The organism is Kitasatospora sp. NPDC048239 (assembly GCF_043202015.1).
In the GTDB taxonomy this organism is placed as follows: Bacteria; Actinomycetota; Actinomycetes; order Streptomycetales; family Streptomycetaceae; genus Kitasatospora.
Map to the genome: position 1 here is coordinate 534414 of NZ_JBICZP010000005.1, position 187014 is coordinate 721427.

The 187014-nt window shown below is 74.5% G+C and carries 134 protein-coding genes, 1 tRNA gene and 3 riboswitches (1 of these 138 cut by a window edge); of the genes, 73 read left to right on the forward strand and 62 right to left on the reverse strand.

Annotated features, from left to right (window positions below):
* Both ACGFZP_RS16940 and ACGFZP_RS16945 read left to right on the forward strand, forming a co-directional pair.
* On the forward strand, positions 1 to 780 hold the 3' portion of the coding sequence (locus ACGFZP_RS16940; RefSeq protein ID WP_392933143.1) for an FAD binding domain-containing protein. It extends 45 nt beyond the left edge of the window; 780 of the gene's 825 nt are visible here — the last part of the coding sequence; its start codon lies off the left edge, out of view; it ends in the stop codon at positions 778 to 780.
* Complete coding sequence (locus tag ACGFZP_RS16945; protein WP_392933145.1) at positions 777 to 3533, forward strand: molybdopterin-dependent oxidoreductase; 2757 nt, start codon at positions 777 to 779, stop codon at positions 3531 to 3533. The genes ACGFZP_RS16940 and ACGFZP_RS16945 overlap by 4 nt, the downstream gene beginning before the upstream one ends.
* A gap of 145 nt (positions 3534 to 3678) precedes the next feature.
* Here the strand turns inward: ACGFZP_RS16945 and galK are convergent, their stop codons facing one another.
* Together galK and galT are read right to left on the reverse strand one after the other, a co-directional pair.
* Entirely contained in the window at positions 3679 to 4824 is a 1146-nt protein-coding gene (gene galK / locus ACGFZP_RS16950) for a galactokinase (protein WP_392933148.1), read from the reverse strand.
* Positions 4825 to 4924: 100 nt separating this feature from the next.
* Positions 4925 to 6049 carry a galactose-1-phosphate uridylyltransferase gene (gene galT, locus ACGFZP_RS16955; protein WP_392933151.1) on the reverse strand — a complete coding sequence of 375 codons (1125 nt, stop codon included), beginning with the start codon at positions 6047 to 6049 and terminating at the stop codon, positions 4925 to 4927.
* 335 nt (positions 6050 to 6384) lie between these two features.
* On the opposite strand from galT, the gene ACGFZP_RS16960 reads away from it, so the two are divergent.
* Positions 6385 to 7179: a DeoR/GlpR family DNA-binding transcription regulator gene (locus ACGFZP_RS16960; RefSeq protein ID WP_392933503.1), complete on the forward strand. Its 795-nt coding sequence runs from the start codon at positions 6385 to 6387 to the stop codon at positions 7177 to 7179.
* Positions 7180 to 7330: 151 nt separating this feature from the next.
* Positions 7331 to 8737, forward strand: a complete 1407-nt coding sequence (locus ACGFZP_RS16965) for a serine/threonine-protein kinase (protein WP_392933154.1) — start codon at positions 7331 to 7333, stop codon at positions 8735 to 8737.
* Between the two features lie 52 nt (positions 8738 to 8789).
* Here ACGFZP_RS16965 and ACGFZP_RS16970 read toward each other — a convergent pair whose 3' ends face one another.
* The 3 genes from ACGFZP_RS16970 to ACGFZP_RS16980 form a co-directional block, all read right to left on the reverse strand.
* Complete coding sequence (locus ACGFZP_RS16970; RefSeq protein ID WP_392933156.1) at positions 8790 to 10154, reverse strand: FAD-dependent oxidoreductase; 1365 nt, start codon at positions 10152 to 10154, stop codon at positions 8790 to 8792.
* A 190-nt stretch (positions 10155 to 10344) separates the two neighbouring features.
* Complete coding sequence (locus ACGFZP_RS16975) at positions 10345 to 11739, reverse strand: MFS transporter (RefSeq protein ID WP_392933158.1); 1395 nt, start codon at positions 11737 to 11739, stop codon at positions 10345 to 10347.
* A gap of 255 nt (positions 11740 to 11994) precedes the next feature.
* Positions 11995 to 12999 carry a class I SAM-dependent methyltransferase gene (locus tag ACGFZP_RS16980; protein ID WP_392933160.1) on the reverse strand — a complete coding sequence of 335 codons (1005 nt, stop codon included), beginning with the start codon at positions 12997 to 12999 and terminating at the stop codon, positions 11995 to 11997.
* Positions 13000 to 13076: 77 nt separating this feature from the next.
* On the opposite strand from ACGFZP_RS16980, the gene ACGFZP_RS16985 reads away from it, so the two are divergent.
* The gene (locus ACGFZP_RS16985; RefSeq protein WP_392933163.1) at positions 13077 to 13661 is read left to right on the forward strand and encodes a helix-turn-helix domain-containing protein; all 585 of its coding nucleotides are present in this window, start codon (positions 13077 to 13079) and stop codon (positions 13659 to 13661) included.
* 18 nt (positions 13662 to 13679) lie between these two features.
* On the opposite strand, the gene ACGFZP_RS16990 is transcribed toward ACGFZP_RS16985, so the two are convergent.
* Together ACGFZP_RS16990 and ACGFZP_RS16995 are read right to left on the reverse strand one after the other, a co-directional pair.
* A complete protein-coding gene (locus ACGFZP_RS16990) occupies positions 13680 to 17027 on the reverse strand; it encodes an NACHT domain-containing protein (RefSeq protein WP_392933164.1) in 3348 nt (1115 codons plus the stop codon).
* Positions 17028 to 17645: 618 nt separating this feature from the next.
* Positions 17646 to 19013 (reverse strand): M64 family metallopeptidase, encoded by a 1368-nt coding sequence (locus ACGFZP_RS16995; protein WP_392933167.1) that lies wholly within the window; start codon positions 19011 to 19013, stop codon positions 17646 to 17648.
* Between the two features lie 127 nt (positions 19014 to 19140).
* Between ACGFZP_RS16995 and ACGFZP_RS17000 the strand changes: the two genes are divergently transcribed.
* The 6 genes from ACGFZP_RS17000 (at position 19141) to ACGFZP_RS17025 (ending at position 25990) form a co-directional block, all read left to right on the forward strand.
* Positions 19141 to 20502, forward strand: coding sequence for a tetratricopeptide repeat protein (locus ACGFZP_RS17000; protein WP_392933170.1), 1362 nt, complete (start codon positions 19141 to 19143; stop codon positions 20500 to 20502).
* Positions 20503 to 20755: 253 nt separating this feature from the next.
* The gene (locus tag ACGFZP_RS17005; RefSeq protein WP_392933171.1) at positions 20756 to 22393 is read left to right on the forward strand and encodes an AMP-binding protein; all 1638 of its coding nucleotides are present in this window, start codon (positions 20756 to 20758) and stop codon (positions 22391 to 22393) included.
* Positions 22394 to 22614: 221 nt separating this feature from the next.
* Positions 22615 to 23337 carry a hypothetical protein gene (locus ACGFZP_RS17010; RefSeq protein ID WP_392933172.1) on the forward strand — a complete coding sequence of 241 codons (723 nt, stop codon included), beginning with the start codon at positions 22615 to 22617 and terminating at the stop codon, positions 23335 to 23337.
* Between the two features lie 149 nt (positions 23338 to 23486).
* Positions 23487 to 24071, forward strand: a complete 585-nt coding sequence (locus ACGFZP_RS17015; protein ID WP_392933175.1) for a helix-turn-helix domain-containing protein — start codon at positions 23487 to 23489, stop codon at positions 24069 to 24071.
* Positions 24072 to 24113: 42 nt separating this feature from the next.
* Positions 24114 to 25400, forward strand: coding sequence for an MFS transporter (locus ACGFZP_RS17020; RefSeq protein ID WP_392933178.1), 1287 nt, complete (start codon positions 24114 to 24116; stop codon positions 25398 to 25400).
* Positions 25401 to 25534: 134 nt separating this feature from the next.
* Positions 25535 to 25990, forward strand: a complete 456-nt coding sequence (locus ACGFZP_RS17025; RefSeq protein ID WP_392933181.1) for a hypothetical protein — start codon at positions 25535 to 25537, stop codon at positions 25988 to 25990.
* A gap of 115 nt (positions 25991 to 26105) precedes the next feature.
* Here ACGFZP_RS17025 and ACGFZP_RS17030 read toward each other — a convergent pair whose 3' ends face one another.
* From ACGFZP_RS17030 to ACGFZP_RS17050, 5 genes are all read right to left on the reverse strand, one after another.
* The gene (locus ACGFZP_RS17030; RefSeq protein ID WP_392933183.1) at positions 26106 to 26570 is read right to left on the reverse strand and encodes a YdeI/OmpD-associated family protein; all 465 of its coding nucleotides are present in this window, start codon (positions 26568 to 26570) and stop codon (positions 26106 to 26108) included.
* A 135-nt stretch (positions 26571 to 26705) separates the two neighbouring features.
* Complete coding sequence (locus tag ACGFZP_RS17035) at positions 26706 to 27119, reverse strand: VOC family protein (protein ID WP_392933186.1); 414 nt, start codon at positions 27117 to 27119, stop codon at positions 26706 to 26708.
* Between the two features lie 135 nt (positions 27120 to 27254).
* Positions 27255 to 27899, reverse strand: a complete 645-nt coding sequence (locus ACGFZP_RS17040) for a glyoxalase (RefSeq protein WP_392933505.1) — start codon at positions 27897 to 27899, stop codon at positions 27255 to 27257.
* A complete protein-coding gene (locus tag ACGFZP_RS17045) occupies positions 27899 to 28426 on the reverse strand; it encodes a helix-turn-helix transcriptional regulator (protein WP_392933188.1) in 528 nt (175 codons plus the stop codon). The genes ACGFZP_RS17040 and ACGFZP_RS17045 overlap by 1 nt, the downstream gene beginning before the upstream one ends.
* 206 nt (positions 28427 to 28632) lie before the next feature.
* A complete protein-coding gene (locus tag ACGFZP_RS17050) occupies positions 28633 to 29043 on the reverse strand; it encodes a VOC family protein (protein WP_392933191.1) in 411 nt (136 codons plus the stop codon).
* A gap of 139 nt (positions 29044 to 29182) precedes the next feature.
* Here ACGFZP_RS17050 and ACGFZP_RS17055 point away from each other — a divergent pair, with 139 nt between their 5' ends.
* A complete protein-coding gene (locus ACGFZP_RS17055) occupies positions 29183 to 29707 on the forward strand; it encodes an NUDIX hydrolase (protein WP_392933194.1) in 525 nt (174 codons plus the stop codon).
* Positions 29704 to 30345 (forward strand): ATP-binding protein, encoded by a 642-nt coding sequence (locus ACGFZP_RS17060; protein WP_392933197.1) that lies wholly within the window; start codon positions 29704 to 29706, stop codon positions 30343 to 30345. The genes ACGFZP_RS17055 and ACGFZP_RS17060 overlap by 4 nt, the downstream gene beginning before the upstream one ends.
* A gap of 90 nt (positions 30346 to 30435) precedes the next feature.
* On the opposite strand, the gene ACGFZP_RS17065 is transcribed toward ACGFZP_RS17060, so the two are convergent.
* Positions 30436 to 31698: a pyroglutamyl peptidase gene (locus ACGFZP_RS17065; RefSeq protein ID WP_392933199.1), complete on the reverse strand. Its 1263-nt coding sequence runs from the start codon at positions 31696 to 31698 to the stop codon at positions 30436 to 30438.
* Between the two features lie 321 nt (positions 31699 to 32019).
* Between ACGFZP_RS17065 and ACGFZP_RS17070 the strand changes: the two genes are divergently transcribed.
* From ACGFZP_RS17070 to ACGFZP_RS17090, 5 genes are all read left to right on the forward strand, one after another.
* Positions 32020 to 32313 carry a hypothetical protein gene (locus ACGFZP_RS17070; protein WP_392933202.1) on the forward strand — a complete coding sequence of 98 codons (294 nt, stop codon included), beginning with the start codon at positions 32020 to 32022 and terminating at the stop codon, positions 32311 to 32313.
* Between the two features lie 238 nt (positions 32314 to 32551).
* A complete protein-coding gene (locus tag ACGFZP_RS17075) occupies positions 32552 to 36577 on the forward strand; it encodes an amino acid adenylation domain-containing protein (protein WP_392933205.1) in 4026 nt (1341 codons plus the stop codon).
* Between the two features lie 153 nt (positions 36578 to 36730).
* Positions 36731 to 37525 carry a metal-dependent hydrolase gene (locus ACGFZP_RS17080; protein ID WP_392933207.1) on the forward strand — a complete coding sequence of 265 codons (795 nt, stop codon included), beginning with the start codon at positions 36731 to 36733 and terminating at the stop codon, positions 37523 to 37525.
* Positions 37526 to 37802: 277 nt separating this feature from the next.
* Complete coding sequence (locus ACGFZP_RS17085) at positions 37803 to 39161, forward strand: hemolysin family protein (protein WP_392933209.1); 1359 nt, start codon at positions 37803 to 37805, stop codon at positions 39159 to 39161.
* Positions 39158 to 40177 (forward strand): hemolysin family protein, encoded by a 1020-nt coding sequence (locus ACGFZP_RS17090; protein ID WP_392933212.1) that lies wholly within the window; start codon positions 39158 to 39160, stop codon positions 40175 to 40177. The genes ACGFZP_RS17085 and ACGFZP_RS17090 overlap by 4 nt, the downstream gene beginning before the upstream one ends.
* Positions 40178 to 40276: 99 nt before the next feature.
* Here the strand turns inward: ACGFZP_RS17090 and ACGFZP_RS17095 are convergent, their stop codons facing one another.
* Complete coding sequence (locus ACGFZP_RS17095) at positions 40277 to 41044, reverse strand: CbtA family protein (RefSeq protein ID WP_392933214.1); 768 nt, start codon at positions 41042 to 41044, stop codon at positions 40277 to 40279.
* Between the two features lie 18 nt (positions 41045 to 41062).
* On the reverse strand, positions 41063 to 41287 hold the full coding sequence (locus tag ACGFZP_RS17100) for a CbtB-domain containing protein (protein WP_387950932.1): 225 nt from the start codon (positions 41285 to 41287) through the stop codon (positions 41063 to 41065).
* 60 nt (positions 41288 to 41347) lie between these two features.
* Positions 41348 to 41444: riboswitch (cobalamin riboswitch) on the reverse strand.
* A gap of 157 nt (positions 41445 to 41601) precedes the next feature.
* On the opposite strand from ACGFZP_RS17100, the gene ACGFZP_RS17105 reads away from it, so the two are divergent.
* Complete coding sequence (locus ACGFZP_RS17105) at positions 41602 to 42165, forward strand: histidine phosphatase family protein (protein ID WP_392933216.1); 564 nt, start codon at positions 41602 to 41604, stop codon at positions 42163 to 42165.
* Positions 42166 to 42307: 142 nt separating this feature from the next.
* Here ACGFZP_RS17105 and ACGFZP_RS17110 read toward each other — a convergent pair whose 3' ends face one another.
* Complete coding sequence (locus tag ACGFZP_RS17110; RefSeq protein WP_392933219.1) at positions 42308 to 42724, reverse strand: PPOX class F420-dependent oxidoreductase; 417 nt, start codon at positions 42722 to 42724, stop codon at positions 42308 to 42310.
* A 376-nt stretch (positions 42725 to 43100) separates the two neighbouring features.
* Between ACGFZP_RS17110 and ACGFZP_RS17115 the strand changes: the two genes are divergently transcribed.
* Both ACGFZP_RS17115 and ACGFZP_RS17120 read left to right on the forward strand, forming a co-directional pair.
* Positions 43101 to 44504 (forward strand): NAD(P)/FAD-dependent oxidoreductase, encoded by a 1404-nt coding sequence (locus ACGFZP_RS17115; RefSeq protein ID WP_392933221.1) that lies wholly within the window; start codon positions 43101 to 43103, stop codon positions 44502 to 44504.
* A 115-nt stretch (positions 44505 to 44619) separates the two neighbouring features.
* Positions 44620 to 45501, forward strand: a complete 882-nt coding sequence (locus tag ACGFZP_RS17120) for a hypothetical protein (RefSeq protein WP_392933223.1) — start codon at positions 44620 to 44622, stop codon at positions 45499 to 45501.
* An 84-nt stretch (positions 45502 to 45585) separates the two neighbouring features.
* On the opposite strand, the gene ACGFZP_RS17125 is transcribed toward ACGFZP_RS17120, so the two are convergent.
* Positions 45586 to 46437: an SAM-dependent methyltransferase gene (locus ACGFZP_RS17125; RefSeq protein WP_392933226.1), complete on the reverse strand. Its 852-nt coding sequence runs from the start codon at positions 46435 to 46437 to the stop codon at positions 45586 to 45588.
* 193 nt (positions 46438 to 46630) lie between these two features.
* Entirely contained in the window at positions 46631 to 47653 is a 1023-nt protein-coding gene (locus tag ACGFZP_RS17130; protein ID WP_392933228.1) for a hypothetical protein, read from the reverse strand.
* 429 nt (positions 47654 to 48082) lie between these two features.
* Here ACGFZP_RS17130 and ACGFZP_RS17135 point away from each other — a divergent pair, with 429 nt between their 5' ends.
* Complete coding sequence (locus ACGFZP_RS17135) at positions 48083 to 51247, forward strand: BTAD domain-containing putative transcriptional regulator (protein WP_392933231.1); 3165 nt, start codon at positions 48083 to 48085, stop codon at positions 51245 to 51247.
* Between the two features lie 32 nt (positions 51248 to 51279).
* On the opposite strand, the gene ACGFZP_RS17140 is transcribed toward ACGFZP_RS17135, so the two are convergent.
* The 16 genes from ACGFZP_RS17140 to ACGFZP_RS17215 all read right to left on the reverse strand — a co-directional run bounded on the left by ACGFZP_RS17140 (position 51280) and on the right by ACGFZP_RS17215 (position 87678).
* Complete coding sequence (locus ACGFZP_RS17140) at positions 51280 to 51537, reverse strand: hypothetical protein (RefSeq protein ID WP_392933234.1); 258 nt, start codon at positions 51535 to 51537, stop codon at positions 51280 to 51282.
* Between the two features lie 202 nt (positions 51538 to 51739).
* Positions 51740 to 52567: a dimethylargininase gene (ddaH, locus tag ACGFZP_RS17145; protein WP_392933508.1), complete on the reverse strand. Its 828-nt coding sequence runs from the start codon at positions 52565 to 52567 to the stop codon at positions 51740 to 51742.
* A 77-nt stretch (positions 52568 to 52644) separates the two neighbouring features.
* Entirely contained in the window at positions 52645 to 53940 is a 1296-nt protein-coding gene (locus tag ACGFZP_RS17150; protein ID WP_392933235.1) for an MFS transporter, read from the reverse strand.
* Positions 53937 to 67325 carry an amino acid adenylation domain-containing protein gene (locus ACGFZP_RS17155; protein WP_392933238.1) on the reverse strand — a complete coding sequence of 4463 codons (13389 nt, stop codon included), beginning with the start codon at positions 67323 to 67325 and terminating at the stop codon, positions 53937 to 53939. Before ACGFZP_RS17155 ends, ACGFZP_RS17150 begins: the two co-directional genes overlap by 4 nt.
* 45 nt (positions 67326 to 67370) lie before the next feature.
* Complete coding sequence (locus ACGFZP_RS17160) at positions 67371 to 68372, reverse strand: TauD/TfdA family dioxygenase (RefSeq protein WP_392933240.1); 1002 nt, start codon at positions 68370 to 68372, stop codon at positions 67371 to 67373.
* 8 nt (positions 68373 to 68380) lie between these two features.
* Positions 68381 to 68593 (reverse strand): MbtH family protein, encoded by a 213-nt coding sequence (locus ACGFZP_RS17165; RefSeq protein ID WP_387949944.1) that lies wholly within the window; start codon positions 68591 to 68593, stop codon positions 68381 to 68383.
* A 172-nt stretch (positions 68594 to 68765) separates the two neighbouring features.
* Complete coding sequence (locus tag ACGFZP_RS17170; protein ID WP_392933243.1) at positions 68766 to 69947, reverse strand: cytochrome P450; 1182 nt, start codon at positions 69945 to 69947, stop codon at positions 68766 to 68768.
* Positions 69947 to 70729, reverse strand: a complete 783-nt coding sequence (locus ACGFZP_RS17175; RefSeq protein ID WP_392933246.1) for a thioesterase II family protein — start codon at positions 70727 to 70729, stop codon at positions 69947 to 69949. The genes ACGFZP_RS17170 and ACGFZP_RS17175 overlap by 1 nt, the downstream gene beginning before the upstream one ends.
* Complete coding sequence (locus ACGFZP_RS17180) at positions 70726 to 72558, reverse strand: non-ribosomal peptide synthetase (RefSeq protein ID WP_392933249.1); 1833 nt, start codon at positions 72556 to 72558, stop codon at positions 70726 to 70728. The genes ACGFZP_RS17175 and ACGFZP_RS17180 overlap by 4 nt, the downstream gene beginning before the upstream one ends.
* Positions 72555 to 77012, reverse strand: a complete 4458-nt coding sequence (locus ACGFZP_RS17185) for an amino acid adenylation domain-containing protein (RefSeq protein WP_392933252.1) — start codon at positions 77010 to 77012, stop codon at positions 72555 to 72557. The genes ACGFZP_RS17180 and ACGFZP_RS17185 overlap by 4 nt, the downstream gene beginning before the upstream one ends.
* A gap of 47 nt (positions 77013 to 77059) precedes the next feature.
* On the reverse strand, positions 77060 to 81745 hold the full coding sequence (locus ACGFZP_RS17190) for an amino acid adenylation domain-containing protein (RefSeq protein WP_392933254.1): 4686 nt from the start codon (positions 81743 to 81745) through the stop codon (positions 77060 to 77062).
* Between the two features lie 263 nt (positions 81746 to 82008).
* Complete coding sequence (locus tag ACGFZP_RS17195; protein WP_392933257.1) at positions 82009 to 83286, reverse strand: glutamate synthase-related protein; 1278 nt, start codon at positions 83284 to 83286, stop codon at positions 82009 to 82011.
* The gene (locus ACGFZP_RS17200; RefSeq protein WP_392933260.1) at positions 83283 to 84299 is read right to left on the reverse strand and encodes an asparagine synthetase A; all 1017 of its coding nucleotides are present in this window, start codon (positions 84297 to 84299) and stop codon (positions 83283 to 83285) included. The genes ACGFZP_RS17195 and ACGFZP_RS17200 overlap by 4 nt, the downstream gene beginning before the upstream one ends.
* 19 nt (positions 84300 to 84318) lie before the next feature.
* Positions 84319 to 85638, reverse strand: coding sequence for a methylaspartate mutase (locus ACGFZP_RS17205; RefSeq protein WP_392933261.1), 1320 nt, complete (start codon positions 85636 to 85638; stop codon positions 84319 to 84321).
* Entirely contained in the window at positions 85635 to 86078 is a 444-nt protein-coding gene (locus ACGFZP_RS17210; protein WP_392933264.1) for a cobalamin B12-binding domain-containing protein, read from the reverse strand. The genes ACGFZP_RS17205 and ACGFZP_RS17210 overlap by 4 nt, the downstream gene beginning before the upstream one ends.
* A 289-nt stretch (positions 86079 to 86367) precedes the next feature.
* The gene (locus ACGFZP_RS17215; protein WP_392933266.1) at positions 86368 to 87678 is read right to left on the reverse strand and encodes a helix-turn-helix domain-containing protein; all 1311 of its coding nucleotides are present in this window, start codon (positions 87676 to 87678) and stop codon (positions 86368 to 86370) included.
* Between the two features lie 418 nt (positions 87679 to 88096).
* Positions 88097 to 88235, forward strand: a riboswitch (cobalamin riboswitch).
* A gap of 102 nt (positions 88236 to 88337) precedes the next feature.
* Here ACGFZP_RS17215 and ACGFZP_RS17220 point away from each other — a divergent pair.
* Both ACGFZP_RS17220 and ACGFZP_RS17225 read left to right on the forward strand, forming a co-directional pair.
* Positions 88338 to 89453, forward strand: coding sequence for a prenyltransferase/squalene oxidase repeat-containing protein (locus ACGFZP_RS17220; RefSeq protein ID WP_392933268.1), 1116 nt, complete (start codon positions 88338 to 88340; stop codon positions 89451 to 89453).
* A gap of 20 nt (positions 89454 to 89473) precedes the next feature.
* Positions 89474 to 89941, forward strand: a complete 468-nt coding sequence (locus tag ACGFZP_RS17225) for a flagellar hook-length control protein FliK (protein WP_392933269.1) — start codon at positions 89474 to 89476, stop codon at positions 89939 to 89941.
* 73 nt (positions 89942 to 90014) lie between these two features.
* Here ACGFZP_RS17225 and ACGFZP_RS17230 read toward each other — a convergent pair whose 3' ends face one another.
* Entirely contained in the window at positions 90015 to 91358 is a 1344-nt protein-coding gene (locus tag ACGFZP_RS17230; RefSeq protein ID WP_392933272.1) for an ALF repeat-containing protein, read from the reverse strand.
* A gap of 227 nt (positions 91359 to 91585) precedes the next feature.
* A riboswitch (cobalamin riboswitch) is annotated at positions 91586 to 91746 on the forward strand.
* A 103-nt stretch (positions 91747 to 91849) separates the two neighbouring features.
* Here ACGFZP_RS17230 and ACGFZP_RS17235 point away from each other — a divergent pair.
* From ACGFZP_RS17235 to lysA, 10 genes are all read left to right on the forward strand, one after another.
* Entirely contained in the window at positions 91850 to 93505 is a 1656-nt protein-coding gene (locus ACGFZP_RS17235; protein WP_392933274.1) for a prenyltransferase/squalene oxidase repeat-containing protein, read from the forward strand.
* Positions 93502 to 94740, forward strand: coding sequence for a hypothetical protein (locus ACGFZP_RS17240; protein WP_392933277.1), 1239 nt, complete (start codon positions 93502 to 93504; stop codon positions 94738 to 94740). The genes ACGFZP_RS17235 and ACGFZP_RS17240 overlap by 4 nt, the downstream gene beginning before the upstream one ends.
* Before the next feature lie 106 nt (positions 94741 to 94846).
* Positions 94847 to 95989: a CbiQ family ECF transporter T component gene (locus tag ACGFZP_RS17245; protein WP_392933511.1), complete on the forward strand. Its 1143-nt coding sequence runs from the start codon at positions 94847 to 94849 to the stop codon at positions 95987 to 95989.
* Positions 95986 to 97623 (forward strand): ABC transporter ATP-binding protein, encoded by a 1638-nt coding sequence (locus tag ACGFZP_RS17250; RefSeq protein ID WP_392933280.1) that lies wholly within the window; start codon positions 95986 to 95988, stop codon positions 97621 to 97623. Before ACGFZP_RS17245 ends, ACGFZP_RS17250 begins: the two co-directional genes overlap by 4 nt.
* On the forward strand, positions 97620 to 98489 hold the full coding sequence (locus ACGFZP_RS17255; RefSeq protein WP_392933283.1) for an ECF transporter S component: 870 nt from the start codon (positions 97620 to 97622) through the stop codon (positions 98487 to 98489). The genes ACGFZP_RS17250 and ACGFZP_RS17255 overlap by 4 nt, the downstream gene beginning before the upstream one ends.
* A gap of 57 nt (positions 98490 to 98546) precedes the next feature.
* Positions 98547 to 98750: a hypothetical protein gene (locus ACGFZP_RS17260; protein WP_392933285.1), complete on the forward strand. Its 204-nt coding sequence runs from the start codon at positions 98547 to 98549 to the stop codon at positions 98748 to 98750.
* Positions 98747 to 99214, forward strand: a complete 468-nt coding sequence (locus ACGFZP_RS17265) for an SsgA family sporulation/cell division regulator (protein WP_392933288.1) — start codon at positions 98747 to 98749, stop codon at positions 99212 to 99214. Before ACGFZP_RS17260 ends, ACGFZP_RS17265 begins: the two co-directional genes overlap by 4 nt.
* A gap of 245 nt (positions 99215 to 99459) precedes the next feature.
* The gene (gene paaK, locus ACGFZP_RS17270; protein WP_392933514.1) at positions 99460 to 100719 is read left to right on the forward strand and encodes a phenylacetate--CoA ligase PaaK; all 1260 of its coding nucleotides are present in this window, start codon (positions 99460 to 99462) and stop codon (positions 100717 to 100719) included.
* 188 nt (positions 100720 to 100907) lie between these two features.
* Positions 100908 to 101120, forward strand: a complete 213-nt coding sequence (locus ACGFZP_RS17275; RefSeq protein ID WP_392933289.1) for a hypothetical protein — start codon at positions 100908 to 100910, stop codon at positions 101118 to 101120.
* A gap of 75 nt (positions 101121 to 101195) precedes the next feature.
* Positions 101196 to 102587, forward strand: a complete 1392-nt coding sequence (gene lysA, locus ACGFZP_RS17280; protein ID WP_392933292.1) for a diaminopimelate decarboxylase — start codon at positions 101196 to 101198, stop codon at positions 102585 to 102587.
* Positions 102588 to 102694: 107 nt separating this feature from the next.
* Here lysA and ACGFZP_RS17285 read toward each other — a convergent pair.
* A tRNA-Met gene (locus tag ACGFZP_RS17285) sits at positions 102695 to 102768 on the reverse strand.
* A gap of 139 nt (positions 102769 to 102907) precedes the next feature.
* Here ACGFZP_RS17285 and ACGFZP_RS17290 point away from each other — a divergent pair.
* On the forward strand, positions 102908 to 103816 hold the full coding sequence (locus tag ACGFZP_RS17290) for an aminoglycoside phosphotransferase family protein (protein WP_392933294.1): 909 nt from the start codon (positions 102908 to 102910) through the stop codon (positions 103814 to 103816).
* Between the two features lie 385 nt (positions 103817 to 104201).
* Here the strand turns inward: ACGFZP_RS17290 and ACGFZP_RS17295 are convergent, their stop codons facing one another.
* The 6 genes from ACGFZP_RS17295 to ACGFZP_RS17320 all read right to left on the reverse strand — a co-directional run bounded on the left by ACGFZP_RS17295 (position 104202) and on the right by ACGFZP_RS17320 (position 110744).
* The gene (locus ACGFZP_RS17295) at positions 104202 to 104831 is read right to left on the reverse strand and encodes a hypothetical protein (RefSeq protein WP_392933296.1); all 630 of its coding nucleotides are present in this window, start codon (positions 104829 to 104831) and stop codon (positions 104202 to 104204) included.
* A gap of 193 nt (positions 104832 to 105024) precedes the next feature.
* A complete protein-coding gene (locus ACGFZP_RS17300) occupies positions 105025 to 106062 on the reverse strand; it encodes a sugar ABC transporter substrate-binding protein (RefSeq protein WP_392933298.1) in 1038 nt (345 codons plus the stop codon).
* Between the two features lie 71 nt (positions 106063 to 106133).
* Positions 106134 to 106865: a FadR/GntR family transcriptional regulator gene (locus ACGFZP_RS17305; RefSeq protein ID WP_392933300.1), complete on the reverse strand. Its 732-nt coding sequence runs from the start codon at positions 106863 to 106865 to the stop codon at positions 106134 to 106136.
* Between the two features lie 173 nt (positions 106866 to 107038).
* Positions 107039 to 108067 carry an ABC transporter permease gene (locus ACGFZP_RS17310; RefSeq protein WP_392933302.1) on the reverse strand — a complete coding sequence of 343 codons (1029 nt, stop codon included), beginning with the start codon at positions 108065 to 108067 and terminating at the stop codon, positions 107039 to 107041.
* Complete coding sequence (locus ACGFZP_RS17315; RefSeq protein WP_392933305.1) at positions 108051 to 109607, reverse strand: sugar ABC transporter ATP-binding protein; 1557 nt, start codon at positions 109605 to 109607, stop codon at positions 108051 to 108053. Before ACGFZP_RS17315 ends, ACGFZP_RS17310 begins: the two co-directional genes overlap by 17 nt.
* An 84-nt stretch (positions 109608 to 109691) precedes the next feature.
* Complete coding sequence (locus ACGFZP_RS17320; RefSeq protein ID WP_392933307.1) at positions 109692 to 110744, reverse strand: sugar ABC transporter substrate-binding protein; 1053 nt, start codon at positions 110742 to 110744, stop codon at positions 109692 to 109694.
* 528 nt (positions 110745 to 111272) lie between these two features.
* Here ACGFZP_RS17320 and ACGFZP_RS17325 point away from each other — a divergent pair.
* Positions 111273 to 111584: an L-rhamnose mutarotase gene (locus tag ACGFZP_RS17325; protein WP_392933310.1), complete on the forward strand. Its 312-nt coding sequence runs from the start codon at positions 111273 to 111275 to the stop codon at positions 111582 to 111584.
* A 100-nt stretch (positions 111585 to 111684) separates the two neighbouring features.
* On the forward strand, positions 111685 to 112380 hold the full coding sequence (locus ACGFZP_RS17330) for a FadR/GntR family transcriptional regulator (protein WP_392933312.1): 696 nt from the start codon (positions 111685 to 111687) through the stop codon (positions 112378 to 112380).
* 186 nt (positions 112381 to 112566) lie between these two features.
* Here ACGFZP_RS17330 and ACGFZP_RS17335 read toward each other — a convergent pair whose 3' ends face one another.
* The 8 genes from ACGFZP_RS17335 to ACGFZP_RS17370 all read right to left on the reverse strand — a co-directional run bounded on the left by ACGFZP_RS17335 (position 112567) and on the right by ACGFZP_RS17370 (position 121076).
* Positions 112567 to 113553 carry an aldo/keto reductase gene (locus ACGFZP_RS17335; RefSeq protein WP_392933516.1) on the reverse strand — a complete coding sequence of 329 codons (987 nt, stop codon included), beginning with the start codon at positions 113551 to 113553 and terminating at the stop codon, positions 112567 to 112569.
* A gap of 2 nt (positions 113554 to 113555) precedes the next feature.
* Positions 113556 to 114317: an SDR family NAD(P)-dependent oxidoreductase gene (locus ACGFZP_RS17340; protein WP_392933314.1), complete on the reverse strand. Its 762-nt coding sequence runs from the start codon at positions 114315 to 114317 to the stop codon at positions 113556 to 113558.
* On the reverse strand, positions 114314 to 115663 hold the full coding sequence (locus ACGFZP_RS17345; RefSeq protein WP_392933317.1) for an L-fuconate dehydratase: 1350 nt from the start codon (positions 115661 to 115663) through the stop codon (positions 114314 to 114316). The genes ACGFZP_RS17340 and ACGFZP_RS17345 overlap by 4 nt, the downstream gene beginning before the upstream one ends.
* Positions 115664 to 115674: 11 nt before the next feature.
* The gene (locus tag ACGFZP_RS17350) at positions 115675 to 116526 is read right to left on the reverse strand and encodes a fumarylacetoacetate hydrolase family protein (RefSeq protein ID WP_392933320.1); all 852 of its coding nucleotides are present in this window, start codon (positions 116524 to 116526) and stop codon (positions 115675 to 115677) included.
* Between the two features lie 288 nt (positions 116527 to 116814).
* Positions 116815 to 117117, reverse strand: coding sequence for an SDR family oxidoreductase (locus tag ACGFZP_RS17355; protein ID WP_392933322.1), 303 nt, complete (start codon positions 117115 to 117117; stop codon positions 116815 to 116817).
* A 111-nt stretch (positions 117118 to 117228) separates the two neighbouring features.
* Positions 117229 to 119679, reverse strand: coding sequence for a SpoIIE family protein phosphatase (locus ACGFZP_RS17360; protein WP_392933325.1), 2451 nt, complete (start codon positions 119677 to 119679; stop codon positions 117229 to 117231).
* Positions 119680 to 119715: 36 nt separating this feature from the next.
* Positions 119716 to 120009 (reverse strand): hypothetical protein, encoded by a 294-nt coding sequence (locus ACGFZP_RS17365; protein ID WP_392933327.1) that lies wholly within the window; start codon positions 120007 to 120009, stop codon positions 119716 to 119718.
* Between the two features lie 296 nt (positions 120010 to 120305).
* Entirely contained in the window at positions 120306 to 121076 is a 771-nt protein-coding gene (locus ACGFZP_RS17370) for a FadR/GntR family transcriptional regulator (RefSeq protein ID WP_392933329.1), read from the reverse strand.
* Between the two features lie 214 nt (positions 121077 to 121290).
* On the opposite strand from ACGFZP_RS17370, the gene ACGFZP_RS17375 reads away from it, so the two are divergent.
* The 4 genes from ACGFZP_RS17375 (at position 121291) to ACGFZP_RS17390 (ending at position 125420) form a co-directional block, all read left to right on the forward strand.
* Positions 121291 to 122139: a (Fe-S)-binding protein gene (locus ACGFZP_RS17375; RefSeq protein ID WP_392933332.1), complete on the forward strand. Its 849-nt coding sequence runs from the start codon at positions 121291 to 121293 to the stop codon at positions 122137 to 122139.
* Positions 122136 to 123572 carry a lactate utilization protein B gene (locus tag ACGFZP_RS17380; protein ID WP_392933335.1) on the forward strand — a complete coding sequence of 479 codons (1437 nt, stop codon included), beginning with the start codon at positions 122136 to 122138 and terminating at the stop codon, positions 123570 to 123572. The genes ACGFZP_RS17375 and ACGFZP_RS17380 overlap by 4 nt, the downstream gene beginning before the upstream one ends.
* Positions 123572 to 124249, forward strand: a complete 678-nt coding sequence (locus ACGFZP_RS17385) for a lactate utilization protein C (protein ID WP_392933337.1) — start codon at positions 123572 to 123574, stop codon at positions 124247 to 124249. Before ACGFZP_RS17380 ends, ACGFZP_RS17385 begins: the two co-directional genes overlap by 1 nt.
* 73 nt (positions 124250 to 124322) lie before the next feature.
* Complete coding sequence (locus tag ACGFZP_RS17390) at positions 124323 to 125420, forward strand: LacI family DNA-binding transcriptional regulator (protein WP_392933340.1); 1098 nt, start codon at positions 124323 to 124325, stop codon at positions 125418 to 125420.
* Here the strand turns inward: ACGFZP_RS17390 and ACGFZP_RS17395 are convergent.
* A complete protein-coding gene (locus ACGFZP_RS17395; protein WP_392933343.1) occupies positions 125414 to 127204 on the reverse strand; it encodes a beta-galactosidase family protein in 1791 nt (596 codons plus the stop codon). The two genes, ACGFZP_RS17390 and ACGFZP_RS17395, sit on opposite strands and share 7 nt — an antisense overlap.
* Before the next feature lie 286 nt (positions 127205 to 127490).
* Complete coding sequence (locus ACGFZP_RS17400) at positions 127491 to 129635, reverse strand: elongation factor G (protein ID WP_392933346.1); 2145 nt, start codon at positions 129633 to 129635, stop codon at positions 127491 to 127493.
* Between the two features lie 554 nt (positions 129636 to 130189).
* Between ACGFZP_RS17400 and ACGFZP_RS17405 the strand changes: the two genes are divergently transcribed.
* Together ACGFZP_RS17405 and ACGFZP_RS17410 are read left to right on the forward strand one after the other, a co-directional pair.
* On the forward strand, positions 130190 to 130399 hold the full coding sequence (locus ACGFZP_RS17405) for an MbtH family protein (RefSeq protein ID WP_392933349.1): 210 nt from the start codon (positions 130190 to 130192) through the stop codon (positions 130397 to 130399).
* A gap of 80 nt (positions 130400 to 130479) precedes the next feature.
* A complete protein-coding gene (locus tag ACGFZP_RS17410; RefSeq protein ID WP_392933351.1) occupies positions 130480 to 131493 on the forward strand; it encodes an ArsR/SmtB family transcription factor in 1014 nt (337 codons plus the stop codon).
* A gap of 100 nt (positions 131494 to 131593) precedes the next feature.
* Here the strand turns inward: ACGFZP_RS17410 and ACGFZP_RS17415 are convergent, their stop codons facing one another.
* The 3 genes from ACGFZP_RS17415 to ACGFZP_RS17425 form a co-directional block, all read right to left on the reverse strand.
* Positions 131594 to 132145, reverse strand: coding sequence for a flavin reductase family protein (locus ACGFZP_RS17415; RefSeq protein WP_392933354.1), 552 nt, complete (start codon positions 132143 to 132145; stop codon positions 131594 to 131596).
* Positions 132142 to 133701, reverse strand: a complete 1560-nt coding sequence (locus ACGFZP_RS17420) for a cation:proton antiporter (protein ID WP_392933357.1) — start codon at positions 133699 to 133701, stop codon at positions 132142 to 132144. Before ACGFZP_RS17420 ends, ACGFZP_RS17415 begins: the two co-directional genes overlap by 4 nt.
* A 117-nt stretch (positions 133702 to 133818) precedes the next feature.
* Positions 133819 to 135369 (reverse strand): tryptophan halogenase family protein, encoded by a 1551-nt coding sequence (locus tag ACGFZP_RS17425; protein WP_392933360.1) that lies wholly within the window; start codon positions 135367 to 135369, stop codon positions 133819 to 133821.
* 607 nt (positions 135370 to 135976) lie between these two features.
* On the opposite strand from ACGFZP_RS17425, the gene ACGFZP_RS17430 reads away from it, so the two are divergent.
* Both ACGFZP_RS17430 and ACGFZP_RS17435 read left to right on the forward strand, forming a co-directional pair.
* Positions 135977 to 136792 carry a BTAD domain-containing putative transcriptional regulator gene (locus tag ACGFZP_RS17430; protein WP_392933363.1) on the forward strand — a complete coding sequence of 272 codons (816 nt, stop codon included), beginning with the start codon at positions 135977 to 135979 and terminating at the stop codon, positions 136790 to 136792.
* 161 nt (positions 136793 to 136953) lie between these two features.
* Complete coding sequence (locus ACGFZP_RS17435; RefSeq protein WP_392933365.1) at positions 136954 to 137925, forward strand: LysR family transcriptional regulator; 972 nt, start codon at positions 136954 to 136956, stop codon at positions 137923 to 137925.
* A gap of 123 nt (positions 137926 to 138048) precedes the next feature.
* On the opposite strand, the gene ACGFZP_RS17440 is transcribed toward ACGFZP_RS17435, so the two are convergent.
* From ACGFZP_RS17440 to ACGFZP_RS17455, 4 genes are all read right to left on the reverse strand, one after another.
* Positions 138049 to 139401 carry an FtsX-like permease family protein gene (locus ACGFZP_RS17440; RefSeq protein WP_392933367.1) on the reverse strand — a complete coding sequence of 451 codons (1353 nt, stop codon included), beginning with the start codon at positions 139399 to 139401 and terminating at the stop codon, positions 138049 to 138051.
* Positions 139401 to 140207 (reverse strand): ABC transporter ATP-binding protein, encoded by an 807-nt coding sequence (locus tag ACGFZP_RS17445; protein WP_392933370.1) that lies wholly within the window; start codon positions 140205 to 140207, stop codon positions 139401 to 139403. Before ACGFZP_RS17445 ends, ACGFZP_RS17440 begins: the two co-directional genes overlap by 1 nt.
* A 214-nt stretch (positions 140208 to 140421) precedes the next feature.
* Positions 140422 to 140661, reverse strand: coding sequence for a hypothetical protein (locus tag ACGFZP_RS17450; RefSeq protein WP_392933372.1), 240 nt, complete (start codon positions 140659 to 140661; stop codon positions 140422 to 140424).
* Positions 140658 to 141002: an ArsR/SmtB family transcription factor gene (locus tag ACGFZP_RS17455; RefSeq protein WP_392933519.1), complete on the reverse strand. Its 345-nt coding sequence runs from the start codon at positions 141000 to 141002 to the stop codon at positions 140658 to 140660. Before ACGFZP_RS17455 ends, ACGFZP_RS17450 begins: the two co-directional genes overlap by 4 nt.
* A gap of 180 nt (positions 141003 to 141182) precedes the next feature.
* Here ACGFZP_RS17455 and ACGFZP_RS17460 point away from each other — a divergent pair, with 180 nt between their 5' ends.
* The 10 genes from ACGFZP_RS17460 (at position 141183) to ACGFZP_RS17505 (ending at position 149746) form a co-directional block, all read left to right on the forward strand.
* Complete coding sequence (locus tag ACGFZP_RS17460; protein ID WP_392933374.1) at positions 141183 to 141443, forward strand: acyl carrier protein; 261 nt, start codon at positions 141183 to 141185, stop codon at positions 141441 to 141443.
* A 177-nt stretch (positions 141444 to 141620) separates the two neighbouring features.
* Positions 141621 to 142859, forward strand: a complete 1239-nt coding sequence (locus tag ACGFZP_RS17465; RefSeq protein WP_392933377.1) for a beta-ketoacyl-[acyl-carrier-protein] synthase family protein — start codon at positions 141621 to 141623, stop codon at positions 142857 to 142859.
* Positions 142856 to 143644, forward strand: coding sequence for an alpha/beta fold hydrolase (locus ACGFZP_RS17470; protein WP_392933379.1), 789 nt, complete (start codon positions 142856 to 142858; stop codon positions 143642 to 143644). Before ACGFZP_RS17465 ends, ACGFZP_RS17470 begins: the two co-directional genes overlap by 4 nt.
* Entirely contained in the window at positions 143641 to 144612 is a 972-nt protein-coding gene (locus ACGFZP_RS17475) for a hypothetical protein (RefSeq protein WP_392933381.1), read from the forward strand. The genes ACGFZP_RS17470 and ACGFZP_RS17475 overlap by 4 nt, the downstream gene beginning before the upstream one ends.
* The gene (locus tag ACGFZP_RS17480; protein WP_392933383.1) at positions 144609 to 145745 is read left to right on the forward strand and encodes a beta-ketoacyl synthase N-terminal-like domain-containing protein; all 1137 of its coding nucleotides are present in this window, start codon (positions 144609 to 144611) and stop codon (positions 145743 to 145745) included. Before ACGFZP_RS17475 ends, ACGFZP_RS17480 begins: the two co-directional genes overlap by 4 nt.
* 123 nt (positions 145746 to 145868) lie before the next feature.
* A complete protein-coding gene (locus ACGFZP_RS17485) occupies positions 145869 to 146291 on the forward strand; it encodes a hypothetical protein (protein WP_392933385.1) in 423 nt (140 codons plus the stop codon).
* A complete protein-coding gene (locus tag ACGFZP_RS17490; RefSeq protein WP_392933386.1) occupies positions 146288 to 146794 on the forward strand; it encodes a 3-hydroxyacyl-ACP dehydratase FabZ family protein in 507 nt (168 codons plus the stop codon). Before ACGFZP_RS17485 ends, ACGFZP_RS17490 begins: the two co-directional genes overlap by 4 nt.
* Positions 146794 to 147540, forward strand: a complete 747-nt coding sequence (gene fabG, locus ACGFZP_RS17495) for a 3-oxoacyl-ACP reductase FabG (protein WP_392933387.1) — start codon at positions 146794 to 146796, stop codon at positions 147538 to 147540. The genes ACGFZP_RS17490 and fabG overlap by 1 nt, the downstream gene beginning before the upstream one ends.
* Positions 147537 to 148250, forward strand: coding sequence for a 2-hydroxychromene-2-carboxylate isomerase (locus tag ACGFZP_RS17500; protein WP_392933389.1), 714 nt, complete (start codon positions 147537 to 147539; stop codon positions 148248 to 148250). The genes fabG and ACGFZP_RS17500 overlap by 4 nt, the downstream gene beginning before the upstream one ends.
* 149 nt (positions 148251 to 148399) lie before the next feature.
* Entirely contained in the window at positions 148400 to 149746 is a 1347-nt protein-coding gene (locus ACGFZP_RS17505) for a 3-deoxy-7-phosphoheptulonate synthase (protein ID WP_392933391.1), read from the forward strand.
* Here ACGFZP_RS17505 and ACGFZP_RS17510 read toward each other — a convergent pair.
* On the reverse strand, positions 149691 to 150482 hold the full coding sequence (locus ACGFZP_RS17510) for an aspartate/glutamate racemase family protein (protein WP_392933393.1): 792 nt from the start codon (positions 150480 to 150482) through the stop codon (positions 149691 to 149693). The two genes, ACGFZP_RS17505 and ACGFZP_RS17510, sit on opposite strands and share 56 nt — an antisense overlap.
* Positions 150483 to 150748: 266 nt before the next feature.
* Here ACGFZP_RS17510 and ACGFZP_RS17515 point away from each other — a divergent pair, with 266 nt between their 5' ends.
* The 15 genes from ACGFZP_RS17515 (at position 150749) to ACGFZP_RS17585 (ending at position 179721) form a co-directional block, all read left to right on the forward strand.
* On the forward strand, positions 150749 to 151489 hold the full coding sequence (locus ACGFZP_RS17515) for a DUF4097 domain-containing protein (RefSeq protein ID WP_392933395.1): 741 nt from the start codon (positions 150749 to 150751) through the stop codon (positions 151487 to 151489).
* A 134-nt stretch (positions 151490 to 151623) separates the two neighbouring features.
* Entirely contained in the window at positions 151624 to 152553 is a 930-nt protein-coding gene (locus ACGFZP_RS17520; protein WP_392933398.1) for a 3-oxoacyl-[acyl-carrier-protein] synthase III C-terminal domain-containing protein, read from the forward strand.
* A 10-nt stretch (positions 152554 to 152563) separates the two neighbouring features.
* The gene (locus tag ACGFZP_RS17525) at positions 152564 to 153940 is read left to right on the forward strand and encodes an ATP-grasp domain-containing protein (protein ID WP_392933399.1); all 1377 of its coding nucleotides are present in this window, start codon (positions 152564 to 152566) and stop codon (positions 153938 to 153940) included.
* Positions 153937 to 155235 (forward strand): type III PLP-dependent enzyme, encoded by a 1299-nt coding sequence (locus tag ACGFZP_RS17530; protein ID WP_392933402.1) that lies wholly within the window; start codon positions 153937 to 153939, stop codon positions 155233 to 155235. The genes ACGFZP_RS17525 and ACGFZP_RS17530 overlap by 4 nt, the downstream gene beginning before the upstream one ends.
* Positions 155236 to 155264: 29 nt before the next feature.
* Complete coding sequence (locus tag ACGFZP_RS17535; protein ID WP_392933404.1) at positions 155265 to 155534, forward strand: acyl carrier protein; 270 nt, start codon at positions 155265 to 155267, stop codon at positions 155532 to 155534.
* 8 nt (positions 155535 to 155542) lie between these two features.
* Positions 155543 to 156391, forward strand: coding sequence for a hypothetical protein (locus ACGFZP_RS17540; RefSeq protein ID WP_392933407.1), 849 nt, complete (start codon positions 155543 to 155545; stop codon positions 156389 to 156391).
* Positions 156391 to 157110 carry a hypothetical protein gene (locus tag ACGFZP_RS17545; RefSeq protein ID WP_392933410.1) on the forward strand — a complete coding sequence of 240 codons (720 nt, stop codon included), beginning with the start codon at positions 156391 to 156393 and terminating at the stop codon, positions 157108 to 157110. The genes ACGFZP_RS17540 and ACGFZP_RS17545 overlap by 1 nt, the downstream gene beginning before the upstream one ends.
* The gene (locus tag ACGFZP_RS17550) at positions 157107 to 158279 is read left to right on the forward strand and encodes an acyl-CoA dehydrogenase family protein (protein ID WP_392933411.1); all 1173 of its coding nucleotides are present in this window, start codon (positions 157107 to 157109) and stop codon (positions 158277 to 158279) included. The genes ACGFZP_RS17545 and ACGFZP_RS17550 overlap by 4 nt, the downstream gene beginning before the upstream one ends.
* Before the next feature lie 129 nt (positions 158280 to 158408).
* Positions 158409 to 159428, forward strand: coding sequence for a 2,3-diaminopropionate biosynthesis protein SbnA (gene sbnA / locus ACGFZP_RS17555; protein ID WP_392933413.1), 1020 nt, complete (start codon positions 158409 to 158411; stop codon positions 159426 to 159428).
* Complete coding sequence (locus tag ACGFZP_RS17560) at positions 159428 to 174403, forward strand: amino acid adenylation domain-containing protein (protein WP_392933416.1); 14976 nt, start codon at positions 159428 to 159430, stop codon at positions 174401 to 174403. The genes sbnA and ACGFZP_RS17560 overlap by 1 nt, the downstream gene beginning before the upstream one ends.
* A complete protein-coding gene (locus ACGFZP_RS17565; RefSeq protein ID WP_392933418.1) occupies positions 174397 to 175215 on the forward strand; it encodes an ABC transporter permease in 819 nt (272 codons plus the stop codon). Before ACGFZP_RS17560 ends, ACGFZP_RS17565 begins: the two co-directional genes overlap by 7 nt.
* Before the next feature lie 22 nt (positions 175216 to 175237).
* Positions 175238 to 176512, forward strand: coding sequence for a cytochrome P450 (locus ACGFZP_RS17570; RefSeq protein WP_392933421.1), 1275 nt, complete (start codon positions 175238 to 175240; stop codon positions 176510 to 176512).
* A 101-nt stretch (positions 176513 to 176613) separates the two neighbouring features.
* Positions 176614 to 177588 carry an ATP-binding cassette domain-containing protein gene (locus ACGFZP_RS17575; RefSeq protein ID WP_392933424.1) on the forward strand — a complete coding sequence of 325 codons (975 nt, stop codon included), beginning with the start codon at positions 176614 to 176616 and terminating at the stop codon, positions 177586 to 177588.
* A gap of 75 nt (positions 177589 to 177663) precedes the next feature.
* The gene (locus tag ACGFZP_RS17580; protein ID WP_392933430.1) at positions 177664 to 178623 is read left to right on the forward strand and encodes a D-2-hydroxyacid dehydrogenase family protein; all 960 of its coding nucleotides are present in this window, start codon (positions 177664 to 177666) and stop codon (positions 178621 to 178623) included.
* Between the two features lie 39 nt (positions 178624 to 178662).
* The gene (locus tag ACGFZP_RS17585) at positions 178663 to 179721 is read left to right on the forward strand and encodes a hypothetical protein (RefSeq protein WP_392933433.1); all 1059 of its coding nucleotides are present in this window, start codon (positions 178663 to 178665) and stop codon (positions 179719 to 179721) included.
* 136 nt (positions 179722 to 179857) lie between these two features.
* On the opposite strand, the gene ACGFZP_RS17590 is transcribed toward ACGFZP_RS17585, so the two are convergent.
* Positions 179858 to 181450 carry a M4 family metallopeptidase gene (locus ACGFZP_RS17590; protein ID WP_392933436.1) on the reverse strand — a complete coding sequence of 531 codons (1593 nt, stop codon included), beginning with the start codon at positions 181448 to 181450 and terminating at the stop codon, positions 179858 to 179860.
* A 204-nt stretch (positions 181451 to 181654) separates the two neighbouring features.
* On the opposite strand from ACGFZP_RS17590, the gene ACGFZP_RS17595 reads away from it, so the two are divergent.
* On the forward strand, positions 181655 to 182986 hold the full coding sequence (locus ACGFZP_RS17595; protein WP_392933439.1) for a hypothetical protein: 1332 nt from the start codon (positions 181655 to 181657) through the stop codon (positions 182984 to 182986).
* Positions 182987 to 183040: 54 nt separating this feature from the next.
* On the opposite strand, the gene ACGFZP_RS17600 is transcribed toward ACGFZP_RS17595, so the two are convergent.
* Positions 183041 to 185152, reverse strand: a complete 2112-nt coding sequence (locus ACGFZP_RS17600; RefSeq protein ID WP_392933440.1) for an amino acid adenylation domain-containing protein — start codon at positions 185150 to 185152, stop codon at positions 183041 to 183043.
* Between the two features lie 234 nt (positions 185153 to 185386).
* On the opposite strand from ACGFZP_RS17600, the gene ACGFZP_RS17605 reads away from it, so the two are divergent.
* Positions 185387 to 186211 carry an ABC transporter ATP-binding protein gene (locus ACGFZP_RS17605; RefSeq protein WP_392933443.1) on the forward strand — a complete coding sequence of 275 codons (825 nt, stop codon included), beginning with the start codon at positions 185387 to 185389 and terminating at the stop codon, positions 186209 to 186211.
* Between the two features lie 264 nt (positions 186212 to 186475).
* The coding region (locus ACGFZP_RS17610; RefSeq protein ID WP_392933445.1) for a cupredoxin domain-containing protein at positions 186476 to 187014 on the forward strand (539 nt) is incomplete at its 3' end.

The window sequence follows — 187014 nt, forward strand, 5'->3', positions numbered from 1 at the left end:
GACACCTGGCGGCCCGGTGACGCCTGGCTGGGCGGCGGCACCTACCTGTTCTCCGAGCCCCAGCCGCACATCCGGCGGCTGGTCGACCTCGGCCGGATGGGCTGGGAGCCGCTGACGGTGACCCCGGACGGCGGCCTGGAGATCGCCGCGACCTGCACGATCGCCGAGCTGTCCCGCTTCCCCCGGCCGGCCGGGTGGACGGCGGCGCCGCTGTTCGAGCAGTGCTGCCGGGCGTTCCTCGCCTCCTGGAAGATCTGGAACATGGCCACCGTCGGCGGCAACCTCTGCAACGGGCTGCCCGCCGGGCCGATGATCTCACTCACCGCGGCCCTCGACGGTGTCTGCCGCCTGCTGTCCCAGAGCGGCGCCGCCCGCGAGGTCCCGGTCGCGGACTTCGTCGTCGGCGCCGGCGTCAAGGTGCTCGAACCCGGCGAACTGCTCCGCTCGATCACCCTGCCCGCCCGCGCGCTCGCCACCCGCACGGCCTTCCGACAGGCCTCGCTCTACGGCCTGGGCCGCTCCGGCGCCCTGCTGATCGGGACGCTCGACCCGGTCGACGGGATGCTCACCATCACCGTCACGGCCTCCACCGTGCGGCCGATCCGGCTGCGGTTCGCGCTGCCGCCCAACGCGGAGGCCCTGCGCGAGGCGATCGAGTACGCGATCGACCCGGCGGAGTACTACGACGACATCCACGGACTCCCGGCCTGGCGGAGGCACATGACCTTCCGCTTCGCCGAGGAGATCCGCCGCGAACTGACCGAGGAGGGCGGACGATGAGCTTCGAGATCCGCGTCAACAACCAGGACTTCGACGCCGAACCCCGCCCGGGCCAGTGCCTGCGCACCTATCTGCGCGACCGCGGCTGGTTCGGCGTCAAGAAGGGCTGCGACGCCGGCGACTGCGGCGCCTGCACCGTCCAGGTCGACGGCCGACCCGTGCACAGCTGCATCTACCCCGCGCGGCGCGCCGAGGGCCGCTCGGTGACCACCGTCGAGGGCCTGGCCAAGGACGGCGAACTGCACCCGATGCAGCAGCGGTTCCTGGACGCCCAGGGCTTCCAGTGCGGGTTCTGCACGGCGGGGTTCCTGATGACCACCTCGGCCCTCGACCAGGAGCAGCTCACCGACCTGCCCCGGGCCCTGAAGGGCAACCTGTGCCGCTGCACCGGCTACCGGGCGATCGAGGACGCAGTCCGCGGCGTCAAGCACACCGAACGGCCGTGCGCCGGGCAGGCCGTCGGCCGCAGCCTCGGCGCGCCGGCCGGACCGCAGGTGGTCACCGGCACCGCCCGCTACACCTTCGACGTCGAGGTCGAGGGGCTGCTGCACATGAAACTGCTGCGCTCCCCGCACCCGCACGCCCGGATCCGCTCCATCGACACCTCGCGCGCCGCCCGGGTACCCGGCGTGCACCTCGTACTGACCCACCACGACGCGCCGGACCGGCTGTACTCCTCCGCCCGGCACGAGCACCCCACCGAGGACCCGGACGACACCCGGGTGCTGGACGACGTGGTCCGGTTCGCCGGGCAGCGGGTGGCCGCCGTGGTCGCCGACAGCGAGGGCGCGGCCGAGGAGGCCTGCCGGCAGATCGACGTGGAGTACGAGGTGCTGCCCTTCGTCCTCGACCCCGAGGCGGCGATGGCCCCGGGCGCGCCGGTGCTCCACCCCAAGGGCCCGGAGTCGCGGATCGCCCGGCCGGAGAACAACGTCTGCGGCGAGGTGCACGGCGAGCTCGGCAGCGTCGAGCAGGGCTTCGCCGAGGCCGACCTGGTGTACGAGGAGACCTTCCGGACCCAGCGGGTGCAGCACGCCAGCCTGGAGACGCACGGCTGCGTCGCCTGGTTCGAGGAGAACGAGGAGACCGGCGAGGAGCGGATCGCGGTCCGCTCGTCCACCCAGGTGCCCTTCCTCACCCGGCGGGCGCTGTGCGCGCTGTACGACCTGCCGCCGGAGAAGGTCCGGGTGGTGGCCGGCCGGGTCGGCGGCGGGTTCGGCGGCAAGCAGGAGATGCTCACCGAGGACATCGTGGTGCTGGCCGCGCTGCGCCTGCACCGCCCGGTGAAGCTGGAGTTCACCAGGGCCGAGCAGTTCTACGGTGCCACCACCCGGCACCCGTTCACGATCACCGTGAAGGTCGGCGCCCGGCGGGACGGCGTCCTGACCGCCCTCCGGTTCCGGGTGGTCTCCAACACCGGCGCGTACGGCAACCACGGCCCGGCGGTGATGTTCCACAGCGTCGGCGAGTCGATGGGCGTCTACCGGGTGCCGAACAAGAAGGTCGACGCGTACTCCGTCTACACCAACTGCGTGCCGGCCGGGGCGTTCCGCGGCTACGGGCTGGGGCAGGTGACCTTCGCGGTGGAGTCCGCGATGGACGAGCTGGCCCGGCGGCTGGGCGTCGATCCGCTGGTGTTCCGGGAGCGGAACACCATCGGCCCCGGCGAGCACATGCTGAGCCCCGGCGGCGAGGAGGAGGACCTGCACATCGCCAGCTACGGCCTCGACCAGTGCCTCCAGGTGGTCCGCCGGGCCCTCGCCGAGGACCGCAGCGCCGAACTCGCACCCGAGGGCTGGCTGGTCGGCCAGGGCTTCGCCATGTCGATGATCGCCACCGGCCCGCCCGGCGGCCACTTCGCCGACGCCACCGTGAAGCTGCTGGAGGACGGCGGCTACGACATCGCGGTCGGCACGGCCGAGTTCGGCAACGGCACCACCACCGTGCACAAGCAGATCACCGCGGGGGCGCTCGGTACCACGGTCGACCGGATCGCCATCCGGCAGTCCGACACCGACGTGGTCGGGCACGACACCGGCGCCTTCGGCTCCGCGGGCACGGTGGTGGCCGGCAAGGCCGTCATGAAGGCGGCCAACGCCCTGGCCGAGCAGCTGCTCACGTTCGCCGCCGAGTACACCAGGACGCCGCGCAGCCTGCTGCGGCTGACCGCGGACGCGGTGGACTGCGACGGCCGGACGGTGGCGCTCAAGGAGCTCTTCGAGGCCGCGCAGAGCCGCGGCGTCGAGCTGGCGGGCATCGGCCACTGGGGCGGCTCGCCGCGCTCGGTGGCCTTCAACTCGCAGTGGTTCCGGCTGGCCGTCGACCCGGGCACCGGCGAGATCCGGATCCTGCGCAGCGTCCACGGCGCCGACGCGGGCAAGGTGATGAACCCCCTGCAGTGCCGCGGGCAGGTCGAGGGCGGCGTCGCCCAGGCCCTCGGGGCGACCCTCTTCGAACAGGTCCTGGTGGACGAGGCGGGCCAGGTCACCACCGCCGCGTTCCGCCGCTACCGGCTGCCGGCCTTCGCCGACGTGCCGCGCACCGAGGTCCACTTCATGGAGACCTCCGACGCCATCGGCCCGCTGGGCGCGAAGTCGATGAGCGAGAGCCCGTTCAACCCGGTGGCCCCGGCCTTCGCCAACGCGCTGCGCGACGCCACCGGCATCCGTTTCACCGAGGCGCCGTTCCTGCGCGACAAGGTCTGGCAGGCCATCGCCGAGCACCGCGCCGGCGTGCGGGCGGAGCGCGGATAGCAGCGCCGTGGCCCTGGTGTACCCGTCGGCGGGTCGGATCCGGGTGTCGTACCCGACCCGCCGACGTGCCGCGCGGCGGCTGCTCGGCGACCACCCGGTGCCCGTCCGGCCGGTCGCCGGCGGGTGCCCGGTGGCTGCCGGGCGGCTACCCGGCGGTCGTGGCGGCGCGGTGGGCGCCGGGGGAGGGGAGCGCGGTGAAGGTGCGCGGGAGCGGGTGGCCGGCCCCGGCGAAGGCCCGGTCGACGGCGGCGGCGACGGTCTCGGCGGCCTCGGTGCGGACCAGGGCGATGACGGAGCCGCCGAAGCCTCCGCCGGTCATCCGGGCGCCGAGCGCGCCGGCGGCGACGGCGGCCTCGACGGCGAGGTCCGTCTCGGGGCAGGAGGTACCGAAGTCGTCGCGCAGCGAGGCGTGGCCGGCGGTGAGGATCGGCCCGAGCCCGTCCAGGTCGCCGGCCTCCAGGAGGGCCACGGCCTGTTCGACCCGGGTCTGCTCGGTGACCACGTGCCGCACCAGGGGGCGCAGCCGGGCCGGCAGCCGGTCGAGGGCGGCGGGCATCCGGGCCGGGGAGAGCTCGCGCAGGGCCGGCAGGCCGAGCGAGCGGGCGGCCTCCTCGCAGCCGGCGCGCAGCCGGGCGTAGGCGCCGTCGGCGAGGTCGTGCTTGACCCGGGTGTCGGCGACCAGCAGGCTCAGGCCGGCGCGTCCGAGGTCGAGCGGGACCTGGCGCATGGTCAGGTCCCGGCTGTCGAGCAGGAGGGCGTGGCCCTCGCGACAGCACATCGAGGCCATCTGGTCCATGATCCCGCAGGGCACGCCGACGAACCGGTTCTCGGCGGCCTGGGCGGTCAGGGCGAGTTCGGCGGGGGTGAGCCCGAGGCCGTAGAGGTCGTTGTAGGCGGCCGCGACGGCGCACTCCAGGGCGGCGGAGGAGGAGAGCCCGGCGCCGGTGGGGACGGTGCTGTCGATGTGGAGGTCGGCGCCCGCGACGGCGTGGCCGGCCTCGCGCAGCGCCCAGACCACGGCGGCCGGGTAGCCGGCCCAGCCCTTGACGGAGCCGGGGGTGAGCCCGCGCAGGTCCAGGACGACCGGCCGCTCGTCGCCGCCCTGGGTGCTGTACAGGCGCAGGACCTGGTCGTCGCGGCGGCGGGCCTGGACCCGGGTGGTGTGCGGAAGGGCGATGGGCAGCACGAAGCCGTCGTTGTAGTCGGTGTGCTCCCCGATCAGGTTGACCCGGCCGGGGGCCGCCCACGTCCCGTCGGGGGAGGAGTCGTAGAGGGTGTGGAAGCTGGTCATCCGTGATTCTCCAGGGTGAACGTGAACGTCCGGGCGTGCGGGGCGGGGCGGTCGGCGGCCGGGCTGCTGGTGGCCGGGCTCTCGGTGGCCGGGCGGCCGCTCATGAGGCGACCTCGCGCAGCCGTTCGGCGGCGGCCTCGGGCGACACGTCGTTGATGAAGGCGTCCATGCCGGACTCCACCCCCGCCAGGTACTTGAGCTTGTCGGCGGTGCGGCGGATGGTGAACAGCTCCAGGTGCAGGGCCAGTTCGCCGCCGCCGGTGCGGGGGGCCTGGTGCCAGGCGGAGATGTAGGGGGTGCGGGCGGGTGCGGCGCCGGCCGCCGGGCCGGCGAAGAGCCGGTCGAAGCGGCGCAGCAGCTCCAGGTAGAGCGCGGGGAACTCGGCCCGCTCGGCCCCGGTGAGGCGGGTGAGGTCCGCCACCCGGCGGTTCGGGTAGAGGTGCACCTCGTAGGGCCAGCGGGCGGCGAAGGGGACGAACGCCGTCCAGTGCCCGCCGGCCAGCACGATCCGCTGTCCGTCGGCCTGTTCGGCGGCGAGCAGGTCCTCGAAGAGGTTGCGGCCGGTGGCGGCGCGGTGCCGGTCGGCCTGGTCGGTCATCCGGGCGGTGCGCGGGGTGGCGAACGGGAACGCGTAGATCTGGCCGTGCGGGTGGGCGAGGGTGACGCCGATCTCCGCGCCGCGGTTCTCGAAGCAGTAGACCTGTTCCACGCCGGGCAGGGCGGACAGGTGGGCGGTGCGGTCGGTCCAGGCGTCCAGGACGAGGCGGGCGCGGTCCTCGTCCAGGTCGGCGAAGGAGGCGTCGTGGTCGGAGGTGAAGCAGACCACCTCGCAGCGGCCGGTGCCGGGCAGCCGCCCGCGCAGGGCGTCCACGGCGGCGTCGTCGCCGGGGTCCGCGTCGGGGTTCGTGTCGGGCGGGGTCATCGCGAGGGAGGGGAAGCGGTTCTCGAAGACCGCCACCTGGTAGTCCTCGTCCGGGATCTCGCTGAGCCGCCCGTCGCGCGAGGGGCAGAGCGGGCACTCGTCGGCCGGCGGGTGGTACGTCCGGGCCTGGCGGTGCGCGGCGATGGTCACCCAGGCACCGGTGGCCGGATCGCGGCGCACCTGCGACAGGTTGACGGGCGGTTCCAGCGGACGCCGGTCGCTGGAGCCGCGGCCCCGGCAGACGTCGGCGTCGAAGTAGATGAGCTCCCGCCCGTCGGCGAGCTTGCTGGTCGTCCTGATCACGGCTTCCTCTCGGTGGAGGCCCGGTCGGCGAAGCCGCACTCGATCGACGACCTCCAGAGGCAACATAATCAAACATAAAAACCCACAAGGCAACAACGAGAGTGGGGGGATCGGTGAAATATCGGTGCTCGGGTACTAATGTCCGCTATCTCCCCCGCCGAACGGCGCGGGGGCCGACTCGTCGCTCGACCCCGCGCCCGGCTGCGCTACGTTGGGCCGGTGAGGTGCGGGGGAACAGCGGCCGTCCTCCGGAACGAACCGCATGAGCGGCAGGTATCGCAGGAGCGGTACGAACAGAACGATCGGGAGCGAGGAGCGTCGTGGCGGATCAGGGGATGCTGGCCCAGCAGCGCCGGGCGCTGATTCTTGAGCAGGTGCGCCGGGACGGCGCGGTGCGGGTCACCGAACTGGTCGAGCTCTTCGGCGTGTCGGACATGACGATCCGTCGGGACCTCGACTCGCTGGCCCGCGGCGGCGGCGTCGAGAAGGTCCACGGCGGCGCCGTGGCCGTCGGCGTGGCCACCGCCGACGAGCCCGGCTTCGAGGCCAAGTCCACCCGGGAGTCGGCCGCGAAGGCCGCGGTCGCGGACGCCGCCGCGGCACTGGTCGAACCCGGCAGCGTGGTGGCGGTCTCCGCCGGGACGACGGCGTTCGCGGTCGCCTCCCGGCTGCTGGCCGTCCCCCAGCTGACCGTGGTCACCAACTCGCTGCCGGTCGCCGAGCTGCTGCGGGCCGCGGCCCGCGAGCTCGGCGAGGCGGCGCCGACCCTGCTGCTCACCGGCGGCAGCCCGACCCGGTCCGCGGCACTGGTCGGGCCGCTGGCCGACCAGGCGATCCGCACCCTGCACGTGGACCTGCTGATCCTCGGCGCGCACGGCGTGTCCGAGCACGCCGGTCTGACCACCCCCAACCTCGGCGAGGCCGAGACCAACCGCGCCCTGGTGGCCGGCGCCCGGCGGGTCGTCGTGGTCGCGGACCACACCAAGTGGGGCGTGGTCGCGCTCAGCAGCTTCGCCCGGCTCGCCGACGTGGACTGCCTCGTCACCGACGACGGCCTGCCCGCCCAGGCGCGGACCGTGCTCGCCGAAGCGGTCGGCGAACTGGTGGTGGCGCCCCTCCCCGGCGGCTGACCGGCCCTCCTCGGGGCCCGCCGGCGGGGGAGTGTGCCGGGCCGTCCGCCCGGTGCGCACGCGGGTGTGTGCCGATCCGGGCCCGCGGGTGTGCGCTGATTCACGCCAACCGACCTTCCCATCAACCACACAGACGCTAGGGTGACAGGCCGTGACAGCAACCAACGGGGACCTGATCGGAGCCCGGTACCGGCTCCTTGAGCTGATCGGTCAGGGCGGCATGGGCCGCGTGTGGCGGGGCCGGGACGAGACGCTCGGGCGGGACGTCGCGGTCAAGGAGGTGCTGCTGCCCTTCGGCGTCACCGAGGAGCAGCGCAACGAGCTCGTCCAGCGGGTGCTGCGCGAGGCCCGCGCCGCCGCACGGCTCAACCACCCGGGGATCATCACCGTCCACGACGTGGTCGAGCACGAGGGCGCGCCGCTCATCGTCATGGAGTACGTGGTCGGCACCTCCCTCGCCGCCGAGATCGCCCGGGACGGCGCACTGCCGGTGCGCCGGGTGGCCGAGATCGGCGTGGCGATGCTGAAGGCCCTGCAGCGGGCCCACGCGTCCGGCATCGTCCACCGCGACCTCAAGCCGGACAACGTCCTGCTGATGGACGATCGGGTGATCATCACCGACTTCGGTATCGCGCACATGACCGATGCGACCACGGCGCTCACCCGTACCGGCGCGGTCATCGGCACCCCGGCGTACATGGCCCCCGAGCAGTTGGAGGGACGGCCGCCGGCCGCCGCCAACGACCTGTGGTCGCTCGGGGCGACGCTCTACTCCGCGGTCGAGGGCGAAGCGCCCTTCAGTGCGACGACGTTCAGTGCCCTGTGCATCGCGGTGGTGACCCAGGCACCGCGCACCCCGCTGCGGGCGGGCGCCCTGATACCGGTGCTGGCCGCGCTGCTGACCAAGGACCCGGCCCAGCGCGCCACGGCGGAGCAGGCGCTGGCGGCCCTGGAGCAGCTGCTGCACACGGGCGAGGCGGCTGCGCTGCCCACCCCCACCGAGGTCTCCCGGCCCGCCCCGCCGGCGGCGCCCGCCGCCGGCTACCAGGCCTACCCGTCCTACCCGGCGACCGCACCCGTCCAGGCCCCGGCCCCCGCCGCCTGGCCCCCGGCGCCCGCGCTCACCGCGGTGCCCGCCGCCGAGCCCGTCTCGGCCGCGGGCACCGCGGTACTGGCCGTCATGGTGCGCTTCATCGGCTGCATGGCGGCGATCTGGATCACCGGCACGACCCTGCCGTGGAACTACTGGGCCCACATCAGCGACGACTTCCTCCCGACCGCGATCGGGATCACGGCCGTCCTCGCCCTCCTGAACGCCATCCCCCGGCCCGGCTGGCACCCGGCCGTGGCCTGGGCGGCCGTCGTCGGTTTCGACTTCCTGCTCTACCTCGCCACCAAGCAGGTGCTGTTCGAGACGATGGGGTTCCGGGACATCGGCTTCGGCGAGGCACCGGGACAGATCGCCGTCAACATGCTGATCCTGGGCACCGTCGCCTGGCTGCTGTGGTGGCTCGTCCCCGGCAGCCGCCCCGCGCCCCGACCGGCCGCCCGGCGCTGACCCGGACCGTTGCCTCCGTGCCCCCGGGCGGCGCCGCCCGGGGGAGCCGGGGTCAGGCGCCGCTGCGGCGGAGCATCTCCTCGCGGTCGACGACCTTGACGCGGTCGCGTCCTTCGGCGGTGCCGAGGGCGCGCTCGTGCGCGTCGAGGCGGTGCCAGTCCTCCCAGGTGGTGAAGCGGACGGCCTGGGCGCGCAGGTGGGCCGGCACGGCGTCGGGGTCGGGTTCGGCGGCGCCGGGGAGGTGCCCGGCCGAGTGGTCGGCGAGCAGGCAGGCGACGGTCTCGTTGGCGTCGCCCTTGGTGTGGCCGATGAGGCCGACCGGGCCGCGCTTGATCCAGCCGGTCACGTAGGTGGCGGCCTGGTGGGAGCCGTCGGCGGCCAGGACGCGGCCGGCCTCGTTGGGCACGGTGCCGGAGACCGGGTCGAAGGGCAGCTTGGGCAGCTCGTCGGAGAGGTAGCCGATGGCCCGGTAGACGGCCTGCACATCCCAGTCGGTGAAGCGGTCCGTGCCCCGGACGTTGCCGGTGCCGTCGAGTTCGGTGCGCTCGGTCCGCAGGCCGACCACCCGGCCGTCCGCGCCGAGCACCTCGACGGGGGACTCGAAGAAGTGCAGGTGGATCCGGTGCGGCCGGGTGCCGACATCGCGGATGGCCCAGTTCTCCAGGGTGGCGGAGACCATGTCGGCGTGCTTGTTGCCGCGGCGCTCGGCGATGGAGCCGTCGTCGTACTCGATGTCCTCGGGGGCGACGATGACCTCGATGGTCGGCGAGTGGTCGAGCTCGCGCAGCTCCATCGGGCTGAACTTGGCCTGGGCGGGGCCGCGGCGGCCGAAGACGTGCACCTCGACGGCCCGGTTGCGCTGCAGCCCGGCGTGGACGTTCGGGGGGATCTCGGTGGGCAGCAGCTCGTCGGCGGTCTTGGCGAGGATGCGGGCCACGTCCAGGGCGACGTTGCCCACGCCGAGCACGGCGACCTTCTCGGCGTCCAGCGGCCAGGTGCGCGGGACGTCGGGGTGGCCGTCGTACCAGGAGACGAAGTCGGCGGCGCCGTAGGAGCCGTCCAGGTGTATCCCGGGGATGTCGAGCGGCCGGTCGGCTATCGCGCCGGTGGCGAAGACGGCGGCGTCGTAGAAGCGGTGCAGGTCGTCCAGGGTGACGTCGGCGGGGTAGTCGACGTTGCCGAACAGGCGCACCTGCGGCTTGTCCAGCACCTGGTGCAGCGCGGTGACGATGCCCTTGATCCGCGGGTGGTCGGGGGCCACGCCGTAGCGGATCAGCCCGAACGGGGCGGGCATCCGCTCGAACAGGTCGATGGAGACCCCCGGGTCCTTGGCGGCGTCGGACTTCAGCAGGGCGTCTGCGGCGTAGATGCCGGCGGGGCCGGCGCCGACGATCGCGATACGGATCGGGCGGGTCATGTCGGGGCGTTCCTCCAGGCGGGCGGGCGGGCGTACAGACGGGCGGCGGGCGCGGGCGGGCGGATCGGCGACGGGCGCGTGGTTGAAGCAAACCCGGGCCGTGCGGCCGGCTGTAGGGGCTATGGACCTATGGCCTCATAGAGCGAAGCTATGGCCTGCGGCCTTGGCCCGGGTCGCCCGGCTCGCCGCCTCAGCCCGCGCTGCCCCCGCCCGCGGTCCGCCGCGCGAGGGTGCGGCCGCCGACCGCGGTGGCGATCGCGACCAGGATCAGCAGCGCCGCGATGCCGAAGGTGGTCCGCATCCCGGTGGCGACCGCCTCGGGGCGGGCGGTGCTGATGTCGGCGGTCGCCGAGGCGACGGTGAACACGGCGCCCATCACCGAGGCGCCGGTGACCAGCCCCAGGTTGCGCGACAGGTTGAGCATGCCCGAGACGACGCCGCGCTGGTCGGGGCGGACGTCCGTCATGACCGTGGTGTTGTTGGCCGTCTGGAACACCGCGTAGCCGACGGTGATGACGACGATCGGGACGAGGTAGCCCGCCGTGCCGAACCTCGCCGGCAGCACCGCCAGCGCGAGCGATCCGGCGGCGATGCCGACCAGCCCGAGGACGGTCATCCGCGGGGCGCCGAAGCGGTCCGCGACCCGGCCGGCCGGTACCCCGGTCAGCGCGGCGACCAGCGGGCCGACCGAGAGGACGAGCCCGACCGGGGCCTCGCCCAGCCCGAGCGTGCGGGCGAGGTAGAACGGCCCGACCACCAGGGTCGCCATCATCACCGTCGAGACCAGTGCGCTCATCACGAGGCTCGCGCTCAGCGCCGCATCGCGGAACATCCCCGGCCGGATCAGCGGCGAGGCGGCCCTGGCCTCCGCCCGCAGGAAGAGGCCCGCGCCGAGCACGGCCGCCGCCAGCAGGGCCAGGTTGAGCGCACCGAACCGACCGCGTCCGAGCGTCATGGCGAGGGCGTAGGCCGCGAGGGTCAGGGCGAGCAGCAGGGTGCCCACCCGGTCGAAGGCCGCCCGCTCCGTGCGCGCCCTCGGCCGGTCGACCGGCAGGTGGCGGTGCGCGAGGAGCAGCGTCACGATCCCCAGCGGTGCGTTGACCAGGAAGACCGCCCGCCAGCCGAGGCCGGAGATCAGCGCGCCGCCGAGCGAGGGGCCGAGCGCGGTGCCGATGGCGGACATCGTGCCGAGCAGCCCCATGGCGCTGCCGGTCCTGGCCTTCGGCACCGTCTCGCCGACGAAGGCCATGGTGAGGGCCATCATGACGGCCGCGCCGAGGCCCTGTACGGCACGGGCCGCGATCAGCAGCTCCAGGCTGGGGGCGACACCGCACAGCACGGAGGCCGCCGTGAACAGGGCGATCCCGGCGAGCAGCAGCCGTCGGCGGCCGGTGAGGTCACCGAGGCGTCCGACGCTGACGATCAGGGTGGTGATGGCGAGGAGATAGGCCAGGACGATCCACTGGACCTGCTGGAACGAGGCGTCGAAGGTCGCGGCCAGGGTCGGCAGGGCGACGTTGGCGATGCTGGTGCCGAGCGAGGACAGCAGCATCGAGAGCGACAGGCCGGCGAGTATCCACCCCACCGCGGGTGTCCGCTCCGCACCTGGGGCCGCTGCCGTGTCCGGGTCTGCACTGACGGGTTTCACCATGCACTCCTGAGCTTCGTGGTCCCATACGTGAACTCCGTTCGCCGGCCGCCCCGGAGCGCGGCCGCCGGGTGGCGGCCGGCCCGGGCGACCGGATGGTGGTGCCGGAGGTGGTGCAGACGGGGGCTGGGAGCGGGGCGCCGACGGCGGCTGTGGCGCCGGGCGCCGCCGCACCCTGGCCGGGCCAGGCCGTCAGGCGGGGCGCACGCCCGTGAAGACGGTGGTGGCGGAGAGCAGGAAGGCGTCCGACCGGTGCAGGATGCCCTCCGGCGCCGCGGGGTCGATCAGCACGTCGAGGGTCTTGCGGTCCTCGTAGTCCAGGAACTCGCTCATCGCCTCCCGCACCCGGGTCAGATGGGTGTGCAGGTAGCCGCGGGCCGGGCCGCCCAGCGGCGCGGGCAGGTCGAGGAGGGTGGTGAAGCCCCCGACCGGGGTGAGCCCGGCGCGGCCGAGCATCGCGGGCCAGTCCTCGACCACGGTGGTGCTGTCGGGCAGCTCGGCCCGCATCACCTCGAACCAGTACTCCTGGACGGCGTCGAGCCGGGCCTGGAGGCCCGGGCGGCCGATGCCGAGCTCGCGCGGGAGGTAGCGCATCGGCAGGCCGCCCTCCGCCACGGCGAGCAGCCCGCCGGGCCGCAGCGCACCGGCCAGCGCGTTCAGCGCGCCCTGCTGGTCGCCGAGGTGGTGCACGGCCCGGCTGCTCCAGATCACGTCGGCCGCGCCGAGCCCGCCGTCCAGGCCGTCCGGCAGCTCCGCGTGCCGGACGGTCACCCGGCCGCCGAGGCCGAGCCGCTCGGCGCGGACCAGGGCGCGCTCCAGCAGGCCGGGGGCGCCGTCCACGGCGACCGTCTCGGCCTGGTCGAAGGCCTCGGCGAGCACGCTGGTCATCACGCCCGGCCCGCTGCCGATGTCGAGGACGCGCCGGACCTCGTGCTCCGGGCCGACCAGCTCCCGAAGCCGGGCCGCGACCTGGTGCAGCGCGGGGAGCTGCAGCTCGCCGTTGGTCTCCAGCTGGGTGGCCATGACCTCCCAGTCGATCTCGGTGCCGTGGCTGCCGTGGCCGTGCCCGTGGCCATGGCTGTGTCCGTGTCCGTGGCCCTGGCCCTGACCCGGTCGGTCGCGGTGCCCGTCGCCGTGGCCGTCGGGGTGTCCGTCGCGGTGTCCGTCGGGGTGGGTGGAATCGCTGTGTGCGCTCATGCCGGGAGCATGCTCCGGGCGCCGAGACGATGGCAACTCCTGTTGCCATTTCCGGGACGCCGGGGTGGAATGCCCGGATGGACACCCCACCGACCTACCAGACGGTCCTCGACGAGGTCGCCCCGAGGCTGCGGCGGCTGCGCGCCAAGAGCGGCCTCACGCTGGCCGCGCTGTCCGAGACGACCGGCATCTCGAAGAGCACCCTCTCCCGGCTGGAGTCCGGCCAGCGCCGCCCCAGCCTGGAGCTGCTGCTGCCGCTGGCCGGCGCCTACCGCGTACCGCTGGACGACCTGGTCGGGGCCCCCGAAGTGGGGGACCCGAGGGTCCGGTTGAGGCCCCGGCCGATGGCGAACGGCGGCACGTTCGTCCCGCTGACCCGGGGCCCCGGCCCCCTTCAGGCCTACAAGATGATCATCTCTGACCGGGGTACCGAGCCCGATCTCCGCACCCACGAGGGCTACGAGTGGCTCTACGTGCTGGACGGCCGGCTGCGGCTCGTCCTGGCCGAGCACGACCTGGTCCTCGGCCCGGGCGAGGTCGCCGAGTTCGACACCCGGCTGCCGCACTGGTTCAGCAGCGCCAACGGACAGCCCGTCGAGATCCTCAGCCTCTTCGGACGGCAGGGCGAGCGGATGCACGTCCGCGCCAAGCCCCACGCCTGACGCCGCCGCGGCCCGCCGTCAGCGCTCCCGCCCACCGGCCGGCTGCCGCCCCCTGCCACCGGACCGGCGCCACCGCCCGCCCGGTTGGCGGACCTCCGTGTCGGAGGCCTGTGCCGCGGAGGGCGTCCTGGTCCGCTCCGCCATCGCCGTCCAGAACCGGCCGAGCTCGCGGTCGGTCATGCCCTGCCAACCCGCCCTGGCCCGTCGGACGGTGTGCCGCTTCAGCAGCGCCTGCTGCTGGCGGCAGAAGGGCTCGCGCAGTTCGGCGCCCGGCTGCGCCCCCTTCGAGGGGTACGGGCACAGCTCGAACTGGCAGCCGCGCAGGCAGCTCGTCCCGGGCTCGGCCGTCCCCGGCATGCCCACCGTGCGCTCGGGGTGGAGCGCGGTGCGGTCCTTCGTCAGACAGGGCGGCAGCACCGTCCGGTTGGTGCGCTGCAGCCGGGCGTCGACGAACTGCCCGTCGCGCTCGGTGAGGTTGAGCAGGAGCAGCATGTCGGCGAGCAGCTGCTGGGCGCGCGGGTTCAGGGTGCTCCAGCCGACCGACGGCGGAATCCAGAGGTTGTGCTTGCGGTAGACCGTGGGGTCGGCGGGCCGCGAGCCGATGTTGGCCATGGCCCCCTTCTCGTCGATCCAGATGAACCGCTCGGGGTGCCGGGTCTCCAGGGCGAGGGCCGCCAAGTCCCCGGCCTCGGCGACGAAGGGGTGCAGCCGGTTCCCGCCCTGCGCCGCCGACTCCTCGGCGGGCCGGTCGCCGGGTGCCTGTTCGCTGCCCGCCATGCCGAGCCAGCGCTCGACGGCCTGCAGCGGGTCGGTTCCGGCCCGGCTGCCGACCGCCGTCCCCTCCAGCACGTCGTCGGTGGTGTCCGGGAGCTCCCACAGGCACAGCGCGTGGATCAGGGTGACCTGGGAGTACCAGAAACGGGCGTGCGTGAGCATGTGCTCCGCCTGTTCGATCAGGTACTCCCGGGCCTCGTTGGAGGTCGCCGGATGCCGCCTGCGGCGGTTTGCCGCGCCCTTGAAGCCCTGGGCGAGGGCGATCTCCAGGGAGATCGGCAGGTCGGCGCGCCCGGTCGCCGGGTTCGGCGCGAGGTGCTGCAGCCAGAGGTCCATCCGCTCGCGCGCCTGGTCGCGCCGCTCGCTCCCGACCGAGCCCACCACCATCGGGACCAGCCACGCCCTGGTGACGAACTCGCGCCAGATCTCGACCCTGGTCCGGGCGACCCGCTCGATCACGACGGGCTCACCGGGCGAGCCGATCCTCTTCTCGCGCTCGCGGCTCTCGTCGTACCGCTGGTCCTCCATGGCCTTCTTGTACTGCTCCCACGGGTCGTACCGCAGTGTGTCGGGATCCTTCTTCCGCTTCGGCCACGGGAAGAGCCAGCGCAGGGCGTCGAAGGCGTTGTCGCCGCCAGCGCCGATCTCCTGGGCAATGGCCAGCCGGACGGGGTAGCTGGCCTCGATCCAGCTGATCCTCATCATGTCGCCGTAGGCGGGCTTGATCCACTTCCCCGGCTCCTCCGCGTTCAGGCGGTCGAGCCGGCGGGCCACCTCGCCGAAGCAGTGCACCAGCCGCAGCTTCGCCTCGTCGAGTGTTCGCGGGTCCGCATCGGTGAGCGCCCGCCACCGCTGCCGGATCACGCCGGTGAGGACGGTGTGGGCCGAGTCGGCGGCCTCGCCGGTGTCGATCTCCAGCGCCGCGGCGAACAGGTCGAGGGCCTTGTCGTCCTGCCGGGCCTCGGCCGCCGTGCGGAGCAGCTCGACCGTGGCGCGCCGAGTGGTGTCCCGCTTGCGGCGGGACCGCAGGACCAGGGCGATGAGGAGTTCGCGGCCGGGCTCCACGAGCGCCTTCTCGAGGTCGGCGACGGATCTCCGCTGGACGGTGTCGAGGAAGGAGGACCCGAGGTAGGCCTGCAGGATGCTGTGCGGGAACCGCACCTTGTAGCTCTGCGCCTCCACCAGCCCGAGCTGCTCACCCCGCGCCGCGTAGCGCGACAGGGCGGTGCGCCAGCAGGACTCCTCCGACTCCCTCGGCAGGTCGGGCACGTGCTTGCGCAGCCCGGCGAGGATCTCCGGGTAGCGGACCACCGGCTCTCCCTGCTGCTCGTCGCCCTTGCGGGGCCAGCCGATCAGCTCGTCGAACCTGACCTCCAGCCGGTCGTTGAGCAGCCCGATGCAGGCCAGCGCCGCGACCACCCAGACCGTTCGCTTCCGCTGCTCCGGGGAGATGTCGAACTGGGCCCGGAGATGGCCGTTGACGAGGGCCTTCTGCCAGGACTGCAGCAGGCTCAGCCGGATGCCCGACCGGTCGCCGCCCCGGGTGTCGATCTGGTCCCACTCCTTGGTGTTCTCGAAGTGCTCCAGGAGCTGGTGCTGCCGTAACTGGCGGGCGATCTGCAGGTAGAGCGGCGACTCCGCGACCGCGGCCGTCTCGACGATCCAGTCCAGCCTCCGGCTGTCCGCGCCCGGCTCGTGCTGGGCCAGGTAGTCGAGCGCGGCCTCCTCGCTGAGCGGTTCGAGATCGATGACGGCCGCCTGGGTCCCTTCGAGCGCAGCGTGCGGACGCGAGGCGATCACCAGCGGCAGCCGCTGCTTCTGGGCCCGGCCGATCGCGCGGCGGATCACGCTGTCCCGGTTCGACTGCCGGTCGTCGTCGCAGAACGCCTCCTCCAGCCCGTCGGCGATGACCACGGCCTTGTCCTCCATGCAGAGCTGGCGCCACACCCGTTCGGCCTGGGCCCGGGACACCACCCCCGGGTCCACCTCGTCGCAGAAGCGCTTCTTGGCCAGCTCGCTGAAGTTGAGGTCGTCCCCTTCGAGGTCGGCGCGCCGGAGGTGGATCGGGACGGGAACGGCGCCGTTCTCCGCCAGTACCTGGGTCAGCTGGACGAGTACGGCCGTCTTCCCGCTGCCGATACCGCCCACCAGCACGTACGGCCGGCGGTGGCGGCGGTCCCGCAGGGCCTGGGCGATGACCGAGCACAGCTCCTGCCGGCCGACCACCTCGTCGATGATCGTGCCGGCCGTGGGCACCAGCTGGCGGGGGTTCCTGCGCGCGGTCCGCCCGAGCGGCCGGATCGTCTTCCAGTGCCGCACGGCCAGGAAGACGGCCGTGCTCAGCGAGAGGACGAGGAACGGCGTGCTGAAGCCGACGACCACGCTGCAGGACTGGCCGGTGTTGCGGCAGGTCCGCTCGACGAACCCGGGCTTCCCGCCGATGATCACGGTGACGGCGAGGGCCAGCCAGCCCAGGAACACCACGGTGCCGATCCGCGACAGCACCTTGACGTACGTCCCGGGTGTCCAGCGACCGCGCCACTTCTGTGGGGTGGCGACCCGCTGGTGGGCCTCGGAGTGGACGCGCCGCATCCGCCAGGCCCGGCTGACACGGGATTTCGCCCAGGACCGGAGGCGCCTTCCGCGAACAAGGCGAGGCTCGCTTGGCGGCCGGAACTTACCCTCGGGATGCCGGATGACCTGACTCATCGTGGTCTTCCCTCACTGGCATCGGATGGAATGTGCCACCACCCGCACCATTCAGCCTACGCGCGCCTGGGCGGGGCTGCGCTGCCGTTTGTGCGGGACCTGCCGGGAAGTGACAGTCGGTCACCTCGGTCCGGGTTTTCGGCGGTTTGTCCGGCATTTCGGCAACGGACGGTAGCGTCGGCCGGGTGGGTCGATCGCTGCGCCGGGCGGGGGCGGGTGGTTACGGCGGGTCGGTGGCTACGCCGGGCTCCGGTGACGTGGCGGGTCGGTGGCTACGCCCGGTCGCCGGCGGCATCGGCGAGGCGAGCCACGCGACGATGCGGACGGCCTGCGCGGCGCGGTGGCTCGCGTACCTCTCGTCCGACGATCCGACCGTCATTCCCGACCCCCGTGGTGTGCCCAGGGCCCGGGTTCACGCCTGGCCCCGGGCCACAGCGGTCGGCGGGCGGCCCGGGGCGGGGTCGGTTGTGCCACAGCGGTCGGCCGGCGGCCCGGGGCGGGTCAGCGCGTGACCTCCCAGGAGAGGGTGTCCGTCAGGTCGCGGCGCAGTGCCGGGTCGATCACGGCGGGGGTCGGGTCGGTCGCCACGGCGGTGAGCCGGTGGCGCAGGTGCTTGGGGCCGGTGAGGTGCAGCGCGCCGACGGCGAGGTCCGTGCGGTCGCGCAGGGCGGTCAGCTCGCGGCCGTCGAGGTACCAGCGCAGCCGGGTGCCGGGGGCGGGCAGCTCGACGGCGAGCCGGTCGGCCGGGGTGAGAAGGGTGGTGGTGGGGGTCGGGCTGGCGAGGGTGGCGGCGTAGCGGTAGAAGCCGGCGATCATGGCCTCGCGTCCGGGGAGGTTGAACTCGCGGCCGAGCGATCGCATGATCGAGTTGTCGGTGGGTCGGTAGAGGCCGGTGGGGTAGTAGCCGCCGCCCTCGTACGCCCCGACGGTGCCGCCGTCGGGGGAGGTGCGGCCGAGCCAGCGGTACCACTTGGTGCGGCTGCGGCGCAGCTGGTCGGCGGTCAGCGTGGTGGAGTTGGCCTCGGTGGGCTCCTCCCCCTGGTAGGCGCCCTGGCCGTCGTAGAAGTACTCGTCGGCGAGCAGGCCCAGGGAGTGGCCGGTCTCGTGCACGGCCACCTGGCCGGAGCGGTCGTTCCCGCCGGAAACGGTGGCTATCCCGGAGTAGCCGAGCGGGGAGACGACGTCGTTGTAGCCCGCACCGCCGTACTTGGCGCTGTTGGCGACGACGAGGACCAGGTCCGCCTGGGGGGCCTTGGCGGCGTAGCGGTCGACGGCGTCGGTGTCGACGCAGAGCAGGCGCTCGGTGTCCTCGCACCAGAAGTAGGAGCCGAGGGCGGTCTGCCGCACGGTGGCGCGGTCCGGATCGCCCGAGACGCCGGACTGGGCGGAGACGGCCTGCACGGCCCAGACGTTGAAGAGCGCGCGGTAGGTCGTGTAGGGCTCGACGGCGGTGATCTCCTGCCACTTCCTGGCGGCGTCGGCGAGGAAGTTCCCCTGCTCGGCGGCCGTGTAGCCGTCTCCGATCACCACCACGTCGAGCTTCGCGGCGGTGCTGCCGTTGTGGACGACCTGGGTGACGGTGCCGTCGCCCTCGGCCGGTCCGGCCAGGGACTGCGGGGCGGTGAACGGGGAGGCGGCCGGCACCCGGGTGCGGCTGATGGCGCCGTCCTCGGCGAAGGCCTCGACCTGGTGCCCGGCGCCCGGTCGGGCGGGGGCTTGAGCGGGGGCGGCCTGGGCTTGTGCCGGGCCTGCCGTGGCGGCCGTGGTGGCGGGGGCCTGGTCCGCTGCGGTGGCCGGCCCGGCGCAGAGGCAGAGCGCCGCCAGGGCGGTGATTCCGGCCAGGGTGGTGGTGAATCCGCGGTGACGCACGATGGGCCTCCGAAGCCATGTAAGTTGAGGGTTAATCAGACTTAAGTGACGAGTTAATGTAGAACACTGCCGCGTCCACGACAATGGGGCGGACGGAAACGGCAGGAACCCGACGGAAGGGGCGGCCATGACCGCGGAAAGCGAACCGGACGGTATCGGCCGACGCGTCCAACGGCTGCGCAGGGAACGGCGCCTGACCCAGCGGATGCTCGCCGAACCCGCCTACACCGCGGCCTACGTCTCCACGGTCGAGGCGGGCCGCGTGCACCCCTCCGAGGCCGCGCTGCGCCACCTCGCCGACCGCCTCGGCGTCACCTACGACGAACTCGCCACCGGCCGGCCGGCCCACCTGGTGGCCGAGCTGAAACTCGCCCTGACGGAGGCCCAGAGCGCCCTCGCGGACGGCGACACCGCCGAGGCGGCCCGGCGCTTCGCCGCCGTCCTGGACCGCGCCACCCAGCACGGCATCGACGCCGTCCACCCCGCCGCGGTCCTCGGCCTCGGCGAATGCGCGCTGGAGGCCGGCCGCCTCGACGAGGCCAGGGAACGCTTCGAGGAGGCCGAGCGCCTGCTGGCCGGCGAGCCGCTGCCGCGCCGCGCCGCCGCCATCCGGGGCCGCGCCGTGGCACACCTGCTGGCGGGCGAACTCCGGTACGCGTGCTACCTGTTGGAGACCGCCATCGACCAGCTCAACCGGAGCGGACTGCACGACCCCGACGCGCTGCTCCTGCTCTACTCCGCGGCCATCGGGCCGTACATGGACATGGGTGCGCACGCCCGGGCCGCCCAGGCCGCCGAACTGGCCCTCGCCCTGGCACCCGGCGCCACCGACCCCGCGCTGGTCGCCGGGCTGCACCGGAGCGTCGCCCGCACCCTGATCGCGGACGGCCGCACGGCCGAGGCCGACGCCTCCCTGGCCAAGGCGCAGGAGCTCTACCAGCGGCTGCGCCTCACCTCCGACCTCGCCAAGTGCCACTGGATGCGCGGCTACGTCCACGCCCAGGCCGGGGACCTCGCCGAGGCCGAACGCGAACTGCACACGGCCCGCGGCATGCTGGCCTCCCAGCAGGCGGAACTCTTCACCCACCAGGTGGACGTCGAGCTCGCGGACGTACTGCGCCGCCGCGGCCGCCGCCGCGAGGCCGAGGACCTGCTGCGCAGCCTGCTCGACCGGATCGGCCCGGACCGCGGCGCCGTCCACGCCGCCGGCGCGCACCGGCTGCTCGGACTCATCGCCGAGGACCAGGACGCACCGGCGGCCGCCGAGGAGCACTACAGTACCGCCCTCGACCTGCTCGAACGGGCGGGCGCGGCCGGCGATCTGGCCGACCTCTGCCGACTCCTGGGCGACCTGCTGCGCCGGACCGGCCGGACCGAACGCGCCCTGGACGTCTACCGGGCCGGGCTCGGACACCGCGCCGCCCCGGGCACCACGACGCTGGGCCCCGCACCCGCAGGCCCGCCCATCACGGCCGCCACCGGTCGCTGACCGTCCGGTAGGACCGGGCCCCGGACATCTCCCAGGCCGAACAGGCGTGCCCGGCAAGGGAGATGTCCGGAGCCCGGCCTGACGGCCCGGCAGACCCCCCATTCGGGGGTTGGCCGATTCCGGGCGCGGCGTGGATCATGGTCATCCGCAACGCCACCCCCGGCCGGCCCCCTGCGGGTGGAGTCGCGGCTCCACGGGTAGGAGCAGGGCCGGTCCGTGACCCACCACCCCCGCCGCATCCAGGAGGCCAACCGTGTCGACAACGCCGTCCGCCCGAAGCTACTCGTCGGGTACCTCGGACGTGCCGCTGCTCGGTGACACCATCGGCGAGAACCTCGACCGCACGGTGCGGGCCTTCCCCGACCGGGACGCCCTGGTCGACCGCGCCGCCGACCGCCGGTGGAGCTACCGGGAGTTCGCCGCGGACGTCGACGCGCTGGCGCTCGGCCTGCTCGCCCAGGGCATCGCCAAGGGCGACCGGGTGGGCATCTGGGCGCCCAACTGCGCGGAGTGGACGCTCACCCAGTACGCCACCGCGAAGCTCGGCGCCATCCTGGTCACCGTCAACCCGGCCTACCGCTCGCACGAGCTGGAGTACGTGCTGAACCAGGCCGGGGTCCGGCTACTGGTCGCCGCCGAGCGGTTCAAGACCTCCGACTACGCCGCGATGATCGCCGAAGTCCGCCCGAACTGCCCGGAGTTGGAGCAGGTCGTACTGCTCGGCGGACCGGACTGGGACGCCCTGCTGGTACAGGGCAGGGCGGGCGACCCGGCCCTCCTGACGGAGCGGCAGGCCGCGCTGAGCCCGGACGACCCGATCAACATCCAGTACACCTCGGGGACGACCGGCTTCCCGAAGGGCGCGACGCTGTCGCACCACAACATCCTCAACAACGGCTTCTTCGTCGGCGAGTTGTGCACCTACACCGAGCGCGACCGGATCTGCATCCCGGTCCCGTTCTACCACTGCTTCGGCATGGTCATGGGAAACCTGGCGGCGACCTCGCACGGCGCCTGCATGGTCATCCCCGGGCCCGCCTTCGACCCCGCGGCCACCCTGGCCGCCGTGGCGGCGGAGTCCTGCACCTCGCTGTACGGAGTACCCACCATGTTCATCGCGGAGCTGGCCGATCCCGGCTTCGCCGACTACGACCTCTCCTCGCTGCGCACCGGCATCATGGCGGGCGCGCCCTGCCCGATCGAGGTGATGAAGGACGTCATCGAGCGGATGGGCATGGCCGAGGTGTCCATCTGCTACGGGATGACGGAGACCTCGCCGGTGTCGACCCAGACCCGGGCGGACGACTCGGTGGACCGCCGGGTGTCGACGGTCGGCCGGGTGGGCCCGCACCTGGAGGTCAAGGTGGTCGACCCGGAGACCGGCCGGACGGTACCCCGGGGCGAGCCCGGAGAGCTCTGCACCCGCGGCTACTCGGTCATGCTCGGCTACTGGGGGGAGCCGGAGCGGACGGCCGAGGCCGTCGACGCCGCCCGCTGGATGCACACGGGGGACCTGGCGGTCATGGACGAGGACGGGTACCTCGGCATCACCGGCCGGATCAAGGACATGGTGATCCGCGGCGGGGAGAACCTCTACCCGCGCGAGATCGAGGAGTTCCTCTACACCCACCCGGACATCCTGGACGTCCAGGTGATCGGCGTGCCGGACCCGAAGTACGGCGAGGAGCTGATGGCCTGGGTCCGGATGAGGGAGGGCGCCGACCCGCTCACCGCCGAGGCGGTCCGGGCGTACTGCACCGGCCGGCTCGCCCACGTCAAGATCCCGCGCTACGTGCACGTGGTGGACGCGTTCCCGATGACGGTCACCGGCAAGATCCGCAAGGTGGAGATGCGGGAGCTGGCCGCGGACCTGCTGGGGTTGGATTCCTAGGCTGCGGCGGGCCCCTGGCAGGTGACGGTGGTGCCCGGCGGACCGGCCTCCGGCGAACCCGGCGCCCCTGCCGAAGGGCAGGGGGGCCGGGGCCTGGCGCGATCAAGAACCTGCCGAACGGTACATGGACCGGGCTGCGGGCCGAGCGGGAGGCTTGACCCGTCAGCAGGAAGAAGCCCCGGCCTCCGGTCGATGGGCTGTCCAGGCAAGGGGAGTTCGCCATGTCCGTCATCACCACCACCAGCGCCCGCACGAAGACCGTCGGGGCGATCGCGCTCGCCGTACTGCTGGCCGCCGCGGGCGGCTGCGCGGGATCGTCCTCCTCCAGCGCCACCGCCACCGGTGGTGCGGGTACCGCAACCACCTCGACAGCGAATTCGGCTACTGCTACCGCCACGACCACACCGAGGGCGGCGGTCAGCGGATCGGCGCGGATCGCGTACGCCTACTCTCCCGACGACGACATACGTTTCACCTTCGAGGCGGAGGCCGCGCCGTTCAGCCGGGTCTCGCCGGAGGTGCCCCAGGGCCTGCCGACGGATGCGCGCGGCACGGTGCGGATCTCGCACCACGTGGCGGCGCTGAACCGCACCGTGACGTCGGAGGCCGTCGTGGACTGCCTGGTGACGGGCGATCGGACGGCCTCGTTCACCGCCGTGATCACCCGGGCGGACGAGGAGGTCGCCGACTCCGTCGGGCAGCGCCGGGGCTTCAGCGTCCTCGACGGCGGCTCGCCCGAGCACCCCGACCGGGTCGGCTTCTCCTGGGGCGTGGCGAACCTGGACACCGACCCCGACGGCAAGGCGATCGAAGGTCGGGTCGGCACCTGCATGGCACCCGCCCCGTTCGCCCCCGTCATCACGGGCGACCTGACCGTCCGCCCGGCCGAGCTGCCCCCGATCCCGGCCCCGCCCACCACCCCGACCACTACCCCGGCGGGTTAGGGGCCCAGCCGATCTGACGGGCCGCCAGGCGCGCTGAACTGGACGTCCTCCAAAGGGAGGAGCCCGGCGGGGGCGGTGTCGTCACGGGGGGGCCATTGATGTAAAGATTCCTTTGCAAAGAAATGGTGGCGCCAACTACGATGCCGCTCATGACGGAGCCTCAACCCGCCGTACGCAGCCTCGACGCGCGCTCCCTGCGCGGCCTCGCGCACCCACTGCGGATGCGCCTGCTCGCCGCGCTGCGGGAACACGGCCCAGCCACGGCGACGAAGCTGGCGGGCCGGCTCGGCGAGTCGTCCGCTTCGGTCAGCTACCACCTGCGGCAACTCGGCGCGCACGGCTTCATCGCGGAGGATCCGGATCGCGGCACCACCCGTGAACGCTGGTGGCGCGCCGAACACCGCGGCCACCGGTTCGACACGCTGGAGGAGTTCCTGGAGAGTCCGGACCTCGAAGTGCGCGGCGCCATGGGGGCGTTCCTGAGCGAGGTGGCCGCCGTCCACGCGCGGGAGCTGGGCGGCTGGCTCGCCGAGACCGGCGAGTGGCCCGAGGAGTGGCGTCGCAGCTGGGACATGAGCGACTTCAACATCCGCCTCACGCCCGAGCTCGCGAGGGAGCTGGTCCAACGGGCGCACGACCTCGTCCAGAGCTACCGCGACCTGGCCGCCGACGACGAGGCGCAGGCCGTCCCGGTCCGCATCCACCTGCACGCCTTCCCGCTGCCGCAGAGCTGACACCGGACAGAGCTGACACCCGACACCCTCGAAGGCACGCCCATGACCGTCACCGCCCCCGGTCGGGCCAACGAGGCCCGGGCCGTCCCGGACCGCCGACCACTGGGCACCCTGCTGATCGCGAACCTGATCTCGATCACCGGCAACGCCTTCGCCGGCATCGGTGTGCCGTGGTTCGTCCTGCAGACCACCGGCAGCGCCTCCCGGGCGGGTCTGGTGGCCTGCTGCGGGATGCTGCCGCTGGCGGTGTCGGCACTCGCCGGCGGCCCGGTGATCGACAGGATCGGCCGGCTGCGGGCCTCGGTGCTGTCGGACCTGGTGTGCGGGACGGTCATCGGACTGATTCCGCTCCTCCACTGGGCGGGCGTCCTGCGGTTCTGGCAGCTGTGCCTGATCATGGCGGCCAACGGGCTGTTCCAGGCACCCGGGGAGACCGCACGCCAGGTCCTCGCCTCCGATCTCGCCGACCACGCGGGCGTCCCGCTCGCCCGGGCCATGAGCCTGTACACCGGCGCCTCCCGAGGCGCCCGGCTGCTCGGCGCGTCGGGCGCCGGGCTACTGATCGCGCTCTTCGGCGCGGGGTCCGTGCTGCTGCTGGACGCGGTGACCTTCGGAGTCTCCGGGCTGCTGATCGCCGTCGGTGTCCGGCGCGTGCCCGCCGCCGTCCGCCGACGCGACGCGCTCCCGGCGGGCCTGGCAACCTACCGCGCCGAACTGCGCGAAGGCCTGGCCTTCCTGTTCCGCCGGCGGCTGCTGCTCGCCATCACCCTGGTGCTGATGGTCACCAACGGCCTCGACCAGGCCTGGAGCGCCGTCCTGCTACCCGTGCACGCCGAGCGCGACCTCGGCGGATCGATCGACCTCGGCCTACTCGCGGGCCTCTTCGCCGCCGGAGCGCTCGCCGGCGCGCTGCTCCACGCCACAGTGGCTGGCCGGCTCCCGCGCTGGCCGCTCTACAGCTGCTGCCTGCTCGTCAGCGGATGCCCTCGCATGCTGGTCGCGGCGTTCGCGCCCGGCCTGCTGCCTCTGGGGGCTGCGCTCGCAGTGGCCGGCCTCGCCGCCGGGATCTGCAACCCGATCGTCTCGACCGTGTTGTACGAGCTTGTGCCCGACGCCCTGCGCAGCCGCGTCACCGGCGTCCTGGCCGCGGGCGTACTGATGGCGACGCCCCTAAGCAGCATCGCCTGCGGCTACCTGGTGGACCGAACCGGCCTGAGAGCAGCCCTCGTACTCCTCGGCGGGGCCTACCTCCTGATCACGCTCTGCCCGCTGCTCTTCCCGTCCTGGCGCCGGATGGACGGACCGCGTGACCTCGGGGCAGGTACGTGAGTGATCCGTGAACTCGAGTGGTTGCTGCTTCCGTTGGTACGGGTGAGGGCTCGTCGGACGGGCGTCGGGTGGGCTGCGGCCCGGGTGCCCCGGGCGTCTGCCGAGGCCCGGTCCCCGACCAGTCAGGAGCACACATGAACAAGATCAAGGCCGCCGTGGTGGCCACCGCCGCCCTCGCCGGAATCGGGCTGGGTGCGGCTCCGGCGTCGGCAGGTGACATCGACGTCCCCGCGCGCTGCAGCAACAACCAGTTCGGCGGCAGCTTCCTGTGCGGCGGCGCCTACGGTGACGGGGTCACCTACTTCGGCTTCCGGGACGGCACCAGCGAGATCTTCGTGATCGGAACCGACCACGCCGTGTGGACGCGCTGGACGACCGGCAGCTCCGGCAAGCTGAGCGCCTGGACCTCCATGGGCGGCTACTTCACGGGCAAGGTCTCGATCACCCGCCAGACCATCGGCGGCGCCTTCACCATCACCGCACGCGGCAGCGACTACAACCACATGTGGTCCCGCAACCGTGACCAGAACGGGAACTGGAACGCCTGGTACGTCGACGGGCCGCCGATAGCCGGCATCGGCAAGTCCTGACCGTGGTGGGGGAGCCCCGGAGAACCGGTCCGTGACCGCTTCGGGTCTCCCCTCATGCGTCGGCTCCGGGTGGATGCCGCAGCGGTACCCGGGGCTGCGGCGACCGCCGCGGGGATCAGCCCCGCAGGGTGGCGATGGCCTTCTCGATGCGCCGTTGGCGCGTCTCGGGCTTCTTCGCGCTCACGATGGCGCGGACGTGCTCGCGCTTGTGGCTGTACGCGAGGTCGTCGTAGGCGGCGCGGGCGACCGGGTCGTCGTCCAAGGCCTGCGCGAAGTCCGCAGGCTCGACGACGACGCGCGGCTCGGTGTCGAGCTCCAGTCCGACCTCGACCTCGTCGCCGATCGCAACATCCGCGGCCTGCCGGTTGGCATTGCTGAGGCCGAGCAGGTGGCGGCCGCGCAGCAGGGCGACCCGGCTCTTCCAGGAATGCCCGTTGACGGTGATCCTCACCGGCGGCCGCGCGCCCCCGCCGAGCGCTGCCACCACCTCGGACGGGACTTCCAGACCCCGCATGGGCTCAGGCGGCTCAACGTAGGTCCGAAACTTCATGATCTTCTCCTGCTCGTCCTGCCGGTTCACCGCGGATCCCGCCCGCCCGGCTCCGATTGCCGCTCCCGCTGCCGCTTTCCGCTTTCCGTGCCTGGGTCACGGCCGGCCGGGACGGCGGCGGCTTGAGCCCCGTCGTCCCGGCCGGCCGTGCGGCAGGGATCGCGGTTACTCCGCGTAGGGCTGGTCGGCTCCCTGGGCGCTGTAGCCGAGGCTCCAGACGTAGCCGTCCGGGTCGGCGAAGGTGCCGCCGTACCCGCCCCACGGCAGAGCGCCGGCGGGCTTGAGGACCGTGGCACCGGCCTGGGCGGCCTCCGCCATGACCTCGTCGACCCGCGCCTCACTGCGGACGACGTAGGTCAGCACCAGCCCGCTGAAGCCGCTGCCTTCCTGGTCCGTGCCCACCAGGTCGGCCAGGCCTTCGCGGCCGTAGAAGCCGACGGGCGAGGCGCCGTCCGATTCGAAGAACACCGAGATACCGAAGTCGTTCTGGATCTTCCAGCCGAGCCCCTCGGTGTAGAACTGCTTGGCCCGGTCCATGTCCCGGACGCCGAGAAGGATCGAGCTGACGTGCGCCTTCATGTCTTACTCCTTGTATGTGAATGATTACGTTTCGTGTGGGTGATTATGTGCCCGGCTGGGCGTCCGGGCAGGGCCTGGGCGCCACCCAGGCGTGTGTCCGCCGGTGAACCGTGGGGGACTCCTACCGCAGACGGGCTACGCGGCGGTCTCCCAGGCGAAGCCGTCCGGGTCCGTGAAGGCGTCGGCGGTGCCGCCGAGGACGATGCGGTGCGAGCCGGTGCCGTCCACGGGGACGCCGAGGTCCTTGGCCAGGGCGCGGCGCTTGTACAGGGCCAGCTTGACCGGGCCCGCCGCACCGGGGGCGAACTCGGTGTACTTGCCGCCGAAGCTCTTCGCCACGGTCAGGCCGCGGTCGACGTAGAACTGCCTGGTGGCCTTGACGTCCTCGACGCCGATCAGCAGGACCAGCTCGTCGATCTCGCGGGTGTCGGGACCGGTGTCCTTCTTCGCGGAGGTCGCGATCTTCCAGATCGTCCCGTCCGGGGCCTGGACGACGCCGCCGTAGCCCCACAGCGACTTCGCGGCGGGCTTCAGCACCGTGGCGCCCGCATCCACCGCTGCGGTGACGAAGCCGTCGACGGTGGCCGGGCCGGAGACCGTCAGCGCCAGGGTGAAGCCGCGGAATCCGGCGGAGTGCGCCTCGGACGCCCGCAGGCGGACGTGGGCGTCCACGCCGAAGGCGGTGTAGAAGCGGAGGGCGGCCTCGGGGTCGGCCACCTCAAGGGTGACGGAGGCGAGGGCCGTGCGGGCTGCGGTGGAAGCGGTGGTTGCCATGACCATCACGCTAGGGGCCGCACCCCGGCCGGGGCTTCTCGATTCCTGACCGGTCGCGCGACCTGCCTCGCCACGCACGCGGGCATCCCCTCCGCCTTGATCGCGAGGACCGGGTCGTGCGCCGCACTTTCCTCTGTACCCGCGGCCTCGGCGGCGGCCACGTCCGCCGCCTGGCGCCGGAAGGCCCCGGGCGGTATGCCTACCAGCTCGGTGAAGCGGGTGGTGAACGTGCCCAGCGACGCACAGCCGACCGCGAAGCAGACCTCGGTGACGCCGAGGTCGCCCCGCCGCAGCAGCGCCGCCGCCCGCTCGATACGACGCGTCATCAGGTACGCGTACGGCGACTCGCCGTAGGCGTCCCGGAACCGCCGGCTCAGGTGCCCGGCGGGCATGGGCACATCGCGGGCGAGCGCCTCCACGTTCAGCGGCTGCGCGTACTCCCTGTCGATCCGGTCCCGGACGCGGCGCAGCCGCGCCAGATCGGCCAGACGCAGTGCCTGGATGCGGGCACGCCGCCAGTCAGGTCTGCACATGAGAACCCTCCCCTTGTTCTTCTTTTCTCTTCCCATGCCGTTGACGTCTTCGAGCGTCCGGGGTGCCCGCCTCGGCGGACACCCCGGACGCTCGGTGGTGTGGACCGGCCCGTCGGACTCGACCCGTGGGGTCGGGCAACCGCCGGGCGGCAGCGGGACGGAGTCCGGGCTCACGGCCCGCACGGCCGCACCGCTACCCGCAGGGCTCAGCGCACCTGCTGGATGCGGACCAGGTTGCCCGCGGGGTCACGGAAGGCGCAGTCACGGACGCCGTACGGCTGGTCGGTCGGCTCCTGGACGACCTCGGTGTCACCGGCCTGCACCTTCTCGAACGTGGCGTCGACGTCCGGGGTGGCCAGCAGGATCCAGCCGAAGGTGCCCTTGGCCATCATCTCGGTGATGGTGCGGCGCTCGTCCTCGGTGATGCCGGGATCGGCGGCAGGCGGCGCCAGAAGGATCGACGTACCGGGCTGACCGGGCGGGCCGACCGTGATCCAGCGCATCTTGCCCTGCCCGACATCGCTGCGGACCTCGAAGCCGAGAACGTCGCGGTAGAAGGCGAGCGACGCGTCCGGATCGTCGTGCGGGAGGGCGGTCGTGTGGATGGTGATGTCCATGGCGTGCAGGGTAGACGCGACCCCGTGGACCGCGCTTCTCGATTCCTGACCGATCCGGACCGGCCCTGACCTTCACGGCCATGTCACCCGGAGCGCACTCGCGTCCCGCGACAACGGGGGTCATGGGATCGTGGGTGCCGTGGATGAACCGGTGGAACGCGTAGACGATCAGGATCAGGTGCTGACGGTGGTGGACCGCGGGGAGGCCATCCGTCGAGGCTGGCTGCACCGCGTCGCGACGACGGTCTGCCGCGATCAGCAGGGGCGGGTACTGGTCTACCGGCGGCCCGAGAACCTGTCCCGCTTCCCCGGCCATCACGAGGTCATGTTCGGCGGGGCCGTCGACGTGGGCGAGTCCTACGAGCAGGCGGCGGCCCGGGAGCTGGTCGAGGAGCTGGGCGTTCACGTGCCGGTGCGCTTCTTGTTCAAGTTCCTGTGCCAGGGGGCGATCAGCCCGTACTGGCTCGGCGTGCACGAGGCCGTGATCACGGGCGAGGTGACGCCTGACCCGCAAGAGGTCGCCTGGCACGGTTGGCTGACGGAGGCGGAGCTGCGGGACGCCGTGCGGCAGTGGCGCTTCGTCCCGGACGGGCAGGAGGCGTTCGCCCGCTATCTCACGCATCGCCACGGGCTGCCCCGGATGCCTGGGACACTTGGCCGATGAACGTTCCGCCTGTGCCCCGGCGCAATACGACGCACGACTGGGCACGTACCGTTGATGTCGATCATCTTTCCCAAATCCGTCGGCACTCGGCCGAGTTCGCTCCCGGCGGTGTCCGGCACCTGATTCTCGAGGTCCTCGCCTACGCGGCAGACGAGGCCGAGTGCAACGACGGGGGGCGGTGCTCCGTCGCCCTTCACCCCGACGGCTCGGTGTCGGTGTCGGACGACGGAAGGGGCACCGCTACCGGCATCAACGACCAGGGCACAGTCGTGAGGAAGCCGGTGATGACCACCAAGGACCTCCGGTTCTTCGACCTGGCCGACGCGGAGCTGCTCCCCGACGGCCATCCACGCCGGGGCATATCCGTTGTCGCGGCGCTCAGCGAGTGGCTGGTGCACACCAACCGTCGCCTGGAGGGTGCCTGGACCCAGCGCTATGAACTGGGCATCCCGGTGGCGGACCTGCAGCTGATCGCCGCCGACGGACACACCGGGACGACCGTGCACTTCCGTCCGGACCGAGCCCTGCGTGCGGTGGACGGGCCGGCAATCGATGAGCTGGAACGGTTCGCCGAATCGTGGCCGCACCTGTCTGTCCACGTCGTCGATGGTGAGTCCGGCAACAAGCCGACTCGGTGACGGTGAAACCACGTTCCGAACAGCGTCGGGCGGCTGAAGGGGCTCACGGACCCACCCGTCCTGCCGTGCCCGGGCGGTGGTGTCGGGGCGTCAGTGGCCGGTCTGTTGGAGGATGGCGAGGATCTCGTCGCCGATGGCGGCCTCGTTGCGTTCCAGGTCGGGGCCGGTGAGCTGGTCGGGCTGGTCGGGCAGGCCGGTGAGGACGGGGGTGTGCAGGTGGCCGCCGGGGAGCCCCGGGGCGAGTTCGAGCCGTAGGCGATTGGACCGGTAGGCGACCTCGTTGGAGAGGTATCCGCCGCCACCGCCCGCGACGGCCCGGGAGCCGGGTGTCGGGCCGTCCTCGCGGTCGACCGGGCCGGTGGACCCGGCGGGGATCTCGGTGACGTTGGTGTTCAGCCGCACGGGGTACGGCTGCTGGATGGTCGTCATGGGTGCGGTGGGCAGGCTGGTGGCGATGAACTCCGCTCCGGGGTCGAGGCCCGGGGCGGTCACCGGGTGCTCCCGGGTGCCGCCGGAGAGCGCGCCGGTGTTGTCGGGGTAGGGGTCGGCGGACCGCGCACGCCCGGCCCAGGCCTCCAGGGTGAAGAGCCCCGGGTACCCCTGGCTGATCGTGGTGATCAGATCGGCGGACCGGGGCCCGGGGGCCAGCCGCGGGGCGAAGGCGCGTTCGACGATCCCGCGGTCGAAGTCGGCGTAGCGGACCGGGAGCATGACCGCCCTGACCTCGGCCCGGGTGCCGTCGGCCAGTGTGATCCGCAGACCGTTCAGGCGCAGTGCGGCGGAGCCGGAGGGGTTGGCCCGGCGCAGCTCGCCGTCGAGGCCGAAGGGGTCGAAGCCGCTGACGAAGACCCGGCGCAGGCCCGGCTCCCCGGTGAACTCGTTGTCCTGCAGCCCGCGGGAGGCGTCCTCGAACCGCTGCCGTAGGGCTCTGGCGTCGATCGGGAAGCGGGGCTGCCACTGGGCGAGTCGGACGGTCATTGCCAGCCGGGTCCAGTAGAGCGGGCGGTCGTCCGGTGTGGGCAGGTCACCGCCGGGGCGCCGGTCGTGCGCGCGGTTGACCGCCGCCCTCCAGAGCGCCTGGCCCCAGGTGTCCACGAGCCGCCCGGCCTCGGAGGCGTCCCGGGCGGTGCACAGGGCGGCGGGGAAGCGGTGGACGAAGTCGCCGAGGCCGGCCCGCTCGGTGAAGGCCGCCGCTCGCGGATCCCCGAGGCGGGACTGCTCGGTGTCGACCGGGGGAGCGTCGACGGTGCGGCAGGCCGGCTGGGCCTGGGCCGTGGCGGTGCCCGGTAGCAGGGGGACGCCGAGTGCGCCGGTGAGGGTCGCGGCCAGGAGGGCGTGCAGGGCGGAGTTCATGGCATGGACATTACCGATGGGTCTGACGGGCCGCCAGATCGCCTCAGGCCGGATGGACGGGGTGGGTCGCGGTGTGGTGGACGGGGGGCGGCCGACCCGAAGGACGATCGACACAGGCCACCCGGTGGCCTGGCACCTTTCGGTGGCCGGATCAGAGGAGTTGGCAAGTGGATCGAAGGGGTGAAGGTCTGATCGGCCGATGAATCGACTGTGGGCTGGCTTGGCCTGGTGAACACGCTCACGGATGGCCGAGCGTCCGCCGGGGCGGCCCGGGCCTCCGGTAGGGATGGCTCGTCCATCGCCTATCCGAAGGGACCCGACATGTTCGCCACCACGAAGAACCCGAAGAACACGAACACGAAGAACCCGAAGAACACGAAGAGGAAGCCGACGAGGCTCGCCATCCGCGCGGTCTGTTCGCTGGTCCTGGCCGCGGTGCCGCTGCAGCTGGCGGCGGCGCAGCCGGCCGCCGCCGAGGGGCCGCGGACCCCGGAGGAGGCGGCGGTCTGCAAGGGGGTGCTCAACGCCCTGGTCGGCGGGTCGCTGTTCGGCGGGCAGGGTACCGAGGCGGTCTGTGCGGTCCAACCGGACGGTGGTGACACGAGCGGGAGGTGAAGCGGGAGGGGAGAGGCACCCGGGACGGCGTCGCGGTTCACCCGGGACGCCGGGCCCGTCGTAGGGCCCGTACCCGGGACACCGTGCGGACGGCCGGGGCCGTGGTCCGGGGCGTGACCGGGTCAGGAGAGCGGTCCCGTGCCCCGGGCGCCCGGGACAGCGGGCGGCGGATCTTTGAGGTCACGCCCGGCCTCGCCGGGCGACCTCGACACCGTCGCCGACCCTTGGGGGTCCTGCCATGTCCGCACAGTCCCTTCTGTTGTCCGTCCGCGACACCCGCCGCGCCCTCTGCCTGCCCGACCTGTTCCGGCGGCAGGTGGCCCGGCGGCCCGAGGCCACGGCGGTGGTCGTCGGGGGCGCACGCCTCGGCTACCGGGAGCTCGGGGAGGCCGCCGAGGAGCTGGGCGCCCACCTGCACCGGCTGGGCGTGGAGGCCGACGACTGCATCGGCCTGTACGTCGAACCGTCCCTGGAGCTGATGGTGGGAGCCTGGGGGATCCTCTACGCGGGGGCCGCCTACCTGCCGCTGTCGCCGGAGTACCCCGAGGCGCGGATCCGCTACATGATCGAGGACAGCGGCACCCGGGTGATCGTCACCCAGGAGCACCTCCGCGAGCGCCTCGCCGAACTGGCCCCGCCGGGGACCAGGATCGTCACCCCGGGCGACGCCTCCGGAGCCTCCGCCGCCCATGCGATCCCGCATCCGGCCCGGCACGAGGCCCCGCACTCGATACCGCACCAGAACCAGAACCAGAACCAGAACCAGGAGCCGGGCCCGCGCGGCCCGCGGCCGGAGTCGCTGGCCTACGTCATCTACACCTCCGGCTCCACCGGCCGGCCCAAGGGCGTGATGATCGAGCACCGCAGCATCGTGTCCCAGCTGCGCTGGCTGGTCGCCGCCGGCCACCTGGGCGACGACGCCACCGTGGTGCAGAAGACGCCGATGAGCTTCGACGCCGCGCAGTGGGAGATCCTGGCGCCGGCCGGCGGCGCGCGGGTCGTGATGGGCGCGCCCGGCGTCTACCGGGACCCGGAGGCTCTGATCGACACCGTCCGGGAATACGCCGTGACCACCCTGCAGTGCGTGCCCACCCTCCTCCAGGCGCTCCTGGACACCGAGCGGCTGGGCACCTGCGGCACCCTGCGGCGGGTGTACTCAGGCGGCGAGGCGCTGTCGCGCCGGCTCGCGGCGGCCCTCGTCGCGGAGCTGCCGCAGGCCTCGCTGGTCAACCTCTACGGCCCGACCGAGTGCACGATCAACGCGACCGCCCACCTCGTGGACCCGGCCGTGACCGGCGGGGACGCCGGGTCGGTGCCGATCGGGCTGCCGGTCGACGACACCCGGTGCTTCGTGCTCGACGCCGAGCTGGCCCCGGTGGGGCCCGGCGAGAGCGGTGAGCTCTACATCGGCGGCGCCCAGCTCGCGCGCGGCTACCTGAACCGGCCCGACCTGACGGCGGAGCGCTTCGTCGCCTCCCCGCACCTGCCGGGCGAACGCCTGTACCGCACCGGGGACCTCGTGCACTGGAACCCGGACGGCACCCTGCAGTGCTCAGGCCGGGCGGACAACCAGGTCAAGCTGCGCGGCTACCGCGTCGAGCTGGACGAGATCGCGCTGGCCATCGAGGAGCACCTGTGGGTGCGGCGGGCCGCCGCCGTCGTCACCGACGACGAGCGGACCGGCTTCCAGCAGCTGGTGGCGTGTGTCGAGTTGAACCCGAAGGAGGCGGCCCTGATGGACCAGGGCAACCACGGCGGGCACCACCAGTCGAAGGCCAGCAGGCTGCAGGTGCGGACCCAGTTGTCCGATCCGGGCGTCCGGGCCGGGGCGGAGACGGCGGGCCGGGCGGTGCTGGAGCTGCCCGGCCGGGAGGAGAGCGGGGACCAGCGGCGGGCGGTGTTCGCCCGCAAGACGTACCGCTTCTTCGAGGGCGGGCCGGTCACCCGGGCCGACCTGCTGGAGCTGCTCGCCCCGCGCACGGGCGGTGGGCCGCGGCAGCCGTCGTCGGGCCGGTCGACGCAGCCGACCCTGGCCGAACTGGGCGGGATCCTGCGCTGGTTCGGCCAGTTCCACAGCCCGGAGCGGCTGCTGCCGAAGTACTCCTACGCCTCGCCCGGCGCGCTGTACGCGACCCAGCTCTACCTGGAGATCGGAGCGCGTCGGGCAGATGAGCCGGAGACCGGCGGGTGGGAGGCCGCGGCACCGTCCGCCGCCCCGCCCGCCGGACTCCACTACTACCACCCGGTGGACCACACCCTGATCCGGATCGGCGACGGCACCGGGGCCCCCGGCCTGACCGTCCACTTCCTCGGCCGCCGACGGGCGATCGAGCCGGTCTACCGGGACAACATCCGGGAGGTGCTGGAGTTCGAGACCGGTCACATGATCGGCGTGTTCGAGGAGGTGCTGCCCGAGTACGGGCTGAACATCCGACCGCTCGGCTTCCTGCCCTCCGTCAAGGACCGCCTGGACGTCGCCGAGGAGGACCTCTACCTGGGCAGCTTCGAGATCCACCCCGACGACGGGCTCCCGCGGCAGGACGAGACCGAGATCTACCTGCAGGTCCACCCCGGGCGCGTCGAAGGCCTCGCCGCCGGCCAGTACCGGTACGCGGACGGCGGGCTGACCCGGATCTCGGACGAGCTGGTGCAGTCGAGGCACGTGATCGCCATCAACCAACAGGTCTACGAGCGGGCGGGTTTCGGCATCACCGCGATCAGCCGGACCCGGGAGCCGTGGCTGGAGTACGTAGGCCTGGGCACCAGACTGCACCACCTGCAGCGCAACGGGCTCGGCCTTGGCTTCATGTCCTCCGGCTACAGCTCGAAGACCGGGCACCCGCTGCCGGCGGCCCGGCGGATCGACGGGATCCTGGCAGCCTGCGGGATCGACAGCGGCCCGTCGTACTTCTTCCTCGGCGGGAGGGTGAGCGAGGAGCAGATCCGCAGCGAGGGCATGCGGGAGGACGCCGTCCACATGAAGGGCCCGGCCGAGATCATCAAGGAGGAACTGGCCGGCCTGCTGCCCGACTACATGATCCCCAACCGGGTGCTCGTGCTGGACGGGCTGCCGCTGACGGCCAACGGCAAGGTCGACACCAAGGCGCTGGCCGCGAGCGAGCAGGTCAGGGGTGCGCAGCCGGGCGGGCCGTTCGTCCCGCCGTCGACGCCGACCCAGCGCCGGCTCGCCGAGATCTGGGGCGGTGCGCTGAAGTACGAGAGCGTGTCCCTGGAGGACGAGTTCTTCGGCGCCGGCGGCAACTCGCTGGTGGCCGTGGCGCTGATCAACCGGGTCAACCGGGAGTTCGGCACCGGCCTGCCGCTGCAGGTCCTGTTCGGGAGCCCGAGGCTGGCCGACCTGGCCGCCCGGATCGACGCCGACGCCGGTGCCCACGCAGACGCCGCTGCCCGTGCCGGTACTGGGATCCATGCCGGTACTGGTGCCGACGGGGGTGCCGCCGCGGCCGCCTCACGGCTGGTGCCGCTGCACCGCGCCGGAGCCGGGAGGCCGGTGTTCTGCTGGCCCGGGCTCGGCGGCTACCCGATGAACCTGCGGCTGCTCGCGAGCACCACGGGCCGGCCGTTCTACGGCGTCCAGTCCCACGGCATCAACGCGGGCGAGGTGCCCTACCCGACGATCCGGGAGATGGCCGCCGCCGACGTCGCCGAGATCCGGCGGCTCCGGCCCGAGGGGCCCTACAGCCTGTGGGGCTACTCCTTCGGCGCCCGGGTGGCGTTCGAGGCGGCCTGGCAGCTGGAGCAGGCAGGTCGGCAGGTGTCGGAGGTGCTGCTGATCTGCCCCGGGAACCCCGAGGTCCGCCGGGCCGACGGCGAGCTCTACGGGCGCGAGGCCTCCTACCGGAACCCCGGCTATCTGACGATCCTGTTCTCGGTCTTCGCGGCCTCGATCAGCGGGCCCGAGCTGGCGCGGTGCCTCGCCGAGACGCACGACGAGGACGGCTTCGTCTCCTTCGTCCACGGCCTGCTTCCGGAGCTGGACGAGGGGACGATCCGCCGGATCACCCGGATCGTCGCGGAGACCTACGAGTTCGAGTACACCTTCCGCGAGCTCGCCGAGCGGCGGCTGGACGCCCCGGTGACGGTCTTCAAGGCCACCGGAGACGACTACTCCTTCATCGAGGGCGAGTCCGGCTACTCCGCCACGCCGGCGACCGTCCGACTGGAGGGCGACCACTACGGCGTGCTCAGGGAGCCCGGCGTCGCCGAACTGGCCGCCGCCATCCGCACCGCCCTCGGGGAGTGACGCCCGCACACCCTCCCGAGGACGGACCCGAGGACCGCCGACCGCCCCTGCCCGGGGCGGTCGGCGGTCCGGCAGTGGATCATGGGCGACTATGCTGCCACCCCGTCACGTCCTCGTACGGGGGCGCTTCGAAACGAGGACGGGAGTCGGATCATGATGGGACCGGCGCATGCGCTGTCGGGCGCGGCGGCATGGCTGGCGGCAGGGGCCGTCGCGGCGGGGCTGGGTGAGCCGATGCCCTGGCCGGTGGTGCTGGCGGGGGCGCTGATCTGCGCGGGCGCCGCGCTGGCACCGGATCTGGACCACAAGGCGGCGACGATATCCCGGGCCTTCGGGCCGGTGTCGCGCACGCTGTGCGAGATCATCGACAAGCTCTCCTACGCGGTCTACAAGTCGACCCGGAAGAAGGGCGATCCGCGCCGCTCGGGCGGGCACCGGACGCTGACCCACACCTGGCTCTGGGCGGTGCTGTGCGGCGCCGGCGCGGCCGCGGTGGCGGTGTACGGCGGCCGCTGGGGCGTCCTGGGGGTGCTCTTCGTACACATGGTGCTGGCCATCGAGGGGCTGCTGTGGCGTCATGCCCGGGTCTCCAGCGACGTGCTGGTCTGGCTCCTCGGGGCGACCAGTGCCTGGGTGCTCGCCGGGGTCCTGGACAAGCCGGGCAACGGCTCGCAGTGGCTGTTCGACCAGCCGGGGCAGGAGTACCTGTGGATCGGCCTGCCGATCGCGCTCGGTGCGCTGGTGCACTGCCTGGGCGACGCGCTGACCGTCTCGGGCTGCCCGGTGCTGTGGCCGATACCGATCGGGCGCAAGCGCTGGTACCCCATCGGCCCGCCGAAGGGCATGCGGTTCCGGGCGGGGAGCTGGGTCGAGCTCAAGGTGCTGATGCCGGTGTTCATGGGCGCCGGCGGGGTCTGCGCGCTGGGTGCGCTGGGGTTCTTCGGCTGACGCCGTGCGGCGCGCGCTGACGGGGCCCGGCTCACGGGTACCCGCGGCCGCGCCCGGCCGCTCGCGGCTGCTGAAGGGACCCGCTTACGGCAGCCTGATTTGCCAACCCTTTACACTCCTGTAGAGCAGGCGGCCACGCCCCCGGCGCTGCCGTCTGCCGAACCGACCACCCTCAGTGCAGCAAAGGAGTCGCGGTCCCCGCGATGGACGAACCTCCCAGTTCTCACCGTGCCGTTTCCCCCCTGACACGCTCGACCGCCGGGGCGGAGGTGGCACGGTGACCGAAGTCCTCCTGCTGCTGCTCGCCCTGGTGCTCACCGCCGCCTGCGCGGTGTTCGTCGCGGCCGAGTTCTCCCTGACCACCGTCGAGCGCGGCGCGCTGGAACGTGCCGTCGAGCACGGCGAGCGCGGCTCCGCGATCGCGCTCAAGGCGGTCAAGCGCCTCACCTTCCAGCTGTCCGGCGCCCAGTTGGGCATCACCATCACCAGCCTGGTGATCGGTATGGTCGCCCAGCCCGCGGTGGCCGCCCTGCTGCACGGCCCGCTGCGGGCGGTCGGCCTGCCGAGCGGAGCGGCGGACACCGCCGGGGTGGTGCTCGGGGTCCTGCTGTCGACCGTCGTGCTGATGGTCGCCGGCGAACTGGTGCCCAAGAACTGGGCCATCTCGCGGCCGCTCGCCGTGGCCAAGGTGGTGGCCGGCCCGCAGTACTACTTCTCGGCCGCGTTCTCGCCGTTCATCGGCCACCTCAACAACACCGCGAACCGCGTCGTGCGGCGCCTGGGCCTGGAGCCCGCCGAGCACCTCGCCTCCGCCCGCACCCCGCAGGAGCTCGTCGCACTCGCCCGGCACTCCGCCCGAGCGGGCGCCATAGCGCCCGACACCGCCGAGCTCTTCGTCCGCTCGCTCAACCTGCGCGAGCTGACGGCGGAGAACGTGATGACCCCCCGGGTCGACGTCCAGGCCCTGGAGGAGCACGCCACCGCCGCCGACGTCGCCAACCTCACCCGCGTCACCGGCCTGTCGCGCTTCCCCGTGTACCGGAACAACCTCGACCAGGTGGTCGGCGCGGTCCACATCAAGGACGCGCTGGCCGTCCCCTCCGACCGGCGCCACCTGCACCCGGTCGCGAACCTGATGACCGAGCCGCTGCTCGTCCCCGAGACGCTCACCGTCGACCGGCTGCTGGACCAGCTGCGCGGCGAGCAGACGATGGCCGTGGTGATCGACGAGTACGGCGGCACGGCCGGCATCGCCACCCTGGAGGACATCGTCGAGGAGGTCGTCGGCGAGGTCGTCGACGAGCACGACCCCACCGAACTGCCCGACCTCATCGACCTCGGCCGAGGCCTGGACGGGCGCCACCGCTGGGACGCCGACGGCATCACCCGCACCGACCAGCTCGAAACCATCGGCATGCCGCAGACCGACGGCCCGTACGAGACCCTGGCCGGACTGATCGCCGACCGCCTCGGACGCATCCCCGTGCCCGGGGACACCGTCCGCGTCGACGGGTGGACCCTCGACATCACGGCCGTAGCCCACCACGTCGCCGAACGCGTCCGCCTGACCGCCCCGGCAGCCGGCCCCGACGACGAGGCGGACGGCACCGACGGCCGCCGGGAGGAGACCCGATGACCGCGATCCAGCTCATCATCGGCCTGCTCACCCTGGTGACCAACGCCTTCTTCGTCGGCGGCGAATTCGCGCTCATCTCGGTGCGCCGCAGCCAGATCGAACCGCGCGCGGAGGCCGGCGACCGCCGCGCCCGCACGGTCATCTGGGGCCTGGAGCACGTCTCCGCGATGCTGGCCACCGCCCAGCTCGGCATCACCGTCTCCTCCCTGGTGCTCGGCGCGGTCGCGGAACCGGCCATCGCCCACCTGCTGGAGCCGCCGTTCCACAGCCTCGGCGTCCCGGACGCCCTGATCCACCCGATCGCCTTCGTGATCGCGCTGAGCGTCGCGACCTACCTCCACATGCTGCTGGGCGAGATGATCCCCAAGAACATCGCCCTCGCCGCACCCGAGAAGGCCGCCTACCTGCTGGTGCCGCCGCTGGTGGCCGCGACCAGGGCGCTGCGCCCGATCGCGTTCTCCATCAACGCCTTCGCCAACCGCATCCTGCGCCTGCTCAAGGTCGAACCCAAGGACGAGGTCGCCTCCGTGTTCAGCGAGGAGGAGCTGGCCCGGATGGTCAGGGACTCCTCCGACGCCGAGCTGCTGAGCGAGCGCGACACCGAACTGCTCCAGGACGCCCTGGAACTCGGCTCCCGGCCGGTCTCCGAGGTCGTCACGCCGCGCGAGGAGATCGTCTTCGTGGACGCCGGCACCACCCCGGTCGAACTGGAGCAGCTCGCCGCCCGGACCGGCTTCTCGCGCTTCCCCGTCCTGACCGCGGACCGCATGGTGGCCGGCTACCTGCACATCAAGGACGCCCTCGAACAGGACGGCGCCCGCGAGCGGCCCTTCCCCGCCCGGGCGCTGCGCCCGATCGCCCGGGTGCCCGAGGACACCCCGCTGGACGACGTGCTCACCGCGATGCGCCGCTCCGGCACCCACCTGGCGGCCGCGGTCACCGCCGACGGCACCGCCACCGGCCTGGTCACCATGGAGGACGTCCTCAAGGAACTGGTCGGCCCCGCCCGCCCGTAGTCCAGCCCAGCGCGTGCCCTCACGGGCGACAGCCCGCCCCGGTACCTTCCGGGGCGGGCTGTCGGCCGTGAGGGGTCAGGCCCTGGATCGGGTCAGGACCTAGTGGGCGGCCGCGGTGGCCTGGGCGGGTGCCGGGGCGGTGGTGGTCCTGGGGTGCAGCGCACGCTCGGCCAGCTCGCCGAAGACGAGGCCGAAGGAGGTCCACAGCACCAGTTGGATGGTCAGGGCCGCGAGGCGGAACTGCCACAGCAGGGTGGCGGGGAACTCCTCGGGGACCTCGTTGACGGCGGGCAGCAGGGCGTAGGCGAGGCCGACGGCGAGGACGAACCCCGCCCCGGCCGCCGCGGCGGCGTACCAGTTGCCCAGCCGCGGGGCCAGGCGCTTGCCGATGATGACGGCGGCCACCGCGAGGAGCACGGCGAGCAGCAGGAGCAGGAAGTACAGGACGGTGCGCTTCCCGATGGTGTCGGGGTCGCCGACGGACGGCGGGTTGGCCGGGTACTTGAGGAACGGCACCAGGTAGAGGGTGACCAGCCCGGCGAGCGACAGCATGACGGCGGTCGCGCGGGCGCCGAAGCGCCCGATGCGGCCGAGCGCGAAGCAGAAGGCGAGCGAGGCGATGCCGCCCATGGCGATGGCGAACACCAGGATGCCGGTGGCCAGGCCCGCGGTGGACTGCAGGGAGCGGCTGACCAGCTCCGGCTCCATGTCCATGCCGTGGTGGGCGGAGTGCGCCTCCTCGAAGGCGATGGCGGCGTCCACGCGGGACTCGCCGAGGAAGTAGGCGGTGACGAGCGCAAGCAGACCGGCCGCGAGGCCGGCCAGCATGCCGCGCACCAACAGGGTTCTGACGGTGGTGGAGTTCACGGGGGGTGCTTCCTCGTCTCAGTGGCAGGGGAAGCCGAGCAGGTGGCGCCCGTCGTGGACCCACTCGTGGACGTTCTCGCCGGAGAGCAGGGAGGTGGCCCCCTGCTCGGCGCCGACGAAGTAGAGCAGCACCAGCATCAGGATGCCGACGAACGCCGCCCAGGGCAGCACGGCCCGCACGGGGATGGGGGCCGGGGCCTCACCTGCGGCGGGGGAGAGCGGGGTGGCGATGGACGAAGCCATGGCTGAACCTCCTTGGGGAAACTCGCGTCCCAGTCGATGGAGCACAGACGACGGCCCGGGGTCTGACTCACCGTCCGGCCCCGCGCACCCCTGGTCGGGGGCACGGTGGCGGATCGGCATACAGTGGCGCGACCGTACCGGAGTCTCACCGGCTTCCTCGCACCGTCGTCACAACGCCCGAGACCGTACCGCCTGGCAGGCGTCCGGCCAAGGGCGTGCGCGCGGAGTGAAGTGCGCGGGGCAGTCCGCCCGCGCTCGGGCGGCGGCGGGGGCCCTGCCCCGCCGGTTCGGGTAGTGGACGAAGGGGTTCCGGGATGACCGTGCGGGTGATGTTGATCTCACCGGCGATGAGCACCGCGCTGCGTGCGGCACGGTTCGACGACGAATCGGGCCTGGAGGCCGGCGGCGTCGACGCCGCGCGCGCGGCGGCGGGCGCACTGCAGGGGGCCGGGCTCGTCCTGGCGTCGCCGTCGGCGCGCTGCCGACAGACCGCCGAGGCACTCGGCCTCACCGCCGCGGCCGAGGCGCCGGCCGGCTGGGCGATGGGCTCGTGGCGCGGCAGGACGCTCGACGAGGTGGCCGCCGAGCAGCCCGAGGCGGTGGCCGCGTGGCTGTCCGACCCGGCCGCGGCCCCGCACGGCGGGGAGTCGCTGGCCGCGCTGTGCGCCCGGGTCGGCGGATGGCTGGACGCCCTGGCCGACGGGGGCCCCCGGGCGCTGGCGGTGGTGGAGCCGGAGGTCGTCCGGGCCGCGGCCCTGCACGCGCTCGGCGGTCCGCCGGCGGCGTTCTGGCGGCTCGACGTCCCGCCGCTGACCGCCACCGCCCTCAGCGGCCGCGCCGGCCGCTGGAACCTCCGACTGGGCGCCGACCTTGCCTGAGCCGGGCCCACACCGGCCCCAGGCGACGTAGCAACGGATTCGGAGGACGTCGTGTCGGTGGCAACTCTTGCCGGGACGGGGCGGCCCGTTCGGGCCGGGGGAGGACCGCGGGGCCACCGCCCGAAACGGACGTGACGTCCTGTCAGGCGATGTCGCGGCCCGTGCTGCCCTTCTCGGTGAGGTTCCAGGTGATGATCCGGCCGGGGTGGATGCGGATGACCTCGTGGGAGAAGAACCTCGGGGCCAGTGGGGGTACTTCGAGGGTGAGCAGTTCCACCCGGCCGCGGATCTCCACGCCGCGGCCCCAGCCGGGGGCCGCGGCGTTCGGGTCGTCGGCCGGCGTCATGTCGTCGACCAGGAGCGACACCTGGGGGCGGCGGGCCGCGTTGCGGTACTTCTGGCTGGCGGGCAGGTTCGGGCCGCCGATGTCGATGGTGCCGTCCTCGTTCAGTCGGAACCCCACCGGCCGGACCTGCGGTGCCCCGTCCGGGCCGGTCGTGGCGAGTCGGCCGAGCTGCTGGGTGGTGAGGTAGGCGCGTTCCTCGGGGGTGAAGACCATGGCGGGCTGCTCCGTTTCGGCTGGGGATCCCCGTCGGGGGTGTGCCTCAGACCGTAGGAGGTGAAGCGGACTTGAGGTCAACTCTCCCTGGTCACCGGGTTTCCGCGCGGCGCGCCGGTGTCACTCGTGCGGGGGAAAGAACGATGGTTGCTCTTTGAACAGCTTTGGTCGCTGGCCAGAATGGTCCCTCACCGGACGGCCGTGGCCGCCCGCTACCGCACGGAGGCACCTCGATGATCCCCCGGCCGTCCGACGCGCTCCCGCCGGCAGGGCACGCGGTGCCGCTTCCGTGCCCTCTGCCCGGCCACGGCGGCCCCGGCCATACCGGCCCGGGCCGGGCGCGGACGCGCCCGGCGTTCGGCCACGGCGCCGGCCGGTGAGCACGGCCCTGGTGCTCGGGGGCGGCCTGGCGGGGCTGTTGGCCGCCGCCGCCCTCGGGCCGTACGTCCGTACCGTCACCGTCGTCGAACAGGACGTCCTCCCCGGCGGACCGCACCCGCGCCGGGGTCTGCCGCAGGGCGACTTCAGCCACATCCTGTTCGGCGGCGGCGCCGACGCCCTCGACGCCCTCCTCCCGGGGACCGTCGAGGCGCTGCTCGCCGCCGGAGCACACCGCCGACGGCTGCCCTCCGGGCTGCTGATGCGCCTGGGCCCGGGCTGGCTCCAGGGTTTCGACTCGACCGCCTACCTGATCGCCTGCAGCCGACACCTGCTGGACCACACCGTCCGGCAGCAGTTGCGCGGCCAGGCCGCCGTCACGATCCGGGAGGGCACCTCCGTGCTGGGCCTGGTCGGAGACGCGGGCCAGGTCGGCGGGGCGCTGGTCGAGAACCCGGACGGCTCGCGCGAGAGCCTGCCGGCCGATCTGGTGGTGGATGCGACCGGCCGCCGCTCCCAGGCCCCGCGATGGCTGCGGGCGCTGGGCTTCGACGGGCCGCGCGAGGAGACGGTGGACGCCGGACTCGCCTACGCCGCCCGGCTGTTCGACGCGCCGGGCGGAAACCGGGACTTCCCGGTGGTGAGCATCCTGCCCGTCCCCGGCCGACGCCGGCCCGGGCGGGGCGCCACCATCATCCCGATCGAGAACGACCGCTGGATCATCACCCTCTCCGGCACCCGCGCGGGCGAACCCTCCCGTACCGAGTCGGAGTTCCACACCTTCCTCCGGACGCTCGACCACCCGGTCGTCCACGACCTCGCGCGCACCGCCCGCCCGATCGGTCCGATCCGCACCTGCCACGGCACCCTGAACCGCCGCCGCTCCTACGAGAACGGCGCCCCGGCGGGATTCGCCGCCACCGGGGACGCGGTGGCCGCCCTCAACCCGGTGTACGGACACGGCATGGCGGTCGCCGCCCAGTGCGCCGTCGCGATCCGGACCGCCCTCGACACCGAGGGCCTCCACCCGCAGGTCGGCGCCGCCATCCAGCAGCGGATCACCCGCGTCCTCGACACCCCCTGGAGCATGGCCAAGGAGCAGGACCGGGGATTCCCCGGCGCCCGGTCGAGCCACCCCGCCACCGGCGGACCCGCCACCCGGCTCACCCGCTGGTACACCGACCGGCTGCTGCGCGCGGCCCTGACCGACCCCACCGCGGCGGCGGCCTACTTCGACGTCTTCTCGCTGGCGGCCCCCGCCGCCCGGCTGACCGCCCCCTCGGTGGCCCTCGCGGCCCTGCGCCCCCGCCGGGCGGATCCGCTGACCGTCACCGAGGCGATCGCCCGCTTCTCACGGGTGGCCGAACTGGTCGGCCCGGGCCGACCACCCGGCCAGGCGTGAGCGGGGCCCGAGCGGCCAGGTATGAGCGGGGCCATCCGGCCTCGGCTGGACAGTGCCTCAAGACGTGGTGTTCGATCAACTCGCCGTATTCGAGCAACTTTTCGGGGAGTCCGCCATGTCGTTCGACCGTGCGCTGCCGCGCCGTGCCTGGCACCACCTGGAGCCGCTGCACGCGGTGCTGTACTTCGCGCCGGAGGCGTTCGCGGAGGCCGCCAGGCTGGGCTACCGGGTCGACGACCGCTGGCCGAGCTACTTCGCCTGGCGGGCGGCCGTCCTGGGCCGGGCGAGCAGCGAGCTGACCGCCGCCACCTTCTACAGCTTCAGCCCGGCGACGGTCGCCCGGTACGTGCCGGCGGTCTGGGAGACGGCCTCGCCCGAGGAGGTGCTCCAGGCCCGGCTGCGGGCGGTGGACGCCGTCTACCGGGGGCTGTTCGACGGGCGGTTGAGCGGGCCGGAGTTCGAGGAGCTGGTCGGACTTGCGCAGCGCGCCGCCGAGTCCGCCGTCCTCGCCGGACGGCCGCTGGCGGCCGCCAACGCGGCGCTCGCGCCGGCCGGGGAGCCGCACCTCGCGCTCTGGCAGGCGGTCACCGTGCTGCGCGAGCACCGCGGCGACGGCCACCTCACGGCACTGTCGGCGGTCGGACTGGACCCGTGCGAGGCGCTGGTCTCCTTCGCCGCGATCGACGCGGCCCCGGCGGAGAACTTCGCCGGCCGCGGCTGGACCGAGGAGGAGTGGGCCGCCGCCCGCGAGCGGCTCGCCGGGCGGGGCTGGATCGACGGCGAGGGCCGGGCCACCGACCGCGGCCGGGCCGGGCGCAACGAGGTCGAGCGGCTGACCGACCAACTGGCCGCGGGGCCCTGGGAGGCGCTGGGTGCCGAACGCACCGAGCGCTTCATGGAGCTGATGGTGCCGTACTTCTTCACGGTGATCGGCAGCGGACTGCTGCCGGCGCAGAGCACCCTGGGGATCGCCACCGTCCAGGCGCCCACCTGGTAGCCGACCGGGCGCAGCCCGCCGTACCCGCCGCGCCCGGTCGGCGGGCGCGGCGGGCGGGGCTCAGAGGCTGAGCAGCCCCGCGGCTCAGCGCTTGACGGCCACGCCGCCGTACATCGCGATGTCCTGGTCGCGCACCGGATCGGCATCCGGGTCCGGCCGCCACTGGTGGACCAGCGTCACGCCCGGGTCGAGCAGCTCGTACCCGTCGAAGAAGGCGAGCGCCTGCGCCTTGTCCCGGATCTGCAGGGGGATGCCCCGTGCGTTGTACTCGCGGCCGACACCGCCGACACCCACCGGGTCGGAGTCGCCCGTGAAGACGGTCAGCGCCAGGAAGCTGCCCGGGGCCAGCTCGTCCATGAACCGCCGCACGATGCCCTGCGGATCGTCCCCGTCGAGGACGAAGTGCACGATCGCGATCAGGGACAGCGCCACCGGCTGGGAGAGGTCCAGCACCTCGCGCAGCTGCGGGGCCTTGATGATCGAGTCGACGTCGCGTAGGTCGGCGTCGACGTAGCAGGTCCGGCCCTGCGGGGTGCTCGACATCAGGGCCCGCGCGTGGGTCAGCACGATCGGGTCGTTGTCGACGTAGGCGACCCGTGCCTGCGGCGCGATGGCCTGCGCGATCTCGTGCACGTTGGGGGAGGTGGGGAGGCCGGTCCCGATGTCCAGGAACTGGCGGACCCCGTGCTCCTCGGCGAGGTGGCGGACCACCCGCTGCATGAACGTGCGGGTGGTGCGCATCGAGATCGGCAGCGCCGGCCAGGCCCGCACGGACGCGTGCGCCGCGACCCGGTCCGCCTCGAAGTTGGTCTTGCCGCCGATCAGGTAGTCGTAGACCCGCGCCGAGTGGGGGACGTCCATCTTCAGATCCACCGCCGGCCGGCCCTCCGTCTCCTGCTCCTGCGGATTGCGCGGCCCCCGGCCCGTGTCCGACATCGTCTGCCCCTCCCCTTGCCCGTCACATCCGTCACACCTGTGGCCGCCCGTGCCCGGCAAGGCCATGGTGCGCATGGTAACCGCCGGGCCCGCGGACCCCTGCGGGCGGTACCCCGGTCACTGATCTCCCATCAGCACGCCGCGTGAGACCCGGAGTTGCGCCACCGGCCTGCCGGCGGGGAGCCGGTCCGGGTCAACAGAGGGCGTCCCAGGTGTGCAGGGCGGCCAGCGCGGTGGTGTGCTGGCCGGAGGTGGGCCGGTCGGCGGCGGGGGCGAGCAGGTAGTCGGCGATCGGCGTCAGGAGCAGGGCGGCGTCGTCGAAGGGGAGCAGCCGGGCCTCGTCCCAGTCGTGCCGGATCACGGTGCGGCGCAGCAGGGTGCCGTGCCGGGGGACGAGCGGGCGGGCGGCGGCGTGCGTGCGGCGGTGCAGCTCGGGGCCCACCTCGGACTCCAGGGTGGTGCGCACGCCCGCCAGGGAGCCGAGCGGCACATGGGCGGCGGCGAGGTCGAGCAGGGCGGCGGTCTCCGGGGCGAGGTGGTAGGCGGCGACCACGGCGGCGGTCTCCACCGGTTCGAAGGGCTGGCGGGCGAGCGCGGCGACGTCGAGGACGTCGCGCGGGCGGAACGCCCGGCTGAGGCCCTTCTCGGCGAGGGCGATCAGGCACTCGACCCGGTCGTCGGCGGCCAGGAACGGCCGGACCGGGACGGCCGCGAGGTCGCCGGGCAGGGCGGCGGTGTCGAGCCGGACGCGGAACCAGGGGTCGACCAGCGGGTCCTCGGCCGGCCAGACGACCGTGACGGCGGTGTGCCGGGGCCGCTCGCCGATCACGGTGACGTCGATGTCCTCCACCGGGTAGGCGGTGACCAGCCGGATCACCGCCTGCCAGAGCGCGGCCTCGCTGGGTGCGACCAGCTCCAGGGCGCCCTGCGGCCGGAGCAGGCCGGGCGGGTAGTAGCCGGCCAGCGGCAGCCCGCGGATCGGCCGGACCCCGGTGGACCGGCTCAGGTCGCGGGCGAGTTGGGCGTAGCGGTCGGCGCGGTCGCGGGCGCGGCACAGCTCGGCGCGGGCGTGCTCGCCCATCCGGATGTCCTCGCGGGCGAGTGAGGACAGCACCAGGTACGGCAGCGAGCGGCTGGTACGGGCGCGGCGGAGCAGTTCGGCCGGCCCGGCGGCCGGGTCCACGTCGAGCAGGTGGTAGAGCAGATCGGTGTTCACGGACGTCCACCTTCGGAGGTGTGATCGTCACCCGGCAGTTCTCGCGGCCGACGGGCCGGACAGGGCGAACAGCGGGCGAACAGGGCGAGCAGGGCGGACCAGGCGGGCCGGAGGCGAGGAGGTTCCGGCCCCCCGGGCGGCCGCGGCCGGGGGGATGACAGGCCTGCTGACGGTACAGGCCTTGGGCGGCAGGGGAGTTGAGGGGCGGGGGTGGGCCCCTCCCCGGCGTACGGGACAGGGCGGGAGGCCGGACCGGACGGTCACCGGGTGGCCCTCCGGTCCCTCGATTCTGGCCGCTGCCCATCAACGTGTGATCACCGCAGGCTCAACGCAGTCTCGACAGTGGCCATCAAGACGTGATTAATAGGTAAGAAAAATGTGACAGGTGCACGAGCGGGGCGGGCACACCGGTAGGCGGGTGGGGCAGTGATGGGCGACTTCCGGTTTTCTTTACTCGGTCTGATGCGGGCGCACCGCGGCACAACCGTACTCAAGGTCGGGAGCCCGCAGCAGCAGGCCATGCTGGCGGTACTCCTGCTGCGGCCCGGCCGGGCGGCGAGCGCCACCGACCTGATCGACGCCCTCTGGGGGGAGGAGCCGCCGGGCGCGGCGATGACCACGGTACGGACGTACGCCTGGCGTTGGCGCAAGATCCTGGAGGGCGACGACCGGACCGGAGCCAGCGTGCTGGTCTCGGTCGGGGACGGCTACCGCCTGGTGCTGCCCAAGCACGCGGTGGACGCGGCGCAGGCCGAGGAGCTGGCCGCGCAGGCCGAGCGGACGGCCGCCGCCGGGCAGCCGCAGCAGGCGCGCGACCTGCTCAACCAGGCACTGGACCTGTGGCAGGGCGAGCCGCTGGCGGGCATCCCGGGACCGTTCGCGGAGCGGCAGCGCCAGCGGCTCGGCGAGCTCCGGCTGGCCCTGTTGGAGGAACGTATCGCCTTGGACCTGACGCTCGGTCGGTTCTCGCGCTGCATACCCGAGTTGACCGCGCTGACCACCGAGCACCCGCTGCACGAGCAGGCGTACGGGCTGCTGATGCGGGCGCTCTACCAGGCGGGCCGGCAGGCCGATGCGCTGGCGGTGTTCCGGGGCGCACGCCAGCTGTTCCTGGCCGAGCTCGGGGTGGGCCCCGGGGCGGACCTGGAGGCCCTGCACCGCCGGATCCTGGAGGGCGACCCGACCCTCGTCGCCCAGGCCGCCCCCGCCGTCCCGGCGAGACCGGCCGGGGCGGACCGGCCACCGGGCGAGGAGCAGAACGCCCAGCCCGGGGACGGCAACCCGGCCGACCAGGGCGAGGGCGCGCAGCCGCCCGCCCGGGCCGCCCGGACCTCCGCCGCCCCGCCCCGACCGGCCCAGCTCCCGCCGGACGCCGGAGACTTCACCGGTCGCACCGCGCTGCTCGACCTGCTCGACGACGCCCTCGGCGCGCCGACCCAGCAGGCCCTGGTGATCGCCACCGTGGTCGGGATGGGCGGCGTCGGCAAGACCGCGCTGGCACTGCACGCCGCCCACCGCGTCCGCGACGCCTACCCGGACGGCCAGCTCTACGCCGACCTGCGCGGCGGCGACCCCACCCCGGCCGACCCGGAGGCCGTCCTCAGCGGCTTCCTGGTGGCGCTCGGGGTCGCGGCCGACACCGTGCCGGACGGCCTGGACGCCCGCTCGGCCCTGTTCCGCTCGGTGGTGGACGGCCGCCGCCTGCTGCTGGTCCTCGACAACGCCAAGGACACCGCGCAGATCCGCCCGCTGCTCCCGGGCGCCGTCGGCTGCGCCGTGCTCACCACCAGCCGCACCCGGCTGGCCGGCCTGCCCGCCACCGTCCAGGCGGACCTCGGGGTGTTCCAGCCCGCCGAGGCGCTCGACCTGCTCGGCCGCACCATCGGGGCGGAGCGGCTCGCCGCCGAGCGGGACGCCGCCCTCGACCTGGTGGTCGCCTGCGGCTACCTGCCGCTGGCCGTCCGGATCGTGGCGGCCCGGCTGGCCGCCCGGCCGAGCTGGACGGTGCAGACGCTCAGCCGCCGACTCGCCGTGGAGCGCCGCCGGATCGACGAGCTGCGGATCGGAGACCTCGCCGTCGAGGCGGCCTTCGAGCTGAGCTACCGGCAGCTGACGCCCGACCAGGCCAGGGCCTTCCGGCTGGCCGCCTCGGTGGACGGGCCGGACCTCGGCCTGGCCGCCGCCGCGGCCCTGCTCGACCTGGACGAGTACGACGCCGAGGACCTCCTGGAGTCCCTGGTGGACGTGGCGATGGTGGAGTCACCCTTCCCCGGGCGCTACCGCTACCACGACCTGCTCCGGGCCTTCGCCCGCCGCCGACCGGGGCAGGACGGTGTCGCGCCCGCTGCCCCCACGGCGCCCGGCGCCCCCTGCGGGGAGGCGGTGGCGGCCCGTGACCGGATGCTCGACCACCTGCTGGCCACCGCCTGCTCGGCCTTCCAGCACGCGGTACCCGGCGACCCGGCGGCCGGCGCGCTCGGCCCGGCCCGCTCACCGGGCGTCCGACTGGCCGGGCGCGACGCCGCGCAGGCCTGGGCCGAGGCCGAGGGGGCCGGCGCGGTGGCGCTGGCCGCCCAGGTCGCCGCCCAGGTGGCCGACTGGGCCGCGGCGGAGGACGGCCCGACAGGCGGCCTGGCGGGCGGGGAGCCGGACGCGGCCGGGGAGCCGCCGCAGGGCGGTCCGGTCCGGCCGGCCCTGCGGGCCGCGATCGACCTGCTGATCGCGCTGACGCCCTTCGTGCTGACCCCGCCGAGCCGTCAGCTCGGGGCCACCGCACAGGCCCTGGCGGGCGCGGCGGCCCGCCACCGGGACCGCAGAGCCGAGGGCCGGGCGCACTTCCTGCGCGGCAACATCGCCCTGGCCGCCACCCGGCTGGACGAGGCGGAGGCGGCCGCACTGCTGGCCGCCGAGGCGGCCCGGGCGGCGGGCGACACCGTGATCCTCCAGCAGGCGCTCAACGACCTGGGGCTGATCTGCCAGTTCCTGAGCCGCTACGACGAGGCCGTCGACCACTACGACGAGGCGCTGCTGCTGGCGCGCGCACTCGGACACCGCTCCGGTGCGCTGGTGACCACCGTCAACGCGGCGCTGGCCCGGGTCCGCAGCGGGCGGGCCGCCGAGGCGGTGGAGATCTGCCACGAGGTGCTGGCCGAACTGCGCACCCGGCAGGACGATCCGGGGCGGGCGTACACGCTCTACGTCCTGGGGCTGGCCCTGCACGCGCTGGGCCGGCACGAGGAGGCGGTCACCTGGTTCGGCGAGTGCCTGTCGGTGTCCTCCGCAGCCGGTCTGCGCGACCGCGCCGCACAGGTCCGCTACCGGCTGGCGGACAGTCTGCGCTCGCTCGGCCGGACGGACGAGGCCCTGGACCACGCCGGACGGGCGCTGGTGCTCTGCGAGGAGCTCGGTGCCGAACGCGACCAGGCGCAGGCACTGGTGATCCTCGGCCGCTCACTGGCGGACCTCGGTCGCGGCGGCGAGGCACGGGCCCGGCTCCAGCGGGCCCACGAGATCTTCGTGCGGCTCGGCCTCCCGGAGGCCGGCGAGGTGGCCGGGCTGCTGGAGGCTCCGGCGTTCGCCCTCACCGACCCCTGACGGCCGGGGCCGGCGGCGGGGCACCCGACGGTTCAGGAGCCGGTGCTGTTCCACTCCAGGACGCCGCCGTCGTCGCCACCGGTGGTCCCGCCGCCGGTGGCGCCGCCGGCCTTGTCGCCACCGGTGCCACCGGTGTCACCGCCGACGGTGCCGACGACGACCGGGCCGGTGGTGCCGGTCGCGTCGTCGGCCGCGGCCGCCGTGCCCGCCGTGCCCAGCGCGACCGCCAGGCCGAGGCCGACGGTGATCAGGCGGAGGCGGGCGGTGCGGACCGTCGAACGCTGCGTCATGACTGCTGCTCCCTTGGCTGTCTTCCCTGGTGGGAAGGGCTTTCCGTGGTGTGGTGACACCAGTCTGGCAAGGGCCGGTCAACGGGGGATCGACGTGCGAGCACCGACCGTCGATCGGGGTTGTTGATCCACCGGGAGCCGCCGATCCGGCCGTCGATCCGGCCGCGGGTCAGGCGGGGGTCAGGCGCGGGTCAGGCCGGGTTCAGGCCGCGTCGCGGATCTCCAGGGTGCAGCACTTGACGCTGCCGCCGCCCTTGAGGAGCTCGGTGAGGTCCATCCCGATCGGCCGGAACCCGCGCTCGCGCAGCCGGGCCGCGAGGCCGACGGCGGCCTCCGGCAGCACCACGTGCAGGCCGTCGCTCACCGCGTTGAGGCCGAAGACCTCGGCGTCCGCCTCGCTCACCAGCAGGGCGTCCGGGAACAGCCGGCGCAGCACCTCCCGGCTGCCGGGCGAGAAGGCCTCCGGGTAGTACATGATCTCGTCGCCGTCGAGCACCGAGAGCGCGGTGTCGAGGTGGTAGAACCGCGGGTCGACGAGCTCCAGGCCGATCACCGGCCGGCCGAGGAACTCCTGCGCCTCGGCGTGGCCGGCGGTGACGCTGCGAAAGCCGCGCCCGGCCAGCACCCCGCGGTCGGTCAGCAGCAGGTCGCCCTCGCCCTCGTTGACGTGCTCCGGGTCGTGCGTCGCGAAGCCCCTGGCCCGGAACCACTCCAGGTAGGCGGGGCCCTCCGCGGTCCGCTCCGCGTTGCGGAACCGGGCGCCGAGCACCCGGCCGTCCACCACGGTGGCGCCGTTCGCCGCGTAGACCATGTCGGGCAGGCCGGGCAGCGGGTCGATCAGGTCGACGCGGTGGCCGAGCTCCTCGTAGAGGGCGTAGAGCCGCTCCCACTGGGCGATCGCGAGGTCGGTGTCGACGGGCTTGGCCGGGTCCATCCACGGGTTGATCGCGTAGGTGACCTCGAAGTGGGTCGGACGGCACATCAGATAGCGGCGGGGGCGGGCGGTGCGGGCCATGGGCTTACTCCGGATTCGAGTCGAGGCGAAGGGCGAGGAGGAGACAGCGGGGAGGAGCGGGGAGGAGCAGGGAGGAAGGGAGAGCGGGGGGATCAGGCGGCCGGGTCGGACTCGGGGCGCTCGGGGAAGTCGCGCAGCGTCCGCAGCGGGCTGGCCAGCAGAACCGCAGCGGCCGAGAGCAGCACGCCCGCCATGATCCAGATGGTGGTGCGGGCACCCAGGACCTCGCCCAGGTAGCCGCCGAGCAGGGCGCCGACCGGAATCGCGCTGTAGTTGACGGTCGACGCGCTGGCCCGGATCCGGCCGATCATCGCGGGCGGGCAGTACGACTGGTAGAAGCTGCCGGCGAGGACGTTGCCGGCCACCACACCGCACACCGCGACCGACCAGGCGACCGCGCTGAGGGCCAGCGGCAGCTGCTCCCCGGCCAGCGGCAGCAGGAAGATGAACGGGGCGACCACCAGCTCGCAGAGCAGCAGCCCGCGCGCGGTGCCCAGTCGGCGGGCGATCCGCCCGGCCAGCGCCGCCCCGGCCAGCCCGCCGATGCTCACCACCGCGAACACCAGCCCCACCCCGTCCGGTTCGACCCCCACGTTGCGGACCAGGAAGACCGTCTGCACGGCCTGGATGCCGTTCAACCCGAGGTTGCCGACCGCGCCGAAACAGGCCAGGGTCCGCAGGTACGGGTCGTGCACCAGGAAGCGGACGCCCTCGCCGATCTCGCGCAGGATGCCGCGCCGCTCGGACGGCGGCGGGGGCTTCTCCTCGGCCCGGATCGTCCCCACGCAGATCGCCGAGACCAGATAGGTGACGGAGTCGGCGAGCAGCCCGCTGGCCGCCCCGAACGCCTGGGAGAGCAGCCCTGCCACACCGGGCCCGGCGATCTCCACCGCGGACTCGCCGGAGCGCAGCTTGACGTTGGCCTCCAGCAGGTCGGACTTGGCGACCACGGACGGCAGCACGGCGCCGTAGGCGGTGCTGAAGAACACCTTCACCGCGCCGGTCAGCAGGGCCACCACCACCAGCTGCGCCATGGTGAGCGCCCCGAACCAGCCGGCCACCGGGACGCTGCCGAACAGGACCAGCAGCAGCAGGTCGCAGACCAGCATCACCCGAAGCCGGGGCCAGCGGTCCACCCAGGCGCCGGCCGGCAGGCCGATGAACAGCCAGGGCACCCAGGCGGAGGCGGTCAGCAGGCCGACCATGAACGGGCCGGCGTTCAACGTCACGACGGCCACCAGGGCCAGCGCCACGTTGCCGACCGCGGTGCCGAGGCCGCTGGTCGTCTCGCCGATCCAGAGTTTGCGGAAGTCGCCCTGTGCCCACAGGCCCCAGCGGCTGCGGGGCGGGTCCACCTGCGGGGGCGGCTGGACGTCGACACTGGTCATCGCGACTGCTCTCCAAGCTTCTGGGCCAGCACGGAGGCGATCCGTGCGAGGGGCTCCGGCTGAGTCATCGCGCCGTGGTCACAGGCGATGCGGTGGTGCTCGATCCGGCCGTCGAGGTACGGCCGCCAGGCCTCCTCGTAGGGCCAGTCCGCGGGCTTGTCGAGGGTCGCGCCGAAGAACACGGCGTCGCCCCGGTAGCGGTCCGGGCGGTGTTCGGCCATCAGCTTGCCGTTGCGCTCGAAGACCTCGGGCAGGACGTCGGCCGCCTCGCCGAGGAGGGCCGCCAGCTCGGCCGGGCCCCGGGCGTCGGCCGGGTCGTGGCCCAGGGAGGCCAGCAGCTCGGCGAGGGTGTCCACGGGGTCGCCGGCGGGGGCCTGGTCGGCCGGGTCGGGCTCGATCGGCGCGCCGTCCAGCAGGGCGAGCAGGGCCACCGCCTCGTCCTCGGCCTGGAGCCGGACGGCCATCGCCTGGGCGACCACCGCTCCGAAGGACCAGCCGAGCAGGTGGTACGGGCCGCTCGGCTGCACCGACCGGATCTGCCGCACGTAGTCCTCGGCGATCTCGGCCACACTGGCCGGTGCCCCGCCGCGCAGGCCGCGGGCCTGCAGGGCGTAGACCGGACGGCCGGGGTCCAGGTGGCGCAGCAGTCCCGAGTACACCCAGCCGATGCCGGCCGCGGGGTGCACGCAGAACAGCGGTGCGCGGTCGCCGCCCGTGCGCAGCGGCAGCAGGACCTCCAGCGCGTCCCGGGCCGCCCCGGAGTGCAGCCGGCCGGCGATCCCGGCCACCGTGGGAGCCTCGAAGACGTCCCGGATGCCGAGTTCGGCGCCGAGGGCGGTGCGGATCCGGCCGAGCAGCCTCATCGCGAGCAGCGAGTGGCCGCCGAGGTCGAAGAAGTCGTCGTCGATGCCGACCGTGTCGAGGCCCAGGACGTCGGCGAACAGTGCGCAGAGCGTCTCCTCCTGCGGGGTGCGGGCCGCCCGGCCGCCGGTGAAGGCGCCGAAGTCCGGTGCGGGCAGGGCCCGGTGGTCGACCTTGCCGCTGCCGGTCAGCGGCAGCGCCGCCAGCGGGACGACGGCGGCCGGCACCATGTGCGCGGGCAGGGCCGCTCCGGCGAAGGCGCGCAGCTCGACCGGGTCGAGCGGGCCGTCGGTGACCACGTAGGCCACCAGCCGGGTGCCGGCCGCCTGGTCCTGGTGGGCCAGGACGGTGGCGGCGGTGACCTGCTGATGCTGCGTCAGTACCTGCTCGATCTCGCCTAGTTCGATGCGGAAGCCGCGGATCTTGACCTGTTGGTCGGTGCGGCCGAGGTAGTCGAGGTGGCCGTCGCGGGTGCGGCGGACGAGGTCGCCGGTGCGGTACATCCGGTTGCCGGGCTCGAAGGGGCAGGCGGGGAAGCGCTCGGCGGTGAGCGCGGGGCGGCCCAGGTAGCCGCGGGCGAGTCCTGCCCCGGCGAGGTAGAGCTCGCCGGGGACTCCGGCGGGCACCGGGTTGAGGTGTTCGTCGAGGACGTAGGCGCGGGTGCCGGCCACGGTGGCGCCCAGGGTCGGGCGGGTCGTGTCGGCGAGGGCCTGGGTGAGCGCGTCGACGGTGGACTCGGTGGGGCCGTAGAGGTTGTGACCGGTGGTGCCGGGGGTCTCGCGGAGCCTGGTCCACAGGGCCTGGCCGACCGCCTCGCCGCCGAGCAGTAGCAGCCGCGGTGCGGGATCGGCCAACAGGCCCTCCTCGACCAGCTGTTCGGCGTAGGAGGGGGTGACCTCCAGGACGCCGATCCCGGCCTGCCGGGTGTGCCGGACGAGGGCGGCGGCGTCGCGGCGGACTTCGTCGCCGATCAGGTGCAGCTCGTGTCCGGCGACCATCCAGAGCAGGCTGTCCCAGGACGCGTCGAAGCAGAGCGAGGCGGTCAGGGCGACCTTCAGCCGGCCGTGGGCGCGCTCCGCGCCGCCGATCAGTGCGGCGCGGTGGGCGGCCAGCAGGGCGGCGATGCTCCCGTGGTCGACGACCACGCCCTTGGGCCGACCGGTCGACCCGGAGGTGTGGATGATGTAGGCGGCGTTCCCGGCGCCGGCCCGGGGGGCCGGGTCGTCCGCCCGGTCCCCGGCGCCCGGCGCCTCGTCGAGCCGCAGGGCGGGCAGGTCGGCCAGCAGCTCCGGCAGCGGCCAGCCGTCGTCGGTGAGGACGAACGCGGGGGCCGCGTCGGCCAGGATGCCGGCGGTGCGGTCGGCCGGGTACTCGGCGTCCAGCGGCAGGTAGGCGGCGCCGGCCTTCAGCACGCCCAGCAGGGCCGCCACCGCCTCCGCGGACCTCGGCAGGGCCAGCGCGACCACCGACTCCGGGCCGGCGCCCGCGCCGATCAGGCGGTGCGCGATGCGGTTGGCCCGGGTGTTGAGCTCCGCGTAGGTGAGCTGCCGGTCGCCGTGGACGAGGGCGACGGCGTCGGGGGTGCGGGCTGTCTGGGCCTCGAAGGCGGCGGGGACGAGCGGGACGGACGCGGGCAGTTCGGTGCCGCCGCCGAGCAGTTCGGCGCGTTCGCCCTCGGCGAGCAGGTCCAGTCGGCCGATCGGCCGGGATGGGTCCGCGACGACCGCCCTGAGCAGGCGGCCGAAGCGGGCCGCGATCGCCTCGACCGTCTCCCGGTCGAAGAGGTCCGTGGCGAAGTCGATCGCGCACTCCAGACCGGCGGGCGCGCCCGCGGCGTCGAAGGACTCCCCCATGCCGATGCTGAGGTCGAACTTGGCCGCGTACCCGCCGGCCGGCTCGGGTACGGCCTGCAGGCCGGCCAGGTCGAGCGGCTCCGCGGAACCGCCCCCCTCCAGCAGCAGCATGACCTGGAAGAGCGGGTGGCGGGCGAGCGAGCGGGCCGGGTTGAGCTCCTCGACCAGCCGCTCGAAGGGCACGTCCTGGTGGGCGTGGGCGTCCAGCTGGGTCTCCCGGACCCGGGCGAGCAGCTCGGTGAAACCCGGGTCGCCGGAGGTGTCGGTGCGCAGCACCAGGGTGTTGACGAAGAACCCGACCAGCTCGTTCAGGCTCTCGTCGGAGCGTCCGGCGACCACCGAGCCGACGGGGATGTCGGTGCCCGCGCCGAGGCGGGTGAGCAGCGCGGCCAGTGCGGCCTGCAGGGTCATGAACAGCGTGACCCGGTGCTCGCGGGACAACTCCACCAGGCCGCGGTGCAGTTCGGTGCCCAGCGGCAGGACCACCCGGTCGCCGCCGTGGCCGCCGTCCGCCCTCCGGGGGCGGTCCGCGGGCAGCGCCAGCTCCTCCGGGAGGTCGGCCAGGGCCTTGCGCCAGTAGGTGAGTTGGCGCGAGAGCAGGCTGCCGGGGTCGTCCTCGTCGCCGAGCAGTTCGCGCTGCCACAGCGCGTAGTCGGCGTACTGGACGGGCAGGGGCTCCCAGACCGGCTGCTCGCCGCCGCAGCGCACCGTGTACGCCTCGGCGAGGTCGCGCAGCAGCGGGCCCATCGACCAGCCGTCACCGGCGATGTGGTGCAGGACCAGGACGAGCAGGTGCTCGTCCTCGCCGACCGGCAGCAGGTGCGCGCGGACGGGCAGCTCGGTGGCCAGGTCGAACGGGCGCTCGGTGCAGGCCTCCAGGGCCGCGGCCAGGCCGTCCGGCGGGCAGTGCACGGTCTCCACGGTGACCGGGGCCCCGGCCGCCGGGAGGATTCGCTGGTGGGGTTCGCCGTCGCGTTCGGCGATGACGGTGCGCAGGCTCTCGTGGCGGGCGATGACGTCGCCCAGCGCCGCGGTGAGGGCGTGGGTGTCCAGCTCGCCGAAGAGGCGCAGGGCGAGCGGGACGTTGTAGAGGGCGCTGGGGCCCTCCATCCGGTCGATCAGCCAGAGCCGCTGCTGGGCGAAGGAGAGCGGCAGGTGCTCGGGGCGCTCGCGGCCGCCCACCGGTATGGGACGGTCGGTGTCGGCCGAGGCCAGTCGGCCGGCCAGCCCGGCGACCGTCGGGGCCTCGAAGACGTCCCGGATGCCCAACTCGGCGCCGAGGGCGGTCCGCACCCGGCTGAGCAGCTTGATCGCGAGCAGTGAGTGGCCGCCGAGGGCGAAGAAGTCGTCGTCGATGCCGACCGACTCCAGCCCCAGCACCTCCCCGAACAGTGCGCAGAGGATCTCCTCCTGCGGGGTGCGGGCCGCCCGGCCGCCGGTGAAGGCGCCGAAGTCCGGTGCGGGCAGGGCCCGGTGGTCGACCTTGCCGCTGCCGGTCAGCGGCAGTGCCGCCAGCAGCACCACGGCGGCCGGCACCATGTACCCGGGCAGTGCCTCGGCGGCGAACCGCCGCAGGTCGAGGGCGAGTTCGGGGCCCTGCTCGGACACCGTGCAGTAGGCCACCAGCCGGCGGTCGCCGGTGTCGCCGGTGTGGACCGCGACCACGGCCTGGCGGACGGCGGTGTGCCGGGCCAACACCTGCTCGATCTCGCCGGGTTCGATGCGGAAGCCGCGGATCTTGACCTGTTGGTCGGTGCGGCCGAGGTAGTCGAGGTGGCCGTCGCGGGTGCGGCGGACGAGGTCGCCGGTGCGGTACATCCGGGTGCCCGGCTCGAACGGGCAGGCGGGGAAGCGCTCGGCGGTGAGCGCGGGGCGGCCCAGGTAGCCGCGGGCGAGTCCTGCCCCGGCGAGGTAGAGCTCGCCGGGGACTCCGGCGGGCACCGGGTTGAGGTGCTCGTCGAGGACGTAGGCGCGGGTGCCGGCCACGGTGGCGCCCAGGGTCGGGCGGTCGCTGTCGGACAGCTGCTGGATCAGGGCGTCGACGGTGGACTCGGTGGGGCCGTAGAGGTTGTGGCCGGTGAGCCCGGGCGTCTCGCGCAGCCTGGTCCACAGGGCCTGGCCGACCGCCTCGCCGCCGAGCAGCAGCAGTTGCGGTGCGGGATCGGCCAACAGGCCCTCCTCGACCAGCTGTTCGGCGAACGAGGGGGTGGTGTTCACGGCGCCGATCCCGGCCTGCCGGGTGTAGCGGACGAGGGCGGCGGCGTCGCGGCGGACTTCGTCGCCGATCAGGTGGAGCTCGTGTCCGGCGACCAGCCACAGCAGGCTGTCCCAGGAGGCGTCGAAGCAGAGCGAGGCGGTCAGGGCGACCTTCAGCCGGCCGTGGGCGCGCTCCGCCCCGCCGAAGAGCCCGGCGCGGTGCGAGGCCAGCAGGGCGGCGATGCTCCCGTGGCCGACCAGAACGCCCTTGGGGCGGCCGGTCGAACCGGAGGTGTAGATGACGTACGCCGCGTGGTGGCCGCTCACCCGCACGGGCGGGTTCCCGGCGGGCTGTCCGGCCCACAGCTCCTCGTCGGTGCGCAGCACCGGGACGTCGGTGAGCGCCTCGGGCAGCGGCCAGTTGTCGTTGGTCAGTGCCACGGCCGGTCGGGCGTCGGCCAGCATGTGGGCCGTGCGCTCCAGCGGGTACTCCGCGTCCAGCGGCAGGAACGCCGCCCCGGCCTTCAGCACGGCCAGTGCGCCGACCACCGACTCCACCGAGCGCGGCAGGGCCAGCGCCACCAGCGACTCCGGGCCGACACCGGCCGCCGTCAGGGCGTGCGCGATGCGGTTGGCCCGGGTGTTGAGCTCCGCGTAGGTGAGCTGCCGGTCGCCGTGGACGAGGGCGACGGCGTCGGGGGTGCGGGCGGTCTGGGCCTCGAAGGCGGCGGGGACGAGCGGGACGGACGCGGGCAGTTCGGTGCCGCCCGCGAGCAGTTCGGCGCGTTCGCCCTCGGCGAGCAGGTCCAGTCGGCCGATCGGCCGGGTCGGATCCGCGACGACGGCCCTGAGCAGGCGGCCGAAGCGGGCCGCGATCGTCTCGACCGTCTCCCGGTCGAACAGGTGGGTGGCGAAGTCGAGGGCGCAGTCGATCCCGGCGGGCGCGCCACCCGGACCGAAGGACTCCTCCAGGGTCACGTTGAGGTCGAACTTGGCGACCCCGGTGCCCGCCGCCAGCGCCTCGGCGCGCAGGCCGGCCAGCTCCAGCTCCGCCTGCTCGTTGCTCTGCAGGACCATCATCACCTGGAAGAGCGGGTGGCGGGCGAGCGAGCGGGCCGGGTTGAGCTCCTCGACCAGGCGCTCGAAGGGCACGTCCTGGTGGGCGTACGCACCGAGGTCGGTCTCCCGGACGCGGCCCAGCAGCTCGGCGAAGCCCGGGTCGCCGGAGGTGTCGGTGCGCAGCACCAGGGTGTTGACGAAGAAGCCGACCAGGTCGTCGAGTGCCTCGTCGGAGCGTCCGGCGACCACCGAGCCGACGGGGATGTCGGTGCCCGCGCCGAGGCGGGTGAGCAGCGCGGCCAGTGCGGCCTGCAGGGTCATGAACAGCGTGACCCGGTGCTCGCGGGACAACTCCAGCAGGCGGCGGTGCAGTTCGGCGTCCAGCGGCAGTGCCACCCGGTCGCCGGGGTGGTCGGCCCCGGCGCCGCGCGGGCGGTCCGCGGGCAGCGCCAGCTCCTCCGGGAGGTCGGCCAGGGTCTCGCGCCAGTAGGTGAGTTGGCGCGAGAGCAGGCTGCCGGGGTCGTCCTCGTTGCCGAGCAGCTCGCGCTGCCACAGCGCGTAGTCGGCGTACTGGACGGGCAGCGGCTCCCAGCCGGGCGCCTCGCCGCCGCGGCGCACCGCGTAGGCCTCGGCGAGGTCGCGCAGCAGCGGGCCCATCGACCAGCCGTCGCTGACGATGTGGTGCAGGGCCACCACCAGGACGTGCTCCTCGGGCGCCACCCGCAGCAGGGTGGTCCGCACGGGCGGCTCGGCGGCCAGGTCGAAGGGGCGGCGGGAGGCCAGGTCGACCTCGCCGTCGACGTCCTCCGGCCGGCAGTTCCGTACCTCGACCGTGACCGGGGCCGCAGCCGCCGGGAGGATTCGCTGGTGGGGTTCGCCGTCGCGTTCGGCGATGACGGTGCGCAGGCTCTCGTGGCGGGCGATGACGTCGCCCAGCGCCGCGGTGAGGGCGTGGGTGTCCAGCTCGCCGGACAGGCGCAGGGCGAGCGGGACGTTGTAGAGGGCGCTGGGGCCCTCCATCCGGTCGATCAGCCAGAGCCGCTGCTGGGCGAAGGAGAGCGGCAGGTGCTCGGGGCGCTCGCGGCCGCCCACCGGTGCGGGGCGGTCGGTGTCGGCCGAGGCCAGCCGGCCGGCCAGCCCGGCCACCGTCGGGGCCTCGAAGACGTCCCGGATGCCCAGCTCGGCGCCCAGCACGGTGCGGATCCGGCTGAGCAGCTTCGTGGCGAGCAGCGAGTGGCCGCCGAGGTCGAAGAAGTCGTCGTCGATGCCGACGGCGTCGAGGCCCAGCACCTCCCCGAACAGTCCGCAGAGGATCTCCTCCTGCGGGGTGCGGGCCGCCCGGCCGCCGACGAACGCCCCGAAGTCGGGATCCGGCAGGGCGGTGCGGTCCAGCTTCCCGTTGACGTTCAGCGGCAGCGCGTCCAGCAGCACCACGGCGGAGGGCACCATGTACGCGGGCAGCGAGGCGCCGGCGAAGGTGCGCAGCTCGGCCGGGTCCAGCGCCGGGCCGCCCACCGCGTAGGCGACCAGGCGGGTGCCGCCCGGTCCGCCCTGGTGGGGGAGGACGGCCGCCTGGAGGACGTCCGGGTGCGCCGTCAGGGTGGCCTCGATCTCGCCGAGTTCGATCCGGAAGCCGCGGATCTTCACCTGGTGGTCGGTGCGGCCCAGGTACTCCAGGTCGCCGTTCGGGCGCCGCCGGGCGAGGTCGCCGGTGCGGTACATCCGGGCGCCCGGCTCGAACGGGCAGGCGGGGAAGCGCTCGGCGGTGAGCGCGGGGCGGCCCAGGTAGCCGCGGGCGAGGCCGACCCCGGTGAGGTACAGCTCGCCGGGCACCCCGGCGGGTACCGGGTTCAGGTGCTCGTCCAGCACGTACGCCCGGAGGTTGGCGAGCGGGCGGCCGATCATCGGCCGCTCGCTTTCGGCCAGGCGGTAGTACAGGGCGTCGACGGTGCACTCGGTCGGACCGTAGATGTTGAACGCGAGGGTGCCGGGGGTGTTGCGCAGCGTCGTCCAGAGCGACTGGCCGGCGGCCTCGCCGCCGAGCAGCAGCACCGCGGGCGCGCAGCGGGTCAGCAGCCCCTCCTCGATCAGCTGGTCGGCGTAGGTGGGCGTGAGGTCCAGGGCGTCGATCCGGGCCTGCTCGGCGTACCGGACGACGGCCCCGGCGTCGCGCCGCAGGTCGTCGCCGATCAGGTGCAGCTCGTGGCCGGCGGCGAGCCAGAGGAAGCCCTCCAGCGAGGTGTCGAAGGACAGCGAGGCGGTGAGCGCCATCCGCAGCGGCCGCCCGGGACGGGCCCGGCGGGCGGTGTCGATGGTCTCGGCGCGGTGGAAGGCCAGCAGGTTGGCCAGGCCTCCGTGGCCGACCACGACGCCCTTGGGGCGGCCGGTCGAACCGGAGGTGTAGATGACGTACGCCGCGTGGTCGGCGCCCGCGCGGACCGGCAGGTCCTCGGCGGGCTGCTCGGCCCACAGCTCCTCGTCGGTGCGCAGCAGCGGGACTCCGGCGAGCGCCTCGGGCAGTGGCCAGCCGTCGTTGGTGAGGGCCACCGCGGGCCGGGAGTCCGCCAGCATGTGGGCGAGGCGGTCCACCGGGTACTCGGCGTCCAGCGGCAGGAACGCGGCCCCGGCCTTCAGCACCGCGAGGATGCCGACCACCGACTCCACCGAGCGGGGCAGCGCCAGCGCGACCAGCGACTCCGGGCCGACGCCCGCCGCCAGCAGGCCGCGGGCCAGCCGGTTCGCCCGGCTGTTGAGCTGTCGGAAGGTCAGCGTCTCGGCGCCGTGGACCAGGGCCGTGGCCTCCGGCGACCGGGCCGCGTTCGCCTCGAACACGGCCGGGACGGAGGGCGCGGCGGCGGTGGCGTCCGGGGTGCCGTTCCAGCGGGCGAGCGTCTCCTGCTCGGCCGCGCCCAGCACCTCCAGGGTGCCGACCGGGCGGCCGGGGTCGGCGGCGGCCTGCTCCAGGATCCGTGCCAGGGCCGCGGCGAGCCGCTCGGCGGTGGCGCGGTCGAAGAGGTCGGTCGCGTACTCCAGGCCGCCGCCGAGGCCGGCGGGGGTGCCGTCGGGGTGGTGCTGCTCGACCAGGTTGAGGGTGAGGTCGAAGGTGGCGGTGCCGAACCCGACCGGCTCGTGCGCGGCCTGGACCCCGGGGAACGCGGGCCCGGCGTCGGCGGTGTTGTCGAAGGCCAGCATCACCTGGAACAGCGGGTGGCGGGCGAGCGAGCGGGCCGGGTTGAGCTCCTCCACGAGGCGCTCGAAGGGCACGTCCTGGTGCGCGTACGCGGCGAGGTCGGCCTCCCGGACGCGGCCCAGCAGCTCGGTGAAGTCCGGTCGGCCGGAGAGGTCGGTGCGCAGCACCAGGGTGTTGGCGAAGAAGCCGACCAGGTCCTCGACGGCCTCGTCGAGGCGGCCGGCCAGCGGGGTGCCGATCGCGATGTCGGGGCCGGCGCCGAAGCGGTGCAGCAGGGTGGCGTACGCGGCCTGGAGCACCATGAACAGGGTGGCGCCGTGCTCGGCGGCCAGGCCGGTGAGCCGGGCGTGCAGGTCGGCGCCCAGCTCGATCGGGACGACCTCGCCGCGGTGGGAGGCGACCGGCGGGCGGGGGCGGTCCAGCGGCAGCGCGAGCTCGTCCGGGAGGTCGGCCAGGGCCTCGCGCCAGTAGGCGAGCTGGCGCCCGCCCAGGCTCTGCGGGTCGCTGTCGGGGCCGAGCAGTTCGTGCTGCCAGAGGGTGTAGTCGGCGTACTGGACGGGCAGCGGCGCCCAGTCGGGGGCCGCGCCGGCGAGCCGGGCCCGGTAGGCCTCGGCGAGGTCGCCGAACAGCGGGCGCAGCGACCAGCCGTCGCCGGCGATGTGGTGCACGACCAGCACCAGGACGTGCTCGTCCGGCCCCTCCGGGCGCAGGTAGGCGTGGATCGGCACCTCGGTGGCGAGGTCGAAGGTGTGGCCGACGAGGTCGGCGGCGGGGCGGTCGGTACGGGTGAGCAGGGCGGTGGGCGGCTCGGCCAGCACCTGCTGGTAGGGCACGCCCTCGTGCTCGCCGAAGACGGTGCGCAGCGCCTCGTGCCGGGAGACGACGTCGCCGAGGGCCTGCTCCAGGGCGGTGGCGTCCAGCGGGCCGCGCAGGCGCAGCGCCAGGGTGACGTTGTAGGTGGTGGCCGGGCCCTCGGCCTGGCCGAGGAACCAGAGGCGGCGCTGGGCGAAGGAGAGCGGCAGCCGGTCGGGGCGCGGGCCGGGGCGCAGCGCGGGCCTGGCCGGGGTGGCGGCGGAGCCGGCGGTGTCGGCGAGGCGGGCGGCGAGGCCGGCCACCGTCGGGGCCTGGAAGAGGTCGCCGATGGAGAGTTCGACGCCGAGTTCCGTCCGGGCGCGGCCGACCAGGCGGGTGGCGAGCAGGGAGTGGCCGCCGAGTTCGAAGAAGTCGTCGTCGATGGTGATGTCGTCGATGCCGAGGATCTCGCCGAACAGGGCGCACAGGGTCTGCTCGCGCTCGTCCCGCGGGGCGCGGCCGTCGCCGGTCGCGCCGAGGTCGGGGGCGGGCAGGACCCGCCGGTCGACCTTGCCGTTGGCGTTGAGCGGCAGGGTGTCCAGGACGACGACGGCGGAGGGGACCATGTAGCCCGGCAGGCTCTCGGCGGCGAACCGGCGCAGCTCGGCGGCGAGGTCGGCGGGGTCGGCGCCGTCAAGGGAGGTGGTGTCGGCCGCGCAGTAGCCGACCAGCCGGGTGTCGCCGGGGCGGTCCTCCCGGGCGATCACGATGACCTGGCGGACGGCGGGGTGGCGGGAGAGCACCGCCTCGATCTCGCCGAGCTCGATCCGGAACCCGCGCAGCTTGACCTGGCCGTCGATCCGGCCGAGGAACTCGATCGCCCCGTCGGCCCGCCACCGGACGAGGTCGCCGGTGCGGTACATCCGCGCGCCGCCACCCGTCGGGCAGGCGACGAAGCGCTCGGCGGTGAGGCCGGGCCGCCGCCAGTAGCCGCGGGCCAGCCCGGCGCCGGCCACGTACAGCTCGCCGGGCACGCCGGGCGGGACGGGCTGCAGCCGGGCGTCCAGGACGTAGGCCCGCATGTTGTCGAGCGGGCCGCCGATCGGTACCCGGGGGCCGTCCAGGTCGGCGGCCCGCAGGTGGTGGAAGGTCGCGAAGGTGGTGGCCTCGGTCGGGCCGTAGACGTGGGCGAGCAGCAGCTCGGGGCAGGTGTCGAGGACCCGCCGCAGCAGGGTGCCGGAGGCGGCCTCGCCGCCCGTGCAGACCGCCCGCAGCGCCGCGAAGGTCTCCGGGGCCTCCTCGGCGACCAGGTCGAACAGGGCCTTGGTGAGGAACACGGCGGTGACCTGGTGGCGGGCCGTCACCGCGCGCAGGGCGTCGGCGTCCAGGGCGCCCGGCGGGGCGACCACGACCGTGCCGCCGGCCAGCAGGGGCGTCCAGAGCTCGTAGGTGGCGGCGTCGAAGGCGTGCGGGGAGTGCAGCAGGACGCGCTCGTGGCGGCCGTCGCGCCAGCGCCGGTCGGCGGCCAGGTCGACCACGTCGCGGTGCCGGACGGCGACGCCCTTGGGCACACCGGTCGAGCCGGAGGTGTACATCACGTAGGCGAGCTGGTCGGGGTGGACGGCGACGCCCGGGTCGGCGTCGGCGGCGGGGTACTCGCTGCTGGCGCGGTGCTCGTCGCCGGGCCGCACCACCGCGGCGCCGTGCGCGAAGCCCGGGTCGGCGCGGTCGGTGAGCAGGACGGGGGCACCGGTGTCGGCGAGCACGGCGGCCATCCGGTCCGGCGGCAGGCTGGCGTGCATCGGCACGTAGCAGCCGCCGGCCTTGAGGACCGCGAGGGTGGCGACGACCACGTCGACCGAGCGCTCCATCAGCATCGCGACCGGCGTCTCGGCTCCGACCCCGAGGGCGATCAGGTGCCGGGCGAGCCGGTTGGCCCGGGCGTCGAGCGCGGCGTAGGAGAGTGTGCCGCCGTCGTGGGCGAGCGCGACCGCGTCCGGGGTGCGGGCGGCCTGCTCGGCGAACAGCTGCGGCAGCGCCCCGGTGCGAAGGGGGGCCGCGGTGTCGTTCCAGTCGGCCAGGATGCGCCCGCGCTCCTCGGGGGCGAGCACGTCGAGGGAGCCGATCGGCGCCTCGGGGTCGGCCGCGGCGCCGGCCAGCAGCCGGCCCAGCCGCTCGAACAGGGTGCTGACGGTGGCGCGGTCGTACAGGTCGGCCGCGTACTCGACGGAGCCGCTGAGGCCGGCGGGCGCACCGTCCGGGCCGAACCGCTCGGTGACGCCGATGTTGAGGTCGAACTTGGCGACCCGCAGGCCGATCGGCTCGGACACCGACTCCAGGCCCGGCAGGCCGAGTTCGGCCTCGTCGTTGTTCTGCAGGACGAGCAGCGCCTGGAACAGCGGGTGGCGGCCCGACACCCGGGCCGGGTTGAGCTCCTCGACGAGGCGCTCGAAGGGCACGTCCTGGTGGGCGTACGCGTCGAGTTGGGCCTCCCGGACGCGGCGGAGCAGCTCGGCGAAGCCCGGGTCGCCGGAGGTGTCGGTGCGCAGCACCAGGGTGTTGACGAAGAAGCCGACCAGGTCGTTCAGGGCCTCGTCGGAGCGCCCGGCGACGCCGGTGCCGAGGGGGATGTCGGTGCCCGCGCCGAGCCGGGTGAACAGGGCGGCCAGGCCGGCCTGCAGGACGGTGAACAGGGTGGACCGGTGCCGCCGGGCCAGGTCGACCAGGGCGGCGTGCAGTTCGGCGCCGTACCCGAAGGCCACGGCGTCGGCGGCGGCGCTGGGCACCGGCGGCCGGGGGCGGTCGACGGGGAGCTCCAGCTCCTCCGGCAGACCGGCCAGCGTCGTCCGCCAGTAGTCGAGTTGGCGGGCGAGCAGGCTCTGCGGGTCCTGCTCGTCGCCGAGCAGCTCGCGCTGCCAGAGGGCGTAGTCGGCGTACTGGACGGGCAGCGGCTCCCAGTCGGGGGCCGCCCCGGCCAGCCGCGCCCGGTAGGCGGTGGCGAGGTCGCGCAGCAGCGGCCCGAGCGACCAGCCGTCGCCGGCGATGTGGTGGAGCACCACCAGCAGCACGTGCTCGGTGGGTGAGAGAGAGAAGACCGTGACCCGGATGGGCAGTTCGTGTGCCAGGTCGAAGGTGTGGGCCGCCGCCGCGTCCCGCAGAGCGGGGTAGTCGGCCGGGGCGCAGTCGACCGTCTCGAAGCGGGGCCGCGCCTCGTCGCACGGCACGATCTGCTGCACCGGCACCCCCGCGACCACCGGGAACACCGTCCGCAGCGCCTCGTGCCGGGCGGCCACGTCCGCCGTGGCGGCGCGCAGTGCGGCGGTGTCGAGCCCGCCGCGCAGGCGTACCGCGAACGGCAGGTTGTAGAGCGCGGTCGGCCCTTCGATCTGGTCGATCAGCCAGAGACGCTGTTGTGCGTACGAAACCGGGATCACGGTGCTTCCTCTACTCACGTCACGGCGGGTGTTCAGGTGCGCCGGTCAGGCCTGGGCGGGGACGACTGCGGGGAGCACGCTCGGGCGGCAGTCCAGGACGTCCACCGGGCGGCCCATGGCGACGGCGATCCGCCGGTCGCCGCGGAACGGGTCCCGGCCGTGGGCGCAGAGCACGTTGTCGACCAGCATCACGTCGCCGGCCTGCCAGGTCTCGCGGACGGTCGCGGCCCGGTAGGCCTCGTTGAGCGCCTCGACGTCCTCGCGGCCGAGCGGCTTCCCGTCGCCGAAGCCGGTGTTGAACGGGAACCCGTCCGGGCCGAACTCGTCGATCATCGCCTCCCGGATGTCCGGGTCGAGCGACCACTCGTTCCAGAAGGCGAGGTGGTTGAACCAGACCTCCTCGCCCGTCCCCGGGTGGCTGATCGTGCCGGGGCGCAGCTGGCTGGTGCGCAGGTTGCCGTCCGGCTGCCACTCCCAGGAGATGCCGTTCTCACGGCAGTAGGCCTCCACCTCGGAGCGCTCCTCGGTGTTGAAGGCGGTGCGCCAGCCGAGCGAGATGTAGTCCGAGTAGGTGCGGGTGAGGGTCCAGCCGGAGGACCGCATCCGGTCGACCAGGTGGTCGGGGAGCCCGGCGAGCACCCGGCGGCAGTCGGCGGTCGGGGTGGCGCCGCCCTCCTCCGGGGCGATCAGGCAGGCGAACAGCAGCCGGCCGGGGAAGGTCAGCGTGTAGCTGTTCTCGTTGTGCATCCGGATCGACTGGGCGGGCGGCAGGTCGGTGGACGAGAAGACGCCGTTGCCGAAGTCGCTGCGGGGGGTGGCCTTCTCGCGGTACGGGGTGGGCTCCGGGATGAGCACGTCGCGCACGGCGGCGACGTCCTCGGTGCCGGCGACCGGCAGGCCGCGCAGGAAGATCGTGCCGTGCCGGTGCAGGGCGTCGGTGAGCTCGGTCTCGTTCTCGCGCAGCCACTCGCAGGCCTCGCCGATGCCGGCGGTCCGCGGTGCGCGGGTGAGGGCCGGGCGGCCGGGGGTGAGTTCCCAGGTCAGCATGGCGGCGCTCACGCCCGGTCGAGGCCGGCGACCAGGCTCGCGGGCCTGATGTCGGTCCAGTTGGCCTCGATGTGGTCGAGGCAGCCCTGGCGGGTGTCCTCGCCGTGGACGGTGGTCCAGCCGGCCGGCACGTCGATCCAGACCGGCCACAGCGAGTGCTGGTTCTCGTCGTTGGCCAGCACGAGGTAGCCGGCGTTGTCGTCCTCGAACGGGTTCGTCATGGTGGTGTCCTCCTTGGGTTGATACGAAGCTATCGGCGGCCGATCGGGCCGAGCGGCACAAGGTCCGGCAGGAGAGCGGCAGTTCGGCGGTGCCGGTGCCGCCCAGCGGACGGGCGCCGGACGGCGGGTCGGCGCGGGGTCGGCGCGGGGTCGGCGCGGGGTCAGCGCGGGGTCAGCGCGGGGTCAGCCGGACGGGGAAGTGGTCCAGGCCGAAGTTGATGATCGAGCGGTTGTACTGCGGCGCAGCGGTCGGCTCGATCACCGAGACCCGCTCCAGGGCGGCGGAGAACAGCGCGCCGAGCTCGGCCTTGGCCAGCGGTGCGCCGATGCAGTAGTGGGCGCCGAGGCCCAGCGCGAGGTGCTTGTTGGGGGAGCGGTCGAGCCGGATCAGGTCGGGCCGGTCGAAGGCCTCCGGATCGCGGTTGGCGGACCACACCCAGACCGCGACCCGGTCGCCGCTGCGGATCTGCCGGCCGGCGAGCTCGGTGTCCCGGGAGGCGGTGCGCAGCGTGTGCAGGCCGACCGAGGTCCAGCGCAGCAGCTCGTCCACGGCGGAGTCCATCCCCACCTCGCCGCGCTGCAACTGCTGCCACAGCCCGGGGTTCTGGACGAGGGTGAGCAGGCCCATCGCGGCGGTGTGCCGGACGGTCTGGACACCGCCGACCACGATGTTGTCCAGGTTGAGCACCACGTCCTCCACCGGCAGCAGCCTGCCGCGGACCCGGTAGGTGGCCATCATGCTGATCAGGTCGTCGCGCGGGTCGGTGCGCCGCAGCATCACCTGGTGCATCAGATAGGGGATGAGCTGCTGGTGGCCGGCCCGGCGCTCCTCCGGGGTCCGCCCGAGGAAGGCGATGTCGCAGACCCGGACGACCATCTCGCGGTCCTTCTCCGGCACGTCGAGCAGGTCGCACATCACGGCGAGCGGCAGTGCGGAGACCACGTCGACCAGGTCGACCTCGCCCTGTTCCACGGCCCGGTCGAAGAGTTCGCCGGCCAGTTCGGCGATGCTGCGGGCGGCGCCGCGCACACCGCCCGGGGAGAAGAACGGGTTGGCGGGCGCCCGGAGTTCGCGGTGCCGGGGCGGGTCGGTGAGGGCCATCATCCGGCCCGATCCGACGGGTGTCTGGCCGGCCCCGGCGCCGAGCAGCGAGCCGCTCTCGGAGCTGTACACGGCGGCGTTGCGCAGCACCTCCGCGGAGTGCTGGTAGGAGAGCACCGACCAGACCGGCCCGTCGTCGACGGTGTCGGTGAGGTGGACGGGCGCCTCGCGGCGCAGCTCCTCGACCAGGGCGGGGGTGTCGGGCAGGGCCCACAGGCCCGGGTCGGTCAGGTCGACCGTGGTGCTGACCACTACTGCTCCCTGGGGTTTCGCTCGGGCAGGCGCCCGATGATCGAGGTCAGAAGGTCGACCGGGCCGGGACGGTCGACGGTGGCCAGCAGGTGTCCGCCGGGGACGACGTGGTGGCCGAAGGTGCGGCGGGTGTGCCGGGCCCAGCCGGCCGGCTCCGCGGTGTCGAGCATGGGGTCGTCCGCGCCGGCGACCGCGTACAGGTCGGCGGCGATCGGCGGGTGCGGGCGCGGCCGGTAGGTGTGGCTGACGGCGAGGTCGGTGCGGATGGCGGCGAGTGCCATCTCCTGCAACTCCGGTTCGGCTTGGACGAGTTCGCCCATCCCGGCGATCCGCAGCAGTTCGTCCGGGTCCTCCCGGGGGCGGACGTCCTCGGCCCAGTGGGCGGGCGGCGAGGCGGAGGCGGCGACCACCAGCTCGGGCTGCCGGTCGGCGGGCAGGGCGCGGGCCACCTCGTAGCCGAGCAGCGCGCCGAAGCTCTGCCCGTAGAAGCCGAACCGGCCGGTCAGATGCGGGGTCAGGGCCTCGACGACCGCCCGGACCAGCAGGTCGAAGGTGGCGGGCATGGGGTGGCGGCCGCGGCCGCCCCGGGCCGGCGGGCGCAGCGCCCAGACCTCGGCGGTCGGGGCCAGGGCGTGCGCCAGCGGGGTGTAGGCGGTGGCGTCACCGCCGGCGTGCGGGAAGCAGAACAGCCGGAACGGGCGGTGCGGTTGCGGCGCAGGGACGAGCAGCCAGTCGCCCTCGACCCGGGGCCGGCCGGGCCGGACCGGCGGGGCGCCGATCACCGGGTGGCCGCGCGACGGGCGGTGAGCGCGGGCCGGGGGGCGGCGCCGGCCTCGGCGGCGCGCCGCACGGAGGCGGTGAACTCGGCGAGGTCGGCGGCGTCCAGCAGGTGGCGGAGCTGGAGTTCGACGTTCAGCCGGCGGCGCAGCAGGTGGACGACGCGCAGGGCGGCGAGCGAGTGGCCGCCGAGGGCGAGGAAGTCGTCCTCGGGCGCGACGTCGGCCACCCCGAGCACGGTGCGCCAGACCTCGGCGACCTGCTCGTCCAGCCCGCCGCCGCCGGCGGCGGCCGGCGCGGCCTCCGCGGCCGGGAGCGGGAGGGCCCGGTAGTCGACCTTGCCGTTGGGGGTGAGCGGAAGCGCCTCCAGCACGGTGATCCCGGCCGGGACGAGGTGCGCGGGCAGGGCGGCCCGCAGCCGCTCCAGCAGGACGGGCGCGGTGGCGGTGCCGGTGACGTACCCGGTGAGCCGGTCGTCGCCCTCGGCGCTCCGGTGCACGGTGACGGCGGCGGCCCGGACGCCCTCCAGGGCGGCCAGCGCGTGCTCGATCTCGCCGAGCTCGATCCGGTAGCCGCGCAGCTTGACCTGGCGGTCGACCCGGCCGACGTACTCCAGCCGGCCCCCGGCGCCGCGCCTGGCCTGGTCCCCGGTGCGGTACATCCTCCCGCCGCCTGCGGCCGGGGCCGCGACGAACGGGTCGGCGACGAAGCGCCCGGCGGTGAGCCCGGGGTGGCCCGGGTAGCCGTGGGCGACGCCGGGGCCGGCCAGGTAGAGCTCGCCCACGGTGCCGTCGGCGACCGGCGCCAGCTTCTCGTCCAGCAGGTAGGCGCGCACGCCCGGCAGCGGCTCGCCGAGGTGCGGCCCGGGGCCGCTGATCGGGGCGGTGACGGCGTCCACGGTGCACTCGGTGGGCCCGTACAGGTTGAGGGCGTCGGCACCGGCCTCGGCGAGCTCCCGCCAGACGCGCTCGGGGACGGGCTCGCCGCCCATGAACAGCCGCGGCGGGCGGGTGCCGGCCAGCGGCTCGCGCAGCAGCTCCCAGTGCGAGGGGGTGAGGTCCAGGTCGGTGACGCCGTGCTCGGCGAGCAGGGCGGCGAGCCGGACCGGGTCGGCGCGCCGGGCCTCGTCGATCACCACGACGGTGTCGCCGCGGCAGATCCGGGCCCACTGCTGGACGGAGGCGTCGAAGGAGACGCTGGCGTTCCAGCCGACCACGCCCGGCTCGGGCCGGTAGGCGCCGCTCTGCTCCAGTGCGGTGACCAGTGCGGCGACGGCGCCGCGGGGCACCTCCACACCCTTGGGCCGGCCGGTCGAGCCGGAGGTGTAGATCACGTACGCGGAGTCGAGGGGGTGGGCGCCGTCGGGGAGCTCCGGGCCGTCGGCGGCGGCGTCCGGGCGCAGCACCGGGACGCCGTCCGGCACCGGGACGGCGCCGTCGGCGCTGATCAGCGCGGTGAGCCCGGCGTCGGAGGCCATGAAGGCCAGCCGCTCGGCCGGGTAGGCCGGGTCGAGCGGCACGTAGGCGGCGCCGGCCCGCCAGACGGCGAGCAGGGCGACCGGCAGGTCGGTGGTGCGGGCCAGGTGGACGCCGACCCGGTCGCCCCGCCGGACGCCGTGGGCGCGCAGGGCGCGGGCCAGGGCGGCGGTGCGGCGGTCGAGTCCGGCGAAGTCGAGGCTGCCGTCGGCGCCCTGGACGGCCGTCCGGCCGGGGTGGGCGGCGACCACGGCGCGCAGCCGGGTCAGCAGGTCCGTGGCGGGGCCGGCGGTGGCGGGTCCGGCGGCGGCAGGGACGGTGGCGGCAGGGACGGTGGCGGTGGCGGGGGCGGCGGTCATGCGCGGTACTCCTCGGTCCGGAGGGCGCGTCGGGCGGACGCGGCCAGGTCGTGAAGGGTCGCCGTGTAGGCGTCGATGAAGGTCTCGGCGGTGGAGTCGTCGACCACGGACTGCTGGTGGTCCACGGCGAGCAGCACCCGCTGCGAGACCGGGTCCTGGATCAGCGAGGCGCCGAAGGCGAAGCTGTTGGGCTCGTGCCGCAGGGTCGGCTCGCAGCCGATCCGGCCGTCCACGATGCTGGCCGAGCTGAGCCGGCCCAGCGCGTGGAAGCGCAGGTAGCCGAACTGGCTGTCGAGCCCGGTGTCGGCCATCAGGCGGGCGAGCCGGGCGAACGGCACCCGGCGGTGCGGCATCATGTCCAGCTCCTCCCGGTGCACCTCGCGCACCAGGCCGAGGAGGTCCTCGGTCGGCTCGCAGACCAGCGGGACGGTGTTGAGGAAGAGCCCGTACACCTCGGTGCCGCCGAGCCGCTCCAGCCGGCCGTTCATGGCCAGGCCGGTGGTGACCCGCCGCCGTCCGGTGATGTGCGCGAGGGCGCGCAGATGCGCGGCCAGCGCGACGGACTTGACCGGGACGGCCAGCGCGTCCGCGACCAGCCGCAGCTGGCCGGGCGCCTCGGGCAGTACCCGCTCGACGGTGCGCGGCAGTTCGTGGACGCCGGCGCTGCCGGACCAGAGCTGGCCGCCGGCCCCGCTGAGCCGGCCGCGCCAGTACTCCAGCGAGCGCTGGTCGGCGGCGGCCTCCCGTTCGACCTCCACGAAGTCCCGGAAGGACGAGCGCGGCGCCGGCGTCGGTGCGCTCCCCGGGTCGGCGGCCAGCGCGGCGTGCCGTTCCAGGAGCTCGGTGAGCAGCGAGGTGAAGCTCCAGCCGTCCAGGATGGCGTGGTGCTCGGAGACGGTCAGCTGGAAGGCGCGCTCCGCGAGCCGCTGCACGGTGATCCGGAACAGCGGCGGGGCGCTCAGGTCGAACGGCCGCTCCCGGTGCTCGTCGAAGACGGCCCGGACGGCCGCGTCCTGGTCCTCGACCGCGCGCAGGTCGGCGAACCCGACGGGCGCGGGGAGCGCGCCGTACACCAGCTGCAGGGGTTCGCCGTAGCCGGACAGGTCCAGCCCGGTGCGCAGGACGGGGTGGCGCTCCATCGCCTCGGCGACGGAGCGGCGGAACGCCTCCTCGTCGAGGTCGCCGGAGATCCGGTAGGAGTTGACGTTGTGGTAGCTGTCCGTGCCCCCGGCGATCTCCATGTGGAAGACCATGCTGAGCTGCATGGACACCATCGGATAGGCGTCCACCACCTCGGGCGGCAGGTCGGCGCGGTCCTCCCCGCAGACCAGCGCGAAGGGCTCGGCGGCGCCCCGGTCGGCGGCGACCGGCTCGGCGAGCGGCAGCAGGGCGGCCACGGTCGGGGCGTTGAAGACGTCCCGCAGGGTGACCTCCCAGCCGCGCTCGTGCAGCGCCCCGGCGAGCTGGACGGCCCGGATGGAGTCCCCGCCGAGGTGGAAGAAGTCGTCGTGGACACCGATCCCCTCGACCCCGAGCACCTGCGACCAGACGGCGGCGAAGGCCTCCTCGTCGGGGGTGCGCGGCTCGACGTGCCCGTCGCCGGCGGCGGCGACCCGCAGGCCAGGGGCGGGCAGCGCCGCCCGGTCCACCTTGCCGTTGACGGTGAGCGGCAGCGCGTCCAGGACGGTCACCGAGGCCGGGACCATGTACTCGGGCAGCGAGCGGCCCAGGAAGGCCCGGACGTCGGCCGGTTCGCGCCCGGTGACGTACGCGGCGAGCCGGTCGTCGTGCACGGTGACCACGCAGGCGTCCACGTCCGGGTGGGCGCTCAGGGCGTTCTCGATCTCGCCGAGCTCGATCCGGAAGCCGCGCAGCTTGACCTGGAAGTCGGCGCGTCCGACGTACTCCAGCCCGCCGTCGGCCAGCCGCCTGGCGACGTCGCCGGTGCGGTACAGCCGGGCGCCGGGCGGCCCGTACGGGTCGGCGACGAACCGCCCGGCGGTGAGGCCGGGCCGGCCCCAGTAGCCGTGGGCGAGGCTGCCGCCGCCGATGTACAGCTCGCCGGGCCGGCCGGCCGGGCAGGGCCGCAGCCAGTCGTCCAGGACGAGCGCGGTGAGGTGCGGCATGGGTGCGCCGATCAGGCTGCGCTCGAAGCCCGCCGCGCTGCCGGCCACGTCGTGGGTGGTGACGTGGACGGTGGTCTCGGTGATCCCGTACAGGTTGCAGAGCCGGGCCGGCGGCAGCGGGTCGAGGTCGAACCAGCGCTGCACCACGGCAGGGTCGAGCGCCTCGCCGCCCAGCATGATCCACTTCAGCGCGGGCAGGGCGCGCGGGCTGCGCCGCAGCTCGGGCTCCAGCTGGCGCAGCGCCGACGGGGTGAGGCAGAGGTAGGAGACCCGCTCGTCGTCCAGCAGCCGGGCGAACTCCTCGGGGGAGCGGCTGGTCAGATAGGGCACGACCACCAGGCGGGCGCCGTGCAGCAGGGCGCCCCACAGCTCCCAGACCGTCCAGTCGAAGGCGTAGCTGTGGAAGAGCGTCCACACCTCGTCCGGTCCGAAGGAGAAGTGCTCGCGCCCGGAGTCCATCAGCCGGCTGACGTGCTCGTGGGCGACGGCGACGCCCTTGGGCCGACCGGTGGAGCCGGAGGTGAAGATCACGTAGGCGACGTCCCCGGGCCGGCCGGCGGCCGGCGGGCGGGTGTCGGGCCGGGCGGCGAGCTCCTCGGCGCGCGCGGCCAGGTCGAGGAGCTGCCACGGGCCGTCCGGCACCCGGTCCGGGCGGTCGGTGACGACCAGGGCGACGCCGGTGTCGCCGAGGACGAGCGAGGCGCGGTCGGCGGGCGCCGCGGGGTCGACCGGCACGTAGGCGGCGCCGGTCTTCAGCACCGCGAGGACGGCGACCGGGATGTCGGCGGTCCGGTCCAGCAGCAGGCCGACCCGGTCGCCGGCGCCGACGCCCCGGGCGAGCAGGGCGTGCGCGAGGCGGTTGGCGCGCCGGTCGAGTTCGCGGTAGTCGAGCGTCCCGGCCTGGTCGCTGACGGCGGGCCGGTCCCCGTAGGCGTCCGCCGCCGCCTCGAAGAGGTGGTGCAGGCAGCGCCCCTCGGCGAGCGCGGCCGGCTCCTCGGGCCGTCCGCCGCCGGTCAGTTGCAGCACCGTGGTGTCGGGGCCGTCCAGCGCGGCGGTGAGCAGCTCCTGCCAGTCGGCGGCCAGCCGCCGGACGGTCGGCGGGTCGAAGAGGTCGCTGCTGTACTCGGCCTCGCCGCGCAGCTCGCCGTCGTCGAAGACCGACCAGGTGAGGTCGAACTTGCTGGTGCCGTTGGAGCGGACCCGGCGCTCGGCGGCGGCCGGCCCGAGGGCGAGCGGTGTCCGGTCCTCGGTGTGCGCGCCGAACACCACCTGGACCAGCGGCGGGTGCTGGGCGGTGCGGGCGGTGCCCAGGTGGTCGACCAGCTGGTCGAAGGGCACGTCGAGGTAGCCGAAGGCGTCGAAGGCGGCGTCCTGGACGTGCTCCAGCAGCTCACGGAAGGTCATCCCCGGGGCGAGTCCGATCCGCAGCGGCAGCAGGTTGACGAAGTAGCCGACCAGGTCCTCCAGTTCCGGCCGGTTGCGGGTGGTCACCGGGGTGCCGACGACCAGGTCGTCGGCGCCGGTCCAGCGGTTCAGCAGCAGCGCGAAGGCGGCCAGCTGGACGGTGAACGGGGTCACGCCCTCCTGTTCGGCCAGGGCGCGCACCCGGGCGGCGGTGCCGGCGGCGGGCCCGAAGGCCTCGGTGCGGCCGGCCTGGCCGCGCTCGGCGGGCCGGGGCCGGTCGGTGGGCAGCTCCAGCAGCGCCGGGGCGCCGTCCAGCCGGTCCTTCCAGTACGCCAGGTGCTCCTCGAAGGAGGCGCCGAGCTCCTCGATCGCGTAGTCCGCGTACTGGGCGGTGAGCTCGGGCAGCCGGGCCTCGCGCCCTTCGATCAGGGCGCCGTACAGCTCGGCCAGTTCGCGCTCGAAGACCTCGGCGGACCAGCCGTCCCAGACGATGTGGTGGACGACCAGCAGGACGGTGGTGCGCTCGTCGGCCAGCCGGAGCGCCTCGGCCCGCAGCAGCGGACCGGTGGCGAGGTCGAAGGGCTCGGCGGAGCGCTCGGTGAGCAGCAGCTCGGCCCGCTCGTCGCGCTCGGCCGCGGGCAGCCCGCGCAGGTCGGTGACGGCGAGCGGGACGGCGAGCGAGCGGTGCACCTGCTGGCGGGGGCCGTCGGGGTGCAGCGCGAAGGTGGTGCGCAGCGCCTCGTGCCGGGCCACCACGCCGTCCAGCGCCTGCTGCAGCAGCGGCGGCTCCAGCGGGCCGGTGACGTCGAACACCCACGGGGTGCTGTAGGTGGCGGCCTGCGGCTGCCACTGGTCGAGGAACCAGAGCCCGCGCTGCAGCCCCGAGGCGGGGGCGGTGCGGACCAGGTCGTCGGACGGGCTCACGGCCTCGCTCCTCATCTGCGGGATCCCCCCGGTCGGGGTGCGGCCCGTCATCGGGCGGCCAGCCGTTCGGCGATGGCGCTCACGGTCTTGGCCCGGAACACCACGTGCGGCGGGACGCGGGTCCCGGTCTCCCGGGAGAGCCGCATCGCGACCCGGACGGCGGCCAGCGAGTTGCCGCCGATCCGGAAGAAGTTGTCCTCGCGCCCGACCTCCGCGAGGTCCAGGACCTCGCGCACGGCGTCGGCGACGAGGCGTTCGGTCGGGCTCAGCGCGTCGGCCGGCGCGGGGGCCGCGCGGCGTTCGGCGGGGGCGGGCAGCGCCCGGCGGTCGATCTTGCCGTTGGGGTTGAGCGGCAGCGCGGCCAGCACGTCGAGGGTCGCGGGGACCATGTGCGCGGGCAGCAGCCGGGCCAGGTGGTCGAGCAGCGCGTCCTGGTCCGGCACGGTGGTCCCGGCGGTGACGTAGGCGGCGAGCCGCTGGTCGCCGGGGACCGGCTCGTGGACGGTCACCGCGGCCTCCCGGACGTCCGGGTGCCGGGTGAGCAGGTCCTCGATCTCGCCCGGTTCGACCCGGAAGCCGCGGATCTTGATCTGGTCGTCGATCCGGCCGGTGATCTCCAGGACGCCCTCGGCGGTGCGGTGGCCCAGGTCGCCGGTCCGGTAGAGCCGCTGCCCGTCGCCGCCGAACGGCGAGGCGACGAAGCGCTCGGCGGTGAGCGCCGGGCGGCCGACGTACCCGTAGGCCAGGCCGCTGCCGGACGCGTACAGCTCGCCCGTCACCCCCGGCTCGACCGGCTGCAGCCGCTCGTCCAGGACGTGGATCCCCTTGCCGTGCAGCGGCCGCCCGATCGGGACGGAGGCCGCGCCGGTGTCGGCGGGGGTGACCTCGTGGCAGGTGGTCAGGCCGAGGCTCTCCACCGGGCCGTAGCCGTTGGCGACCCGCAGGCCGGGGTGGTTCTCCAGGGCCTTGGCGACATGGGTGACGGAGGCCCGCTCACCGGCGGTGAAGGCCGTCTTCAGGCCGGTGTAGGTGTCCGGGAACTCCTCCAGCAGGAAGTTGAACAGGCTGGCGGAGAGCTGGAGCTGGGTCACCCCGTGGCGCCGGGTGAGGGCGGCGATGGTCTCCGGGTCGGGGCGCTGGCCGGGCTGCAGGACGCAGGTGCCGCCGAACACCAGGGCGCCGTACAGCTCCAGGGCGAAGGCGTCCCAGGAGACCGGCGAGCACTGCAGCCAGACCTCCTCGGGGCCGAAGCGGGCGTAGTCCTGGCCGAGGTAGGTTCCGGTCAGCGCCCGGTGCGGGACGGCCACGCCCTTGGGGCGGCCGGTGGAGCCGGAGGTGAACATCACGCAGGCCAGGTCGTCGCCGCCGACCGCCGTCCCGGGGTCGTGCCCGGGGCGGGTGGCCAGGGCGGCGGCGTCCTCGTCCAGGTCCAGGTGGTGCGCCACCGGGAACGGCGGGGTGGCGTGCCGGTGGGTGACCAGCAGCCGGGCCCCGCTGTCGGCGACCGCCCCGGCCAGCCGCTCGGCCGGGAAGTCCGGGTCGAGCAGGGTGTACGCGGCGCCGGTCTTGAGCGCCGCCAGCAGCGCGGTCACCAGGTCGGGTCCGCGCTCCACCAGCACCGCCACGGTGTCGCCGCGGCCCACGCCGAGCCCGGCCAGGTGGTGGGCGAGCCGGTTGGCGCCGGCGTTCAACCCGCCGTACGTCACCCGCTCCTCGCCGGCCACCAGGGCGAGGGCCTGCGGGGTGCGGGCGGCCCGCTCCTCGAAGAGGGCGTGCACGGGCACCTCGACGGCGGCGGCCAGGGTGGCGAGCCAGCCGTCGCAGAGCCCGGCCATGGTGGCGGCCTCGAACAGGTCGCTGTCGTACTCGAAGCGGCCGGTGAAGCCGGTGCCGCGGTCGTCGACGGAGATCGACAGGTCGAACCGGGAGACCGGGTTGGAGTGCAGCTCGCGGGTGACCTCGGCGCCGCCGACGGTCAGCGGGCGGGTGTCCAGCGGGTGCAGCTCCAGCAGCACCTGGCAGAGCGGGTTGCGGTCCTCCGGGCGGTCCTCCAGCACCGCGCCCGCGATGTCGTCGAACGGCGCGTCCTGGTGCCGGTAGCCGCCGATCGACACCTCGCGCACGTGCCGCACCAGCTCGCGGAACGACACGTCCTCCCCGACCCGCACGCGCAGCGGCAGCAGGTTGACGAAGTAGCCGATCAGGCCGTCGAGTTCGGTCCGGCCGCGGACGCTCACCGGGGAGCCCAGCACCAGGTCGCGCTGACCGGTGCGGCGGTGCAGGGTGAGCGCGAGCGAGGCCAGCAGCACCATGAACGGGGTGGCGTCCTCGCTGCGGGCGAGCTCCCGGACGGCCTCGGCCACCGGGGCCGGCATCGCGAAGCGGTGGAAGGCGCCGCGGAAGGCCTGCACCTCCGGCCTGGGGTGGTCGGCGGGCAGCACCGGATCGGTCGGGGCGTCGGCCAACTGCTCTCGCCAGTATTCCAGTTGGCGCTCGGCCTCGGCCTCGTCCCGGTACTGCCAGGCGCTGTAGTCGGCGTACTGCACGGGCGGCTCGGGCAGGTCGGCCGGGCGGCCCTCGACGAGCGCCGCGTACAGCTCCTGGAGCTCGCCCTCCAGGACGGGCAGCGAGCCCTCGTCCCAGACGATGTGGTGGCAGAGCAGCAGCATCGTGGTCGCGTCGCCGGCCCGGAACACCCGGGCCCGCAGCAGCGGACCGGTCTCCAGGTCGAACGGTTCGAGCGCGGCCTCGGCGAGCAGGCCGTCGACCAGCCCGGCCGTGGTGTCGACCAGGGTGAACGGCAGCTCCACCGACGGGTGGACGACCTGCCGGGGCCCGTCCTCGCCGAGGACGAAGGTGGTGCGCAGGCTCTCGTGGCGCGCCACCACGCCCGCCAGGGCGGCCCGCAGCAGCTCCGGGTCCACCGGGCCGGCGAAGCGGAACACCCACGGCACCAGGTACGTCGGCGCGCCCGGGTTCCACTGCTCCAGGAACCACAGGCCGCGCTGGAACTTCGACAGCGGCGCCTCGGTGGCACCGGCCCTGGTCAGGGCCGGCCGCTCGCCGCCGCCGCCTGTGCCGGCCGTCACCGCCGCGGCGAACCCGGCCAGCGTCGGCGCGTCGAAGATGGTGTACGGCGACACCATGCCGAACACGTCGAAGACCCGGCCGACCACCCGCACCGCCGTCAGCGAATCGCCGCCGAGGTGGAAGAAGTTGTCGTCGGCACCGACCTCGGGCACCCCGAGAACGTCCGACCAGACCGCCGCGATCAGCTGCTCGGCCGGGGTGCGCGGGGGGCGCCGGCCGGGCCGGGCGGCGGGCACCGGCTGCGGCGCGGGCAGCGCGGCCCGGTCCACCTTGCCGCCGGCGGTCAACGGGAAGGCGTCCAGGGCGGTCAGGGTCGCCGGGATCATGTGCTCGGGGAGCCGCTCGGCGAGGTGCGCGCGGACGGCGGCGTACTCGGGCGCGGTACCGGTGACGTAGGCGGCCAGGCGGCCCTCGTGGGCCACCACCACGCACCCGGCGACGCCCGGGTGGGCGGCCAGGACCTGCTCGATCTCGCCGGGTTCGACCCGGAAGCCGCGGATCTTGACCTGGTGGTCGGCGCGGCCGACGAACTCCAGCGCGGCGTCCTCGGCCGGCCGCCGGACGAGGTCCCCGGTGCGGTACATCCGGGCGCCCGGGTCGGCGGCGAACGGGTCCGCCACGAACCGTCCGGCGGTCTGCCCCGGCCGGCCCAGGTAGCCGGAGGCCAGCAGCGGGCCGCCGACGAAGAGTTCGCCCGTCGTGCCGGGCGGGCACGGCCGCAGCCGCTCGTCCAGCACGTAAAGCCGGCGCTCGCCCAGTGCGGTGCCGATCGGCACGACGCCCGCCTCCGGGGCCGCCGCGGTGCCGGCCGCCTCGTGCACGGTGGCGGTGACGGTGGTCTCGGTCGGCCCGTACGCGTTGAGCAGCGGCACGCCCGTGGCCGCCCACCAGCCGGCCGCGGTGTCGGGGTGCAGCCGGTCGCTGCCGGAGATCATCAGCCGCAGCGAGCGGGGGGCCCGGCCGCGCTCGCGCACCGCCGCGACCACGTCCTGGAAGTACCCGGCGGCCAGGTTGGCCACGGTGACGCCCTCGGCGTCCAGCAGGTCGAGCAGGGCGGCCGGGGCCAGCAGCTGCTGCTCCGGGATCACCACACAGGCGCCGGCGCAGAGCGCGGTGAGCACCTGCTCGACGGCCACGTCGACGGTCGGCCGGGCGAAGTGCAGCACCACGTCGTCCGGGGTGAGGCCGAACCGCTCGGCGGCGGCCGCCAGATGGCCGGTCAGCGCGGCGAGCGGCACGTGCACGCCCTTGGGGCGGCCGGTGGTGCCCGAGGTGTAGATGACGTACCCGGCCCCGGCGTCGGCCGCGGCCGGGCCGTCCAGCGCGGTGAGCTCCTCGCCGGCCAGGGCGAGGGAGGCGCCCGCGTCCTCGGCGATCCAGCGGTTGCGCTCCTCGGGGGCCTCCCGGTCCAGCGGCAGATAGGTGGCGCCGGCCCGGAAGGCCGCCAGCATCGCGACGATGTGGTCGAGCCGGTCGCGGCCGGTGACGGCGAGCGTCCGGCCGGGGGCGATCCGGTCGGCCAGCGCTCCGCTCAGCTCGTCGAGCTCCCGGTAGCGGACCGTCCGGCCGCCGAGCCGCACGGCCGGTCGCTCCGGGTACCGGCGCGCCGTGGATTCGAATGGGAAACCGCGTGAGGACATCATCCAACCCCGATGAATTGATGAAACAATGGCGACGATCTCGACGATAGGGCGAATTCACCGGCCCGATCGGCAGAAAGCGGGGAAGGAAATGGGCAGTTTCCGACTGCCGCTTTCCGCCGACCGCTCTCCGGGTGGTTCGCATTTCCGGCGGCGCCGTTCGGACGGTTTTCCGGGCGCCGTTCTCCGGGGATTCTTTGATTTCCGTCGGCTGCTCCCGGGCCGTGCGTTCCGGGTCCCGGGCCGTGCGTTCCGAATCCCGGGCCCTAGCGGCCGGGCTCCGCGGGGGACCAGACGTCGTCGCGGTCCAGGGCCTGCGGCGTGTACTTTCCGAGCGCGCTGATCAGCAGGCGGAGCTCCAGGGCCAGGCACCGGGTGAAACGGGTCAGACCGGCGTCCCGGTCCTCGGCCGCGGCGAGCAGTGCGGCCCGTCCGAGGCCCACCGCGCGGGCCCCCAGGGCCAGGCTCTTGACGGCCCGGCTGCCCTCCCAGATCCGGCCGGAGACCAGCAGACAGGGCGGCGGGTCGTCGGCCAGCCGGCGCAGGCACTCCGCCAGCGGAAGCCCGACGTGCCGCGGGAAGGCCCCGGGCGCCCAGCCGGTGCCGCCCTCGGCGCCGTCCACCGTGACGGCGTCCGCCCCGGCCTCGGCGGCCACCCGGGCGGCCTGCGCGACGTCCCGGCCGGGGTGCAGCTTCACCCAGACCCGCGCCCGCGGGAAGTTGTTGCGCATCAACCGGACCTGCTGGCGCAGGATCTCCGCGGTGAAGGTGCCCGGGGTGCCGGAGCGCAGCACCCGGCCCTCGCCGAACACCGGGTCCAGGCCGTACCGGTCGCCGATCCGTGCGGCCGCCTCGGCGTCCAGCACCGTCATGCCGCCGAGGCCGGGCTTGGCGCCCTGGCCCACCTTCAGTTCGAAGGCCAGCCGCCCGGACTCCAGCAGCGGCAGCGCCGCCGGGTCGCTGTAGACCAGGTTCCACACCTCCGCGTCGGCGTCCTCGGTGCTCTGCTGGACGGCCACCCCGCCCAGGCCGTCCGCGCCGCCGTCCGCGAGCCCGTCCGCGAGGCCGTCGGTGTAGGCCCGCAGCCGGCCCAGCAGCGCGCGGTCGGCGTCCTCGCCGAGCCGGCCGTAGCCGTTCACCGGCACCACGTTCTCGCCGATCACCATCGGCACGCCGAGCGCGCCGGCCTGGCGGGAGAGGGCGAGGCCGAGGTCGCCGCCGGCCGCCCGGGTGGAGCCCAGCGCGGAGACGTAGACCGGCAGCGCCGAGCGGAACCCGCCGATGTCGGTGGCGAGTTCGACGTCCCGGTAGTCCGGCTCCCGGCCGAGGTCGATCAGCCGCGCCAGCCGCTGCGGCATGAAAACCGGCGGCACCAGGCGCAGCGCGTCCAGCGCGTCCGGCCGGTCGGCCGTACCGTCCGGACGCCCGGCGCCGAACAGCACCCGGCCGTACTCCCCGGCGGGCGGGAAGGCGGCCGCCGGGCCGGTGCGGGCCCGCAGTCGGACCTCCTCCTCGGGGAAGTCCGGTGCCACCAGGTCGCTCACGGCGACACCACCCCGGCCAGCTTGGGGAAGGCACTGGCCTGCCAGACGGCGTCCAGCCCGGCGACGTAGCGGGTCAGCCGCTCGACGCCGATGCCGAAGCCGGCGCTGGCGGGCACGCCCTCCCGCACCAGGTCCAGGTACCAGCGGTACTTCTGCGGGTTCTCGCCGGTCTCCCGCATCCGGGTCACGATGTCGGCGTAGTCGTTGGTGCGCTGGCTGCCGCTGCACAGCTCGCCGTAGCCCTCCGGTGCGAGCAGGTCGAAGTTGCGCAGCAGGCCCGGCTGTTCGGGGCACTCGCGGTCGTAGAAGCCGCGCGAGCCCTTCGGGTAGTCGGTGACGAACAGCGGGCGGTCCCGCCGGGAGGACAGCAACGCCTCGCCGGCCCAGTCGAGTTCGGCGTCCGGGCTCTGCGGGTGGCCCGCGCCGCGCAGCTCGGCGACGGCCTCGGAGTGCCGCATCCGTCCGAACGAGCCCTTCAGCAGCTCGGTGAACGCGCCGACGTCCCGGCCGAGTTCGGCGAAGTCCTTGGGCAGCTCACGGACGGTGGCGGCGACCGTGTGCACCACCAGGTCCTCGACCAGTTGGACGGCCTCGTCGCGGTCGGCGCCCGCGACCTCCACGTCGAGCTGGTGGAACTCGGCCAGGTGGCGGCTGGTGCCGGCCGTCTCCAGCGGCTCGAGACGGACGTTCGGCGCGATGCAGAAGATCTTGTCGAAGGCCAGCAGCGAGGCCTGCTTGTACAGGATGGCGCTGGTCATCAGCTTGTAGCGGTGCCCGTAGAAGTCGATGTCGACCTGCTTGGAGCCGCGCGCGCCCGGGTCGGTCACCGGGCCGATGATCGGCGGCAGCAGCTCGGTGAACCCGTGGCCGCGCAGGTACTCCCGGGCCGAGCTGAGCAGTTGGTGCTGGATCCGCAGCGCGCTGCGGGTGGTCGGTGATGTCAGGTGCCGCCCGGGGTCGGTGGGCGGTGTGCGCCCGGGGCCGGTCGTCGCGGTGAGCCCGTCTTCGGTCATGGCGTAGGAGTCCCATCCCTCAAAGTGAAGCGGATATGCCTGGTGCGGAGATCCCCGGTGGCGGGGGAGCGTGTGCGGCCCTGCCCGGGGCCTGCCGGGCGCGCTGGTCGTAGCTGCGCTGCACGTACGAGAGCGCGCCGAGGAGTTCGGCCGAGCCGAGGATCGGCGGGCGGCCGGTGTCCGCCGACCGGGCGATCGGCATCGAGCCGACCGCGGACCAGTGCAGCCGGCCGTCCGGCCCGAGCGCGCTGCGGGACCGGCCGGCGTTGTCCGGGTGCAGGCAGTACGGCACGTCGAGGTAGCCGGCCGCGAAGGCCCGTACCAGCGCCCGTCCGAGGTCGGCGTCCAGGCCGAGGACGGCCTCGATCAGCGCCCGGGCCTCGGCCTCGACGCCGGTGTCCGGCGGCTCCGGGGCGGGCGGGCGGCCGCGTTCGTCCGCGGCGGCGGCCGCGGCGGCCTCCAGCGCCTGGACGTTCTCACCGATGGTGGGGATCCGGTGCGCCTCGGCGGTGGTCTTGACGATCAGCCGCGCCGCGCCGGCGCGCACCGACAGCCGGGCGGCCTCCTCCAGCAGCAGCCTGGCCCCGCCGGGCGAGCGCGGGTACACCCCCATGTAGGTGTAGACGACGATGTGCCAGTCCACGTCCGGCAGCAGTTCGGCGGCGATCCGGCCGAGCGCCGTGAGGGCCTCCTCGTCCTGGCGCAGGTTCGCCTGCTGGGCGTAGCTGAGGGAGACGCTGCGCAGGCCGTGCTGCCGGAAGAACAGCGCCTCCAGCACGCTGATCGCGATCAGCAGGCCGGGCGGGCAGAGCTGGCCCATCATGCAGCCGCCGAACGTCTCCAGATGTGGTTCGGCGCCGAACTCCCGGATCGAGGCGAGGAGTTCGCAGCAGCGCTGCCAGCAGGCCACCGCCTCGTGCAGCGGCGTGCGGCTGTACGGCAGGCAGTACGAGACCGGACCGCCCTCGGTGGCGTCCAGGCCGGCCGCCAGCAGCGCGGCGAAGATCTTCTCCGGCAGCGCGGATCCGTGCCGGACCTGCACCGGGAACCCGGCGTCCGCGACCCCGCGCAACACTCCGCGGGTGACGTCCACCGGGTGGGTGGCGATCGGGTAGCCGTTGAGTCCGGCGCCCTCGGTCAGGGCCCGCCGGGCGGCGGCGTGGTCGCCGGTCCGAGTGTAGCTGTCCAGGGTGATCGTGCCGACCGTGACGGCGGCCGCCGCCCGGGTGGCGAGCAGGCCGTCGCGCATCAGCAGCGGGTCGCCCATGCCCATCCGGGGCTGGACCACCAGCGCGCCGGCCGCCCTGGCCTGCCCGACGAAGGTGCCGAACGCCGTCACAGCAGTACCCCGGAGTGCAGAGCCCGGACGAAGGTGCGGAACTCCTCCACCGACCCGCCCTCCTCGAAGACGCCGTCGAAGCCGGCCGTCAGCAGGGCCTGCGGACGGCCGGGGTCGTTGGAGCCGGCGATGCCGAGCTTGCCGCCGATCACGGTCGGGGTGCGCCGCAGCTCCGGGCGGGCCCGCAGGGCCGCGATCACCCGCAGGCCCTCCTGGTAGCCGTGCCCGTTGACGCTGCTGAGGACGATCAGGTCCGGCTCGATCCGGCGGCACTCGGCGACGATCAGTTCGTCCGGGACGCACGCGCCCAGATTGGTCACCCGGTGGCCGAGCTCCTCCAACAGCAGCTGAAGGAAGACCAGATTCCAGGTGTGGGAATCCGAGGCCATGGTCGTCACGACGACCTCCAGAGCGGACTTCTCGACCTTTCCTTGCTCCACGGCACAACCCTCGTCGGTAGAAATGGGAATCCTGGCCACCCCGGGAGTCCCCGGGTACTCGGACCGGCTGCCCGGCGGATCCGAATACCCGGGCCGCACCGACTTCCGCGGCCCCGGTGAGTGCTTGCCCGGAGAACGCTAGGCACGCCCCGCCCCCGCGACCGGCAGGTCGTCCGGCAAGATGCGGGCAGGATCGTCCGGCAGCCCGTCCGGCAGCCCGTCCGGCAGCCCGTCCGGCAGGATGCGGGCGGGATCGATCGGCAGCCCGTCCGGCAGGATGCGGGCGGGATCAGCCCGCCACCGCCTCCAGCAGCGGGTACACGTCGTGCCCGCCGCCGCGGGCGGCTCCGACCGGCGACAGCCAGCGCTCGCGCTCCTCCCGGCAGATCAGCCGGCAGAGGTTCAGCACCGTGAAGCGGACCCCGTCCTGGGCCGGCACACTGCGGATCAGCCCGCGGGACAGCAGCTCGTGCACCGCCCCGAGGCACTCCTGCGGGCTCCACCCGCTCAGCGCCACCGCGTCCTCGCCCGACCAGTCGCCGGGCTCGGCCGCGAGCAGGTCCAGCAGGGCTCGCTGACCGAGCGTCAGCCGCAGCAGCGCCGTGCCCAGGGACTCCCGGACGTCGCCGCGCCCGCTGTACGCCACCGGCGGCGAGGCGAACTGGAACGGACCGTCGGCCAGCCGGGCCACCAGTTGCCGGGGCGACTGCACCAGGGTCCAGGCGGCCGCGGGCTCCAGGGCGCCGGGCAGGCCGTCCAGGTGCCGGCAGAGCGCGGCGACCGCGGGCGCCTCCTCGGGCTCCAGCCGGAAGCCGGGCCGCAGCCGGCGGATGTGCGCGAGCAGCAGCCGCACCGCGCCGACCTCGGCCAGCGCGGCCGGATCGTGGTCCAGCTCGGGGCCGGGGGTGGGCAGCGGGGCCAGCGGGATCACCTGGCCGCCCGGCAGCGGCTGCGGCACCTGGGCGGTGATCAGCACCCGCAGGCCCGGGCAGCGGTGGAACAACCAGTCCAGCAGGGCCGGGTCGACCCCGTCGTCCGCGCCGTCCAGCACCAGCAGGGTGGGCCGGTCGCGGATCGTGCGGGCGAGCTCCTCGTGCCGGGCCCGGTCGGTGTCCGGACCTCTGCGGCAGTCCACCCAGTGCACCGACCAGCGGGCCGCGAGGTGCAGCCGCCGGGCCACCTCCAGGACCAGCCGGGTCTTGCCGACCCCGCCGAGCCCCACCACCGAGACCAGCCGGTCCCCGTGCACGGCGAGGGCGTCGGCCAGCACCTCGACCTCCACCTCCCGCCCGACGATCGCCCCGCGGGCCACGGGCGGCGCGGTCGGCTCGCCGTCCGGCTCCTCGCCCAGCACGCGCCGGCGCGCCGCCGCCTCGAACACCGAACGGTTGCGCCCCTCCAGCCGCAGCGCGTCCGCCAGCAGCCGAACCGTCTCCTGCCGCGGGCGCTGTACCCGCCCGCTCTCCATGTCGCGGATCGCCCGGACACTGAGGGTCGCGTGATCGGCCAGGCACTGCTGGGTCAGTCCGACCCGTTCGCGCCGTACCCTGAGCAACTCCCCGAATCCCGCCGTCGACTGCTCCGACTGACCGCCGTCCATGCCTCGTCTGCCTTCCGTGCGTTGGACAACAACGGAGGTCCGGTCGCTCTCGTCGAGCACCGCCCAGGTGCGCCGGTGGCGCGGGAGTCTCGCCCGGCCGTGGTGTGCCGAACGGATCCCGGTGGCTGGGCGGTGGCCGACTTGCCGGTTTCTCCGGGACCTGATGCTCCACGCAGCGGTTCTACGTCCGATCAACGGCCGATCACCGAGCCGATCACCGAGGCGGTCACCGAGGCGGTCACCGAATCGGCTGCCGGGCCGTTGAGCCATCGGCTTGCAGGTGCTGGACCAAAGGTGCGGTTCCACTCGCAGCTGCGGGGTGGATGGCGCGGGCCCGACCGCAGCTGCCGGGAGCAGGGCGGGCCGGGCACCGTCCCGGGCTGTGACGCAGCCGGGCCTTGACCCTGTCCCGGCGGCGCCGACATGATGAGCCGTCAATGTTCTGAACTCCGCCGACGGGGGAAGTCCGGTTCGAATCCGGCGCTGACCCGCAACGGTAGGCCGCCGACGACTGTCGGCGGCGAGCCCGAGTACCCGCCGGCGGAGCTGTGTGTCCCCTCCTCCCGTCGTGGTCTGCGGGCCGGAGCTCCGACGGCTGCCCGGCCCCGCCCGGCCGGTACCCGGTGGACCCCGTGCGCCCAGGCCCGGAAAGGCCTCCCATGCCCGTCCGCCACCGGACCCTCGGCCTCCTGGCGATACCCGCGCTGGTCCTCGGCGCCGTCCTGCCCGCCTCCACCGCCCATGCCGCCCCGGCCGCCGGCGCCTCCACCACCGGGTCGGCCGCCGCCACCGGGTCGGCCACCACCACCGGCTCGGCCGCCGCCACCCTGCGCCCGGACGCCGCCGCGGCCGGCTGGCTTGCCCGCCGACTGGTCGACGGCGACCACTTCGAGAGCGTCTTCGACGGCACCGCCTACCCGGACCAGGGCCTGACCATCGACGCCGTGCTGGCCTTCGCCGCCTCGGGCGGCTCCGACCAGGCCGCGGCCCGGGCCACCGCCTGGCTGGCCAGGCCCGAGATCCTGAGCGGATACCTCGGCGACGGCACCACCGAGGCCTACGCGGGCGCCACCGCCAAGCTGCTGCTGGCCGCCGAGGTCCGCGGCGAGAACCCGAAGGCCTTCGGCGGCGTCGACCTCCCGGCCCGGCTGCGCTCCCTGCTGAGCGCGAGCGGCCGCTTCTCCGACCGCTCGCAGTGGGGCGACTACAGCAACTCCTTCGGCCAGTCGCTCGCGCTGATCTCCCTGCAGCGCACGCCCGAGGGCGCCCCGGCCGCCGCCGTCGACTTCCTCGCCGGCACCCAGTGCGCCGACGGCGGCTTCCCCACCGCCTTCGGCCAGGCCGCCTGCACCGCCGACCCGGACGCCACCGCGCTGGCCGCGCAGGCCCTGGCGGCCACCGGCCGTACGGCGAAGGCGCAGGCCGGCCTCGGCTGGCTGACGGCCCACCAGAACGCCGACGGCGGCTTCGCGGCAGCCGGCGCCACCGCCTCGAACGCCAACAGCACCGGCCTGGCCACCGAGGCGCTGCTCTCCGCCGGGCGCCTCGCTCCGGGCCTCAAGGGCTGGGGCCGACTGGTCAAGTTCCAGCAGGGCTGCCCGGCGGCCCCCGAACTGCGCGGCGCCGTCGCCTACGACGCCACCGGCTTCAACGCCGCGACCGGCGTCCGCGCCACCGCCCAGGCCGTCCTCGGCCTCTCCGGCAAGGGCCTGGCCGAGCTCACCGCGCACGGCGCCCGCCCCGCCGACCCCGTCCTGGCCTGCCCGGCCCGCTGACCCGACAGGAGCCACACCAGATGAGCAGCACCATGCGCACGCGCCGCACCCTCGGTTCGCTCGCCGCCACCGCCGTCCTCACCGCAGGCCTGCTCGGCGCCTCCGGCGTCCAGGCCCCGCAGGCGAGCGCCGCCGCCTGCAGCGGCACGACCGGGGTCACCGTGGTGGTCGACTTCACCGCCCTGGGCGGCGGCATCGAGACGGGCTGCGCCGTCGGCGACCCGGCGAGCGGCCTGGCCGCGCTGACCGGCGCGGGGTTCCCGTACGCGTTCCACCCGCGCTTCCCGGGCTTCGTCTGCAAGATCAACGCCCTGCCGACCACCTGCACCAACCCGACCGGCACCGCCTACTGGTCGTACTGGCACGCGCAGCACGGCGGCGCCTGGTCGTACAGCAACCTGGGGGCGGGCGGCTACAACCCGGCGCCCGGCGAGGTCGAGGGCTGGTCCTTCGGCGCCGGCGCCCAGCCGGGCATCACCGCCCCCTGACGCCCGGCCTCGGCCCCTTCCCGCGGGAGGGGGCCGAGGGTTCGGGGCACCGGGGCGCGGAGGAGCCCCGTCGTCAGCGCTTGGCGGAGCGGCGGCGGGCGACGACCACCAGGGCGGCCCCGGCGGCGATGGCCGCGGCGCCGCCACCGATCTGCCAGTCGACCCCCTGGTCCGCCCCGGTGGTGGCGAGCCCGTCGGGGGCCGTGGCCGGCATGGCCGCAGGTGCCTGCGCGGTGGCGGCCGACGGGGCGGGCTTCGCCGTGCCGGGCACGACGCCGGCGGCCTGAACGGCCTGGGCGGTCTGCACCGTCTGGGCTGACTGTCCGGTCTGGGAGGCCGAGTGCTCCCCTCCCTTGACCGGCCCGGTGGGGCTCGCGGCCGCGGCCGCACCGGCCTCGTCCTCGGCCCGGGCCGTGTACTGGCCCTCCCTCAGGAAGGCGAGCAGGCCCGGGTAGCCGCCGTCGAGTGCGGCCTGCGCGGCCTTTCGGACGGCCGGGCCGCCCGCCTCCAGGATCTGGGAGACCTTCACCCGGTTGTCGCTCTCGCGCAGGAGTGCCAGCTCGGCCTCAAGGAAGCGGCGCAGGTCGGCGGGAGCGCCGTCGAGCGCCTTCCGGGCCGCCGCGCGGACGCGCGGGCCGGTCTCCTTGTCGGCGAGGACGGCGAGCACCTCGACCCGGTCGTCCTCGGCGCGGGCCGTGTACTGCTCCTCGTCCAGGAACGTGAGGAGGGCCTCGCGGGTGTTGGTCCGCAGGGCCCGGTCGGCGGCCTCCCGGACGGCGCGCCCGCCGACACCCGCGAGCTGGGCCACCTTGAGCCGGTAGTCGCTGACGCGGGCGTCCTCAAGGCCGGCCGCCAGGAAGTGCCGCAGCTCGGCGGCCGTGCCGTTGACGACCTTCCGGGCGGCGTCGCGGACGGCGTACCCGGTCTCCTGGGCATCGATGATCCGCTGGACCTCCGCGCGGTCGTCGTCCTCGGCGCGGGCCCTGGACCGGCCCGTCCTCAGGAACTCGACGACGTCCTGGTACGTGCCGTCGAGTGCGGCCTGCGCGGCCTTCCGGACGGCGGGACCGCCGGAGGCGAGCAGCCTGGAGACCTCGACCCGGTCGTCGTCCTGGCGCTGCCGGTCGAGTTCGGCCTCCAGGAAGTGCCGCAGCTCGGCGGCGGTGCCGTTGACCACCTTCTCGGCGGCGGCCCGAACGCCGGGCCCGGTCGCCGCGTCGGCCAGGATCCGCCGGATCTCGGCGCGGTCCCGCTCCTCCTGGGTCGCGTCGTGGTCCGTCGCGGTGCCGGTGGTCGTGTCCGGACCGGACACCCCGGCGGGCTTCGGCTGCTCGGAGGCCGAGGCGATCGTCGGGAACAGTACGGCGGGGGCGAGTGCAGCGGCGGCCAGGACGGCGGACACCTTGGGCAACTTCATCGAGCAAGACCTGCTTCTTGAGCGGTGGTCACGGGGAGAGTCCGTGCAACCCGTCAGCATAGATCTTTTCGTATGATCGTGATATCGACATTCTTTTGAGCCGCTGCGTCAACCTGGGCCTGTTTCGGGCGATTTGACCGGAAAAGTCCGACCCGGCCGAGGATGGCGGGCGTGCGCGGGCGCACGCCAGTGACCGCCCGTCGCACCGGGGAGGGACCACCGGGCGAAACGTTGACCGGCGATTGTGCGCCGTGGTCTGATGAAGCGTTTTTCCTCCTCGGCAGCAGGGGAAGCCGGTCCGAATCCGGCGCTGACCCGCAACCGTAGGCCTGGCCCCCGAGAGGGGCGCGGGCGAGCCGGAATGCCTGCGCCGAGGGTTGTCCAGCAACACGAGCGCCGTCGCGGACTGCGGTGCGACGGTGACGGCTGCCCCGGTACGGGCACGCCGTTCGCTGCGCACGGCCCCGCGTCGACCGACTGGGGAGTGTCCGGTGAAGGTCCGCAGCACCCGTACGAGCGGCAGAGACCGCCGCACCCTGTCCCTCGCAGCGGCCACCGCGTTCGCCGTGGCGGCGGGCAGCGCCGTCCTGCTCGGCCACCCCGGCTCCGCCGCCGCGCTCCCCTCGCCCCCGCCCCCGCCCTCGGCGGCCGGCACCCGGGCGCCGCACGCCGGCGCGCTCGTCCACTCCGCGCAGGCGGACGGCCGGACACCCGACCTCGCCAAGGGCTCCGGCTACCTCACCGACCCGGCCCGGCTGCTCGGCGGCCACTACTACGAGGCCTTCCCCGACTCCGGGTTCGCCGACTTCGGCCTCACCGTCGACGCGGCCTTCGCCCTCGCCGCCACCGGCACCGACGACCCGGCGCTGCGCCGGATCGCCGACTTCCTCGACGGGCGCGGCACGGACGGCAGCGGCCGCACCGCGGACGACTGGACGGGGATCGGCACCGAGTACGCGGGCGGCGGCTCGATCGGCAAGGAGGCGCTGCTGGCCGAGGTGGTCGGCCGGGACCCGCACCACTTCGGCGGACAGGACCTGATCGCCGCACTGGCGGGGACGGTCTGCGCCGCGCCCAGCACCGCACCCGACACCGCCTGCGCGGCGGCCGGCAACTACACCTACGCCACCTCGGTGTTCTCCCAGGCGCTCGGCGTCATGGCGCAGCTGCGGGCGGGGGAAACCGCGGCCGCCGCCGGCCCGGCCGGCTACCTGAAGAGCCTTCAGCACGCCGACGGTTCGTGGCCCAGCCTGATCCCCGCCACCGGGGACTCGGACGTGGACAGCACCGCGATGGCCGCGATGGCCCTCGCCCTGCTCGCCGACGACCCCGCGGCGCGGCAGGCGGTGGACCGGGCGGCGGCGTGGATCGCCGGCCGGCAGCTGGCCGACGGCGGCTTCCCCGGAGCGGCCGGGGACTCCACCAACTCCGCGGCCCTCGCCGTCCAGGGCCTGGGCCTGCGGGCCGCCTCGTACAGTGCGGAGATCGCCCGGGCCCGGGACTTCCTGACCGGGCAGCAGAACCCGGACGGCGGCTTCAACGTCGCGGCCGGGGGCCAGCAGGGCTCGGACGTCCGGGCCTCCACCCAGGCGCTGGGCGGTGCGGTCGGGACCTCCTTCGGGGCGCTGAGCCGCCCACTCGACGGGACCCAGCCGACCGGTTCGCCCTCGCCGACGGCCACGGGCTCTCCGACGGCCACGGGCTCGCCGACGGCCACGGGCTCTCCGACGGCCACGGGCTCTCCGACGGTGACTCCTTCGCCCACGGTGACCACGTCGCCCACCGCGACGGCGTCGCCCACGGAGACCACGCCGCCGACCGCGTCCCCGAGTGCGACCGCGTCGCCGACCACGACCGGGACCGCCCCGACCGCCACGCCCTCCGGGTCCGCCCCGCCCGCTGTCGGCGCCCCTGTTGACACCCCAGCCCCCGGCCGGACAGCCGACCGCCCGGGCCCCGGCGGGCACACCGCGTACCCCGCCACGCCGGTCCGCCTCGACGTGCCCGCGCCCGCCGGCTCCGGCCTCGCGAGCACCGGCACCGAGGTGGAGCCGCTCGCCCTGACGGCCCTGGCCCTGCTGCTGGCCGGCGGCGGCGCCGTCGCCTACGCCCGCCGTTCCCGTTCGTCCGCCGGGAGGCACCGGTGAACCGCTCGACGCCCAACCGGCCGGCCGGAGTCCTGGCCGTGCTGACCCTGCTCGCCGCCGTACTCGGCCTGGCGGGCTCGGCGGCGGCCGACCCGCTGCCCATCGGCCGCTGCACCACGAGCTCCGGGGTGGTGCTCGCGGTGGACCTCGGCAGGTGGGGCGGCCCGCTGCTGCGCTCCTGCGGCACCACCCCGACCACCGGGTACGCCCTGCTCAACCAGGGCGGCTGGCGGACCGCCGGCACCGGGCACGACGGCCCGGCGTTCATCTGCCGGATCGGCTACAGCGGGTACCAGGGCGGCAAGCAGTTCCCGCCGCCCGAGCAGGAGAAGTGCGTGCTGACGCCGCCCGCGACGGCGTACTGGTCCTACTGGCATGCCGACCCGGGTGAGAACACCTGGTCGTACAGCCAGCTCGGGGCGATGAGCTACCACCCGAAGCCGGGCGGCGTCGACCTGTGGATCTTCGGTGCAACCGACCTCGAGGGCACCCAGGGGCGCCCGGCGTACGCGCCCGACACCGTCCGGGCGCTCAACGCCGACCCGGTGGGCGAGGGCACCGGAGGTGCCGGGTCGGGCAGTGCCGCGGGCGGTTCGACCGGCACGGCCGGTACGACCGGGTCCTCCGGCTCGACCGGCTCGACCGGCTCCGCAGGATCCTCCGGCTCGACCGGATCCACCGGCTCCACGGGAGGGGCCGGATCCACCGGCTCGGCCGGCGGCTCCGGAGCCGGTCAGGGAACGGCCACCGGCGGTACGTCCGCCGGTGGTGCGACCGGCGGCGGCACGGCGGGCAGCGGTGCCGCCGCCGGCGGCGGGGGAGGCGCGGCCACCGGTGGATCCGCTGCCGGCGGCACCGGGCGCAAGCCCGTCCCCGTCCCGTCCACCGCCGCCCGGACCACGCCGCCGCCCGCCACCGGCACGGCCCCGGACGCCACGGCCACCGAGCCGCCGCCCGCCGACCCCTCGCCCGAGCAGCCCGCTGCGGACCCGGCCGCCGCCGTGACGCCCACCGACACCCCGGCCGCCACTGCGACCGACACCCCGGAGACCGCGTCTCCCACGGCCGCCCCGTCGCCGTCCGGCACCTCCCGGGTGGTGGACGCCGATCCGGTCGCCGACGCACCGCACGACGCGGGCTCGATCGCCCCCGGCCTGGTCGCCGTGGCGATCGTCCTCGGGCTCGGCCTCGCCACGCTGTTCGCCGCCCGGCGGCGCCGCCGACAGGCGGACTGATCCCGTGTCGACCCAGCGCCCCGCCGAGCACACCCCGCGCCCCGCCGAGCGCACCCCCCATGCCGCAGAGCGGTCCCCGCGCCGAAAGGAGTCCGGGGGCCGCCGGGTGCCGCGCTCCCTGCACCCGCTGGCCTGGTGGATCTGGGCCCTGGCCCTCGCCACCGCCGCGGGCCGCACCACCAACCCGCTGATCCTGCTGACCGTCCTCGCCGTGCTCGGCTACGTGGTCACCGCCCGCCGCACCGAGGCCCCCTGGGCCCGCGGCTTCCGCTACTACCTGTGGCTGGCACTGGCCGTGGTGGCGATCCGGGTGGTGTTCCGCTGCGTCTTCGCCACCGGCATCACCCCGCAGGACCACCTGTTGTTCTCCCTCCCGCACATCCCGACGCCCGCCTGGTACGCCGGGATCGAGATCGGCGGCCCGGTCTCGCTGGAGGCCACCCTCTCCGCGGCCTTCGACGGACTGCGCCTGGCCTGCCTGCTCTGCTGCATCGGCGCGGCCAACACCCTGGCCAACCCGAAGCGGGCGCTGCGGGTGCTGCCGGGCGCCCTCTACGAGCTGGGCGTGGCCGTGACGGTCGCGGTCAGCGTCGCCCCCCAGCTCGTCCAGAGCGTCCAACGGGTCGCCCGGGCCCGGCGGTTGCGCGCCGGAGGCCGGTCCGGGGTGCGGGCGATGCGCGGCATCGTGGTCCCCGTCCTGGAGGACGCGCTGGACCGCTCGCTGCGGCTCGCCGCCGCCATGGACTCGCGCGGCTACGGCCGTTCGGGCACCGCGACCCGGCGCTCCCGCCGGGCCACCGGAGCGCTGATGCTGGCCGGCATGGCCGGGCTCTGCGCGGGTGTGTACGGCCTGCTCGACGGCACCGCACCCGCCCTGCTCGGCCTGCCCGCCCTGGCCGGCGGCGCGGCACTCTGCTGCGCCGGCCTGGTGCTCGGCGGCCGCCGGGTCAGCCGCACCGGCTACCGGCCCGATCCGTGGCGGGCCGCCGAGTGGGGCGTCGCGGCCTGCGGTGTGCTCGCCGCCGTGGTCCTGTTCGCCACCGTCGGGTACTCCGCGACCGAGCTCAACCCCTCGCTCCACCCGCTCGTCTGGCCGCCGCTGCCGGCCGTCCCGACGGCCGCCGTGCTCCTCGCGGGCGCCGCCGGACTGATCGCCCCGCAGCCCGAGCGCGGCCCCGCGCGCGCCGCGGTGCCCGCCCCGAGGTCCGCCCGACCGTCCGACCGCACGCCCGCCGAGGTGGCCAAGTGATCCGTTTCGACCACGTCGCAGTCCAGTACGAGGGCGCCGCCGAACCGGTGCTGCGCGATGTGGACCTGTACGTCCCGGAGGGCGAGCTCTGCCTGGTGGTCGGGAGGACCGGCGCGGGCAAGTCCACCCTGCTCGGCGCCGTGAACGGCCTCGTCCCGCACTTCACCGGCGGCACCCTGCGCGGCAGCGTCACCGTCGATGGCCGGGATACCGCCGAGCACCCGCCACGGGAGCTCGCCGACGTGGTGGGCGTGGTCGGCCAGGATCCGTCGGCCGGCTTCACCACCGACACGGTGGAGGAGGAACTCGCCTACACCATGGAACAGTTGGCAATCCCGCCGGAGGTCATGCGCAAGCGCGTGGAGGAGACCCTGGATCTGCTCGGCCTGGCCGAGCTGCGGCACCGCGCCCTGCACGAGCTCTCCGGTGGACAGCAGCAGCGGGTGGCCATCGGCTCGGTGCTCACGGCGCACCCGCGGATCCTGGTGATGGACGAGCCGACCTCCGCCCTCGACCCGACCGCCGCCGAGGAGGTGCTCGCCGCCGTCACCCGGCTGGTGCACGACCTCGGCGTCACCGTGCTGCTCGCCGAGCACCGCCTGGAGCGCGTCGTCCAGTACGCGGACCGGGTCGCCTACCTGCCCGGCGACGGCACCGTCGTGCACGGCCCGCCCGCCGAGGTCTTCGCCCGTACGGCCGTCGCGCCCCCGGTGGTGCACCTCGGCCGGCTGGCCGGCTGGCAGCCGCTGCCGCTCTCCGTGCGCGACGCCCGCCGGGCCGCCGCCCCGCTGCGGGAGCGGCTCGCCGCCGAACCCCTACCGCCGCCGCGCCGCCCGCCGGGCGAGGGCGAGGAGGTGCTCACCGCGCGCAAGGTGGTCGTCCGGTACGGGCCGGTCGCCGCCGTCCGGGAGGTCGACCTGGAGCTGAGGTCCGGGCAGGTCACCGCGCTGATGGGCCGCAACGGCTCCGGCAAGTCCTCGCTGCTCTGGGCCCTGCAGGGCTCCGGCCCCCGGCAGGCGGGCACCGTGCGGGTCACCGCGGCGGGCCGCGGCGGCGACCCGGGGCGGCTGTCCGCCGCCGAGGCGCGGCGCCTGGTCGGCCTCGTCCCGCAGACCCCGACCGATCTGCTCTACCTGGAGTCCGTCACCGAGGAACTCGCCCAGGCGGACCGGGAGTCGGCCACCGCCGGCGGTCCGTCCGCGCGGGAGGTCCTGGACCGGCTGGCACCCGGCATCGCGGGCGGGACGCACCCGCGCGACCTCTCCGAAGGGCAGAAGCTCGCCCTGGTGCTGGCCGTCCAACTCGCCGCCGCGCCCCGGGTGGTGCTGCTCGACGAGCCGACCAGGGGCCTGGACTACCAGGCGAAGGAGGCGCTGATCCGGATCGTCGACGGGCTCGCGGCCGAGGGGCGCAGCGTCGTGGTCTCCACCCACGACGTGGAGTTCGTGGCCGCCGCGGCGGACCGGGTGGTGGTGATGGCCGAGGGCGAGGTGGTCGCCGACGGTTCGACCGCCGAGGTGATCGTCGCCTCGCCGACCTTCGCCCCCCAGACGGCCAAGGTGCTGGCGCCGCTGCCCTGTCTCACCGTGCGCCAGGTGGAAGAGGCGCTCCGGACGACGGCGGGTGCGCGGTGACGGCGGCCCGGGCGGCCGCCGTCCGCATCCCCGGCCGGGCGCGGATCGTGGTGGCGTGCGCCGCCTTCATCGGCGTGGTCGCGTTCTGCTGGCCGTTCGTGGTCGCGCCGGGGGCGTTCGGGTCCTCCTACGCCCCGCCGCTGATCTTCGGGGCCCTGCTGGTGCTGGTGCTCGCCGTCGTGATCGCGGAGATCTCGGTCGGCGGGATCGACGCCAAGGCGCTCGCCATGCTGGGCGTGCTCTCCGCCGTCAACGCCGGGCTGCGGCCGCTCGGCGCGGGCACCGCCGGGGTCGAGACGGTCTTCTTCGTCCTGGTCCTGGCCGGGCGGGTCTTCGGCCCCGGCTTCGGGTTCACCCTGGGGTGCACCTCGCTGTTCGCCTCCGCGCTGCTGACCGGCGGCGTCGGCCCCTGGATGCCGTACCAGATGTTCGGCTGCGCCTTCGTCGGGATGCTCGCCGGGCTGCTGCCGAGGGTGCGCGGGCGGTGGGAGACCGGGCTGCTCGCGGTCTACGGTTCGCTCTCCGGCTATCTCTTCGGCTTCCTGCTGAACCTGTCCTTCTGGCCGTTCTCGCTCGACCCGGGCAGCTCCATCGCCTATCTGCCCGGCCTGCCCTTCACCGAGCAGTGGCACCGCTACCTGCTCTTCGACCTGGCCACCTCGCTGGGCTGGGACACCGGCCGGGCCGTCACCAACCTGATCGCGATCCTGGTGGTCGGACCGGCCGTACTCACGGTGTTCCGCCGGGCCGCCCGTCGCGCCAACTTCGAGCCCCGGGTGCGGTTCGAGCCCGGTGCGCCGGTCGCCTCACCGGTCGCCTCACCGGTCGCCCCACCTGGCCCCGGGGCGGCGGAGGGCGCGCACTGAGGACGGGCGGTCGGCCCGGGGAGGGTTACCGCGGGTGGGGTGCGTCGTTCTCCAGGCATGAGAAACGACCTCCCCGTCCGCGGCTTCGCCAGTGAAGAAACGATTCTCCACGAGCAGGCTCCGATCTTCGCGCACCTCGCCTCGCTCTGGATCCGATACGGGCGGACGGTGCCGGGCCAGGCCGACCCGGAGTGGCACCGACTCGCCGCCCCACCCCGGTTCTCCCCGCCGGCGCCCGGGACCACGGGGGAGTACGCATGACGGGCCGGGAGTTCCCGAAGGTCCCGCCGCAGCGCTCCGGCACGGCGGGGACGGCCCTGTACCTCGAACTGCGGGTGGTGGTCTGCCCCGGCCTCACCGTCCCGGTGCAGGCCTGCCTGCGGTACGACCGGGCCGAGCCCTACGCGGTGTACCTGGACAGCCACATCGACCTGGCGGAGCCGATCACCTGGATGTTCGCCCGCGACCTGCTGGTGACGGGGATGGCGGAGTGGGCGGGGATGGGCGACGTCTGGATCTGCCCGGGCGCGGGCACCGACACGGGCACCGTGTTCATCTCCCTGGGCGGCGACGACGCCGCCGTCGTGCTGCGCGCCCGGGCCTCCGCCGTCCGGACCTTCCTCGGATACACCGAGTGCCTCGTCCCGCTCGGCCGCGAGCACGAGCACTTCGACGTGGACGGCCTGGTCCGCCGACTGTTGGACCACGGCCAGGGTGGGCACTGACCGGGCCGGCCGCCGCGCGCACGGGCCCCGGCGGCCGGGCATCCCGCCCCGGGGCGGCGGCTTGACAGGCGGTTCTCCCGGCTGGATACCCTGACCCCGTCGAACGCTGACCGAATGATCGGTAGGTGCACCGGATGGTGGAGCCGTTGGCACGGAACGACGGAGAGGCGGCGGGCCGGCGGACCCCCGGCGCGCCGCAGCTCGGCGAGCCGCTCCCGGACGAACTGCTGGACGCCGGCGAGCGGATGACCGTGGCGGAGCTGCGCGATCACCAACTCGCCCGTCTGAAGGCCACCCTGCGCCACGCGTACGACCACGTCGAGCTCTACCGGCGGAAGTTCGACGCGGCCGGGGTCGCACCCGAGGACTGCCGGACGCTGGCGGACCTGGCGCGCTTCCCCTTCACCATCAAGGCCGACCTGCGGGACACCTACCCCTACGGCATGTTCGCCGTCCCGATGTCGGAGGTCCGCCGGATCCACGCGTCCAGCGGCACCACCGGCCGCCCCACCGTGGTCGGCTACACCGAGCACGACCTCTCGGTCTGGGCCGACCTGGTGGCGCGCTCGATCCGGGCGGCGGGCGGGCGGCGCGGCCACCGGGTGCACATCGCCTACGGGTACGGGCTGTTCACCGGCGGCCTCGGGGCGCACGACGGGGCCGAACGGGCCGGGTGCACGGTCATCCCGGCCTCCGGCGGCATGACGGCCCGCCAGGTGCAGCTCATCCAGGACCTCCGGCCCGAGATCATCATGGTCACCCCCTCCTATCTGCTCACGCTGCTCGACGAGTTCGACCGGCAGGGCGTCGACCCGCGCAGCACCTCCCTGCGGATCGGCATCCTCGGCGCCGAACCGTGGACGGAGGAGATGCGCCGGGAGATCGAGGGGCGGACGGGCATCCACGCCGTCGACATATACGGCCTCTCCGAGGTGATGGGCCCGGGCGTCGCCCAGGAGTGCGTGGAGACCAAGGACGGCCTGCACATCTGGGAGGACCACTTCTACCCGGAGGTGGTGGACCCGCTCACGGACCAGGTGCAGGCCGAGGGCGAGAGCGGCGAGCTCGTCTTCACCTCCCTCGGCAAGGAGGCGCTGCCGGTCATCCGCTACCGCACCCGCGACCTCACCCGGCTGCTGCCCGGCACCGCGCGGCCGGCCTTCCGCCGGATGGAGAAGGTCACCGGCCGCAGCGACGACATGATCATCCTGCGCGGGGTGAACCTGTTCCCCACCCAGATCGAGGAGATCCTGCTGCGGACGCCCGGCGTCGCCCCGCACTTCCAGCTGCGGCTGACCCGCCGGGACCGGCTGGACCGGATGGCCGTCCGGGTCGAGGCGCGCCCCGGCGCCACGGCCGAGCAGCGGGCCGCCGCGGCCGCCGGGATCGCCCGCGGCGTGAAGGACGGCGTCGGTGTCACCGTGGAGGTCGAGGTGGTCGAGCCCTACGAGCTGGAGCGGTCGGTCGGCAAGATCCGCCGCATCGTCGACCTGCGGGAGCAGTGAGCGCGAGCCCGGAGCAGCCCGGCGCCCCTACCGGTACCGACCGCGTCAGGGAGCCGTCAAGGACGGCGGTCCAGGCGTAGGCCGTGCGTCAAGGCCGAGGGCGTCCGGGGCTCGGAGGGCATCCACTGGAACGGCGGGCCGCGCACCTGAGCGGCGGCCCGAACCGGTCCCGGAAGGATCCCACCGCCATGAGCAGCACCCAGGTCGTCCCCGCCGTCGAGCAGCCATCGCGTCGGACCGCGCCGGAGACGGCGCCGGTGCGCCCGCGGGTCCGGACGGCACTCGTCGCCGTCCGCCCGGCGGGGCCGGAGGGCTCCGCCGCCGACGGTCCCGCTGCCGCGGCCACCGCCGTGCGCAGCAGGGCCGCGCACTGCCGGTTCGCGGTGCAGTACCTGGACTGACCCCGCGCCGCCGTGCCCCCGGCCCCGCGCCGCCGCCGTCTCCCTTACCCCCGTTGCCCGCAGGAGCAGCACACCATGACCAAGCCGTCCGCCCCCGCGCTCGCCGTCCTCCCCGCCCCCGGCCGTTCCGGCGGCCGACCGCCCGGCACCCCGACCTGCACCGAGCCGCCGCTCGGCAGCCCCTGGCCCGGATCGGCCCGCCGGGGCCCCGGCGGCGAGGTACTGGTCGGCGGGGTCGGGCTGGCGGAGGCCGCCGAACGCTTCGGCACCCCGCTGTACGTGCTGGACGAGGCCGAGGTGCGCGCCCGCGCCCGCGCCTACCGCCGGGCCCTCCCGCAGGCCGAGGTGCTCTACGCCGCCAAGGCCTTCCTGTGCAGCGCGATGGCCGAATGGGTCGCCGAGGAGGGCCTCGGCCTGGACGTCTGCTCCGCGGGCGAGCTGTGGCTGGCCGCCGCGGCGGGCTTCCCCGCGCAGCGGATCCTGCTGCACGGCAACGCCAAGACCCCGGACGAGCTGCGGCTCGCCCGCCGGCTGCGGGTCGGCCGGATCGTCATCGACGGCCCGGCCGAGATCGCCCGGCTGGCCGCCCTGGTGGCCGCCGACACACCCCAGCGGGTGCTGGTCCGGGTGGTGCCGGGGATCGCGGCCGGCCACCACGAGGCGGTCCGCACCGGCGTCGGCGGGCAGAAGTTCGGCTTCCCGATCGAGGGCGGGGACGCGGCCGACGCGATCGCCCGGATCCTCGCCCAGCCCGGCCTCGAACTCGCCGGCCTGCACTGCCACCTGGGCTCGCAGATCACCGAGGTCGAGCCCTACCTGGCCGGCGTGGACGCCCTGGTGCGGCTGCTGGCCGAGGTCCGCGACCGGCACGGCGCCGAGCTGCCCGAGCTGGACCTCGGCGGCGGCCACGGCATCCGCTACCTGCCCGGGGACGGCGAACTCGACCTCGCGGACTTCGCCGCCCGGGTGAGCGGCCGGCTGTCCGAGCGCTGCGCCGAGGCCGGCCTCGCCGTACCGCGCCTGCTGGTAGAGCCGGGCCGGGCCGTTGCCGGACCGGCGGCGGTCGCCGTCTACCGCGTGCTGTCCGTGAAGCACACCGCCGACGGCCGCTGCTACGCCGCCGTCGACGGCGGCATGAGCGACAACCCGCGCCCCGCCCTCTACGGGTCGCCCTACACCGCCCGCCTGGTCGGCCGCCGCTCCGACGCCCCGACCGCCCCGATGGACGTGGTCGGCCGGCACTGCGAGGCCGGGGACGTCCTGGTCCGCGGCGCCAGCCTCCCCGCCGACCTGCGGGCTGGCGACCTGCTCGCCGTCCCCGCCGCCGGCGCCTACCAGCTCTCGATGGCCTCCGGCTACAACCTGGTCGGCCGCCCCGCCGTCGCCGCCGTCCGCGACGGCCGCGCCCGACTGCTCATCCGCCGCGAGACCGTCGACGACTTCCGCACCCGCGAGGTCGGCCGCTGACCGCGCACCCACGACCGCGATGCCGGGCCATCCGAACGTCCCGGCCAAGCAACGAAAAAGAGCCGGGGCCCGGTGCGCACATGCACACCGGGCCCCGGCCCTCGTCGTAGCGGGGACAGGATTTGAACCTGCGACCTCTGGGTTATGAGCCCAGCGAGCTACCGAGCTGCTCCACCCCGCGTCGGTGAACCAGACTCTACGCCACTCGCGCCCCAGAACGAAAACGCCTATCGCCCCCACGGCGCCCGACCGCTCTCCGAGCGCCCACCGCCCCGGGAAAATCGCTGGCAGTGGCCGGGCCCGGGCGGTTGGCTCTCACCGTGACGTTTCATGAGAACGAGATCCGGGTGGACGAGGCGGTCGTCCGGTCGCTGCTGAGGGAGCAGCGACCGGAGTGGGCCGACCTCCCCGTTGCGCCGGCCGGCGCGGGGACGGACAACACGATGTACCGGCTCGGCGGGCAGCTGCTCGTGCGGCTGCCGCGGACCGCGGACAACGCGGAGGCCGTACGGAAGGAGCAGAGCTGGCTGCCGCGGCTGGCGCCGCACCTCGCCTGCCGCATCCCGGAGCCGGTGCACGCCGGCACCCCGGGTGCCGCCTTTCCGCTCGCCTGGTCGGTGTACCGCTGGATCGACGGCGACGAGGTCGGCCCGGGATCGGTCACCGACTGGCCCGCCTTCGGGGCCGACCTGGCTGCGGCCGTGCAGAGCCTGCACTCCGCCCCCCTCATGGGGGCCGCTCGGCAGGGCGAGCTCAGCTGGTACCGCGGTGGCGGTCTGCAGGAGTGCGACGGGTGGGTCGGCGAGCGCTTCGACGACTGCCGGGCGATCCAGGGCCTCGACCTCGACCTGGACCGTCTGCGCAGGCTGTGGCGGAGCGCGCTCGCGCTGCCCGAGCCCTCCGGCCGCCAGGTGTGGCTGCACGGGGACCTCAAACCCACCAACCTGCTGGTCCGGCAGGGGAGGCTGCACGCCGTCATCGACTTCGGAGCCCTCTCGGTAGGCTTTCCCGACGCCGAGCACGCGCCGCTGTGGGATCTCCCGCCCGGGGCCCGGCAGGCGTACTGGGAGGCGATGAGCCTCGACGACGTGACGTGGCAGCGCGCCCGCGCGTGGGCCATCGCCGTCGGACTCAGCGGGGTGTCGTACTACTGGCACACCTATCCGGCCTTCGTCGGCGAATGCCTGGCACGGCTGCGCGCGATCCTGGCGGCCGCCGACGAGCGGTGAGCCGGGTCGTGACGAAGCATCACCACTGGTTCCAGGTGCGCTGGTTGCCGACTCCCCCCGCACCGGACGGTCGGCTGAGGGGGTGCCACCGAGGCCGCCCGCAGCGAGATGGTCGCCACCGTCTCCATCGACGGCGGCGCCCCCGTCAAGGTCGACTCCTACCCCCCGCCGACACGTTCAACGGCCAGATCCTCTGCACCAGCCCCCAGTTGGCCGCCGGAAGCCACATCGTCACCGTCACCAGCACGGTGCCGCCGACCCCCGCTCCAGTGGAACGGCCGTCACCCTCGACAGCTACACCGCCAGCACCTGACCCGACTCCGGTAAGCGCCGCTGGTCCGTCCCGGTCCCCACGGCCGGGGCGGACCAGCCCTCGGCAGGGGCGTCAGCCGTCCCGACTGGCCGAGGTGCTCCCGGCGGTCAGGGCCAGCCAGCCGAGGACGGGAATGCCCAGGGTGACGGCGAGCGGCCACTGTGTCGCCATGAAGACGAGGCTGCCGAGGAGCGAGAGGAAGACGACGAGGGCGCCCACGGAGGCGGGGATCGACCGCGCGCCGGGGCGCCACCCGGCCAGCCCGTGGGCGGTGAGGGCCGACCCCAGGCCGGCCAGGAGGGCCACCTTCAACGCGGTCAGCCAGGGCGTGATGGGGTTCTGGGCGCGGTGCCCGTGGTACGAGACCTCGGCCACCCGCCCCCGGAAGAGCGTCAGCTCCACGTCCGTGCCGACCTCCACATCGTCGTAGAAGGCCTCACCGACCGTGTAGGTGCGCTTGGGGGCCGTCTCACGTGCGACGGTCAACCGGTAGGTGGCACCGTTGTCGCCGTGGTCGACCTTTCCCGCCGTCACCTTGCCGGTCTCGTGCAGTGCGCAGTCTTTGCCCGGCGTGGCCTCAGCGGTGCCGCACACCGGGGCGTGGCGGTAGGCGCCCACCGCGTGGTGGCCCTCGACGAACCAGCTGAAGCCGAGCACGGTGGTGGCCAGCCCGGCCAGCACGAGCAGGGTTCGTGCCAGCACGCGGACGACCAGTCCGGCGATCCGTCGGAATCTGCCGGGCGGCCTCGCGTCCCTGATGCGCGCGTTCATCGCAACCCCCTCGATCGCGTCGCCGGACACCTCCCCGATGCCCGCAGACGATGCTTCCAGGGAGGCCGCCGCCGGGCGAGGGGCCCGGCGCGCTTGTGACCAACCTGTGGAAGTCCGCTGGGCTTCACTTGTCGAGGTTGTTCGCCCAGAGGCTCTTGTCGTCGACGTTGTCCCTGGTGATCAGGGCGGAGGGGACCTGGTCCTCCAGGCCGTTGGGCAGCTGGACGATGGTGGAGTTGTGGTCGGTCGGCCCGGGTTGGAAGGTCCGGCCCTCGGCGGCGGCCTGGGCGTAGAAGAGGGCGTACTTGGCGTAGAGGTCGGCGGGCTGGTTGACGGTGGCGTCGATCTCGCCCCGGCGGATGGCGTCGAGTTCGGCGGGGATACCGTCGTTGGAGACGATGGTGAGGTGGCCGGGCTGGCCGGCGGGCTTGAGCAGGCCCTTCTGGCGCAGGACGTCGAGGGTGGGCTGGAGGAAGACGCCGCCGGCCTGCATGTAGATGCCGTTGAGGTCCGGGTTGGCGGCCAGCGTGGCTTGGAGCTTGCCGGCGGCGACGTCGCCCTTCCACTCGGTGGGCAGCGCGATCACCTCGATCCCGGGGAAGCCGCGCCGCATGCAGGTGCCGAACGCCTCGGAGCGCTCGTAGCCGTTGATGGAGTCGAGGGACCCCTGGAGTTCGGCGACCTTGCCCTTGCCGCGCAGCTGCCTGCCGAGGAACTCACAGGCCTTGGTGCCGTACGAGCGGTTGTCGGTGCGGACCACCATGTACACCTCGCCGTGTTCCGGTTCGGTGTCGACGCTGACGGCGTGGACGTTGTCGGCCCACAGCCGGCCGAGCAGCGCGTCGGAGTTCCTGGTGTTCTGCGGGGCTATGACGACCGACTTGGGGTGGCGGCTCGCCAGCGACTGGACGTTTTTGGCGAACGTGTCCTCGTCGCCGTTGGAGTGGGTCAGGGGCAGGACGTTCAGGTGCTGCTCGGTGATCTCCTGCTGGATGTACTTCGCGTAGGCCTTCCAGAAGTCGGAGTCGGCGCGGGGGACGTCGATGCCGATCTGCGGGGGAGCGCTGCCGGGGGCGGAGAGGCCTCCGCATGCGGAGAGGCACCCGATGAGGAGCACGCCGGCGCCGCCGGCCCGGGTGGTGCGGGTGGTGCGGGTGTTCATGGTCGGACCGTTCTGGGTGGTGGGGACCGTCTTGTACGGGGGATCGAAGGCGGGGCGTCGGCCGGTCGAGGTCAGCCGGTGGAGCCGAGTCCCGCGGAGTTGTTCACGACCTCCGTCGCCAGCCACTCCTCGACGGCCGCGACGTGGACCGCGCTCGCGCTGGCGGCGCGCTGGGCGTCGCGGTCGACGAGGGCCCGCCAGATGGCCTCGTGCTCCCGGTGGGCCTGCTCACGGGCGGTGGCGACGGGGGTGCCCTCGGCCGGGGACCGGGGCACGGTGCCGCGGACGATGCGCAGCCGCTGGGTGTGCGTGGAGAGGATGCCGAGCAGGGTGGACAGGACCGGGTTGTCCACCGAGTCGGCGATGGTGCGGTGGAACGCGATGTCGAGCTCGACGAACTCCTCGATGCTCACGGCGGCGGCGCTCTGGTCGAGGATGTCCCGGAGCGTTCGCAGCCGGCCGGCGGTGAGCCGGCCGGCTGCCAGGGCGGTGGCCTGCGGTTCGAGCAACCGCCTTACCTGGAGGAGCTGTTGGGCGGTGTGCCCGTGGGAGACGTCGGCGGCGAACGCCATCGCCTCCAGGAGGATGTGGGGCTCCAGCCCGGAGACGTAGGTGCCGTCGCCCTGCCTGGGGATGAGGATGCGCATCGCGGTGAGTGCGCGGACGGCCTCCCGGAGCGAGTTGCGCGACAGCCCGAGCTGGTCGGCGAGGTCGGCCTCGTTCGGGAGGCGGGTGCCGGGTTGCAGGGTGCCGGAGACGATCATGTCCTTGATCTTCTCGATTGCTTCTTCGGTGACCGCCACGGGTGTTCGCCTCCGGCGTTTCGGTGTACGGGGGTGGGAGTGGTGGGAGTGGAGGACGGAACGGCCGGAGCGGCGCGACCAGACCCCGCCAGGCTGGTCGCGCCGCTCCGGCGGCTTCGGTGGGCCCGGGGCCTCTCCTGCGGATCACGCCGGGTGATCGAGAAGGAGCGGCCCTACTCCTGCTTCTCGCCGGAGGCGAAGCGGGAGATGATCAGCGCGACGATGATGATCGCGCCGTTGAGGAACTGGTTCCACAGCGGTGGGACGCCCGCGAGGGTCATCACGTTGACCACGAGCTGGAGGGTCAGCACGCCGGTGAGCGCGCCGAAGAGGGTGCCCCGGCCGCCGTTGAGGCTGACGCCGCCGATCACGGTGGCGGCGAAGACCTGGAAGATCCAGCCGTTGCCCTGGTCGGCGGAGATGGAGCCGTAGTGGCCGGTGTAGAGGACCCCGGCGAACGCGGCGAGCAGGCCGCCGAGGATCAGCACGGTCCAGGTGATCCGGTCGACCCGGATGCCGGCGGCCCGGGCCGCCTCCGGGTTGCCGCCGATCGCGTACAGGGCGCGGCCGTGGCGCAGCCAGGCGAGCGCGGATCCGCCGGCGAGGAAGAGCAGGGCGCAGATCCAGATCGCGGCGGGCGCGCCGAGCCAGCTGGTGCGGCCGAGGTAGGTGAAGGAGCCGGGCAGGTTGACGATCGACTGGCCCTCGGAGATGGCGACCTGAAGGCCGCGCAGCAGGGTGAGGGCGCCCAGGGTGACGATGAACCCGTTGAGGCGCAGCTTGAGGATCAGGAAGCCGTTGATCGCGCCGATCAGGGCGCCGACCGCCAGGCACAGCGGGATGGCGCTCCAGGAGGGGAACAGTCCGAGGCCGTTGAAGCGGGCGCCGTGGTCGGGGAGGACCAGCCAGACGGCGATGACGGGGGCGACGCCGATGGTGGACTCCAGCGAGAGGTCCATCCGGCCGGCGATCAGGATCAGCGCCTCGGCGAGGACCAGGAGACTGAGCTCGGTGGCCTGTTGGCCGACGCCCAGGAGGTTGTCGGAGGTGAGGAAGGCCGGGGAGACGGCGAAGCCGATGATGCCGAGGACGAGCAGGACCGGTACCAGCGAGAGGTCGCGGTAGCGGGCGAGGTCGATGCGGCGGCCGGGGGCCGCGACGGCGGTGGCCGGGCGCGGGCGGACCTCAGTGGTGGGAGACATTGGGTTCCTTCGGATCGGTCGGGCCGGGCATGCCCTCCATGGCTGCGACCAGCTGTTCGTCGCTCCAGCCGTGCTCGAACTCCGCGACGACGCGGCCGTGGAACATGGCCACGACCCGGTCGCAGACCCGCAGGTCGTCGAGTTCGTCGGACACGATCAGGGCGGTCTTCCCGGCGTCGGCGACCTTGCGGACGGCGCCGAGCAGGGACTCCTTGGACTTGATGTCGACGCCGTTGGTGGGTCGGATGGCCACCAGCACGTGCGGTTCGGTGGCCAGCGCCCGGGCGATCACGACCTTCTGCTGGTTGCCGCCGGACAGCGCGGACACCGGGGCCGAGGCGCCGGGCGTCTTGATGTCGAGGTCGGCGATCATCCGCCCGGCGAAGGCCCGGGTCCGCGAGGGCAGCACGGTGCCGAACGGGCCGAGCTGGTCGGTGACGGTCAGGGTGGCGTTCTCGGCGACGCTGCGCTGCGGGATCAGGCCCTGGATGTGGCGGTCCTCGGGGACGAAGCCGATGCCGGCGGCGAGCGCGGCGGGGACGCGTCCGGTACGGACCGGGCGGCCCGCCACGGCGACGGTGCCGGCCTGCGGGCGGTGCAGGCCGGCGATGGTCTCGCCGAGCTGCACGTTGCCGCTGGCGGCCGCGCCGGCCACGCCGACGACCTCGCCGGCCCGTGCGGTCAGCGTGAAGTCCTGGTAGGCGCCGGCCAGGCTGAGCCCGGACACGTCGAGCAGGGCGGCGCCCTCGGAGCGGGTGCGGCCGGCCACCGACCAGGCGGGTTTGCTGCTGCGGGCGCTCTCGCCGGTCATCGCCTCCACCAGGGCCTGCTGGTGGAGGTCGGCGACCGGGGCGGTGACGATGTGTCGGGCGTCGCGGTAGACGGTGACGGTGGAGCAGAGGTCGTAGACCTCCTGGAGGTGGTGGGAGATGAAGAGGAAGGCGACGCCCTGCTGTTGGAGTGAGCGCAGCTTGTCGAAGAGCCGCTCGATGCCGCGGGCGTCGAGCTTGGCGGTGGGCTCGTCGAGGATGATGAACCGGGCGCCGAAGGACAGCGCGCGGGCGATCTCGACGAACTGCCGCTGTTCGACGCTCAGGGCCTCGGCGCGCGCGGTCGGGTCGACGTCCACCCCGTACTCGGTGAGCAGTTCGCCGGCCCGGTGGCGCAGTTGCCGCCAGCTGATCGGCCGCAGCGCTCGGGAGCTCTGCCGGTCCAGGAACAGGTTCTCGGCGACGGTCAGCGCGGGGATGATGGTGGAGCGCTGGTAGACGCAGGCGACCCGGGCGCGCCAGGCGGCGGTGTCCCCGGGGGCCGGGGCGCTCTCGCCGTCGAAGCGCAGGGTGCCGGTGTCGGGGTTCTGCAGGCCGGTGAGGATCGACACGAGCGTGGACTTGCCCGCGCCGTTGCGTCCGACCAGGGCGTGCGATTCGCCCGGCGCCACAGAGATGCGCGCGTCGGCGAGGGCGACGGTGGCGCCGAAGCGCTTGCTGATCCCGTCGGCCTCGACGACGGGGCCCCGGGCGGGGCTGGGGTCCGCCATGGCGGGTGTCCTTTCCGAGGGGCCCGTGAACGGTGGCCTGAGCGGGACGGCTTGGCGTCGCCACCGTTCACGGGAGTGCGGGGGTTACTTGCCGACGTTGTTGCCCCACAGGGCCTTGTCGTCGACGTTGTCCTTGGTGACCAGCGGAGCGGGCAGCTGGTCCTCCAGGCCGTTGGGCAGCTGGATGATGGTGGACTGGTGGTCGGTGGGGCCGGGCTGGAAGGTCTTGCCCTCGGCTCCGGCCTGCGCGTAGTACAGGGCGTACTTGGCGTAGAGGTCGGCCGGCTGCGAGATGGTCGCGTCGATGTCGCCCTTGCGGATCGCGTCGAACTCCTGCGGGATGCCGTCGTTGGAGACGATGGCGATGTGGCCGGGCTGGCCGGCGGGCTTGAGCAGGCCCTTCTGCTGCAGCAGGGCGAGGGTCGGCTGGAGGAAGACACCGCCGGCCTGCATGTAGACGCCGCCCAGGTCGGGGTTGGCGGCCAGGGTGGACTGCAGCTTGGCCGAGGCGACGTCGCCCTTCCACTCGGTGGCCAGCTCGATCACCTGGATGCCGGGGAACTTCTCCTTCATACAGGCGGCGAACGCCTCGGAGCGGTCGCGGCCGTTGACGGAGCTCAGTGCGCCCTGGAGCTCGGCCACCTTGCCCTTGCCGCCGAGCTGCCGCCCGAGGAACTCGCAGGCCTGGGTGCCGTAGGCCTTGTTGTCGGCGCGCACCACCATGTAGACGTTGCCCTTGTCCGGGCGGGTGTCGACGCTGACCACCGGGATCTTCTTGGCGGAGAGCTGTTCGAGGGTGGAGGCGATGGCGCCGGTGTCCTGCGGGGCCATGACGATGGCCTTGGCGCCGGTGTTCTGGAAGACCTGGGCGTTGGCGACCAGCTTGGTGACGTCGTTCTGCGAGTTGCTGACCGGCAGGGTGTTCAGGCCCTGGGTCGAGGCGTCCTGCTTGACGTACTGCGCGTAGGAGTTCCAGAAGTCGGAGTCGGCGCGCGGCAGGTCGATGCCGAGAGCCGGCTTGCCGCCGCCGGAGGCGGACGAGCCCGCGTCGCTGCCGCGGTTGCAGGCGGTGGCGAACCCCGCCAGGACGAGCACGGCGGCGGCCGTGGCCGCGATTCTGGTGGAGCGAGGCTTCATGGTGCTGATCTCCTTGGCTGGGATGACCGGTTCCGGTCGGGGAGCGAACCGGTGCGAGGGGACGGCCGGGCAGCCGGTCCCGGAGAGACGAAGCAGGGTGGGTCGGAAGGAGCCGGCCTCCCGTCCCGCCCTCAATGAGGAGGGGGCCGGCTCCAGCCCGCGGCTACCGGTGGCAGAGCACCGGACCGCGGTTCCCGCAGTCATCGGACGGCTTGCGGTACCGAGGACCCTATGAGCAGCGCCTGCGGCTGACAAGAGCAAACCTCGGATGAATCTTAACCGTGACGTCGGACGCCCCGCGGGGCGTGGCTGCAGGCGCAATTCGCCCGGTGGGCCGGGGGTTTCCGTCCCCAGGTGGTCGCATGGGTGGCCTGGCCAGGGTTCGTCCAGTAGGGGACGGGGGATTTCTTGCGGCAGAATGGGGGTCACTCATATGGTCAAGCGCCGCATATTCATCCGATGTGTGGCCGTGTGAGGCCCGTGCGCGCTGCATGCCGCCATCGCCGACCCCAGCCACCCGGAGCAGCCGTGAGAATCGCCCTGCACACCCGCGTCCGCCCGGACCGGATCGCCGAGTACGAGGCCGCCCACCGCGCCGTCCCCGCGGAACTCGCGGTCGCCATCCGCGCCGCGGGCGTCACCTCCTGGACCATCTGGCGCAGCGACTGCGAGCTGTTCCACCTCCTGGAGTGCGCGTCGTACCGGCGCCTGCTCGCCGAACTGGAAGGCCTCCCGGTCAACATCGCCTGGCAGGCGCGGATGGCCGAGCTGCTCGACGTCGTCCACGACTACTCCGAGGGCGGAGGTGCGGCCGGACTCCCGGTGGTGTGGGAGCTGTGACCTGACGCGGGAGCACCGCCCTACCAGGGCGCCGCCCACCCCGGACCGGCGGTCGGCCGGACTATGCTGCGGGGACCATCAGGACCAGGGAGGCAGCACCGTGCCAGTCACCGACGAGGCGATCGACAAGATCAAGGCCATGATCGTCAGCGGTGAGCTGCGCCCCGGTTCCCGGCTGCCCAAGGAGGCCGACCTGGCCGAGCGGCTCGGTCTCTCGCGCAACTCCCTGCGCGAGGCGGTGAAGGCGCTCTCGCTGATCCGGGTCCTCGACGTGCGCCAGGGCGACGGCACCTACGTCACCAGCCTGGAACCCGACCTGCTGCTCGACGCGCTCGGCTTCGTCCTGGACTTCCACCAGGACGACACCGTCCTGGAGTTCCTGGAGGTCCGCCGGATCCTGGAGCCCGCCGCCGCGGCCATGGCCGCCCGGGCGATGTCCGACGAGGACATCGCCGCGCTCGGCGCGGTCCTGGAAAGCCTGCGGGAGGATGCGACCTTGCAGGAACTGATCGACAACGACCTGGAGTTCCACCGCGCGATCGCCGCCGGCTCGGGCAACACGGTGCTCTGCTCGCTCATCGACGGGATCTCCGGCCCGACCGCGCGGGCGCGGATCTGGCGCGGACTCACCGAGGAGGGCGCGGTCGACCGGACCCGCCAGCAGCACCGCGCGATCTACGAGGCCATCGCCCACCGCCGCCCCGACGTCGCCCAGGCCTGGGCCACCGTCCACGTGGCCGGGGTCGAGCAGTGGCTGCGGGACACCCTGGGCGCCGCCGGGTCCGCCCTCGGCTGACTCCCGGGTCCACGCGCTCGCCCCGGTGGTGAAGGCCCAGGCGCCTCGGTCGTGATGGCTCAGGCGGAGAGCTCGCCGTCGAAGCGGAGCACCAGCGAGGGCGTGCCGTGGTAGTTGGGCGTGACGCCGACGGCGAGGTCCCAGACGTGGTGGTGGGAGTCGACGATCCGGCGGGAGGCCGTCCGGTCACACCTCCCCGGGGACGGGCACGTCGGGCGGCAGCAGCCCGGCGTCCGACAGGTCGGCCCAGAGCGCGGCCGGCACCGGGTGCCGGATCATGGCCGCGGCGTCGCGCACCTCGGCCGCGTTGCGGGCGCCGACCAGGACGCTGGTGACGGCCGGGTGCCCGAGCGGGAACTGCAGGGCCGCGGCGCGCAGCGGCACCCCGTGCCCGGCGCAGAGGGCCTTGAGGGCGAGGGCGCGCTGGAGCAGGACGTCGGGCGCGGCCGCGTAGTCGAAGGTGCTCCCCGGGCGCGGATCGGCGAGCAGGCCGGAGTTGAAGACGCCGCCGACCACGACGTCCACGCCGCGGGCCAGCGCCCGGGGGAGCAGCTCGTGCAGTCCGCTCTGGTCGAGGAGGCTGTAGCGGCCGGCCAGCAGGACGAGGTCGAGGTCGCACTCCTGCACGAACCGGGCGAGCGCCCCGGCGTGGTTCATGCCCACGCCGATCGCGCCGACGGTGCCCTCGGCCCGCATCCGCTCCAGGGCCGGGTAGGCCAGCTCGACGGCCTCCCGGGGGTGGTCGTCCGGGTCGTGCAGGTACACGATGTCGATCCGGTCCAGCCCGAGCCGCTCCAGGCTGGACTCCAGGGAGCGCCGGACTCCCTCGGCGGTGAAGTCCCAGACCCGGCGGTGGGTGGCGGGTACGGCGAAGCCGTCCGCGAGGTCGTCGCCGCCGGCGGCGCTGGGCTCCAGCAGTCGGCCGACCTTGGTGGAGACGGTGAACTCCTCGCGCGGCAGCTCGCGCAGCACCTGTCCGAGCCGCCGCTCGGACAGTCCGAGGCCGTAGTGCGGGGCGGTGTCGAAGTACCGGATGCCGCATTCCCAGGCGGCGGAGACGGCCTCCCGGGCGTCGCCGGACGCCACGGGCGTGAACAGGTTCCCGATGGCGGCCGCCCCGAAGGCGAGTCCGGTGACGGGCGGCCGCCTCCGGGGCGGCGGGTTCTGGTGCACGGTCACGCCCGGCCCTCCGGTCGCAGGCGCAGTCCGGCCATGCCGCCGTCGACGGCGAGCGCCATGCCGGTGACGGAGGCGGCGGCGGGGCTCGCCAGGTAGGCGATGGCCTCGGCGACCTCGAAGGCGGAGACCAGGCGGCCGGTGGGCTGACGGGCGTTCAGGGCGGCGCGCTCGGCGGCCGGGTCGGGTGCGGCGGCGAGCAGCCGCTCGACCCAGGGGGTGTCGACGGTGCCGGGGTTGACGCAGTTGACCCGGATGCCCTCGCGGACGTGGTCGGCGGCCATGGCCAGGGTGAGGGAGAGGACGGCGCCCTTGCTGGCGGAGTACAGGGCCCGCTGGGGGAGCCCGGCGGTGGCGGCGATCGAGCAGGTGTTGACGATCGCGGCGCAGGGCGAGCGGCGCAGATGCGCCAGGGCGGCGCGGCTGGTGCGGACCACGCCCATCAGGTTGACGTTCAGCACCCGGTGCCACTGCTCGTCGTCGTTGTCCTCGACGGTGCCGGCGGCTCCGATGCCGGCGTTGTTGACGAGGACGTCGAGGCCGTCGAAGGCCTCGGCCGCGGCGGAGACCGCGGCGCGCACCGACCGGTCGTCGGTGACGTCGGCCTGGAAGCCGTGCAGCGGGGCCGCGACGGAGGCGGTGTCGAGGTCCAGGACGGCGACGCGCGCTCCGCGGGAGCTGAGCAGGTCCGCGGCCGCCCGGCCGATGCCGGAGGCGCCGCCGGTGACCAGGACCCGGAGTCCGTCGAAATCGGTGCTCATGCGTTCCTGCCTTCGGGAGCGGGCGCGAGCCCTGCGCGGTCGGCCGCCCAGAAGTCGCCGTCGGGGTAGCGGAAGGTGTCGATGCCGGCCTGGTGCATGGTGGCGGAGAAGCCCGGCATGACGGGTGCCCGGTAGTGGCCGGCCTCGATCACCACCGGGTCGAGGAAGTGCTGGTGGAGGTGGTCGACGTACTCGATGACGCGGTCCTCGACCGTGCCGGAGAGGGCGACGTAGTCGAACATGGACAGGTGCTGGACGAGTTCGCACAGGCCCACGCCGCCGGCGTGCGGGCAGACGGGCACGCCGAACTTCGCGGCGAGCAGCAGGATGGCGAGGTTCTCGTTGACGCCGCCGACCCGGGCGGAGTCCAGCTGCAGGACGTCGATGGCGCCGGCCTGGAGCAGCTGCTTGAAGACGATCCGGTTCTGTACGTGCTCGCCGGTGGCGACCTTCACCGGGCTGACCCCGCGCCGGATCGCCGCGTGGCCCAGCACGTCGTCGGGGCTGGTGGGCTCCTCGATCCAGTACGGGTCGAACTCCGCCAGCGCGTTGGTCCACTCGATCGCCTCGGCGACGTCCCAGCGCTGGTTGGCGTCGACGGCGATCCGGATGTCCGGCCCGACGGCCTCGCGGGCGGTGCGGCAGCGGCGGATGTCGTCCGCGAGGTCGGCGCCGACCTTCAGCTTGATCTGGGTGAAGCCGTCCGCGACCGCCTCCTTCGCCAGCCGCGTCAGCTTCTCGTCGCTGTAGCCGAGCCAGCCGGGGGAGGTGGTGTAGGCGGGGTAGCCGCGGGTCATCAGCCGTTCCAGCCGGCTCTGCGCGCCGTCCCTGCCCTTGCGCAGCAGGGCCAGGGCCTCGGCGGGGGTGAGGACGTCGGTGAGGTAGCGGAAGTCGATCTGGGAGACGAGCCACTCGGGTTCGGCGTCGGCGAGGAGCTGCCACAGCGGCTTCTCCGCGCGCTTGGCGGCGAGGTCCCAGGCGGCGTTGACCACGGCGCCGATGGCCATGTGCATCACGCCCTTCTCGGGGCCGAGCCAGCGCAGTTGGCTGTCGCCGATCAGGTCGCGGTACAGCGAGCCGGGGTCGGCGGACAGCTCGGCGACGGGGCGTCCGAGGACGTGCGGGGCGAGTGCGTCGATGGCGGCGACCTGGACGTCGTTGCCGCGGCCGATGGTGAAGGTGAAGCCGTGTCCCTCGGGCCCGCCGCCGGAGGTGCGCAGGACGACGTAGGCGGCGGAGTAGTCGGGGTCCGGGTTCATCGCGTCGGACCCGTCCAGCTCCCGCGAGGTGGGGAACCGGATGTCGTAGGTGTCGAGGGCCGTGATCACGGCGGAGGAGCGGGACAACGCAGTGCCTTTCACGCGTCACGGAAGGTCTGGTGCTGGGCGCCCAGGCCGTTGATGGAGAGTTCGACGGTGTCGCCGTCCCGCAGGAACGGCGTCCCGGGGAGCCCCAGGGCGACGCCGGCCGGGGTGCCGGTGTTGATGACGTCGCCGGGCCGCAGCACCATGTACTGGCTCAGGTACCAGACCAGGTACGCGACGTCGAAGACCATGTCCTTGGTGGAGCCGGCCTGCCGGGCCTCGCCGTTGACCGCGAGGTTCAGGTCGAGTGCCTGCACGTCGTCGATCTCGTCGGCCGTCACCAGCCAGGGGCCGAGCGGGTTGAACGTCTCGCAGGACTTGCCGAGGTCCCACTGGCCGGAGCGTTCGAGCTGGAACTCCCGCTCCGAGACGTCGTTGCTGATCGCGTAGCCGGCGATGACGGCGGCCGCGTCGGAGGGGGAGTCCAGGTAGCGGGCCTCCCGGCCGATGACCACGGCCAGCTCCACCTCCCAGTCGGTCTTCACCGACGTCCGGGGAATGAGCACCGTGTCGTACGGGCCGACGACCACGGACGGATCCTTCATGAACACCACCGGCCGGGTGGGGATCGCGGCACCGGTCTCCGCAGCGTGGTCGCGGTAGTTGAGTCCGATGCAGACCACCTTGCCCGGGCGGGCGAGCGGCGCGCCGATCCGCAGTCCGGTCGGGTCCACCTCGGGGAGCTCCCCGCGGGCGAGGGCCGTCCGTGCCCGCTCGGCGCCGCCGGCTTCGAGGAAGGCGCCGTCGATGTCGGGGGTGAGGCCGCTGAGGGAGTGGATCCGGCCGTCTTCGGCGAGTACCGCCGGGATTTCCCTGCCGGGATCGCCGACACGCATGAGCTTCATGGTCAACCTTCCGATGCGGTGGGGGCTGGGGCCCGCTCCACCGGCACGTCCGAATGAGTGGGTGCTGGGGCCGACCCTAACGGCGTAGTTCCCCGATCCGCAAGAAGTCATCCGATGTATAAGACGGATCTTTGCGAAAGGAGTGTCGAATCCCGGCGAATGGTGTCGAGTCATCGGAGCTATCGGGAGGGCTGGTCGCGGCTGGAGACAGCCGGGCCAGCGACCGCAGCCCCCGGGCGGCCATGGCGGGCCGCCCGGGGGCTGCGAGGGGTCGAGAGGGGCGTGCGGCTACTCGCCGGACCAGATCGTCCGGCCGCCGTCGACGGTGATGGTCTGACCGGTGACGTAGGCGGCGCCGGGGAAGGCCAGGAAGGCCACCACGGCGGCTTCGTCCTCGGGGGTGCCGATCCGCCCGAGCGGGATGCGCCCGCGGATGCCGGCCGGCTCCTCCTCGGTGGCGACCCGCAGAGCGGCCACCGGCCGGCCGAGGCCCGCCTCACCCTGCCCGGCGGTGCGGTGCCGGTCCGGTGCCTGCCGCCCGGCACCGGCGCGCTGACCGTCACCGACCCGGACGGCCGGGCCGTGGACCACCGGCGCAGCGGGGACCGTCTGGTCCTCACCCCCGACGGCCCGGTGACCGTACTGGTCCGGGCAGCCTGACCCGCGGCCCGGCCCGCCGGCGCAGACCGGTCCGGGCCGCGTTCAGCCGGGCTCCGCCGCCAGCTCCGCCCAGACGATCTTCCCGTCGGGCACGTACCGGGCGCCCCAGCGAGCGGCCATCTGCGCGATCAGGAACAGCCCACGCCCGCCCTCGTCCGTGATCCGCGCGTGCCGCAGCCGGGGCGCGGTCGCACTCGCGTCGAACACCTCGAAGGTCACCGCGTCATGGCGGACCACCCGCAGCCGCACGGGCGCCCGGCCGTAGCGGATGGCGTTGGTGACCAGCTCGCTGACCACCAGTTCGGCCACGAAGACCTGCTCCTCCAGACCCCACTCCGTCAGCACGCCCGAGACCAGCGCGCGGGCCGACCCGACCACCGCGGGGTCGGAGGGGAGGTCCCAGGAGGCCACCCGGTCCGGCCCCAGCGGCCGCGGTCGGGCGAGCACCAGCGCGGCGTCGTCCGGCGACTCCCGGACCTGCAGCCGGTCGAGCAGCCGGTCGCACAGCGGCTCCAGCGGCTGCCCGCCGGCGTCGCGCAGCTCGGCCCTGAACCGGTCCAGGCCCAGATCGGGATCCCGGCCCCAGGCACTGAGCAGGCCGTTGGTGTACAGCGCCACCGCACCGCCCTCGGCGAGCACGATGTCCCCCGCCTCGAAGGGCAGCGCACCCAGGCCCAGCGGAGGGCCGGCCGGCACCTCGGCGAGGGCGACCGTGCCGTCCGCGCCGACCACCAGCGGCGCCGGGTGGCCCGCCCGGGCCACCGACATCCGGCCCAGCACCGGGTCGTACACCGCGTACAGGCAGGTGGCGCCCAGCACGGTCAGCCCGGCCGAGCGCCCGCTCTCCGCGTCCTCCTCGTCCTCCGCGATCAGCCGAAGGACCAGGTCGTCCAGGCGCGCCAGCAGCTCCTCGGGCGACGGGTCCATCGCGGCCAGCGTCCGGACGGCCATCCGCAGTCGGCCCATGGCGGCCGCGGCGGCGACGCCGCGCCCGACCACGTCCCCCACCACCAGCGCGCAGCGCCCGGCCGACAGCGGGATGATGTCGAACCAGTCCCCGCCCACCCCGCCCGGCGTCCCGGCCGGCCGGTAGCGGGCCGCCACCTCCAGCGAGGTCCCGCCGGCGGAGGTCCGCGGGAGCAGACTGCGCTGGAGGGTCAGCGAGGCGGTGTGCTCGCGGGTGTAGCGCCGGGCGTTGTCGAGTGCGACCGCCACCCGGGCGACGAACTCCTCGGCGAGCCGCAGGTCCGCCTCCTCGAACCGCTCGCGACCCGCTTCGCGCAGGAAGACCGCGACGCCCAGGTACAGCCCCCGCGCCGTGATCGGCACGGTGATCATCGACCGGAACCGATAGGCGCGCGCCCGGTCCGAGCGCTCGTCGTCCTCGCCGGGCCAGGAGGCGGCCAGCTCCGCCAGGTCGGCGTCGAGCAGCGCCCTGCGTTCGCGCAGCGCCCGCATCGCGGAGGAGTTGCGGCCGTACCGCGAGGGCTCGCCGAGCGCCACCAGCGCTTCGGGGCACCCCGGCCGCAGGGACCGGTGCGCCACCCGTACCAGCGAGCCCGCCTCCCGCTCCGGGTCCAGCCCCGGCTCACCGCCGCCGAGGATCCGCTCGAACAGGTCGACCGCCACCATGTCCGCCAGCCCCGGGGCGGCGGCCGCCGCGAGCTCGTCCGCGGTGCGGGCGAGGTCCAGGCTGCTGCCGATGGTCTCCGCGGAGTCCGTCAGCAGCGCGAAGCGCTCCTGGGCCCGTTGGCGGTCGGTGACATCGGTGCCCATGTAGCCGACCCCGAGCACCCGGCCCGCCTCGTCGTCGAGGCGGAAGAACGAGGTGGCGTAGACGTGCTCGCGCTCCGGGTCGGCCGGCGTGAAACCCCGGTACTCGAACCCGCGGATCGCCGTGCCGGTGCTCAGGGTGTGGCGCAGCTGCCCCTCCATGCCCTCCGCGTCCAGATCGGGCAGCGCCTCGCCGACCCGCCGGCCGATCCGCTCCTCCAGCGGTACGGCGGCCATGTCCTCCAGCGTCCGGTTCACCCACGTGTAGCGCAGGTCCGTCCCGAGGACGGCCAGCCCGTAGGGCATCCGGCCGAGGAAGCGCTCCAGCACCGAGGCGCTCACCGTCCACCACGGGGCCGTGTCCAGATCCAGCACCGACAGCACGGTGAGGGCGCCACCGGCGTCGCCCGCCATCGGCGTCGCCCGCAGGGCCACCCGCAGCTCCCGGCCGTCGCGGTGGCGCCCGACCGCGGTCACGCTCTCGGGCGCGGCCCCGTTCCCGGGCGCCGGGTCGCTCCCGGGTGCCGCGGCGGTGGTGGGCGGCGGCCAGTCGACGATCCGGGAGACCGGTTGCCCGGCCATCTGCTGCGCGGACCAGCCGAAGAGGTCCTCGGCGTGTCGGGACCAGCCCGCCACCCGGCCTGCGCCGTCCACCACGAAGCACGCGATGTCCGGCAGGTCGACGGGCCCCGGTGGCACCGGGTCGTTCCCAGCAGCCACGCGCATCACTTCCCGTGGTCGAAGATCGGACACTCGTTACACCAGGTCATTTTCCCGCCATACCGACCCGACCGCCCGCCGACCGGAGCGGCGCGGGCCCCCGACGGCGGGCGGTGCCGGTCGGCGCGGTCCGCTGCCGCCCGGCCCGGCGAGCAGTGGGGCCGCCGCCTCGGGGTCGCACTGCAGGACGGCCAGTCGGGCCGCCGCGCAGAGGGCCGCGGCGCGGGCCGGTCCGGCGTCGCCGTCGGCGGCGAGCAGCCGGGCGAGCCAGTCCCGCCCCTCCGACTCGAAGCCCGCGGCGATCCAGTGGTAGAGCAGGGAGGTCGCCATCCGCAGGCCGTCCTCGGGCCGCCGGGTGCACAGCTCCAGGGCCGCGCGCAGGCTGCCCTGGGCCTGCCCGAGCCGGGTGAAGGCGTCGAGCTGCCCGGGGCCGGAGTGCAGGAGGCCGGGGCGGGGCCCGTCGGCATCCTGCTGCTCGCGGCCCGGAGGGCGCGCTGTCTCTCAGATCGGGTGCCGCATCGGCACTCACAGCGGAAGGAGCGGGCGGGGGCGGAGCCGTCCCGGGACTTTGCCAAGCCTTTACCCGATTGGGTGGAGGGCCCTGGACGGCGCCGGCCCGCCGGGTGTCAGGCCGTCCCGGCGTCCGTGTCGGACCCGGGCGCCCCCTCGGCCGGGTGGGCGGTGATCACCCGGTGGAAGCCGCGGATGTGCGCCTCCACCAGCCGGCCCGCCGCGTCCGCGTCCCCGGCGGCCACCGCCGCGAGCAGGGCGTGGTGTTCGGAGCGCAACCGGTCCGCCTCCGCCTCCCAGTCGGGGAGCAGGCGGAAGGTGCTCAGCACGGTCTGCCGGACGGCGTTGCGCACCGCGACGGTCAGATCGGCGACCAGCCGGTTCCCGGCCGCCTCGGCGATCGCCACGTGGAACGCGGTGTCGAGGTCGCTGAACTCCTCGCGGGACACGCCCGGGGCGTCCATGCTGCGCAGCACCTCCCGCAGCCCGGCGAGGTCCTCGGCGGTGGCGTGCTCGGCGGCCAGCATGGCGCTGGAGCGCTCGAGGCTGGCCCGGGCCTCGAAGACGTCGGCGAGCGGGAAGTTGGCCAGCGCCAGGTGCAGGCGCAGCAGCCGGCTGAGCGCCTCGCCGGGCAGGGCCGCGATCACGGTGCCGGAGTCCGGGCCGGTGCCCACCCTGGAGCGCAGCACGCCCTGGGCCTCCAGGACGCGCAGCGCCTCCCGGATGGCCGCACGGCTGACGCCCAGCAGCTCGACCAGGTCGCGCTCGGGGGGCAGCCGGTCGCCGACGCGGAGCTTGCCCGCGACGATCTGCTCCTCGATCCGGGCCAGCACCAGTTCGTACGTCCGGGTCCGCGGCACCGGTTCCCATGCTGTCGCCTCTGCCATCGCGTCCTCCCGGCTGCGGCTCGAACCGGCCCGCGCGGGGTGCCGCGGGTCGGTGCGAGGCGACCCGGGGGCGCGACGGGCCGAGTGGAATCCTCATCGTAGCCCGCACCGGAGATTGGTCAGACCAAATCCCTGTCGGGCTTGAAGCGGGCGCCTCCGGGTCTCTACATTGATCCAGCCAACCTATGGTCTGACCAAAGCGGAAGGGGTCGCGATGCGCGTCGCGCTCTTCGTCACCTGCATCAACGACGCCCTTTACCCCGAGACCGGGCGCGCGGTGGTGACCCTGCTCGAACGGCTCGGGGTCGAGGTCGACTTCCCCGTCGCGCAGACCTGCTGCGGGCAGCCGCAGTACAACACCGGCTACCGGGCCGAGACCGAACCGCTGGTGCACCGCACCGCCGAGGCGTTCGCCGGGTACGACCACATCGTCACCCCCTCCGGCTCCTGCGCCGCGATGATCCGCGACAACTACCCGCGGATCGGCGCCCGGGCCCGCGCCGAGGGCCGCGGCGACCGGCTCGCCGCCGCGGCGGACGCGCTGGTGCCGCGGGTGTACGAGCTCACCGAGTTCCTGGTCGACGTCCTCGGGGTGACCGACGTCGGCGCCTCCTACCCGCACACCGTCACCTACCACCCCTCCTGCCACGGCCTGCGGATGCTCGGCCTCGGCGACCGCCCCCGGCGGCTGCTGAACGCGGTGAAGGGCCTCACCCTGGTCGAGCTGCCCGGCGCCGAGGAGTGCTGCGGCTTCGGCGGCACCTTCGCGGTCAAGAACGCCGCCGTCTCCGCCGCGATGGGCGCCGACAAGGTGCGCAACGCCCTGGCCACCGGCGCCGAGGTGCTGTGCGGCGCGGACAACTCCTGCCTGATGCACATCGGCGGGACGCTGCGCCGCTCGGACGCCCCGCTGCGGGCCGTCCACCTCGCCGAGATCCTGGCCGCGACCGAGCCGGTGCCGGATGGCGGCACGGCGCCCCCGGCCGCCGGGAGCGAGGCCGCCGCGCCGCCCGCCGCCGCATCCTCCCGGACCGCCACCCCGCAGAACGGAGCCACCGCATGACCGGCACCTACCTCGGCATGCCGTCCTTCCCGGCGGCGGCCGCGGTCTCCACCCAGGACACCCGGCTGCGCGCCAACCTCACGCACGCCACCCACACCATCCGCGACAAGCGCGCCGCCGCCGTCGCCGAACTCCCCGACTGGGCGCTCCTGCGCCAGGCCGGCAAGGAGATCAAGGACCGCACGCTGCGCCACCTCGACCACTACCTGCTCCAGGCCGAGGCGGCGGTGACGGCCGCCGGCGGCACGGTGCACTGGGCCGCCGACGCCGCCGAGGCGAACCGGATCGTCGCCGGGCTGGTCCGGGCCACGGGCGAGCGCGAGGTGGTCAAGGTCAAGTCGATGGCCACCCAGGAGATCGGCCTCAACGAGGCCCTGGCCGCCGAGGGCATCACGGCGTACGAGACCGACCTCGCCGAACTGATCGTCCAACTCGGCGACGACCTGCCCTCGCACATCCTCGTCCCCGCGATCCACCGCAACCGCGGCGAGATCCGCGACATCTTCCGGGACGCCATGGGCCGGTGGGGCCGGCCCGCCCCCGAAGGCCTGAGCGACCGGCCGGCCGACCTCGCCGAGGCGGCGCGGCTGCACCTGCGGGAGAAGTTCCTGCGGGCCAGGGTGGCCGTCTCCGGCGCCAACTTCATCGTCGCCGAGACCGGTGGCCTGGTCGTCGTCGAGTCCGAGGGGAACGGCCGGATGTGCCTGACCCTGCCGGAGACCCTGATCTCCGTGGTCGGCATCGAGAAGGTCATCCCCACCTGGCAGGACCTGGAGGTCTTCCTCCAACTCCTGCCGCGCTCCTCCACCGCCGAGCGGATGAACCCCTACACCTCGATCTGGACGGGCACCACCCCGGGCGACGGCCCGCAGGACTTCCACCTCGTCCTGCTCGACAACGGCCGCACCGACACCCTCGCCGACGAGGTCGGCCGACAGGCCCTGCGGTGCATCCGCTGCTCCGCGTGCCTCAACGTCTGCCCGGTGTACGAGCGGGCCGGCGGACACGCCTACGGCTCGCCCTACCCCGGACCGATCGGTGCGATCCTCACCCCCCAACTACGCGGAACCGCAAGCGAGCTGGACGCCTCGCTGCCCTACGCCTCCTCGCTCTGCGGCGCCTGCTACGAGGTGTGCCCGGTGGCCATCGACATCCCCGAGGTGCTGGTCCACCTGCGCGAGAAGGTCGCCGGACAGGGCGGCCACCGCGCCGAGCGGGCCGCGGTGAAGGCCGCGACCTGGCTGCTGGACCACCCGGCCGCCTACTCGGCCGCCACCCGGGCGGCGGCCCGCACCCGCCGGCTCCACCCGCGCCGGCTCCCGCTGCCCGGACCGGCCAAGGCCTGGAGCGACACCCGCGACCTCCCCCAGGCGCCCGAGCAGACCTTCCGCGACTGGTGGAAGGCGAACCGCGCAGAGGAGAACACCCCCTGATGCCGCCGACCGAGACCTCCCGCGACCGCGTCCTCGCGCGGATCCGCAGCGCACTCGCCGACCAGGCGGGTACCCCGCCGGAGCCGGCCGCACCCCGGCCCGAGTACCTCACGGCCCACCTGCCCGAGGACCCCGCCACCCTGCTCGACGTCCTCGCCGAGAACCTCGCCGACTACCGCGCGGTCGTCCACCGGTGCACACCGGCCGAGCTCCCCGGCCTGCTCGCCCGGCTGCTGCGCGAGCACGGCACCCGCACCCTGGCCGTCCCCGGCGACCTGCCCGCGGGCTGGCTCGCGGAACTCGCGGACGCCGAGGTGCTGACCGACGCGGCCGACGGGCCCGCTGGCGGCGCGCTGTCCGCGGGGCAACTGGACACCGTCGACAGCACCCTGACCGGCTGCGCGCTGGCCATCGCCGAGACCGGGACGATCGTGCTCGACGCCGGGCCGGCACAGGGCCGGCGCATCCTCACGCTCGTCCCGGACCACCACCTCTGCGTGGTCCGCGCCGACCAGGTCCAGGCCTCCGTACCGCGGGCCCTGCCGCTGCTCGACCCCGCCCGACCGCTGACCTGGATCTCCGGGCCGTCCGCGACCAGCGACATCGAACTCGACCGGGTCGAGGGCGTGCACGGGCCGCGCCGCCTGGAGGTCGTCCTGGTCGTGGGGGCCGCCTAGAGCCGCCGCGGGGCGTGGCGGCAGGCCGGTCGGCCGGCCGCGCGGAAGCCGGGTTCCGGCAGGTGGCGGCGCTATGCTGCGCATCGTCGACGCGTGGCCGGACCGGGAGCGGGTGAACGGGCGGATGGCAGTCACCCTCAGCGAGGTGGCCCGGCATGCGGGCGTCTCGCTCGCCACGGCCTCACGGGCCCTCAACGGGTCGGTCCGCACCGTCGGTGCGGAGCTCGCCGCCAAGGTCCGGGCCAGCGCGGACGCCCTGGGGTACCTGCCGAACGCACCGGCCCAGGCGCTCGCCCGGGCGGCCACCGCCAACGTCGGCGTGCTGCTCCACGACATCGCCGACCCGTACTTCGCGGCCATCGCCCGAGGGGTCTCGGACGCCGCCGTCGAGGCCGGGCTGCTCCCGCTGGTCGTCAACACCGACGGCGACCCGGACGCCCAGGTGCGGGGCATCCGGATGCTGCACGGCCAGCGGGTGCGGGCGATCATCCTGGCCGGCTCCGCGCACACCGACCCGGCGGCCACCCTGGCCAGCGACGCGGCGCTCGCGGACTACCGCTCCGACGGCGGCCGGGTCGCCACCGTCACCGACCACGGGCCCGGCTACGACGCCGTGCTGCCGGACAACCGCCGGGGCGCGGCCGAACTGACCCGCGCCCTGCTCGATCTGGGGCACCGCCGGTTCGCGGTGATCACCGGACCGCAGCGGCTGCGGGTGTCCGCCGACCGCCTCGCCGGGGTCCGCGAGGCACTCGCCGGGGCGGGCCTCGGACTCGCCGAATCCGCCGTCCAGCACGCCGAGTTCAGCCGGTCCGGGGGCGCCGCCGCGATGGGCCGGCTGCTCGCCGGACCGGCCGGGAGCTGGCCGACCGCCGTACTGGCGCTGTCAGACGTCTGCGCGGTCGGCGCCCTCGGCGAGCTCCGCCGGCGCGGCGTGGACGTCCCCGGGCGGATCTCGGTCGCGGGCTTCGACGACGTCCCGTTCGCCGTGGACGTGGCCCCCGCGCTGTCGACCGTGCGGCTCCCGCTGGAACAACTCGGCTCCCACGCCGTCCGGTTGGCCCTGGAGGCCGCCCGGCCGGGGGAGCGGCCGGTGCGCTCGGCGCTGGCGGCCCGGGTGGTCCTGCGCGACAGCACCGCACCGCCCCCCGGGCCGACGGCGCGTCAGTAGTCCGCGCTGGGCGCGGCGGCCTGCGGCCCGAGGTCGGGCTGGTCCCGGAGTTCGACCGCCTCCGCGTGGGTCTGCGTTTCGAGGAGGACGATCTCGTTGCCGCCCGGCCGCCACAGCGGGGCCGGGGCGTACAGGGTGCGCTGGGGGCCCTCCGCGCGGTAGCGGCCGAGCAGGAACCCGTTGAGCCAGACCAGGCCGCGGCCCCAGCCGGGCAGGGCGATGAAGCCGTCGGCGGGCTCGGGGAGGCGGGCCTCGAATCGGTGGAAGGCCGGTACCCCGTCGCCGGGGTCGGCCGGGTCGCCGTACTGGAGCCGGCCGAGGTCGGTGAGCGGGAGCGGGCGGATCTCCCAGCCGAACAGGCGCTGGTGGTCGTGCGAGACCCCGCGGGTGATGCCCTTGCGGTCGTCCAGCAGCGGGCCGTAGTTCACCCGGCCGAGCGCTTCGACCAGGATGTCGAGGGTGACACCCGTCGGCCCGGCCTCCAGGGGGATGGTCTGCCCGGGCTCGTTGCGGTCCAGGATGCCGAGCAGCCGGCCGTCGGCGAACACGTGGGCGCGGTCGGCGATCCCGTCGATCCGCAGCGGCAGGGCCGGGCGCGGTCCGTGCACCGTGGTGCGGTAGTGGATCAGGCCGAAGGACTGGCCGACCTTCTCCATCGGCTCGGGGGTCGCGCTCGGCACCGGCGTGGAGAGGGCGTCGAGCTGCGACAGCAGGGCGGCCGAGCCGGTGGCCCGCGCGATGCGCTGCGGGGCGAGCCGGGGCGCCGGCGCGGGCGGCTCGCCCTCGGGCAGCGGGAGGTACTTCCCGATGACGGCCCGGAAGGCGTGGTACTTGGCGGTGAGTTCGCCGGCCTCGCCGATCGGGGCGTCGTAGTCGTAGCTGGTGGCGGTCGGCTGGTAGCCGGCCTCGATCGGGCGGGTGCCGGTGTGGTTGGCGCCGGCCCAGAAGCCGAAGCTCGTCCCGCCGTGGGCCATGTAGAGGTTGACGGAGGCGCCGGTGGCCAGCAGGTCGTCGAGGGAGCGGGCGCACTCCTCGGCGTCCCGGACGTGGTGCGGGCCGCCCCACTGGTCGAACCAGCCGATCCAGAACTCCATCGCGGCCAGCGGCCCCTTGGGCTGGTGGCGCCGCAGGACGGCGAGGCGCTCGGCGGGGCGCGACCCGAAGGTGGCCGTGGCCAGGTGACCGGGGACCCGGCCGCCCTGCTGCATGGTGTCGTGCACGCCGTCGGCCGTGAACAGCAGGCAGTCCACGCCCCGGGCGAGCAGGCCGTCCCGCAGGTGGGCGAGGTAGGCGGCGTCGTTGCCGTAGCTGCCGTACTCGTTCTCGATCTGTACGGCGACCACCGGGCCGCCGCGGTCGGCCAGCAGCGGCAGGATCTCGGGCACCACGGCGTCGAACCAGCGGTCCACCTCGGCCAGGTAGCCGGGCTCGGCGCAGCGCAGCCGCAGCCCGTCGGAGGCGAGCAGGCGGGCCGGGAGGCCGCCGAAGTCCCACTCAGCGCAGATGTACGGGCCGGGCCGCAGGATCACGTCGAGCCCCTGCTGCCCGGCCAGCCGGACGAACCGGGCGACGTCCCGCCAGCCGGTGAAGTCGATCTCGCCCGAGGGGAGTTCGTGGAAGTTCCAGGGGATGTAGGTGTCGACGGTGTTGACGCCCAGCGCGCGGAGCCGGAGCAGGCGGTCCTCCCACTGGTCGGGGTGGACGCGGAAGTAGTGCAGGGCGCCGGAGACGATCCGGTGCGGTACCCCGTCGCGGCGGAATCCGGTGTCGTCGAAGTCGAGCATCGAGGGCCAGCTTTCCGAGGGTGAGGGTGGCGCCGGAGGGAGGCGGGATCCGGCTCGGGCGGACTGCGCGGTGCGGCGCCGGTACGGCGGGAGCGGGCGGGCGGGGTGCCCGCGCCGCGCTCCGCGGCACCGTCCGCGCCGGTGTCGGAAGCCTACACAGGCGGGAAGTTGACGGAGAGCGCTTTCCGCGGTGTGTCGCCGGGTGGGGCGGGCCAGGGTGGGCCCGGCCGGGCCGCGTAGGACCGGGTCCCCGCCCATGGCTGGGCGGGGACCCGGTCCCCGGCGGCTACCGGACGGGCGCCGGGGCGTACCCGGCGGACCGGGTGGTGAAGGTGCCCCGGCCCTGCGTGCGGCTGCGCAACCTGGTCGCGTAGCCGAAGAGTTCGGCCAGCGGCACGGTCGCGGTGATCACCGCGGTGCCGCCCCGGGAGTCCGAGCCCGAGACCCGGCCGCGCCGGGCGGCCAGATCCCCGAGGACCCCGCCGACGGCCTCCTCGGGTACGGTGGCGGTGAGCTCGACGACCGGCTCCAGCAAGGCCATCGCGGCGGCGCGCAGCGCCTCGCGCAGACCGAGCCGGCCCGCCGTCCGGAAGGCGAGCTCCGAGGAGTCCGTCGGATGGGTCGCCCCGTCGGTCAGGGTGACGGCCAGCCCCATCACCGGGTGGCCGCCGAGCGGGCCCTCGGCGAGGGCGTCCCGGCAGCCGGCCTCGACGGCCCGGACGAACTCCTTCGGTACCCGCCCGCCGACCACGGTGGAGTGGAAGGCGAACTCCCGCCCGTCGTCCAGCGGCGCCACGTCGAACACCACATGGGCGAACTGGCCGGCGCCGCCGTCCTGTTTGACGTGCCGGTGGACGAAGCCGGACACGCCGCCGGTGACGGTCTCCCGGTGGGCGACCTGCGGGCGGCCGACCCCGAGCTCCAGCCCGTGGGTGCGGCGGACCTTCTCCACCGCGACCTCCAGGTGCAGCTCACCCATCCCCGACAGCACGGTCTGACCGGTCTCACGGTCCGTCCGCACCGACAGCGACGGGTCCTCCTCGGCCAGCCGGGCCAGCGCGGACGCCAGCCGGTCGGTGTCGGTGCCCCGCCGGGCCTCGACCGCCACGGAGACCACCGGCTCGGCCGTCGACGGCGGTTCGAGGACCAGCGGAGCCCCGGGCGCGCACAGCGTGGTGCCGGTGCGGGCCGCCTTCAGCCCGATGACGGCGACGATGTCCCCGGCGGTGGCCAGGTCGAGCTCCTCGTGCCGATCGGCCTGCACCCGCAGGATCCGACCGATCCGCTCGCTGCGACCGGTACCCGCGTCCAGCACCGCGTCCCCCTTGCGCAGCGTCCCCGAGTAGACCCGCAGGTAGCCGAGCCGACCGGTCTCGGTGGAGTTCACCTTGAACACCAGGGCCGAGAACGGCGCGTCCGGATCAGCCGCCCGCTCCTGCACGTCGCCGGCGCCGACGTCGACGCCGTTGTCGCCGCCGGGCCGCGAGGCACCGGGCCGGGAGACGCCCCGCAGGGAGACGCCCCGCGGGGAGGTGCCGCGCACCGCCGGTACGTCCGCCGGCGACGGCAGGTAGGCCACCACGGCGTCGAGCAGCGGCTCGATCCCGCGGTTGCGGTAGGCCGAGCCGCAGAGCACCACGACGGCCTCGCCGGTCCGGGTGAGGTCGCGCAGCGCGGCGGCCAGCGTCTCGGCGGAGAGCTCCCCCTGCGCGCAGAACTCCTCCAGGGCGAGCGGGTGGAGCCCGGCCACGGTCTCCGAGAGCAGCCGGCGCCGCCGCTGCGCCTCCTCGCGCAGGGAGCCGGGCACCGGGCCCTCCTGGTGGGTGTCCTGCCCGTCGGCCCAGACCAGCGCCCGCATCCGCAGCAGGTCCACCACACCGGTGAAGCCACCCTCCTGTCCGATCGGCAGCTGGACCGCCAGCGGTACGGGGTGCAGGCGCTCGCGGATCGAGGCCACCGCGGTGTCGAGGTCGGCGCCGGCGCGGTCCAGCTTGTTGACGAACGCCAGCCGCGGGACGCGGTGCCGGTCGGCCTGCCGCCAGACCGACTCGCTCTGCGGCTCGACGCCCGCCACCGCGTCGAACACCGCGACCGCGCCGTCGAGGACCCGCAGCGAGCGCTCCACCTCGTCGGCGAAGTCCACGTGCCCCGGGGTGTCGATCAGGTTGATCCGGCGGCCCGCCCAGGCGCAGCTGACCGCGGCGGCGAAGATGGTGATCCCGCGGTCGCGCTCCTGGGAGTCGAAGTCGGTGACGGTGGTGCCGTCGTGGACCTCGCCGCGCTTGTGGGTCGCGCCGGTGAGGTAGAGGATCCGCTCGGTGACGGTGGTCTTGCCCGCGTCGACGTGGGCCAGGATGCCCAGGTTGCGGACGTCGGCGAGGGAGGCGGTGGTGGTGCGGGGGGCGATCGGACGGGTCGGGTTGGTGCGCACGGCTCTGCGGCCTTTCGGGGTGATGCGGGACAGGGCGGCGCGATTCCCCGGACGAAGAGGCGAACGGAACGGGCGGGCTCGGACCCTGAGGTGGATTCACCACGCGGGGACGGCCGGGCCGACGGGCCTCAGGCGTTCGTCACGGACCTCCGGTGCCGGCCGCGCAGCGGGCACCGGGCCGACGGAGACACCAGGATCACCTCGAACCGCGACGGGGGGACGACGACAGCGCTGTGGTTGCGCACGGCCGGCTCCCCTCGGTTCGTCACGGTGCGCACCGCAGGGCCCGGGCCTGTCCGGCCCGAGGCGGTGCGCGATCTCGTTGCCGAGTGTAGGGAGCCCGGGGCGCGGGGGGCACCGGGTTTTTCGCCGGGCCTCCTGGACACGACGGCGAGCGGCCCGGATGCGCGGTCCGTCCTATCAGAGGATGGTCAGTGCCGTGTCAGCGGACAGCGGAAGCATGGCGGGGCGGGCCGCCCTGCCGCCGGCGGTGGAAGCGCGCCGGGCGGGGGCCGCGGTTCATCCCAAGCCGTCCCGGACCTGGAGTGTGCGACATGGCGAACCCCTTTGACGATGAGGCAGGAACGTTTCTGGTGCTGGTGAACGAGGAGGGCCAGCACTCGCTCTGGCCGGCGTTCGCCGAAACCCCTGACGGCTGGACGGTGGCCCTCGCCGAGGGCCCCCGCGACGCCGCGCTGGCCTACGTCGAGGAGAACTGGACCGACATGCGACCGCGCAGTCTGCGCGAGGCCGCCGAGGCCTGACGGCGGGACCGCCAGGCCACGGCGGCCCGGCGCGCCCCGCCGCCCCACCCTCCACCGTGCGACCGACGGGGGTCACCACCATGCTCAGAATCCACTTCACCGCCGCCGACCTCGCCAGAACCCGACTGCGGACCACCATGGGCCCGCTGGTCGAGACTGCGTTCGCCTGCGGTCTGCTGGGCCGCGGAGTCAGCGCGCCGTACTCGCGGTGGCGCAAACAGGTCGGGGAACGGCTGCCCCGCCGGCCGACGCCGCCGCCCCCGCACGGGACGGCCTACGAGGTGGAGTCGCTGCTGCGGCAGGCCCTGCGCCTCGGCGACGGCGGCGCGGGTGCCGGCGGTGCGGCGGACGGCGGTACGGACGGCGGTACGGACGGCGGTACGGGAGCCGGTGCGGACGGCCGGCGCGGAGAGGCGGAGGCGGCCGGCGGACTGCTGGAGGCCTGGCGGGTGGCCGTGGCGCCGTACTGGGAGCACCTGCTCGGCTACCTGGAGGCCGAGTGCGAGGCGCGCGGGCGGATCGTGATGGCCGGCGGGGTGGAACAGCTGCTGACCACCCTGCACCCCCGGACGGCCTGGCGCCCCTCCGTCCTGGAGGTCCCCGGCGGGCCCGAGCAGGACGTCCGGCTCGCCGGCCGGGGCCTGGTGCTGACACCGTCCGTCTTCCTGAACCACCGCCCGGGCCAGTTGATCGACGCCTGGGAGCCCGGCGGCCAGGTCGTCCTGGTGTTCGCCGCGCCGCCGCACGCCCTCGGGGGCGCGGGCCTCTGGCAGGAGCCCGACGGGAGCGCGCAGTCGCTCGGGGCGCTGGTCGGGCAGACCAGGGCCGCCGCGCTGCGCGCCCTGCGGGCCACCTGCACCACCAGCCAGCTCGCCGACCGGCTGGGCATCTCCGCGGCCGGCGCCAGCCAGCACGCGGCGGTGCTGCGGCAGACCGGGTTGATCACCACCCGGCGGGTGCGCAACACCGTGCTGCACTCGGTGACCCCGCTGGGCCGGGCGCTGCTGGACGGCGGACCGGTCCGGCCGCGGCAGCCGGGGGAGGCGCACCGCGGCCCCGCGCACCCGCGCTCGGAGCGGCTGCTCGCCTCCTGACCGTCCGTGTCGGCGCGGCACGTGCGGGTGCGTGCGTGGTGCCCCGGTACGGGATCCCGTACCGGGGCACCACGTGTGGCGGCCGACTGGTGGTACCTCGTCAGGTCTGCGACCAGGAGCGGAACTGGCGCAGCCCGTAGAGCAGCGGCAGCGGGCGGTGGCGGCGGACGATCCGGCGGACCTCGCCGAAGACGGTGACGTGGTCGCCCACCGCCTGGGTGAGCGCGACCTCGCAGTCGGCGACGGCGTGGGTGTCCCGGACGAGGTGCGGTCCGGCCGCGTCCTGGTCCTGGCCCCAGGGCAGCAGGCCGAACCGGTGGGGGTTGCCGGAGGCGAACAACTCGGCCGTCTCCCTAGCCTGTTCGTGCAGCAGGTTGACGGTGAACAGCCCGCTCTTGAGGACCGCCTCCAGGGTGGGGCTGCCGTCCCGCAGGCACACCAGCAGGGTCGGGGGTGCGAGCGAGACGCTGCACACCGAGGAGCAGGTCATCCCGCGCGGCGCCCCGTCGTGGCCGGTGGCGGCGACCACGCAGACGCCGGTGGGGAAGCCGCTCATCATGGTGCGGAACTCGTCGGGGGTCGCGGTGGCGGCCCGGCCCGGTCCGGCGGGCCCGGGCGGCGCGAGGGCCGTCTCGCGGTGCTCGGGGGTCATCCCAGGGCCTCTCTTTCGGATCTCGCCGGGTGGTCGACGCCTGAGTGCGCACGCCCCCGGCCTTCGGCCGGGAGGTGCCCCCGCGCCGGCCTGTCGTCGGTCGCCGATGGCCCCCGGCCTTCGGCCGGGAGGTGCCCCCACCGCATGGAATCCATCCTCCGCACCGCCGATGCACGCACTCCGACGCCGCCCCCTGATCCGACGTCATCCGAAAGAGGGGCCCTGGGCCCGCCTTCCGTCGCCAGGGGTGTCGCGGAGGCCCCGGTGGCCGCGGACCTGCCAGGCAGGCCGGTCGTGACGGGGATGGCGGGCGGGCCGGCCGGGGCCGCCGTGCTCCGCCGGTCCGCACGGTCGAGCAGGTCCAGCAGCGGGCCGGTCATCGCCGTGGTGGTCAGCGCCATCACGACCAGGGCCAGGACCAGCGGCGCCGGGAGGATCCCGGCGCTGAACCCGGCCTGTAGGACGATCAGTTCGGTCAGTCCGCGGGTGTTCATCAGCACGCCGACCCGGCGCGCCGTACCGGGCGGCTGGCCGCCCAGCCGGGCCCCGGCGTAGCCGCCCAGGCCCTTGCCCGCGCAGCCGAGTAGCACGGCGCAGACGATCAGCGGCCAGGAGGCGCTGGAGAACGCGCCGGTGAGCACGGTGACACCCGAGAAGACGAAGAACGCGGGGGTCAGCGCGCGCCCGGCGCGGGTGACCGCGGCGACCGCGCGCGGCCACGGGCCGGACTCGTCCCGGGGGATGGACAGCCCGGCCAGCGCCGCGCCGAGGATCGCCGTCATCCCGAGGTGCTCCATGGTGAGCGCCGTCGCGAGCGCGGCGGCGCCGAGCAGGACGGCGGTGGTTCTCGGCTGCCGCTCGCCGAGCCGGCCGGCGGCCCGGGTGCGCAGCAGGTAGCGGATGGCGAGTGCGCACAGGGCGCCGGCCGCGAGCGCCCGCAGGGAGTGCAGCGAGCGGGTGAGGTCGCCGGAGCCCAGGCTGATCGCGAGCGAGAGCAGCAGCCAGCCGACGGCGTCGATGACGATCGCCGAGGCGAGGCCGAGCCGGCCGGGCACGGAGTCGGTCATGTTCCGGTCGAGGAGGATCCGGGCCATCACCGGTACCGCGGTGATGGCCATGGTCACCGCGACCATCAGGAGGTAGCCGGGCAGGGGGGCGTCGCCGCGGGCGGCGGTGTCGCCGGTCAGCTGGATCCAGCCGACCAGCAGGACGCCGGTGAGCAGCGGGGGGACGAGCGCCCCGGCGGCGACCCAGCCGGTGGCGTTGCGCGGCGGGCGGTGCGGCCCCCAGCGCAGTTCGTTGGCCAGACCGACCAGGAACAGCACCAGGCCGGTCTGGGCGGTGAACTTGAGGATGCCGAGAACCGGCCCCGGCAGGACGTCGTCGTGGAAGGCGGAGCGGCCGACCAGGGCGATGACGGCGGGCCCGAGCAGCAGGCCCGCCGTCATCTCCCCGATCACCTCCGGCTGGCGGAGGCGCCGGGCGACTCCCCGTCCCGCGGCGGCGATCAGCATGACGACGGCGAGCGCGGCCGCCGCGTGTGCGAGATTCCGCAAGAGGTGGAGGAGGTCCATGAGGGGTGAGGGGATTCCTTTCCGGCCGGTGGGCCGTGGGGGACGGGCTCCTGACGGTCACTCAGGTGGTCGTCCCGTCCCCGGGAGGCGGTCGGCCCGTCAGCGCATCCGGGCGAAGTAGTCGTAGGCCGGGGGGAGGAGCTCGGTGAGCCGCTGCGTCTTCTCCCGGATCTGCGCGAACTCGCGCTGGGCGGGGCCGCTGTCGGACAGCGCGAGGGCGGGTGAGGGCTGGAGCTCGATGCCGCCCATGCCGAGCAGGATGCACATGTACGAGTACGGCGGCAGCCCGTGGTAGTAGCGGTAGGTGGTCTCGGAGTCGGGCAGCCTGGTCTTCCAGCGCTCGATCCGCTCGGCCAGCGAGTCGGGGATCGCCCGGGTCTTGGTGTCGCGCCAGTACTGGGTGTCGGAGCGCTTCGCCGCGACGTAGTGCAGCACCAGGAACTCCCTTACCCCGTCCATGACATGGGAGATGGCGTTGTTGTAGAGCTCGCGGTGGACGGGGCTCCAGTCCGGGCCGGGGAAGTTCTTGACCAGCTGCTCGATGGCGTGGTGGATGAAGAAGATCCCGGTGGACTCCAGGGGTTCGACGAAGCCGCTGGAGAGGCCGATGGCGACGCAGTTGCGGACCCAGGAGTTGCGGGTGCGGCCGATCCGCATCCTGATGTGGTTGGCCTCGACGTCGGCGGCGGCCGGGCCGACGAAGGAGCGCAGGGTGCGCTCGGCCTCCTCGGGGGACAGGTAGTCCTTGGCGTAGACGTAGCCGGTGCCGACCCGCCCCATCAGCGGGATGGTCCAGATCCAGCCGGCGTCCTGGGCGGTGGCGGTGGTGCAGGGCAGGATGCCCCGGCGCTCCATGTCCATCGGGACCTGGAGCGCGACGGCGCTGTCGTTGGGCAGGGTGTCCTGGTAGGAGATGAACGGCTCGTCCAGGGCCTGGTTGATCAGCAGCCCGCGGAAGCCGGTGCAGTCGACGAACAGGTCCCCGGTGAGGTCGCCGTGCTCGGCGGTGCGCAGGCCGGTGATCCAGCCGCGGTCGTCCAGGGTGACCTCGCGGACGTCGGCGACCACCCGCCGTACCCCGCGCTCCACCGCGTACGCCGTCAGGTACTTGGCGAGCAGTGCGGCCTCGAACTGGTAGGCGTACGGGAACTGGGTCTTGCCCTGGTGCTCGGACATGGTCAGGCCCTGCATCTCGTCGCCGCCCTCGTCGAAGGGCTGGTCGATGAGCGTGCCGTCGAGGTGGCGGGGGCTGAGGCCGGCGTCGATCACCGAGGCCATCACGAAGCAGTCCTTGTCGAAGCGGTCGGTCGGCCCCTCCTTGAGCCACCAGTCGGTGAGCGGGAATCCGTTCACCGACCGCATCTGCTCGAAGGGGTGGTAGAAGTAATGGCCTTTCTCGCGCCAGTTCTCGAACCGGACGGCCAGTTTGTAGGTGGCGTTGCACGCCGGCATCCAGTCCTTCTCCTTGAGTCCGAGGAACTCGAAGAAGTGCCGGATGTCGCTGAAGGTCGCCTCGCCGACGCCGACGGTGCCGACGGTGCCGGATTCCACGAGGGTGATGTCGATTCGGTCCTCGAACGCGGCCTTCAGGTACGCGGCCGTCATCCACCCCGCTGTTCCCCCGCCCACGATCACGACTCGGTTGAGCACTGGTGACTCCTGTTCCGTAGTCCACGAGTTCCGGGTACCAAGAAACGCCGGAGATGCCGGCGACGGTGGCACGGGCCGACCCTGCGGGATCTCCCGCTGCGAGGGTGGCGCCACCGAAGAACGACACTAGGCAGGGCGGGAAGTGCGGACCATGTGATTAAGCCCCGGCCGAATGTCGCAGGTGGAGAACGCCGGTACGGGTTTGCGCACGCATTGTTGACAGACTGTCAGTACACGTCGGTGCGCCGTCGGGGCAGGTCGGCAGTATGCCGGACCGGCCGGTCGGACGCGCCGTCACCCCGTGCGGAGGGGGCCCTCCCCGGTCGGCGCGTCCGAACTTCCGGCAATCCGCCGAGAAGTCGTCGATTCGGCCGAAGTCCGATGCCGGACAAGAGGGCTGATGGACAGTCGGAAGTTTCACCCGTAGCATTCCACTGACAGGGGAAAGCGCGGCGCACACCGCGCTTTGTACGGGCGCCGGATCGGACCCCCGTCGGCCCGGCGCCCGTACCCCTTCTGTTTGGGTGCTGCCATACCACTCCCGCGCGAGGTCCGCGCCCAGGTGGTATTTCCCCGCGCCCACGGGTCGGCGGGCACACTCGACGGGATGACCGGCGAGTACGGAGGCACCGCTGTGGAGATCAGGATTCTCGGCTCACTGCTCCTGTCACACGAGAACCGGCAGTACACCATGGCGTCGAAACGGGCGAGCATCGTGCTCACCCTGCTCGCGCTGAATCCGGGGGCGCCGATCGCCTTCGACGAACTGGTCGACGAACTCTGGGCCGACCAGCCGATGGCCAACGCCCGGAACGCCCTGCAGGCCAACATCGGCCGGCTGCGCAGACTGCTGGAGTCGGTGACCGGCCGCCGGGGCGCCGCCGTGCTGCGGACCGTGAGCAGCGGCTACCTGCTCGACGTGGAGCCCGGCGCGGTCGACGCCCACCGCTTCGTGGCGCTCGCCGACGCGGGCGCCGAGCTGCTCGGCCGGGATCCGGACCGGGCCGTCGAGGTGCTGGAGTCGGCCCTCGGCCTCTGGCGCGGGACGGCCCTGATGGACTCCTGTGACGGTCTGCGCTGCCGGATCCGGGCCACCCACCTGGAGGAACGCCGGATCACCGCCTACGAGGACCTGACGGCCGCCAAGCTGGCCGTGGACGCCGAGCGGGTCCAGGTGGCCGAGCTGCGCCAGCTCGCGGTCGAGCACTCCGGGCGGGAGCGGCTCAGTGAGCTGCTGATGCTCGCGCTCTACCGGGACGGCCGGCAGGCCGAGGCGCTGGAGGTCTTCCATACCGCGCGCCGCCGCCTCGCCGAGGACCTGGGCCTCGAACCCGGCCGCGCCCTGCACCGGGCGTACCAGGCGATCCTCCAGCAGGACGACACCCTCGGCGAGCCCCGAAGGGCTCTGCAGTACGTGGCCTGACGTACCGTCAGCTCGTGAATAACCGGAAGGCATGTCCACTTCATTTCATATGGACGGGTCTGGAGCGCTCTGTTAGCGTGTGAACCACCCGGGGATCCATGGGACTTGGCCTGTCGGGGAATGGGGCACGCCGGGCCGAGCCGGTTGTGAACGGGGGATGCGTGGACGTCGAGTTACGGCACGCAAAGATCGTGACGGTCATAGATCGTCTCGGTAGCATCTCGAAAGCCGCCTTGCAATTGAGCCTTCCCCAGTCGAGTCTCACCGCGCAATTGCGTCGAATTGAAAGGGCGGTGGGCGGCGACCTGTTCGTCCGGACCAGGGTCGGCGTCGTGCCGACGGCCCTCGGGGACCGGCTGATCCCGATGCTGGCCGACCTCGTCCAGCAGGCGGACCTGGTGATCGCGGAGGCGGCCGCCCACGCGGCCGACGTGTTCCGGTTCGGCAACGCCGAGTGGACGCCGCCCTCGCTGCGCAGCGCGCTCAAGGCGGCGCTTCCCGTCGGCGAGGTGCAGACCGAGACGCTCAGCCCGGCCGCGGCCGTGGAGGCGGTCTGCCGCGGTGCGCTGAACGCCGCGATGGTGCCCGGGGTGGCTCTGGACGCCTCGGCGGAGGCCGCCGAACTCTCCCTGGCCAGAACGGTGATCGTGCGCGAGCCGATCTGGCTGGCGCTGCCGCAGGGCCACCCGCTGACCGGCCGGCTGGTCCTCCGCACCTCCCAGCTCGGCTCGCTCAACTGGGTGCGGTACACCCGCGACCACTGGTTCCACCCGATCGAGAAGCACCTGTTCTCGACCTTCGACCACCCGGACCCGGAGGTCCTGCACTACGTCGACCGGCACCACGAGGCGATGAACTGGGTCCGGGACGCCGACGCGGCGGCGCTGACCACGCCCACCGGCGCCACCCGGGACGTCTGCCTCGTCCCGATCTCGGGGTCGGGGAGCAGCGAGATGCTGCTGGTGTGGCGCAGCGACACGGTACCCCGGGACATCCAGCGGCGGCTGGTGCACACCGTCCGCCGGTACTACTGCGAGTACGCCCGGACGATTCCGCGGTACTGGTCCTGGATCACCGAACACCCCGATCAGTTCAGCGAGTTGCGCAACGTGCTACCCAGACGGGCGGCCTGACCGGAGCCGCCGGGCCCCGGTGTCAGGCCGCCCGCCGTGGGGCTCCCGGGTGTCCGGCTCCCCGACTCCCCGGTTTCACGGCTTCCCGGCTCCACGGCTTCCCCGCCTCCCGGTTTCACGGTTTCACGGTGAGGCGATGGCCTGGGCCGGACGGACCCGCATCGTCCAGCCCGCCGCCAGCGTGCTCGCCGCCACGGTGAGCACGCCTACCGCGGCGACGATCGCCAGGTAGATCCAGACCGGCCCGTGCGGCACCCAGGAGCCGTCCAGCGCCAGGCCGAAGGGCGTCAGCGTGGCGCCGGCCACGACCGTGCCCAGGACCGTGCCGACCGCCGTGACCAGCACCGACTCCACCGCCGTCATCCGCAGCACCTGCCCCCGGGTGGCACCGACCAGGCGCTGTGCGGCGAACTCCCGGCGGCGCTCGACGGCGGCCACGATCACCGTGTTGACCAGTGAGATCACCGCGTACGCGATGATGCTGCCGGCCAGCAGGTAGTTGATCCAGGCGCTCGCCGCCTCGCCGCCCCCGCCGGCCTGGAGGTAGATCAGGGCGACGGCGAGGCCGGTGGCGAGCATCACCGGGGTGACCGCGCCGGCCATCCGGATCCGGCGGGCCCGGGCGTTGTCCATGGCGAGCCGGCCGGTCAGGCCGAACAGCGCACGCAGCGGCGGGCGCAGCACGCTGGTCAGCACCCCCGTCAGCCCGGGGGCGAGCAGGGCCAGCCCGCCCGCCCAGAGCATCGCGGTGGGCCCGGCGGTGCTGGCGGCGACCTCGCCGTTCATCACGGTCGCGGTGACGACGGCCAGCGCCGTGCCGCCGGCCAGGCAGAGCACGGCGAAGACCAGGCGCGGGGTGCTGAGCCAGCGGTCCTGCAGCCGGGCCTCGGCGAGCGCGTCGGCAGGCCGGGCGAGGGCGGCCCGCCGGGAGGCGATGAACGCGGCCGCGAGGGCGGCGAGCAGCGCCGTGCCGCCGGCGGTGGCCATCGGGATCCAGCCGGCGTGGTAGCCGAGCCGTGCGGGCACGACCCCGCTCCCGGCGATCCGCCCGAGCATCCAGCGCCCGGCCAGCCGGCCCGGCCAGAGGGCCAGGGCGATCGCGCCGAGCGCGACCACCAGCGTCTCGATCACCACCATCCGGCGGATCTGCCCCGGCAGCGAGCCGATGGCGCGCAGCAGGGCCATCTCGCCGAGGCGCTGCTGCACCAGCAGGGCGAGGGTCGAGCCGACCACGAAGACGGTGACCATGGCGGCGATGCCGCCGAACACCGCGGACATCGAGATCAGCCGGCTCGCGGGCGGGTGGTGCCCGGTGAGGGCGGCAGGGACGGCGCCGGGCCCCAGGTCGTTGCGGATCCCGGTCTCCATCAGTGCGCCGCAGGCGGTCAGGAGCACGGCGCCGAAGAACAGCGCGATCACCGAGGCGGTGAAGCCCCCCTTGCGGAACCTCAGGGTCTGCAGGGCGAGTCGGAACATCAGCGGGCTCCCTCGGCGCGGCGCGGTGCGGTGTGGTCGGGGCCCGTGCGGTCGGCCCAGGCGCCGAGCCGGGTCATCCGCTCGGCGATGGCGTGGGCGGAGGCGCCGTGGAGCTCGCCGGCGATCCGCCCGTCGGCGAGGAAGAGCACCCGGTCGGCGTGCGAGGCGGCCACCGGGTCGTGGGTGACGATGACGACGGTCTGCCCGGCGTCGCGCACGGCCGTGCGCAGCAGGGTGAGGACCTCCAGCGCGGTCCGGGTGTCCAGCGCGCCGGTCGGCTCGTCGCCGAAGAGCACGGCGGGCCGGGTGAGCAGGGCGCGGGCGATCGCGACCCGCTGCTGCTGGCCGCCGGACAGCTCGCCGGGGCGGTGGCCGGCCCGGTCGCCCAGGCCGACCTGCGCCAGGACCCGCTGGACGGCGCCCGGTTCGGGCTCCCGCCCGGCCAGCCGCAGCGGCAGCGCGACGTTGTCGGCCACGGTCAGTGCGGGCAGCAGGTTGTAGGCCTGGAAGGTGAAGCCGATCCGGTCGCGGCGGAGTCTGGTGAGCTCCTTCTCGCTCAGCGCGGTGAGCTCCAGGCCGTCCAGGGTGACCGAGCCGGAGTCCGGCCGGTCCAGGCCGGCCGCGCACTGCAGCAGGGTGGTCTTGCCGGAGCCGGACGGCCCCATCACGGCGGTGAAGCTGCCGCGCCGGAAACCGGTGGTGACGTCGTCGAGGGCGACCACGCGGGTGCGCCCGGTGCCGTAGCCGCGGCGGACGGCGGTCAGTCGTACCACCTCGTCGAGGCCGTGCACGGTGGCGATGCTCATGGGTCCGTCTCTCCGGGCGGGCCGGCGGCGCCCCGGTGGGGGAGCGGCCGGCTGGGCGGGGTCGAAGGGGCCGGGCGGCCGGGCGGGGTCGATAGGGCCGGGCCGGGTTCACCGGGTCGGGCGGAGCGGGCCGCGGCGGGCAGTGGGCCGCGGCGGGGCAGTGGGCGCAGCGGCGGCCGGGTGGCCGGTCACCGGGGGTGTGCGGGCGCCGTGGTCATCTCTCGTCGACGCTGCGCAGCAGCTGCTCGACGGCGGCGATCCGGCCGGTCAGCTCGTGTAGTTCGGCGAGGAGCAGCCGCTGGTCGGCGGCGGCCTCCTCGGCGAGCCTGCGGTAGCCGGCCATCGCCACCGCGTCGGCCCGGTGCCGTTGCAGGGAGAAGTAGGCGACCGTGCTCAGGCTGATCCCGCCGATGACGATCAGGGTGATGACGATGGCGATGATCCCGCCATTCATGCGGTGGTTCCCTTCTCTCCCGCGTCGCTTGCGGCCCGTTCGGCCGCCGCGGCGTCCTCGCTCAGGGCGGTGAGGACGGTGTCGACCGTGACTTGGATGTGGAACGGGGTCAGTTCGAAGAACTTCATCGCCTTGCCGCCGTCCGAGAGCTCCAGGGCCCCGACCACCAGCCCGGCCGCCTCCAGCCGCTCCAGGTGCATGTAGAGCAGCGGTCTGGACAGGCCCAGCCGGCGGGCGAGTTCACTGACGTGCACCCGGCCCCGGGCCAGCTCCCCGATGATCCGCAGCCGCTGGGTGTGCCCGACGGCGGCCAGCAGCACCAACAGCTCCGCGCTGCTCAGAACGCTCACCCCCCGTGTACCGCATGCAAGTTCACACTGACAGGTGCAAACCGGCGCCGTCAAGCGGGCTTCGTTCGTTACTGATCATCCGTCAACCACCGTCAGCTGCACGTCAGTTCTCCGTCAGTGCGGCCGAGAAGAATTCAGACCACCTGTGGCACACATTCACCGGGAGGCGCCATGCCCAGCACCGTCGTCATCACCGCCGAACAGCGCGTCCGGATCAAGGAGATCGTCTGCGACATCCTCGAACTGGAGGCCGACGAGGTGACCGACACCAGCCGCTTCAAGGAGGACCACAACGCCGACTCGCTGGGCGCCATCGAGATCCTCTCCTCCCTGGAGCGGACCTTCGGGATCGAGATCGACCAGGCCGAGCTGATCCGGATGGTCAGTCTGGACGGTGTGGTCGGCGTCGTCCAGGAGAGCCTGGCGAAGTAGCCGGCCGGGCCCGCCCCGCCGGAACCCCCCGGTCCCGCCGGAACCCCCCCCGCCCCACCGGAACCCCCGGTCCCGCCGGGGCGCCGGTACACCTCCCGCCGGAGCGCCGGTGCGCGGAGGTCGGCGCACGGAACGCCAGCGCACGGAACGCGCGTGCACAGAACGGAGGCAACAGTGGTGAGCAGCGAGCACCCCGGTCCGCGCCGGGTCGTCATCACCGGGCTGGGCGCGGTCACCAGCATCGGCACCGGGCCGGCGGAGTTCCTCGCGGGCCTGCGGACCGGCCGCAGCGGCGTCAAGCCGATCACGTCCTTCGACACCACCGGCTACGCCCACGCGAACGGCTGCGAGATCGACGACTTCGACCCGGCCGACTGGCTGGAGCGGCTCGATCCGGAGGAGCTCGGCCGGGCCGCCCAGTTCTCGGTGGCCGCCGCCCGGATGGCGGTGTCCGACTCCGGGATGGACCTGGCGGAGCTGCGGCTCCGCCGGGTCCTGGTCTCCGTCGGTACCACCGACGGCGAGTCGCGCGACCTAGACGAACTGATGGAGCGTCAACTCGCCGACGGGCCGCAGGCGCTGCCCCCGGCGGTGGCCCGTCGCTCGACGGCCGGGCTGCTCTCCAGCAGCGTGGTCCGGGAGCTGCTCCTCACCGACGTGCAGGCCGTGACCATCCCGACCGCCTGCGCGGCCGGCAACTACGCCATCGGCTCCGGATTCGACGCGATCCGCTCCGGCGAGGCGGACGTCGCCCTGTCCGGCGGCGCCGACGCCGTCTGCCGCAAGACCTTCACCGGTTTCTACCGGCTCGGCACCATCGCGCCCGAGCTGAGCCAGCCCTTCGACATCGACCGCAAGGGCATCCTGACCGGCGAGGGCGCGGGCATCCTGTTCATGGAGAGCCTGGACTCGGCACTCTCGCGCGGCGCCCGGATCTACGCCGAGGTGCTCGGCTACGCGCTGAACTGCGACGCCCACCACCCGGTGGCGCCCGACCGGGACAGCCTCGCCGCCTGCATCGAACTCGCCCACCGCAACGCCGGGGTGAAGCCCGAGGACATCGACTTCATCTCCGCACACGGCACCGGCACGAAGGCGAACGACGTGACCGAGGCGGGCGCGATCCGCCAGGTCTTCCCGGTGCCGCCGCCGACCGTCTCCATCAAGTCCATGCTCGGGCACACCATGGGCGCGGCCAGCGCCCTGGCCTCGGCCGCCTGCGCGCTGGCGATCACCGAGGGCTTCATCCCGCCGACCATCAACCACCACGAGACCGACCCGGAGTGCGGGCTTGACCCCGTCCCCAACGTCGCGCGCACCGCCGAGGTGCGCATCGTGCAGAACAACGCGCTCGCCTTCGCGGGCAACAACGCCGTGCTGATCCTCGGCGCGTACGGACCGCGCGCCGCCGGATGAACACGGTGACGCCGAGGCTGCGCCGCCCCGCGGCCGACACCGCCGCCGGCCCGCTCCGGGTCCTGCTGCTGCACGGGCTCGGCGGCAGGCCCTCGGTATGGCAACCGCTGGTCGAACGGGCTGGTGAGGAGCTGGAGTTGTGGGATGCCGAGCTGCCCTGGCAGGCCATGTCCGGCAGCGAGGGCTGGGGTCTGAACCCGGACCCGGCACGGTTCCTGGTCGAGCTGGTGGACGAGCGCTTCGACGCGGTGGTCGCCCACTCCTACGCGGCCAACCTGTTCACCGAGGCCACCGCGCTCGGCCGGATCGCACCCCGGCCGACCGTCCTGGTCAGCCCCTTCTACCGGTCCAGCGTCCGGGACTTCGACTGGTCGGTGATCTCCTACTACCTCAACGACTTCCACCGGGTCTTCGAGGAGGCCCTGGAGGTCGGCGAGACCGGCCGGTTCGCCAAGGCCCACCGCGACTGGATGGCGCTGCGGCTGCGCGACCAGATCGGCCCCTACGGCTGGATGAGGTTCTTCGAGACCTATCTGCGCACCCCCACCCTCGACCTGGGCGCGGTCCGCAGTCCGCTCCTCGTGCTCTCCGGCGCGCGTGACATCGCGGCCCGGCCCGGTGACGGCCGGGCCCTGGCAGCCGCGGTCCCGGGAGCGCGCTTCGAACTCCTCCCCGACTGCGGGCACTTCCCGATGGTCGAGCGCCCGGACCGGACCGCCCGACTGGTCGGGGACTTCCTGCGGGCCGCCGCCGTACCCACCCACCCATCACTGGAGCTGTCATGAGCATCAACGCCACCACGGCGCAGGACACGCAGGACACCACCCGGCTGGAGCTCCGCCCGCGCTACGAGGGCTCGAACATCTGCACCTGGATCGGCTTCAAGCACGTCAACTATATGGTGGAGGAGGCCGTCTACGACCACCTGCGCCAGCACGGCCTCCCGGCCGGCCGGCTCTACGAGCGCCACGGCCTGGGCGTCGACATCACCGACCTGGACACCAAGATCCTCACCGCCTTCCACATCGACGACCTGGCCACCGCGACCGTGCGCCGCCTCCCGGACGGTGGTGGGGCGCTGCGCCTCGCCGTCGAACTCACCGTCGAGCGCGGCGGCGAGACGGTCAAGGCGGTGGCCGCCAAGGTCGCCGTCCAGCTCCGGCTCGACCCGCGCGGCCACGCCGTCGAGCCGCCGCCCGCCGAGGTCGCCGGGTTCGTCACCGGGCGGCTCGGCGCCGGGGCCGCCGCCGTCCCCGTCCCGGCGGGCGCCGACCCGCTGGAGGTGCTGACGGCCGGCGAGAACGCCTTCGGCTGGGCCTGGCGGATGCCGTACTTCTACTGCCACTTCACCGAGCGGGTCCAGATGTCCGGCTACCTGCGGCAGTTGGAGGAGATCGTCGACCTCTTCCTGGAGGACCGCGGCGTCTCCATCAAGACCCTGCTGGACGAGCAGGACTGGATCCCCGTCGTCCCGCACTCCCGGATCACCCTGCTGGACGAGGCGCGGATGGAGGAGACCCTCTACACCGTCTACACCGTCGAGAGCGTGTTCAAGCGGCTCACCTACACCTCCCGGATGGACGCCTACGTACTGCGCGACGGCGTCCTGGTGCCCACCGCCACCGGTCGGATCACCCACGGCTGGGCGGTGATCGAGAACCGCCGGGACTGGAGCCTGGTGGACTTCGACGACCGGCTGACCGACGCCCTCACCGGCAAGGCGGGGCGGGGCACGGGCCGGGGATCCGCATGACGGCCGCCGAGGCTCCGACCACCGAGGCGCCCTTGCGCGACCGGCCCGCGGCGGAGGACCGCGCGGCCGCCGAACTGGTCTTCTCCGCCTGGTCCGCCGTCTCCCCGTTCGGCACCGGCGCGCAGGCCTACCGCACCGGCGTGCGCGCCGCCGAGAGCGCCCTCGACGTCCTGGACCAGGAGCAGTACCCCGGTCCGTACCGGCAGGGCGGCCTCGTCCCCGGCTTCACCGCCGCCGACGCCCTGGGCAGGAAGGGCACCCGGAGCATGGACCGGGTGACCGCGCTCGCCGTCGCCACCTTCGGCCGACTGCTCGACGGCTGCGGCCCGGCCCTGCTGGCCCGTCCCGACCGGGTCGGACTGGTCCTCGGCACCGGCTCCGGAAGCGTCCAGAGCATCATGGACTTCACCCGGGACTCGCTCACCGGCGACCGCCCCTACCTGGTCGACCCGGCTCGCTTCCCGAACACCGTGATGAACCGGGCGGCCGGCCAGAGCGCCATCTGGCACGGCATCAAGGGCCCCAACAGCACCATCGCGGGCGGCTCGCTCACCGGTCTGCTCGCCCTCGGCTACGCGGCCCGGCTCCACCGCGGCGGCCACTGCGACCGGGTGCTCTGCGGCGCCGCCGAGGAGTACTCCGTCCAGCGCGCCTGGCTGGAGTGGCACGCCGCCGGGGAGGGCCACCGCCCGCCGCTCGGCGAGGGCGGCGTGGCCTGGCTGCTGGAGCCCGCCGAGGAGGCCGCTGCCGCCGGCCGCCCGGCCCTGGCCCGACTGCTCGGTACCCGCTTCCGCGCGTACCACCGGCCCGAGGAGGCCGGCCCGGCCCTCACCGCCTGCGTACGTGCCGCGCTCGCCGACGCCGGGGCCGGCGCCGCGGACGTCCGCCTGGTCGCCCCGCTCGGCGCCGACGGCGAGGAGGAGGCCCTGCGGGCGGCGCTGCCCGCGGGTGCGCGACCGGCTTGGATCCGCTGCCGGCCGCTGCTCGGCGACACCTCGGCCGCCGCGACCGGCCTCCAGCTGGCGGCCGTACTGGCCGCCGCCGACGAGGGCGGACTGCCGCCCGGCACCGCGGCGCTGGTCACCGCCATCGACCGGGACGGCACGGTCGGCTGCGCCCTGCTGGGCGGCTGAGCCCGGCCGCCACCGGGCCGCGGTACCCCGTCGGCCTGCCGCGCCCGCCGCACCCGCTGCGCCCGCCCCGCCTGCCGCGCCCGCCGCACCCGCTGCGCCCGCGAACCGAGAGGACAGAGCACGATGCCCGACCAGACCCCGGCCGCCGCCCCCGGCGGCCGCACCCTCCGGGGCACCGTCACCGTCGCCCCGGACGACCCGTTCCTCGCCGGCCACTACCCGGGCTTCCCCCTGGTGCCCGGCCTGCGGCTGGTGCAGTACGTTCACGACCTGGTGACCGCGGCAGTGCACCCCGCCGACCCGGAAGACCCCGCAGACCCCGTGGAAGCGGCAGACCCGGTGGAAGCGGCCGGCCCGAGCGGCGGCCACGAGCGGCTGGAGCTGAAGCGCGCCCGCTTCCTCAGCCCGGTCCGGCCCGGTGAGGAACTGCTGATCGAGGCGCGGGTCGAGCCCCACGCCGGCGGCCTGCGGGTCACCGCGCGAGTGGCCGCCGACTCCCGCCCCGCCGCCGAGATCACCCTGCTCTACCCGGGGGAGGCGGCATGAACGGCATCGCCCGCATCACCGCGCTGATCCCGCACCGCCGCCCCGCGCTGCTGGTCGACCGGGTCGTCGAGGTCGAGCCGGGCAAACGCCTGGTCACCCACAAGGCCGTCACCCTCGCCGAGCCCGGCTACCGGGCCGTCCCCGACCAGGCCCCCGACCACGCGTACGCCTATCCGCTGGACCTGCTGCTGGAGTCCTGGGCCCAGTCGGCGGTGCTGCTGGCCTGCTGGGAGCAGCCCAACGCCGACGTCCGGGCGGGCCGGGTGGTGCTGCTGGCGGGCGTGCGCGGCGCCAGGGTGCTGGCTCCCGTCCAGCCCGGCTGCGTCCTGGTGCACGAGGTCCACCTGGTCCGCGACGTCGGCGACGCCGTGATCACCACCGGTACCACCACCGTCGAGGGCCGCACCGTCCTGGAGATCGGCCAGCTCACCCTGGCACTGCGCGGCGCCGAGCTGCTGACCGGCGCGGGCGCCCCCGCACCGACCACCGAGGAGAGGTCCTGATGTCCGAAGCGAAGCGGCCCGTCGCCCTGGTGACCGGGGGCTCCCGGGGCATCGGGCGCAGCGTGGTCACCCGGCTCGCCGCCGACGGGTACGACGTGGCGTTCTGCTACCAGTCCCGGCACGAGGCGGCGGAGGAGACGGCGGTCGCGGCCAAGGCGGCCGGCGCGGCGGTGCTGGCCCGCCGGGTGGACGTGTCCGTCCAGGCCGAGGCGGAGCAGTTCGTTCGCGCCGCCGAGCGCGAGCTGGGCCCCGTCCACGCGGTGGTCTCCTCGGCCGGCATCGTCCGTGACAACCCGCTGGTGCTGCTCGGCGAGCAGGCCTGGCAGGACGTGCTGCGGACCAACCTCGACGGCACCTACACCATCTGCCGCGCCGCGGTGTTCGCGATGATGAAGCGGCGGGCCGGCGTCCTGGTGACGATGTCCTCGGTGGCCGGGGTGTACGGCAACGCGACCCAGACCAACTACTCGGCCTCCAAGGCGGGGATCATCGGCTTCTCGAAGGCGCTGGCCAAGGAGGTCGCGCCGCGCGGGATCCGGGTCAACTCGGTGGCGCCGGGGTTCATCGAGACCGACATGACCGCCGGCCTGACCGGTACGGCCGGCCCGGGCCTGGCCGCGCGGATCCCGCTGGGCCGGTTCGGCCGCCCCGAGGAGGTCGCCGACCTGGTCTCCTTCCTGGTCTCCGAGCGGGCCTCCTACATCACCGGCCAGGTGTTCGGCGTCGACGGCGGGCTGGTGCTGTGAGCCGGGCCGCCGGGATCCCGAGGTTCTACTTCTCGCTGCGCAGCCCGTACTCCTGGCTGGCCTACCGCGAACTCGTCGACGAGCACCCGCGGCTCGCCGCGGAGCTGGAGTGGCGGCCGTTCTTCGAGCCGGACGGGGAGAGCGAGCGGCGGCTGACCGCGCTCGGCGGGGTGTTCCCGTACGCGGCGATGACCCGGGCCAAGCACCTGTACATCCTCCAGGACGTGGCCCGGCTCGCCGAGCGGCGGGGCCTCGCGCTGCGCTGGCCGGTGGACCGGGCGCCGGTCTGGGAGGTCCCGCACCTGGCCTACCTGGTGGCGCGGCGCGAGGGACGCGGGGCTGAGTTCGTCGCGGCCGCCTACCGCACCCGCTGGGAGGAGGGCCGGGACATCTGCGACCGCGTGGTGGTCGCCGACCTGGGCGCCGGGCTCGGCCTCGACCCGGCGGAGCTGGCGGGCGCGGCCGACGACCCGGGGCTCCGCGAGCAGGGCGCCCGGCTGCTGCTGGACGTCTGCCGGGACGGCGTGTTCGGCGTCCCGTTCTTCGTGCACGGCTTCAGCCGCTTCTGGGGCCTGGACCGGCTGCCCGACTTCGCCGCCCACCTGCGGGAGCGGCGCGCCCCCGAGCAGGTGCTGCCGCAACCGGCCGGCGCCGTCGTCGGCCTCGGCCCCAGGTCGGTCGACGACGGGCACGCCGGCGGCTGCGGCTGACCGGTGCGGGGCCGGCCCACCGGGCCACCGGAGCGGGCCGCCGGAACGGACGGTCAACACGGGCCGGAAGGCCTCGACTCCACTGTCACCGAACAGACGTGACCCTCCGAACCGAGGGGCCCCACCACCCCGAGACCAGGGAGTCAGCGATGAGCGACGACACCGGCGGACCCGCCGAGCCGCGCCCGGCACGCCCGGCCGCCCAGCAGCCCGACTGGCCCGACCGGGAGTCGCTGCGCGCCGTCACCGGGTGGCTGGGCACGGCTCCGCCCCTGGTCTTCGCCGCCGAGTGCGACCGGTTGCGGGCCCGGCTGGCCGCGGTGGCCCGGGGCGAGGCGGTCCTGCTGCACGGCGGCGACCGCGCCGAGAGCTTCGCCCAGACGGGTGTCGAGACGATCCACGCCACCCTGCGGACCCTGCTGCAGATGGCCGTGGTGCTCACCCACGCCGCCGCGCTGCCGGTGGTCAAGGTGGGCCGGATGGCCGGCCAGTACGCCGAGCCGTGCCCGCCCCCGGTCGAGCGGCGCGGCGCCGTCGAGCTTCCCGCCCACCGTGGCGACGCGGTCAACGGCGCCGAGTTCACCGCCGGGGCCCGCCGCCCCGACCCGGCCCGGCTGCGGCGGGCGTACGAAGCCTCCGCGATGACCCTCAACCTGGTCCGGGCGCTCACCACCGGGGGCTTCGCCGACCTGCGCCAGGTGCACGCCTGGAACTCCGGCTTCGTGGCCGGCTCCCGGGCGGGGGAGCGCTACGAGGCGCTCGCCGAGGAGATCGGCCGCAGCCTGGCCTTCATGCAGGCCTGCGGGGTGGACACCCGGGAGCTCGGCACGGCGGAGTTCTTCGTCGGCCACGAGGGCCTGCTGCTGGACTACGAGGAGCCGCTGACCCGCTCCGACCCCGCCACCGGCCGCAGCTACGCGACCAGCGGCCATCTGCTCCGGCTCGGCGAGCGGACGGCCGATCCGGACGGCGCGCACGTGGGGTACCTCGCGCGGATCGCCAACCCGGTCGCCGTCGAACTCGGCCCGACGGCCGCACCGGACACCGTCCTCGGTCTGATCGACCGGCTCGACCCGGAGCGCGAGCCAGGTCGGCTGACCTTCCTGGTGCGCGCGGGCGCCGAACGGGTCGGGGACGTGCTGCCGCCGCTGGTCGAGAAGGTGACGGCGGAGGGCGCCCTGGCCTGCTGGGTGAGCGACCCGATGCGCGGCACCACGCCCCTCGCGCCGAACGCCGCGCCGAGCGGCCGTCGGACCGGTCGACCGGACGCTGCGCTGGAGGAGGTCCGCGGCTTCGTCGAGGTCCACCGGGCGCTCGGCACCCACCCGGGCGGCATCCACGTCGAACTGTCCGGAGCCGGTGCGACCGCGTGCGACGGCGGCGAGGTCCGCGCGGCGGACCGGGACCGCCGGGACGACGGGACGGCCCCCGACCCCCGGCTCACCCACGCGCAGGCCCTGGACCTGGCCTTCCAACTCGCCGAGCTGTACCGCTGAGCCGTGCCCGGCCGGCCGGCGCCGCGGTCCGGTACAGCTCGGCGACGCAGGCGCGGGAGAGCGCGGCCAGGCTGGAGACCATCAACTCCGGCGGCAGCGCGGCCTGCTGGTAGGCGAGCGGCAGCTCGGTGCAGGCCGCCAGGACGGGCAGCGGCCGCTGCCGCCAGAGCCGGTGGACGGCCGTCCGCAGGTCGTCCGCCGCCGACTCGGGACGCCGGGCCTTCACCTGGACGGCCGCCGCGTGGACGAGCCGCTGGGTCGCGCCGTCGGGCAGGTGCAGCGGGTAGCCGCGGACCGCCGCCCGCTCCTGGTAGAGGCCGCTGGCCAGCGTCCCGGTGGTGGCGGTCAGCCACCCGCCGCCGGGGCTCAGCCGGACCGCGGCGTCCAGGGTGGCGTCCACGATGTCCACCACGGGCACGGGCGAGGCGGCGGTGAAGGCCGCCAGGAAGACGTGTGCCGTGTTGCAGGGCACGGCCAGCAGGTCCGCGCCCCAGTCGGCCAGGGTCCACAGGCCGGCCCGGATCCGCCGGCCCGCCTCACCGTCACCGGTGAGGATCGCGGTGCTCCGGTCGGGGATGCCCGGGTCGGACAGCATCACGACCCTGGGGTGCTGCTGGTCCTCGACGGCCGGCGCGTCGGCGGCGAGCAGCCGGAGGAACTCCGCCGTCGCCGCGGGCCCCATGCCCCCGAGCACGCCGAGCGTCCGGGCGGGGGCGGGTGTCGTCACCGCTGTCATGGGTCGACTCTCCCCGGGCGGGCTGACAACGGGCTGACAGCGGACTGATATTCGACTGACGGACCGTCAGGGTGGTTGTCCTCAGGGGGGAATGGGGGGTTACCCCCATGGCCGGTGCGCTTGCCCCGGGGATACCGTCGGTGGGTATGGCCCTCACCAGGGGCCGTCACCAGCGACTTCTTGAGATGTGGGGTACAGCCATGCGGGTTACGGCAGCTCGGGCCACGGCGGCGGGGATCACGACGAGGATTGCGGAGGCGGTCCCGGTGGCGCGGAGGGCGGGCGCGAACCGCCCGCCCCGCTACCTCGGGGCCCTGGTGCTCGCCGGGATCGCCGCCGGGGGGCTCAGCGCCTGCACGCCGGGGACGAACGCGCAGGACGACGCCGAGGTGTCGGAGAAGATCACCTCGGTGCGCCTGGACAGCAGCTCCGGCGGCGTCACCATCAACGGCCGGGAGGGCGCGGGGAGGATCTCCGTGCACCGCTCGATCGACTACCAGGACGACCGGCCCGGCACCACCACCCGCGTGGAGAACGGCGTACTGGTGCTCGGCGGCTGCGGACAGCACTGCTCGGTCAACTACACCCTGGAGGTCCCCGCCGGGCTCCCCGTCGACGGCCAGACCTCCTCCGGCGCGGTCAGCCTCACCCGGGTCGGCCCGGTCAAGGTCACCACCCACTCCGGCGGCATCACCCTGGACGGCGTCGCCGGACCGGTCGAGGTGCAGACCACCAACGGCGCCATCAGGGGCACCGGCCTGAACGGCGACCGCATCCAGGCCCAGACCAGCAACGGCCAGATCGACCTCACCCCCGCCAAGGCCCAGGACGTCAGGGCCAAGACCTCCAACGGCGCCATCTCCCTCACCGTCCCGGCCGCCACCTACAAGGTCGCCGCCCAGACCAGCAACGGCCGCAAGGAGATCGGCGTCACCAACGACCCCGCCGGCCGCTACCAGCTCGACCTCACCACCTCCAACGGCCGCATCACCGTCAAGAACGCCTGACCGCCGAGCACGCCTGACCGACAAGAAGACCTGACCGGAAGGGGTTTCGGCGCCGGTCAGCCCGCTGTCAGCACCCTGTCAGCGTGCTCGGCGAGATTTGAGGGGCTTCGACTTCCATCCGAGGAGGCCCCGGCGTGACCTCGCTAGCAGCGGTGTCGAGTTACCTGCCACCGACCATCCCCGTCGAACAGCTGCGGGAGCCCCTGGGGCTGACGGACCAACAGGTGCGCCGGTTCACCCGGCTGTACGGGCTGGACCGGATCTGCCAGGCGCCCGCGCAGTCCGAGGCCGAGCTGCTGACCGCCGCGGCGCAGAAGCTGGAGGCCCTCGCCGGACAGGAGGACCGGGTCCGCTACGTGGTGCGCGCCAAGGGGCTGCGCACCACCGCGCCGTACCCCGTCAGCCCGCTCCGGCAGGTCCGCGAGGCGCTCGGCCTGCACCGGGCCGCGGTGTTCTCGGTGGCCGACCACGGCTGCGCCACCGGCCTGCTCGCCGTGGACGCGGCCGGCACCCTGCTGGCCGCCGACGGCGACCCGGACGCGCTCGCCCTGGTCCTGGCCGGCGACAAGACCTTCACCCCGTTCTCGCAGTGGGTGGAGGACGTCTCGATCATGGGCGAGGGCGTCAGCGCCGTCCTGGTCGGCGCCGGCGGCGGCCGCGACCGGGTGCTCGGCTACCACGCCCGCATCCACGGCCGCGAGGACGGCGTCATCGACCTCGACCCGGAGGGCGCACGCGACGCCAAGCGGATCTACCAGGACGCCATGGCCGAGGTCGTCCTCGGCGCCCTCGACCAGGCCGGGCTCGGCATCGCCGACCTTGACCTGGTCCTGCCGCACAACGTCAACCGGGTCTCCTGGACGGTCGCCGCCGCCCACCTGGGCATCCCCAGGGACCGCATCTTCCTGGAGAACATCGCGCGCACCGGCCACTGCTTCTGCGCGGACCCCTTCATCAACTACCAGTCCGCGCGCGAGCTCGGCCTGCTCCGGCCGGGGGACAGGTACCTGATGACCTCCGCCGGACTCGGCCAGTCGTTCGCCGCCATGGTCCTGGAGCACTGAGGTGGGCGCCATGACGGACGGACCCGCCCCGGAGTTCCCCCGGCGGCTGGCCGCCGCGCTGACCGGCACCCCGGACACCCCGCTGGTCCTGCTCGGCAACTTCGAGGTCGAGCAGCAGTGGGCCCGCGGCGAGCACACCCTGCCGCGCTTCTCGGCCGCCGCGTCCAGCGCCGTGGTCAACCGGATGGACCAGTTCGCCCTGCTGCTCGCGGGCGGCGGCGACCACGTGGTGCTCAAGACCCGCCCGGACGAGGACTACCTCGGCTACCTCGCGGGCCTCGGCCTGGCACTGCCCCGGATCCATGTCGTCGCCCGCCAGGAGCCGGACCGCACCGTCACCGAGGACGCCCTCGCCGACCCGGCGCTGCTCGCGGCCCTGGCCGGCCCCGCCGCCGACGGCGCCCGGCTGACCGCCCACGGCGTCTGCGAGCTGGAGGAACGCCTCGCCGACCGTGCCGGGCTGCCGCTGGCCGCCCCCTCCGCCGCCACCTGCAAGGCCGTCAACAGCAAGGTCTACAGCCGTCGGATCGCCGACGAGCTCGGGCTGCGCCAGCCGCGCGGCCGGGCCTGCGAGACGCTCGCCGAGCTCGCCGCGGCCTTCGAGGAGGCGGTCGCCGGCCCCCGGCCCGCCGTCGTCAAGGAGGCGTTCGGCGTCTCCGGCAAGGGCATCGCCCGGCTGGCCGGCCAGCGCCGCGCCGCGCGCATCCTGGGCGTGGTCGCCCGACAGGCCGAACGCGCCGGAGGCGACCGGGTGGCCTTCGTGGTCGAGGAGTGGGTCGACAAGCAAGCCGACCTCAACTACCAGTTCACCGTGGACCGCGGCGGCGCCGTCCGGTTCGACTTCGTCAAGGAGCAGCTTACCGAGGACGGCGTCCACAAGGGCCACAAGATGCCCCCGGACCTCACCCCCGCCCAACTGGACGAACTCGCCCGGACGGCGGACCTGCTCGGCAAACGGCTCCACGCCGACGGCTACTTCGGCGTGGTCGGCGTGGACGCCATGGTCGACCCCGACGGCGGGCTCTACCCGGTGGTGGAGATCAACGCCCGCCACAACATGTCCACCTACCAGGTCCGCCTGGAGGAGCACCTCGTCGCCCCCGGCCGGGTCGCCGTGGCCCGCCACTACCCGCTGCGGCTGGACCGGCCGCTGCCCTTCGCCGAGATCCGCGCACTGCTCGGCAACCTGCTGCTCGACCGGCCCGGCGGCCGCGGGCTGCTGGTGAACAACCACGCCACCGTCAACGCGGCCTTCCCCGCCGAGGACACCCCCGCCGAGGGCCGGCTGTACGGGATCCTCGTCGCCGACTCGGCGGCGGAACTGAGGGCCATCGACGCGGAGACCACCGTCCGGCTGGACGGGCGGAGCCAAGGGAGCAGGCCATGAGCGAGACCTTCGAGATCCAGGGCACGCCCGTCACCGAACTGGCGCAGGCCTACGGCACCCCGTTCTTCCTCTACGACGGGGACGCACTGGAGGGTCGGCTGCGCGAGCTGCGCGAACTCCTCGACCCCCGACTGCAGATCTTCTTCTCGCTCAAGGCCAACCCGAACGTGGCGATCTGCGCCCTGCTGCACGCCCACGGCGCGCGCGCCGAGGTCTCCTCGCTCACCGAGCTGCGCACCGCCCGGCTGGCCGGCGTCACCGGCCCGGACATCATCTTCCTCGGGCCGGGCAAGAGCCGCGCCGAACTCGCCGCCTGCCTGGACGAACAGATCGCCGCGATCGTCTGCGAGTCCCTCCAGGAGCTGGCGCTGATCGACGAACTGGCGGGGGAGCGCGGGGTACGCGCACCGGTCGCGCTGCGGGTCAACCCCGCCTTCTCGGTCAAGGGCTCCGGCCTGACCATGGGCGGCAAACCGCGCCAGTTCGGCATCGACGAGGCGCAGCTGCTCGCCGACCCCGGCCTCGCCGGACGGTTCCCGCACGTGCGGCTGATGGGCGTACAGGTCTACATGGGCACCCGGATCCTCAGCGAGAACGCCATCGCCGAGAACACCGAGCGGATCTTCGAGCTCGCCGACCGGCTGTCGGCCGCGCTCGGCTTCGAGGCCGAACTGGTCGACGTCGGCGGCGGCCTGGGCGTCGGCTACTTCGACGGCGAGCGGGACCTCGACCTGCCGGACCTCGCCGCCCGGCTCAACCCGCTGATCGCCGCCTTCGCCGACCGGCACCCGCACACCCGCCTGGTGATGGAGCTCGGCCGCTACCTCACCGCCCCGGCCGGCACCTACGTGGCCCGGGTGCGCTACGTGAAGACCTCGCTCGGAGAGCGGTTCGCCGTCACCGACGGCGGCACCCACCACCACATGGCGGCCGTCGGCATCGGCTCCTTCGCCAAGCGCAACTTCCCGATGGCCCTGCTCAACCGGTCCGGCGCCGAGGACACCCCCGAGGACTGGAACATCACCGGCCCGCTCTGCACGCCCAACGACACCCTGGCCAAGAAGGTCCGGCTCCCGCCGCTGCGGCAGGGCGACCTGATCGGCGTCCTGCGCTCCGGCGCGTACGGGCCGACCGCCTCACCCGTGCACTTCCTCGGCCACGGCTACCCGGCCGAGGTGCTGATGCTCGACGGGCGCCCGCACCTGATCCGCGAGCCCGACCGCCCCGAGGACCTGTTGGACCGCCAACGGCCGCTGCCGCCAGAGGCGTTGAAGCGGCCGACCACCCTCAGCTGACCCCCACCACACCGGAAGGAGAGCGCGCCATGCCCGAGACCACCGGCACCGACCGCGCCCGGATCGTCACCGAGATCTCCGCCGCGCTCGGCGAGGTACTCGACTACGACCTGCCGCAACTCACCGAGGAATCCCGGCTCTTCGACGAGCTCGGGCTGGACTCGACCGGCGTCTTCGAGCTGCTGATGCGGCTGGAGGAGTCACTGGACATCGAGTTCGACACCGACTCGCTGGAGATGGCCCACTTCGCCAGCGTCCGCTCGCTGGCCGACTTCGTGGCCGCGGAACTGGACGGCTGAGGATGCCCGTGCAGAGCACCCCGGCGGCCGTCCGACGGGGGGAGCCGGTGGAGTTCCCGCTGCGGCTCGCCGCCGTCGCCCACCGCTCCTTCCCGCCCGGCACCTCCCGGATCGACGACCCGTTCTCGCTGCGCCACTTCGCCGACCTGACGGCCGGCTACGGCGTGCCGCACCGCCCCGAGCTCGCCGAAGGCGGCGGGAACACCTTCACCACGATGGCCACCGCGCTGCTGCGCGACCTCGCCCCGCCCGGCCTGCCGATCGAGCTGGCCCTGGTCGCCCACGCCACCCCGGACCTGGACTGCCGGCTCGCCGCCGTCACCGCCCTGTCCGAGCTGCTCCCCGGTCACCCGCTCGCCTTCGCCGTCGCCGACTGCGGCTCGGCGGCGCCGTTCGCCGCACTGCGGTTGGCCGGGGCGTACGCCCGCCGCGACGGCCACCGCGCCGTCGCCGTGTTCGCCCTCGACCAGCACACCCTGCCCTACGGGAGCGGACCGCGGCCGGCCGCGGACGCCGGGGTGGCGCTGCTGTTCACCGACACCGGCACCGAGGGCCGGCTCACCCTGAGCCGGCTGCCCGGCACCACCGCCGAGGAGGTCCCGGACGCGCTGCGCTCCGCCCTCACCGGGCTGGGGGCCGGCCCCGACCTGCCGCTGGTCCTCGGCCCCGGACTGGACCGTGCCCGCCACCTGCCCGGCCACACCGGCCGGATCGCCCAGTCCGCGCCCGGCCGGCCCGCCTCCGGCACGCTCACCGCGCTGGCCGCCGAACCCGGCCGCGCACGGCACCTCGCCCTCGTCGACTACGACCCGGCCGACCGGGACCTCAGCGTCTGCCTGATCGAGCGGGGCTCCTGATGACCGCCGCCCGGCCCGGCACCGGTCTGCTCAGTACCGGTCTGCTCAGCGCCGGTCTGCCGGAGCGCTGCCAGGACACCGCCCGGTACCGCGGCCTCGCCCCGGCCCTCGCCCTGCTCGGCGCCGAGGCCCTGCCCGGACTGCTGCCCTGCGGACCGGCCGGGCACACCGTCACCGACCCCGCTACCTATGCCGCCGCCGGTCGGCTCTGGACCGACGGCACGACCGCCCCCCGCGCGGCCGGCCGGGAGCGCGTCCTCGCCACCGTCGACCTGCCCGGCGGCGCCGTCGCCCTGGCCGCCGCGCCCGTCCCAACCGAGCGGGCCCCGGACGAACAGCAGCGCGCCGCCTTCGCCCTCGGCCTGGTCCGGATCCGGCTCGGCCTCTCCGAGGCGCTGCGCACCGCCTGCCTGAACCACCTCGGCCGGCGCCGCAGCGGCGACGGCTACCTCCTCCAGCAGCAGCTGGTGAAGGGCGCCCTGGCCGACGCCGTCGCCGAACACCTGGAGGCCGCCGCCGTCCTGGCCGGCGCCGGGCCCGGCGATCTGGAGCCCGCGGTGCTCGCCGACCTGCACACCCGGATCACCGCCACCGACCGCGACCAGGTCCGGCTGCTCGGAGCCTCCGGCTACCTGCGCGACGGCCACGGCATGACCGCCTACGTCTCGGAGCTGCTCGCCGAGGCCCACACCGCCACCGCAGGGGGGTACCAGCCGTGAGCCGCACCGAGGACCCAAGGCTCGCCGCGCTGGCCGGGCGGATGCGGGAGTGGGGCGAGGACCTGCGCCCGCTCGCCCTGGAGATCGACCGCGACCCCGAGGCCGTCCGGCACCACCTGCACCTGCCCGCCCTGCGGTACCTGGCCGCGATGGGCATCCCCGCCGAGTACGGGCACACGCCCGAACCCGTCGACGGCCACCGATTCCACGGCGTCAGCGCCCTCGAACGCGTGGTCGTCATGGAGGAGTTGGCCGCCGCCGAGGTCGGCGCGCTGGTGGCCGCACCGGGCCCGTGGCTGGCCGGCGTCGCCGTCGGCCTGCTCGCCGACCACCGGCAGAAGGAGTGGTTCTACGGCCGGCTGCTGGCCGAACCGCTGTGGACCTGCTTCGCCCTCACCGAACCCGACCGGGGCTCCGACGCGGCCGCACTGCGCACCAGCCTGACCGCCGGACCGGACGGCCTGCTGCTGACCGGCGAGAAGCGCTACGTCGGCAACGCCGCCCGCGCCCGGCTCGCCGTGGTCTTCGCCCGCAGCGCCCCCGGCCCGCTCGGCATCACCGCCGTCCTGGTCGACACCGCCGACCCCGGCTACCGCGCCGAACCGCTCGACATGATCGGGCTGCGCGGCGCCCGGATCAGCACGATCACCCTGGACGGCGTGGCGGTCCCCGAGGACCGCGTCCTCGGCCGGCACCTGCCGCCGACCAGGCGCGGCGTCTGGGCCTTCGTCCAGACCTTCAACGTGCTGCGCCCCGGCGTCGCCGCCATCGCGGTCGGCATCGCCCGCGCCGCCCTGGAGTACGCCACCGCCCAGCGCCGCACCCTGAACGCCGACGAGCGGCACCGGCTCGACGCGCTCGGCCGACGGATCGCCGCCACCCGCAGCCTGGTACGGCAGGCCGCCGCAGCCGTGGACGCACGCGGCAGCGACGGCCACCCGGCCTCCGCCGCCAAACTGCGCGCCGCCCGGCTCGCCGAGGAGGCGACGCTGACCGCCGCCGGCCTGCTGGGCCCCGGCGCCCGGCTGGCTCACCCGTTGCTGGACAAGCTGGCGCGCGACGCCCGGGCGACGGAGTTCCTCGAGGGCACCGCCAACATGCAGCGCCTCAACCTCTTCCAGGGCCTGCTCGGCGGCCGGGTCGACCGGGCCCGGCCGCGGCCGGACTGACCGTCAGCCCGCCGTCAGCGCCCTCGGACAGCATGGGCTCGGCGCCCCGCGCCCGCCCCGCACCAGCTCGGACCACATCGGACCAATTCGGCACCCGCTACCGCGTCATGACCGGGTGGGAGTAGACGCATGCCAGTGATCACGACACCGCAGGAGTTCGACGTGGAGGACCTCTACGTCGACCTCCGCCCGGTCCTCGGCCGCCCGCTGTACCTCAAGTGCGAAGGGTTCAACTTCGCCGGCTCGGTGAAACTGCGGGCCGCGAGCGAGATGGTGGACGCGGCCGAGCGGTCCGGAACGCTGCGGCCGGGGATGACCATCGTGGAGAGCTCCTCCGGCAACCTCGGCGTGGCCCTCAGCCTGGTCGCCGTCAGCCGGGGCCTGCGCTTCGTCTGCGTCACCGACTCGCGCTGCACCGCCGCCTCCCGGCGGCTGATGAGCTCCCTCGGAGCCGAGGTCCAGGTGGTGACCGAGGCCCACCCTGACCGCGGCCTGCTCGGCGCCCGGCTCGACCGGGTGGCCGACCTCTGCGCCGCGCACCCCGACTACCACTGGCTCAACCAGTACGCCAACCCCGGCAACTGGACGGCGCACTACCGCACCACCGGCCCGCAGATCGCCAAGGCCTTCCCCGACCTCGACGTGCTCTTCGTCGGCGCCGGCACCACCGGCACCCTGATGGGCTGCGCCCGGTTCCTCCGGGAGAACAACCCCGGCGTGACGATCGTCGCGGTGGACGCGGCCGGCTCGGTCACCTTCGGCGGCCCGCCCGGCACCCGGATGATCCCGGGCGTCGGCACCAGCGTGCGCCCGGCCATCCTCGACGACTCCTACGTGGACGACGTCGTGCTGGTGTCCGAGGCCGACACCGTCCGGGCCTGCCGCGGCCTGCTGCGCGGCGGGTTCCTGCTCGGCGGCTCGACCGGGACGGTGGTCAGCGGCGCCGCCCGCTGGCTCGACGAGCACCGGCCGGACGGCGGCCTCACCGCCGTCGCCATCGCCCCCGACCTCGGCGAGCGGTACCTGGAGACCGTCTACCACGACGGCTGGGTGCGCGAGCACCTCGGCGCCGAGGCCCTGGGCGCCGAGGCCCTGGGCGCGCGTCCCGTCCCGCTCGGCCCGACCACCATCTCCACCTGGAGCCTGTGATGACCTCAGACCCGCGTACCGCCCTGCCGCTCAGCGCGGGCCAGCTGGAGATCTGGCTCGACGCGAAGGACTCCGCGGGGAGCAACGCCTACAACTCGGCCGGGTACCTGGACCTCCGCGGCCCGCTCGACCGCGGGCGGCTGCGGGGAGCGCTCCACCGGCTGGTCACCGAGGCCGAATGCCTGCGCGCCCGCTTCGCCGAGACCGACGGCGAGCCGCGCCAGTACCTGGAGGATCTCACCGAACTCCCGCTCTCCGAACCGGACTTCAGTGCCGACCCGGATCCGGGCGCGGCTGCCGACGGCTGGCTGCGGGCCGATCTGGCCGAGCCCTTCGACCTCGCCGCCGGACCGCTGTTCCGGCTCGGCGCCCTCACCCTGGCCGAGGACCGCACGCTGCTCTACCTCTGCGTCCACCACCTGCTCTGCGACGGCTTCAGCCAGACCGTCCTGTGGCGCCGCCTCGCCGAGCTGTACGCCGAGCCGGTCACGGAGGGCGAGGCGGCGGAGGGCGCGGCCACCGCCGGGGCCCTGCCCCCGCTGGCCGGCCTGCTCGCCGCCGAGGCCGAGTACGCCGCCTCCCCGCACGCCCGCAAGGACGCCGCGTTCTGGCAGCGCCGGTTCCCCGAGCCGCCCGAACTGCTCAGCCTCTCCCGCCGCCGCCCGACCGGCACCGCCCCGCAGGGCTTCCTGCGCCGGACGGCCGCCCTCACCCCGGCCGCCGCCGCCCACCTGCGCACCGCCGCCGCCCGCGCCGACGTCACCTGGCCCACCGCGGTGCTGGCCGCCGTCGCCGTCTACACCCAGCGGATGACCGGCGCCGAGGACGTCCTGCTGACCTTGCCCGCCACCGCCCGGCTCACCGCCGGGCAGCGGGCCGTCCCCGGGATGATGGCCAACTACCTGCCGCTGCGCGTCCCCGTCCGCCCCGCCCTGACCAGGGACGGCCTGCTCCGGGAGACCTCCCGCGAGCTGGCGCAGGCGCTGCGCCACCAGCGCCGCCGGGTCAGCGCCGTCCGCCGCGACCTCGGGCTGCGCAGCGACGACCGCCGCCCGTTCGGACCCTTCGTCAACCTGCTCCCGCAGCAGACCGAACTGGCCGTCGGCCCCTGCACCGCCCGGGTGGTCAACCTCTCCACCGGTCTGATCGACGACCTGATGGTCACCGTGCTGGAGCGGCCCGACACCGGCATCGAGCTGCACCTCAACGGCAACCCCGACCTGTGGACCGGCCCCGAGATCGACGCCCACCTGGCCCGGCTCACCCGCTTCACCGAACAGTTCGCCGCCGCCGACGGCGCCCGGCCGATCGGCGCCCTGGAGACGGCCGCGGAGGAGCACACGGCCTGGCTGCGCGCGGGGGCCGGGCCCGAGCGCCCGGCCGGCTTCGACTGCGTGGTCAGCCGGATCCGCGCGCTCGCCGCCGAGCGGCCCGACGCGGTCGCGGTCACCGACGACACCGGGGCGACCGGCTACGCCGAGCTGGCCCGCCGCTCCGGCGCGCTCTCCCGCCGCCTGGAGCACGACGGTCCGGCCGGCGGGCCGGTCGGTGGTCTGGTCGGTGTGCTGGCCGCCCCCGGCAGCGGCTTCCTGACCGCCGTCCTCGGCGTCCTCGGCGCGGGCGGCGCCTACGTCCCGCTCGACGTGCACGCCCCGCTCGCCCGGACGGCCGCCCTGCTCGCCGACAACGGCATCCCCACCCTGGTCACCGACCGGGAGCACCGGGCCGCCGCCGAACAGGCCGCCGCCGGCCGACCGGTGCGGATCGTCGTCCTCGACGACACCGACGACCCGGCGGGCGACCCGGCGGACGACCCGGCGGAGGCCCCGGTGGAGGACCTCGCCCCGCCGGCCGGCACCCCGCAGGACCTCGCCTACGTGATCTTCACCTCCGGCTCCACCGGACGGCCCAAGGGCGCCATGGTGCACCGCGCCGGCCTGGTCAACCACCTGCTCGCCAAGGCGGACGACCTCGCACTCACCCGGCACGACGTCATCGTCCAGAACGCGCCCGTCACCTTCGACATCTCCGTCTGGCAACTGCTCGCCCCGCTCGTCACCGGCGGCAGCGTCCGGATCGTCGGCCGGGACACCGCCGCCGACCCCGAACGGCTCTTCGCCCTCGCCGCCGCCGAGGGCGTCACCGTGCTGGAGCTCGTCCCCTCCCTGCTGCGCGCCGCCCTCGACACCTGGGACCTCACCGGCGCCGCCCCCGAACTGCCCGCGCTGCGCCACCTGGTGGCCACCGGCGAGGCGCTGCCCGCCGACCTCTGCCGCCGCTGGTCGGCGCGCTACCCGAGGATCGGACTGGTCAACGCCTACGGGCCGACCGAGTGCTCGGACGACGTCACCCACGCCCACCTCGGCCCCGGCACGGTGGCGCCCGACGGCCCGGTGCCGATCGGCCTCCCCGTCCGCAACACCCGGCTCCACGTGCTCGGCGACGACCTGCGCCCGGTGCCGCCCGGCGTGGCCGGCGAACTGTACGTGGCCGGCCACGGCGTCGGCCGGGGCTACCTCGGCGACCCGGCCAGGACCGCCGCCGCCTTTCCCGCCGACCCGTACGGACCGGCCGGCACCCGGATGTACCGCACCGGCGACCGGGTCGTCCGCGGCGAGGACGGGCGGCTGGTCTTCCTGGACCGCCGGGACCACCAGGTCAAGGTCCGCGGCCACCGGATCGAACCGGGCGAGATCGAGGCGGCGCTGCGCGCCCTCCCGTCCCTCGCCGACGCCGCCGTCATCGCCGACACCGACCCCGCCGGGCGCACCCGGCTGATCGGCTACTGCGTGCCCCGCGCGGGCGCCGCCCCGGACACCGCGGGGCTGCGCGCCGAGCTGGCCGCCGTCCTGCCCGACCACCTCGTCCCGCAGAGCCTCCTCGTCCTCGACGCGCTGCCGCGCACCGCCCACGGCAAACTCGACCGGCGCGCCCTGCCCGCCCCCGCGACCGCCCCCGCCGAGGCCCGCGGCACCGCCCGCACCCGCGCCGAGGAGATCGTCTGCGCCGTCTTCGCCGAGGTGCTCGGCGTCCGGGCCGTCGGTGTCCACGACGGCTTCTTCGAACTCGGCGGCGACAGCATCAGCGCCATCCAGGCCGTCGGCCACGCCCGCCGGGCCGGCCTGCTGCTCACCCCCCTGCAGATCCGCCGGCACCGCACACCCGCCGCCATCGCCGCGGTCGCCGCCTTCACCGCGGCCGCCCGGTCGGAACCGGTACCGGAGCCGGACGAGACCGGCGAGATCGAGCTGCTCCCGATCGCCCACCAGCTGCGCGAGGACCTCGGCACGCTGGACGGACGCACCCGCGAGTACAGCCAGTACGTGGTGCTCACCACCCCCGCCGGCCTCGACCCCGAGCGGCTGGCCGACGCCACCGCCACCCTGCTCGACCACCACGCCGTGCTGCGCTCACGCCTGACCGTGGTCGCCGAAGGCCTCTGGACGTTGGAGGCGCTGCCCCGCGGAGCCGTCCCCGCCGCCGCCGTGCTGCACCGCGTCGACGTGTCCGCCACCGCCGACGACCCGGCGGCGCTGGCCGCCGCCGTCGAGGACCAGCTCGACGCGGCCCGCCGCGGCCTCGCCCCCGAGGACGGCGTGATGACCAGGCTCGTCCTGCTCGACGCCGGCCCAGGCCGCCGCGGCCGCCTGGTCTGGGTCGTCCACCACCTCTGCGTGGACGGCGTCTCCTGGCGCATCCTCACCGCCGACCTCGCCGCCGCCTGCGCCGGCCGCGCCCCCGACCCGGTCGGCACCTCCTACCGCCGCTGGTCCCGCCTGCTCGACGAGAACGCCCGCAGCACCGAGCGGGTCCGCGAGTACCCGCTCTGGGCCGCGCAGTCGGCCCCCGACGCCCCGCCGCTCGGCACCCGCCCGCTCGACCCCGCCCGCGACGTGTACGGCACCGCGCACCGGCTGCGCCTGGAACTGCCCGCCGACACCACGGCCGCGCTGCTCGCCTGCGCCGAACAGGCCTACGGCGGCGGGATCAACGACCTGCTGCTCACCGCCCTCGCCGTCGCCGTCGCCGACCGGCGGCACGGGCGCGACACCGGCCCCGCCGCCCCCGCCGCCGACCCCACGGCCGTCCGCGTCGAACTGGAGGGCCACGGCCGCGAGCAGTTCACCGAGGAGGCCGAACTCTCCCGCACCGTCGGCTGGTTCACCAGCGTCTACCCCGTCCGGCTGCCGCTCGCCGAGGCCGACCGGGCCGCCTTCCACGACGCCGGCGAGGCCGTCGGCACCGCCCTGCGCGCGGTCCGCGGACAGCTCGGCCGGCTGCCCGACCACGGGCTCGGCCACGGCCTGCTGCGCCACCTCAACCCGCAGACCCTGGCCGGCCTCGCCCGGGCCGGCGTACCCGAACTCGGCTTCAACTACCTCGGCCGCTTCCCGGCCGGCGGGACCGACCGGGACTGGGCGCTCGACACCCGCCACGGCGTGGTCGGCACCGGCGTCCACCCGGACATGCCGCTGCGCCACGTGCTCGCCGCCACCCCGGTGACCGAGGACCGGCCGGACGGGCCGCGGCTCGTCGCCGACTGGCTCTGGGCGCCCGGGGTGCTCGCCGACGAGGACGCCGAGGCCATCGCCCACGGCTGGTTCCGCGCACTGGAGGCCCTGGTCGCGCACGCCGCGACGCTCGGCCCGAAGCCGCCCGAGCCGCTCGCCCTCTCCCCGCTCCAGCAGGGCCTGCTGTTCCAGGCCGAACTCGACCGCCAGGGTGTGGACTCCTCCCTGCTGCAGGCCGCCCTCGACATCGAGGGCCCGCTCGACACGGGCGCCCTGCGCGCGGCCGCCGCCGCCCTGATCGCCCGCCACGACGGCCTGCGGGTGCACTTCCCCGCCCGCCCCGGGGAGCGGCCCCACCAGCTGGTCGCCCTCCAGGCGCCGCTGCCCTGGACGGAGACCGACCTCAGAGGCCTGCCCGACGAGGCCGCCCGGCAGGCCGAGGCCGAGCGGCTCACCGACGCCGACTGGGCCCGCGGCTTCGACCTCGCCCAGCCGCCGCTGCTGCGCTTCACCCTGCTCCGCCTCGCCGACGACCAGGTCCGCCTGCTCTGGACCGTGCACCACCTGCTCGCCGACGGCTGGTCGATGAGCGTCCTGGCCCGGGAGCTGTTCACCCTCTACGCGGCCGGCGCCGATCCGGCGGCGCTGCCCGAACCCCCCTCCTACCGCGCCTACTTCTCCTGGCTGGCCGCCCAGGACACCGAGGCCGCGCGGGCCGCCTGGCGGACGGCGCTCGCCGGACTGGCCGGGCCGACCATGCTGGCCCGGGCCGACCACCGCGACGACCCCCGCCCGCCCGAGACGGTCGAGCGGGAGCTGCCCGAGGAGCTCACCGAGCGGCTCACCGGCTGGGCCCGCTCCCGGCACCTCACCCTCAACACCGTGCTGCAGGGCTGCTGGGCCCTGCTGCTCGGCCGGCTCACCGGCGCCACCGACGTGGTGTTCGGCGCGGTCCACTCCGTGCGGCCCCCCGAACTGCCCGGCATCGACGAGCTCGTCGGCCTCTTCCTCACCATGCTGCCGGTGCGCGTCACCCTCGATCCGGCCGAGCCGGTCGCCGACCTGTTCCAGCGGATCGACGAGCAGCAGAGCGCCCTGCTGGACCACCGGCACCTGGGCCTCGCCGAGGTGCAGCGGCTCGCCGGCTCCGGCGACCTCTTCGACACCGTGCTCAGCTACCAGAACCAGCCCCGGGCCGACCTGGCCGGCCTCGGCGCGATCGTCCCCGAGCTGCGCCTGGGCAACGGCCGGACCAGGCTCGCCGGCGAGCGCGGCCTCGCCGTCCTGGTGTACCCGGGCCGCCGGCTGGCCCTCAGCGCCGAGTACCGGCCCGCCGCCCACCGGCGCCCCGACGTCGAGCGGCTCCTGGACGCCCTGGTCGACCTGGTCGAGACCGTCCTGGACCGGCCCGGACAGCCCGTCGGGCGACTGGACCCGGCGGCCGACCGGGAGCGGCGGCTGATCCTCGGCCGCTGGGCCGGGCAGGCCGACCCCGCCCCGCGGACCGTCGTCCCCGCGCTCTTCGAGGCCCGGGTCGCCGAGGCCCCGGACGCCGTCGCGGTGATCGCCGAGGACGACACCGCCACCACCTACCGCGCCCTGGACGAGCGCGCCAACCGCCTCGCCCACACGCTGATGCCGCTGGGCGTCGGCCCCGAGCGGATCGTCGCGCTCGCCCTCCCCGACCCGGTCGAGATGACCGCCGCCGTCCTCGCCGTGCTCAAGACCGGCGCCGCCTACCTGCCGATCGACCCCAAGTACCCGGCCGACCGGATCGACTTCATGCTCGCCGACAGCCGGCCCGCCGTCCTGGTCACCACCGCCGACCTGGCGCCCCGGCTCGCGGCGGGCGGCTGCACCACCGTCCTGCTGGACGACCCGGGGACGGCGGCCGCCCTGCGGTCCGCCCCCGGGCACGCCCCCCGCGACGCCGACCGGACCACCGCGCTGCGGCCCCGGCACCCCGCGTACGTCATCTACACCTCCGGCTCCACCGGCCGCCCCAAGGGCGTCACCGTCGACCACTGCGGCTTCGCCGCCATGGTCGCCAGCCTGATCGAACGGTTCGGCGTCGGCGCGGACACCCGGGTGCTCAAGTTCGCCTCGTTCAGCTTCGACGCCTCGGTGTGGGAGCTCAGCCTCTCGCTGCTCGGCGGCGGCACCCTCGTCGTCGCCGGCGAGGACTGCCGGGTCCCCGGCCGGCCGCTGGTCGACCTGCTGCACCGCCATCGGGTCAACCTCGCCGGACTGCCCCCGGTGGTGGCCGCCGCGCTCCCCGAGGGCACCCGGCTGCCCGCCGACCTGACCATGGTCGTGGCCGGCGAGGCCTGCCCGCCGCACGTGGTCGCGCGCTGGTCCGGGCAGCTGCGGATGTTCAACGGCTACGGCCCGACCGAGGCCGTCCTCGCCTCCACCGTCAGCGAGCGGCTGAACGGCTCCCCGGGCCGGCCGCCGATCGGCCGGCCGACCCGGGCCCACCGCGTCTACGTCCTGGACGCGGCGCTGCGGCCCGTCCCCGCCGGGGTGGTCGGCGAGCTCTACGTCGGCGGCAACCTGGCCCGCGGCTACCTGGACCGGCCCGGCCTGACCGCCGGCCGCTTCGTCGCCGACCCCTTCGGCCCGGCCGGCGAGCGGATGTACCGCACCGGCGACCTCGCGAGCTGGCTCCCTGACGGTCAGCTCGACTACGCCGGGCGCGCCGACGACCAGGTCCAGCTGCGGGGCTTCCGGATCGAGCTCGGCGAGATCGAGGCCGCGCTCACCGCCCGTCCCGAGGTCGCCCAGGCCGCCGTCGTCGTACGCGGCGGCGGCAGCGACGGCACCAGCGACGTCGGCGGCCCGGGCTCCGGCGAGGGTGAGGAACGGCTGGTCGGCTATGTGGTGACCAGCGCGCCCGGTGAGGCCGACCTGCGGGCGCTGCGCGCGGAACTCGCCGCCGCCCTGCCCGAGTACATGGTCCCCGCCGCCCTGGTGGCACTCGACGAACTCCCGCTCACCCCGCAGGGCAAACTGGACCGCAAGGCCCTGCCCGACCCGCAGTCCGCCCCCGCCCTGGCCGGCCGCGGCCCGCGCAACCCCGTCGAGGAGATCCTCTGCGCGATCTTCGCCGATGTGCTCGGCACGGCCGAGGTCGGCATCGACGAGGACTTCTTCACCATCGGCGGCCACTCGCTGCTGGCCACCCAGGTGATCAGCCGGGCCCGCACCGCGCTCGGCACCGAACTGCCGATCCGGATGTTCTTCGAACAGCGCACCGTCGCCGGCGTCGCCCAGCAGCTCACCACCGGCGGCGACGTCCGCCCCGCGCTGCTGCCCGCCAAACGGCCCGAACGGCTGCCGCTCTCCTTCGCCCAGCTGCGGCACTGGTTCCTCAACCGGCTGGACGTGGGGAGCGCCGCCTACAACGTGGCCTTCGCCGTCCGGTTGGCCGGTCCGTTGGACGCGGGGGCGCTGGGGGCGGCGGTGGCCGATCTGGCCGGCCGGCACGAGAGCCTGCGGACCGTCTTCCCCGAGGCCGACGGCGAACCCTGCCAGCAGGTGCTGGACGCGGCGCCCGAACTGGAGGTCCGCCAGGTCACCGCCCAGGAGCTGGCCGCGGCCACCGCCGAAGAGGCCGGGCGGGGCTTCGACCTCGGTACCGAACTACCGCTGCGGGCCGTGCTGTTCCGGATCGGCCCCGCCGAGCACCTGCTCCAGTTGGTGGTCCACCACATCGCCTGGGACGGCTGGTCCGTCGCCCCGCTGACCCGGGATCTGTCGCGGGCGTATGCGGCGCGGGTGGCGGGGGCGCCGCCGCAGTGGGACGAACTGCCGGTGCAGTATGCGGACTATGCGCTGTGGCAGCGGGAGCTGCTCGGTGACGAGCGGGTGGAGGGTTCGCTGGGGGCGCGGCAGTTGGCGTACTGGCGGGAGCAGTTGGACGGTCTGCCGGAGGAGTTGGCGCTGCCGTTCGACCGTCCGCGGCCGCTGGTGGCCTCGCACCGCGGGGGGACGGTGCCGTTCCGGCTGGGGGCCGAGGCGCATGCGGGGCTGGCGTTGCTGGCCCGGGAGTCGGGTGCGTCGCTGTTCATGGTGCTGCAGGCCGGTCTGGCCGCGCTGCTGTCCCGGTTGGGGGCGGGCGAGGACATCCCGATCGGCTCACCGATCGCCGGCCGTACCGACGACGCCCTCGACGACCTCGTCGGCTGCTTCATGAACACCCTCGTGCTGCGCACCGACCTGTCCGGCGACCCGACCTTCCACACCCTGGTGGAGCGCGCCAGGGAGACCGCCCTCGCGGCCTTCGCCCACCAGGACATCCCCTTCGAGCGCCTGGTCGAGGCCGTCGACCCGGTCCGCTCGATGGGCCGCAACCCGCTCTTCCAGGTGATGCTCGTCCTCCAGAACAACGCCCGGCCGAGCCTCGACCTGCCGGGCGTGCGGCCCACCTTCGAGCCGCCCGCCGCCGACTCCGTCAAGTTCGACCTGAACGTCTTCCTGGTCGAGCAGCACGGCGCAGACGCGGCACCCGCCGGACTCGACGGCTTCCTGGAGTACAGCGCCGACGTCTTCGACCGCGCCACCGCCGAGGCGCTGGCGGAGCGCCTGGTGCGGGTGCTGGAGCAGGTGGCCCGGGAGCCGGGGACCAGGCTCGGCCGGCTGGAGGTGCTGTCCGCCGCCGAACGCCACCGGGTGCTCGACCAGTGGAACGACACCGCCGGAGGCGATCCGGACACCACCGTGCCCCGCGTCTTCGAGGCCCAGGCCGCCCGCACCCCGGACGCCGTGGCCGTCCTCGCCGGGGACACCCGCCTCAGCTACGCCGCACTCGACGCCCGCGCCAACCGGCTGGCCCGCCGGCTGATCGGCCTCGGCGCCGGCCCGGAGCGGCTGGTCGCCCTCGCCCTGCCGCGCTCGGCCGACCTGGTGGTCGCCCTGCTCGCCGTCCTCAAGGCCGGCGGCGCCTATCTGCCGCTCGACCTCGCCTACCCGGCCGAACGCCTGCGGCTGATGCTCGACGACGCCCGGCCCGTCCTGCTGCTCACCGACACCGCGACGGCCGGGCTGCTGCCGCCCGGCGAGGCGCCACGCCTGCTGCTGGACGCCCCGGAGCCCGAACCCGGCCCCACCGCCGACGCCGCCGACGACACCCCGGTGACCGACGCCGAACGGGCGGCCCCGCTGCGGCCCGACCACCCGGCCTACGTCATCTACACCTCCGGCTCCACCGGCCGCCCCAAGGGCGTCCTCGGCCTGCACCGGGCCCTGGTCAACCGGCTCACCTGGTTCGCCGAGGAGCTGCCCGGGCAGCGCACGGCGGCCGTCCTCGCCAAGTCGCCGGTCAGCGTGATCGACGGCATCACCGAACTGCTCGCCCCGCTGCTGTCCGGCGGATCGACCGTCCTGGTCGACGCCGACACGGCCCGCAGCGTGCCCGACCTGGCCGAGGCGGTGGCCCGGTACGGCATCGCCCGGCTCACCGTGGTGCCAGGCCTGCTCAACGCCCTGCTGGAGAGCGACGAGCTGCCCCGCGCGGCCGACTGCCCGGTCTGGATCTGCAGCGGCGAGCAACTGCCCCCGGCCACCGCCGAGGCCTTCCGCCGCCGCCTGCCCGCCGCCCGGCTGCTCAACTTCTACGGCGCCTCCGAGGCCGGCGCCGTCGCCACCCGCGGCGAGGTCCGCACCGGCTCCGCCGAGACCCTGATCGGCCGACCGATCTGGAACACCCGGGTGTACGTGTTGGACGGGGGGTTGCGTCCGGTGGTGCCGGGTGTGGTGGGGGAGTTGTATCTGGCGGGGGCGGGTCTGGCGCGTGGGTATGGGGGTCGTCCGGGTCTGACGGCGTCGCGGTTCGTGGCGTGTCCGTTCGGGTCGGGTGGGCGGATGTACCGGACGGGGGATCTGGTGCGGTTCACGGCGGGTGGGGAGTTGGTGTTCCTGGGGCGGGCGGACGAGCAGGTGAAGGTGCGGGGGTTCCGGGTGGAGCCTGGTGAGGTGGAGGCGGCGCTGTTGGCGCATCCGTCGGTGAGCCGGGCGGTGGTGGTGGCGCGTTCGGACGGTCCGGGCGCAGCGGCCCTGGTCGCCTACGTGGTCGGCACGGAGCCGGACCAGGCGGTCCTGCGGGAGTTCACCGCCACCCGGCTGCCCGAGTACATGGTCCCCTCCGCCGTGGTGGTGCTCGGCTCGCTGCCGCTCACCCCGAGCGGCAAGACCGACCGCCAGGCGCTGCCCGCGCCCGACTTCGCCGCCTCGGCCGGCTCGCGGGCCCCGCGCACCGCCGTCGAGGAGGCGCTCTGCGCCCTCTTCGCCGAGGTGCTGGGCCTGGACCGGGTCGGGATCGACGACGGCTTCTTCGACCTCGGCGGGCACTCCCTGCTCGCCACCAGACTGGTCAGCCGCGCCCGGGCCGCCCTCGGCACCGGCCTGGCCATCCGGGACGTCTTCGAGGCCCCGACCGTCGCCGGCCTGGCCGGCCGCCTCCACGGGGGCCCCGCCGCGCGGCCCGCCCTCGGCCCGCGCCACCGCCCGGACCGGCTGCCGCTCTCCTCTGCCCAGCTGCGGCTCTGGCTGCTCAACCGGCTGGACCGGCGCTCGGCCGCCTACAACATGGCGCTCGCCGTCCGGTTGGCCGGTCCGTTGGACGCGGGGGCGCTGGGGGCGGCGCTGGCCGATCTGGCCGGCCGGCACGAGAGCCTGCGGACCGTCTTCCCCGAGGCCGACGGCGAGCCCCACCAGCGGATCCTGGACGACCGGGCCGAGCTGCGCCACCGCGCGGTCAGCCCCGAGGCCCTCGCCGAGGCGGCCGCCGACGAGGCCGGCCGACCCTTCGACCTGTCCGTGGAGCCCCCGTTGCGGGCGGTGCTGTTCCGGACCGGACCCGATGAGCACCTGCTCCTGCTGGTGGTCCACCACATCGCCGCCGACGGCTGGTCGCTGGCCCCGCTCGCCCGGGATCTGTCGCGGGCGTATGCGGCGCGGGTGGCGGGGGCGCCGCCGCAGTGGTGCGGGTTGCCGGTGCAGTATGCGGACTATGCGCTGTGGCAGCGGGAGCTGCTCGGTGACGAGCGGGTGGAGGGTTCGCTGGGGGCGCGGCAGTTGGCGTACTGGCGGGAGCAGTTGGACGGTCTGCCGGAGGAGTTGGCGCTGCCGTTCGACCGTCCGCGGCCGCTGGTGGCCTCGCACCGCGGGGGGACGGTGCCGTTCCGGCTGGGGGCCGAGGCCCATGCGGGGCTGGCGTTGCTGGCCCGGGAGTCGGGGGCGTCGCTGTTCATGGTGCTGCAGGCCGGTCTGGCCGCGCTGCTGTCCCGGTTGGGGGCGGGCGAGGACATCCCGATCGGCTCACCGATCGCCGGCCGTACCGACGACGCCCTCGACGACCTCGTCGGCTGCTTCATGAACACCCTCGTGCTGCGCACCGACCTGTCCGGCGACCCGACCTTCCACACCCTGCTCGGCCGGGTCCGGGAGAGCGCCCTGGCCGCCTACGAGCACCAGGACATCCCCTTCGAGCGCCTGGTCGACGCCCTCGACCCGGCCCGCTCGATGGGCCGCAACCCGCTGTTCCAGGTGATGCTGACGCTGCAGAACAACGCCCCCGGCGTCCTGGACCTGCCCGGACTGGACACCCGCCCGGCGCCGCTCGGCCTGGACACCGCCAAGTTCGACCTCTCCCTCGTCGTCACCGAGCAGCTGGGCGCCGACGCCGCACCGGACGGCCTCACCGGCGCCCTGGAGTACAGCGCCGACCTCTTCGACCGCGCCACCGCCGACGCCCTGACCGCCCGGCTGGTCCGCCTGCTGGAGCAGGTGGCCCGGGAGCCGCGGACCCGGCTCGGCCGGCTGGAGGTGCTGTCCGCCGCCGAACGCCACCGGGTGCTCGACCAGTGGAACGACACCACCCGCCCCGAGCCGCCCGGCACCGTGGTCGAGGCGTTCCAGCGCACCGCCGCCCGCACCCCGGACGCGGTGGCCGTCCTCGCCGGGGACACCCGCCTCAGCTACGCCGAACTCAACACCCGCGCCAACCGGCTGGCCCGCCGGCTGACCGGCCTCGGCGCCGGCCCGGAGCGGCTGGTCGCCCTCGCCCTGCCGCGCTCCGCCGAGGCGGTGGTCGCCCTGCTCGCCGTCCTCAAGGCCGGCGCCGCCTACCTCCCGATCGACCCGGCGCTCCCAGCCGAGCGGATCCGGCTGATGCTCGACGACGCCCGGCCCGCCCTGCTGCTCACCGACCGCACCACCGCCCCGGCCCTGCCCGACACCGGCGTCCCCCGGGTCGACCTGGCCGAGGCCGCAGCGGCCGCCGCCGCCCTCGACGGCACGGACCGGACGGCGCCGCCGAGGCCCGGCCACCCCGCGTACACGCTCTACACCTCCGGCTCCACCGGGCGCCCCAAGGGCGTGGTGGTCGAGCACCGGGCGCTGCTGAACCTGCTGCTCGCGATGGCCGAGCGCGTCCCGCTCGGCCCGGCCGACCGGCTGCTCGCCGTCACCACCTGGTCCTTCGACATCGCCGGCCTGGAGATCCACCTGCCGCTCCTGGCGGGCGCCGGCCTGGTCGTCGCACCGGACGGCGCCGCCCTGGACCAGCCGGCGATGGCCGCGGCCGTCGCCCGCCACCGGGTCACGGTGATGCAGGCGACCCCGGCGCTCTGGCAGGAACTGCTGCTGCACGCCCCCGAGGCATTGCGCGGCCTGCGGGTCCTGGTCGGCGGCGAGGCACTGCCGGACACCCTCGCCGCCGGGCTGCTGGCCGCCGCCCGCGAGGTCACCAACCTCTACGGCCCCACCGAGACCACCATCTGGTCGACGGCGGCCACCCTCGCCGCGGGCCGCCCCGTCACGCTGGGCCGGCCGATCCGCAACACCCGGGTGTATGTGCTGGACGGGGGGTTGCGTCCGGTGGTGCCGGGTGTGGTGGGGGAGTTGTATCTGGCGGGGGCGGGTCTGGCGCGTGGGTATGGGGGTCGTCCGGGTCTGACGGCGTCGCGGTTCGTGGCGTGTCCGTTCGGGTCGGGTGGGCGGATGTACCGGACGGGGGATCTGGTGCGGTTCACGGCGGGTGGGGAGTTGGTGTTCCTGGGGCGGGCGGACGAGCAGGTGAAGGTGCGGGGGTTCCGGGTGGAGCCTGGTGAGGTGGAGGCGGCGCTGTTGGCGCATCCGTCGGTGAGCCGGGCGGTGGTGGTGGCGCGTTCGGACGGTCCGGGCGCAGCGGCCCTGGCCGCCTACGTGGTAGGCGCCGACGACGGGCTGCGCGAGTACCTCGCCGCCCGGCTGCCCGCCTCCCACGTCCCCGCCGCCGTCGTCGTCCTGGACGCCCTCCCGCTCACCCCGAGCGGCAAGGTCGACCGCCGCGCCCTGCCCGCGCCCGACTTCGCGGCCTCGGCCGAATCGCGGGCCCCGCGCACCGCCGTCGAGGAGACGCTCTGCGCCCTCTTCGCCGAGGTGCTGGGCCTGGCACGGGTCGGCATCGACGACGGCTTCTTCGACCTCGGCGGCCACTCCCTGCTCGCCGTCCGGCTGGCCGGCCGCGCCCAGGCGGCGGGCCTGCACCTGGACGTCGCCGACATCGTCCTGCACCGCAGCGTCGCCGAACTGGCCGGCCGCGCCCGCCCGGTGCGACACCCGCAGGCCCGGGCCCTCGACCCCTTCGCGACCGTCCTCCCGATCCGCCCGGACGGCGACGCACCACCCCTGTTCCTGGTGCACAGCGGGCTCGGCTTCAGCCTCCCCTACCTCGGGCTGGCCCGGCACCTCGACCCCCGCTACCCGCTCTACGGCCTCCAGTCACCCGCCCTCGACGGCTCCGCACCCCCGCCCACCGACCTCCGCGAGGCCGCCGCCGACCACGTCGGACGCATCCGGCGGCTGCGCCCGCACGGCCCGTACCGGCTGCTCGGCTGGTCCTACGGCGGTGTGCTCGCCCACGAGATCGCCGTCCGGCTCCAGGCGGCCGGCGAACGGGTCGACTACCTCGCCGACCTCGACGGCTACCCCGGCCGGACCGGCCGCGACGCGGACCCGGGCGACGACCGGGAGCTGCTGCTCCGCGCCCTGGAGGCGCTCGGCCGCAGCCGCTCCGAGTTCACCGGACTGGACGTCACCCCCGCCCGGCTGCTCACCGTGCTGCGCCGCGAGGACAGCCCGCTGGCCGGGCTGGACGAGCCCGGCGTCCTTCGCCTGCTGCGGCTCTCCCGCGCCCACGGCGGGCTGATGGAACGCTTCACCCCCGGCCGGTTCCGGGGCGATCTGCACCTGTTCGCCGCCACCGAGGAGTGGACGGCCGACGAACTCGCCGAGCAGCACCACCGCTGGACCGGGCACGTGACCGGCGACGTCCGGCTCCACCGGATCGCCTGCGGCCACGAGTACCTGATGCACCCCGGCCCGCAGGCCGCCGTCGGGCGGGCCGTCCAGAGCGAACTGGCCCGCCTCGACGGCCCCGCCGGCCGCCCGCGCGACGCCCGGAACGGAGACCGCCCGTGGTGACCCTCACCGACATCCGCCGGCCCGCACCCCCGCTGGCCCTGCTCACCGAGTCCCTCGCGGTCGCCGGCCGCCGGCTGCGCCGCCTGCGCCGGGGTCCCGGCCGCCTGATCGGCATCGTGATGAACCCGCTGATCTCGATGATCGTCCTCGGCTACCTCTTCCAGGGCTCGCTCTCGATCTCCGGCCAGGGCAGCTACCAGGAGTACATCTTCGCCGGCGTCGCGGTGCAGACCGGCCTGGCCGGGATCGGCCCGACGGCGGTGGCGATCGCCATGGACCTGCGCGGCGGACTGGTCGACCGGTTCCGCTCGATGCCGATCTCCCGCTCCGCCGTGCTCGCCGGCCACACCCTCGGCGACCTGGTCGTCGCACTGGTCGGCCTCGCCGTGGTCACCGCGTTCGCCCTGCTCTTCGGCTGGCGCCCGCACACCGACGCGCTGGGCCTCGCCGCGGGCCTGGCCGTGCTCACCGCCTTCATGTACGCGATGCTCTGGGTCGGCGTGGCGCTGGGGATGTTCTCGCGCAACCTGGAGACCATCAACGTCTTCGCCGGGCTGGTCACCGTCCTGCTCACCTTCCTCTCCAACGCCTTCCAGTCCGTCGACCGCCTCCCGCCCTGGCTGCGGCCGGTGGCCGAGTGGAACCCGGTCAGCGCCGTGGTGACGGCGCTGCGACGGCTCTGGGGAAACCCGGTGACCGCCGCCGGTGGCTCCGCCCGGCACGAGACGCTCACCATCGCCGTCTCGCTGGGCGCCGTCCTCGCCCTCACCGTCCTGCTCAGCCTGCGCCGTTACCGGAGCGCCGCCTCCTGACCCCGTCCCGGAAAGGGCCGTCATGCCCCAGCCGCACGCGACGACCGGCGAGGCCTCCCCGCCGGACGCCCCCGCCGACACCTCCCCGGACCTCGTGGAGGCGGATCTGGCCGCCATCGACCTGACCGACCCGCAGACCCACCTCTCCAGCGGGCTGCGCGCGATGTGGGCCAGGTTCCGCGCCGAGAGCCCCGTCCACCTGCACCCCGCCACCGACGGCAAACCGCCCTTCTGGGTGATCTCCCGGCACGCCGACGTCCTCGCCGTCTACCGCGACAACAAGCGCTTCACCTCCGAGCGCGGCAACGTCCTCGCCACCCTCCTCCAGGGCGAGGACTCGGCCTCCCGCAAGATGCTCGCCGTCACCGACGGCCCCCGGCACCGGGACATCCGCAACCTGATGCTCAAGTCCTTCTCCCCGCGCGCACTCGCCCCCGTCGTCGAGGGCGTCCACCGCCGCACCGGGGAGCTGATCGACCGGGGCCTGGCCCGCGGCGCCTTCGACTTCGTCACCGACCTCGCCGACCACATCCCGATCAACACCATCGGCGACCTGATGGGCATCCCCGCCGAGGACCGCGAGCAACTGGTCCACTGGAACACCCAGACCCTCTCCCGGACCAGCGCCGACCACAGCGAGACCGAGGAGTGGCTCGCCCGCAACGAGATCCTGCTCTACTTCTCCGAACTGGCCGCCGAACGCCGCCGCCACCCCGGCGACGACGTCATCAGCGCCCTCGCCACCGGCACCGTCGACGGAGCGCCGCTCAGCGAGGAGGAGATCGTCTTCAACTGCTACAGCCTGATCCTCGGCGGCGACGAGTCCAGCCGGATGTCCTCGGTCGGCGCCCTCATCGCGCTCTCCGAGCACCCCGGGCAGTGGAAGGCGCTGCGCACCGGCGCCGTCGGGCTGGAGACCGCCACCGAGGAGGTCATGCGCTGGACCACCCCGGCCATGCACTTCGGCCGCCGCGCCCTGACCGACGTCGAGCTCGGCGGCCGCACCATCCGGGCCGGGGACGTCGTCACCCTCTGGAACAGCTCGGCCGACTTCGACGAGGACGTCTTCGCCGACCCGTACACCTTCGACCTCGCCCGCACCCCGAACAAGCACGTCGCCTTCGGCTACGGACCGCACTTCTGCATCGGCGCCTTCCTCGGCCGCACCCATGTCGAGGCGATGCTGGCCGCCCTGCGCGAACGGGTCGCCGGGATCGAACTCCTCGGCCCGCCGCGCCGGCTCTACTCCAACTTCGTCTTCGGCTACAGCGGCCTGCCGGTGCGGCTCACCGCCTGAGCCGGGCCACGGACCGTCAGCCCGCCGTCAGCGGGACGTGCCACAGTCGACCCGAAGGCGGCGAACGCCACCGGGGTCGGGAGAGGTCGGGAGCACCCACCATGGACCTGGCAATCCGTGCGGAAGGCCTGCACAAGCGCTACCGGAGCGGCGTCCAGGCCATCGCCGCCATCGACCTGAGCGTCCGGGCCGGCACCGTTCTCGGCCTGCTCGGCCCGAACGGCGCCGGCAAGACCACCACCGTGCAGATCCTCACCACCCTGGTCGAACCGGACGGCGGGCGCGCCGAGGTGGCCGGCTTCGACGTCGCCCGCCGACCGGACGAGGTGCGCCGCCGCATCGGCCTGGCCGGCCAGTACGCCGCCGTGGACGAGGTGCTCACCGGCCGGGAGAACCTCGTCCTGCTCGGCTGCCTGCTGCACCTCGGCCGCCGCCGCGCCCGGGCCCGCGCCGACGAACTGCTCGAACGCTTCGGCCTGTCCGACGTCGGCCACCGGCCCGCCCGCTCCTACTCCGGCGGCATGCGCCGCCGCCTCGACCTCGCCAGCTGCCTGATCACCGCGCCACCGGTGCTCTTCCTGGACGAGCCGACCACCGGCCTCGACCCGGTCAGCCGGATCGCCCTGTGGGGCGTGGTCCGCGAACTCGTCGCCGACGGCGTCACGGTGCTGCTCACCACCCAGTACCTGGAGGAGGCCGACCAGCTGGCCGACCAGATCGTGGTGGTGGACTCCGGCCGGGTCATCGCCGACGGCACCCCCGACGAGCTGAAGCGCAAGGTCGGCCGCGAACGGCTGGAGCTGACCGTCGCCCGACCCGCCGACGCCGGCGCGGCCCTGGCGGCCCTGCGCCCCGTGCTCGCCGCCGAACCGGCCCTCGACGAGGCCGGGGGCCGACTGGCCATCCAGCTGGACGACGGCCTCGGCGGCATCGCCGACGTGGCGGCCGCCCTGCGCGACGCGGGCGTCGAGGTCGCCGACTTCGCGCTGCGCCGCCCGACCCTCGACGACGTCTTCGCCCACCTCACCGGGGGCCCGGGCGAGCCGGGGCCGCCGCCCGGACCGGACCGGCCTTAGGGCCTGGCGGCTACCGCGGGTGACGGACCGTGCCCCGCCACCGCGGGGGAGCAACGCGTCTGCGAGAGTGCCGACATGAAACTTCGCTGTGCCGTACTGGACGACTTCCAGGGCGTCTCCACCAGCATCGTCGACTGGTCGCCCGTCACCGACCGGGTGGAGGTCGTGGCCTTCCCCGAGCACTTCCACACCGAGGACGAACTCGCCGAGGCCCTGGCCGACTTCGACCTCGTGGTGACCCTGCGCGAGCGCGTCGCCTTCCCCGCCGCACTGTTCGCCCGGCTGCCCCGGCTGCGGCTGCTGGTCGCCACCGGCATGCGGAACTCCGTCATCGACCTCGCCGCCGCCGCGGCCCACGGGGTGACGGTCTGTGGCACCGCCAGCCTCTCCACCGCGCCGGTCGAGCTGACCTGGGCACTGCTGCTCGGCCTCGCCCGGGGCATCGTGGCGGAGAACACCGCGCTGCGCGAGGGCGGCCCCTGGCAGAGCACCGTCGGCGCCGACCTGTCCGGCCGCACGCTCGGCCTGCTCGGCCTCGGGAAGACCGGCAGCCTGGTCGCCCGGGTCGGCCTCGCCTTCGGCATGGACGTGGCCGCCTGGAGCCAGAACCTCACCGAGGAGCGGGCCGCCGAGGTCGGCGTGCGCCGCGCCGCCTCCAAGGAGGACCTGCTGGGCGGCAGCGACTTCGTCTCGGTGCACCTGGCGCTGAGCGACCGCACCCGCGGCCTGCTGGGCGGGGCGGAACTGGCCCTGATGAAGCCGGAGGCCTATCTGGTCAACACCTCCCGCGCCGCCATCATCGACCAGGACGCCCTGCTCGCCGCCCTCACCGGGGGCCGGATCGCGGGCGCGGCGGTGGACGTGTTCGACCTCGAACCGCTCCCGGCCGGGCACCCGCTGCGCACCGCCCCGCGGCTGCTGGCCACCCCGCACCTGGGCTATGTCTCGCGGGACAACTACCGGACGTACTACGGCCAGGCGGTGGAGGACATCGCGGCGTTCCTGGACGGCACGCCGGTGCGCGTCCTGGGCTGACACGCCGGTCGGCGCCGGGCGGGCGGGCATACTGGCCCGGTGCTGAACGAGGAGACGGGCGCCCCCCGGCCCGGCCGCCGCGGGCTGCTGCTGGCGGGGGCGTCCGCCCTGCTGCTCTCGGCCGCCGGCTGCGCGAGCGGTGGCGGCAGCAGCGGCAGTGCATCGGCGACCGGCCCGGCGACCGGCCCGGCCACCAACCCGCCCGAGCCGTCGCCGACTCCCGCCGCGACGGCGGCCACCGCCACCGCCACGCCTACCGTCGCCGCGCTGCCGAAGCCGCCGCCCTGGCAGCCGAACGCCTCCGACGTGCAGCCCGACGTCAAGCGCCGCGCCGTCGAACTGGTCACGGCGATCGGGTCCTGGCCGGTCGGCGGGCAGGGGCCGGGGGCGGCCAAGGCCCGGGTGGCCGCGCTCGGCCTGCCGCCGACCCTGGTGGACCAGGCCGGCCCGCTCGCCCCGGCCGCGGCGGAGGCCGCGCTGGAGGTGATCGAGGCCCAGTACGGCGGCATCCTCGCCGACACCTCCAGCGTCATGGTCGCGTGCCGGCAGTGGACCCGGCAGCCGGACGGCTCGATCGCCGAGGGCGGTACGACGGTCGACGTCCGGCTGAGCCGGGAGCAACCCCGCTGGGCCGTCACCGAACTGATCCCGGGGGTGCCCGCCGCGCCCACCGCCTCGCCGTCGCCCGCCGTCGGCCAGGTGCTGGCGCAGCCGCGGATCCAGCTGCCGCCGGCGGCGGTCGCCGACCTGCGCAGCGGCGTCGTGCACGAGAGCGTGCTCCGGGCGATGCTCGACCTGGCCGGCACCTACCGGCTGTCGCTCACCGTGCTGCGGTCCGGGCACCCGCTGGACGTGTTCGGCACCAGCCGGCCCAGCGACCACCCGCGCGGCCGGGCCCTGGACGTGTGGCAGATCGACGGGCAGGCGGTGGTGGACGCGGCCACGCCCCGGCGGCTGATCGAGTCGTTCATGCGGGACGCGGCGGCGGCCGGCTCCTACAACGTGGGCGGTCCGATCGCGCTCTCGGGCGGCGCGGGCAACCAGTTCTTCACCGACGAGACCCACCACGACCACGTGCACATCGGCTTCACCACCTGAGGCCGGCACCGGGGCCGGGGCGGGTCCGGGTCGGGCCGACCGCGCCCGGCGCGCACGGCAGCGGCCCGCCGCCGGAGCGACGGGCCGCTGGTGGTGCGAGCCGCTGGGTACCGTGAACTGCCGGGCCCGTGCGGGATCAGGCGACGGAGACGGCGCTCCAGGCGGCCGCGACCGCCTTGTACTCGGTGCTGTTGGCACCGTAGAGGTCCGTCGCGGCGCTCAGGGACGCGGTGCGGGCGCCCTTGTACGTCGTGGTGGAGGTCATGTAGACCGTCAGTGCCCGGTACCAGATCTTGGCGACCTTCTGGTTGCCGATACCGGTGACCGTGGAGCCGTTGCAGGTCGGGCTGTTGTAGGTGAAGCCGTTGATGGTCTTGCTGCCGCTGCCCTCGCTGGCGAGGTAGAACCAGTGGTTGCCGACGCCCGAGGAGTTGTGGACGTCCAGCCGGCCGACCTTGCTGGTCCAGCAGTCGGCGGACCCGCCGTCCAGCGAGGGCTTGTCCATCCGGCGCAGCCAAGGCGGGGTGGACTGGTCGCTGAACAGGTAGTCGGGGGTGTCCACGCCGTTGTTGGCGTACCACTCGACCATGGTGCCGAAGATGTCGCTGGTGGCCTCGTTGAGGCCGCCGGACTCGCCGCTGTAGCGCAGGTTGGCGGTGGCGCTGGTGACACCGTGGGTCATCTCGTGGCCCATGGTGTCGAGGTCGACCTGCTCGGGGTCGGTCACGCCGTCGCCGTCACCGGTCATCATGCAGAAGCACTGGTCGGACCACTGGGCGTTGTCCCAGTTGGTGCCGACGTGGACGAAGACGGTGGCGCCCTTGCCGTCGTTCTTGATGCCGCTGCGGCCGAAGACGTTCTTGTAGTAGTCGAAGGTCCAGGCGGTGTTGGCGTGGGCGTCGACGGCGGCGGTGGAGCGGTCGGTGGAGAACTTCCGCCCGTCGCCCCAGACGTTGTCGGCGTCGGTGAACAGCGTCCCGGAGGACGCGTTCAGTGAGTTGGCCGAGACGTTGTGGGCGTCCTTGGTGACGTGGCCGCGGGTCGGGTCCTTCAGCGCGTAGCCGCCGGTCTGCGGGGTGGTCGCGATGGTGACGTCGCCGGTGTACTCGGAGTGGCCGGTGCCGTCGGCCTGGTGCTCCGCGTCGTAGGCCTCGATCTGCTCGCCGGTGGTGGCGTCGGTGACGACGATCCGGCCGGAGGGCTGGCCGTGCTCGCCGACGCCGGCGACCGTGGTCTTCCAGGCGAGGCGCGGGGTGCCGTCGGCGGCCCAGACGACCAGCTCGGGCGTGCTGGTCGCGGAGCTGATGCCGGGCGCGGCCTGGAGCGCGCGGCCCGCGGTGGCCTGGGCGGGGACGGTCGGGACGATGGACTTCACCGCGGCGTCGTGGGCCGCCGCGCGGGAGGAGTCCTTGAGCCGGCCGCGGGCGTCCTGGTGGACCACCAGGTCGCCGCCGACGACGGGCAGTCCGAGGTAGCTGCGGTCGAAGCGGACGTGCTGGCTGCCGTCGGCGTCCAGGATGACGTCCTTGACCTGAAGGTCCTGGCCGTCGCCGAAGCCGAAGACGCCGGCGTTGTGGGTGACGTTGGCCCTGGCCAGGGTGATCGCCGCGTCCCGCCCGGTGGCGGCGGCGGAGGCCGTGCCCGCCTGGAAGGTGGCGGCGACGAGGGCGGCGGTGGCCGCTATGGCTCCGGCCGCGAGGTGGCGGCGGTGAGAGGAGGTGGGGCTCACTCTGACTCCAGTCGGGGTAGCTGCAGGGAAAGAGCTGCGACCGAGATTGACGGTGAGCAGCCAACCTTTGCTAGACGTTGGGTCAGATCTTGACCATTTCGTGTCCAGAACCGATCAAGTTCCATCAGGGCCGGTGACTTCAGCCCGACGGGGACGGGCCGCTTCCGGCCCCGGGCGGCGGCCCGCCGTCGTAGGCTCCCGGGTATGGACGGGTGGGTGGGGGCGTGGACCGGCGGCCGACGAGCCGTGCACCTCGGGAACGTGGCCGACTTCAACGAGCAGTTCCTGCCCGACGGGGTGGGCGCCGCGCAGCGGGAGCGAAGGCTGCGCCAGGGGCACCACTACGCGGGCATGGCGGCCTGCTACAGCCCGGAACCGGCGCTGCTGGTGCTGCCCGCGCTGGTCGAGGAGGCCTGGATCGGCTGGCTCGCCCGCGAGTTGGAGTGGGGGCCGGTCGAGCTGTACAGCGGGGTCGCGGACACCGAGACGCTCGGCCGGGCACTGGCCGGGCGCCCGGCACTGGCCGAGCGGATCGCGGCCGCCGGACTGCCGGTGGTGGCCTGGGGGCGCACCGACCACTGGGGCGGCGGCGGTCCGGAGCTGGCGGCCGTCCGGCGCTACGAGTCGAAGGCGGCCGCCCACGGGCTCTTCGCCGAGCTGGCCGCCGACCACCCCGGGATCGCCGTGCCGTGGCAGGAACAGCCCGCGACGACCCGTCAGGCCGCCCGGCGGCTCACCGCCCGCGCGACCCGGGGCGCCACCACCGTGGTGAAGAGCCCCTACGGCGTCGGGGGGTTCGGCACCGCCGTGGTCACCCCGCAGGAGCTGTTCACGGCCGGCGGCGGGCGAGCACTGCTGCGCCGGCTCACCGCGGACGAGGTCCTGCCGCCCGGAGACGGCCTGCTGCTGGAGGAGTACATCGACGCCGGCCCGGCCGACCGGCTGCGCGACCTCACCTTCGACGCGGTGATCGGCGCCGACGGACGGGTCCACCCCGTCGGCACCGGCGAGATGGCCGTCGACGGCACCCACTACCAGGGCGTCACCGTCGGCCCCGGCGTCGTCCCGCCCGAACTCGCCCGGACCGCCGAGCGGTTCGGTCTGGCGGTGGGCGAACGGCTGGCCGCCGAGGGCTACCGGGGCTGGTTCGACGTCGACTTCGTCACCGACCGGCAGCGCCGGCTCGCCCCGACCGAGGCCAATCTGCGCCTCACCGGACCCGCCGTCGCCTTCCTGCTTCGCGCCCGGCTCGACGAGGTGCGCGGGCCCGGCCACCTGGTCCGCACCCTGGACGGCGCACCGCTCGGCGCCCGGCTCTCCCAGGAGGCGCTCCACGAGCACCTGGACCGGCTGCGACCGCGCTGCGCGGCCCTCGGCGTCACCCTGCTGCCGCTGGTGCCGACCACCGGCTACCAGCCGGAGCCCGCCGTCGGCCTCGCCCTGGCCGCGCGCAGCGCCGAGGCACTGGACGCGGCCGAGGCCCTCCTCACCGCGGCGAACCACGCCCTGGGCCGGATGTTCGAGGCCCTGCGCTGACGGTCACCGGTGCACGGCCGCCGGCCGGCCGGCCGACCGTCGGCGGGCGGGCGGTCAGGCCCGTTCGGTGGGCGGGCGCCAGGCGAGGAAGCGGACGAGCACCAGGGCCGCGACCATCAGCGCGACGTTGAACACGTAGACCAGCACGGCCTGGCGCGGCCAGTCCGACGGGGAGCTGATGCGGTAGAGGTTGTCCTGTGGCCACCACGCGGCCAGCAGCCAGAACACCGACAGGTTGGCGGCCACGGACAGCCCGAGCGGCCGCTTGAACCGGGCGATCACCTGGGGGCCGAAGAGCAGGAACGTCACGCCGGCGCCGAACGCCACGCACTCGCAGACGTACAGCCAGGTGAAGTAGCCGTCGTACGGGGAGGGCACCAGCGAGGTGTCGGTGGACCGGGGGAAGAGGGTGTCGGTCAGCACCCAGGCCACATAGGCGACGATCAGCGTCGGGAGGGCCCAGATGCAGCCCGGGGGGCGGTCGGTGTCCTGTCCGGCCCCCGCCAGGCCGCCGCTCTTGGCGGAGCCCCGGCCGCCCTTGCCGGAGCGCGGCCCGGTGTAGTGGCGTGGGGCGGGCAGCGGCAGTGCGCCGCGGTCCAGCTTGCCGGCCCGGGTGCGGGGGAGCGCGGGCAGCGGCACCACGGCGGCGGGCGCCTCCCCCGCCGGCAGGTGTTCGGCCAGGTGGGAGGAGAGCGACCAGGGGTCCAGCGCGGCGGCGTCCGGGGCGGCCACCGCGTACCCGACCACGGCCCGCCGCCCCGGCTCCACCTCCACCTCGGCGACCGCGCACTCCTGCACCCCCGGGTGCGAGCGCAGCACCCCCTCGGTCCGGGCGGCGGCCGCCACCCGGGCGACCGTCCCGGCGGCCTGCGCCCGGCCCGACTCCTCACCGGTCGAGCCGAGCACCCCTGCGGCGCGGCCGAGGAACTCCAGCACCCCGTCCTCGCGGATCCGGCCCACGTCCCCGGTCAGCAGGATCCGCCCGTCCGGGTCGAACCCGGCGCTCCGGAACCGCCCGGCCTCCTCCCGGGGCCGCTTCAGATACCCCCGGCCGAGGCCCGCGCCCGCGACGGCGATCTCGCCGACCGCCCCGCGCGGCGCGCGCCCGCCGTCCGGCCGGAGCACGTACACCCGGCTGCCGGGGAACGGCACACCCACCAGACAGGTGCCCCGGCCGTCCTCGGCGACGCCCTCCGCGTCGAAGTAGGTGCTGTCGACGGAGGCCTCCGCGAGGCCGTACACGTTGAGCACCCGGACGCCCCCGCCGAGCAGCCGGTGCAGAGCCGACTGCTCGTCCAGGAACCACTTCTCCGCACCCACCGTGAGCAGCCGCACCCCGGCGAACGCGGCCCCGCCCCCGGCGGTGCCGAGGTGGCCGTGCAGCCGCCGGGCGGTGGACGCGTTCAGCTCCAGCACCGTCACGCCCTCGGCGGCCACCAGGGCGGGCAGCTCGGCGATGTCGGCCGTGCGGTCCAGCGTCAGGTTGCGCGGGGCGACCACCAGGGCCGCCCCGGTGCACAGGGCGCGCACCCAGTCCGCCGTGAAGACGTCGAACTCCAGGCTCGCCGTCTGCAGGATCCGGTCGGCGGCGGTCAGCGCGTACACCTTCCGCCAGCCCTCGTACGCGGCCAGCAGGTGGCGGTGCTCGATCAGCGCGCCCTTGGGCAGGGCGGTCGAGCCGGAGGTGAAGAAGACGCAGGCGAGGTCCGCCGGTCCGACCGGCACCCGCGGCGGGTCCGCGGACAGCGCGGCGACCGCCTCCGCCGCCGAGTCCACGCAGACCACCGCCCGGCCGCTGGCGTCCGTGAGCCGCACCCGGTGGGCCTCCTCGGTCACCACCACCGCCGGCGCGGCGTCCGCCAGGACGTGGCGCAGCAGCGGATCGGGCGCACCCGGCTCCAGCGGCACATAGGCGCCGCCCGCCTTCAGCACCGCCAGCAGCGCGACGAACACCTCCGCGCCCCGGCCCAGCGCCACCGCCGCCAGGCCCCCCGGCGCGAGTCCGTTCGCCGCCAGGTGCCGGGCCAGCCGGTTCGCCCGCGCGTCCAGCTCCCCGTACGTCAGATCCCGCCCGGCGAACCGGACGGCCACCGCCTCCGGCGCCCGCTGCGCCTGCTCCTCGAACCGGCCGTGCAGCGTCCCCGCGCGCCCCTGCCCGATCTCCATACCCAGCCCCCATCCACCGTGCGAATCCCCCCCGATAGTGCCCGCAACCACCGCCCCGCGACAGGCTCTTGCCCCAACCGCCCGCTCCCGGGCGGCCCGTCCGCACCTCGGACGCCCCGGCCGCCGCCGCGCCGCGGTTGTACTCTGCACGCGGACGGTCGGCGCCTGCCCGCCCGGTGCGGCGCCCCGCACCCGCACCCTGCCCGGCGCCAAGCCCACGGAGGCCCGTCACCCATGAGCACGTCCGCCCCGCTGCCCGATGGCCCGCTGCTGCGCACCAGGGACGTCGACGTCGTCCGCGACGGCCGCTACCTGCTGCGCGGGATCAACCTCGCGATCCAGCCCGGCGAGCACTGGGCCCTGCTCGGCGCCAACGGCGCCGGCAAGTCCACCCTGCTCGCCCTGCTCGGCGCGGTCTCCCACCCCACCCGGGGCGAGGTGGACGTGCTCGGCCGCCGGCTCGGCCGGGTCGACATCCGCGACCTGCGCGCCCACCTCGGCCACGTCAACCCCCGCCACCCGCTGCGCTCGCCGCTGAGCGTGCGCGAGGTGGTGCTCACCGGTCTGACCAACACCATCGAGCCGGACCTCTACCGCAAGCCCGCCCCCGCGGCACTGGACCGCGCCGAGCAGCTGATCGAGACCCTCGGCATGACCGCGATGGCCGACGCCCCCTGGACCACGCTCTCCCAGGGCGAGCGCGGCCGTGCCCTGATCGCCCGAGCGCTGATGCCCAGCCCGCTCCTGCTCCTGCTCGACGAGCCCGCCACCGGACTGGACCTGACGGCCCGCGAGCTGCTGCTGGACAGCCTCGACCTGCTGCGCCACCAGCACCCCGAGCTGGCCAGCGTGCTGGTCACCCACCATCTGGAGGAGCTGCCGGAGAGCACCACGCACGCGCTGCTGCTGCGGGCCGGGGAGTGCATCGCCGCGGGCCCGGTCGGCGAGGTGATGACCACCGAGCTGATCAGCGCCTGTTTCGGCCACCCGATCCGGATCAGCCGGCACGAGGGCCGCTGGACCGCCCGCGCGGCCGCCCGCCGCACCCCGCTGCGGTGACGGGGCCGGCGGGCCCGGCGGCGCGGTCGGTGGGCTGACGGCGGGGCCGGTGGGCTGAGGACGGGGTTGGTGGGCTGACGACACGCCCGGCGCCGGGGTCCTTCGGGTCCGGGTTCATCGCAGGTGGGGGGCGGTGTAGACGGTCATATAAGGATTGCCTAAGGTATGCCTTAGCTAAGTGGGTGGGGGCGCCGGTGCCAACCGGTTCCGTCACCCACGCTCAGTCCTGCCCTGGTGCACCCTGCCCTCCCCGTTGGAGCCCTCATGCCCGCGCGCCGTTCCACCGCCGCCACGCTGCTCGTCCTGGCCGTCTCAGGCACGCTGTTGGTCGGCTGCTCGCAGAAGAAGGACGACAAGGGGTCGTCGGACGCGGTGAAGGTGACGGCGTCGGACACGGCGTGTGAGGTGTCGAGGACGACGTTCCCGGCGGGGCAGGTGGCGATCGAGATCGCGAACAAGGGCTCGAAGACGACCGAGGTGTACGTCTATGCGGCCGGTGACAAGATCGTCACGGAGCGGGAGAACATCGGTCCGGGGACGAAGGCGACGCTGAGCGCGGAGATCAGGGCCGGGTCGTACGAGGTGGCGTGCAAGCCGGGCATGGTGGGTGACGGTATCCGTCAGAGGATCACCGTGACCGGTGACGGCGGTTCGGCGGCTGCGGTGGATCCGCGGTTGGCGGCGGCGGTGGACGCGTACCGGGGGTATGCGCAGGAGCAGGCGGATGCGACGGTGCCGGCGGTGGAGGCGTTCGCGGCGGCGGTCCGGGGCGGGGATCTGGAGAAGGCGAAGTCGCTGTACGC

Excerpts from the sequence above, each read along its gene's own strand:
- ACGFZP_RS16945 (WP_392933145.1), top strand. The coding sequence starts at position 777 with ATGAGCTTCGAGATCCGCGTCAACAACCAGGACTTCGACGCCGAACCC.
- galK (WP_392933148.1), bottom strand. The coding sequence starts at position 4,824 with ATGACCAGCTTCCACACCCTCTACGACTCCTCCCCCGACGGGACGTGG.
- ACGFZP_RS16960 (WP_392933503.1), top strand. The coding sequence starts at position 6,385 with ATGCTGGCCCAGCAGCGCCGGGCGCTGATTCTTGAGCAGGTGCGCCGG.
- ACGFZP_RS16970 (WP_392933156.1), bottom strand. The coding sequence starts at position 10,154 with ATGACCCGCCCGATCCGTATCGCGATCGTCGGCGCCGGCCCCGCCGGC.
- ACGFZP_RS16980 (WP_392933160.1), bottom strand. The coding sequence starts at position 12,999 with ATGAGCGCACACAGCGATTCCACCCACCCCGACGGACACCGCGACGGA.
- ACGFZP_RS16985 (WP_392933163.1), top strand. The coding sequence starts at position 13,077 with ATGGACACCCCACCGACCTACCAGACGGTCCTCGACGAGGTCGCCCCG.
- ACGFZP_RS16990 (WP_392933164.1), bottom strand. The coding sequence starts at position 17,027 with ATGCGGCGCGTCCACTCCGAGGCCCACCAGCGGGTCGCCACCCCACAG.
- ACGFZP_RS17000 (WP_392933170.1), top strand. The coding sequence starts at position 19,141 with ATGACCGCGGAAAGCGAACCGGACGGTATCGGCCGACGCGTCCAACGG.
- ACGFZP_RS17010 (WP_392933172.1), top strand. The coding sequence starts at position 22,615 with ATGTCCGTCATCACCACCACCAGCGCCCGCACGAAGACCGTCGGGGCG.
- ACGFZP_RS17015 (WP_392933175.1), top strand. The coding sequence starts at position 23,487 with ATGACGGAGCCTCAACCCGCCGTACGCAGCCTCGACGCGCGCTCCCTG.
- ACGFZP_RS17020 (WP_392933178.1), top strand. The coding sequence starts at position 24,114 with ATGACCGTCACCGCCCCCGGTCGGGCCAACGAGGCCCGGGCCGTCCCG.
- ACGFZP_RS17025 (WP_392933181.1), top strand. The coding sequence starts at position 25,535 with ATGAACAAGATCAAGGCCGCCGTGGTGGCCACCGCCGCCCTCGCCGGA.
- ACGFZP_RS17035 (WP_392933186.1), bottom strand. The coding sequence starts at position 27,119 with ATGAAGGCGCACGTCAGCTCGATCCTTCTCGGCGTCCGGGACATGGAC.
- ACGFZP_RS17040 (WP_392933505.1), bottom strand. The coding sequence starts at position 27,899 with ATGGTCATGGCAACCACCGCTTCCACCGCAGCCCGCACGGCCCTCGCC.
- ACGFZP_RS17045 (WP_392933188.1), bottom strand. The coding sequence starts at position 28,426 with ATGTGCAGACCTGACTGGCGGCGTGCCCGCATCCAGGCACTGCGTCTG.
- ACGFZP_RS17050 (WP_392933191.1), bottom strand. The coding sequence starts at position 29,043 with ATGGACATCACCATCCACACGACCGCCCTCCCGCACGACGATCCGGAC.
- ACGFZP_RS17060 (WP_392933197.1), top strand. The coding sequence starts at position 29,704 with ATGAACGTTCCGCCTGTGCCCCGGCGCAATACGACGCACGACTGGGCA.
- ACGFZP_RS17065 (WP_392933199.1), bottom strand. The coding sequence starts at position 31,698 with ATGAACTCCGCCCTGCACGCCCTCCTGGCCGCGACCCTCACCGGCGCA.
- ACGFZP_RS17070 (WP_392933202.1), top strand. The coding sequence starts at position 32,020 with ATGTTCGCCACCACGAAGAACCCGAAGAACACGAACACGAAGAACCCG.
- ACGFZP_RS17075 (WP_392933205.1), top strand. The coding sequence starts at position 32,552 with ATGTCCGCACAGTCCCTTCTGTTGTCCGTCCGCGACACCCGCCGCGCC.
- ACGFZP_RS17080 (WP_392933207.1), top strand. The coding sequence starts at position 36,731 with ATGATGGGACCGGCGCATGCGCTGTCGGGCGCGGCGGCATGGCTGGCG.
- ACGFZP_RS17090 (WP_392933212.1), top strand. The coding sequence starts at position 39,158 with ATGACCGCGATCCAGCTCATCATCGGCCTGCTCACCCTGGTGACCAAC.
- ACGFZP_RS17100 (WP_387950932.1), bottom strand. The coding sequence starts at position 41,287 with ATGGCTTCGTCCATCGCCACCCCGCTCTCCCCCGCCGCAGGTGAGGCC.
- ACGFZP_RS17105 (WP_392933216.1), top strand. The coding sequence starts at position 41,602 with ATGACCGTGCGGGTGATGTTGATCTCACCGGCGATGAGCACCGCGCTG.
- ACGFZP_RS17110 (WP_392933219.1), bottom strand. The coding sequence starts at position 42,724 with ATGGTCTTCACCCCCGAGGAACGCGCCTACCTCACCACCCAGCAGCTC.
- ACGFZP_RS17120 (WP_392933223.1), top strand. The coding sequence starts at position 44,620 with ATGTCGTTCGACCGTGCGCTGCCGCGCCGTGCCTGGCACCACCTGGAG.
- ACGFZP_RS17125 (WP_392933226.1), bottom strand. The coding sequence starts at position 46,437 with ATGTCGGACACGGGCCGGGGGCCGCGCAATCCGCAGGAGCAGGAGACG.
- ACGFZP_RS17135 (WP_392933231.1), top strand. The coding sequence starts at position 48,083 with ATGGGCGACTTCCGGTTTTCTTTACTCGGTCTGATGCGGGCGCACCGC.
- ACGFZP_RS17140 (WP_392933234.1), bottom strand. The coding sequence starts at position 51,537 with ATGACGCAGCGTTCGACGGTCCGCACCGCCCGCCTCCGCCTGATCACC.
- ACGFZP_RS17150 (WP_392933235.1), bottom strand. The coding sequence starts at position 53,940 with ATGACCAGTGTCGACGTCCAGCCGCCCCCGCAGGTGGACCCGCCCCGC.
- ACGFZP_RS17160 (WP_392933240.1), bottom strand. The coding sequence starts at position 68,372 with ATGCTGACCTGGGAACTCACCCCCGGCCGCCCGGCCCTCACCCGCGCA.
- ACGFZP_RS17165 (WP_387949944.1), bottom strand. The coding sequence starts at position 68,593 with ATGACGAACCCGTTCGAGGACGACAACGCCGGCTACCTCGTGCTGGCC.
- ACGFZP_RS17180 (WP_392933249.1), bottom strand. The coding sequence starts at position 72,558 with ATGACCGCCGCCCCCGCCACCGCCACCGTCCCTGCCGCCACCGTCCCT.
- ACGFZP_RS17190 (WP_392933254.1), bottom strand. The coding sequence starts at position 81,745 with ATGATGTCCTCACGCGGTTTCCCATTCGAATCCACGGCGCGCCGGTAC.
- ACGFZP_RS17200 (WP_392933260.1), bottom strand. The coding sequence starts at position 84,299 with ATGACCGAAGACGGGCTCACCGCGACGACCGGCCCCGGGCGCACACCG.
- ACGFZP_RS17215 (WP_392933266.1), bottom strand. The coding sequence starts at position 87,678 with ATGGACGGCGGTCAGTCGGAGCAGTCGACGGCGGGATTCGGGGAGTTG.
- ACGFZP_RS17220 (WP_392933268.1), top strand. The coding sequence starts at position 88,338 with ATGCCCGTCCGCCACCGGACCCTCGGCCTCCTGGCGATACCCGCGCTG.
- ACGFZP_RS17225 (WP_392933269.1), top strand. The coding sequence starts at position 89,474 with ATGAGCAGCACCATGCGCACGCGCCGCACCCTCGGTTCGCTCGCCGCC.
- ACGFZP_RS17230 (WP_392933272.1), bottom strand. The coding sequence starts at position 91,358 with ATGAAGTTGCCCAAGGTGTCCGCCGTCCTGGCCGCCGCTGCACTCGCC.
- ACGFZP_RS17260 (WP_392933285.1), top strand. The coding sequence starts at position 98,547 with ATGAGAAACGACCTCCCCGTCCGCGGCTTCGCCAGTGAAGAAACGATT.
- ACGFZP_RS17265 (WP_392933288.1), top strand. The coding sequence starts at position 98,747 with ATGACGGGCCGGGAGTTCCCGAAGGTCCCGCCGCAGCGCTCCGGCACG.
- paaK (WP_392933514.1), top strand. The coding sequence starts at position 99,460 with ATGACCGTGGCGGAGCTGCGCGATCACCAACTCGCCCGTCTGAAGGCC.
- ACGFZP_RS17275 (WP_392933289.1), top strand. The coding sequence starts at position 100,908 with ATGAGCAGCACCCAGGTCGTCCCCGCCGTCGAGCAGCCATCGCGTCGG.
- lysA (WP_392933292.1), top strand. The coding sequence starts at position 101,196 with ATGACCAAGCCGTCCGCCCCCGCGCTCGCCGTCCTCCCCGCCCCCGGC.
- ACGFZP_RS17300 (WP_392933298.1), bottom strand. The coding sequence starts at position 106,062 with ATGAACACCCGCACCACCCGCACCACCCGGGCCGGCGGCGCCGGCGTG.
- ACGFZP_RS17310 (WP_392933302.1), bottom strand. The coding sequence starts at position 108,067 with ATGTCTCCCACCACTGAGGTCCGCCCGCGCCCGGCCACCGCCGTCGCG.
- ACGFZP_RS17315 (WP_392933305.1), bottom strand. The coding sequence starts at position 109,607 with ATGGCGGACCCCAGCCCCGCCCGGGGCCCCGTCGTCGAGGCCGACGGG.
- ACGFZP_RS17320 (WP_392933307.1), bottom strand. The coding sequence starts at position 110,744 with ATGAAGCCTCGCTCCACCAGAATCGCGGCCACGGCCGCCGCCGTGCTC.
- ACGFZP_RS17340 (WP_392933314.1), bottom strand. The coding sequence starts at position 114,317 with ATGAGCACCGATTTCGACGGACTCCGGGTCCTGGTCACCGGCGGCGCC.
- ACGFZP_RS17350 (WP_392933320.1), bottom strand. The coding sequence starts at position 116,526 with ATGAAGCTCATGCGTGTCGGCGATCCCGGCAGGGAAATCCCGGCGGTA.
- ACGFZP_RS17365 (WP_392933327.1), bottom strand. The coding sequence starts at position 120,009 with ATGGCGACCTCCCTGCTCTACCACTGGATCGCCGCGGGCTTCGAGTCG.
- ACGFZP_RS17370 (WP_392933329.1), bottom strand. The coding sequence starts at position 121,076 with ATGGCAGAGGCGACAGCATGGGAACCGGTGCCGCGGACCCGGACGTAC.
- ACGFZP_RS17375 (WP_392933332.1), top strand. The coding sequence starts at position 121,291 with ATGCGCGTCGCGCTCTTCGTCACCTGCATCAACGACGCCCTTTACCCC.
- ACGFZP_RS17380 (WP_392933335.1), top strand. The coding sequence starts at position 122,136 with ATGACCGGCACCTACCTCGGCATGCCGTCCTTCCCGGCGGCGGCCGCG.
- ACGFZP_RS17385 (WP_392933337.1), top strand. The coding sequence starts at position 123,572 with ATGCCGCCGACCGAGACCTCCCGCGACCGCGTCCTCGCGCGGATCCGC.
- ACGFZP_RS17390 (WP_392933340.1), top strand. The coding sequence starts at position 124,323 with ATGCTGCGCATCGTCGACGCGTGGCCGGACCGGGAGCGGGTGAACGGG.
- ACGFZP_RS17395 (WP_392933343.1), bottom strand. The coding sequence starts at position 127,204 with ATGCTCGACTTCGACGACACCGGATTCCGCCGCGACGGGGTACCGCAC.
- ACGFZP_RS17405 (WP_392933349.1), top strand. The coding sequence starts at position 130,190 with ATGGCGAACCCCTTTGACGATGAGGCAGGAACGTTTCTGGTGCTGGTG.
- ACGFZP_RS17410 (WP_392933351.1), top strand. The coding sequence starts at position 130,480 with ATGCTCAGAATCCACTTCACCGCCGCCGACCTCGCCAGAACCCGACTG.
- ACGFZP_RS17415 (WP_392933354.1), bottom strand. The coding sequence starts at position 132,145 with ATGACCCCCGAGCACCGCGAGACGGCCCTCGCGCCGCCCGGGCCCGCC.
- ACGFZP_RS17430 (WP_392933363.1), top strand. The coding sequence starts at position 135,977 with ATGACCGGCGAGTACGGAGGCACCGCTGTGGAGATCAGGATTCTCGGC.
- ACGFZP_RS17440 (WP_392933367.1), bottom strand. The coding sequence starts at position 139,401 with ATGTTCCGACTCGCCCTGCAGACCCTGAGGTTCCGCAAGGGGGGCTTC.
- ACGFZP_RS17445 (WP_392933370.1), bottom strand. The coding sequence starts at position 140,207 with ATGAGCATCGCCACCGTGCACGGCCTCGACGAGGTGGTACGACTGACC.
- ACGFZP_RS17450 (WP_392933372.1), bottom strand. The coding sequence starts at position 140,661 with ATGAATGGCGGGATCATCGCCATCGTCATCACCCTGATCGTCATCGGC.
- ACGFZP_RS17460 (WP_392933374.1), top strand. The coding sequence starts at position 141,183 with ATGCCCAGCACCGTCGTCATCACCGCCGAACAGCGCGTCCGGATCAAG.
- ACGFZP_RS17470 (WP_392933379.1), top strand. The coding sequence starts at position 142,856 with ATGAACACGGTGACGCCGAGGCTGCGCCGCCCCGCGGCCGACACCGCC.
- ACGFZP_RS17475 (WP_392933381.1), top strand. The coding sequence starts at position 143,641 with ATGAGCATCAACGCCACCACGGCGCAGGACACGCAGGACACCACCCGG.
- ACGFZP_RS17480 (WP_392933383.1), top strand. The coding sequence starts at position 144,609 with ATGACGGCCGCCGAGGCTCCGACCACCGAGGCGCCCTTGCGCGACCGG.
- ACGFZP_RS17485 (WP_392933385.1), top strand. The coding sequence starts at position 145,869 with ATGCCCGACCAGACCCCGGCCGCCGCCCCCGGCGGCCGCACCCTCCGG.
- ACGFZP_RS17490 (WP_392933386.1), top strand. The coding sequence starts at position 146,288 with ATGAACGGCATCGCCCGCATCACCGCGCTGATCCCGCACCGCCGCCCC.
- fabG (WP_392933387.1), top strand. The coding sequence starts at position 146,794 with ATGTCCGAAGCGAAGCGGCCCGTCGCCCTGGTGACCGGGGGCTCCCGG.
- ACGFZP_RS17505 (WP_392933391.1), top strand. The coding sequence starts at position 148,400 with ATGAGCGACGACACCGGCGGACCCGCCGAGCCGCGCCCGGCACGCCCG.
- ACGFZP_RS17510 (WP_392933393.1), bottom strand. The coding sequence starts at position 150,482 with ATGACAGCGGTGACGACACCCGCCCCCGCCCGGACGCTCGGCGTGCTC.
- ACGFZP_RS17525 (WP_392933399.1), top strand. The coding sequence starts at position 152,564 with ATGACGGACGGACCCGCCCCGGAGTTCCCCCGGCGGCTGGCCGCCGCG.
- ACGFZP_RS17530 (WP_392933402.1), top strand. The coding sequence starts at position 153,937 with ATGAGCGAGACCTTCGAGATCCAGGGCACGCCCGTCACCGAACTGGCG.
- ACGFZP_RS17535 (WP_392933404.1), top strand. The coding sequence starts at position 155,265 with ATGCCCGAGACCACCGGCACCGACCGCGCCCGGATCGTCACCGAGATC.
- ACGFZP_RS17545 (WP_392933410.1), top strand. The coding sequence starts at position 156,391 with ATGACCGCCGCCCGGCCCGGCACCGGTCTGCTCAGTACCGGTCTGCTC.
- sbnA (WP_392933413.1), top strand. The coding sequence starts at position 158,409 with ATGCCAGTGATCACGACACCGCAGGAGTTCGACGTGGAGGACCTCTAC.
- ACGFZP_RS17560 (WP_392933416.1), top strand. The coding sequence starts at position 159,428 with ATGACCTCAGACCCGCGTACCGCCCTGCCGCTCAGCGCGGGCCAGCTG.
- ACGFZP_RS17570 (WP_392933421.1), top strand. The coding sequence starts at position 175,238 with ATGCCCCAGCCGCACGCGACGACCGGCGAGGCCTCCCCGCCGGACGCC.
- ACGFZP_RS17575 (WP_392933424.1), top strand. The coding sequence starts at position 176,614 with ATGGACCTGGCAATCCGTGCGGAAGGCCTGCACAAGCGCTACCGGAGC.
- ACGFZP_RS17580 (WP_392933430.1), top strand. The coding sequence starts at position 177,664 with ATGAAACTTCGCTGTGCCGTACTGGACGACTTCCAGGGCGTCTCCACC.
- ACGFZP_RS17595 (WP_392933439.1), top strand. The coding sequence starts at position 181,655 with ATGGACGGGTGGGTGGGGGCGTGGACCGGCGGCCGACGAGCCGTGCAC.
- ACGFZP_RS17600 (WP_392933440.1), bottom strand. The coding sequence starts at position 185,152 with ATGGAGATCGGGCAGGGGCGCGCGGGGACGCTGCACGGCCGGTTCGAG.
- ACGFZP_RS17605 (WP_392933443.1), top strand. The coding sequence starts at position 185,387 with ATGAGCACGTCCGCCCCGCTGCCCGATGGCCCGCTGCTGCGCACCAGG.